We start from the raw sequence: 229,947 nt of genomic DNA on the forward strand, positions 1-229,947 counted from the left end.
CGGAAAATTGTTAGCACAAAAACTTGAAGAAATATATAATCATTTCGGTAAAAAAGTTAATATTGTAGCGCATAGTAAAGGTGGTATTGATACACAAGCCGCATTAGTTGAATATGGTGCGAATCGATTTGTTGGAAATGTTATTACACTTGCTACACCGCATCACGGCTCAAATTTAGCAGATTTGTCATATAGTTGGTGGGCAGGGTGGCTTGCTTCTATATTAGGTCAAAAAGATGATGGTACGTATTCGTTACAAATAGGTGAAATGGCAAAGTTTCGTTCAATAATAGATAACAACCCAGCAGCTAAATTAAACCGTTACTATACGGCTACTGGAACTAGCTGGGGACCAACATTTTCTGCATTATCTATGGGCGGGTTATATTTATCATCGTACGGTTCAAATGATGGACTAGTAAATGAATGGAGTACGAAGCTATCGTACGGTACACATTTATTTACAGATTCCAGATTTGATCATGACAATATAAGAAAAGGATCAGCTGTTTTTGCACGAATTGAACCATATTTACGTACGACAAATGTGGGATTACCAGCTTTAGTAGCATCCAGCACTAGTTCAAATGAAGATCTAGAACAATTAAATACAACTTCAAATCAAAATATTTTAGGAGGCGAATTACCACAAAATCAGTGGATAGAGCAAAGTATTTCTGTTGATAAAAAGGCTGAAGGAATAGTTTCTGTACTAACTGCTTCTTCTGATGTAGAAGTACAAATGGTATCTCCAAAAGGAAAAATCTATGCAAATAAAGATAGCGCTATAACTACTGGTGAAGGCGAATCTTTCTTTAATGGGGCGACAATTAGAACGTTTAAGTTTGATAAATTAGAAGTAGGCGAATGGAAAATCAAAATGATGGCGAAGCAGTCGAAAGATGCATATTTAGTTGTAAGCGATTACAAGGATGATGCACCATTTGTTCTTCGAATGCCTACAAAAGTTAAAGTAAATAAACCTGAGTATAAACTGAAAAAATCACCTGTAGCACCTGAAATGAAAGGGGATCTTTCCATAACAGTAAGAGTCGTTAATAAAGAAGGTAAGTTAGTCTCTGAATTTAATGAATTACAAAATGTTAATACGAATACATTTACAGGTGCTTTGAAAGATATAAAACAACCGGGAGTATATAACGTTACGATGGATATAAAAGGGATGAATAAAGAAGGAAAACCATATAATCGTACGATTGTTAAGTCGGTTTATGTAGAGAAATAAGGAAGAATAAATAAGTATAATAAAAAAGTGCAGAAATCTTGTGTTAGAAAGAATTCTGCACTTTTTTATGTGGGGAGAGATAATAAAAGTTGAAAAAACTGTTATTCAATAAAAAAAGATGCTGAAATAGCATCTGAATGTGAAGAAATAATTTTAACTTAGTTTTGTAACTGTTAATTCCACTGAATTTATACCATTGTCACAAGTTACAATACTTTGACGATTAAAACCACTATTATTTCTAAGTTGAAGAGTTGAATTAGCAGGCACTGTAACAATCGTTTCGCCAACGAGTTGAAGACATTCGTTATTTGATGAAGTATTCATTTGAATAGCGAAATCACCTTGACTATCAGCAAGTGGATTGTTATTTAAAAATATAGTTATGACTGGGATATGTGGAAATACAGGATTTAAAGTAGTATTAATACTGGAAATGAACGAAACTCTATAATCACCAGCTTGTCTAAAGTGTATAGTAGTAGGGTTTAGTAAGGAAACACCTCCTGCTAAAGGTCCAACGTGATTAAATGGAAAAGGATTGCCAAAAGGAACAGTTATAAATTCAGTTTGCCAAAAAGTTCCGTATGCAGGACAGCTTCGTTTATGTGAATGGTCACATGAACATTTTTTATTTGAACTGGAAGAAGATTTGCATGAGCATTTTTTATACGAGTTTGAAGAATGATAGTATGAACCCAATATATTACCTCCTATTCTTAATAAATTTAAATCACATAGTAGTTTATGAAGATAAATCACAATTGGCGTGTATGCTTGTACTATAAAAGGAGATAGATTTGGAATATAAAGTGGTCAAATGATGAAGTGTAGTATTTGGGTATTACCTGTAACACCTTTTGAAGATGATAAGGTTTATAATTTGATAGAAAAATAAATGGCATTTCTAAATAGATTGAAGTAACGAGGAAACGTTTATCCCGCTATTTTCCGAGCAGTAAGACTCCCACCTCAAAATTCAGCGAAAGCAAAGAAGTTAGGTGGGGGATGAATTAAACCCCCACTCATTAAAATTTTACTTTACTATATTTATTTAGTCTGACAAAACAGAAATATTACCTTTAGCTGTATGGATGTTATCATTTGGTGAAGTTATGATATTTAACTGTATGTATATTAGGCTATTCAGTTTATCTTTTATTTGCGTAGCTGAGCAGGAAAAAGTCAGAAAATATAGAATAATGTACATATGAAGCATCATTTGTTTTTGGTGTGAATAGTAATTAAAGATACGCTAAAATATTTAAAATTGTAACGAAAGAGAGATTAAATAATAGAAGGAGCAACTTACATGGAAAATATATTAAAGGTATCTTCAAAATCAAGCCCAAATTCAGTCGCAGGTGCAATAGCAGGAGTACTAAGAACAAGTGGTAATGTGGAAATTCAAGCGATTGGGGCTGGAGCTATAAATCAAGCGATTAAAGCAATTGCGATTGCAAGAGGGTTCGTCGCTCCAAGTGGTATTGACTTAGCTTTTGTTCCAGCGTTTCAAGAGATTTCTATCAATAATGAAGAGAGAACAGCGATTAAATTAATTGTAGGCCCTAGAAAGAAAAGGTCTTAGTAGAAGAGAGCGTTACTATAAGGGAAAAAGCTAATAGACTTCCCAGGTTAGATACGTTATTTTATGTAACCGATCCTTGGGTGTGGACACGGCATTATACCGGACTCATGTCTGTTAATTTCTCCTTAAATTTAGCGCGTGTTCTAGATACTTAAAAATGCCAAATCCTTTGTGATATAAGGGATTTGGCATTTTTGATGTTTTTAAAAATAAACAACCCTAAAACTGCTCATTTAGAAGATTTAGTTTTAGTAGCGGCCATTGAACGTTTTTATGATAGTTTACCTGATAAATAGAAGAGTTTACCAATGAAAAGTAACTGGGGGATTCAAAAAATGAATCAAACTATTTTAGAGAAAGTCCTAAAATTTCGGGACGATAGGAACTGGAAGCAGTTCCACAATCCTAAAGATTTAGCTATTTCTCTTTCTTTAGAGGCGAGTGAGTTGTTGGAGAATTTTCAGTGGAAAAGCAGTGAGGAAGCTGTAGAAACAAAAAAAGAAGACATGAAAGATGAGTTGGCAGATGTACTCATTTATTCAATGTTGTTGGCAGATCAATTGGATATTGATTTAGAAGAGATTATTATAAACAAAATAGAAAAAAATAATAAAAAATATCCAGTAGAGAAATCTCGAGACTCTAAAAAGAAATATAATGAAATTTTAAAAAGGTGGAATTAAATATGTTATATCTTTTTACTGCAAGTAATGATAGTGCTATAAAAAATTTGGAAGCTACTATTGAAAAACCATATCCTATTTCTAAATGTTTAGCAGATTTAGATGCCGATACAGTAACTAAACTTAAAGATAATGAATTACATGAGAATGTATGTGGGGAGCAACTCCTGGTTCTTCAAATGTTGATAGATGGGAAAAGTTAAAAGAGGGTGACGGGATTTTAGCATATTCTAAAGGGGAATTTAAGTTTTTCGGGACAATTTTTGCTAAGACTCATAACCCAGATGTAGCTAGGGAAATTTGGAAAACAAACGATAATGATGAAACTTGGGAATACATCTATTTTATTAAGGATCTAAAACCTGTAAACATTAAAGCAATCGAATTCGCAGCTTTCTTTGGCTACAAATTGAACCATACACCACAAGGATTTACTAATATTGATTCAACAAAATTAGAAATTAAATTAGCAAAATATAAATCTATTGATAATATTATTAAAGCGTTGAATGAGAGCTTTATTCTTTCTGAGGATGAGCAAGAGGAAGATATGTATCAGGCTAATATTGATTCGGATTTTAGTAAAGTAAAGATTGCAGAAGAAGAGAAACCGGAAAATCGAAAAAAAACTAAAATGGAATCTGGTAGGGAAGTATGGCCTCGTGATCCGAAAAAAGCTAAACAAGCTATTAAACAGGCAGAATTTAAATGTGAAATAGATGACACACATGAAACATTTGTATCGGAAGCCAGCCGAAAAAATTATATGGAGGCCCATCATCTAATACCGTTAAGAATGCAACATGATTTTGAAAATAGTTTAGATGTTGTTGGAAATATAGTTAGTATATGTCCGAACTGTCATAGGTTGATTCATTATGGAAGAGACAAAGATAAGAAAAAAGTTTTAGAACTTCTCTTTGAACAAAGAAAAGATTCTTTGAAGAAGTTCGGTATTGAGGTATCTCTCAAAGAGCTATTTGGATACTATGGAATTCTAAAATAAGAATATTCATAGCTATAGTGAAGGTAGAATGTTTCATACTTAAACATAGCTATTATTGTGATGGAAATTTAAATTTCGTCTTTTGAAAGTATCAATAATTTGTATTATTTTTATAGGGTTATATATATTTCTTTTGCTCTGCTGTATAGCAGAGCTCTTTTTTTGTCGTACAAAAGCCACCTATATATGTGAAGTGCACCCCAATTGTTAGGCTGTGTCTAACAATTGGGGTGCACTTCAGTCCTGTCGGGCGGCTTCTTTTAATTTATATTCACCAATTCATCAAACTTAAACTTAGTATTCAAACCAAAAGCATCTGTACAATATATAATTTTCGTCATCGGTTCAATATGTAATACATTTATGTACATGTCTTGCACCATTCCATCACGATAGTATGAGATATGTATTTCTTCTTCCTCGTGAAAAGATTGCATTAACGCTCTTTCTATTCGTTCCATAGTATCTTGTGTTAAAAAAGGTTTAGGTACTTTATATTGTTCCTCAAACATACTATGTATTTCCTCGTATTGCTCCGGTATTGAAGCAAACGGATTCCATTTCACCATACCTCTTCCACGTACTACAGGAAAGCCGTTATATTCCATGATGTAATACCTCACGTTTGTTTTTTTAACTCCACTAAAAACAAACGTGTGTTCTTTTTTAAGGTTTGAAAAGGGACCAATTTGTTAACATGAATATTCAAAAATAATTTTTTCAAGTTAGAATATTCAAAAACTTATTTATGCAAACAAGCATGTCATGGTAACATTTAACAAAAGGGGGTAGAAGTAGATGAGTGTTGACATTATTTCTAAAGAAGAAATCACAAAATTATTAAACGACTGGTATCAAGCTATGATTTCACAACGTGTATTACAGTCTCAGAAAATAAAAGAGGATATTGCAAATAAAATCAATAATATTAAGGAAGACCAAACAATATTAGTCTACTACGCTTTATTGAATGCACGGTATAAACTGCTAATTCGGGATATGGATAGTACAAAAGATATTCTGGACAAAATCGAGCCTTTACCAGAGTCTACAGAAACATTTTTAGAGTACTATCATCATTTATTTAAAGCAATTTACGCTATTAATAAAGCAAACCATAGTGAAGCAAGAATGCAATTTGAAAAAGCTGAAACGTTTTTAGAGTACATGCATGATGAAATTGAAAAAGCTGAATTTAATTATTGGCTTGCAGTCCATTACTATCACGTATTAAAACCGATCTTAGCAGTTCAATTTGCTACAAAGGCGAATGAAGTATTTTCAATTAGTCCAGGGTATGAATTAAAAACTGCAGCATGCTTAAATACTTTAGGAATGGCACACATTCGACTAAATGAATTCGAAAGTGCAGAGGAATATTTACTTTCAGCACTAGGTACCTTCCAAAAATCTAATGATGAACTTCTTATTAAACGAGTTAAGCATAATTTAGGACTTTTATACGCAAGTCAAAACATGCCAGAGTTAGCAATTAAACACTTAGAGGATTCATTAGAAAATAACGCTAAAACTATGTTTCTTTTAGCAAGAGAACATTTTAAGTTAGGTTATAGTCATATCGCTAATGAATATATTGAGAATGGCTATAAGATTAGCGACTTATGTTACCGTCATCATTTCCGAATTTTAAAAGCAGTACATAACTATGTACCGCAAGAAGAATTAGAAAATGTGGTTATAGAAGGTATTTCGTATTTTGAAAAAGAAGAATTATATGATTGGGTAAAAGAATATGCTTCTCTTTTAGGTGAAATATTCTATGGTTCAGAAAATCACAGAAAAGCAAGCAAGTATTTGCACATCGCTTTAGATGCAGACAAAAAGAGCATAGAAAGAAGGGCGCTAAAATGAAAAAAGCAATCTTATTAATGATGATGTTATCCGCTGTTTTTACTTTTGGTCTTACTAATGTAAAAGACATACCACAAAACGAAGCAATTGAAGTGTTTATGGATCATGGAGAACATATTTAAAACCTAAGGAAGAGGGCGCTTATAGTGTCCTCTTTTTAATATCTATTATTTATATGATGAGGTTGCAGGTACGTCTTTTGGTTATTGTTTGATAAACGTAGGATGTTTCTAAAAATGTGTATACAAAGGTGTATTTTTGTACTGTATATGTTCACGTACTATATAAAAAAGTATGAAAATCTATAAAAATAATTATTTCAATAAAATTTGTTTTAGATATTAAAAAGTGCCAAAACCCTTGTGGTATAAGGGGTTTGGCACTTTTGTGTTTTTTATATTTTATCAAATAAACAACCCTAAAACTGCTCATTCTTCTCCCAAGATTCAACGATATAATGTGCAATCGTCGGATTGAAGCCTTTACCAACTAAAAACATAATCGCAGCAACTTCTGTTAATGCGTGTTCATGTGATGTATGTTTTGCTTCATTTAAACCGTAATCTACCCATGGTTTTACGAAATCTAGTACGGGTTTCTTGAAAGGTAAAAACTGTGTACCGACAACTTGTTGAATTTGTTGTTGTGTTGGTTCAGTAATTGGTCCAGGTGGCAATATTTGTGGTTGTGTAATGTCTAGTGTTGGTCCAGGCGGTAAAATTTGTGGTTGAGTTGGATCTATTGTTGGTGGTTTAGGTGGTGAGACACGTGCGTCGTAGTTTGGTTGATACATTTGTTGTTGGTATTGCGGTTGTTGTGGTTGAGTTGTGTATGGGTTTTGTGGTGCTACATATGGATTTTGAGGATATTGTTGTTCTTGGTTTTGTGGTGCTACATATGGATTTTGAGGATATTGTTGTTCTTGGTTTTGTGGTACTGCATATGGATTTTGAGGATATTGTTGTTCTTGGTTTTGTGGTATTACATATGGATTTTGAGGATATCGCTGTTCTTGATTTTGTGGTGCTGCATATGGATTTTGAGGATATTCATAATTTGGACGTGTGTCATATGGATTTTGTTGAAATTCAGTTTCTAGGTTTTGCTTTGTTGCATATGGGTTTTCGTCATATTGTGGCTCTTGCTGTTGTAACTCTTGTTCTTCGTATTGTTCTGTGTATCTCTGTTCTTGTTGTTGAGGATACAATGGTTGCCTTGGATAAGGCGGTTGATTATTATAGAACATGTTTATTCCTCCTTCATGATGATGCCTACCACCTAGTGTATGGGCGGACAAGAAAATATGTGATGAAAAAATGCGGGCGTGTTACAATAAGTAACTGGGTGAAGATAAAATGACAAAACAAGAAAAAATTCAAAAAACAATTACTTTTGTAAAACATATTTTAGAAAAAGATGCGAGTGGGCATGATTGGTATCATATTGAACGTGTACATAAAATGGCGATTTCTTTATCTGAGCAAGAAGGTGGAAATCGTTTTATAATTGAAATGGCAGCATTACTTCACGATGTGGCAGATGAAAAGCTAAATGAAAGTGAAGAAGCAGGAATGAAAAAAGTTTCTGATTGGTTAGAAGAGCTACGTGTTGAAGAAAAGGAAAGTAAACATATTCTTCATATCATCGCCAATATGTCTTATAAAGGTGGTCATGGCGGTAAAGTGGATTCACTTGAAGGGAAGCTTGTTCAAGATGCGGATCGCTTAGACGCCCTTGGAGCAATTGGAATAGCTCGTACCTTTGCATATGGCGGGGCGAAAGGGAGATTAATGTATGACCCAACTATTCCGCCGCGTGAAGAAATGACGAAAGAAGAGTATAGAAAAAATAATGATCCATCTTTAAATCATTTTTATGAAAAACTTTTGAAATTAAAAGATTTAATGAATACGAATGCAGCAAAACAAGAGGCTGAAATTCGTCATCGTTATATGGAACAGTTTATTGAACAATTTATGAAAGAGTGGAATGCACAAATATGAAAATGTTAACTGTGGAGAACTTATCAAAATCATATGGGGAAAAGCCGTTATTTAATGGATTATCATGTAGTATTACAGAAGGACAACGTGTCGGAATTATTGGTGTAAACGGAACTGGTAAATCGACATTATTAAAAATAATTGCAGGATTAGAAACTCCTGATACAGGTGATATGACGCATTCACGTGGGTATACAATTAGTTATTTATCACAGCAACCAGAGTTTGATGAAAAACTGACAGTATTAGAGCAAGTGTTCCATGGTGATACACCTTTAATTCGTCTTCTTCGTGATTATGAAAAAGCACTATTAAATATTGAAAAAGATCCAAGTAATGAAAAAGTACAGGAACAATTATTTGTAGTGCAGCAACGTATGGATGCAATGAGTGCATGGGAAGCAAATGCAAATGCGAAATCTCTTTTAACGAAATTAGGAATTACGGACTTCACTGCAATTGTTGGGAATTTATCTGGTGGACAGAAAAAACGTATCGCAATGGCACAATGTTTTATTGAAACACCGGATTTATTAATTTTAGACGAGCCTACGAACCATCTTGACCATGAGACAGTTGAATGGTTAGAAGAATATTTAGCGAGATATACAGGTTCGGTATTACTTGTAACCCATGATCGTTATTTCTTAGATCGTGTGACGAATCGTATTTTTGAATTAGATAATGGTAAACTATATAGCTACGAAGGAAACTATAGTACATTTTTAGAAGCGAAAGCACTTCGTGAAGAGCAAGAATTGGCACAAGAATCGAAACGCCAAAATTTATATCGTCGTGAACTTGCTTGGATTCGTCGTGGTGCAAAAGCCCGTTCTACGAAACAAAAGGCGCGTATTCAGCGTTTTGATGAGCTAAAGGCACAAGAAGGACCAGCTGCAAAACAGTCAGTTGATATTGCACTTAGCGGTAGCCGTCTTGGGAAAAAAGTACTTGAGTTAAAAGATGTAACGAAAAAATTTGGTGATAAAACGGTATTAAACAACTTTAATCATATCGTGAAACCAGGCGATCGCATCGGAATTATTGGAGCGAATGGAAGCGGGAAATCTTCGCTATTAAATATGCTTGCAGGTAAGTTATCTCCTGATAGTGGTGAAATTGAAGTTGGGCAAACTGTAAAAGTTGCTTATTATACGCAAGAAAATGAAGAGATGAATTTAAATCAGCGTATGATTGAATACATTAAAGAGATTGCAGAAGTTATTCATACGACAGATGGAAAAGTAATTGGTGCATCTCAAATGTTAGAACGTTTCTTATTCCCGACGCATTCACATGGTACACCACTTGGTAAACTATCTGGTGGTGAAAGAAGACGTTTATATTTATTACGTATTTTAATGGGAGAACCAAACGTACTTTTACTTGATGAACCTACGAACGATCTAGATACACAAACATTAACAGTACTAGAAGATTATTTAGAAGATTTCCCAGGTGTCGTTTTAACTGTATCGCATGACCGTTACTTCTTAGATAAAGTAGTAGATGAACTGTTCATCTTTACTGGCGGAGGCGAAGTGCGTGAGTTTCTAGGTAGTTATACAGATTATTTAGAAATGGAAAAAACGAGAGGACTTATGGAGAAAGCGGAAGTTCAAAAAGAGAAAAAAGTTGTAGAAGAAGCTCCAAAACAACAACGTAAACGTAAACTTTCATACAATGAGCAGCGTGAATGGGAAACGATTGAAGATACAATTGCCGAACTTGAAGAGAAAATTGAGTCAATTGGAGAAGAACTTGCGAAAGTTGGATCTGACTTCACAAAGGCACAAGAATTATCTGAAGCACAGCAGAAAACAGAAGAAGAGCTAGAAAAAAAGATGGAAAGATGGAGTGAACTATCAGACATCGTTGAAGGATTAAAATAAAAACAAGCTGCATATATTGAAAAGTAAAGAGAAAAACTTTACACTATTGGTAGAACCTATTTTAGGAGGGAAAAAATGAGAACATCTAATCCAATGCTGAAAAAAGAGGCATTCCGTAAAGAGGGAGCAAGTGCTTCTGCGATGACGATTGGCGGAACAGTAGGCAAAACGTTTATTATGCTTATCTTGCTACTTGCAACGTCTGTCTATTCATACATACAGATGATGCAGGGGACGATGAAGATGCCAGTATTAATTGGTGCTTTAATCGTTGCGGCAATCATCGCATTCGCGTCTATGTTCTTCCCGCGCATTTCACCTTTTGGTGCACCAATCTATGCAGCGGTAGAAGGGGTTGTGTTAGGAAGTATTTCAGCAGTTTATACAATGAAATTTGGCGATTCTATCGTTTTAAATGCTGTATTACTAACAATCTCAATTCTATTTGCAATGTTAGTGTTATATGCAACACGTGTAGTAAAAGTAACGGATAAATTCCGTACAGGCGTTATGGCAGCAACACTTGGAATTATGGTTATGTATTTAGTCGTATTCCTACTAAATATGTTTGGTGTAACTGTTCCATACATTCACCAAGGTGGTACAATCGGTATTATTATTAGTGCAGTTGTTATTGTAGTTGCTGCATTAAACTTATTACTAGATTTCGATTTAATCGAAAATGGTGTACGTAGTCAAGCTCCGAAATATATGGAGTGGTATACTGCGATGGGACTAATGCTTACATTAGTATGGTTATACTTAGAAATTCTTCGTTTCGTTTCTTACTTTACGAAAAATGACTAATAAAAAAATCCTGCATGAGAAATGCAGGATTTTTTTATTTTTAAAGATAAATTGATTTTATGGTATAATATGGATATTGGTAACTTGAGTTAAGGGGGGATGGAATATGATGAAAGAGAAGAAAGGGATTATGAAAAAACTATTTTCTAAAAGTTTTTTCATAGAACTAGATGAAGCTTTAACGTATCCATCATCAAAAGTTATTACTTCAGCGATTGAAGGATATGCAACTGAATGCAATGAAAGACTAAAATTTGAGAGTAAAGTTAAACCGATTACTTTCTACTTAGAAAATGTAATGTACCGTGCTGAAATAAAGATGGCTCGCGGAGGATATTACATATCTTGTACTGAAGTGTAATAAATTTTGAAACCATACATGTTTGAACTATGTATGGTTTCTTTTTTTGTTTTGTAAGGTCCAAAATAATACTTTCTACTTACGGATATATCATTTTGTGCTTTTTACCATTCAAACATTTCTCCTTACAATGAAGAAAAACATGTGAGGTGGTATAACTTATGATGAATCGAGTTGTATTAATCGGTAGATTGACAAAGGAGCCAGAATTATACTACACAAAACAAGGCGTCGCTTATGCACGAATATGTGTTGCGGTGAATAGAGGATTTCGAAATAGTTTAGGTGAACAACAAGTCGATTTTATTAATTGTGTCGTTTGGCGCAAATCGGCTGAGAATGTAGCTGAATATTGTAAGAAGGGGTCGCTCGTTGGGATTACAGGGCGTATTCAGACTAGTAATTACGATGATGAACAAGGCAAGAGAATATATAGAACTGAAGTTGTGATTGAGAGTATTACCTTTTTGGAGAGAAGGCGGGAGGGGGCATCGTAATAAAAGGTGATTTTAAGTAATAGCTTCGGAAAAAATTGTGGAAAGTATTTTAATAAACTTAAAGAGGGGATACCGCCAGCTTTTTTGAAAAAACAAGTAAAGAGTATACAAAATTTTATAACGTTTTTTGGCTAATCCAGTAACAAACGAGAATCGTAAAACCCATCACAGGATAGGAATGTATAAAAAGATGAATCGAGTGATAGAAAATAAAAAAAGGGATTCCTTCTGAGAGTAAGGAATCCTCCTTTTTGTTGCTACCGATAATAGGACGTTATGTTAATTAGAAATGTATACTATATTCATAAAATTGGAACTGTTCAATTTATTTAAAAAAACTATAGTTGAAATTCTTTCTTTATAATTTCAGCTACTTCTGTAGCATTTAAATTCGTATTATTGATCCTTATATAATTTTTCTCTGTAATTTCTCCTTCTCTTGAATTTAATCTAAAATTTTCAAATGTGCTTAATAAATTTTGTTCAGATTGTTCAATATTTCTTTTCGTTGGCTTATGTTCAAGTCGATGAGGTGTTTTATTTCGTTGAAGTCTTTCTTCTACATCAGCTTCTAATTCAACAAAATAAATATCAACCCCTTGGGAACGAAAAATATTACATATACTTTCAACATCATCCCAATCGTTCTTTTCATTAAACGCCCATACGTATGTAAAAATCATTCCATAATGTTCACTCTTTGAAAATGATTGAAATATTTCCTTTCGAAAAAGATGGGTCAATCGCCACATTTCCGAAGAGAATCCATACAATGGCTCCAATAAATCAATTGTCATATGGTTATGAAATAATTTTAAATCAGTCATCTTTGCTAGTTCTTGTCCAACTGTCATTTTCCCAACTGCTTGTGGCCCAAATATCAAAACAAACTTTTTCATCGAATTCCCTCCAAAAAATAATAAGACATTAATTACAAAATAAGAGATTCTGTAAATGTATCATAATCAAAATATTTTGTAGAATCTATATACTTTTCTGCCTTTTGTATTATAAAAATAGTTGTCTTCCAATAACGAAAATTATGTAAATAAGCTATCCATATGGATAGCTTATTATATTTTTTTGCTTAGCGTGTTTTTTTCAAAAATACTGGCGATGCCTCAAGAAATGGATGAAAAATAAAAATCATCGGAAACGAAATCTTTTAAAATCTCATTCCTAATTTGAAATGTAAAAAAGAATGAAATAGTATGGTAGCGGGACGAAAGTAGTAAAATTAAGCATCCGAGTAGGAGTATAGAGTGATAACATGTTACAATACAGCTAAGAACATGCAATAAAGGAGAGTTTTTTACGTGAAGATTAAAGCAATTGAACCGACGCCAAGTCCAAATACAATGAAAGTTATTTTGAATGAAGTATTACCATCAGGAGCGCGTAATAATTATACAAATGAAAATAAAGAACAAGCACCAATGCAAGTGCAAGAAATTTTGAAAATTGAAGGCATTAAAGGTGTATATCATGTAGCCGACTTTTTAGCAGTGGAGCGAAATGCGAAGTATGACTGGAAAGTTTTATTACAACAAGTTCGTGCTGTTTTCGGCGAAGAAGTATTGGAAGAAAGTGAAGAACAACAACTTGCTCATTTTGGAGAAGTGAAAGTGTTTGTTCAAATGTTCTTTACAATTCCAATGCAAGTAAAGTTAACAGATGGAACGACGGAAGAACGTGTTGGTTTACCAGATCGTTTTAAAGAATCAATTATGAAAGTGCAAATGTCTGCACCAAACGTTGTAAAAGAGCGTAAATGGGTAGAACAAAGTACACGTTACGGTAATTTTGAAGAAATTGGGAAAGAAGTAGTGGAAGAGATTGTTGCTGCTTATTCAGAAGAACGTGTAAATGAAACGGTTAAAGAATTATTAAATCAAGCAGGTGCTGTTGAAGTAACGATTCAAAAGCGTGAGCCATATAAAGTAACAGAAGAGATGATGAAAGATTCTGACTGGAAAAACCGTTTTGCAGCATTAGAACAAATGGATCCTACTGAAGAAGATATTCCAGTGTTGAAGATGGCGTTAGATGATGAAAAAGTTTCAATACGCCGCTTAGCAACAGCGTATTTAGGTATGGTAAAAGGTGATGAAGTATTACCGTTATTATATAAAGCGTTGTTAGATCGCTCTGTAAGTGTTCGCCGTACTGCAGGAGATTGTTTATCAGATGTAGGTGATCCGGCAGCGATGTTCGTTATGATTAAATCTCTGAAAGATCCAAGTAAATTAGTACGCTGGCGTGCAGCGATGTTCTTATTTGAACTTGGAGATGAAAGTGCGATTCCGGCATTAAAAGCAGCGCAAGATGATCCAGAGTTTGAAGTAGCGATGCAAGCACGTCTAGCATTAGAGCGTATTGAAGGCGGAGAAGAAGCAAAAGGTTCTGTATGGAAACAAATGACGGAGTCACGTAAAGGGGAATAATGTATGATTGTTTTCTATGATAGTTGGTGTCCGATGTGTACGGCCGTTGCAGAACGTACGAAAAAATTAGATAAAAAGGGTAAGATGAAATTTGTTTCATTTCGAAATGAAGATGTAGTTGAGAAGTATGAGCTTTCTCAAGAACTACAAAGCAAGATGGAACAAAGACTGTATATTTTTAAAAATAATAAGTGGTATGACGGTATTCAGAGCATAGATGTATTAGCAAAGGCCGTTCCATCTTATTGGTTTGCAGTTCCTTTTATAAAGCTATCTATCGTACTTGGTTTTGGAAGTAAAGTATACGATTATATCGCTAATAATAGAAAACTTGTTCCAGTGGGACATTGCCGCGGTGGGGTTTGTGAAATCCCTACAAAAAAATGAAATCATCGTTATCTTTCTTTTGCACCTATTAATAGAGCGTGATATGATGAATTTGGAATGAAAGTTGAAGGAGAGATTACAAGATGTCAAATGCTTATGAAGAATACATGCGCCAAATGGTAATCCCAATGCGCCAAGAGTTAGTGCGTTCTGGGTTTGAAGAGTTAACTACAGAAGAAGCTGTAACAGAATTTATGGAAAATACATCAGGTACAACTTTAGTAGTTGTAAACTCTGTTTGTGGTTGTGCAGCTGGTTTAGCACGTCCATCAGCAGGTCAAGCGGTTGTTCGTGCTGAAAAACAACCTGATCATCTTGTAACTGTATTCGCAGGTCAAGATAAAGATGCTACTGCAAAAATGCGTGAATACTTCGGAGAAATTCCTCCCTCTTCACCATCTATGGCATTATTAAAAGGAAAAGAAGTTGTTCACTTCATTCACCGTCATGAAATTGAAGGTGCAACTATGGACGAAATTATTACGAACTTAGAACAAGCTTTCGAAAAGAATTGCTAAAGAAGGGGGAGAGTAAATCTCCCTCTTTTCTTTATATAGAGGTGAAACAATGATCGTAACAACAGCAGGAAGAACGAATAAAGAAATGACAGATTATGCAAACAAGGTAGCAGCAGAATTAAATGCTTCATTCGTTAAACGTAATGACATACCAGTACATAAGCTACATGAGCAGTATGAACAAGATGTGCTTGTCGTAGGGAAGAACCGATTAGCTATTTATCCAAAAGGTACGGAAGAATCGTTTTTCTTTCATCCGAACTCAGCGATGTTTCGTGTGAAAAGGTTAATGCGTGGAGAACACGATCCGTTTGTACAAGCCACGCAATTAGAGAGAGGAATGACAGTGTTAGATTGTACGCTCGGGATGGCATCAGATAGTATTGTAGCTAGTTATGTTGTTGGTGAAAGCGGAAAAGTAACAGGACTTGAAGGCAATGAGTATATGGCTTATATTATGGAAAATGGTTTGAAAACATGGTCTTCATCCGTTTCTGAAATTGATGAAGCAATGCAAAGAATTCAAGTAAAGAAAACGGAGCATTTTTCATTTTTAGCGCAATGTGAAGACAATAGTTACGATGTCGTTTACCTTGATCCGATGTTTGAAGAAACTGTCATAGAATCCGACGGAATTAAAGGATTAAAACACTTCGCTTTGTATCATGATATTACTGACGAAACAATTGCGGAGGCAAAACGAGTGGCGAGAAAACGTGTCGTTTTAAAAGATCATTTTCGTAGTTCTAGATTTGAAAAACACAATTTTTATGTATACAAAAGAAAAAGTGCTAAGTTTCACTTTGGTGTAATTGACCCTTGCTAATTGTTTGAAAAGATGTATAATAAGCAATAATTAATTAAATATACTGTCTGTGATGAAGAGAGTAGTCTTTTTTAGAAGGAAAGCGAGCTAGGGATGGTGTGAGCCTAGTACGGAAGAAAAAGATGAAGCGCACTTCGGAGATGCTTCTTGAACGAATAGTAGAGAAAGCCGAGGCCCCCTGTCCTCGTTATAAACGGGAAAGTGGTTCGTAACGAACAACAAGGGTGGTACCACGGGTTAAAACTCGTCTCTTTTTTAGAGACGAGTTTTTTGTGTTTTAAAAAATAAGGAGGTTGTATCATGGATTATAACATGCAGTTTGTGGAAAGTTTATCTAATATTTTCACGAATGAATTAACGCAAAAACAAATTTTAGATTTAATTGAAACACCGAAACAAGATGAATTTGGAGATGCAGCGTTCCCATGCTTTTCATTAGCGAAGCAATATAAAAAAGCACCAGCTCTTATCGCAAAGGAAGTTGCTGAGAAATTCAATGATCCGTTTTTTACGAAAGTAGAAGCCGTTGGTCCTTATGTAAATGTATTTTTCAATCGTGAAACTGTAAGTGATGCAGTATTAAAAACAGTTTTAGCGGAGAAAGAAGAGTTCGGTCAAAACCACTTTGGCTGTGAAAAAACAGTAGTAATTGATTATTCCTCTCCTAATATCGCGAAACCTTTTTCGATGGGGCATTTACGTTCTACAATGATAGGAAATTCGCTGAAACATATCGCTGAAAAATGTGGCTATGAAGTTGTAGGGATTAATTATATAGGAGATTGGGGAACACAGTTTGGAAAGTTAATTACGGCTTATAAAAAATGGGGAAATGAAGCAGTAGTTAAAGAAGATCCAATACGTGAGCTATTTAAGTTATATGTCCAATTCCATGAAGAGGTAAAAGACGACGAAGAACTAGAAGAAGAAGGACGTGCTTGGTTTAAGAAATTAGAAGAAGGTGATGAAGAAGCGGTAGAGCTTTGGAATTGGTTCCGTCATGAGTCCCTTAAAGAATTTTCTCGCATTTATGAACTTCTCGGCGTAGAATTTACTAATTTTCAGGGAGAAGCATTTTATAATAATTTAATGGAAGATTTTATTGGGATTTTAGAAGAACATGAGTTGCTTGAAGAATCAGAAGGTGCATTAGTCGTTAATTTAGAAGAAGAAGGAATGCCGCCTTGTTTAATTAGAAAATCAGATGGTGCGACGATTTATGCAACGCGTGATTTAACGGCAGCTTTATATCGTCAAAACACTTATGGGTTTGATAAAGCGCTATATGTTGTTGGTCCAGAACAAAGCTTACATTTCAATCAATTTTTCACCGTATTAAAAAAACTTGGCTATACTTGGGTTGATGGTATGGAACACGTACCGTTTGGCTTCATTTTAAAAGATGGTAAGAAAATGTCGACACGTAAAGGAAGAGTTATTTTACTTGAAGAAGTACTCGAAGAAGCAATCGAACTTGCAAAACAAAATATTGAAGAGAAAAATCCAAACTTAAAACAGAAAGAAGAAGTAGCAAAGCAAGTCGGTGTTGGTGCAGTCATCTTCCACGATTTAAAAAATGAGCGTATGCATAATATCGAATTCTCATTAGAAAATATGCTGAAATTTGAAGGAGAAACAGGACCTTACGTACAGTACACACATGCACGTGCTTGCTCTATTTTAAGAAAAGAAAGTGTAGAATTTGAAACATGTACGTTTGCTTTAAAAGATGATTATAGCTGGAGTGTCGTAAAATTACTTAATAAATTCCCTCAAGTAATTGAAGCAGCTTTCAATAAAAATGAGCCATCTATTATTTCGAAATATATATTAGATGTAGCACAATCATTCAATAAATATTACGGTAATGTTCGTATATTAGAAGAGAGCGAAGAAAAAGACAGCAGACTCGCATTGGTTTATGCTGTGACGGTTGTATTAAAAGAAGGATTACGTTTACTTGGGGTGGAGGCACCTGAGGAAATGTAACATAGTAGTAAACTGACAAACTGGGTCTAGTATAAACCTGGTTTGTTTTTTTATTGGATATATATTTTTTTTGCAAAATCAATTAAAATCTTTTTAGAGAGGGTGATTCATATTGATTCGAACTTTTATTTTACAAATTTCTTGTCATAGAAGATTAGATAGGAGTTTTTTTAAACTACAAAAGTACATACCTTTATGTGCGCGTTGTACAGGCATGCTTATTGGTATTTTAATGTTTCCAATTTATTTTTATATGACACCTTCATTTCTTTTGGCAATCATACTATCATTTTTCGCTCAAATTCCGTTACTTATCGATGGGTTCACCCAAAAGTGGAAATGGAGAAGTAGCTCAAATTTGCTAAGAATAACTACTGGTGTATTAAGCGGTAATGGTATGGGATTATTCATTTCCTCTAGTGTTATATGGATATTATCTTAAGATATATAGTAATGGAGGTATTTACATAGATGTTCTGGATTTATTTAATTCTAATTTTTATTTCAGGCGGAAGTGGAATTGGTTTTATGACTCAAAATAAGTATACAGAAGCAATAATAGCTTTTGTTATTTGTATACTATTGTTTGGGCTACTGTATTATTATCTTAAAAGAAACAAAAGAAAGAGAAAAGCAGATTGTGACGATTTAGACTGTACGGATTGTTTTGATTGTGATTGTACTTGTTAAATTTTTCTTCCAAATAAAAAGCTAGTTTATTTTTAATAATACACTAGCTTTTTGCTTTGAAATTTTAAGAAAAGTGTAGGAATACGGCTATTATATAGAGAACTTTAGTTTTGTATATAAAAGGAGGCGGGAAAATAATCTGTTTTGAACCACATTGGATTTCTAATATGGCTTCTTATTTACTAGATGGGGAGAAACAATCGGAATTTATTCAGCTAGGTGTTTTGCAGAAATTATTTGAAAGTGATACGCAAAGAAATGGTAAAGATGGCAATATAGGCATGAAAATACCGATATATTTAAGTGAATTAGGTGTGAAAAATATTGAATGTAGAGTAAGCGATAAAGTGAACTTTTTAGATTCAAATATGCATCACAATGATAAAAACGATTTGTATCAATCATTAAAAGAAGAGGGGATTGCAGGTGATCCGGGTGATAAGCAACAATTTGTAGAACGTTTAATAGCCAGAGGATTAACATATGATAATGCGCTAGCTCAATATGAAGCTGAACTACGATTTTTTAAAATATTTCATGTGTATTCTTCTTTTGTATACGCTCCCAATATGAAAATTACATTTGGTGACATAGTTTGTTAAAAGGTATGATGTATAAGGATTGTCGTTTAATGTCGATAAGTCGATATTCGACATATAATCGCTGATAAATGTTAAGAATCGGTCGATATAATTTGAAAATCGCCGATAAAATGAAAGAATCGCTGATATATTTGAATTATCGTCGATATAATTTTATGTACTAATTTCAGCTTCTACAAGATTAAAACCGCATGTTACGTTATTCCATATAATTAAACAAAATACGGAGAAAAACAATCATTTTTACTATATTTTGTTATAAATTTGAATAATATTAATTAATACCATCCATTATAAGAGATTTTAGTTGAATACATACTATATGGTGTGTAAAATCTAAGCAAGTAGCAGTTTAAATATAAATTCGAGGTGAATGCATGCTAGATTTTAAGCAGTTAGAAACTTGTTTAAAAGACAAGAGATTTGTAGATGGATTACAGGAAATAAATAATGAAATTGCATATATAAAAGAAACGAATACTTTATCCTATGTGAAGAATTGGCTTGCCAATATTCCTTCGCATAAGGAGTTCGATATATTAATTCGCCTTACTGATGAAGGGCTTATGCACCAATACAGTTCATTCCTCATTCGTTACGCTTATAAAAAATTCCCAAATATGAGAACGCTCTCTTTATATTGTGATGAGTTAATTGATGAGCGGAAAATTCTTGAAGCGGAGCAGTTGTTAAAATCTTCTTTAGAAGAGTTAAGTAAAGAAGAAATAGATGCAGATTTTTTAGCGAAAACATATTTTACGTTAGTACGATGTCTTTTAGAAATGAAACGAAACGAAGAAGCGTTAATGTATATGCAAAAAGCAGAGGAGTACAGTGCACGCGCAGTGTTTGATAAATGGGGCTACGTTTATATGCATACAGGTGAATGGGAGAAAGCGGAAGAACAATTTATTGCTGGCATGCAGCATGAAGATTGTGAAGAGTTATCTACCTATTTATTATCACAATTGTATGCGAATAAAGGAGACCAAAAACGCGCGATACAGTTAATCGATGATGCGATTGTAAAATTCCCACAAGTACCATATTTTCATTTTGAGAAGATAAAGTATTTATTAGATTTAGAGCAATATGAAGAGATGTTAGCGGTAATAGATAACATAAATACTCAGCTGCCATATCATGCCTATAATACTTACTTTGTACATTTACGTGCAGAAGCACTGTACAAAATGAATAAATTTGCAGATTTACAAAAACTATTAAAAGAAGAAAAGAGTTTAAAAGAATCTTTATATCATAATTTAGAAAAAAATCCGGATGGAAAAAAGGTTCACTTGCCGATAGTTCCTATTGTACAAAAGGATAATTATTGTGTTCCGACAAGTTTAGAGATGATGTTGCGTATATGGGGAGAGAAACGTACACAAGATGAAATAGCAGAGTTTATTTTTGATATGACAGGTTCGAAGTTTTCAGATACTGTTTCTTATTTAGAAGAATTAGGTTATGAATATCGTTATTTTAAAGGAAATGAAGAGAATTATAAGAGACTGATTGACGAAGGGATTCCTGTTTTATTAAGTATAGATATTGAGCATGCTTCACACGTACAAGTGTTATCTGGATATGATGATACATTGCAAGCTTTCTATGTTCAAGATCCAAACTTTATAGAACCAGTTCTTGTGGAATATAGTAAATTACAAGAAAAATATCGTTATACAGGCTGTTTAGCAATCACGTTTGTTCCGAAAGAAAAGAAGGAGCAACTAGCGTTTCTAAGTGAAGAAGAAAATCGTTATTTTAAATCTATTTTTTCTCTTACGGATCATTTAGATGAACATGACAAAGAGGGAATTAGTAACTTAGTACAATTTTTAAAAGAAACGAGTGATAATCCAAATACGTGGTTATATACGATAAAGCACTTAGATGTTGAAGTAGATAAAGAATTTATTTTATATTGTATCGATAAGTTAATGGAAAAGTTTCCGAACTCGGACTTTGTTAAATTGCATGGTGCACAGTGTTTTATTCGTCTTCAAGAAGTAGAGAAAGCGGAGCAAATGCTGACAAGCGTTGAGAAGAAAAATAATCGTGCTTTATATCATCTAATAAACGGAAGATATGCGTTTGAACAGGAAAGTTATCTAGAAGCGATTTCAAGCTTTCGTTCATCGTTACAATTAGACGCAGATCAGCCTATTGCTTGGAGTTTTCTCGCTTTATCCTATATGTATATTGATCAATCTGAAAAAGCATTGCAATACTCTCAAGTTGCGTTAGAGCGTAGTCCTGAAAGGTTCACTTTAACAAATCACGGTTTAATATTAATAGATTTAGAAAGATATGAAGAAGCATATGAAATCTTTAATGACTTGTTAAAAGAGTATAAATATGAAGCGCATGTATGGTATGAACGAGCGAGATGTGCACATCAACTAGGGAAATTATATTTAGCAATAAAAGGGCTTAAAGTAGCGATTCATTTGGATAGTAATGCAGCTTACATTTATACGAAACTTTCGGAAATATACGAATCTGATTTGAAGGATGAGGAAAGTGCGAAAGAAATTTTATTAAACGGTATTGAGAATTGTGATGATAAAGCACCTCTTTACGTAAAATTAGGTGACTATCATTTTCAAAATGATAGCTTGGAAGAAGCAGAAGTATTGTATAAGCGTGCTTTAGAAGAAAATGATGAGGATGTTTATTCTCACTTCGGACTTACACAAGTTTATATGGCAAGAGAACAATATAAGGAAGCAAAAGAATATATTCTTGGTCTTGAGAAGCAAATTGAAAAGAGCCAAGATTTCCTCATGAATGCAGGAATGGTTTTATGGGATGCTGAAATTGAACTTGGTGGAAATGAAGAAGGGTTTAAAGTAGCGCTATCTAAGTTAGAAAATGGTATAAAGAAAAGTGATTATAATGTAGCAAGTGCGTTAGATGAATATGTGAATCGAATTAAAGGAACGGAATTTGTACAACGAGGTATAGCATTTTTAAGAACGTTACACAAAGAAAGAAATGAAGTAAGTGAGTACGGTTGTTATGCAGGTATTTTATATGAATCTATTGGACAGTACGGCCAAGCGATGAAAAGATATAATAAGGCGATAGAACAAATGGAAACGGCATTACCGTATTACCGAATTGGCGAAACACTTATGGCATTAGGGCAATTGACGGAAGCAAAGCAGGCGTATGAAACATGCTTAGAGCTTGATGGGAATTTCGTAGGTGTACATTTACAGCTTGCGGAAATATACGAAAAAGAAGAAAACCGTTCTAAAGAACAAAGTCATATGGTTCAGGCGATGAAAGAAGAGCCGTTGCATATTAATATGGAATATTTGGCACAGCTTTCAGTAGAAATGAACCTTCAGGAAGAATTGCTGATTGAACTAGAACAATTAGCGGACGAAGTACCTGAAATATGGCGTTTAGATGCGATTGCATATGTGTACGGAGCGATGAATGAAACAGATAAAGAACAAGCACAGATTGAATACGCGCTACAATTAGATGGTGAGCATATAGAAGTACTATATCATTATGCAAAAGTATTAGTGAAAAAAAGAAATGTAAAAGCAATTGAAGTTGCAATGAAAGTAATACAAAAAGATTTTGATAATGAACGTATATTTGATGTTTATGTAAAAGCAGTAGAGCAACATAAAAAATTGTCTAACATACGAGATTTTCTTCATACATTAAAGGTGAAAAAAGCAGAAAGAAGTACAGCATTCATGTATGCTGCAGCTGCGGTTACGGAAATATGGATTGAACGCCAGCTGCATGAACAGCCGAAACGATCTATCATTACGAGAGCTTTTTATCGTATGAAAAATCGTGCGAAAGAAATTTCAATGGTTACTATGATAATTGATTTATATGAAATCTCTTTAAAGTTAAATCCGAAAAATAGTATGGCAGCACAGCGATTTGCGCTATTTTATGAGAATGTAGAGATGAATAAAGAAGCAATAGAGATTCTGCACACGTCACTAGAAAATAAATGGAATTATGACGTAGCGAAGCAACTTGTAAATCTTTTCGTTGAGTGCGAGGAAGAAGATATGTTAAGAGATGCTTTGGAATTAACGAAACAAATGGTTCGAGAACTACCAGATGATTATGATACTCTTCTTCTGCAAGCACAAGTATTCTTTAAAGCAGGGGAAGAAAGAAAAGCAGAAAAGATTATCTTACAATTAACAGAGCAAACACCGTTTGTAAGTAGAGCATTTCTTGCTTTAGGAGAAATATATCAAAGTCAAGAAAGGTTTGAAGAGGCAATTCATGTATTAGAAAATGCTTCTGTACATCATCCAAATGAAACAGCAATTCTTCTTTCTTTAGCATCTTCATATCATGGTGTCGGCCAAACGATAAAGGCAGAAAAAATAACAAATGAAGTATTAATAATTGACGCGAGTGATTTGTTAGCAAGATATGATCGTGCTTGTTATTTAGCGCAGTTAAATAGAAATGAAGAGGCGAAGGAAGAGCTTGAATTTGTCCTTCGTGAGGATGAATCGGGATTCTTTGCTGAACTTATTGAGGATGATGAAAATTTAGCAGCATTGCGAGAATTTGAAAAGTAATTGTATAAGAATAGGGGAAAAAGATAAGGATATATTTTGAATTAGTTGACAATTAGTTGCTAAATGGCATAAAATAACTATTAACAAAGTATACAAATCTGAAGACGAGAAAGAGTAAAATAGTGAGCTGTTCTCCAGAGAGCCGGTATATTGCTGAAAGCCGGTGTGCAGACGTTATTTGAAAATCATCTCCGAGGAGCCGAGGCCGAAAGTAAGTAAGCCCGGACGGATGTCTACCGTTACAAAGAACACGTATGATAGTACGTTGCTAAGTGCTATTAGTGAAAAAGCTAATAGAATTAGGGTGGTATCGCGGGTAAACCCGTCCCTACTTTATAGGGACGGGTTTTTTGTGTGCTTTAAAATATTCAAAGGAGTGATTGTATATGGAAAAAGTAGATGTAAAAGAATCAGCTGTAGGAAGAGAAATGCGAATTCGCAAACAGTGGAACGAACAAAATATTTTCGAACAATCAATTCAGAATCGAGAAGGCGCACAGTCTTTCGTATTTTATGAAGGACCACCAACGGCGAACGGACTACCGCATGTAGGTCATGCGCTTGGACGAACAATTAAAGACTTAGTAGCAAGATATAAAACGATGGCTGGTTATAAAGTAGTAAGAAAAGCAGGATGGGATACACACGGTTTACCTGTAGAACTAGGTGTTGAGAAGCAACTTGGTATTTCTGGTAAACATGAGATCGAAGAATATGGCATTGAACCATTTATTCAAAAGTGTAAAGAGAGTGTTTTCACATATGAAAAGCAGTGGCGTGAATTCACTGAAAGCATCGGTTATTGGGTAGATATGGATGATCCATATGTAACTTTAAAGAATCCATATATCGAAAGTGTATGGCATATTTTGGGGACAATCCATGAAAAGGGATTGTTATATAAAGGACATAGAGTCTCACCATACTGCCCAAGCTGCCAAACCTCATTGAGCTCACATGAGGTTGCACAAGGGTATAAAACAGTAAAAGATTTAAGTGCAACTGTGAAGTTTAAAGTGAAAGATAGTGAAAATGAGTATTTTTTAGGTTGGACCACAACACCTTGGACACTTCCAGCAAACGTTGCGCTTGCTGTCCATCCAAATATGGAATACGTTAAAGCAAAACAAGAAAGTCATGTATACATTGTTGCGAAAGAACGTGTACAAGAAGTATTAAAAGAGAACTATGAAGTATTATCTGTTCATAAAGGCGAAGAATTATTAAACACATCTTATACAGCGCCATTTCCGATGAAAGAAGTTACAAATGGTTACCGCGTTATTGCAGCAGATTTTGTAACGGGAGATAGTGGTACAGGACTTGTTCATATTGCTCCAGCATATGGAGAGGACGATTATAGAGTCGTTCAAAGTGAAGGATTGTCATTTTTGCACGTTGTAGATGAAAAAGGTGAGTATACAGAAGCAGTACCATTTTTGAAAGGGAAATTTGTAAAAGATTGTGACGTGGATATCGTTCGTTATTTAGCGAAGGAAGGTTTACTGTATCATAAAGAAAAATATGAACATAGCTATCCGCATTGCTGGCGTTGTGATTCACCACTACTTTATTATGCAGGAGAAAGTTGGTTAATCCGAACAACTGCAATTAAAGATACATTTTTACAAAATAATGATTCTGTTACTTGGTATCCGGATCATATGAAACATGGACGTTTTGGTAAGTTTTTAGAAAATATGGTGGACTGGAATATTAGCCGAAATAGATATTGGGGAACACCATTAAACGTGTGGGAATGTGAAAGTTGTAATCATCAGTTCGCACCGAAGAGCATTGCCGAATTAAGAAAGCATAGTACGAAAGAAACACCGGAAGATTTGGAATTGCATAAGCCGTATGTAGATGAAGTGCAAGTCTGCTGCGAGAAATGCGGAGGCACAATGAATCGTACACCAGAAGTAATTGATGTTTGGTTTGATAGTGGTTCTATGCCATTTGCACAATATCATTACCCATTTGAAAATAAAGAGTTATTTGAAGAGCAGTTTCCAGCGGATGTTATTGCAGAAGGAATTGATCAAACACGCGGCTGGTTTTATAGTTTATTAGCAGTATCAGCACTATATACAGGAAAAGTACCGTATAAACGAGTGTTATCACTAGGGCATGTTTTAGATGAAGAAGGGCAGAAAATGTCTAAAAGCAAAGGAAATGCACTAGACCCAGTTGATTTAGTAGATAAGTTTGGTGCAGATGCGCTAAGATGGGCTTTACTTGTTGATAGTGCCCCGTGGAATGCGAAGCGTTTTTCTGAAAGAACAGTACTGGAAGCGAAATCTAAATTTGTAGATACATTAGTCAATGTGTATAGCTTCTACGTTTTATATGCAAATTTAGATGAGTATAATCCGAAAGAAACGTATGATGTAAAGCTTACAAAATTAGACGAATGGGTATTATCAAGGTTGCATAGTACAACGAAAAAAGTGAGAATTGGACTTGATGATTATCAATTTACGAATGCAGCTCGTGAAATTGCAACACTTGTAGATGAAGTGAGTAACTGGTATGTAAGACGCTCACGTAATCGTTTCTGGGAATCTGGTATGAACGCTGAGAAAGCAGCTGCGTATGAGACACTTCATGAAGTACTTGTAACAATTAGTAAATTAATTGCACCATTTACACCATTTGTCGCGGAAGACATTCATCTAAATTTAGAAGGAAGCAGCGTTCATTTAGCCGATTATCCAGTTGTAAATGAATCACTACTTCAACCGAAATTAGAAGTGGAAATGGATGCTGTTTTACAAGTTGTTGAACTTGGAAGAAGTAACCGTAATCAGCATTCTTTAAAAGTAAAACAGCCGCTAGCAGAACTTGTATTACTTGAGCATAACGAGAATGATATGGATTGGGAATCTTATCGTGATATTGTTATGGATGAGTTAAATGTAAAAGCGTTCCATGTTGAACTCGATGAAACAAAATACACATCATATCAATTGAAGCTTAATTTTAAAACAGCGGGGCCGAAGTTCGGTAAAAATGTGAATGCAGTGAATGGTTGGCTAAAACAATTATCACAAGAAGAAGTGCAAAACTTTGTATCAACAGGAAGAGCAGTTTACGAAGCAATACCAGGAGAAGAAGTAGTTGTAACTGCTGAAGATGTGTTAGTTGAGAAAGTTGCAAAATCAGGATTCTCTAATACGACTAACGGACAATATACAGTTATGTTAGATACGAATGTAACGGAAGAATTGTTACAAGAAGGAGTAGCGCGTGAATTCATTCGTGCGGTTCAAGAATATCGTAAACAGTTGAATTTACCAGTTAATTTACGAGTCGATGTTATTCTTGATACAGAAGTAGAGCTACAGAGAACGTTAACGAACCATAAAGATTTATTGGAAGAAAACTTACTCGTTAAACAATTTACATTTGGTCACTTAACGAACGAAGACGATGAACTTTCTTTAGGTGAAACAAAACTTAGAATTAAATTAAGTGCAGCTAATTAAAGAAAAAAGGAAGTTGGAATGATTCCAACTTCCTTTTTGTATGATTAGAATTTATTTGACTATACATTCGATAGGACCACTAGCAATTGTCTTTTTTCATAGCGTACCGAACACAATACTGTAGAAATATATTTCTACAGTATTGTGTTCGGTTTATACATAAATATTGAGAAAATTTCACTTACCCTAAATGAAAAGGTAATAGAAGTGTTCATAGAGAATTACTCGTAGATTCAATTTTTATCCATCCGTTTTGCGGGGAATGATTGCCTAGTGGTAATGGGATAAGGTTGAGCTACTTTATTAGGGGGAGTGGTTCTATGTTTAATAAAAAAATGGTGGCAATGGCAATGACTGTGCCGTTAGTAATGGGGACAATTACTACGGTTTCGGCATTGGAAAAACAACAGCAAGTAAAGTTAGAAGCTTATTCGCCACAGAAAAAAGCAACTGAATATTTAAAAGAAAATGCTGCGCAGTATGGATTGAAAACAGATCTTTCAGACTTGCAATATATTTCTACAACAGAAACGTCAGTAGCGTCATATGTTAGGTTCCAACAAGTTGTTAATGGTGCACCTGTATTTTCAAAACAAATAACAGTTACGCTTAACGGAGAGGGAAAGGGAGTACTCGCTGTTTCTGATTATCAGCCTGTTACAGGTGTGAAGGAAGTAACGACAAAAATTAGTGAAAAAGATGCAATACAAAAATCAATGGCGTATGTTGGAGAAGCAAGTGAGCAAAATTTATGGGCTCCTACAGATAAAGAGTTCGGATATATTGTTGAAGAAGGAATTGCTCGTCCAGTATATAAAGTTGTAGTCCATTCTAATAATCCATTTGGTGCATGGGAAACATTTATTGATGCAGAAAATGGAAAGTTAATTAAAAAGGTTGATATAAACCGAAAAGCTGAAGGGTCAGGAAAAGTATTTTTACCTAACCCAGTCGTATCTAGCGGTAGTAAAGTAGGCTTAAAAGATAATAACGATGCAGATTCAACAGCTCTAACGAACCAATTAAAAACTGTTACGTTAAAAGGTTTAGATGGAACAGGATTTTTAATTGGAGAATATGTAACGATTTCTTCAAAAGCGAAAACAAAATCTACAAACTTACAATTCAACTATACACGTGCAAATGATAGCTTTGAAGATGTAATGTCATATTATCATATTGATACATTGCAACGTTACATTCAAAGTCTAGGTTTTAAAAATATTAATAACCGTTCGATAAAAGTGAATGTTAATGGTACAACTGATGATAACTCATTCTATTCTCCATCAACAAAAGCTTTAACTTTCGGTACTGGCGGTGTTGATGATGCAGAAGATGCTGGTATTATCGCACATGAATATGGGCATTCGATTCAAGATAACCAAGTTCCTGGCTTTGGTAGTTCAGCAGAAGGTGGAGCGATGGGAGAAGGATTTGGCGACTTCTTAGGTGCTACGTATGAAGATGCAGTATCGACGACAGGGTACGGAAAAGCATGTGTTGGAGAATGGGATGCGACTGCTTATTCTAGTTCAGATCCGACGTGCTTACGCCGATTAGATACGAATAAAGTGTATCCGAAAGATATTACAAATGAGGTACATGATGATGGGGAAATTTGGGCACAAGGCCAATATGAAATGGCACAAGCATTTGGACGTGATGTAGCAACGAAAATTATTTTACAATCGCACTGGTCATTAACACCAAACTCTAAATTCAGTGATGGAGCAAAAGCAATTAAGCAAGCGGATGCTCTTTTATATGGCGGACAACATGCTGCTGATATCGATCGCATTTGGGCAGCGAGAGGCATTAGTACGAATTAATATAAAAAGTCGTGGCATTTATAAGCCACGACTTTTTAATTTGCTTACGAACTGGTACTAGTAAATAAAGCTATATCAATGATAGTGTGAATGTATCCATATCCCATTTACTTTTTAGCTTCTTTAAAAACAAAATGCTCTTTAAATTTTCTAGATTCAACTTTTTGACCATTTCGCATCGATCGGAATGGGTGTTCTTGCCATGTAATAATAACATCAACTTCATCCGCTTTTGTAGCAACAGGTAAATTAGCGTGTTCAAATCCAGTTTTTCCACTTGCCAAACGACTTTCCTTTAGGGAAAAGAGTTCATATTTCGTTTTCTTATTTGGTTCGTTGCGGAATACTTCTACGTTTACATTATATACTTCACTATTCCCGACATTCTTTACTGAAAAATGATATGTTTGAAATTCATCTTTTTTAGCTTGAAGCATATTCTTGTTTGTTTTTTTCGGTTTATCAATATTCACTTGCCATTGATCAGAGTTTTGAGAGATTGGTAAAGATTTTGGTGAATAGGCGTACGTTTCGTTTACTACAATTAAGCAAAACAAAAGGAGAAAGAAACTAATTGCTTTTTGCATATACACACCTCGCTTTAAAATTTTTATTAATATGCGTAAATGAATTAGTTTTTATGTAAAAATTGGAAAATATTAAAGGGGTAATTTCGGATGTAATACATAAGAATGTGTATTACAAAATTAACTTTTCACACTTTAGAAGAAGTTAGGAGTTAGAAAACCAGAATGTTTCAAAAAAAGCTTGCGTTTTATAAGGCAAGGAGTTAGAATACTCTGTAAATATAAAAAGTGATGATCAGGAAAAGTACATGGTGCAAAGGTCTACAGAGAGCAGCCGGTTGCTGGGAAGGTTGCGATACCGCATGATGGAAAGACACCTGTGAGTGTTGCTTTGAACGTGATTATTAGTAAAAGCAAACGGTACCTACCGTTATCAGGGCTAAGATGGTCAGTATGACAATTTGGGTGGTACCGCGGAAAAAATCCGTCCCTATTTATAGGGGCGGATTTTTGTATTCTTTGAAAGGGGGTGAGTGACCGTGGATGATGACGATGACAACAATAACGTAAATAAATATAAAATTACTGGAGGGAAAAATAATGGATTCAATAATGAAGCGTTCACTCACAAAAGAATGTACAAAGCAAAACGGAAAGGTTGTATTACTTCAAGGATGGGTAAAAAAAATTCGGCATCTTGGAAATGTTAGTTTTTTATTATTACGGGACAGAACAGGAGTAATTCAATGTGTATTAGAAAATGAATTGGCTGGATATAAAGTTGATGTAGAAAGTGTCGTCCACGTAATTGGTGAAATAGTCGAGACGTCGAAAACAGAATTGGGTGTTGAAGTACTTGCTCATGAAGTGAACGTAATAAACGGTGCAGAGCCACTTCCATTTGAAATAAATAAAAAGAAATTACAAGTTGGCTTAGATCAATTATTGAATGAGCGGGTACTCTCATTAAGACATGAGCGAACTGCAGCGATTTTTAAAGTGAAATCTACACTCGTTCAGAGCTTTAGTGAAGTTCTAATAGAGAACGATTTCACACGAATATTTACGCCAAAAATTGTTTCGCAAGGGGTAGAAGGAGGAGCAAATGTTTTTAAGCTTCCATACTTCCAAAAAGAAGCTTATTTAGCACAATCACCACAGTTCTATAAGCAAATGATGGTGGCAGGTGGGTTAGAACGAGTTTTTGAAATTGCACCTGTATATAGAGCGGAACATCATAATTCTTCCCGTCATTTGAATGAATATATATCGTTAGACGTAGAGCTTGGTTTTATTCATGATTTTTATGAAGTGATGCAACTAGAAACGGATGTTTTACGATATATGTTTCAACAAGTAGCGAAAAAATGTGAAATAGAACTACAACTATTACAAATAGAAGTACCTATTATTACTGAAATACCTAAAATTACATTGTTAGAAGCACAAGAAATTTTGAAAAGTAAGTATCGTAAAGAATCTCCTGTAGGGGATTTAGATACAGAAGGTGAAAAGTTACTAGGGAAATATGTGAAGGAAATATATAATAGTGAATTTGTTTTCATTACGCATTATCCGAAAGAAGCGAGACCGATGTATACGATGCCGAATAAAGAGAATCCATCTATTACTGATTCATTCGACTTATTATATAAAGGATTAGAAATAACGTCAGGGGCACAGCGAATTCATAATTATGAAATGTTACTCGCTTCGTTTAAAGAAAAAGGATTACACCCAGATAAATTTCAATCTTATTTAAATACATTTCGATATGGTTGTCCACCACATGGAGGTTTCGGAATTGGGTTAGAAAGGGTTGTATATAAACTTTTAGAATTAACAAATGTACGAGAGGCGAGTGCTTTTCCGAGAGATTGTACTCGTCTCATACCGTAAAAAGAATCTTCGCGATTATCGCGAAGATTCTTTTTTTATAGTTCGTTTAAAAAGGTGAAAATATAGACTCTTTCTTTTTCTAATAAGCTTAGTAAAAGTCAGTTGAAATATGAACCATTTCGACAAAAAAATCAATATACCCTTGACAGTTACAAATATAACAGATATACTTCATATTAATTTCAAAAGAAAATATATTCTAAATATTAAAATGTGTTGAATAGGAGTAGTAAGGTCATGTATTTGTACAGAGAGCTATGGGTTGGTGTGACATAGTCAAATGACATCCTGAACTCGCCTAGGAGCAGTAAGGTGGAACGGAATTACATTCTTAGTAAATCTTAACGGTTAACCTTCGATATTAGGTTTGTAATCAAACGATTACTACTAAGGTGGATTCATAATGGAATCAATAAGGGTGGTACCGCGTTAAGTAAATGGCTTAGCGTCTCTTTATATAGAGATGCTAGGCCATTTTTTTATTATATGGAAGAAGAAATGGAGGGTTTATTTGAATAGGTTTATAAAATTTATTTATTTGTATAAAAAGATTTAATTAGGAGGAAAATGAGATGAAACAGACGGAGCAATGGACTTCGAAATTAGGTTTTATAATGGCGGCAGCCGGATCAGCAATTGGACTTGGTGCGATATGGAAGTTCCCTTATATCGCTGGGAAGAGTGGGGGAGGAGCGTTCTTTTTAATATTTATATTATTTACTGTTTTAATTGGACTACCGCTACTTATAGCTGAATTTATGATTGGACGCAGTACGCAGAAACAAGCAGTTGGAGCATTTAAAAGCATCGCACCAAATACAGGATGGCATTGGATTGGACGCCTTGGCGTTGGAACGTGTTTTATACTACTTTCGTTTTATAGTGTTGTAGGTGGATGGGTATTAATTTATTTATTCAGAGGAATAACTGGACAACTGATTACTCCAGGACAAAATTACGGTACATTATTTACTGAAACAATTGGGAATCCTGCTTGGGCTATTATGGGACATTTCGCTTTTATGTTCATTACGATATGGGTTGTATCAAAGGGTGTACAAAACGGAATTGAAAAAGCAAGTAAATATATGTTGCCAGCATTGTTCGTTTTATTTGTCGCTCTTATTATTCGTTCGTTAACACTTGATGATGCAATGAAAGGTGTGAAGTTTTTCTTACAACCAGATTTCTCAAAGATTACTTCGGAAAGTATTTTGTTCGCAATGGGGCAATCATTCTTTGCAATTAGTATCGGGATTTCAATTATGGTTACGTATAGTTCCTATTTAAATAAAAAAGAAAGTTTACCAAAATCAGCAATAACAATTGTTGGATTAAATTTATTTGTTTCATTATTTGCAGGTCTTGCTATTTTTCCAGCCGTATTTTCATTAGGAATGGAGCCAACAGAAGGACCTGGATTACTATTTATCGTATTACCATCTGTATTTAGTCAAATCCCATTCGGTGGATTTTTCTTAACAGTATTTCTTGCACTATTTACATTTGCGACATTAACATCAGCATTTTCTCTACTAGAAACTGTTGTTTCAGCATTAGCAAATGGTGAACAAGAAAGAAGAACGAAATTATCATGGATGATCGGCTTCTGCATTTTCTTAGTAGGTATACCATCTGCGTTATCATTTGGAGTATGGAGTGATATTACGATTTTTGGAAAGAATATTTTTGATGCAGTAGACTTTTTATCTAGTAATATATTAATGCCACTTGGAGCACTATTTATTAGTATTTTCGTTTCATTCAAAATGGAGAAGAAGGTACTAGAAGCAGAGTTTTTTGTAGGTGGAAATTATGGAAAGAAAGTATTTACTTGTTGGGTATTTTTACTTCGATTTGTAGCACCACTTGCAATAATTATCGTCTTCTTAAATGTAATAGGGATTATTTAATATTAAATGTTATAATATTCAGTAAAAAAGGGGGCGATGATCATAAAGGAAAATTTGATAGAAGCAGGGAAATATATGAATATTAGAGGGAAAAAGCTATACGTTGAAACACATGGAAATCCTAAAAATAAGCCAGTCTTATACTTGCATGGTGGACCAGGAGAAAGTTGTTATGATTTTTCATTTCATCAAGCGGAACGTTTAAAAGATTCTCTATATGTAATTATGATAGATCAAAGAGGTGTTTGTCGCTCAGAAGAAATTACTGAAGACGAAGCTTTTGGATTAAATGATTTGATTGAAGACTGTGAGGAATTAAAAAAAGTATTACAAATTGAGAAGTGGTCTATAATTGGACACTCTTTCGGTGGATATGTAGCATTGCTTTATGCGTCGATATATCCAAGTTCAATAGAGAAAATAATATTTGAAGGACCAACTTTTGATTTTGCATTAACAAGTAGGGCTTTGTTAAAAAAGACAGGGCATTTATTAAAAAAGTATGGAAAAGAAGAAGTAGCAGAAGAGTCTCTTGCTTATTCATCTAGCAATGCTAGTTCAAAAGAGTTGTTAGAAGCTTATATAAGACTAAGCAATGAATTAGAAGAAAAAAGAATGGAGATTTACAATAATAAGGAAGATAGGACAGATGAGAGTTTATACAGTGATGAAGAGTGGGAAAAATTTTCAAATCGCTCTCAAATTCATTTTGATAGATTAAAATTAGAGGGCTCATGTCATACGTCATTATTATATAAAATAAAAGAAGTACAAAATCCAATGTTATTAATTGTAGGAAAACATGATGTAGTAACGTGTGAAGAACAAATTAAAACATTTAATAAAGATGCCCGAAACGGCAAGTATATCGTATTTGAAGAGAGCGGTCATTCACCTCATTATGAGGAAGCGGATAGATTTGCAGAAACAGTCATACATTTTTTGAAATGAAGAAAAGGGTGCTTCTATAAATGAGAGGCACCCTTTCTAAATTTCTGGATATGTGATTGTGATGTTAGGCCACTTACTTTGCCAATTCTTTTTTATAACTCTGTTTTTGTACATATGTAATCGTTCTTTCGATTTAAGAAAATGAGCTGTTGGTTTCACTTGTAAGGAAAGGACATCTTCAATACCACATGGGGCTGTTAAGATAACGTTGTTTAGTTCATCAAGTGTAACTCCTAAAGCCGTTGCTGTTTCAGGGAATTTAGAAATAGCATTAACAGAAGAAGAATATGGTGGCATATTATTCACTACATGCATACGAGCTTGATTTTTTACAGACCAAGGGATAGTAGCATCAATATTCATTAATTTCGTTTCTAATGATTGTTCGTATATCTCATCTTGATGTAGACTATCATAATAAATCACATCAACATCAGGCATAGCCGTTTTCGCTTCATAGTCATGTAAAGTATCCCAAATTTTAGAACGAACAAATCCGGCACAAATCCACCAATCAGGTAGCTCTAGTGATTTTGCCATTTGTAATACATTCATCATCCATTCGTCGTTTTCTATTAAGCGAATTATATCTTTCTCTGTTTTGATCTTCATTGATAAATTCACCTTTCTAGTAAATTAATGCATCAGTTCAATAATCCATAAAATCCAGTAAGCACCTGGTACAAATAGCAGTTGTGCTAATAATGTGCCGAGAAGTCTAGAAATCATTAGCCAACCATACATTTTACTCATAGATTCAGCACCGCTTTCTGATTGTAGAGCACGTTCTGTTAAAAGAGCAATGCGTGGATCGAGTAATACAGTTAATAAAATAGTGGCGAAACCATTTACAAGGCCAGAAGCTGTACTTGCATTTGTTGCATAATCTGGATTTAAAAAAGAAGCGTAAAGGGCTGAAAGTACCCCTGCTGTATAAATAGCAGTAGCAAACATGTTAATAAGCATAATACGCTTTGGAATACCACCGATACGCAGTCTATGAATCATTTCTAACTTTGGAAAACGGACATATTTTTTTGTGTACTTTAATTTTTGAATGTTATTCGTTTTCATCATTCGAATGAAAGAACCGTCTGTTTCAAAGTTTTGAATGACATATCCAAATAATTTTGTCAAAGTTGGATAAAGAATGATCGCGATTAATGTACCGATAGAAGCCGATAATAGTACGAGTCGTATAATATGCTCTAAATTAATAGAAGAATCTAGTTTTGCTTCATCGACAATACCACCGATTAAAAAGGCTTGTAGTAAGTTTGATGTTCTTGAAATAAGTAACACCATTCCTACAACAGACAAGGAAACCGCAATCTTCTTTAAACGTACTCCAGCTAATCGAATACTATAAGAGCTTGTTTCAACTGCGTGGATCACAATTGTGAAAGCCATTATAAAAATTAACGTAATTGACATTTGTTTCACCAGTTTCTATTAAAATAATTGTAACTTTTTTACTGTATCATATCTATCGTATTTTGTAACTGAAAGTATGTGACATATGGAAATTGATTTTTCGAAAAAATAGATAATAATAGTATAATAAGGAGAAGTGGAAGAGATGTTAGCACTTATTTATACAGCAAATTAAGTGGAGGAATGAAGCATGTATAAAACATTTCTATTTGATTTAGATGGAACTTTAACGGATCCGAAAGAAGGGATTGTAAACTCGGTTTTATATGCATTAAAAAAAGTAGGAATTGAAGAAGTACATATAAGTGAGTTAGATTCATTTATAGGTCCTCCTATTCAGCAATCATTCATAGAGAGATATAATATGAGTGAAGGAGAGGTTGAACGTGCTGTTTTTTACTTCCGTGAGTATTTAAAGCAGCGTGGATTGTTTGAAAATAATGTATACGAGGGGATTCTGAAGCTCTTGCAACAATTAAAAAGTTCAGGGAATCGCATATTCGTAGCAACTTCAAAGCCCACTGTATTTGCGAAACAAGTTATAGAGCATTTTCAATTAACGAATTATTTCGAAGACATCATTGGAAGTAATTTAGATGGTACGAGAATAAAAAAAGAAGAAATAATTGCTCATATTTTACAAACACATGAAGAATTAAATAAAGAAGAAATGATAATGATTGGTGATAGAAAGCACGATATAATAGGTGCAAATCAGAATGGAATTGCTTCAATTGGTGTTTTATATGGCTATGGCTGTGAAAAAGAACTGACTGAAGTTAGTGCGACCTACATAGTGAAAGATGTTGAAGAACTGTATCATTTTTGTGTAGAGAAAAATTTAATACAGCAGTAAATATAGATTCTAGCAATCCCTTTATAACGTATGACGATGAATTCGTTTCTGTTTAAAGGGATTTTTCATATGTAATCGAATAATTATAATTAGACATTTTTAGCATAAAAATTTGTATGAATAAGAGGAGGGATGTCAGAATTAAAAGGTTAGTAGAAATTTATCAATAAAATTTAGAATATTCTGTTTAATGGAGGGGTAAAATTGGAGTTAGTTATTATATTATTAGCACTAAGTTTACTTATGTTCGTAGCATACAGAGGTTTTTCTGTTATTTTATTCGCGCCGATATTTGCATTATTTGCAGTATTTTTGACAGAACCTAGTTATGTATTACCTTTCTTTTCTAATATCTTTATGGAGAAAATGGTTGGATTTATAAAATTATATTTTCCTGTGTTTTTATTAGGAGCAATATTTGGAAAAGTAGTGGAAATGTCAGGAATTGCAGATTCTATCGCAAAAACAATTATTGAGTTAGTTGGTGAAAAACGTACTATATTAGCGATTGTATTAATGGGGGCTATTTTAACGTATAGTGGTGTTAGTGTGTATGTAGTAGTGTTTGCTGTTTATCCGTTCGCAGCTAAGTTGTTTCGACAAGCTAATATTCCAAAGCGTTTAATCCCTGGAACGATTGTTCTTGGAGCAGTAACGTTTACAATGGATGCGCTACCTGGATCACCACAAATTCAAAATGTAATACCTACAACATTTTTTAAAACGGATATTTATGCTGCACCGATACTTGGGATTGTAGGAGCAATTTTTGTTCTTACATTAGGTTTACTATATTTAGAGAGTAGACGTAAGAAGGCAAAAGCAGCAGGTGAAGGATATTTTGGTTTTAATGATGGAAATACTGAAATGGCAGCATCTTTGCAAGTAGAACAAAAAAATATGCCATTAATTAATAACATTGAAATCACAAGAGCGCAACAACTTATTGCATTTATACCACTTATTTTAGTAGGTGTAATGAATAAAGTGTTTACTATTATGATACCGAAGTGGTATCCAAGCGGTTTTGATTTTTCTGCAATTGGTATGAAAGCATTTGGAAAAGTAGAATTAAGTGCAGTAGTAGGAATTTGGTCTGTAGAATTGGCACTTATTATAGGGATCTTAACAACGTTATTATTGTATTGGAAGCGAGTAGTAACAGGTTTCCAAGCTGGATTGAATACAAGTATTGGTGGAGCGCTACTTGCAACGATGAATACAGGAGCTGAGTTTGGATTCGGTGGTGTCATTGCAGCACTTCCAGGCTTCGCAATTATGAGAGATGGCATCTCTGCTACTTTCACAAATCCGTTAGTGAATGGTGCAGTAACGACGAATATTTTAGCTGGAATTACAGGCTCGGCATCAGGAGGAATGGGAATAGTATTAAGCGCAATGGGAGATAAATTTATTGCAGCGGCCAATCAATTTGATATTCCATTAGAAGTTATGCACCGTATCGTATCAATGGCATCAGGCGGAATGGATACACTACCACATAACGGGGCTATTATTACTATTCTTACAGTAACAGGATTAACACATAAACAGTCATATAAAGATATATTTGCTATTACAATTTTGAAAACGGTTGCTGTATTTTTAGTTATCGCATTCTATACTTTAACAGGACTCTATTAAAAAATTTGAATCGTAAAGATTCATCAAATCGATAATTTATATTATAAAATATTAATTAGGATAAGAAGGGGTGGGGGACTTGCAAGAGGTTTCTGAGTTTCGTATGCCAAAGTCGGTATTATATGGAAGAAATTCGCTTGAAAAACTGGGAGAACAATCAAAAAAGTTAGGGAAAAAAGCTTTTATAGTTACTGATACAATTATGGAGAAATTAGGATATGTTGAAAAGTGTATGCAACAACTAAATAAGAAAGGTATTACTGTTAGCACATATAATAAAGTGGATGCTGAGCCTACAAATATACACGTATTAGAAGCGTTATCTCTTTGTAAAGAGGAAAAGTGCGATTTTATTATCGGTATTGGTGGTGGAAGTTGTATTGATGCTGCGAAAGCGGTAGCGGTTTTATATACAAATGGTGGAGAAGTTGAGGATTATGTCCAAAAGGATATTGAAATAGAAAACAATCCACTACCACTTATTGCAATTCCAACAACTTCTGGTACTGGTTCGGAAGTTACAAGTGTAGCAGTAATTACGAATAAAAAAACAGATGTAAAAATGATGATGAAGCATCCTAGTTTTATACCGAAAGTAGCAATTATAGATCCAGTTTTGACAAGTTCGTTACCACCACAAATTACGGCAGCAACAGGAATAGATGCGTTATGTCATGCGATTGAAGCTTATATTTCTAAATTTTCACAACCACTTACAGATGTACTTGCTCTTTCAGCTATTGAAAGTATTATGAAATATTTACGTATAGCATATGAAGATGGACATAACATGGAGGCAAGAGAAGCGATGATGATTGCTTCCTTACAAGCTGGAATTGCATTTTCGAATGCATCAGTTACATTAGTTCATGGAATGTCAAGGCCAGTGGGAGCATTATTTCATGTACCGCATGGAATATCAAATGCCATACTATTACCTACAGTGTTAGAGTTTACAAAAACAAGTGCAGTGAAAAGGTTAGCAAAAATTGGGCGTAGTTTAAATAAGGATTTGTATTCGAATTCTGATGAGGAAGTAGCAAACTACACGCTTGGGGAAATAAAAAAACTTTGCTTTGATCTTCGTATTCCAAATTTAAAAGAATATGGAATCGATGAAATTGAATTTGAAAATGCTATTTCTAAAATGGCATTAGATGCAATTGAAAGTGGTAGCCCAGCTAATAACCCACGTGTTCCATCATATGATGAAATCAAAGAGTTGTATCGAGAGTGTTTTAATTATAAGTATAAAGAATTTATAAAAACATCAAATTTTTAATTTCAGAATATTCTATAAAAATTTCCTTGGAAATGAAAGTAGAATTATTCTTTATTATTCCGTTAAAACAAGACTTTATATAAGACTTTATATTCCAAACTTAAAGTCTTGTTTTATTGTGTATAATATACATAATAAAACGTTGTTATTAGTTTTATAAAAATAGTTTAGGTAGGTGTTTTGTTTATATGAAAACGATAGGTCTTATAGGTGGTATGAGTTGGGAATCAACTTCAGAATATTATCGAATTATTAATGAAGAAATAAAAGAGAGATTAGGAGGGCTACATTCAGCAAAATGTTTGATTAATAGTGTGGATTTTGAAGAGATTGAACGATGTCAGTCTAGCGGAGATTGGGATGGTGCTGGAGAAATTCTAGGGAATGCGGCATATTCATTACAAAAGGGAGGAGCAGACTTTATAATTATTTGTACAAATACAATGCATAAGGTAGTTGGAAAAATAAAGGCGAAAATTGATATTCCAGTCTTACATATTGCTGATGCAACTGCAAAAGAAATTAAAAGAAAAGACATTCAAAAGGTTGGTCTGCTTGGAACTAAATATACAATGGAGCAAGATTTCTATAAGTCACGTATAGAAGAAAATAATATAAAAGTAATAGTACCATCAGAAAAAAATAGAAAAGAAATAAATAAAGTAATATATACAGAATTATGTTTAGGAAAAATAGTATCTCAATCTAGAGAATATTATAAAAGAGTCATCGAAGAGTTAGTGCAAAAAGGAGCACAGGGAATCATATTAGGTTGTACAGAAATAGGATTATTAATAAAGCAAGAAAACGTATCTGTCCCGATATTTGATACAACTCATATACATGCAATTGAAGCAGTCAAGGTAGCTCTAGATAGAGTATAATTATATTATGTAAACTTGATTCGTATATCTGGAAAACATTCAGAAAATATTTTATAATGTAAGTGGTTACATTTAAGGGGGAATGCGTATGTTTTCAGTTCAACCAATCGCATTTGTACATAATGAAAGAAAGGAAATAAAAGATGATGAGTGGGGGAAAGTAAGATCCCGTATAACTTTAACTGAAATGTATGCAGAAGAAAGTATACAAGGGATTGAAGATTTTTCTCATATTGAAGTTGTTTTTTATTTTCATAAAGTAACTGACGAGCAAATTCAGTATTTTGCTAGACATCCTAGAAATAATAAGGATTATCCTGAAGTAGGTATTTTTGCACAGCGCGGGAAAAATCGTCCGAATCGCATAGGTGTAACAATTGTCAAGGTAATCAAAAGAGAAGGTAAATCAATTATTGTTGAGGGATTAGATGCTATTGATGGCACTCCTATATTGGATATAAAACCAATAATGAAAGGGTTTATGCCGACAGAAGAAATACACCAGCCTAAATGGGCAACGGATATAATGAGACAGTATTGGAAGGGGAATGGAGTAAAATGAGAATATATGAGGCAACAATTGCAGATTTAGATGGACTAGCATCAGTTTTTAATAACTATCGCATATTTTATAGACAAGATTCTGATTTAGAAGGGGCAAAAGTATTTTTACGAAATCGAATTGAGAGAAAAGAGTCCGTTATTTTCGTAGCAGTTGAAGACGGCGAATATATTGGGTTCACGCAACTATATCCATCATTTTCTTCCATTTCAATGAAAGAATTATGGATTTTAAATGATTTATTTGTACAAGCGGCGAAGCGTGGAGCCGGAACAGGTAAAAAATTATTAGAAGCTGCTAAAGAATACGCATTAGAAAATGGAGCAAAAGGTGTAAAGCTGCAAACAGAGATTGATAATTTATCAGCACAACGATTATACGCTGAAAATGGTTATTTGAGAGATAATCGTTATTTCCATTACGAATTAACGTTTTAAAAAATTAAGTTGAAAGAGACATTTTCAAGAAAAAGAATTTCTTTGTAATGAGAAATTCTTTTTTATTTTTGCCTAAATTAAAAAACATGACAAAAATAAAACGATATTTATTTATTGTTAAACAATAAATGTTGTGATAAAATTATGTTGTCATTAAATAAGTGAGGAATTGTAAATGAATCTTAAACGAAGTTCAACAACGTTCTTAAAAGTAATTATTTTTCTTGCTGGAATTTCAGTGCTTGCTTTATGCATATTTTTAGTGCCGGAAATGGCGAATTTCGCAGCAAATTTGTATCCTAATATTGCTCCGATGAAATATCTTGTTTTCATTGTGATGTATGGAGCAGCTGTGCCTTTTTACGTTGCTCTTTATCAGGCTTTCAATCTTTTACAGTACATTGATGAGAACACAGCGTTCTCGGAATTATCAGTAAAGGCGTTAAAGAATATAAAGCGCTGTGCAATTACAATCAGTGGTTTGTATGTATTAAGTTTGCCACTTTTTCATTTTATAGCGAAAAAAATGGACCCTCCTATTGGGCTAGTGGGACTCATTATCGTTTTTGCTTCGCTCGTTATCGCCGTTTTTGCTGCTATCCTCCAACGACTTCTACAAGAGGCAATTAACATAAAATCAGAAAATGATTTGACGGTCTGAGGTGGCGGATATGACAATCATTATTAATATTGACGTCATGTTAGCAAAACGAAAAATGAGTGTAACGGAGCTTTCGGAGAAGGTTGGAATTACGATGGCGAATCTTTCTATTTTGAAAAATGGGAAAGCAAAAGCGGTTCGTTTTTCAACATTAGAAGCGATATGTAAAGCTTTAGAGTGTCAGCCAGGGGATATTTTGGAGTATAAAAACGATGAGAATACTCAATAAAAACAGATAACAAATGTAAATAATAGAAGTCAATAAAGAAGGGATAGCCACTAAGCTATTCCTTCTTTACGTTAATTGCTGTTACTAATAAAAAATATAATTTGAATTGCAATGTTTGCGTATCAAAAGGGAACTTGCTACCTTTTGAGGTGATCCGTTTTGTGGAAGACAATTATTTGCCAAAAAGGCTATTTAAACTATGTTTTAAATTATTTCGAGTGAATCAAAATCTTCATTTGTATTATAGTTGATTTAAAACCCAGTTTGTTGCATCTTCAAAGTTATCTGCAATGTAGTTTGGTTCAATATGTGCCCATTTGTCTCGGTACGTATGCAAAGCATCATACCCAGCGCCTGTTCGGACTAGAATCGTAGTCGCATTTACTTTTGCCCCTGCAACAATATCAGTCCAGCGATCACCAACTACAGCACATTGTGTTAAATCAAGCCCATGTTTTTTTGCTGCTTTAAGCAGCATGCCTGTACTTGGTTTACGGCATTCACAACCATCACCGTGTTTATGAGGACATACATAAACATCATCAAAACCGAAGCCTTCTAATTCTTGTACAAAATCGGCTACAGTGGCTATTCCATCTGCGATACCAGGTTGATTTGTGAAAGAGAAAATTTTTATATTTTTAGCTTTTAGTTTTTGCAAAGATGTTTTTGTGAATGGAAATAATGTAAAAGATCCTGGATAATGTATTGTAGTGTCACCACCAATTGTACCGTCACGATCAATGAAAAATGCTTTAATGTTTGTCATAGTTATAGTCCCTTCAATTTATTCCGTATTAACGGGGAGTAAGACCCCCACTGATTAAAGTTTCACTTTATAAGTAGTTTAAAAATGTTTTACAAATCGGTAGCCATTTACTTCATAGCCTAATTTTTTGTAAAAAGGATGAGCTTCTACTCTTTTTGTTCCACTAACTAGCCATGTGCCAATGCAATTATGTTTCTTTGCTAATTGCTCGGCATAATCCATCAACACTTGTCCAATGCCTTTCCGTCGTATGTTAGAATCAACGCTAATAATTGAAATCTCTCCATAACGTGTTACATCTTCTAAATTTTCACGTATACGAAATCCAAGTAATCCAAATATAGCTTCTTCTTCCTCGTAAACATATAAAAAATCAAACGGACTCATTTGTACGAATTGTAGGCGGTTGTTCATATCTTCATAGGAAATAGAGGAACCTTTTAATTCTTTCGTTAAAGAACAAAGTGCGTCTATATCATCTATCGTTGCTTCACGAATTTGAAAAGACATATTATCAACTCCAATAAAATGTAATCAAACATTTTGTATTCTGTTAAAAAATGTTTTTTCCTGCTATGAAAATAAATATTTTATAATGATATACAGATAGTTATATATTATTATTTTCCTTGATTGTATTAGAAATGGAAAGAAGGGGAATGCATGTTAAAAGTAAATATCCGCTCAGCTGGATATGAAATAGGTGAAAAAATAATTCATGATATAGCTTTTTCTATCGAAAAAGGTGAACTAGTTGCTCTTATTGGAGCAAATGGTGCTGGGAAGAGTACGACGATTAAAACGATACTCGGATTACTTGTAAATATGGACGGTGAAATATCATTCGGTGAAAAGAAAAATCCGTATGCATACGTACCAGAACATCCAACATACTATGATTACTTGACGCTCTGGGAACATATTGAATTATTAATGGCAGCTCGTGGAAGTGAAATGGGAAGTTGGGAAGAACGAGCGGAACAATTATTACATACTTTTCGAATGAATAAGCATAAACATGAGTATTTATCAAAGTTTTCAAAAGGCATGAAACAAAAATCGATGCTAATATTGGCATTTTTAACTGAGCCAGATTTTTATATCATTGACGAACCTTTTATCGGTTTAGATCCAGTAGCTACGAAAGAGTTTTTAAATTATTTATATAAAGAAAAAGAGCGCGGGGCAGGAATTTTACTTTGTACGCACGTATTAGATACTGCTGAAAAAATTTGTGAAAGATTTTTACTCATTTCACAAGGTACATTAGTCGCAGATGGACATTTAGAATCTATTCAAATATTAGCGGAAATGCCGGGTAGTTCATTATTAGACTGCTTTGATGTAATTGTAAGGCGTGAACAACATGATTAAACAACAATTTTATAAGAGATTACGCCATGAACTTGAGCGGAAATGGAAGTCTATACGTTCGGTAACAGATTGGACAGTCGCATTATATATTATTATTCCAGCACTTATATTTATGGGAATCTATTATCGATCGCTATGGATAAATGAATTATCAACGGAAGAGACGATTTATTTCGGATTAGGATTACTCGCATTTTATTTAGTAACATATCCAAGAGGAGTTCGTTCATTTTTTGAGCAAGCGGATAGTTTATTTTTAATTTCGTATGCAACACATATGCGAAAATTAGTCCAGTATGGCATGATGTACACATTTGTTCGAATAGCGATAACGAATATAATAGTAGTCGTTATTATGTTACCGGTGTTGATGAAAAGTATCGAAGTAACAGAGATACAAGTCCTATTATTTTGGGTATTCTTTACTATATTTCGATTTATGTTGTCGTTGTTAACGAGATTTGTTCATGTACATGTGGGGAAACGATGGGTTTTATGGATTGTAAAAAATGTAGTATTTTCTATGAGCGTGTCCTTTTTTGGAATTAGTTTATTTTTTATTTATAAAAATCCGTTGTATTCAATTTTATTTATCGGTCTAGTAATTTTCTTAAGTAGTGTATTAGTAAAAGAGAAAATGAATTATAAAAAGTTCTTTTTTAAAGAAATCGAGAAAGAAAAGGAGGAAAGCATGCGCTGGACGAGCGGAATTATGCAAGTTGGTGGTCATGCGGCTAAACCGAGTAGTTCGAATAAAAAACCGTGGATGTTTCCGCGCTCTAAAAGACTTTTAGGGAAAAAAGCTGATTCTCGTATTGTCGAATCTTTTTTGAAAGAATTTTTCCGTACAAGTACTGCACGAATATTTTATATTCAAATTGTATGTATCAGTACTGCAAGTATAATTATGACTCCAAGGTGGATTGCAGCTATTGTTCTCGTATTTGCTGTAGTTGCAATTTCTCGCTATGCACGTGATTATTGGAATGAATTTACGAATAAGATGTTTCTTCGTTTATATTGTGATGAAGGGAAATTACTATTGTTAAGATGGAAGGCAAATCGTTATTTACTACTACCAGCAATACTTTTATATGGAATAGTTATACTTTCACAGTTTTATTTATTGCCAGCTGTGGTAGGCAGCGTTGTTTTTATTTTATTAATTGTATGGATTGTATTTCTACCATTAAAAAAGAGCCATTGATGGCTCTTTTTCTAGTCTGTAACACATTGATAAATAAAATATACTAAAACGAGTATGCTTGCGGCGGAATACATGACGTCTAAAGTCATTCAAGTGCCTCCTCAATATCGTGGTATTAATATTGTATGAAATCTTACAATTTCATATTCAAGTGAAAAATATGTGAACGTTAACAAAATTGTAAAGTGCAAAAATTATAATCATTTTGTATAATAGAAGAAACCACCGTTATATAAAAAATAATGAGTGAAAGGGGAGGGAACATAAATGCCAAATTGGTTTAGAAAAACCTTAGTCGCATTAATTACCGTATTTACATTTGGTTTAGTGACGCCTCCTTCCATATTGCTTGATAATGCCAAAGCTGCGGACAAGCCTACGAGCACAGCTGGGCAACAAAGTTTGGAGAGTACGTCCTATACATATGAAGAAACGAATGACAGGTTAACCACCGATACTTTTATTACTTATGCGATGCAAGAAGCAGAGAAGCAGTCGATGCAAAAGTTTGGTACTAAAATTGGTCCAGTAATTGAAGATGAATTTAAAGATGTAATATTACCAAAGATTGAAGAGGCAATTGCTGAGCTTGCTAGTGATGTACCAGAAGATTCACTACAATCATTAGCGATTTCTCAAAAACCAGCTGGTGGGAATAATGAAAAGATTTTTCATGTCTACGATACGAAATCAGGAAATGATTTATTGCGTTTCCATGTAAGAAGAGATCATCCACCGCAAGATGGTTATTATTTTAATTTCCATTATCATCGTTTTGATGATGGATACTCAGGACATCATGAGTTAGGAAATATTTATTGGAATACGAATGTACCGCCGAAATGGCTTTCTTAAAAAGAACAAGAGAAAATCTTGTTCTTTTTTATTTTTATAGAAGGGACAGACAACCATGTTGTTGAATAACATAGGTTTAGAAAAAAGAAGCAAAGGGAGTATGGGAATGCAAAAATATATTGTTTTTGACTTTGATGGCACATTAGTAGATTCACAAAATATATTTGTACCAATTTATAATCAAATTGCTGAAAAGCACGGATATAAAACGGTAAGAGAAGAAGAAATTGAGTATTTACGCAAGTTAACGATGGCGGAGAGATGTAAACAACTCGATGTACCACTGTATAAACTACCGATATTAGCGCTGGAGTTTTATAAATTGTATCAACCTGCTATAAAAGATCTTATTTTGTTCCATGGGATGAAGGAAGTATTAGATGAACTACATAAAAAAGGCTACGGAATTGCAGTCATATCATCGAACTCAGAAGAGCATATTCGGGCGTTTTTACAAAAGAATGATATAGAAAATATACAAGAAGTGTATTGTTCTAAAAATTTGTTCGGTAAAGACAAGATGATAAAAAGATTTTTAAAATCGAAAAAGATAACAGAGAAAGATATGTTATATGTCGGTGATGAACAGCGAGACGTAGCAGCGTGTAAAAAGGCTGGAGTGAACGTAATTTGGGTATCTTGGGGATATGATGTTATTGAAACAGTGAAAAAAGATGCACCAGATTACATGGTTCATAAGCCGATGGAAATTGTGCAAGTAGTACAAGGAGCGTATTCTTAATATGAATACACTGCGAGCAGGCATTCATCATATTGAATTTTGGGTAGCAAATTTAGAGGAGTCCATTTCTTTTTATAATAAGTTGTTTTCCATAATTGGGTGGAGAAAGTTAAATGAAGTAGCATATAGCACAGGAGAAAGTGAAATATACTTTAAAGAAGTAGATGAGGAAATTGTAAGGACGTTAGGGCCTAGACATATTTGTTATCAAGCTATTCATAGAGAAGTAGTTGATGAAGTAGCAGATTTTCTTTCTAGTACGAAAGTGAAGGTAATACGTGGTCCAATTGAAATGAATCATTATTCGGAAGGTTACTATACGATTGATTTTTACGATCCGAATGGATTTATTGTAGAAGTTGCCTATACACCAAATGCAGAAATGTAAGGGGAATAGATATGAAGATAATTACAGCACGGCAAAGCAATATACAAATAGTAAAAGATGCAGCGAATATTGAAGAAATTTCTAAAGGTTTTTCGCCTGATAAGAAATATATAATTACGAATGCAAATAATGAAAAATATTTATTTCGGACAGGCGATATAAAAGAGTATGAAAGAAAGAAAATAGAGTTTCAAATTTTAAATGAAATGGTAAAACGTAACGTACAGGCACAAAGGCCAATTGAAATAGGTATATTGGAAGAAGAAGGTGTATGCTATAGTATTTTTTCATATTTAGAAGGGGAAGATGCGAAGAAGCTATTGCCTACGTATTCACCAAAAGAACAATATGATATTGGTATAGAGGCAGGAAAAGATTTAGCAAAAATGCATACATTTGAAGCTCCTAAGGATATACTTCCATGGTATGAAAGAGCTATGAAAAAACATAGTAAATATGTAGAGGTATACAAAACATGCGGAATAAAAATAAAAAATGATGATAAAATCATAAAGTTTATAGAGGAAAATGAAATATATTTAAAGAGCCGCCCGAATCGATTTCAACACGATGATTTTCATTTAGAAAATATAATTGTACGGGATGGAAAATATGTAGGTGTTGTTGATTTTAATGGCTATGACTGGGGCGACCCAATTCATGATTTCGTAAAAATTGCACTGTTTGCAAGGGATATTAGTATTCCGTATTCAATTGGACAAATAGAAGGATACTTTAATAGGAAAATACCAGAGGAGTTCTGGAAATTATACACGGTGTATGTTGGCATGACAGTTTTCTCCTCAGTTGTCTGGACATTACGAGCAGCGCCGCATATGTTAGATGATATGTTAGAGCGTCTTACTATAGTTTTAGAGGATCATAATAACTTTGAGTTATCCAAGCCAATTTGGTTTCAACCAGATAAGATTGATATGAAATAGAAAAGGTAGGTGTGATTCGCACCTACCTTTATTTTTTACCATCAAGATACTTATTTAATTTTCTTAAATGTAAGCGGCTGAGTACTTAATGTAGCTGGTACATGTAACTGAAGGGATGGGAATTCACCACTTACATTCATTTCATAAGCGAATAATAAGCTCATTTTCATTTGGAATAAGTCAACTTTTGTGGAGAAGATGTCGTAATGATGATGCCCTAATTGAATATCCATTTCCATAAATTGTACATATAACGAATCATCTCGTTTGTATACTTGTAATGTTCCGTATGCAGGATGTTCAAAAGTACCAGTATAATCCTCTAACTTGTGCGAAGGTGTAGTCCCTTTAATTTGTTCAGGGAGGGATTCAGTTGCTTCTTTCATCATTTCCTTCATTTTTTTAGTATCTTCTACAGCACGTTTATGCCAATCAATGGATTCTAATTCAAGTAGTTCGTCATAAATTTGATTAGCGAGATAAGTAGGAAGTAATGTTCCTCCAGCATTCGTTAAAATGACAAGGCCTATGTTTTCTGTTGGTATGAATGAAACAAGCGCTGAAAATCCATCGATATTACCGCCATGATGAATCACTTTTTTACCACGATAAGCGCTAATAAACCAACCAAGACCGTAACTATTTAATGGAGATTCAGGGAGTGATAAAACCGGTTGGTCTGGAATTGAATTGTGTGGTGTATACATTTGTTGTAATAATTCAGAGGAGATTAATTCATGATCTCCAAATTTTCCTTCATTTAAGTGGAGAAGTACCCAATTTGTCATATCTTCAATTGTGGAATTAATACACCCAGCAGCGCCAACTGTATCGATGTTACGGAATGGAACTGCTTTTATTTCACCGTCATTTTCAATGTAAGGTAAAGCGTAATCATCTGTAGTTTGTGAATCGTTAACAGAGAAGTTTGTATGTCTCATATTTAAAGGTTCTAAAATATGTTCTGTAGTGTATTGCTCCCACGTTTGATTTGTAATGTTTTCAACAATGTAGCTAATTGTTGCATACATTAAGTTGTTATATAGAAATGCAGTCCGGAACGGTGCATCAAGTGGTAAATGTTTTATTTTTTCAACGAGATCTTTTCGAGATAAGGAAGAACTGTACCAAAGAGCCTCATGACGACTCACTCCAGTTCGATGAGAAGCTAAATCCCGTCCTGTAACTTGTGAGCTAGCAAGTAGTTCAGATAAAGTAAAGTTAGGTATATAAGACGAGACAGGAGCATCCCAATTAAACTTTTTTTGCTGTGCTAACAAGCTTAATGAAAGTGTACCAAACGCTTTCGTTGAGGAACCGATTGCGAATCGAGTATTCGGTGTAACAGCCTCTTTTGTTTCTATATTACGATAGCCGAAACCTTCTGAAAGAATAACTTCACCGTCTTTTATAACAGCGACAGCAACACCAGGAACATTTAAATCCTTCATCATTTTTTCAACCGTGGTTTGTAAAGAAGTCATAACAGGTGTTTCAATTTTAGACATATTTCTAACCTCCAAATATAAATTTTGATCTACCGCACTATACTTTCGGTAATAGAAAATGAAAACCTTTTAAAATATGGAAAGTTAATAATTTTGTAAGAATTAGCGCAAGAAATTTTATTAATTAAGATTATTAAATTTACCATTTTTCATGTTATGATAAATTCCATATACGATTGAAAGAAGGTTTTCCTACATATGAAACATGCTGAAAATGAATACTTAAATTTATGCCGCCATGTAATGGAACATGGTACGAAGAAAGAAGATCGTACAGGGACAGGAACTGTATCTGTATTTGGATATCAAATGCGTTTTGATTTGAGCAAAGGATTTCCTTTATTAACGACAAAAAGAGTACCATTTCGCCTTGTAGCAAGTGAACTACTTTGGTTTATGAAAGGTGATACAAATATTCGCTATTTATTGCAGCATAATAATAACATTTGGAATGAATGGGCGTTTAAGAGCTGGGTAGAAAGTGATGAGTATGCTGGTCCTGACATGACTGATTTTGGTCTTCGCTCACAACAAGATGAAGAATTTAAAGTACAGTACGATGAGCAAATGGAATTGTTTAAAAAGAACGTTTTAGAAGATGATGAGTTCTCAAATAAATATGGTTATTTAGGAGACGTTTACGGTAAACAATGGCGTGCTTGGAAAACGACAGCTGGTGAGACACTTGATCAATTAAAAGATGTAATTGAAATGATTAAAAAAACACCAGACTCACGTCGTTTAATCGTTTCTGCTTGGAATCCTGAAGACGTACCGAGTATGGCATTACCGCCTTGTCATACATTATTCCAATTTTATGTAGCGGACGGAAAACTTTCTTGTCAGCTATATCAAAGAAGTGGTGACATATTCCTTGGAATTCCATTTAACATCGCAAGTTATTCACTACTAACACATTTAATTGCACATGAATGTGGTCTTGAAGTAGGAGAATTTGTTCATACAATTGGAGATGCACACATTTATACAAATCATTTTGAACAAGTAGAAAAGCAATTGGCACGTGAACCACGTCCATTCCCGAAACTTACATTAAATCCAGATGTGAAATCTGTGTTTGATTTTGAAATGGAAGATTTAATGATTGAAGGATACGATCCGCATCCAGCAATTAAAGCACCGGTTGCAGTATAATTGTAGAGGAGATGAAAAAATGATTGTTTCATTTATGGTCGCGATGGACGAAAATAGAGTAATTGGTAAAGATAATAATTTACCTTGGCGTTTACCGAGTGAATTACAATACGTGAAGAAAACAACGATGGGCCACCCGCTTATTATGGGAAGAAAGAACTATGAAGCGATTGGTAGACCACTGCCTGGAAGACGTAATATTATTGTAACTCGTAATGAAGGGTATCATGTTGAAGGCTGTGAAGTTGTTCATTCTGTAGAAGAAGTATTTGAACTATGTAAAAATGAAGAAGAGATTTTTATTTTTGGCGGAGCGCAAATTTACGATCTCTTTTTACCTTATGTAGACAAGTTATATATAACAAAAATCCATTATGCATTTGAAGGAGATACATTCTTCCCAGAAATGGATATGACAAATTGGAAAGAGATTTTTGTAGAAAAAGGTTTAACGGATGAAAAAAACCCGTATACGTATTATTACCATGTATATGAGAAGCAACAATAATAAAAAAGATTGATGTGAGAATTCACGTCAATCTTTTTATTTGTATTCACCAATATAAGTTTATAGATGAGATTCGATAGTGCTATAATGATAGGTAGCATGTAAAAATGCTAAAATTTTCAAAAGTACTAATATAGAAAGAGGAGGAGAATCGATTGAGAAAGATATGGGGGATTCTTTTTCTTTGCTTAACATTCATGTTAGTTGGATGTGGTAAAGAAGAAAAACCACAAGAAGCGTTTGATACATATGTAAAAGCGTGGAATAAACAAAAATTTGCAGATATGTATGATCAACTATCAAAAAATGCAAAAAAAGATATTTCAAAGAAAGAGTTTACTGAGAAATATGAAAAAATTTATTCTGGTATCGAAGTGAAAGACTTAAAGGTAGAAACAGGGGAAGTAAAAGAAGATAAAAAAGATGAAGGTCCTGTTCCTTTTAAAGTAAGCATGGATACAGTTGGTGGTAAAATCACATTTGGTCATGAAGCAAAAATGGTGAAAGAAAAAGATGGAGATAAAGAATCTTGGAAAATAGATTGGACTCCTGATTTTATTTTCCCTGGCATGACGAAAGATAGTAAAGTGCGTATGCAGACAACACAGCCAAAACGTGGTGAAATATACGATCGTAATGGAAAAGGTCTTGCAACGAATGGGAAAGCTTCTGAAATCGGATTGATTCCTGAAAAGTTAGGCGATACTGCTCCGCAGACGAAAGAAACAGTAGCGAAGTTATTAAATATGTCTGTAGAAGAAATTGATCAAAAATTAGCTGCTAAATGGGTAAAACCAGGGTATCTCGTACCAATTGGAATTTTGCCTGAAGGGGCAACACAAAATACGTACATTGATTTACCAGGTGTTTCAACAAAACCTGTAAATGTTCGTACATATCCGTTAGGGGAAGCGGCAGCTCATCTGACTGGTTATATTGGAAAGGTAAATGCTGAAGATTTAAAAACGCTACAAAAGAAAGGCTATCAAGCTGATGACCCAGTTGGTAAAGCTGGCTTAGAGCAAGTATTAGAGGAAAAGCTACGCGGTAAAAAAGGTGGCCGTGTCTTTGTAGAAGATGCGCAAGGAAAAGAAATTAAAAATTTAGCAAAAACAGATGCTGTTGATGGAGAAAATGTAACTTTAACTATTGATAGTGTTGTTCAAGAAAAAACGTATAATGAAATGAAGGGCGAAGCTGGTTCAAGTGCAGCAATTAATCCGAAAAGTGGAGAAACAATTGCACTAGTAAGTAGTCCAGCATATGATCCTAATATAATTGCACGAGGGACATCAAAGGCACAACGCGAAGCGTGGAATAATGATCCGAAAAAACCAATGACAAATCGCTTTACACAATTGTCGGTACCAGGTTCTGTATTTAAACCTATTACAGCTGCAATTGGTCTTGAAACGAAAACGATTGATCCAAAAGAAGAGTTGAAAATTGAAGGATTAAAATGGACAAAAGATTCTTCTTGGGGTAATTACTATGTAACGCGTGTGAAAGATGCAAATCCGATTGATCTTGATAAGGCGATGAAATACTCGGATAATATTTACTTCGCACAAGAAGCTTTAAAAATCGGAAAAGACAAGTTTATGAGTGAAGCGAAAAAATTCGGATTCGATGAGAAACTACCAATTGAATATGGATTCCCTGCTTCTAAAATTGCAAATGACGGCATTAAAAATGATATTCAAATGGCAGATACAGGATATGGACAAGGACAAGTATTAATGACTCCTCTTCATTTAGCTTTAACGTATGCGCCAATTGTAAATGATGGAACGATTCCGTCACCGTATATTATTAAAACAGATAAACAACCAAAAGCTTGGAAAGAAAATGTAATTTCTAAAGGAAATCAGGATATATTAAAAACTGCAATGACGAAAGTAATTAATGATCCAGATGGTACAGGGAAAATTGCTAAAATTGATGGCATGACTCTTGCTGGAAAAACAGGTACAGCGGAATTAAAAGTATCAAAAGAGGCCGAAGGAAAAGAACTAGGTTGGTTCGCTGCATTTGATTTAAATTCACCAGATATGGTCATTACAATGATGATTGAAGATGTAAAAGGTAGAGGCGGAAGTAATATTCCAGCTGAAAAAGTAAAACATGTATTTCAAAAATAATATGTAATAGAAGGCTATCTCTATAAGTTGTAGAGGTAGCCTTTTTATATGAAAGAGTTCTTAATATCTGTATACTAAATTTTAAGGAAACAAAGTAAATCATTAACTTACGAAAAAAAAGTAGCTATTTTTTATTGACATTGATTAAAACTTTTTGTATTATACTTACATAAGGTAAGTTGTTAACTTTTAAAAAATAAATCTTGAATTAAAGATAAAGAGAAAAAAGGGAGAGAATACAATGACAAAAGTACTATTTATTACAGCAAATCCAAATTCAGCAGAAGGTTCTTTCGGAATGGCAGTAGGGGAAGCTTTCATCGAAGCTTATAAAAATGAACATCCACAAGACGAAGTTGTAACAATTGATTTATTCAATACTACAGTACCAGCAATTGATGCAGATGTATTTGCTGCTTGGGGTAAATTTGCAGCAGGTGAAGGCTTTGAAGCTTTAACTGAAGTTCAACAACAAAAAGTAGCAGCAATGAACACAAACTTAGAAACATTTATGAATGCAGATCGTTATGTATTCGTAACTCCAATGTGGAACTTTAGCTATCCACCAGTAGTAAAAGCATACTTAGATAACGTAGCAATCGCAGGTAAAACATTCAAATATACTGAAAATGGTCCAGTCGGCTTATTAGAAGGTAAAAAAGCACTTCACATTCAGGCAACAGGTGGCGTATATTCTGAAGGAGCATACGCAGCTGTAGACTTCGGTCGCAATCACTTAAAGACTGTATTAGGATTTGTCGGTGTAAATGATACTGAATATATCGCAGTTGAAGGTATGAATGCAAACCCTGAAAAAGCACAAGAAATTAAAGAAGCAGCAATTGCTAATGCTCGTGAATTAGCAAAACGTTTCTAATATAGAATGCTTAAAAAGTCCAAACACTTGCTGTTTGGACTTTTTTTCTTCTTTTTCCTTCGTTTGTCTAGTATAATGAAGGTCGGAATGATAATAGGTGGGGGTTCTGTATGATTCAAACGTTTTTTAAAATCTTTTATTTAATTTTAATCGTAATTGCGATTACACCGAGAATGTGGCGTCTTAAAAGACAAGTAAATACGATGGCGCCAAAAGAAAAAGATAATGCTGTGTATAAAACGACAAATTGGTTTGGTAAGAAAATGGTACGTGTAGCTGGAGGGGCAGTAGAAGTGAAAGGACTTGAAAATGTTCCGAAAGACAAGCCAGTACTAGTTGTAAGTAATCACCAAAGTAATATGGATATCCCTGTTTTACTAGGTTACTTAAATAAACCAATTGGATTCGTTTCAAAAGCAGAGATTAAAAAGTTCCCAGTTGTACCAACTTGGATGGAACTTATGAATTGTGTATTTATGGATCGTAGCGATCGTCGTCAATCTCTTCAAGCGATTAAAGATGGAATTGAACTATTAAAGAATGGACATTCTATCGTAATTTTCCCTGAAGGAACGAGAAGTAAGGGTGGCGAAGTTGGAGAGTTTAAGGCTGGTAGTTTTCATCTTGCAGTAAAGTCAGGTGTAGCAATTTTACCTGTAACGTTAGATGGTACATATAAGATGTTTGAAGCGAATGGAAATCGTATGAAGCCAGCTCATGCAACAGTAACAATTTCTAAGCCGATTACACCTGAAGATTATGCGAATATGGATATTAAAGAATTAACGAAGCATACACAGGAAGTTATCGCATCACAATTACATAAGTAATAAAAAAGGATTCAGCTTATAGTAAGCTGAATCCTTTTTTATTATGCTGTAGGTAAGACATAAAAGAGTACACAGAAGAACATCATCGCACTACCACCTAAAACGAACAGGTGCCATATGGCATGGTTGAAAGGTAGCTTTTCCCAAAGGAAGAATATAGCTCCGACAGAATATAAAATTCCACCTGCTAAAAGTAGTGAAAAACCATGTCCAGTTAGATTTTCATAAAGTGGTTTAATGGCAACGATTATGAGCCAACCCATAATGATGTAACATAAGGTTGAAGCCTTTATAAAGCGACGTACAAAGAAAATTTTGAAGACGATACCTCCGATTGCTAGTGTCCATATTATAGCAAGCAACGTCCATCCTAATGGGCCACGAAGTGTAATAAGTAGAAAAGGAGTATACGTGCCAGCAATCAATAAGTAAATGGCTGAATGATCTAAAATAGTAAATATTTTTTCTACTTTAGGATGATGAATGCTATGTAGTAATGTTGAAAACAAGTACAGTAAGAACATGCTTACACCATAAACAGTAAATGCAACTACAGCTGATGCGGTACCGTGCTTAGAAGCATGAATAATCAATATGATTAAGGCAGGGATGCTTAAAATGGCACCGATACCATGTGTAATTGCATTTGCAATTTCTTCTTTTACAAATTGGGTCATTCGTGTCATTTTTTCAGTCATAATGCAAATCCTTTCTACTATCATAAAATAATATGTCATTTCCCTTACCATATCATACACAAGAGCAATAGAAAATGAAATTTGTATAATTGATTATATTTTTGAATTTTTTTGATAAAAGACAATGGATTTGTTGACGTTTTCAAACTTTTTTGACAAAATAAAATTATGTAATAGTAGGACAAGGAAACTACTAATAAAGGGGATGGGGAAATGTTTTCAAATATTGGCTTTCCAGGGTTAATTTTAATTTTAGTAGCAGTACTCATTTTATTTGGACCTAAAAAATTGCCGGAAATCGGGAAGGCTTTAGGGGAAACGTTAAAAGAGTTTAAAAAATCAACGAAAGAATTGACAGATGACGCATTTCAAGAAAAGGAAAAGAAAGAAAAAATGTAGTGTATTTTCCTTGTAATGGATAAATAAAGTGTGGTGAACGAGATGGAAGATCGGGAAATGAGCGTAGTAGAACATATTGTTGAGCTTCGAAAAAGAGTAATATATACGGTGTTATCCTTTGTACTATTTTTAATTATTGGATTTACTTTTACAAAGGATATTTATTTTTGGCTTGTAAAAGATTTACCAATGAAATTAACTGTTCTCGGTCCAAGTGATGTATTGTGGATTTTTTTCTCGATTGCTACAGTATTTGCTATCGTTTGTACAATTCCTTTTGCTGCTATACAAATTTGGTTATTTGTAAAACCGGGTTTACATCCAAATGAACAAAAGATGACAATAATGTATATACCGGTATTGTCTATATTATTTCTCGCAGGTTTATGTTTTGGATATTTCATTGTAATGCCGTTTCTATTTCACTTTTTAACTACGATAGGTAATGAAATGTTTAATACGATGTTTACGACAGAAAAGTATTTTCATTTTGTACTTAATTTAACAGTTCCATTTGCTGTGATTTTTGAATTGCCAGTCGTTGTAATGTTTTTAACTAGTATTGGAATACTTACGGCGGAATTTTTAATAAAAATAAGAAGGTATGCTTACGTAGCATTAATTATCATTGCATCTTGTATATCACCGCCAGACTTTTTATCTCATAGTTTAGTTGCAGTGCCGCTTATTTGTATTTATGAAGTAAGTATTGCGTTATCAAAGGTTGTTAGTAAGAGGAAAAAGAAAAGAGAAGAAATGCAGTCGAAAAGTGCCTCGTTATAAAGGCACTTTTTTATTTATTTGTTATACTATAGCTATAAACGTATACAATATATAGAAGAAAAAAATTATAGAATCTCCAAAATTTAGACAAACTTTGCGCTTTTATAAGCTTATACTAAATGTATTAAACAATTGATGGATAATGAGATTCCCGTCTCAGAGATATTTAGGACGGGAAGGTGAATTAGGTGGAGATGAATAGAGTATAAATCTTCTAGCCATAAGGACTACAGAAATCATATAAGTCTGATTTTACTCCACTTTAAACAACGTGTTACAGCGCAAAGTAGAGGAAGTTCAAAAATCCAATGAAAAAGAGGATTGATATTGTGATTACGAAAAGTTTTTATTTCACTCATTCAACAGGGGATTGCATTAAAATATTCGAAATCCCTGTCCTACAGGCACAGCATCCATTATCGTTTCTAATTCAGTCTCGTCTTCAATTATTTATTGCAAAAATTCAAAGACAAAAACACCCAAGATTTTCGTATTCTTTCCGTGAATATTTACAAAATTGTTTGAAGTGGAATGATTATTTAAATGTATATAAAACAAATACCCTTGAAAAAAATGCATGATACGAAGTACGGACAGGGTTAGTAAACTCTGTCTTTTTCATTTTAGATATGAAAATATAATTAATTTGATGAAATTTCGTTCCAAATTGTTGAAAGCAATGGGAATACTAGTATAATAACAAGGAGAGCGTATTGGAAAGGGAAGAAGTATAGTATGCAAAAAATTAAAATTGTAACAGATTCAACGGCAGATTTATCACAAGACGTAATCGAAAAGTATGACATTCATGTTTTACCATTATCAATCTCTGTAAATGGACAAACATATTTAGATCGCGTTGATTTACAACCTGACGAATTTATTGAAGAAATGATTAAATCAGAGGAATTACCAAAAACATCACAACCAGCTATGGGTACATTTGTAGAAATGTATGACAAGCTAGGGGAAGATGGAAGCGAAGTCCTTTCTATCCATATGACAAGTGGAATGAGCGGTACTGTAGCAACTGCAAATAGCGCTGCATCAATGACTGATACAAAAGTAACGGTTGTTGATTCTCAATTTATTACACATGCTTTAGCATATCAAGTAATTGAAGCTGCAAAAATGGCAAATGACGGACGCTCACTAGAAGAAATTTTAAAACGTGTAGATGAAGTAAGAAAGAATACTCGTTTATATGTAGTAGTGGATACATTAGAAAACTTAGTGAAGGGTGGACGTATCGGTAAAGGAAAAGCGTTTATCGGTTCGCTACTTAATATAAAGCCAATTGCTAGTCTTGAAGACGGTGTTTATAATCCTGTAACGAAAGTTCGTAGCCAAGGCCAAATTGTAAAAACATTAGCTAAGTTATTTGAGCAAGATACGGCTGGAAAAGTCGTAAAAGCTGTTGCAATTCCGCATGCGAAAGCAATTCCTTTAGCTGAAAGTATGAAAGCGGCGGTTGAAAAAGTGAGTGGATTTGCTCAATCAGAAATTTTTTATACAACGCCTATTATTAGTACTCATACAGGTCCGGGCGCAATCGGATTTATGTATTTAGCAGAGTAATAAAAAAGCTACTTGAAAATATATTTCAAGTAGCTTTTTTATGTAAATAGAAAGTAAGAAATAAGAAGAGCTACACAGGCACTACCGCTAATGATATAGCGAGTCTGTAAATATTCATTCATAGAAAACACCCTTTATCCCGCTATTTGCGGACAGTAAAACTCTCTACCTTAAATTTAGCTGGAGCAAAGAGGTTAGGTAGCGGGCTGCCCGTAAAAGCTTGATTGGTGAAGGCAAATAATCAGTGGGGATGAAGAAATCCCACTAATTAAAGTTTCACTATAGGATTTTCTATATTATATGTTGGATATAGAAAATCAGTCATTACGTTACACATGTAAAGTTTCAATTTTTTCGTTTATTTGCTTATCATTTGTTGCGTTACTATAAATAAAAGTTTGACCTAAAAAGAGTACATGCAGTTGTTCCCACGGTAACATGCGCAAATTCCAATTATTTCGAAGTCTAGTTATTGCTTCACGAGGTGTTTCATCGGCGAGTGCAAAAGCTCCGTAATGCATTGGTATAAAATGTGTAGCGTTTAAATCTAAATAAGCTTGCACGGCCTCTTCAGGTGAAACATGAGATACTTTCATAAACCATTCTGGTTCATAAGCGCCAATGGGCATAAGAGCAATATCAATTAAAAAGCGTTCACCAATTTCTTTGAAACCTTGGAAATAGCCACTGTCGCCACAAAAATATATGGTTTCCATAGTCGTTTCATTATCAATAATCCATCCGCCCCAGTGAGACGTATTCATATCAAATAAGAATCTTCTCGTCCAGTGCTGAGCAGGTACGAAGTGAAAAGAAACTTCGTTAATTATCGTACTTTCCCACCATTTATACTCTTCTACATGTTTAAATCTCTTACGAGTAAATAATTTTTTTAATCCAATAGGTACAAGATATAGAACATCATCATTCAACTGACGAAGAGTTGAAAAATCTAAATGATCATAATGACCATGTGAAATAAGGACAATATCAATTTTAGGTAGTGCTTCTATAGAGAGTCCAGGTTCTGTAAGTCTTGGAACTAGCTTTAATTTATTAGCCCATACTGGATCTGTTAATATATTAAGTCCATTCGTTTGGATAAGAAAAGTGGAATGCCCAATCCATGTGATAGTCGTTTTTTCAACATTACTTTGCAAAAATGCACTTTGTTTAACGGGTGATTGTTCTACTAAGAAAGAAAAATCTTTTTTGTTTTGCTTTCGTTCTTTACGCCAGCGTAAAAAAGAGCGAATTGATTTTTTTGTACTAACATTATCCATATTTTCATAGCGCTTTGCCATGAACATCACCTCATTTAAAATCGTTGTATTTGTATTGTACCGAAATGTTGTTAAGGAATACAGTGTAAAACATGGATTAATGTTTAAGGAATTGTTAAAAAATAGGGAGAGGTATTTACAAAAGTAACAATGAAATTAGTTTTATCACTTTTATTTAGAGAAATAATAGTAAAAAAATATATTTTGTCTAGTAATTCGCTTGAAATAAAGAAGTAACATACGTAAATTCGTACGATTTCGTGAACAAATGTAGTAAACAATTTTCTCGTAGTGTTAACTTTTGTTATTATAAACATAACCTATTTAAATTTAGGATAGAGAAAAGAGGTTTATAAATGAAGCGTTATCAAAAAATAATTGGTCTTATGGTTGTATTTTGTCTCTTTGTACTTGCTGGATGTAGTGAATCAGGTTCAAAGCTTCGTAAACCATTAAATTGGGATTTAGAAACCTTCCAATTTACAAATCAAGATGGAAAGAAATTTGGTACAAAAGATTTAAAAGGGAAAGTTTGGGTTGCAGATTTTATGTTCACAAATTGTCAGACAGTTTGTCCACCAATGACTGCAAATATGGCCAAGCTTCAAAAGATGGCAAAAGAAGAGAAATTAGACGTTCAGTTTGTTTCATTTAGTGTAGATCCAGACCTTGATAAGCCAGAAAATCTGAAAGCTTTTATTCAAAAGTTTACAGAGGATACTAGTAACTGGAATTTATTAACGGGGTATTCGTTAGAAGATATTACAAAGTTTTCAAAAGATAATTTCCAATCACTTGTTGATAAGCCGGAGAACGGTCAGGTCATGCATGGGACATCATTTTATTTAATTGATCAAAACGGAAAAGTAATGAAAAAGTATAGTGGCATTAGTAATACGCCATACGAAGACATTATACGTGATATGAAGCGATTAGTGGGTTAAAAATAAGGGTGCATAGCACCCTTATTTTTTTTGTATTAGTCTATCGATAAAATGTCATGTTGCTGGGGAAGTTTCGGTGCACGAATTTCTAATACGCCGTTTTGATAAGAAGCTTTTGCCGCTTTTTTATTAATTGAATACGGCAATTTAATCAATCTTGATGCTTCTGAAATGGAACGTTCTCGGCGATAATAGTTATGGGATGTTTGTTCTTCTTCCTCTTCAAGTATCTCTTCTTTTACAGAGACTTTTAAGTATTCACTTTGTATTTCAATTTGGATTTGTTCTTTTTGTATACCTGGTAGTTCAGCTGTAACAACGAGTTCTTCACCAACTTCATATAAATCTACAGGGAATGTTAATAAACGGTTTCCTTTTTGGAAAAAATGATTTAAATCAGCGATTACATTGCGAAGAGGTGTTTGCTCGAAGAAATCATCAATTTGCTTTAAGTAATTACGAACCGGTGGGCGAGAAGAATCTTTTTTTTCTTCACTCATGGTATTCCCTCCTAGAAATCAATTTGCAATATCATATGACAAAAGCGGAGAAAGGTGAGTGCCTAGTTTTCATGTTTTCATAAAAAATTGTTAAAAATGTGAAATGGAGTGATTTTTTTATAGTTTTTGGTCGCCATATTCAGTTGATTATGCTAGTATAAATAGGGTTGATATAGTAGTATAGAGACAGAATGAAAACTGAAAGAGGGTAAGAAGTATGTGTGGTTTTGTAGGATGTTTATGTGAAAACCCTAGAGAGTTTTCAGAAACAGAAAAACATCAATTTGAAAATATGAACACGATGATTTTCCACCGTGGTCCAGATGACGAAGGATATTTTCGTGATGAACATGTACAATTTGGCTTCCGCCGTTTAAGCATCATTGACTTAGAGGCAGGACATCAGCCGCTAACTTATGAAAATGATCGATATGTAATTATTTTTAATGGTGAAATTTACAACTATGTAGAATTACGTGAAATGTTACTTGAAAAAGGTGCAACGTTTGCAACGCAATCTGATACAGAAGTTATCATTGCATTGTATGCACATATGAAAGAAAAATGTGTAGACTACCTTCGTGGTATGTTTGCATTTATGATTTGGGATCGTGAGGAAAAGAAACTTTTCGGTGCACGTGACCACTTCGGTATTAAACCTTTATACATCGCACAACAAGGTGATACTACATTCTTCGCATCTGAGAAGAAAAGTATTATGCATGTGATGGAAGATAAAGGCGTTAATCCAACGTCACTACAACATTACTTTACGTACCAATATGGTCCAGAGCCAGAAACGTTAACAATTGATGTTAATAAAATCGAGCCTGGTCATTATTTCGTAAAAGAAATCGGTAAAGAGATGGAAATCCATCGCTACTGGAAACCTTATTTCAACGCTTCAAGTGCAACGAAAGAGGAGCATATCCAAGCAATTCGTGATGTGTTATATGATTCAGTAAAAGTGCATATGCGTAGTGATGTACCAGTAGGTTCATTCTTATCTGGTGGTATCGATTCATCTATCATCGCTTCTATCGCAAGAGAAATGAATCCAAATCTTTTAACATTCTCTGTTGGTTTTGAGCAACGTGGTTTCAGTGAAGTTGATGTTGCGAAAGAAACAGCTGAGAAATTAGGCGTTAAAAACCATAACGTATTCATTTCAGCGAAAGAATTTATGGATGAGTTCCCAAAAATCATTTGGCATATGGATGATCCTTTAGCTGATCCAGCAGCTGTACCATTGTACTTCGTTGCGAAAGAAGCACGTAAACATGTAACAGTTGTTCTTTCAGGTGAAGGCGCAGACGAGCTATTTGGTGGTTATAACATTTACCGTGAGCCAAACTCACTAAAAATGTTCTCTTACATTCCTAGCCCAGGTAAGAGCGTTCTAAAAGCATTAAGTGGTGCTCTTAAAGAAGGATTTAAAGGTAAGAGCTTCTTAGAGCGTGGATGTACACCAATTGAAGAGCGTTACTATGGAAATGCTAAAATCTTCCGTGAAGAAGAAAAAGCTGAATTAATGAAGTATTACAATGAAAGTGTTAACTATATGGATATCACGAAACCATTGTATAACGAGATTAAAGATTATGATGATGTAAGTAAAATGCAGTACATTGACATGTTCACATGGTTACGCGGTGACATTTTATTAAAAGCTGATAAAATGACAATGGCAAACTCATTAGAACTTCGTGTACCGTTCTTAGATAAAGAAGTATTCGATGTTGCATCTAAAATTCCAACTGAATTTAAGATTGCTAACGGAACTACGAAAGCTATTTTACGTGAAGCAGCACGCGGAATCGTTCCAGATCACGTATTAGATCGTAAAAAACTTGGATTCCCAGTACCAATTCGTCACTGGTTAAAAGACGAAATGCATGATTGGGCTATAAATATTATAAACGAAAGTAAGACAGAGCATTTAATCGACAAACAGTATGTATTAAACTTACTGGAAGCACATTGTGCAGATAAAGGCGATTATAGCCGTAAAATTTGGACTGTACTTGCGTTTATGGTATGGCACCAAATTTATGTTGAGCATAAATACGATACGAATAAGTTCCATGAAGAAACAAAACGTGCGTATAGCTTAGTTTAATTAGAAAAACCTTAAGATCGCATACGGTCTTAAGGTTTTTTTCATAAATAGGAAGTATTATTGATACAATAATAGTAAAAGGATGGACAACATATGATTACGTTTGAGAAAGTTACTGTAGAAAATGAAAGCGTTGTTAAAGAAATGTTTAAATCGCATAGTTTAGGTGAGAAAAAGGTACAGTACTGTGTGAAAGTTGATGATACATATATTGGTGTAATAGATTATAGTGTACAAGAGGAACGGGCTGTTTTATCACAGCTAATTATTCATTTTGATTACCAAGGTTACGGTTATGGTACAAATACGTATTTTACATTTGAAGAAATGATGAAACAAAGAAATGTGAAAGAAATAAAAGTGCTACAAGAGAAATTAACAGAAAAGGCGAAGTCTTTCATAGAGAGTTTTGGTTTTACTTCAGAAGATGAAGAGTATGTAAAGAAAATATAACGATGATTATTTATGCGATACAATAAATATAAGGCAGGTGGATGTATGACGATGACTTCTGGTCTTGTATTAATTGGAGGGTGCTTTATAGTAGCAGAATTATGTCATATAATCATTCGGAAAAGAATGAGTAAGAAAAAAAAGCCATATGAATTACAATACATCCCTGTCTTTTTCATTATGTTTTGTATGCTTAGTACATTACAAAATCTAATGAACTTTCCACCACTTGTAAATGTTTTTTTAAAGTTTGGTTTACTTTATAGTGGTGTTGGAATAGCACTTTTATTTATTTTATTTTGCATACGTTATGTTCACTATCAATCGTATATATTTATTTTAAATTGGTTAAAGCAAGATGATAGAAACCGCCTTACATAAGGCGGTTTTTTTATTTGCAATTGTAACAGAACTTGTACATTTCACATAAAATAGGACGAGTAGAAATGCGAACATATTACAAGAAAGGGGCGGGGCAATAAAATGAAACTTGTTATAGACGCAGGGCACGGTGGATATGATTCTGGTGCTGTTGGTAATGGTTTAGTAGAAAAAAACTTAACACTTCAAATTGCTAGACGCGTTCGAGACATTTTAACGGTAAATTACCCAATTACAATTAAAATGACACGTGATAGTGATGTGTTTATTTCTTTATCGGAACGTGCTAATATTGCTAATGCTTTCAGTGCGGATTATTTTATTTCATTTCATATTAATAGCGGCGGGGGTACAGGTTTTGAAAGTTATATTTATAATGCGTTATCCAATAGCAGCACTGCATATGCAAAGCAACAAAAAATGCATACAGCTGTCAATCCTGTATTAATAAAATACGGTCTTCGTGATCGAGGAGCAAAAAAAGAAAATTATGCGGTATTAAGAGAAACCGCAATGGATGCAATTTTAACTGAGACTGCTTTTATTGATACAGCGTTTGATGCGAATTTATTAAAAAATCCACAATTTATTGAAGATCTAAGTCAAGCGTATGCAAATGGAATAGCAGCTATTTTGGGAGTAGCTCCAAATCCACAACCCCCTAACCCACAACCGACACCTCAAACGAAGGGAATCGCTTATGTTCTTGGGAAAAATGTAAATTTAAGAAATGGTCCATCAACTTCTTCCTCAGTTATTCGTCAATTAAATTCTCCAGAATCTTACGTTGTATATCAGGAAAGTAACGGATGGCTAGATTTGGGGAATGGACAATGGGTGTATAATGATCCTTCGTACATTAATTTTGTAAAGACAAGCAATAGTGATGGAAGCCCGATTGGGGTTGCATATATACAAGGGATGAATGTAAATTTAAGAAGTGGTCCATCAACTACATCTGCAGTTATCCGCCAATTAAATTCTCCAGAATCTTATTTAGTATATATAAATGAAAATGGTTGGTTAAACCTTGGGGGAAATCAGTGGGTATATAATGACTCAGCGTATATTAAGTATACTCAATATTAGGAATTGAAATGATAGTGCAATATGGATGCGTATCCTTGTTATGTATAACAAGGATACGCATTTTAATAACAACATTTTTTTTCATACTTATGCACTATGTTTTAAAAAGAAACATTAGAAAAGCGGATAGAATCTAAATAGTATATATTAAAAAAGTTATCTTATATACATTGACAATGTATGTAAGATACATTAATCTTTAAATGTTAATGATAATCGATTTCATCTAGGGAGGACATATGATACATACTAAAAAACTAATTATGTTCTGCATTATGATACTCATGGTTGTAATTGCAGGATGTAGTAAAGAAGAGAAAAAAGAAAATAATATATCAGCGAAAGCAAAAGATTCATATACGGTAAAGCATGCAATGGGTGAAACGACAGTAAATGGTACACCTAAAAAAGTTGTTGTTTTAACAAATGAAGGCGCAGAGGCTCTCCTAGCTGTGGGCGTAACGCCAGTGGGGACTACGAAACCACGTGCTGGTGATGAATGGTATCCTCATTTAGCGAAAGAGTTAAAAAACACGGAAGTTGTAGGAACTGAACGTGATATTAATTTAGAGGCTGTAATGAAGCTTAAGCCAGATTTAATTATCGGAAATAAAATGCGTCATGAAAAAATATATGATCAGCTAAAAGAAATCGCACCAACTGTTTATGCAGAAACATTACGCGGTGATTGGAAAGAAAACTTTACACTTTATACAAAAGCTGTAAATAAAGAAAAAGAAGGGCAAAAAGCTCTTGATGATTATAAAAAACGCATTGAAGGAATGAAAGAGAAGTTAGGCGATAAATTGAATTCTAAAGTTTCTATTATTCGTTTCGTGCCAGGTGATGTTCGTATTTATCAAAAAAACTCATTCTCGGGCGTTGTTTTAAATGATATTGGATTTAAACGACCACCATTACAAGATAAAGATGATTTTGCGATAAAAGGAATTACAAAAGAGCAGATTCCAAATATGGACGGAGACTACTTATTCTATTTCACGTCTGATAAAGATGCAGATAAGAATAATGAAGGAAATTCGTTAGCAAAGGAATGGACAGAAGATCCACTCTTTAAGCAACTACAGGCTTCTAAAAATAACAAAGTATTCCAAGTAGATGAGGTAATCTGGAATACAGCAGGCGGTATTAAAGCTGCGAACCTTATGTTAGATGATATTGAAAAATATTTCCTTAAATAAATGATAAAATACATCACTTTTACGAAGTGATGTATTTTTTGTTTGTGAAAATACAGAAAATTCCTTCTTTCAGGGTGTCATAAGTTGTACAATAAAATCAATCATGTGATAAAGGAGTGGGGAAGAATGAAAGCTACTCATAAAGATTGGATCTTGTTTAATGGGAGAATGATTAATACGAAGGAAGAACAGCCGATGGTCGCATTAGAAGAGCGAGGCTTCCAATTTGGTGATGGGATTTATGAAGTATTTAGACTATACGATGGCAAGCCTCATTTATTAGATTTACATTTGGAACGATTCTTTAACTCTATGGCGGAAATAAAACTAATTCCACCATTTACGAAGGAAGAATTAGTAGAAGAGTTATATCAAATGATTAAAAAAAATCAATTTCAAGAAGATGGGAATGTATATTTACAAATATCAAGAGGTGCACAACCGCGCAATCATGTATATGAATCAGATTTACAACCGACATATTTTGCAAATCTTGTTTCGTTCCCAAGACCAGTTGCTTCAATGGAGGCAGGGATTAAGGTGACAGTAGAAGAGGACATCAGGTGGAAGTTTTGCCATATAAAATCTTTAAATTTGCTTCCTAATATCATGATCAAAAACAAAATAAATGAACAAGGGTATCAAGAAGCAATATTAGTACGAGATGGCATTGTGACTGAAGGGTGTCATTCCAATTTCTTTATCGTGAAGAATAATAAGTTGATTACACATCCAGCGGATCATTTCATTTTACATGGTATTACACGTCACTACGTAATTACATTAGCGAAAGAGTTACATATCGATGTAGAGGAACGAGAGTTTTCATTACAAGAAGTATATGACGCTGAGGAGTGCTTCTTTACAGCGACGCCGCTTGAAATATTCCCAGTCGTTCAAATTGGTGATGAACAGTTCGGGGCTGGTGAAAGAGGACCAATTACGAAAAAACTACAAGCTGCATACGAAGAGAGTATTCGTTTATTTAAAGTGACAAATTAATTATGAAGAAAAAAGCTGGTATTCTTCCGGCTTTTTTTCATGATATAATTCAAGCATAGGACAAGTTTTGAAAACGCTGTAAAAAGGGGATTTAATATATGAATTATGAAGATTTTAAAGAAGTAATTCACGGAAGACGAAGTGTTAGAAAGTTTACAGATCAAGAAGTATCTACTAATGATATAAAAGAAATAATTGATTGTGCTCGTTACGCACCAAGTGATACGAATTCACAAACGTGGGAATTCTTAGTTATCATGAATCGAGAGAAGATTAAAGAAATTGAACAAATGACATGGGATGCATTACATAAACTTGCGACAAAAGCAGCAGAAAATGGAGAAGAGAAAGCAGGGAAATTACTTACACGTTCTTTCGGACCATATGCAACAGCTTTCTCGGAGGCACCAGTATTAATCGTATGTTTGGCAACACCATATGAATCAAAGTTCCGTGAAAAGATATTTGATCCAATTGCTTTTGTTCCAGATTCAGTTTGGGAAGAAGAAGGCATTAAGAGTAGCTGTTTAGCGGCACAAAACTTAATGTTAGCTGCACATGCAAAGGGACTTGGTACTTGTCCAATGACAGGGCCAGTATTGCTAGCTCAAGATGAACTGCGCCAATATTTACAAATTGAGCCTGAAAAACAAATAAATATGGTTATTTCACTCGGATTTCCGAAAGATAAACCGAAGAAACTTACAAGAAAAGAAGTAGATGAGATTACAACGTTTGTTTTTTAATTGCTGTATAGAAAAGACATTGAACTAACAATGTCTTTTTATTTTTGAGGGTATGTAATTCATATGTTGGGCTAAAATGATAGATAAGAGGGAATTACTATTTATTTCATAAAAAAAATTAATGTTCTATTAAGGAAAGTATGATACATTAATCGTGAGCAAGATTCTATTTGTTCATGAAAGTGTTGAAAGTAGTCTCAAAATTTAAAAGTTATTTTTGTATAATAAATTATAATGAAGTTACAGGGGGGATGAATTTTGAAAAAATTCATAATCACTGGATTGTCTGTATTGTTATTAGTTGGTTGCGGTGCTCCACAGGAAAAAGAGGACGCGCAATCAAACCAGGAAGAACAAGTTGTAAACGCAAGTGATGAGAATATGGTTGTATTTCCTGAAGGAGCAATGTCAATTGGAGAAGGGAAAGTAAAAGTTATTACTCCAGATGGTACTTCTGAAAACGGCAATATACCGACTGTATTCATCAAAAAGGATACGTTAATTCAGCAAGTTGAATTAGAACTTTCTAATTTTCAAAGTGATAAAGAAACATTCGTATTTGTAGATCAAATGTATACGGATAAACATCAAGTAACTAGTACAACGCAGACAACAGTGCAGTTAAAAGAAAAAACGCTGGAAACAGGTAGTCATACAATTACTGCAGTTCAGTATGAAAACAATGACCCGAAAGGAAAGGTTATTAGTTTTAATCAAGCAACATTTGAGACAAAACCAGCGTCTTAATATGAATAAAAAGTACATTACTCAAAAAGTAGTGTGCTTTTTTGTTTGGACTAGAGTGTGCAAGAGTGAATAACTTATTTCATTTTCTAATACAATTAAATAGGAAGAAATCACTTGTTACTTATGACAGAGAAAGAGGCTGAATACGTGAATCGGTGTATTCGTATCATTTTGATTAGCCTAATGATGGCAGTAATTTGGTTTACGATATAAGAGTTTATGCAAATAACGCTCAATTATCAAATTCATGACTTGTTAATAGGAGCTATTTGTTTTACCATTGTTTATCTATTATATCCCGCACTAACGGGCAGTAAGACCTTACCTTAAAACTCGGTATAGGTGAGGAGATTAGGTGGGAGATCAACTGCCTGTAAATGCACGATTGATGAGGGCTGATAATCATTGGAGATGAACAACCTCTCCAATGATTAAAGTTTCACTTTATGATAAACTCGGATTAAGGTGAGTTTTGCAAGAAAAATGTAGGTATTTCATTTGAAATGTCGAATAGTACATACGATGTCGTAATAACAAATTTTCTATTGTTTACTGTGAAACAGAAGAAGGAGAGATAGTAATGAAACGAGCTCTTATTAATATTGATTATACATATGATTTTGTAGCGGAAAAAGGTGCTTTAACTTGCGGAAAACCAGGACAAGAAATTGAGAATGAAATTGTACATATAACGAAGCAATATATTGAAAATGGGGATTACGTAGTGTTTGCAATTGATAAACATGAAGAAAATGATGAATATCATCCCGAAGCGAAATTATTTCCTCCTCATAATATAGCAGGTACAAATGGTAGAGACTTATTCGGTGAGTTACAAGAAGTATACGAAACATATAAAAATGCTGAGAATGTATATTATATGGATAAAACGCGATACAGTGCGTTTGCTGGAACGGATTTAGAGATGAAGCTAAGAGAAAGAGGAATAGCAGAAGTTCATCTTGTAGGTGTTTGTACTGATATTTGTGTTCTTCATACAGCAGTAGATGCTTATAATAAAGGGTTTAAAATTGTTGTTTATGAAAAGGCGGTTGCATCTTTTAATGCGCAAGGACATGAATTTGCACTTGGACATTTTAAGTCATGCTTACATGCAGAAGTGAAGTGAAAAAAGAGGCCTTTAAAAAAGGTCTCTTTTATTTGTCCTTGTTCATTGAAAACAGCTACCGCAACGCCTAATAAATTGAGTGGTCTTGATCCGACAACTTTTCTAAGTTCTTCAATATATCCCATTGTATGTAACCTCCGTAAGAAAAAATAAGAGCAAATAAACTATTCGTTATTATGTAAATATATTCCTCTTTATAAGGGGAGAGAAGACATATAACTTATTTGTGTTATTTGGTAAAATATACATCAAAAAAGGTCAAACAAAACCTTTGATCTTTTTTGACCAAATGTTATAATAAAGGCAGAAAGAGATAATCTTTCATTCATAAATAATAAGGAGGAAAAAATATGCGTAATTTATTTCCAGAGATAACAAAACGTCAAAATGGTATTTTTGATTTTGGGCCTTCTTTATTAGAAGGGATGACAGATGCTTTCTTTAAGCCACTAAACATGGATACTTTTAAAGTAGATGTTCATGAGCAATCTGATAAATATACTGTGAAAGCAGATTTACCAGGTTTTCAAAAAGAAAATATTCAAGTTGATTTTGAACAAGATGTATTAACGATTCAAGCAACTAACCATAATGAAGTAGAAGAAAAAAATGAGAATGGCACATATATTCGTAAAGAACGTTCTATAGGTTCTGTAACTCGACGCTTTAGTTTTAAACAAGTTGAGGAAGAAAATGTTAGAGCAAATTATAAAGATAGCGTACTGACAATAGAATTACCAAAATTGAAAGAAGAAAAGAGCAGTAAGACAACAATTAATATCGAATAAAAGAGCTGATAAATTCAGCTCTTTTTTACGTAGTTAATGAATAAATTAGTTGAAATCGTAATGACATGAATAAAGTTTTAACGTTTAAAAAATTTCACGATTTGCTCCCTTTAGATTATTAAAAAGGGTATATTTAAAGGGACAGGAAAAAGAACAGCTAGACATACTGTTTAAAGTGAATTAGTAATAGAGTCAAAATACATAGTAAGGGTAGTGGCATTTTAGATTAGGATAATAGATTTTTCTGGAACAAACTTAGGCGATTATGAATTTTTTAATTAGTAAGGAAGTGGTTAGATGAGTTTATTAACGTATACGGAAGAATTTTTTAATTATGTAAGAGAGTTTTTACTTTTAAGATTTTTACTATTTGCTTTCGTTCTAATCATTATTTCATTTGTAATAAACCGCATTATTGATTGGTTTTTTAGGAAATCAAGCTTTTTTGATGAAGAGGTAGAGCAGACGATTCAAAGTGTAATTCGATCTATTTTTAGATATATCATTATCATCAGTCTTATCATATATTTAATTAGCCAATTTATAGATATAAAAAGTATTATTGCAGGTGCAGGGATAGCTGGAGTTGTCATCGGTTTTGCTGCACAACAGATGCTAAAAGATGTTATATTAGGCTTTGCAAGATTAGCGGACAAAGAGTTTCGGGTTGGTGATTTTGTAACTTTTAACGGAACAAATTCAGGAACTATTGAAGAGATTAGTATTCGTTTTATGCAAATTCGTGAATGGTCAGGAAAACTACTTACCATCCCGCACGGAGAGATTAGAACGATACAAAATTTTAATAAAGGATGGATGCGTGTAATTGAACGCATCACGGTAAGTTATCAGGAAGATCCAACAAGAGTGAAGGAATTGTTAGAAGAAGTATGTGTTATATGCAATGAAAAATTGAATCAAACTCTTTATAGAGTAGAGGATGAGGCTGTTGAACCATTTAAATACGTTGGTGTTACAGACTTAAATCCTAACTTGAAATATGTTGGCTATGAATTTTGTATTACAGGTTTAATAAAGCCAGAAGATTATTTTGAAACTTCTAGACAAGTAAGATTTGAATTAATGTCTATGTTCCATAAAAATCAAGTGCAAATGCCAGCAGCGAATATGGTTGTTACTACTGAAGGTTTACAGCATATCCATGGTGGACAATCTTTATCGGACAGCTAAAGTAGAATCGTTTGTTAACAAAAATTCTGCTTCCAAAATTGGATAGAATAACAATAATAAAATGATTGATATAAAGAAAGGGCTGAAGGAATTCGGTTCTTTTTTTATTTATAGAATTTAGAAATTTCTTAATGTTATAATTGTAGTTGGTGATGAGAATGAACTTTGAAGAAAAAGAGATGCGTCGTTTAGAAGCATTAAAAGAAATTGCTGAATTATTAAATGAAGCAACAAACTTACAGGATATGTTAGAAAAAGTGTTGCATACATTGTTACAAGTAATGAATTTACAAACAGGGTGGATATTCTTTATTGATGAAAGTGGAAAGCATAGCATGCTTGTAGACGAAAATTTACCAGAAGCTCTTACGTGGCAAGAGAAGAAGCCGATGTGTGAAGGAAACTGTTGGTGTGTAGAACGTTTTGTAAATGGGAGATTGGAAAAAGCGACTAATATTATTGAATGTAAGCGAATAGAAGATGCAATTGAATGTAATTGGGGAGAGACAGAAGATGTTACACATCATGCGACAATTCCGCTTAGGTCTGGATCAGAAAAATTTGGTCTACTAAATGTGTCTGCACCTCATAAGACTCATTTTTCAGAGGAAGAGTTAGCATTATTAGAATCAATTGCATTTCAAATTGGAACGACAATACAACGTATTCAGTTAGTTGAGAAAGAACGTAAATATGTAGTGGTAGCGGAAAGAAATCGACTTGCACGTGATTTACATGATTCAGTAAAACAATTGTTATTTTCTATTATGCTAACAGCGAAAGGTACTCTGAATATGACGCAAGATAGAGAATTGCAAGAGATGTTAAGTTATATTGGAGAATTATCACAAGAAGCATTACAAGAGATGACTCTATTAATTTGGCAATTAAGACCTGAAGGATTAGAGAAAGGGTTAGCAGAAGCAATTCAAAATTACGGGAAGTTATTAGGAGTTCAAGTGGAAGTTCGAATTGATGGGATGGTTTCAATTGGGGATGAAATAGAAGAAGTTTTATGGCGTATTAGCCAAGAGGCGCTACATAATTGTAAAAAGCATGCTTCGTGTGAAAAGGTACATATTCTTTTGAAAATAGAAAATAACCAGTTACATTTTTACATAGAAGATAATGGAATAGGATTTATACAAGAACAAGTAAGGGAATCAGCACTTGGTCTGAAAAGTATGAAGGAACGTATTCAGTTAATGAAGGGATCGTTTCAAATTATAACGGAGCTGAAAAAGGGTACAAAAATAGAAATTCAATTGCCGATTTGAAGGGGAGAATAAGATTGAAGATTAAATTGCTACTAGTTGAGGATCATCATATCGTTCGAAGAGGACTTGTATTCTTTTTGAAAACGAGAGAAGAATTTGAAATTATTGGGGAAGCGGAAAATGGCGAAGAGGCATTACATTTCGTGCAAAAAGAAAGACCGGATGTCGTACTAATGGATGTATCGATGCCGAAAATGGATGGAATTGAGGCAACAAAACGTCTAAAGCAATACGATGAGACGATAAAGGTACTTATATTAAGTAGTTTTTCAGAGCAAGATTATGTTATACCAGCACTTGAAGCTGGAGCAGATGGTTATCAATTAAAAGAAGTACAACCTGAGCAACTTGTCGCTTCTATTATTGCAGTACAGCAAGGAAATGCGAATTTTCACCCGAAAGTAACACCTGCATTAATGGGGCGTTCCGCAGTAAAGAAGGAAATAGAAAATCCTTTTTCAATGTTAACGAAAAGAGAACAAGAGGTACTTCGCGAAATTGCAAAAGGAAGAAGCAATAAGGAGATTGCAGCAGAACTTCATATTACAGAACAAACTGTGAAAACACACGTTTCAAACGTTTTAGCTAAATTGGAAGTGGATGATCGTACGCAAGCCGCATTATACGCAGTGAAACATGGGGAGAATTACTCATAAGTATGAATAATTCTGTTATATCGTATGACAGAATACATAGGAGCAATTAAAAATTATAGTAATCCCTAATATAGGTTTTTCTTCTTTCGATAATTAGGTACAATAAAGTGAAACTCTAATCAGTGGAGGACCATCCCCACTGATGATTAGTTTAACTAATCGGTTTTTACAGGATAAAGCTACGATGGAAGGGGAGGATATGCTATGCCTGGTACAAGAAGTGGGATTGGAAAGATTCAGGCTTCGTTAAATGGTTTATCACCGAAATTGCGAAGTATTGCCGAACATATTTTGAAACATCCACAAGATGTTGTACATAAATCTATTACAGAATTAGCTGAAGTTACGAATAGTTCCGAAGCTACGATATTCCGCTTATGTAAAAACCTTGGTTTGCAAGGTTTTCAAGATTTAAAGATTACATTAGCTCGTGAAATTGTACATACACCGATGCAAAATATCCATGAAGAGGTATCAGCAGAAGATAGTATGGTAACTGTTGCTAAAAAAGTTTTTCATTCGCATATTACAGGACTGCAAGATACTTTACATTTGCTTAATGAAACGGCACTTGAGCAGGCTGTACGGGCCTTACAAGAAGCAAGTCGAATTGAGTTTTATGGAAATGGTGGCTCTGGTATTATTGCAATGGATGCGTATCATAAGTTTATGAGAACGGGTATTTCTTGTATCGCTCATACTGATTCGCATTTTCAAATTATGGGAGCAGGTTTACTCTCGGAAAATTCAGTTGTTATTGGTATTTCTCATTCTGGTAGCAATAAAGGATTACTTGAAGCATTAGAAGTAGCGAAAGCAAGAGGGGCCAAAATTATTGCGATTACGAGCTATAAGAAATCAGCATTAAGTCAACTTGCTGATATAACGTTATATACATCAACACGTGAGACTGAATTCCGCACAGAAGCAAGTTCATCAAGATTAGCACAGTTAAGCTTATTAGATACTTTGTATGTAGGGTTGTCGTTGCAACGACAAGAGGAAACTCTAAAAAATTTACAAAGTATACGTGAAACGATTTCGATGAAGCGAATATAAAAAAAGCTCTTCAAATGAAGAGCTTTCAGACTGTAGACAAACTATTTTTGGAGAGTTCAAATGCTAAAAATAGTTTGTTTCTTATTTTAGGGATAATTTATCCAATGGAATTTATATGTAGTGCTTTCTATACTATAATTTACTATAAGTGAGGAAGGTGTCTTATGAAAATATCTGTTTATGTTGCAAGTGCATTTAGTAAGGATCATAAAGGCGGAAATAAAGCAGGAGTGGTATTTATTGAGAATACATTGACCACTACTCAAAAAATGGAAATAGCCAAACAACTGGGCTATGCGGAAACCGCATTTATATCAGAATCTGAAATTGCTGATTATAAATTTGAGTATTTTACACCAAAAGAAGAAGTTGATTTATGTGGTCATGCCACAATTGGCTCTTTCGCGATACTGATGCATTTAAATAAACTTTTCAGGAATCGCTATACGATTGAAACGAACAGCGGTGTTCTTACTATTACTATAAAAGATGACATCATATTCATGGAACAAAATAAACCGATATTCTATGATGTTGTATCTCCAAACGAGTTCATCGACTGTTTTGATAGTAAAGATATAGAAAATAAATACCCAATTCAAATTGTCTCCACGGGCTTAAAAGATATTTTAATTCCTATAAAAAGTGAAACACAATTACATGCACTGCAACCTAATTTTGAAAAAATTAAAGAAATCAGCAAGTATTATAATGTTGTCGGGATGCATCTATATACTTTTAATGACAATCGAATTATATGCAGAAATTTTGCTCCGCTATACGACATCAATGAAGAAGCAGCGACTGGAACTTCAAACGGTGCATTAGCTTGCTACCTTTATGAACAGCACTACTTGCAAAAAGAAGTCTATGTATTTGAACAAGGCTATTCTTTACACTCGCCTTCTGAAATATTAGTTAAATTAGCAACCAATAGCAAAAATAAAATAGAAAAAGTTTATGTTGGTGGCAAAGGATATTACTGTGAAACTAAGTGTTTACATGTAGAAAATATTGAGTGAAGAGCTTTTTTATCGGTAAGAAGTTTGTTAATTTATTTTCTTTTAGAAATATGTGACTTACTTATAGTCAATGATAAACTCTCATTTTTAAAAATTTAAAATAAAGACCGATTTGTGTAATGATTCAAATATTGTTCATAATTTCACAAGTTGTTTATGAAGTGTCATGTTATGATGAAGATGTAATGATGATTGAACACTTAAATTTGGTACAATAACTAGCCAAAGTAGTGAAGAAAGTAGTTGTGAGATAAACTCATTAAAATGCTAAAACACTAAAGGGGAGATCACATATGAAAGCAGTAGTGGTTAATAAAAACAGCAAAGCAAACATCGAAGTGATTGAAAAAGAATTACGTCCGTTACACTCAGGTGAAGCGTTAGTAGATGTAGAATATTGTGGAGTTTGCCACACTGATTTACACGTTGCGAATCATGATTTTGGTAACACTGATGGCCGTATTCTTGGTCATGAGGGTGTAGGTATTGTTACGAAAATAGCTGATGATGTTACTTCAATAAAGATAGGTGACCGTGTAAGTATTGCATGGATGTTCCAATCTTGTGGACGTTGTGAATATTGCGTAACTGGTAGAGAAACATTTTGCCGTGAAGTTAAAAACGCTGGTTATTCAGTGGATGGTGGTATGGCTGAACAATGTATCGTTACAGCTGATTATGCGGTAAAAGTACCAGAAGGATTAGATCCTGCTCAAGCATCATCAATTACTTGTGCTGGTGTAACTACATATAAAGCTATTAAAGTATCAGATATTAAACCTAGTCAACCTATTGTAATCTATGGCTGCGGTGGATTAGGTAACTTAGCTATCCAATATGCTAAAAATGTATTTGGTGCAAAGGTAATCGCAGTAGACATTAATGATGACAAATTAGCCTTAGCAAAAGAAGTTGGTGCTGATATGACTATCAATCCAATTTCTCAAGGTCCTGCTGATAAAATTGTGCAAGAGGAGTTTGGTGGCGCTTATGCTGCGGTAGTAACAGCAGTCTCTAAAGTAGCCTTTAACTCAGCAGTTGATGCAGTACGTGCTTGCGGTAAAGTAGTTGCAGTAGGGCTACCAGTAGAAACAATGGACTTAAACATCCCACGACTTGTACTGGATGGAATTGAAGTAGTTGGTTCTCTAGTTGGTACTCGTAAAGATTTGGAAGAAGCGTTTATGTTCGGGGCAGAAGGAAAAGTAGTGCCGGTTGTTCAAACTTGTTCTCTAGATAAAGTACAAAATGTATTCGAAGAAATGGAACAAGGTAGAATTCAAGGGCGTATGGTAATTGATTTTAAAAAACATAATTGTGCTTGCAAATAATTCACTTTAAATATAAAAAGCATGAGTCTAGCAAAGGACATGTAAAAAAGTTAGACAGTATAAGAAGATGATCCCTGTATTTAATAGGGATCATCTTCTTTATTTTCTACTAATATCAATGCCAATTAATACTTGATTAATGAGAAATGATTAAAGGTTTACTTTATTTGCAAACGAAAAGGAATCTTTATGTTTAACAAATTTTTTATGATCTGGAACGTTTTGAATTGCTACAATTTGCGAATCTCTTGCTTTCAGTGCATCTTGAATCCCGATGGTCATAAGCTTAATAAATAGAATCGTAATAAAGAATGAAGCGAGAGTATAAAAAATAATCCACCATGAAAGATTCATTTCATTACGATTTAATCCAATAAGACCTGCCCAATCATTAGATAGAGAAACAGGTTTAAGCACTCCGTCATAGAGTTCACGCATTTGTATCCCGCCAATTACAATGTTAAGCAACGCTAAATGGATAACGAGTATGAGTGTTTGGACGATATGTTCCATAAATAATACAAATAAGCGGTCAAGTAATAAGACTCGTAAGTGTTTTTTAATAATATGAAAACGGCTAGCACCCAGTAATTGTGAACTTAAGATGTAATCTCGTTTCATAAATTCATCAACCTCTGAGGATATGTATAAAGAAAGTGTAGGCAGAGCGACGAAAATAAGTACGAGTACTTGATAAAACGTAAATGAAATATTTGGATCTACCCCATCAGCATTTGATGTGATTATAATATTAACGGGCGTGATGAGTATGAATGCGATAAATAGAGTTGGAATATAATAAAAAACTTCTGAGCATGACTGGAAAAATCTCTTGAGTTTTGGAGCAAATAAACTTAAGAGGATTCCTATACATGTTCCGCATAAAATTCGAAAGAAGCTAATTGCCACTGCTAATAAAATAGTGAATTTTGCTCCTTCTACAATTTGTAAGAAAACAGACTCTCCAAAACGATCAGATCCAAAAGGTGGAATTAACGATGGCGGAAAGGGGGCCTTTCCAAGTAATTCGTTATTGTCATTGTAAAGTAACTGAGGAGGTTTTGGGATGTTATCTTTAAAGAACCAACTATAAATAAAACTAGCTGAAATAAGTATGAATAGATAAGTAAAGCCGATTAAAAAGCGTTTTGATTTCCAAATAGATTTCATAATGATACTCCTTTCAATTGCTTTTTCCATCTATTCATCATGAATGAGACTATTTGGAAAATGGCATAAAACGGTAAAATAATCATAACAAGTATGATAAATGCAGCTGGAGGTGAAACAAACGCCTTATTAAATAAAAATTGAATAATGCCTTCCATATTAAAAACAAATTCTAAAATGAATAAATTAGAAAGTAAGAAAACAAAAATCGTTTTTAAATGGTGGAAGAAGTGGATAGATATATTTTTGAATAAATGAATGCATAGTATATAACTTGATGAAAGGCCTTTTCCATATGCAACCTCTACGTAATGTTTTCCTTGTTCTTCTTTTATGTATAACACAATCATCCGAAACATTTGTAATGTAGGTAAGACAGCTAATGATAAAATAGGGAGTAAATAAGCTCGATTTTCATTAAAAGAAATAATAGTGACAGGAGATTCCCCAAATTTCTGAAGTACCCATATGAAAAATATTTGCAAACAAATCATCATCATCATATCAGGGACAGCTTCTAATATGAACACAATTCGGTTTATCCATTTTTTTATATAATCTTTTGCTAAAAAATAAAAAAATGCCATGCTGGATGATAAAAAGAGAGCAAGAAAAAAGGCTGAAAATAATATAGTAAATGAATATAGGTAAGGTTCTAAAACAGTTGGAAATAATGGTGTTTTTTTGAAATGGCCAAACTTCGGGTCTGATCCTATAATCACTAATGATTCAGGGGAGAAGACCTGTTTTAACATGGTAACGATCTGATTAAAAAAATAAATTGGTTGAAAGGTAAATCCTTGTTGAGTGATAAATAAATAAGGTAAATTTAATAATAGTAAGAGTGATAAAAGAATTGATGAAAGCTTAATTGTGAATTGAGATATTTTATTTAACATTAAATCCCTCCGACATCTTTTTACAACATTATACAATAAATTCTGTATTATTATTTTATTTTTCTGAAAAATAAAAATACACTTCGGTTTTATAGTATGCAAGATATATTTACAAGATAAAAAAGTGATAGTAGGGGGCCACGCTCTATGTTTATCAAGATAAAAGACTAGTGAACTTAAAACAATAAATAAGAGCAAAATGCACAGAATTCTCATTCTGCGGTTAGTTACTTTTCTTGGTTTGATGGTGATGTTACGTGACCGCTAAAAATGAATATTGCTTTTCAACTCTTTCTTCAAGCAAATAAGTAGAACGTATGGAGGACTATGTATGTGTTGTTAATGAGAGGAAAGAGTGTATTGCGTAACGAATATAACGTAATTTTACCGCATGGAAAAGCTAAATGTAGTATATAAGTGAAATGGAATGAGGGGATTTATTTTTTGGTATGAAAAAAATTTTCTTTTTATAAATTGATAAATGAAAAAATATTTTATATACTAATTCATGTAAACGGTTTACTAAATCGTATTTTGCTAGAAATGAAGGGAAGATTCGCATGGAAACAAGGGGGAGAGTAATCGGGATTGATATCGGTACCACAAGTACAAAAACGGTTGTGTTCACAGAAAAAGGAAAAGTCATTGCATCACATGCAATCGATTACCCAATTATTCAACCGAATGTAGGATGGGCTGAGCAAGATCCTGATGTAATATGTGCCGCTGTATACAAAAGTGTAAGCGTTGCCATTGAAAAAGGTAATGTATTACCAGAAGATATTTCTTCAATCGGTATTAGTACAGCTATGCACGCATTAATTGCAGTAGATGAAAATGGTGCGCCATTAACGCGTTCTATCATTTGGGCAGATAATCGAAGTACGAAGCAATCAGAAAAATTATTACAACAAATGAATGGGCATGAAATTTATAGACGTACAGGTACACCGATTCATCCGATGTCACCACTTTCTAAATTGTTATGGATGAAAGAAGAGGAACCAGAGTTATATACAAGTGCCTATAAATTCATTTCCATTAAAGAGTATGTGATTTACCAATTATTTTCACGCTACGTAGTTGATTATTCGATTGCTTCTGCTACGGGGTTATTTAATTTAGAAACATTAAACTGGGATGAAGATGTTTTAACTATGTTACATATGTCACCAGAACAATTATCAACCCCTGTACCAACTACATATATTTTATCAGGTATGAAGCCAGAATTAGCACAGAAGATGGGGATAAGTGCAGAAACACCAATTGTCATCGGAGCAAGTGATGGGGTTCTTGCAAATGTAGGAGTTGGTGCGATATCACCGGGTGCGGCTGCAATTACGATTGGAACGAGTGGTGCGGTTCGAACAATCTCATCAAATATAAATACAGATGAGAAAGGGAGAACGTTTTGTTACGCATTAACAGATGAGCACTGGGTAATCGGTGGTCCAACGAATAACGGCGGAATATTACTGAGATGGTTACGTGATGAATTTGGTAGTCCAGAGCAAGAAGTAGCAAGAAAGCTCGGCATTGATCCTTATGATTTATTAATTAAATATGCAGAAAGCGTACCAGCTGGAGCGGATGGACTATTGTTCTTACCTTTCTTATCTGGAGAACGCGCACCTTACTGGAATGCAAATGCTCGTGGTACATTCTTTGGAATCAATCTTCAACATAAGCGAGAACATTTTATACGTGCAGTGATGGAAGGTGTTTGTATGAGTGTATATTCAGTAGCACTAGCAATCAGGGATTGTACAGGGCCACTTACTGAAATACGAGTTTCAGGAGGGTTTGCAAAATCTGCATTTTGGAGACAAATGTTGTCCGATATGATGGGAAAAGAATTGCTTGTTCCGGAAAGCCATGAAGCATCTGCGCTTGGGGCAGCGGCAGTTGCTTTATATGCTGTAGGAAAAATCGATTCTCTTGAAGAGGTAAAGGATTGGATTGATATTGTCCATCACCATGTACCAAATAAAGAAAATACGGCTATATATTTAGAAATGTTTTATATGTATGAACGACTTTACAATCGCTTGAAAGAAGAATTTGATTGTATAGCTGCTTTCCAACGTAAACAATAGGGGGATTGGGAGAAATGGTAGTTGGGATCGTACTAGCGGCAGTTGTCATACTACTTTTACTTATTACGGTAGTAAAATGGCATCCATTTGTCGCATTAATTTTAACAGCAATTGGTGTAGGATTAGCAATGGGAATGCCTTTAATTGGAACTTCACCAAAAGATCCAGGGATTATTGATTCTATTAAACTAGGGCTTGGTAATACGTTAGGGTTTTTAGCGATAGTTTTAGCACTAGGAACGATGCTTGGAAAAATGATGGCCGAATCTGGTGGTGCTGAACGTATCGCTAACACATTAATTAATCGTTTTGGGAAGAAACGAGTTCACTGGGCGATGATGTTCGTTGCATTTTTAGTCGGGATTCCGGTATTTTTCCAAGTTGGATTTGTACTATTAATTCCGTTAGTATTTACAATTGCGTTAGAAACTGGGGTATCACTTATTACAATTGGTATTCCGCTAGTAGCAGGACTGTCAGTCGTACACGGACTTGTTCCACCGCATCCAGCGGCAATGGCGGCAGTTGGTATTTTTAAAGCAGATGTAGGGAAGACAATTTTATATGCGTTAATTGTCGGACTTCCAACTGCAATTATTTCAGGTCCACTTTACGGGAAATGGATTGGTGCTCGTATACATAAGGAAGTACCATTAGATATAGCGGAGCAATTTGTTGAAAAAGATAATAAAAAAGAGCTTCCTAGCTTTTGGAATACATTGTTTACAATTTTACTTCCAGTATTTCTTATGCTTGGTGCATCAATAGCAGAAGTTGCATTAAATAAAACAAGTCAACTAGCACAAGTATTACACTTTATTGGAGATCCGATTGTGGCTTTATTAATTGCAACCATTTACTCTTTCTTTAGTCTTGGATATGCAAAAGGTTTCTCAAAAGATAAAGTGTTACAATTTACAAATGATTGCCTTGGACCTATTGCAAACATATTGTTAGTGATTGGTGCAGGCGGCGCATTTAATAAAGTATTATTAGATTCTGGAATTGGAACGACAATTGCAGATATGGCGAAAGAATCACATATTTCACCGATATTATTAGGGTGGGGAATTGCGGCACTTATTCGAATTGCAACTGGATCAGCTACTGTCTCTATGATGACAGCGGCTGGAATTGTTGCACCGATTGCAGCAAGTACACCAGGTGTAAATGTTGAACTACTAGCACTTGCAACTGGTGCAGGGTCATTAATTTTATCACATGTAAATGATTCAGGATTTTGGATGATTAAAGAGTATTTCGGAATGACTGTGAAAGAAACGTTATTAACATGGACTGCAATGGAGACTATATTATCTGTAGTAGCACTTGGGCTAATTTCGATATTAAATATATTTGTATAGAATAGGAGATTGATTAATATGAAACTAGGTTTAATTGGATTAGGAAAAATGGGATTCCCATTAGCTGAACACTTACATGAAGACAAGCATGAAGTAGTAGTATACGATGTAAATAAAGAGCTTGTTGAAAAGGCAGGAAAACTAGGAATTGCTGCACGTCATACATTAAAAGAAATGATTGCTGAACTAGAAGCTCCTCGTACAATTTGGGTAATGGTGCCTGCAGGAGAAGTTGTAGAGTCAGTACTAAAAGATGTATATCCGTTATTAGATGAAGGTGATATCGTTATTGAAGGCGGAAATTCATTCTATAAAGATACGTTACGCCGTGCTGAAGAAGCAAAAAGCTTCGGATTACATTATGTAGATATCGGTACATCAGGCGGTGTAGAAGGAGCTAGATACGGTGCTTGCTTAATGGTTGGTGGAGAAAAAGAAATTTACGACCAATTAGAACCTTTATTTAAAGATTTAGCAGTAGAAAATGGCTATTCTTATGCTGGCCGTGTTGGTAGTGGTCATTTCTTAAAAATGGTTCATAACGGTATTGAGTACGGCATGATGCAAGCAATCGCTGAAGGATTTGAAGTACTAGATAAGAGTGACTTTGATTTCAATTATGAAGATGTTGCAAAAGTATGGGCGAATGGATCAGTTATCCGTGGTTGGTTAATGGACTTAACTGAAAAAGCATTTGCAGAAGATCCCAAACTAGATGGCATTAAAGGTGTAATGAACTCTTCAGGAGAAGGAAAATGGACTGTTGAAACTGCACTTGAACTTCAAGCTGCAGCACCAGTAATCGCTATGTCATTATTTATGCGCTATCGTTCTCAGGAAGATGATACATTCCATGGAAAAGTAGTTTCAGCACTACGTAATCAGTTCGGTGGACATGAAGTTGTGAAAAAATAAGGATGTTTTTGAAAAGAAACTTGTGCATAAGCGCAAGTTTCTTTTTTATAGTTTAAGAAATTACTAATTTAAAAATACCAATCAATCATCGTTTTTTTGTCACAAATGACACTAACCTCCTCTTAGACTTTGAAATGTAAGGATTCCCGCATTATGTTTTTTGTATTGATTGTATCAAATATAAAGCGCTACATGAAATATGTCCCAACATAAAAGTAAGAATAAATAAAATGAAGTTTTCATAAATAGTAAAAGGGTGCTTATGTCATCAGTATAGCTAAGAAATGTTGTTACATATGAGAAGAGCGTGTTAATAAAATATGAGGTGGTTAAATGGGAAATGAGCAAGTGAAGTCTGTAAAGGAAGAAAAAAAGTTATGTCTTTGTATGATCGTCAAAAATGAGTCTAGAATTATGGAAAGATGTTTAAATGCAACAAAATCAATTGTAGACTTTGTTTCTATTTGTGATACTGGATCGACGGATAATACGCCTGAAATTATTGAAAATTGGTGTAAGGAAAATGAGATACCTGGGACGGTTCATCATGAGCCGTTTAAAAACTTTGGTTATAACAGAAGCTTAGCTGTTTCGTTAGCGCAAAAAACATACCCAGAAGCAGATTATTTATTAATATTAGATGCGGATATGATTTTAGAGGTTGATCCGAATTTCGATAAAACGAGCTTAACGGAAGATCATTATCTTACATTACAATATGATGTTCATATTAAATATTGGCTTACGCGTCTTTTAAAAGCTTCTTTACCATGGAAATCTGTCGGTGTTACTCATGAGTATTGGGATATAGATCGTTCAAAAGTTGGAGCGAATTACAATACGAGGGTAGCTCGGTTAGAGACTCTTGTCGTGAATGATCCCGGAGATGGCGGGAGCAAAGCTGATAAATTTGAAAGAGATGAGAGGTTGTTGTTACAAGGAATAAACGACCCAGAAACAACGCCAGATTTGCATATAAGATATTTATTTTATTTAGCTCAGACTTATTTTCATTTAAGTCAATTTGAGAATTCAATTAAATGGTATAAAAAACGAGTGGAAGCAGGAGGATGGGTTGAAGAGGTATTCTATTCGTTATTGCGAATAGGATTTTGTTATGAGCAGTTAGCAAATCGTTCAGCAAATAAACAAAATGAAGTGACAGATGCTGATGAAAAAGAAACTGTTAAAGGGCAAGAAGAGCAATATTTAGCGTTAGCTGTTTTTTATTTTCAAAAAGCGTGGGAATATAGACCAACCCGGGCTGAACCATTATACCAACTTGCAAGGTTGTATCGATTACGATCTCAAAACAATATTGCTTTGATGTATGCTCTGCAAGGGAAGGAAATTCCTTTTCCAAAGGATGATCTACTATTTGTAGATTATCATGTGTATGATTACTTATTTGACTATGAAATTTCTATTAGTGCTTTCTATATACCTCATAAGAAACATTTAGGGGCGGTGTCGCAAAAGTATTTGGAATCGATAAAAGAAAAGATTCCATTTCATATAGCAAATATAGTAGAGAATAATGCGAAATTTTATTAAATACATTTTCGATTAAAGGAGTAGTGGAGTAATCATGGAATTAATGCGATGGGCGATTGAACTAGGAGAATCGGTGCATGGAAATACGTATGAAGAATTGATGCCACTACTAGACTATTATTATGATCGTGATCATTTAAAAGCGTATTGTATCGCAAATCTTCTTTTAAACATGGATGTATTAGATGAGGACCGGGAAAGAATCGAATTAAGAAGATGCATCGCTGCTTATTATGCTGGATTATATAAAGTAGCAAGAAAACATGCAAATGAGTTGGTACTTAAACATCCAGATGTAGATTTATATAAAAATAATTTAAGATTAATGGAAGTTTATTTGAATAAAGAATATGATTATTGTCTTTTTATATGCCCAAAGACATACGGTAGTTTCATAGATGTTGCGCGAGCTTTAAAGTGGCGGTTGGAGCAGGAGGGAAATACAGTAATTATATCAGAAACAATACTGGAAAATGCAAAGAATACAGTTGTTTTTGGAGCACATACATACGCATATAACCCGAATCTTCTTCCGAAAGATGCAATTATTTATAATTTAGAACAGCTATACGAAGGAAGTCCATATGCGCATCCCCTTTATTTAATATTATTAAAAGATAGAGTGATTTGGGATTATAGTAAACAAAATATAGAATGGCTTCAACAAAAAGGGGTAGGAAAAGAAATAAAACATGTAGAAATGAACTATGCTCCAACTTTGGAAATAAAAAAAGATGCGTTTGAAGATGAGATTATTGAAGATATTGATATTCTGTTTATAGGTGCTCTTAATCCGAGGCGACAAGCTATTTTTGATCATCTAAAAGCGATTGCCCCGAATTTAAATATAGTTTTTAAAAATAATGCGTGGGGAATTGTTAGAAATGAATTGATTGCTAGAGCTAAAATTATATTAAATATTCATTTTTACTTATCAGGAATTCTTGAAACACCTCGCGTGTCTTATGCAGTCGCGAATAAGAAATTTATTATTTCCGAAAATAGTAATCCAGAAGATGAGGTAGAGTGGCCAGGAATTGTATTTACTCCGTACGAAAAAATAATTGAAAACGTAATGAAATATATAGAATTACCAGAAGAACGGAAAAGATTAGCGGAAAAAGCATATAATCATTTTGAAGCAAATGAAAGTTTAGGTACATTGAGCATGAGAGATGAATCAAAGTAATTGTACGAAACTCATACGAAAGTATGAGTTCTTTTTTGTTTATCATACTATTTTATGAAACAAGTTAACTCTTTATATTGTGTTTTGTATAGAAATTTCTGATAATATATAAGTTGAACTTGAAAACAAAGGGGAGAAATAATCATGAAACTAGTCGTTATTAACGGTACACCAAGAAAATTTGGTAGAACTCGCGTGGTGGCAAAATATATTGCGGATCAATTTGAAGGAGAATTATATGATTTAGCAATTGAGGAGTTACCTTTATACAATGGAGAAGAGTCGCAACGTGATTTAGAGGCAGTAAAAAAATTAAAAACGTTAGTGAAAGCTGCGGATGGGGTTGTATTATGTACACCAGAATATCATAATGCGATGAGCGGTGCGCTGAAAAACTCTTTAGATTACTTAAGTAGTAGTGAATTTATTCATAAACCAGTTGCGTTGTTAGCGGTTGCTGGTGGCGGTAAAGGTGGAATAAATGCATTAAACAGCATGCGAACGGTCGCTAGAGGTGTTTATGCAAATGCAATTCCAAAACAAGTTGTGCTTGATGGATTACATGTGCAAGATGGTGAACTTGGGGAAGATGCAAAACCATTAATTCATGATGTAGTTAAAGAATTGAAAGCATATATGAGCGTATATAAAGAGGTGAAAAAACAACTAGGAGTGGAATGATATGTCCTCACTTTATCATGATTCTCGCTTGTATTACATTCTAGGAGCCAATAGTCTATCTGCTATTGGTTCTGGAATTGTTATGATAACGATTCCTTGGCTGTTAATTAAAGAGAGTGGAGGAGAGACAACATTTGGTTATGTTTCTATCATTGCAACCCTCATTATGTTTTTATTAACACCATTCATTGGGCAAAGTATTGATCGTTTTTCAAGAAAATCTTTATTGCTATGTAACGAAGGAATCGGAATAGCCGTAATCGGAATAATGGTTATATGGGGATTTGCTGGGCAACCTTATCATTCTATTCACTATATTCTTATTTATATAGCCGGATCATTCTACTATTTATTATTTTATCCTACAATATTTGCGTTCAACCAAGAGATATTTCAAGCAGAACATTATAAAAGTTTAAGTGGAACGATGGAAATACAAGGACAGTTAACACAAGTTATTTCTGGAGCGGCCGCGAGCTTCTTAATTGAAATTGTATCTTTGAAGTGGATTTTGTTAGTAGACATGTTAACTTTTGTTGGAGCATTTTTTCTTTTCTTATGTATACCGTACGTAAAGAAAAAAGAAGTGAAAAGAAAAATAACATTTAAGAAGCAATTGTTTGAAGGAATTCACTTTATGAAAAAACGTCCTAAGCTCTTTTGGTTCTTACTGGCCACTTATATGCCGTTTATAGGTGTTATGATGGCAAATTATTTAATACCAGTTTATATTTCGGATATACTTAAAGCCAATGCCTCTGTATACGCAATAGAGGGAATGATGTACGGTGTCGGAGCGGTTGTTGCAGGAATCTGTATTCCACTCATAATGAAATATGTAAAAACAGAAGTTTCAATCGTTATGACGATGTTCATTTATGTAATTTCAATTACCGCAATGATTATTGAACCTTCCGTAATTTTCTTATATGGACTTGCAATTTTTCAAGCAGTTGGAAATGCGGGTACAAGAGTGGCGAGAAATGTATTGATGATGGAGGAAATTCCAAACGAAGTAATGGGACGTGTAGACAGCTTATTTCGCCTAATTGGTACTGGAATACGAATTGTATTATTAATGCTGTTTACAGCGGGTGTATCTAAAGCCGGAGTAATGCTTCCATTTTACGTATTAAGCTGCATATTGATCTTCTCATTAGGAATCGCTATTTATTATGTACTATCACAACGTAAAGTAGCGGCGAATGTTTCTAATAAATCAATCGTTTAAAAAAACACTTCTGCCGCCCTTTCTTTTTCTGTATAATAAAAAGAAAGGGAGTGCAAACTTATTTATGAACAAATGGATCTTTCTTATCATTTTATTATTACCGCCACTATACATCATTTATATGACGTTTAGAATGAACAAAGTTGCTCGTGAAAAGTTGAGCTATCACTCTCCGTACGTTCTTATACTGGGTGCAAAGTTATTTGGAGATAGACCGTCTTTATCTCTTCAAAATCGTTTGGATGTAGCGTTGGAGTATTTATTTTCCCATCCTGAAGCGAAAGTAATTGTTTCAGGTGGTCAAGGAGAAGATGAAGATATACCGGAAGCTCACAGCATGAGAAACTATTTAATGGTACACGGTATAGATGAGAGTCGTATTTTAATAGAAGATCAATCTACAAATACGTATGAAAACTTAAAGTTTAGTATGGATTTATATAATGTGAAACATGCGGTAGTTGTAAGTAATACGTATCATTTATATCGAACGAAAATAATTGCAAAGCGTTTAGGCATGAAGATGGAGGCACTAGCTGCTGAAACACCAATTCGTTCTAAGAGAAAAATGTATGTTCGCGAATATGCTGCTATTATGAAAACAATATTGTTCGACCGTTAGAGCTCAAATGTGAGCTCTTTTTTTATTTAAAAGCGTATCATTTGAAATGAATGCCATATTCCATCAAAATAAAGGAAACAACAGTAAAGGAGTTGTATTTGTGATTCAATTTAATCATGTGTCAAAATCGTATGAAGATGGCACGAAAGCAGTGGATTCATTGCATTTAGAAATTAAAAAGGGAGAATTTTTTGTTCTTATCGGTCCGAGTGGTTGCGGGAAAACCACGACAATGAAGATGATTAATCGTTTAATCGAAACGACTGAAGGATCGATTTTAATCGATGGAAAAGATATTCAACAATATAATATAAACGAATTACGTTGGGATATAGGATACGTGTTGCAACAGATTGCTTTGTTTCCTCATATGACAATCGCTGAAAATATTGCAGTTGTTCCTGAAATGAGGCAATGGAGCAAAAAAGAAATTAAAGCACGCGTCGATGACTTGTTACATATGGTTGGATTAGAGCCGGATATATATCGAGATCGTATGCCTGATGAATTGTCAGGAGGACAAAAACAACGTGTCGGTGTCGTGCGAGCATTAGCCGCAAACCCGAAAATCGTTCTTATGGATGAACCATTTAGTGCGTTAGATCCATTAAGTAGGGAACAGCTTCAGAAGGATATTGTACAGTTGCAAAAAAAGATTCAAAAAACAATCGTGTTCGTAACACATGATATGCAAGAAGCATTATCACTTGGAGATCGCATTTGTATTATGAAAGAAGGAAAAGTTGTTCAACTAGATACACCAGAAGGAATTATACATAATCCGAAAAATGAATTTGTAGAGGAGTTCATTGGAAATCATGGGCGAACTTGGTATGAGGGGAAAAGTGTAGCAGATGTATTGCCACTTGATCAAAGTGTGCAATTAGAAGGGCAGGCGCTATCATTACATTCTTCCTTACAAGAAGCACTAGTTCGTGTGCGTGATGAAGAGGTCGTTCCAGTTGAAGAAAACGGTCAATATATTGGAGCGTTAACAAGTCGTCATATTGTCAATTACATTGTTGAACAAATGAAGGAAAGAGGCTAAACAGTGACTAATTTTATACAAACGTTCCAAGAACGAAAAATAGAATTACTAACTGCATTAAGTGAGCATTTACAAATATCGCTTATTTCATTATTTTTTGCAGTAATTATAGCAGTGCCACTTGGCATCTTATTAACAAGAAAAGAACGAATGGCTGAATTTATAATAGGAACTTCTGCAGTAATGCAGACAGTGCCATCACTTGCATTGCTTGGACTCTTAATTCCGTTAGTAGGAATCGGAAAACTTCCAGCGATTATCGCATTAGTTGTGTATGCACTATTACCTATTTTACGAAATACATATACAGGAATAAGGGAATTAGATGAATCTCTAATAGAAGCCGCGAAAGCTATGGGGATGAATAGTTGGAGAAGATTGTGGAAGGTAGAACTTCCTCTTGCATTGCCTATTATTATGGCCGGTATTCGTACAGCGATGGTATTAATTGTTGGAACGGCTACATTAGCAGCTCTCATTGGTGCTGGTGGGCTCGGTAAGCTTATATTATTAGGTATAGATCGAAATGATCATGCACTTATCATTTTAGGGGCCGTACCAGCCGCGTTACTCGCTTTATTCTTTGATATAGTACTTCGCATACTTGAACGGCCGAAACGCTCTTCTAAGCGTGTTATATTGACGATATGTATTGTTTGTATAATGATTGCTTCTCCATTTCTTTGGAGTACAGAAAAGAAAGATATTGTTATTGCGGGCAAACTTGGATCAGAACCTGAAATTTTAATTCAAATGTATAAGCAGCTTATTGAACAAGATACAGATTTACACGTACAATTAAAACCAGGTCTTGGGAAAACAGCATTTGTATTTGAAGCGTTGAAATCAGGGGAAGTAGATATATACCCAGAATTTTCAGGAACAGCTTTATCTACTTTCGTGAAAGAAGAACCAAAGAGTACAAATCGTGATGAAGTATATGAGCAGGCTCGCGTTGGAATGGAAAAGAAATATAATATGATTATGTTGAAGCCAATGGAGTATAACAATACATATGCACTAGCCATGCCGAAAAAAATAGCAGATCAAAAGAATATAAATACAATTTCTGATTTAGGGAATGTTGCGCAGGAAGCCAAAGTAGGATTTACATTGGAATTTGCTGATCGTGAAGATGGTTATAAAGGAATGCAAAAATTATATAACTATAAGTTCTCAAATGTTAAAACGATGGAGCCGAAGCTGCGTTATAGCGCAATTGAATCTGGAGATGTTAACGTAATTGATGCATATTCAACAGATAGTGAATTGGAGCAATACGGACTGAAAGTGCTAAAAGATGATAAAGGGTTATTCCCACCTTATCAAGGAGCACCATTATTAAGAAAAGAAACGTTACAGAAATATCCTGAACTTGAAAAGGTATTAAATAAATTATCTGGAAAGATTACAGATGAAGAAATGCGAAAAATGAATTATGAAGTTAACGTAAATGGTAAAAGTAGTGAAGAAGTCGCAAAACAATTTTTACAAAAAGAGAATTTACTTCGTTAAATTTACAAGAAATATACAAATTTATATGTTTGAAATGACCGTTCATTACAAAATGAGCGGTTTTTTTGTGCATACTTATACATTTTTTCAAAAAAGTATTCCATTTTTGCTCATTTTCTTTTAGAATAAGTAATGTTTTCCTGAAAAAATATAAGAGAAACGTCTATTAGAGAAAAAGGTGACTTTAATAGTTGAACGAACATAACACCTAGAATGACAGATGGGGTGGTACAAATAGAAAAGAAGTTAGGATTTTTTCCATTAATCGCATTAGTAGTTGGAACAATGGTTGGTGGCGGTGTTTTTAGTTTACCGCATGATTTAGCAGTAGGAGCAAACAGTGGTGCAATAATAATTGGCTGGTGTATTACAGCGATGGGAATGATTCCCCTTGCGCTCGTATATCAAACGTTAGCAAGACAAAAACCGGAACTTGAAGGTGGAATTTATAGTTATGCACGTGCTGGTTTTGGTGAATATATTGGATTTAATAGTGCTTGGGGATATTGGCTAGCAGGAATCTTAGGTAATGTCGCAACAATTATGTTACTGTTTAGTACATTAGGTTATTTCTTTCCAATTTTCAAAGGAGGAAATAATGTTGCGTCTATCGTTGGGGCATCACTTTTATTATGGACACTTCATTTTCTAATTTTATTTGGGATCCGTGAAGCTTCTATTATGAATGTTATCGCAACAATAGGGAAGTTAGTTCCAATCGTTTTATTTATTGTTGTAATGGTAACAGCCTTTCGCTGGGACACATTTACACATGATTTTTGGGGAGAAGGAACGATCTCACTTTCCGCTATACTTGGTCAAGTGAAAAATACAATGCTTGTAACACTTTGGGTTTTCATTGGAGTTGAAGGAGCGGTTGTATTATCTGGAAGAGCGAAGAATAGTCGAGATGTTGGTAAGGCAACAGTATTGGGACTTATTTTAGTAATGTCCATTTATATTTTAATTTCTGTCCTGTCAATGGGAGCTATGACAAGAGGCGAACTTTCTGTGTTAGAAACTCCGTCAATGGGACATGTATTAGAGCACGTTGTTGGCCCATGGGGTGCAGTTGCGATTAACATCGGATTAGTTGCTTCACTTGTCGGTACATTAATTGGCTGGTTTTTACTTGTTTCTGAAATTTCTCATGTAGCAGGAAAAGATGGCGTATTTCCGAAAGTCTTTACGAAAACAAATAAAAAGCAAACACCGCACATGGCATTATGGATTTCAAATGGTGTTGCCCAAATTATATTTATCATCGTTTTGTTTTCGGAATCGACATATCAAATTATGTATTTCATTGCATCAACATCAATTTTATTACCATATTTATTATCAGCGTTATTCCAATTTAAATTAGTCATTACAAACGAGCTAAAAGACGCAAAATTAAAAAACGGAGCGTTGGCTTTAATTGCTTCTATTTACTCTGTATGGCTTCTTTATGCAGCTGGTTTAAAGAATTTACTACTCGTTTCAATTGTGTATGGAATTGGAATTATTGTTTATACGTTTGCAAGAAAAGAACAAGGGAACCGTTGCTTTGTAGGTGCAGAGAAATATGTGATGTGGGCAATTATTGTTGCGGCTATCACATCCATATATATGTTATTAACTGGAAATATAAAAATGTAAAAAGTCCTTTTCATTTAAAGGGCTTTTTTCTTTGTTTAGAGAATATTTACTACATAAGATATTCAGGAGGGATGAGAATGGAAAAAAAAGAACAGTTGTCTAGAATAATTGATTTAGCTAGTGAGTTAAGGAAAGTATTAGTGCAAGAATCTTTTTTTAATCATCATCCTGAACTGAGAGGAGTCATTGAAAATTTAGCAAGTTCTGTTGAAAATTTGGCGGAATTACAAATAAGTAAAGATGAAAACGCTGAAGATCGATTACGTTACGTACTTGCGAAAATGAAAATTGCTCATAATGCAATTTTACAAGAGAAAAAAGCATTTCCTTCTCATTAATATAAGTTTTTATTTTGAACCTGGCGGATAACGTCAGGTTTTTTATTTCTAGTTTTTCGTTTCTTTCATACACTAAGAATAGTATGAAAAAAGAAGGTGACTAAGGTGAAATTACATAAAGCTCTTCAGCCAAGTTTTATAAAACGAATGTACTATATGAGATTTTTAGGGAAATTTACAAAAGCTGAGAAAGAGAAGAGTGGAGAGAATTTCTTTGTACAATGCTTATCGCCAATACCATTCACTTTACAGGAACAATTTACAAATGAACCATATGTATTTGAAGGGTTATGTAGCAATAAAAAGAATGAAAAAATCTTTTCGGAATTAAAGAAGAGGAAATTAGAAAAGCAACTAGTAATGTTTCGTCTTTATTATGAAAGAGGAAATGTATACGTGGAGTTAATATGTACAGAAGAACCGAAAGAAATAGCAAGCAGCTATAAAATGATTCCGGCACCTAAAGTTACAAATAATAAAAAAAGAGAATCTTTAGAACGAAAACTTAGCAACGGTTATTTATCATTTCTTATGCCAAAATTTCCGAAAGACTTTGAGCCTCCCGAATTATTGTGGCACGATGGAAGACTTTACGGAAACATATCCCTAAAGTCATCAATTAGCTCAATCGCCTATTTTGAACAGAAACGTGAATGTAAATATATAAACTGCAGTGACTGGACGAAGTATGTAGAAATAGCGGTAGAAGATCAATTATATTTTGTAAGTGATTATGTGTATGAGCAATTAAAAAAACGAATGCATGAAGAAGGTAAGCTAGTTGAAGTAGAGGATATAAAAGTACAAAAAGATGAATGGGAATGGGATGAGCGTGAATCGTCTTTTTTACAGTATGTACAAAGTATGGTGCATAATAAAGGGTTATATTTGGATGAAACGGATATTTATAATTTCCATATAAGTGTAAAAACAAATATGTTAACGATTCTTGGTGGTATACCGGGCGTTGGGAAATCACGGTTTGTGCAAACTTATGCAGAAGCATTAGGGTTACAGTATGGGGAAGAGTTGGTTTGGATTCCGATTTCGCCATCGTATCAAGAACCACATGATTTACTTGGTTACCTTCATCCAAATGGTACTTTTATTGAAAGTGAAACGAAGTTAGTTAGAACGTTAATGAAGGCGAAAGAAAATCCCAATCAACTGTATATAATCGTTTTTGATGAAATGAACATGTCTTATATTGAGCATTGGTTTACTCCGTTTCTATCTGTTCTTGAACTTGAAACAAAAAATCGTATTTTAAACTTGTATGAGGGTGTACAGGACATAGAGAATTCAATTCCATCAACAATTGAAATTGGAGAAAATATTATATTTGTAGGTACTGTGAATTTTGATGAAACAACAAAAGAGCTCTCTGATCGATTATTAGATCGAACGAACCTAATAACGTTACAGAAAATTCCGTTTTGTGAGATGGACATGGAACAGGGGAAAGTCGTATTACATCCACCTTTGAAAGTAACAGCGGGAGAATTTCGGATAAATTGGATGAGAAATAAAGCGATGATTGAAGTGTTTTCTGAAGAAGAATTAGAGCTATTAGATAAGTTGCATGTCGTATTGTCATCACATGACGCGTCTAAGGGAATTTCTTTCCGATGTGCAAATGCAATTGCGACTTATTTGCAAAACATACCGTTCCAAAATAATCATACCTATATGATCAGTAGAGAAGAGGGGTTTGATTTACAAATAAAGCAGCGTGTATTGACGAAAATCAGAGGGACCGAAATGATGGTTGGGCCTTTACTTTCTGAAGAAGCAAAAAGGGGGGCGACCTTAGTACCTCTTTTGCAATCTGCACTTGCAAACAGAGTATCTACATTTGAACACTCTTTAGCATATATACGAGAAAAACGTAGAGAACTGGAGCTGTATGGATATGCAAAATGAAGGGCGTTACGAAACAAAAATCGTTGATACGAATGAAACGCTCCCTTTTGTATTAAAGTTAATCATTGGAAATGAGGGGAAAGGAGATTATATTTTATTAAATCGTCTTTGTACATCTACTACAGCATTAGTTCAATGTATTTATAAAGTACAAGAATTAAAACCAATAAGATTGCAGTACAATTATGAAATTCCAATGAATATTACTTTTATATGGAATAAAGTATATGAGGGACAGAAAAATATAAAAGAGGCTCAATATGAAATAAATGAAAAAAAACAAAGAGTATTAATATATGAACATGGGAAAACAGAATTCTTTTATCCATGGCGCTGTGGTTTATACCATTTTGAAGTGCGTATAGAAGAGACAACGTATTATGGCGCATTTCAAATCGTACCGAAAAACTTTTTTGATGATCAATTTGAAATGATTCAAGACTATGTGAAGTCAATTTTAAATGAGTTGATTTTGGATAGAGGTTACTATAAAAAGACCTTCTCTGCACTTAGCGATATTGAGGATTCTTCTTATTTAGTGTTACTTAGAAAGTTACCCCAAAAAATGAAAATGATAAAGCAAATCTTTAAGAAAATAGAATCAAGCTCAAAATTTATAAATGAATATAAATGGGAAGGAAAAGAGCGAAGGCCAACAAGAAAAGGAACTATAGTGGCAGAACGAAAACCTTATGCCAAACATTATAATCGTAAGTTTATGGAACAAAAAAATAGTAAGGAAAATGCATTTCTTAAATATAAAGCGATGCAATTTTATCATTATTTAATTGAAGCAAAAAGTTTTTTACGTCAAACAATGGAAATCTTAGAAAGAGAAAAAAAGAAAAAATCAGAAGAGTTTCAAGCCGTAAAAACGATTATACAAACAATTGAGCGTAATGGATCGGTAACTGATAGAGAGAAGCAAAAATATAAAAATATACATTTACTAAAAGAAGCCGATTTACGAAAGAGCTCAATGAAAATACAAGAATATAAAATATTGGCGCATATTGTGCATGAAAATGTACAATACTTTCAAATGTTAATGCATTCTTCGTTTTGGAGGGAAGTTACCGAAACAAGTAACATGAACTTACATGATTTACCGATACCACATCAACAATTACTACATCATTTAGAAGTACTCCCGCAATATACGGATCAATCTCCATCGTTATTATTTGTTTATAAGCCAACGTTTTTAGTGTATGAATATTACGCTTTTTTTATCGTTATTTCAATTTTAGAGCAAATTGGTTTTGAAGCTAGAAACTCTATCCGTGAACAAATACAAGAACATTTTTATGTAGATGGATTACAAGATGGAACGACAGTAGTTTTAGAACGAGATGATATAAAGGTGCATGTTGCATTTAATGACTTAATTGAAACACATCCTCTTATTGCATTAAGTAAAGGTAGTAATTTTTACAATGGTGAGGATACGAAGAAGCCAGATATTCGCTTAGACTGTTATGTAAAAGAAGATGGGAAATACGTATATAAATCTTCTATTATTATTGAAGTGAAGTATAGTCCAATGTACAATATTTTTCAGCACGTCGGAAATACGAAAGCAACTGAGCAAATGTATAAGTACTGGTCTATAAAGTATGTAGAAGAACAGGATGGAAAGCGAGTCTATTATCGAAGGTCAATTTATGAAGTCATTTGTGTATATCCAGGAAGCCATATGCATAGTAAAAAAATTGAGTCTGGATGCGGTGTTTTCTTGCAGTTATATCCATATAAGACGAAACAAGGGGAAGAGAAATTAGCTGGAAAACATGGGATGGTACAAATTTTTGAAAAATGGTTAAAAAGCATTAAGAAGTAAAAGAAATCCTTTTTCATAAAGGATTTCTTTAGATTAAGAAGAATTATATGCTGTATGGAAAGAAACATAATGTAATTTAGATTTGAAAAGTGCTACAAATGTATTATTAAAAGGAATGTGAGCGCGGGATAAAAGTCGATTAAATTGGAATCTAATTCATTTTGCAGAATATAATAAGTCATAAATATTTTTAGTTGCATACGAAGATTTGTTCTTATATGATAGATAGTGAAAGCGTTATCAAAAACAGAGCGGCGATGGGAAAGGCGGTTAAATATGTTCCAGCGTGTTCAAACAAAGGAAGAACATTTTGGGTTCGAGCAACTATGGGGAGATTTTTGTGAGGAAAGAAACTTAATGTTCGTAGAACGTAATTTAAATCCATCACGATTTTTATTAATAGAAGATGAACATCCTATTGGTACAGTGGAATGTATTAAGTATACGGTACCTGAACAATCAAATTCTGAGTTTTTCTATCCGTTTTCTAAAAATGATTTAGTGAAAGATTTGAAGAATGTATATGAAATAGGCAAGTTAAGTATTTCGAAAACGTCTCGTGGGAGAGGACATTTCAAAAGGCTAACAGCTATTTTATTTATACATGCGTTAGAAACAAAAGCTGAATGGTACATTGCAGCAGTAACAAAAAGAATGTATATGTATTTACTTACACTTGGTTTTCCAATTGAGCCAATAGATAATCCATTTCAGTTTCATGATACTTTACAAGGTGTACCAGTAAGAATTCATGCTCGAAAAGGGGTTACGCATTTGTATTCTTTAAAAGAATTTCGTGATGTGATTCAAGGGAATGCTCATGCACAGGCATTAATTGCAGAATACAGTAAAAATATTATGTTAACGAAATAAAGCGAAGTGAATATGTATAATAAAGAGAATAATATTTGTATAGGATATAACTCTTCATTAAAAAAGACCCTTATTATTTTAATAAGGGTCTAAAAATTATAATCCAAATATACTAAAAATCATTTTGCGGCGCTTCGGTTTCTTTTCTCGTTCATATGTTGGTTTTGAATCAGGAGTAATATAAATGGGTTCTTCTTTCGTTAGGGCAGCTTCTAACTTTTGAATTCGCTCTAACATTTCCTCCATTTCACGACGGTGTTGTAAAAGTTGGTACGTGACGACATCATTTGCCTTATCTTGCATTTGTTCTTCCATTCGATCAAGTCTTCTCGTAATAGTGTTTAATTGATCAGCTAATTGCTCAAAATCATTCGATGATATGTTTTGAACAATTGTATTAACTTGAGTTTTTAATTCCTCAACTTCATTTGAGGAAGCCTTTTGAGTAGATTGAGAATTTTGAGATTGCTCTATTTGAAATCGATGGTGTTCTAACATTTGATCGACATCCTCTTGTGTGAAAATAAAGTGGCCATATTTGTTTTTCTCTATCGTAAGATTTAATTGTTGTGCGATCCGGACAACAGCCTTTGGGCTAACACCTAATTTCTTTGCGATAAATGGTGTTTTATATTCCAAAATAATCCCTCCTATATATATCCTGTTGAATGATTTCGAGTTATGAAGTAAGTTCCCTTCTAGTGCGACAAAAGAAGTGTGGAATCGGCAAAGAAAGTGTTTTTTCACGAAATTGAGTTGAGAAGAATAGTTCGTTTAAATAAAAATGTTTTATCGTAACATTTAGAATAATTTGACGAGTGTAAATGAATTAGATTATCATAATGATAAATATCTTTTTTATGTATGCATATAATATATAAAAAGGTGGTTGCTAATGTAGAATTTTGTTAGAGTATTAGAATGCTTACTTCACTTGAATAAAATTAAGTAGGAGGTGGCTTCCTTGCTTACAATGTAAGTAAGGAAAAGTATTTGGACATATATAGTATAAGTATAGTGATTGTTTTAATTGCTTTAACGGCATTTTTCGTTGCAGCAGAATTTGCAATTGTTAAAGTGAGAAGTTCACGAATTGACTATTTAATTGCAGAAGGAAATAATCGTGCAAAATCGGTCAAAACAGTCATTACAAACTTAGACGAATATTTATCTGCTTGTCAGCTGGGAATTACTGTTACAGCTTTAGGAATTGGGTGGTTTGGTAAACCTGCGTTAAAGCAAATGTTTGATACGCTTTTTGCAAATTGGAATATCTCTACTCAACTAGCAGACATTTTTGCTGTGATTTTAGTGTTTTTGTTAATTACTTTTTTGCATGTTGTAATAGGTGAATTGGCCCCAAAAACATTTGCAATTCAAAAATCTGAACAAGTGAGTTTCCTTGTTTCTAAGCCGTTAATTTTCTTTTATCGTATTGCATTCCCATTCATTTGGCTATTAAATGGTTCAGCTCGAATCATTACGAAGCTGCTAGGGCTGAAACCGCCGAAGGGACATGATGAGGTTCATTCAGAAGAAGAATTACGGTTGTTAGTTTCAGAAAGTTATAGAAATGGTGAGATTAATCAATCTGAATATAAATATGTGAATAAAATTTTTGAATTTGATGATCGCATTGCAAAAGAAATAATGGTACCTCGAACTGAAATGAATATTATAAGTAAAGAGATGTCTGCTGAAGAAGCTCTGCAAAAAATGTCTCGTGAAAAATATACAAGGTATCCAGTTGTTGATGGCGACAAAGACCACGTAATAGGTTTTGTGAATTTCAAAGATATTTTTACTGAATTTGTACAACATAAAGCTGTTAATAAGAAGACAGTAGAGCAATATATGAGACCAATTATTTTAGTTATCGATTCTATTCCAATTCATGATTTGTTTTTGAAAATGCAAAAAGAAAGAACACATATTGCTATATTGATAGATGAATATGGTGGAACATCTGGACTTGTTACTGTTGAAGATATTCTGGAAGAAATTGTTGGAGATATTCAGGATGAGTTTGATACGGATGAGCAGCCAGAAATTCAAAAGGTTAGTGAAACGAAGACGATACTAGAGGGAAAAGTACTTGTTAGTGAAGTAAATACGTTATTTGGTTTAGGGATTGATGATGATGGTGTTGATACAATCGGTGGTTGGATTTTAACGAAGAATATAGAGATTGCTGAAGAGGATTCCATTGAAATTGAAAATTATAAGTTTTGTGTGAAAGAATTAGATGGACATTATATAAAAAGATTAGAAGTTACAAAGATAGTAGAATCGATTGTTATTTTAGAAGATGAAAAACAAATTTCGTTACAAGAGCAAATTAGCTCGTAAACTCTGCTATATAGCAGAGTTTTTTTGAGCATAATGTTTTTTGAGGGATAGGAGCTATGATACAATGACATAAGTCAAACCTTTCACTAGGTGAAGTATTGTTGTATACATATATTTGGAAGGAGAAGAAGCATGAAAAAGCATTTATATATAAATGGAGACTGGAAATCTGTAAACACGTATAAACCATTGTACGCACCATATTCTGAAGAAACATTAGCGGAAATTGCACAAGGAACGGAAGAAGATGTAAAAGAGGCTGTTACTGCTGCAAAAAATGCAATGACAAAAATGAATACATTATCTGCATATGATCGTGCGACTATTTTAGAGAAAGTTGCACAAAAAATGGATGAAAGAAGAGAAGAATTTGCAGAGATTATTGCAAAAGAAGCTGCAAAACCAATACGTGCTGCAAGGGGAGAAGTAGATCGTACTGTTCAAACGTACAAATTTGCAGCTGAAGAAGCGAAGCGTATATATGGTGAGACATTGCCATTAGACGCCGCACCTGGTGCGGATGGGCGTATCGCATATACAATCCGAAAGCCGATTGGGGTTATAGGGGCTATTACACCATTTAATTTCCCATTAAATTTAGTAGCGCATAAAGTTGGACCAGCAATTGCTGCCGGAAATACAGTTGTATTAAAGCCAGCTGATCAAACGCCATTATCATCTTATGCATTAGTTGAGTTATTTGAAGAGGCAGGATTGCCAAATGGAGCTTTAAATATCATTTCTGGCCCTGGCTCCACGGTTGGTGAGGCCATCGTCAAAAATGATTACGTTGCTTCTATTACTTTTACCGGAAGTCCAAAAGTTGGAATTGGAATAAAACAAAAGGCTGGGCTAAAACGAGTTACGTTGGAACTAGGATCAAATGCTGCTGTTATCATTGATGAAGATGTAGAGTTAACAGATGAAATAATTGAACGTGTAAAATGGGGAGCATTTGTTAATAATGGACAAGTTTGTATTTCCGTACAACGTGTTTTTGTACATGAAACGAAAATGCATGAATTTCTTTCGAAGCTGAAGAAAGCGATGGAATCAGTTGTTGTTGGTGATCCACTGCTTGAGGAAACGGATGTATCAGCTTTAATTTCAAAAAAAGATGTAGAGCGAATTGATATGTGGGTTCAAGAAGCAATTAAGGAAGGAGCAACTGTTTTATGCGGTGGTAAAAAGCGCGATGCAAGAATTTTTGAACCGACTGTATTAACAAATGTTCCAGATCATGTATCTGTGCAGTGCCAAGAAGTATTCGGCCCACTCATGACAGTAAATACATTTAAAGAATTTGATGAAGCGATTGAACAAGTAAATAATTCGCGTTACGGCTTACAGGCAGGTGTATTTACAAATAATTTAGTTAAAGCAATGCGTGCAATTGATGAGCTAGAGGTTGGTGGTGTCATGATTAATGATATACCAACGTTCAGAGTAGATCATATGCCTTATGGTGGTGTGAAAGAAAGTGGTACGGGGCGTGAAGGAATTAAATATGCAATAGAAGAAATGACAGAAATGAAATTAGTATGTATTAAAAAATAAAATAGAAAAACTTAAAACTTGCACTAAAAAACGAGTAGGAAATGTTTACGATTCCATACTCGTTTTTTACGCTTCTAGTAACTATTTAATTAAGTGTAACTTTTACTTCATTTCTTGTTTGAAAATAGTATCTTCTACATAAATTTGTTCTTTATCTACAGCAGTAGCATGAGTTAATACTAAACCGATTGGTGTTTTTGTATCTTTATTTTGAACAATTGTAAAAGGAACATTTTTTTCGTTTGCTAATTTAATGTATTTTGATAAATGTGGGTAAGCAATGCCACCATTTAGGAGGAGTTGTAATGATTGAGAAGGGCGCATGCTACCCGCCACTTCAGAGTATACATTACTTTGCATTACTTGACCGATCGTTAAAGCGATTTCCACACGCTCACGTAATGTAGTTAAATACATATTACGTTCTTCTGGTTTGTTTTGCTTTTGGCCGTAAATGCCTTCTTGGAGATAATCTTCCACATTTTTATTTACCATATTTTTCACACCTTTCATTTTCTATTGTACGCAAGAATTAAAAATGATGCAAAAAAGTCGTTTTGACTACGGAAATAATGAAAATATGTGAAGGAAAAAGGGGATTTGCATACAATTAGTTAAATAAGAAAGAAAAAATAATTTTATCAACAGAAATTAACAAAATGTGACAAAAATCTATTAACGAATCGTATTTTTTGTGTTAATATTCAAAATATAAAGGGTATTCGTCGTATGGAAATGGAGGGAATGGAGGTTTTTCCAATCGATAAGGATATTAAAGAAATATTTTGTTCACACTTGAAAAACAATAGGCACCAATTCGTAGAGAACTGGAAAAACAAAATGATAATTTCCGAAAAAGATCCATTTAAACTAGAAGTAGTTCAAAATGGAGAGGATTTACTAGAGTTAATTATCGAACTTACTATGGAAGATAAAGATATAAATTATCTTCAACCGTTATGTGAGAAAATTGCTATTGAACGTGCTGGAGCAGATGCGAATATTGGAGATTTTGTTTATAACGCAAACGTGGGAAGAAATGAACTTTTCGAAGCGATGTGTGAATTAGATGTTAGTGCTCGTGAATTGAAACCAATTATGGCAAAAATACATACTTGTTTTGACAAATTAATTTATTATACCGTTTTAAAATACTCGGAAATTATATCGAAGAATTTAGAGGAAAAACAGCAATATATTAACGAAACACATAAAGAAAGACTGACGATTTTAGGACAAATGTCAGCTAGTTTTGTACATGAATTTCGTAATCCGCTTACTTCCATTATGGGGTTTGTCAAATTATTAAAGGCAGATCATCCGAGTTTATCGTATTTAGATATTATTTCGCATGAATTAGATCAATTAAATTTTCGTATTTCGCAATTTTTACTCGTATCAAAAAAAGAAATGTGGAATGAATCGGAACGGTTTTGGCTTAATGACTTGTTTCAAGACATTATACAATTTTTATATCCGAGTTTGGTCAATGCGAATGTTTTGATTGAAAAGAATTTACCGTATCCAATTCCGCTTGTTGGTTATCGAAGTGAAGTGAGACAAGTATTTTTAAACATATTAATGAATTCAATTGATGCTCTTGAATCAATGAAAGAAGAACGAAAAATTATCATTGATGTATTTGAAGAAGATCAAGCTATTCGAATTGTGATAAAAAATAATGGACCAATGATTCCAGCTGAAAATGTAGAAACGATTTTTGAACCATTTGTAACTACTAAAAAGTTAGGAACTGGTATTGGATTATTTGTATGTAAACAAATTGTGGAAAAACATAATGGATCCATTATGTGTCGATCAGATAACGATTGGACAGAATTTCAAATTGCATTTCAAAAATAAACAGTCTACACCAAATGAATGGTGTAGACTGTTTTAATTTGTGAGTATAACGGCTTCTAATTTAGGATCTTTAGTTGAATAACCTACTATTGAAATTGTATAAATAACATTTGGTTCAACATTGAATTTCGGTATAGTCAATAAAACGTTTTTATTATCTGCGAGTGAAATTTCAATATCTGCTGTACCAGGGCTAACTTGCAAAAAATCTGTTATTTGTTTAAAGAGTACATTTTCAAATAAATGATCTCCATCTTTTAAATCTACATTTACAACAGGGGTATCTGGAGAGAAATGTGCAAACCGTATTTTTGCTTGACCAGCTGGTAAATGTGTATTATCAAGTATAGGCTGTAATTGTAGGTGATTATCACTATTTATTGCAGCAAGAGTGTAAGTATGATTTCCCATTATTGGTACCAACGCTGAAAAGATTGGAGTTTCATTTCCGACAGGAACAATGTCTATACGGTATTTACCTTGCACTAATGATAAATAAGGGCTGAATTGCTTAAATGAAATATTTTTAATAACCTTTTGTCCGTTTACTAAAATGTCAACTGCTGGTATATTTGGATCGGCATGAAAAATTCTTATATGTGACGGTAAAGCAGCTTCTTGTGAGTCTCTTGTTTCATACGCCTGTACAAGTTTTGATAGTGCATCGTAATATTTCATATATAATTCTATATATTTTTTAGGATTACGAAACTGATAGTAACGTGCGAGCTGTTCGTATTGCGTAACTTCTTGTCCATATTTTTCGATTTCAGATTGAGACATGAACATTCCTCCTTTGTCATCATTAAAACTATATGCGAAGCAAGAAAGCGGTTATGCAAAAAAAAAGATTTTATAAGGGGAAAATTAAAAATTGACAACAAATATGTTGTCATAAAGAGGTGCTGGTGCTTACGAGAATTTCGTAGAGTAAAGCAGTACATATGACTGCACGAAAGTAAAATAAATTCCAAATTGAAAGTGTATTTCAATTAACATATTGAATACATGTCCAAAAATCGCTAGAAAACTAGGGATTTTTTTAATTATAGGCAAATACACATACAAAGTGATAATTGTCCTACATAAATTATAAAGGAAAGATAGTTTGAATCTGAGGAAAGGGGTGCCACTTCGGGATAGAGATATCCTGATAGTAATTGTGATGTGAATGAAGTTATGAAAAGGTTTTGTGTTATAGGCTGTAGGATGAATTTGTAAACTTCATTTTTCTATTTATTTTAGCAATTGACAGTATTAACCCATAAGAGAGCGTCATGACGAACTGATTAGTGTGGTTAATCGGTTCTTTTTTTATAGTTTAAAAATGAAAAGTTTACATATTAAATATGAATCTGAATTGATTAGTAAGGTGGGGTGTCGAAATTTGTTTTAAAATATGCAATTTAAAGTAGGATAATAGGAAGGAGTTTAACGGGAGTTCCGTCGAAGTGTACAGAATGTCGGTATTTAAGGACAGCTGGCATTATGCTATAAAAACATTTGGTGATGCAGTCATTTCATATAAAAGGGAGGGTTATTTGGGCGTATAGAAAAGGGTTGATCTTCGTTTTATAGTTCTGAATTTTCTGTTTTATAAATATTTTTAAGCACTCATTTGTATATTTTATAATAGTTTTTTGATAAATTCACTGCTTTTGCAGAGGATTCTTTTTTATGAAAGAAACGTCAATTTTCTTCATATATATATACAAATTGGAGAAATGGGGGAGCGCTATGCGCGATTACTTAATTAAACCACTTGTTGGTCAGCCGTATCCAATGATTTCACATGGAAAAGGTGTTTATTTGTATGATCAAAATGGCAATAAATATTTTGATGGTTCGTCAGGAGCAATTACGGCAGGTATTGGGCATGGCGTAAAGGAGATTGCAGACGTTATTAAAAAGCAAGCTGAGGAGATTGCTTTCGTTTATAGATCACAGTTTACGAGTGAACCAGCTGAAAAATTAGCGAAGAAGTTAAGTGATTTAAGTGTAGGAGATTTGAACTGGAGTTTTTTTGTAAATAGTGGTACGGAAGCGAATGAAACAGCTATGAAAATTGCAATTCAGCATTTTCAAGAGCGAGGTATTCAAGGGAAACATAAAATTTTATCAAGATGGATGAGTTATCACGGTATTACGATGGGTGCTTTATCGATGTCTGGTCACCCACTACGTAGACAACGTTTCGTATCTATTTTGGAAGATTATCCGACTATACCAGCTCCATATTGTTTCAGATGTCCTGTTCAAAAGGTATATCCAACTTGTCAGCTGGCATGTGCGACTGAACTAGAAAGATCAATTGAAAGAATTGGTGCAGAGCATATTGCTGCTTTTATTGCTGAGCCGGTTATTGGAGCAGCTGGAGGCGCGGTTGTTCCGCCGAAAGACTATTATAAAGTCATTAAAGATATTTGTAATCATTACGATATTTTATTTATTGCGGATGAAGTAATGACTGGGCTTGGTCGTACTGGAGCATGGTTTGCGATGGAGCATTGGGGCGTAGAGCCGGATATTATGACACTTGGTAAAGGATTAGGAGCGGGATATACACCGATGGCAGCTACAGTTGTAAGTGATCGTGTTATGGAACCAATATTACGCGGATCACGTTCAGTAATGAGTGGTCATACGTTAAGTGCAAATCCATTGTCTGCAGCAACGGCTTTAGCTGTTATTGAATATATGGAGAAACATAATCTCCCTGAAAAAACAGCAGAAAAGGGAGATTATTTAATAAAGGGCTTGCAGAAAGTTCAGCAACAATCGACAATCATTGCTGATGTGCGCGGAAAAGGGTTGCTAATCGGAGTAGAATTGCAACCGTTTACAAAAGCGTCGGAGCTTATTTCAGTTGCAGCTAAAAACGGCCTGCTTTTATATCAAGCAGTTTCAGGGCAAGCAGGAAAAGAAGATAGTGCACTGCTTGTAGCACCGCCAATGACAACTACATATTCCGAGTTAGATGAATTACTTTCAATTTTCTCTAAAAGTGTGGAAGAGATGATGCAAAAAGGAGGGCATAGTATCGCATGACAACTATTACAAATACATTCGGTAAATTAAAAGAAATTGAGGAAGTAATTTCTTTGTTCCATGATGATATGACATTAATGTTTGGGGGATTTGGAGGGATTGGATCCCCTCCATCTTTAATACAGGCAATTTTAGAAAAAGGCGTTACAAATTTAAATTTGATTGGAAATGACACTGGATTTCCTGATGTAGGTATCGGTCGTCTTGTTACAAATGAAAGAGTTAAATCACTAATTACTTCTCACATTGGCTCCAATCCAAATGCAGGAAGGCAACTAAACGAGGGAAGATTACAAATTGAGTTTTCTCCCCAGGGAACATTAGCAGAGCGCATTCGCGCTGGTGGCGTTGGTCTTGGTGGTGTTTTAGTTGATGTTGGTGTTGATACAATTGTGGAAGAGGGAAAACGAACAGTTGAAATGAATGGTAAGACCTATTTAGTTGAAACAGCATTAACTGCTGAAGTTTCAATTGTATATGCAAAGAAGGCAGATCCGTTTGGTAACCTTGTATTTGACAAAAGTGCACGAAATATGAATCCTCATGTAGCTATGGCTGGGGATATAACAATTGTAGAAGCAGAAGAAATAGTCCCGCTTGGAAATTTAGATCCAGAGGAAATTGTCGTTCCAGGTGTTTTCGTAAATTATATTGTACCGTCGGAAGGAGTGAACTGGAAATGGGTATGGGCGTAGAAGTGAGGGATAAGATTGCTAGGCGTGCGGCGAAAGAAATACAAAATGGTATGATTGTAAATTTAGGTATTGGCATACCATCGCTTGTACCAAATCATTTGCCTGACGATATAAATGTTATGTTTCATGCGGAAAATGGAATCGTGGGCATGGGACCAACGCCAAGTAAAGGGAATGAAGACGAAAATTTGTGTAATGCAGCAGGTTTACCAACTTCTCTTATAACAGGAGCGAGTTATTTCGATAGCTGCACAGCGTTTGGGATGATTCGAAAAGGTTTGCTAGACATAACGATTCTTGGTTCATTACAAGTAAGTGAAAATGGTGATTTAGCAAACTGGATTGTACCTGGAAAACGTGTTCCAGGTATTGGTGGAGCAATGGATTTAGCACAAAAAGCGAAGCGGGTCGTTGTTGTGATGAATCATGTTGATAAGTACGGAAATGCAAAAATTGTTTCAGAGTGTACATTGCCATTAACTTCAAAGAAATGTGTAGATTTAATTATTACTGATATGGCAGTCATGGAGGTAACTCCGAGTGGACTTATATTACAAGAATTAATGAGCCCATACACAGTAGAAGATGTAAAACGACATACAGAAGCTGATTTTCAAATTAGTTCTAACTTACTAGTAATTGAATGAAGGGAGATGTAATATATGGAGCAATTAAAAAAGCAAGTTTGTGATTATATTGAGAGCCATGAAGAGGAAAGTGTGAAATTTTTAAAACGATTAATTCAAGAAAAGAGCGTATCTGGTGATGAAAGCGGTGCGCAGGCAATTGTGATTGAAAAATTACGTGAATTAGGTTTAGATCTCGATATATGGGAGCCCTCCTTTTCTAAAATGAAAGATCACCCTTATTTTGTATCACCCCGTACAAGTTTTTTGAATAGCCCAAATATTGTAGCGACTTTAAAAGGAAGTGGCGACGGGAAATCTATGATATTAAATGGGCATATTGATGTAGTTCCAGAAGGGGATGTGAATCAGTGGGAACATCACCCTTATAGCGGTGAGAAAATAGGGAATCGTATATATGGCCGTGGAACGACGGATATGAAGGGCGGAAATGTCGCACTTATGCTTGCGATGGAAGCGATCATTGAATCTAGCATTGAATTAAAAGGAGACATCTATTTTCAAAGTGTAATAGAAGAGGAAAGTGGCGGAGCAGGGACATTAGCAACTATATTACGAGGATATAAGGCAGATGGTGTCATTATTCCAGAGCCTACTAATATGAAGTTTTTCCCGAAACAACAAGGTTCCATGTGGTTTCGTCTACGTGTAAAAGGGAAAGCTGCACACGGTGGAACGCGCTATGAAGGGGTTAGTGCAATTGAAAAAAGTATGTTTGTTATAGAACATGTAAGAAAGCTAGAGGAGAAAAGAAATAGTCGAATTATAGATCCGTTATTTAAAGAAATTCCGATTCCAATTCCAATTAACATTGGGAAAATTGAAGGAGGGAGTTGGCCAAGTTCTGTTCCCGATGAATTAATTTTAGAAGGAAGATGCGGTGTTGCGCCGAATGAGACTATAGAGGCGGCAAAAGAAGAGTTTGAGAATTGGATTGCTGAATTAAATGATGTGGACAATTGGTTTGTTGAAAATCCAGTAGAAGTAGAATGGTTTGGAGCGAGATGGGTTCCTGGTGAACTAGAAGAGAATCATGAACTCATTACAACACTTCATCATAACTTTGTTGAAATCGAAGGGAACGAACCAATTATTGAAGCATCTCCGTGGGGGACTGATGGAGGTTTATTTACACAAATTGCAAACGTACCAACAATAGTCTTTGGTCCAGGAGAGACGAAAGTAGCACACTATCCAAACGAATATATAGAAGTTGATAAAATGATAGCTGCCGCAAAAATTATTGCATGTACATTACTAGATTGGTGTGAGGTGAAAAAATGAAATACTATGAATCTTTTAGAGAACAGACGAATTGTTATACAGTAGAAGGCGTTTTAGATTATTTTAATAAGCGTATTCGGGTAGATCACTATACAGGAAATGTTGAAAGTATTATACAGACAATTGACGAACTAGCAGAGAAACATTCTTTCACTAAATGCATTATTAAAGGAAAGGGAGAGCATGTTTCAACATGGCTCTCTTTCGGTTTTTTGTTGGAAGCAACGATACCTCATTATTTTCAAGGACACGATGCATACTTTTTCGTGAAATATAATAATGATGAAAGACGAAATAGTATGCATTGGACTGAGGAAGATACTATATTAAGCGGTGTAAAAGGAAAAGAAATAAAAGAAAAAGTAGTTCCAGAGGAATTTTTGCTGAGAAAAGCGACTGAAGAAGATGCAGAAGAATTAGCAACTGTATTCGGAAAAGTGTTTGAAGTGTATCCGACACCTTTAAATGAAGCGAGTTATGTATTACAGACGATGAAAGAAGACGATACAATTTACTACGTATATGAATTTGAGGGGAAAATTATTAGTACAGCATCTGCAGAAATGAACATAAAGGAAGGGAATGCAGAATTAACGAATTGTGCTACTTTACCTGAATATCGTAAACATGGATTTATGAAAAGTTTACTAATTAAATTAGAGGAAGAACTTCGAGAAAGATCTATTTTCTGCTCCTATACAATTGCTCGATCGCTTTCTTTCGGAATGAATGCTGCCTTTCATCAATTAGGCTATACGTATACAGGAAGACTGGCAAATAATTGCTACATTTTCGATAAGTTGGAAGATATGAATATATGGGTGAAAGATCTATCTAGCTATTCGAAAGCAGTAAAACTTCCGCTTCAAAATTTGGCTGTAAAGCAAAACAGTTAGGCGGAGCTGGGTGTTTGAAAAAGCCGTACTAATTAGAGTTTCGAGTTATCTAATGAAAATATAAAATTGATTAAAATTATAGAACGGAATCGTCATGCTTACAATCGCACATAGGTGTGCCGAAAATTCGGCATGTAATTGCTGGATTTTCGGCAAGAGGGGGGATGACATTGCTAGCAGTTTCGACACAAGAAGTCATTGAAGCGATTTTGGGCAGTATTGATGAGGCTATACACGCTGTAGATGAAAATGGAATTACAATATTTTATAATTCTGTAGCTGCAAAACACGATGGATCGAAGATTGAAAAAGTGTTAGGGAAACATCTGTTAGAAGCGTTCCCGTCTTTATCAAGGGAAACGAGTACATTGATGAAAGTACTAGATACAAAAAAACCTATCGTACATCAGGTACAACATTATCAAAATTTAAATGGTGAAGATGTTTGTACAGTAAATACGACGTTACCTATTTTTATAGATGGGAATATTGCTGGGGCTGTTGAAATTGCAAAGGATTACTCTACAATTCAAAAACTTACTGACACAATTGTTGACTTACAGTCGAAAATAAAGCGATCATCTAGAAAAAAAGTGATTAAAAAGCACGCTGCATTTGAGACGATAGTGACAAATGATACGCGGTTTAAACAGACGAAAGAGTTAGCACAAAAAGTAGCACCAACAGACGCGAATGTTTTAATATATGGTGAAACAGGAACAGGAAAAGAACTGTTTGTACAAGCAATTCATGAAGCTTCTAAAAGAAAAAACAAGCCATTTATTGCACAAAACTGTGCAGCTTTACCAGAGTCGCTATTAGAAAGTTTATTGTTTGGAACGACAAAAGGAAGCTATACGGGAGCGATTGAAAGAGCTGGGCTATTTGAACTTGTTGATGGTGGTACATTATTTTTAGATGAACTGAATTCAATGCCTCTTGATTTGCAGGCAAAAATGTTACGAGTGTTAGAAGATGGAGTCATTAGAAGAATTGGTGATAATAAGACGAGAAAAGTAGATGTTCGTGTTATTACCGCAATGAACCAGCCTCCAGAAATATGTTTACGAGAGAATAAAATTCGCACTGATTTATATTATCGCTTAAACGTATTTTCATTATATATCCCACCGCTTCGTGAAAGAACTGAGGATGTACTATTATTAGCATCTTATTTTTTGAAAGAATATAATAAAAGTTATAAAAAAGGTGTACTTCAAATTGATGAGGAAGCGAAAGATAGACTGCAAGCTTATCAGTGGCCTGGAAATGTCCGGGAGTTAAAACATACGATTGAACATGCTGTTATTATTGCAGAAGGGAATACATTAACAGCCAATTGTTTACCACGTACATTTCGGAAAGAAAAGTTTTCGAAGAAGAAGGGTATAATGCCACTTAGAGAAGCACTTCATCAAACAGAAAAAGAATTAATAGATCAAGCGTTGATTGAAACGGAAGGGAATATACTACAAGCCGCAAAAATGTTGGGTATCCCTCGTCAAACGCTTCAATATAAACTGAGCAAGTACGACAAAACCGCCGAATAATCGGCGGTTTTTGTGTGTTTGCACCAATAAAAGAGCGTTTACATATATAAAAAGTAATGAATATGATGTTAAGTATTGATTTCATACAACGCTTAAAAATATTTTTTTGCTTATGTAATAGGGTTCTCCGCACATTTACTTATCAACAATGCAAAGTTGGCATAACTATTGCTTATATAAAGGATGAGCGTATAAAAAGGGGGAATAGCAATGTTACATGATGTATACAAACCAAATCGTCACTGGAAGGATATCGAATTATGGAAAGATGTTACTGAAGAGCAATGGAATGATTGGGTTTGGCAATTAACGAATACGATCAAAACGTTAGATGACTTAAGAAAAGTGATTAACTTAACACCTGAAGAAGAAGAGGGCGTTAAAATTTCAACGAAAACGATCCCGTTAAACATTACACCGTACTATGCTTGGCTAATGAATCCTGATGATCCACGCTGTCCGATTCGGATGCAATCAGTACCGATTTCGGAAGAGTTATATAAAACAAAATATGATTTAGAAGACCCACTTCACGAAGACGAAGATTCACCAGTTCCAGGGCTAACACATCGTTATCCGGACCGTGTACTATTCTTAGTAACAAATCAATGTTCTATGTATTGTCGTTACTGTACACGTCGTCGTTTTAGTGGACAAATTGGAATGGGTGTACCGAAGAAACAATTAGATGATGCAATTGCTTATATTCGTGAAACGCCACAAGTACGAGATGTATTAATCTCCGGTGGTGACGGACTTCTAATTAACGATAAAATTTTAGAATATGTATTAAAAAATTTACGAGAGATTCCGCATGTTGAGATTATTCGTATCGGAACGAGAGCACCAGTAGTATTCCCGCAACGTATTACAGAAAACTTATGTAACATTATTAAAAAATACCATCCAGTATGGTTAAATACACATTTCAATACATCTATTGAAATTACTGAAGAATCGAAAAAGGCATGTGAAATGTTAGCGAATGCTGGTGTTCCAGTCGGAAACCAAGCAGTAATTTTAGCTGGTATTAACGACAGCGTTCCAATTATGAAAAAACTTATGCATGACTTAGTAAAAATCCGTGTACGTCCATACTACATTTATCAATGTGACTTATCTGAAGGTATCGGTCACTTCCGTGCACCAGTATCTAAAGGTCTTGAAATTATTGAAGGTTTACGTGGACACACATCTGGTTATGCTGTTCCGACATTCGTTGTTGATGCGCCAGGTGGAGGCGGTAAAATTGCACTTCAGCCAAACTATTTAATCTCACAAAGTGCAGATAAAGTTGTACTTCGTAACTTTGAAGGTGTTATTACGACGTATCCAGAGCCAGAGAGCTATATTCCAGGAAGAGCGGAAGGATACTTTAAAGAGATTTATCCGAACTATGAAGAAAAACGTTCAGATGTTGGTATCGCAGGTCTTATGAGCGATAAGAAATTTAACCTCGTTCCAGACGACTTACAGCGTATGAACCGTCGTAAAGACTACGAAGATAATGATACTCATGCATCTTTAAAAGATAAACGTGATAAGCGCGATCAATTAAAAGATAAAAAATATCAAGCACAAATGGCTAAATTAGAAGAAAACGACAAAAAAACTGAGGGTGATGCAGTATGAATTGTATGTGGTGTGACAGTACAGAAGCGAAAGAAAGCTTGAATACTGTATATTGGGAATTACCAGATGGTACGAAAGCCATTGAAATCCAAGAGACACCATGTATTTCTTGTTCCTCGTGCGGGATGGACTATCAATCAGACCATACAGTAAAAGAAATTGAAGATCAATTATTCTTAATTTACACGAAAGATTTACCAAAACAACTAACATATGAAGAATTAATGGGAAGACCGCGTCTATTAAAAAGAAATTATTTCGACTTTTAACCAGCTTTTATGCTGGTTTTTTTCTTTTTTGCCTTGTATAATGTACCCAAGTTAGAAAGGTAGGGAATATTTTTGAAAAAGACATTTTACCATTATATGATGAAGCATCGTGCAGCTTTATTTAGAAATGAAATTTCAGATTTAGCAGAGGCGATGTATGATGATTTAAGTTTTCCGAAGCAATCTGAAGACTATGATGAAATTAGTTTATACTTAGAGTTGAGCGGAATGCTAGAAAGTATGTCTATATTTGATGAAGCCTGGGATTTATACATACAAGATAGATAAAAACTATTTGAAAACATACAGAATACATTACTTTATTTAAAGTGAAGTATTCTGTATGTTTTTTTATTATGAAATTTGTTGATTTGAAGCTAGTCTAGTTACTAGCTTTTGTTTGAGTGTAATGTAAATTTTATAAGATTATATTTTTTATTGAAAAAATTTATGAATATAAGCTTCTGTGATAAGCGTTTTTATGTAGGTTGCATATACTGATATCAAAATCACGACGTCAAAAAAAGGAGAGATAGAGATGGCAAGAAAAAAACAACCTAAATACAACGTAGGGGACATAGTCGTGATTACGCTATATGGAACCGTTGGGAAAATCACAAATATGAAGGTTTTAGATGGAGTTTATGTATACGAAGTCAATAATCACGATGGCTTTTACGTAGAGCAAACATTGCAGCACGTTACAGAGCAAGATATGAAAAAGGGCGATACGGAGTGGATTGAATTAAATTATAATTTCACGTTTGGTGATCTTGTGCAAGTAACTGGATATGATAAAGATGTTTTCCGTATTGTTGGTTTTCGTACAGAAGTATGGAGATATAAGAATGACGCATGGGAAGATACAATTTATGAATTGTCACGGATTACGGATGGTGAATGGTTAGAAGCGGATGAATCAGATTTAACGTTACTCGCCAATGCTCAAACGGCAAATACAATTTTGAAGAAAATGAAACAAGATAAAGCAGGTATGAATAAATTGGATTTAGGAAAGTTAAAGTCAATTAACAACTCGAAAAAAGTGAGTGTTAAGACGAATCGTCAAGAAATCATTGATGGATTACTTGACATTTATAACGATTATCAATTATTGTTCGATACATTTAAAGATGAAGAATATAAAATTGTAATGGATGTTGTTCATAATTATTTAGTTAAATTGACAGAGAAAAAATAGTTAACTAGAAAGAGAGAATAAATTGAACAACAACATATGCAGTATAAGGTATGCCTACAACTATTAAAAAAATAAAAAGCCACTTTATAAGAGAGTCTGCCCATTGATCTTCATGCATGAACTCTTCTTTTGTTTGTCCTACTTCATATTGATTTTCCATTATTATTTCCCCCTTTGAATAGCTTGTACTACAATCGTATGCATCTCGTCCAAAGCTTATGACTTATAAAAAAATAAAATCTATTTTTCTAATCTCATATACATAATTTTGAGATTTTTTCATAAAACAGAAATAAAGGAGTGATGCTCATGAAGGAAATTGAAGTCGTGATTGATACGGAAGAGATTGCGGAGTTTTTTTATGAGCAACTAATTGAAAGAGGGTACGTCCCAAAACGAGAAGAAATTGAAGATCTCGCAGATATTACATTTGAGTATTTATTAGAGAAATGCATGATTGATGAAGTTTTTGATGAAGAGGATGAATGAAAGTAACGACGGGCATAACTCGTCGTTTTTTACTCTTTACAAACCTGTCACAAATATAGTCAATAATTATTGGTATAATGAAAAGGAAATTTTACTCAAGAGGTGAAGGAATGTTCAAAAAAATTATTGATTCTTTATTAGGAAAGAAAAAATATCGTTCGTATTCAAGTAGTGATTATCGTCGTAGAGGGCGCTCGTATTCAAGTAGCGATTATAAACGACGTTCATCTGGTTATGGACATCAACATTATAAAAGAAAACGTAAAAGCCGTAGCTTCTTTTCAAGTAGCTGATGAAATGGCGTCGTGTACTAGCATTATTTGATAGACCACTGCGAAAAAATACAATTGTTGCAGAGCGTTATAAAATTGAATCAGTAATTGGAATGGGCAGTTATGGGGTTACATATGTCGTTAATGATTTGCAAATAAATAGATATAAAGTCTTAAAACAATTAAGACAAAGTAAACAAAGATATGAGTCTGGTAGAAAATCATTTGAACAAGAGAAAATGATTTTACAAACATTAAATCATCATGCAATTCCTAGTCTATATGATCATTTCATATGGGAGAAAAAGAGCTTCTTTGTGATGGAGTACATGCCTGGTAAAAATTTTGAAGATTATATTTTCATAGATGGGTATGTATATACAGAACGTGAAGTTTTTGAGATTTTATATGAAATATTAGAAATTGTATCGGTGTTTCATAGTGAAGGCATTATTCACCGAGATTTACGCATTCCAAACATATTAATGAAAGAAAATCAAATTAGTATTATTGATTTTGGATTGGCTAAATGGAAAGGTGAGGATGATGAGCGAGCTACAATTTACGAAGGTGAACAAGCTTTGATGCGAGAAGTTCAATTTCGTAGCGACTTTTATGCGCTCGGTCATTTCTCATTATTTTTATTATATGCAGGATATGAATCTAATGAAAAACAGGAAAAACCATGGTACGAAGAATTAACTTTGGAACATTATAATCGCGAAATGCTTATGCGAATGTTACAAATAAAAACGCCGTACTATGAGAATGTACAAGATTTAAAACAAGATGTAGCTTCTGCTTTAGAAAGGATGGAGACTCCATGTTTCAAAAGTTTTTAGCAAGCGTTGGTATTGGAAGTGCAAAGGTAGATACTGTTCTTGAAAAAGATGAGTATATTGTTGGGGAAGAAATAGTTGGAAAGGTTCATATAACTGGAGGTTCAGTTAGCCAACAAATTGAAAGCATTTACTTAACATTATCGACGTCGTATGTACGAGAAGTGGATGATAAAAAAGTAACAGCAACATATGATTTAGAGCGAGTACGCTTAACCGAACCTTTTTCTGTAGAACCGAATGAAACAGTTGACATTCCATTTTCTTTTCCAATGCCAATTGAAGCACCACTTACACTTGGTATGAAAACGGTTTGGATTCATACAGGTCTTGATATTAAACGTAGTATAGACCCAAGTGACCGCGACTACGTTCAAGTGTTACCTAATGCATTATTAAGTAGTGTTTTAGATAGTGTAAATGAATTAGGGTTTAAAGCACGTCATATAGAATGTGAAGAATTACCGCACCGATTACGTAAACAAGTTCCATTCGCACAAGAATTTGAGTTTATTCCGGTTTCTGGAGAGTACTACGGCAGATTAGATGAATTAGAATTATTAATTTTGCCACGTGCATACGACCGATTAGAAATAATTATGGAAGTAGATAGAAAATCACGTGGATTAGCTGGTTTATTCGCTGAGGCACTTGATCTTGATGAGAAGGTTATTCGTTTCACTGTAACAAGAGAAGATATCCCTGAGATGAAGCAAAAAATTAATAATTATATTTTTTAATAAACTATGCATAAAAAAGAAATGGAGAGGAAAACTAAAACAACCGCTCCATTTTTTTGCATAGTGAGGTTATGTATGTGAAACGATATCGACATTTATACTTGCTAAGTTTTACGTTACTCATTTGTTTTGTCGTATTATCACTTTCGTATCATACCGCTTGTATTGAGAACTTTGACAATATAGTCGCACATTTTATTCAAAGCTTTCGAAACGATTATTTGACGACCTATTTTACTTGGGTGTCTTTTATCGGTTCCAAAAGAATATATTTTCCATTACTCATTATTCTTGTAATGTATTTTCTCGTTAGAAAAAAGTTGCTTAGTGCGTTGCTTCTAACAATTAATTACTACGGATCTCGTTATTTAAACAGTATGCTTAAACTATGGTACGAACGAGCAAGACCTGATGTCACCCAGCTTGTTACTGCAACTGGATATAGTTTTCCGAGCGGTCATACGATGAATGCTACTGCTTTTTTAGGATTTATTGCATACGTCACAATTACTGAAGAGCGTATTTCGTTGCATAAAAAATTGTTAATTATTCTTATAGCAAGCTTTGTTGTATTATCTATTTCAGTTAGCCGAATATATCTTGGCGTGCACTATCCATCTGACATATTAGCAGGATGGGCAGCTGGTGGTAGCTGGCTCGTTTTATGTGTTATATTCCATAAAACGTTCATAAAAAAAGAACCTATGTCATAATAGGTTCTTTTTTCATTGGCTCAACATGAATGTGTGCATGGTAAATTCCAAACTTTTTGCGAAGCATAGCTTCGATGTTGTCGGTAATACAGTGACTTTCTCCAACATCCATGCGAGCATCTACTTCAATTGTAATATCAACGTACGTTTGATTCCCGTACATACGTGCTCGAATATCTACAATGTTTTCCACACCGCCAATATGCTCAATAGCATCAGCGTATTCTTCCATTTTATCAGGATCAATTCCATCTGTAAGCATATGAGAAGATTCTACGAAAATCTCCCATGCAGTTTTACAAATAATAAGACCGACAATTAAAGCGGCAATAGGGTCTAAAATAGGCATTTGGAACTGAGAACCGACAATACCTACTACAGTACCAATACTTACGAGTGCATCTGATAAATTATCCTTTGCAGCGGCTTCTAATGATTTACTTTTTGTTCGTGCTGCAATTTTTTTCGTATACAAATACACGCAATACATAACGACAGCAGAAAATAAAGCAACCCATGCAGCGAGTACATTAGGCGCTGCTTGTTTCGGATTTAAGAAAGATTGAATGGCACTAATAACAACTTCTAATCCGACTGTTGCCATAATGAAGGACGCAACAAGTGATGCGATTTGTTCAGCCCGCGAATGCCCATACGGATGATCTGGGTCACGAGGTTTACGAGATATTTTTAGACCAATTAATATCGCTAAAGAAGCACCGATATCCGTTAAGTTATTTAAACCGTCAGCACGTAATGCGCTAGAGAGGGTAATATAACTGATGATGATTTTCATAGAGGATAAAAATATGTAGGCCATAATGCTGACAATAGCGCCTTTATCAGCTTCTTTATGAGAAAGAGTATCCATTTTAATCACTCACCTTTCTTTAAAGGAATTTCTTTCTATAAATAGAGTATCAAACGAAAGTCGTGTGGGTCTATACAAACATTGTTGACGTTTTATAGCTTTTTAAGAAGGGGATAACAAAGTTTCGTGAAGGAAAAATATGTTGAAAAGTACAAAGTCAGGGTGTAAACCGAATTGGAGTTTATTTACTAAAGAGAGAGGAGGGGAGATGGATCAAGAAACGAATACTTTTCTTACTACATATTATTCTTATCATGACAAGGTGTAATTCATTAAACGAGGAAAAACGTCAAAAGATAATTATGAAAGCAGATGAAAGCCCTCTGAAAAATATTTTCCAGAGGGCTTTCATCTTAGTATGCTTCTAAAAACTCAGTAACTTGCTCTTCAGTTTTTGCATTAGCACTATGTAAGTGGCCTAGCTTCTCACCGTTTTGGTATACAAGTAAACTTGGAATACCCATTACTTGATACTCTTCAGCGATACTTGGAAACTCATCTTTATTAATAGAATACCATTCAAATTTATTGAACTCTTCCATTACATCTCCGATAAAGTTGTCCATACGTACGCAATCTGGGCACCATGTAGTAAAGAACTTAACAACTACTGGCTCCTCGCTTGCGATGATGTCTTTGAATTCTTGTTCTGTTTTAATTTCTTTCATAAGTAAAACTCCTTTCAATATCACACGAATTTATATGCAAAATTCGTATTTGCAAACATGTTGCAAACTTATTATTTGTTTTTTAGTTTTGTAGTTCGTTCACACTTATAAAATTGTATGTAACATGACTGCGCTACTAAGTGTGAAAATAACGGAACCTCACTTTTCTTTATAAGCTTTTTCCAGGATTGTGTCAAACTTTTGAATTTTATACAGAAATTAAAGAAGCCCAAACTTTGATTAAGTATGGGCAGAGTGACTAAAATTAATCGCTTATTAATTTCGAATAAATATTTAAATCGATAAGCTTTTCAGCTAATTTTTCGCTCTTTCTCAGAGTACCTTCAAAAGTAAAGTTTAATTTTTCTAATACTTTTATGGAATTTACATTTGCAGGTTCAACTTTTACAAAAATTGAATCAGGTTAGAAATTATATGGTTGTAATGGGAATTGAGGGATATGAATAAAAAAATTGTATCCCGCATTAACGGGCAGTAAGACCCCCACTGATTAAAGTTTCACTTTATTAGGGATTTGCCTTAAACATTTATTACAGTCAAGAATATTTATAATAATATGAACTAAAAAAGGTCCAATTTTTGTAATGTTGGAGGGGAGTATTGTGGACATAACTCAAAGCGTGGCAAGAATAGTGGTTAATGGGAAAGACCTTTCTTTCACTTCAGTTCAAACCTCTGCATGGAATCATGGACCTGTAAATGATTTAATCGTTACGACGAATCAGAGAGTGAATGAGCTTTATCAATTCATGTGGTCACAAGTACCGGTTACGATGTCGGTATATTTTCTTCAAGGGGCGGATTTACTTAGATTCGTTAGGGTTGCTGGAATTGATGAGCGTGTAAACGGAGAATATGTATATCATTTCATTTGGTAATAAGAAGAATTAAAAGTAGTCTAGCAGCTACTTTTTTATTTTATCATTTGAATATAAGCGAGCGAACTAGCATTATAGTACCAATGAAATAAAGAATCATAATATAATGTGTAACAAATTATACGGAAGTGAGTTGAAAATTATGTTTTATTCATATATTAATTCTGAAGCTGGCATGCGACCAGCGTATGGTACGTCTATAACGTATAGTGGAGCACAAAGTACAGTTCAAGCTATTCAACAAGCATTGCAAATGCAACAACAAATGCAGCAGCAAGGAGTACAACCATATTACTCATCCGTAGAGTATTTTTATCCAGTACATCATGTTACACCGTACGGAAGTTCTTTTCTTACTATTCCATATGGAACTATATACAACTTATAACTAGTAAGGAATGAAGTGGTTTATATAAATAAGGGTGCAGATTAATAGCGCCCTTATGAATAAGAAAAATAGCTAGTCCAAACCTTATAAATCAATCTTACATAATATGTAGTAATAAGTTTGAAAGGGGAATTAGTATGTCTTGTTATTACTACTGTAAGTATTGTAAGGAGTATAAAAAGAAGCATCATGATTGTTGTAAGAACATTAGTAAGTGTCATGATAATAAGGACAATCTTGTTAGAGCATCGGCATTTAGAGCTAGAAATACTGTGAATCAAAATGTTCCTGCTAATACTTTTGTGAAAGTGTTATTTCAAAATGAACAATTTGATTTAGCGAATGAGTATAATCCAGCAACATCTATTTTTACGCCGAAGACTAAAGGAGTATATTCTATTATTGGAACGATTGGTTTCTTTCCAAATGATCCAACTTTAAATTATAGAGCGCGTGTAGAAATTCGTGTGAATGGAAACGCAGCGATAGCTATAGATAATGACTTTTTTGGTCCAATAAGTTTTGGAAATGTCGTAAGTGTTTCGACGATTGTTCAATTGAATGCAGGGGATGAAGTTGAGATTTATGCACAAAGTAGTATAGATGGGGTTTTAAGTCCTTTAGAAGATGGGGCACATTTTGAAGCGGCAAGATTTCCTTCTCCAACTAAATAAAACTGATCATTAAATGTTTTTTAGTAGGTTTAGTTAATCCCCTTACCAAATGGTGGGGGATTATTATTGTTTTTCTAGAATATATAAGTAAACAGGTGAAGTGTAGTTTAATTTGTAGAGGTTTCAACCTTCTTCAGATAATAAACAGAATAATAAGTAACATGCTTGTGAAAACTCATTGTTAGTAAGTTTGCTAGTTTTCTTATAGAACAAGAAAGACGGAATACATAAAAGATCGTATCGTTACGTTTTTTCTTTACTATATAGAAATTATATATTGAACATAGATTTGTGTAGGGAATCCTAATACACTGAAAAGAATAACATAAAGGCGATTACACTATATAAAAACAAAATCAATCCTAAGATGAGTAGTATTGGATGCAACTTGAACATATTTGACCTCCTTGAGTATATAAAGAATTTTAATATATTGTTGGTCAATTTAGAAGGGGGACGGTTACATAAAAAAAGAGCATACATAAAAAGTATGCTCCAAAGAAAGATAGGTTTTATGAGTGGATAATCTCCATACGATAATATATGTTCTATTAATAAAAACGTGTAAAAAATCAATGAATTATCAATGGAATATCATAAAATGAGTAATTTTAATTTAGGAATGCAGTTATTTTCTTTCTCAGTTATCTTTAGGTAACAAAGTTGTGAAAATCGTGCATTATGCGGACTAACAACGGGATAACGATCGTACTTCAGTTACATATTTCTTAAAGTCTGGATATTGCGTGATAGTTTGACATTTAGGGGTGCATAGTTGATTAATTATAGACACATTTGTAATTACTTCGTTACAAGGACCGAAAAATGTAACTTTTAGTTTTGAATTTGGTGGGATTTTAAACACGATAGGTTTTTTTTCCATGAAATCAGCTCCTAATATTGAGTGTTATAATTTAAAGGATATAGAGTCGTATTAGTATAATATGAAATTTCAGTTGATTTGCTTATAATAAAGAATTTTATAGTAGTAAAAGTGATTAAAGATGTAAAGGGGAAATTGAGAATGCGAAATAAAATGTTTAATTAATATAATCAATAAATACGAAAATGAATAATATAACTAATGCATTTTTTAGTTTGTTACATATTATGTTAGTAAGAATGGTATAAGGAGGTAGTATATAGTAGTGGAAGAAAATGTACAAGCTCAGCTTTCGCCACCGTGGATCACATATTTTAATGAATTAAAAAATTCAATAGGTGCTGATCCAACTGTAACAGTTGGGCCACTTATTCCTGTTGGTGGTAATTATATTATTTTAGTGCATGCGTTAAGCAACGAAAAAGCGAGAGCATTAGCAACGCTTTTAAAATCTTTTGTACAATTTGGGAATGTAAGTGTGACAGTTATTGTAACGAATAATGAGAATGAAATTGTAAATCCATTTCCTTGTCCACTAGATGCATTTGAAATAGCTCATTTGTTTCAAGTAGCACTAGAAAATAATCCTTATTTTGAACAAGTTGTGGTACAGCCTCAGTTCCCTGGCGGACCGAATGTTGTCTTTCCGGTTTTCGCTGCGAAAGTCATTCAGTTTTTCAATGACGACATTTCTAACTTATGTCAAACGTTTACAGGTGTTGCTGCCAATGTATTTCGTGATGTAATGAATGATGAGATTTGTGGTATACCAATTCTATTTTCCACAAGTTGTGTTATGAGTAGTGAAAATCAAGAATTGCAAAATACACATTTAGCACCAAAGTTGTTTTATTAAACTGTAAAAAGACATTTTCATTAATAGAAAATGTCTTTTTTATGCACCAATAGTGTTCAGGTTGGAAAATTGTGATTTAAAAGGAGTAAACTTCAATTAATTAAAATTTTTCTAAATCTCAAATTTCATGTAAAGGTAGTAATTTTGACTTAAGAATATATAGAAAATGAGGGATGAAATTTTTTAGTTGAAAGGAAATTGATACTGAAAGTTATAACTTAATAATATAGGGGGGTTTTTCTAATATATGTAAAAATGATTGGTAGGACGAGATTACATAATAAATGAATAGTAGGGTGTATTTCGAATATTTTATGTGGCAAACATGTTAAAACTAATAGAAATATTTCTGAAAGAGAATATATTTTGAAAAACGGTAAAGATTCTTTTTACTTATATTATAGATAGCTAGTTTTAGAGAGCTGAGGCTTACAATAAAACTAGCTATGAATAGGACATTCAAAAGGAGCTGGAATGTATGGGGTATATTGTAGACATTTCAAAATGGAATGGAACTATCAATTGGGATATTGCAGCATCACAGCTAGATTTAGTGATTGCTAGAGTTCAAGATGGCTCTAATACGGTGGATTTTATGTATCAAAATTATGTTAGTGAAATGAAAAAGCATAGTATCCCATTCGGTAATTATGCTTTTTGCCGTTTTATATCTATTGCTGATGCAAAGAAAGAGGCACAAGATTTTTGGAATCGTGGTGATCAATCTGCTAAGTTTTGGGTAGCGGACGTAGAAGTTCAAACGATGGTAGATATGCAAGGCGGGACACAGGCATTTATTGATGAATTACGCCGTTTAGGTGCGGAAAAAGTAGGATTATATGTAGGGCATCACACGTATCTATCATTTGGAGCACGTAATATTGAAGCTGATTTCGTATGGATCCCTCGTTATGGAGGGAATAAGCCAGCATATCCATGCGATATGTGGCAATATACGGATTCAGGGAATGTTCCTGGGATTGGGAAATGTGATCTGAATCGATTAGTAGGAAATAAGTCACTTTCTTGGTTTATAAATTCGAACAAAGCAAATCAATCTAACATAGTGTATACACAGCAAACGAATGGCATTGGTATTGCAGTTTCGAAATATCCTGATGGATATGGAATAAATTTATATGAAAACCCCATGAATCCCCAATTTACAGGTACACTCACTCAGAAAATTCCATATTTAATCTTAGCAGGTTATTGGGGAGGCGGTGAGCAAGATATGATTTGTTTAGGGAACGATAAGCAGTGGGTATATTTAAAACATTTTAATGTGAAATGGTTTTATGCAACTTCAAAATATCCTGTCGGTTACGGAGTAAATTATTATGAAGAGCCTGAATGTATGAATTATAAAGGAAACATAGATGGATCGACATCTTTTCGAGTGTGGGGTAGAGTGGGAAATGCGGTAGATATCGGGCAGAATAGTTGGATACCTGAAAAACATGTAATTATTAAGCAACTATAGAAGCTATATTTTTTTGAGAATTATATAAAGAGTCTTCTTACTATGCATAGTAAGAAGACTCTTTATATTTAAAAATGAAAATACATGATACATAGTCAACTCATATGAAATGAATTACATGTAGAAAACACACTGTTTTCACAATGACTGTGTATAGTTAATTTGCATAATGATAAAAGTGAGGTATTTGAATTGAAAAAGAAGAAAATATTTATTGGAACAATTATTTCATGCATGATGCTAGCATTATCTGCATGTGGTTCCTCAGACAACGTAGTAACATCAAAAGTAGGAAATGTTACAGAGAAAGAATTAAGTAAAGAATTACGACAACAATATGGAGAAAGTACTTTATATCAAATGATGTTAAGTAAGGCATTGCTAGATAAATATAAAGTTTCAGATGAGGAAGCAAAAAAGAAAGTAGAAGAAGCAAAAGATAAAATGGGTGAAAACTTTAAAGCGACTTTAGAACAACTTGGGTTGAAAAATGAAGATGAATTAAAAGAAAAAATGAAGCCAGAAATTGCATTTGAGAAAGCGATTAAAGCAACAGTTACAGATAAAGATGTGAAAGATAACTATAAACCAGAAATGAAAGTAAGTCACATTTTAGTGAAAGATGAAAAAACGGCTAAAGAAATAAAGGAGAAAGTAAATAATGGTGAAGATTTTGCTGCCTTAGCAAAACAGTATTCAGAAGATACTGGTTCAAAGGAACAGGGCGGGGAAATATCTGGTTTTGCCCCTGGGCAAACAGTGAAAGAATTTGAGGAAGCTGCGTATAAATTAGATGCAGGCCAAGTAAGTGAGCCGGTTAAAACAACTTACGGTTACCATATTATTAAAGTGACGGATAAAAAAGAATTGAAGCCATTTGATGAAGTAAAGGATAAAATACGTAAAGATATAGAACAACAAAGACTACAAGATACGACAGGTAAATGGAAACAACAAGTAGTCAATGATTTATTGAAAGATGCTGATATTAAAGTGAATAATAAAGAATTTAAAGATACATTTAAATTTCTAGAAAAGAAATAATGACTGTAATCATAATTAGAAAAGGGAACTCATATAGAGTTCCCTTTTCTAATTAGTGTGTGAGTTATAAATAGATAGTAAGACAATACAATATTACATTTAAATATTAAGAATTACAATGGAAAATTATGGATTATAATTATTTCAACGAAAGTGAATATTCTACGGTTTTCATTATGCAAGTTTATTACATATATTTACTCTTTAATAATGGATATCGAACATAATTTAAAAAATAATACATATAATGTTTTTGAATAAATATTTAACATGGATAATTAGTAAAAAGCTGAGCATTCGATTGGAAAGGATGTTCTTTTTCATATGAAAATTTTAGGATAAAGAATGAATCGTTTTAAACGCGTCATTTACCACATCAATAAATTAAGGTGGTGGAGAATATATGAAAGTAATCTTTCAAGGAGAGGGCGGCGCGAAAATTTTTGAGTCATATGATGAAAATGTAAGTGATTTATTAGCTATATTAAAAGAAACGAAAGGGATTAAAATCGGGATGGTTGAGTATAAAGTGTTAAAGTACGAACTTAATTATTTTCGTCATCCGAAAAAAGCGGATACAGAGAGAGAGTTACATATAATAGTACAACCTAAGTATATGTAATAAAATATAATAATAAAAATCATTGATTCAGTTTTGTAAAGTTCCATAGAGTATGTAAGAAAAGAGAGTGTTGTAAATGCTCTCTTTTCTTATGCTTTGTGAGTTCGTTCATCATAGTATATGTTTTCAGTTATAGATGGTTAATAAACGATAAAAATTTAAAACCTTTTCGTTTAGGCAGGGATTTTATATTTGAGTAAATAAATATACTATGAAGTATTTTTTATACGAATACTGGAGGAGTATAAAATGAGTTTAGCAAGTTACATAGGCTGTAATGTAGAAATTCCGTTAACGGATCCGGATTCTAATAATCTAATTGTTTTTGGACCGTGTTTTTCAGATGAAAGTATGCTTGAAATTGTACAAGATTATCAATTCTAAACAAATTACACATATGAGGTTTCAACTAGTTGGGGAATTGAACTTGTCGAGTGGCAAAATGTAAAGGAAAAAAAGAAGCGAAAGAAAAACTTTTAACTTTATGCAAGATTATGGAAGGTTATTTGGAAGATGGAGACTATTTCGAATTATTTAGTTGTTGGGTTGGTGATGAAGATAAGGAACGAGTAGGGGAATTGAACTTAAAAATAAATCATTTTAATATAGATGAATTATGTATTCCAGAAAGAACATTAGTTAGGATAGAAAAATAAGCTTTGAAATATTTTTTAGAAAAGGGCGATTTCACTTTGGGTGAAGTCGCCTTTTAGTTGTTATATGCATGTTATATAAGAAATGAGAAGTTTATTTGATAAAGGAAAAAAGTATGGAGATAAATAAAATTATGTTTTTTGTTAAGAAATAATAAGTATGGCTCTTCTCAAAAGAACGTAAGTTCGTGTATAATAAGAACGAATGTTCTTTTGAGAGGTAACCTAATTATAGTTTAGAAGTAAATCCGAGTTTAGTGAGTATTAAAAATAACTAAGGGATAGTATGGCTAAATAAATGTATAAATGATCAAGGAGATAAAAAATGAACGATGTAAAGATACAAAAAGAAGAAAGAGAGTGGGTTCCGTTTACAGTAATGTCCGAACAACTTTTAAATATGAGAAAGATTATTGGAGAGAAATTAAAAGTACAAAAACCGCTTTTAACAAATGAAGCAAAAGAGAGAATTTCTGATAAATTATTAACGTCATTATTGTCTGAGAAAGAAATATTGGTAACATATTTTGAAGATGGTTACATACTAACAAGCTACATGACTGTTGTACATATCAATCCGGTAAAACAAATTGTAATTTGTACAGACGCCTTTTATAAAACTTACGTATTTAACGCTATGGATATTATTGAAATAACGTAAAAGAAGCTGAATATTAAATGGCAGCTTCTTTTATTTCTGATTTATGAGACAAATAATACAAGAAAAAGCAGCTAGCTTCGTGCTAGCTGCTGAGCCCCAGGGAAAGGGAGAAAAAGATAGGGTACTCCAAAATCAACAAAAGCTGTCAAACAGCCTGATTATAGTATAGACAAATTAAAATTTTCTATACAGAAAGTTGAACATAAGATTAGGCTGTACCCACTTGGTTTTGATCTGCAAGGTCAGAATCAAATGTATTGGTCGCGCTAACACCGCTAAAAGTATTAACAACAAAACCAACGTTTGATGCGCCGGAACCATTATAAGCTTTCGTATTTTCTTTCGGAGATACGTTGTAGAAATCACCTAAGTTAAATGATCCATTGCTATTTTGTACAACTAAATTTCCTACAACTGATGGCATAATTTTCACCTGCTTTATAATAAGTTGTTAACATTACTATATGGAGTTATAGTCCAGATGGTTCATACAATAAAAATTGTGGAATAGTAAAACGTTTGGAGCATGGATTTCAATAAAAGTGTGTTAAAATTAATATAATAAAGTTGAGTAATTTTTTAAAAAAATTTGTATAATTGATATATATGAAAATAAAGGAGGCAAAATGTAATGAAAGATATTATGAAAAAAGTTGATTTAACAGATGCCAAATCAAGTAATCTTGTTGCACTAATTTATAGTAATGAAGTTATATTAGTTGAAGACGCATTTTGTCCAAATGAAATAAAATTAAAGTTTAATGAAATTGCAATTTTATCTGCAATTAAAACAGCCCATATTGCGAAAGTGTCTATTAGGAAAGAACTTGAAGCGCTTTTTCATGATACGGGTGTTATATTAGTGAAACAAAATGTTGATTATGGTAGTAGCCAATCTATTACCATGCATTTTGAGCAATTTAAAAAATTGCAAGATGAGATTGAACATTTAAATAAAAGTATATAATAAAGCAGCTAAATAAAGGTTCTATCATAAAGGTGGAATGTGTTGTGTTGAAAAAGTGGTTTAAAAATTATTTGGGTGAATCGCATTGTAAACATAAATATATTTTTATTAAGATGCAGGATAATGAGGATTTTAAAAAAGGTATATTAGGTGTAGTTTATATTTACCAGTGTGAGAAATGTGGAAAAGAGAAGCTGAAATGTAAAAACAATAATGAAATAAACAATGAATTTTTAGATATATAGCAAAAAGTAACCATGATGGTTACTTTTTTTGCTTATGTATGCAATATCAAAACCATTACTAAAGTATGAGTTGAGTTGATACTATAGTAAATCGCTGAATAAAAATGAAGAGAGTAAGATATAGGGAAGGAGGATGAGAGAAATGAAGCGAAAAGAAATTAGTAAATCTGTAATTATTACAGGTGTGACACAAGGGTTAGGACGTGCGATGGTTGATCGATTTCATGAATTAGGGTGGAACATATATGGTTGTGGACGTTCAAAAGATAAAATTGAAGAACTAAAAAAACAGTACAGTAAAATACATGATTTCCAAGTAATTGATGTTTCAGATTCTCAGCAAGTTAACAATTGGGCAAATTATATACTTAATAGACATACGGCTCCCAATCTGATAATAAATAATGCATCGATTGTAAATCAAAATGCACAACTTTGGAAAATTACGGCTCAAGAATTCGAAAGTGTAATGAATGTAAACGTGAATGGTGTAGTAAATGTAATAAGAGCGTTTGTTCCCGCAATGGTATCTAGGAAAGAAGGAATTATCATTAATATGAGTTCTAGTTGGGGGAGAGAAGGTGAAGCTGAGCTTGCGCCATATTGTGCCTCGAAATTTGCAATTGAAGGTATCACTAAATCTATGGCCCTGGAATTACCCCATGGCATGGCTGTAGTTGCTTTAGATCCTGGAGGGAGTATTAGTACTCCAATGCTGAAGTCATGTGCGCCACAATATATAAATGAATCGCCTACACCTGAAACTTGGTCACATAAAGCGATTGAATATATATTGAATATAACAATAGATAAAAATGGAGATTCATTGACATGCCCAGCATGCGTATAAAAAGCACCTTTAAGGTGCTTTTTATATTAGTAGCACATTATATCATTCACAAAATTACATCTGAAAAATAAAATAAAAGATTAAGGGTGAGATTTGTTTGTTTTGAAAGCTTTAGAAAATATTTGAATAGGTGATAAAAATGAATCCAAGCAGTTTAAAAGTGACAGGGGCATGGTTTCAAGTAGGGGGGAATCTTACAGCTGCTATTGGAACGACAAGAGGATTTATTGGAGAAGAGAAAGTTGAATCGGAACTTGTTATTGTAGGAAGCTCATTACAAGCCCTCGGGTATATATTACAAATCATTGCGAGCAATTATGATGATGGGGAAGAAAAAAGAGAGAATCAAAGTAAATTACTTGATCAAATAGGAATTGAGTTATTAGCATTAGGAAATATATCAAATGTAATAGGAATATATTTTAATATAAATGAACAATTGAAAGAGAATGATTATCTTATCATTACAGGGAACAGTTTACAATCGATTGGTGCTTTTTTAGGAGTAGAAGCAGCTTTGGTGGATATAAATGTATTACAGAAAATTATTATACTGGGTAACTCCATGCAAAGTTTAGGAGCTGGATTACAAGCGTATCAAGGTGTTTTAAATGTATTGAAAGATGAGAAAGAAAATAAAGATAGTATTTTTGATAAGAAGGATGAGAGAATCATTGCACTCATTGGTATTTGGATACAAGCGATAGGAACGTTAATTTCCGCAATTGGAATAACTGCAATAGAGGAAGAAAATAGGCTAGAAAACAATGAAAAGTCTGAAATACTTATATAAATAGAAGGGGATACATTGATTTTAGAGGCAGGTTAAGATTAAAATGGTAGTAGGTTTTTTTGCGTATATTTTGAAAAGTGATATATAAAATATAAAATAAGGAGTTTTCAAGGGATGATGTATTTATTAGCAATTTTTCTTCCACCTGTTGCTGTATTATTTTGTGGAAAACCAATTCAGGCAATCATAAATTTCATATTAACATTAATATTTTGGGTTCCAGGAGTTATACACGCAATTCTTGTAGTGCATGATAAAAAAGCTGATCGGCGTTTGAAAAAACAAATTCAAGCATATGATGAAATTAATAAGAGAAATCGAAGATAATTCATCTGCCAAATGTTTTTAAAAGAAAGGAGGATTAACCTCCTTTCTTTTTTAGTGGGTGTTAAGTTTAAATTTTTGTGTGGCGGAAAGAATTTTTAATGTAAGTATTATGATAATAACTTTTAGATTGTGCATGTAATAGGCCAGTATAAATGCTTTCTGGTACATTAAAGAAATCATACATACCATGCTTTAATTGGATTCGCAAAATCATAGAAAAAGGATTATAACCAACAGCAACTATATTTTTTGAGGTAACCGGAGATAGCTTCATTATTATGCAACTCCTTATTTTTCATTTTTAATAATTCTTTGTAGGAAACGGTATTGTGGTGTTGAAATCTTTATAATTAAAGAGGTATTATACCAATATTAAATATATTAAATATTGGTTATACGTAATTATAAGTAAGTTCACACGAAGTTCATATCGATATGCTATTTTTATTTCACCTTTGATTTATTAATAAGAAAATATTGACCATTTGAAAAAAAGGTATATTATTTATACGAGGTAATAAAAATTCACTTCTTTCATTATTATGCTAAAAGGGGCAGCATTATTAGAAAATTAGAAGTGAAAATAGTATGTATAAGAGCCATTCTAAAATTTGTAATCTGTGAATTGGGAAAATATTGAATGCTCCAGGTCAATACACTTTCTTGCCTAAACGTATTTACGAAAGTGACCTCAATATTTTTAATTAAATCAACGGGAGAATTGAAAGGCAGGAGAAAGTAACATGTCAGAAAATTATCGTTCTCGCGAGGAGCGACGACAAGTTAAAAAGAAAAAACAACCAGCTTCTAAAACACAAAAACCAAAAGGTAAAACATCATTTTTCCGCAAGTTTTTAATTACTTGTTTATTACTTGGTATTGTAGGTTTAGTGGCGGGGGTTGCTACCTTTTTCGTAATGATTAAGGACGCACCAAAACTGGAAAAAGCAAAACTTGTTAATCCGTTATCCTCAAAAATTTATGATAAAAACGGGGATTTGGTATATGAATATGGAAAAGAAAAAAGGACGAATGTTACGTATGATCAAATACCTAAATTAGTAGAAAATGCATTTTTAGCGACAGAAGATTCACGTTTTTATGAGCATAGCGGAGTAGACTTTAAAGGTACTGCCCGTGCTGTTTTAGTGAGTCTTAAAGGAGATTATGGCTCTCAAGGTGGAAGTACGATAACGCAGCAAGTTATTAAAAACTACTTCTTATCTATGGATAAAACACCAAAGCGTAAGGCGCAAGAAATATATTTAGCTTATAAGCTAGAACAACAGTATTCAAAACATGAAATATTAGAGATGTACTTAAATAAAATTAACTTAGGTAATCGTTCATATGGTATCGCAACAGCAGCACAAAACTACTATGGTAAAGAATTGAAGGACTTAACATTACCAGAAGTTGCGATGCTTGCAGGTTTACCGAAAGCACCGAATAACTATGATCCAACGAAAAAAGAAAATGTTCAAAAAGCAACAGAAAGAAGAAATGTTGTTCTAAACTTAATGAATCGACATGGATATATAACAAAACAGGAAATGGAAGAAGCGATAAAAGTTGACGTAGAAAAGGGACTCAAGCCTGCAGCTCAACTACAAACAATGCCATACCCTGCATTTATGGATGCAGTTGTGAAAGAAGTAGAAAAAGAATTACCAGATGCTAATATCGGTTCTGACGGTTTAGAAATTTATACAACGTTAGATCCGAAAGCACAGAAACTTGCTGATAATATTTTAAATAATAATATCATTGATTATCCGAACGATAAATTCCAAGGTGCATTCACATTTATGGATACGAAAACAGGAGAAGTTCGTGCTATAGGTAGTGGCCGTGGAGAAAATAAAGCTGTATTTAAAGGGCATAATATGGCAATTGAATTAGATCGTGCAGCTGGTTCAACGATGAAGCCGATTTTCGACTACGCTCCTGCAATTGAATATTTAAAATGGGCTACGTACCATCAAATTGATGACTCTCCATTTAAGTATTCAACGGGACAAGAAGTACGAAATGCAGATAGAAGTCATATGGGTCCAATTACAATGCGTGAAGCATTAAAAATGTCGCGTAATATTCCTGCAATTAAAACTGCAAAAGAAGTAGGGATTAGTAAATCGAAAGAATTCTCTGAGAAACTAGGTATTACATTTAATACAGCACCGACAGAATCGACAGCGATTGGTACAAATGAAGTATCGCCAACTGAAATAGCGGGTGCTTATGCGGCATTTGGTAATGAAGGTAAATATACGAAACCGCATTTTGTTAAGAAAGTCGTTTATCCAGACGGTAAGTCACAAAGTTTTGGACAAAAACCAAAACAAGTTATGACAGATTCTACCGCATACATGATTACTGATATGCTTCGTTCTGTAGTTACATCAGGTACTGGTACATCGGCAAATGTAGGCTCTTTAGATGTAGCTGGTAAAACGGGTACGACAAACTATTCATCAAAGCAATTAGCTCAATATAAAATTCCAGAAAGTGCAACTCGTGATAGTTGGTTCGCTGGATATACACCGCAATATACGATGGCAGTATGGACTGGGTATATGAAAGATGGTAAAGACGAGTATATTAGTAGTAAAAATACGAAAATTGCACAGTTGATCTTTAAAGAAATGATGAGCGAAATGGCTACAGATAAATCACGCTTTAAAATGCCAAGTAGCGTTATTCAAGAAGGTAGTGAGCTACGTATAAAAGGTGAAAAACGTGATTCATCGCCAAATACTAGCGTACCGGATACAACGGAGCAACCAAAACAAGATCAACAGCAAAAAACTGAAGAAGAGAAAAAGCAAGAAGAATTAAAGAAACAAGAAGAACTGAAAAAACAAGAAGAACAAAAGAAACAAGAGGAACTTAAGAAGCAAGAAGAACAAAAGAAACAAGAAGAGCAAAAGAAACAAGAAGAACAAAATAATGGAAATGGCCAAGGAACGACACCTCCAGTAAATAATGGAGGAGGCCAAGGAAATACGACACCTCCAGCAAATAATGGAGGAGGTCAAGGAAATACGACACCTCCAGCAAATAATGGAGGAGGTCAAGGAAATACGACACCTCCAGCAAATAACGGAGGAGGTCAAGGAAATACGACACCTCCAGCAAATAATGGAGGAGGTCAAGGAAATACAACTCCACCAGCGACCACACAACCAGAGACTGGCGGTAATGCAGGAGAGGCCCCTGCTAATAATGGGCAATAAGAAAAATTTATAAAAAATATTAAAAAGCACTTAAGATTTGTGAAAATTACAATCTTAAGTGCTTTTTTCATTTAAATGTAGTAGCTATGAAATGATGTGTTTTAAATGTTAAACGTACCATAAAAATTTTGAAAATAAATTGATGGGAAATGATAAAAGACTTGAGCTTGAGGTAGTGGAGCGTAGCTAGGATGATAAAAGGTAGTGCTACTTGGATGGGCACCATGATGCCAAAATGAAGGGGTAACTTGACCGGGAATTTGATATTGCTGCCAAGTTGCGGGAAGTTCAATTCCTACATCGGAGCTAGCTGTATGAACTGCAGGAACATGTATCCCAGGAGTCGAAGGAACTACGGCAGTTACTCTTAATAATACCCACATAAAATATTCACTCCTAAGTTGTGTTAATAAATTAGTATATTCTTTTCACACGTATAAAGGTACATATATAGGACTTTCGTTTAAAACATGCGTACAAAGTCTTAAGACTAATGTAAGCTGATGGTGGACTATTTAATATGAAAAGATACGTCTATTTGCGGAGGGAAAAGAGATAAAAAAAATATACAATGAGGGTGTTAATCGTAATATTTTACGAGTGTATGGAGGTATTTTTATGGAACGATTATGGACGAAATCATTTATTCAAATGACTTTCGCAATGTTATTTTTATTTACAGGATTTTATTTACTTGTTCCAACGCTCCCGCTCTTTATTAAAGAGATAGGTGGCAATGAATCGCAAGTTGGACTTATGATGGGGATGTTTACAATAGCTGCGGTTGTAATACGACCGATTATTGGAGGAATGTTAGATCAATATGGTAGAAGATCCTTTATTATTTTCGGACTCATCTTTTTTGGCTTAACGATGTATTCCTATAATATAGCATCGACTATTGTCCTTTTAGCTCTTTTACGTGTTATTCACGGAGTAACATGGGCTGTTTCTACAACAGCTGTTGGAACAGCAATAACGGATATTATTCCAGATTCACGCCGCGGTGAAGGTATGGGTTGGTACGGGATGGCGATGACAATTGCAATGGCGATCGGACCTATGATTGGATTATGGGTTGTGCAAAATTATTCATTTGATGGTCTATTTTTATTAGCGACGTTGTTATCTTTTATGGCAGTCGTATTATCATTAATAACGAAGATGCCATTTACGCCACAAAAAGAAAAAGGGAAGATGCAGCTATTTGAGAAATCCGTATTAACAATCACGATTGTAGTATTCTTTTTATCGTTTGCATATGGAGGAATAACAACCTTTTTACCGTTATTTGCATCATCAATTCATGTGAATCCGGGAACTTTCTTTCTTGTATATGCAATTGCATTAACAATTGTAAGACCAATTTCAGGGAAACTATTAGATAAGTATGGAGAAGTATTCATTATACTTCCAGCATTATGTATTACTATTTTAGCTATAGTTGTTTTAACTATTTCAAATGGTTTGATAGGTGTAATTATTGCAGCAACATTATACGGTATTGGATTTGGTTCAGCACAGCCAGCTTTGCAAGCGGCAATGCTTACAATTGTCGATCCGAGTAAAAGAGGAGTTGCAAATGCTTCATTTTTTACAGCGTTTGATTTAGGAATCGGGTTAGGTGCTATTTTACTTGGAGTTGTTTCACAAATGTTTGGTTATCGTATTTTATTTTCAGGGAGTGCAATTTCAGCATTGATAGCCTTAATTATTTTCGTCTTTTTTGTAAAACAACGATTAGGAAAAAAAGAGTTTGCGTAAACTGGAGGAATAAAGATGAGAATTTCAATTGATCGTAAGGCTCTGCAATGGTTCCAGGAAGAATTACGTATAAAGCACGGTGAATCTGTACGTTTTACTGTAAGGTACGGAGGGAATAGTTCAATTCAGCCCGGATATTCTTTAGGGGTTGTTGCTGAGAAACCCGATGGCGAAATAGTGTCAGTTGAGAAGGAAGGTATTATATTTTTTGTAGATTCTGATAATCTTTGGTATTTTCAAAACTATGATTTATTTGTAAGTTATCATGAGGAAATGGAAGAAATTCAATTTAATTATGTAAAATAATAACTTTATTAAAAATGAATAAGTTTTATATAAAAATTATATTTAAGAGATATTGAAATAAATATCATATAGTAACGAGCTGTATTTATGTACAGCTCGTTTTTTCTATTTCTCAAATAAAATTAGAATAATTGTATATTTGGCGGTGTTATATGAAAAATCTTTATATCTTGTTTTTGAAAATACGCAAAGAAGTCTATCCTTTCTTTATAAAATATAAGAATTATTTTCAAAAAATTGTATTGTTACAGTAAGAAAAGTGTAGGAAACTTATCATTATAAAATAAATTGAAATCTTCTAAAAACTCTGATACATTGAAATAGAAATGTAGTTTCACAATATTGTAAAGGCTTACAGTTATGTGCACGAAGATCTATTAGGATTGGAGGAAATAATGATGAAAGCTGAAGAAAAATTTTCCCCGGGATTAGATGGTATAGTGGCAGCGGAGACGAAAATCTCGTTTCTTGACACAGTAAAAGGTGAAATTGTAATTCAAGGGTATGACTTAATCGAACTCTCAAAAACAAAAGAGTATTTAGACATTGTGCACCTTTTATTGGAGGAACATCTACCGAATGAAGATGAAAAAGCAACACTTGAAAAGAAATTAAAAGAAGAATATGCAGTACCAGAAGGTGTATTCAACGTACTAAAGGCATTGCCTAAAGAGACGCATCCCATGGATGGATTACGTACAGGTGTGTCAGCGTTAGCTGGTTACGATAATGATATCGAAAACCGCTCGTTAGAAGTGAATAAAAGCCGAGGGTACAAGCTGTTAAGTAAAGTGCCAAACATTGTAGCAAATAGCTATCATATTTTAAATAATGAGGAGCCAATTGAACCTCTTAAAGAATTATCATATAGTGCGAATTTCTTCTATATGTTAACTGGTAAAAAACCAACTGAACTTGAGGAAAAGATCTTTGATCGTTCCCTTGTTTTATATAGTGAGCATGAAATGCCAAACTCTACATTTACAGCTCGCGTTATTGCATCAACACAATCAGATTTATACGGTGCTCTAACAGGTGCAGTTGCATCTTTAAAAGGAAGTTTACATGGCGGTGCAAATGAAGCGGTTATGTACATGCTTTTAGAAGCTGGTAATGTTGAGAAATTTGAAGAGTTATTACAGAAGAAACTATATAACAAAGAAAAAATTATGGGCTTTGGACACCGTGTTTATATGAAGAAGATGGATCCAAGAGCACTGATGATGAAGGAAGCTTTAAAACAGTTATGTGATGTAAAAGGTGATTATACACTATATGAAATGTGTGAAGCTGGAGAAAAGATTATGGAAAAAGAAAAAGGAATTTATCCAAATCTTGATTATTATGCAGCTCCAGTATATTGGATGCTAGGTATTCCAATTCAACTTTACACACCAATCTTCTTTAGCTCTAGAACAGTGGGGTTATGTGCGCACGTTATTGAGCAACATGCAAATAATCGTTTGTTCCGTCCACGTGTAAATTATATTGGCGAGCGACATGTACTTAGTAAATAAGAACAACTGGGGAGTTGTTAGCGCCGCCCGCCAGATGGGTGTTTGACCGACACCCATCATTAATAATAACGAATTTTCGACAGAAAGGGAAGAATAGCATGATTAAAACAAATGAAATTAAGCAAAAAGATGCATTATTAGAAGAGATTACCGATTATGTATTAAATAAAGAGGTTACTAGTGCAGAAGCATTCAGTACAGCTCGTTACGTATTACTTGATACACTTGGATGTGGAATTTTAGCACTGCAATATCCAGAATGTACGAAATTACTAGGACCAGTTGTGCCAGGAACAATCGTGCCAAATGGTACACGTGTACCAGGTACGTCTTATGTACTAGATCCAGTAAAAGGTGCATTTAATATCGGATGTATGATCCGTTGGTTAGACTATAACGATACTTGGCTTGCAGCAGAGTGGGGACATCCATCTGATAACCTAGGCGGAATTTTAGCAGTTGCAGATTATATTAGCCGTGTTCGTATTTCAGAAGGAAAAGAAGCTTTAAAAGTACGTGAAGTATTAGAAATGATGATTAAAGCACATGAAATTCAAGGCGTGCTTGCTTTAGAAAACAGCTTAAACAGAGTTGGTCTTGACCATGTATTATATGTAAAAGTAGCAACAACTGCAGTAGTTGCGAAAATGCTTGGCGGAACACGTGAAGAAATCTTTAATGCATTATCACATGCGTGGATTGATAATTCTAGTCTTCGTACATATCGTCATGCTCCAAATACGGGCTCACGTAAATCATGGGCTGCAGGTGACGCAACGAGCCGCGGTGTTCATCTTGCAATGACTGCTCTAAAAGGTGAAATGGGTTATCCAACAGCATTATCTGCGCCAGGATGGGGATTCCAAGATGTATTATTCAATAAACAAGAATTAAAATTAGCAAGACCACTAGAGTCATATGTAATGGAAAATGTATTATTTAAAGTGTCATATCCAGCAGAATTCCATGCACAAACGGCTGCAGAATGTGCAGTGAAGTTGCATCCGGAAATTAAAGAGAGATTAGATGAAATTGACCGTATTACAATTACAACTCATGAATCAGCAATTCGTATTATTGATAAAGAAGGTCCATTAAATAACCCAGCTGATCGTGATCATTGCTTACAATACATTACGGCAATTGGTTTATTAAAAGGAGATATCGTTGCAGACGATTATGAAGATGCAGTAGCAAACGATCCACGTGTAGATGAATTACGTAATAAGATGGTTGTTGTTGAAAACAAACAGTACAGTTTAGATTACCTTGACCCGAACAAGCGCTCAATCGCCAACGCTGTTCAAGTTCACTTTAAAGATGGCACAGTAACAGAAAATGTGGAATGTGAATATCCACTTGGTCACCGCTTCCGTAGAGACGAAGCAATTCCAAAAGTTGTTCAAAAATTCACTGCAAATATGGCAGGTCATTATTCTAGTAAGCAACAAGAACAAATTCATGAAGTTTGTTTAAATGAAGAAAAACTAGAAAATATGAATGTAAACGAATTTGTAGATCTATTCTTAATTTAATAATAGGGGGAATTTAGAATGGCTTGGGTTGTGAAAAAGCAGTCAACACAAGAGGAGCTTGCGAATCGATTCCGAGCTTTAGTAGAAGCAAATGAAATTTTGCAAATTCCAGGTGCTCATGATGCAATGGCGGCTTTAGTTGCAAAAAATACAGGTTTTTCAGCTCTTTATTTATCAGGAGCTGCTTATACTGCAAGTAAAGGCTTACCAGATTTAGGTATCGTGACGTCTACTGAAGTGGCTGAGAGAGCAAGAGATTTAGTAAGAGCTACAGACTTACCTGTTCTTGTTGACATTGATACAGGATTTGGTGGTGTACTAAATGTGGCGAGAACAGCTGTAGAAATGATGGAAGCGAAAGTAGCAGCTGTCCAAATTGAAGATCAGCAATTACCAAAAAAATGTGGACATTTAAATGGTAAGAAACTTGTTACTACAGAAGAATTGGTTCAAAAAATTAAAGCGATTAAAGAAGTTGCACCGAGCTTATACATTGTGGCACGTACTGATGCTCGCGGCGTTGAAGGATTAGATGAAGCAATTGAAAGAGCAAATGCATATGTAAAAGCAGGTGCAGACGCAATTTTCCCTGAAGCGCTTCAATCAGAGGAAGAATTCCGTCTATTTAATAGTAAGATAAATGCACCTTTGCTTGCGAATATGACTGAATTCGGAAAAACTCCATATTATAGTGCAGAGGAATTTGCGAATATGGGCTTCCAAATGGTTATTTATCCTGTAACTTCACTTCGCGTTGCAGCGAAAGCGTATGAAAATGTGTTTGCTTTAATTAAAGAAACAGGTTCTCAAAAAGATGCACTTTCTAATATGCAAACGAGAAGTGAATTATACGAAACAATTTCATATCATGACTTTGAAGAGTTAGATACTGGTATTGCAAAAACAGTATTATCAGAAGATCAATAGATAAAGCAGCGAAGGCGATGAAAATACATCTTTGGCAAAATAAAATGCTTGATGTGAAAAATCATCGCCTTCTATTTTCAAAAAAGATATTCCACTCATCGTAGACGAGCATAAGCAAAAAGCTATGAAAGCCGAATGATAGGGGGATACATATGGAGAAAACGAAGTTACCATGGGATGAATTTTTTTCACTCAAGAAAGATATAAATCATACTTACTTTACACCAGAAGATTTTTCAGGTGATGAAGATTTAATCGCAAAAACGACAGAACAATTTGTTAAACAAGAAATTGTTCCACAAATGGAGAATATTGAACAACATAACTATAAAGTTTCTCGTCAATTATTTGAGAAAGCTGGGGAACTTGGATTATTAGGCATTGAGGTACCAGAAGATTATGGCGGGTTCGAGTTAGGAAAGGCTGTCTCAGGTCTTGTAGCAGAGAAAATGGGTTACGCTGGTGCGTTTAGCGTTTCTTTTAATATACACGCTGGTGTCGGTACATTGCCTTACATATATTATGGAACGAAAGAGCAAAAAGAAAAATATTTACCGAAAATCGCATCGGGAGAATGGATTGGGGCTTATGCTTTAACGGAGCCAAATGCTGGTTCGGATGCATTAAGCGCAAAAACAAGCGCCGTATTAAATGAAGAGGGAACAGCTTGGAAGTTAAATGGTGAGAAGCAATGGATTACAAATGCTCATATGGCAGATGTATACGTTGTTTTTGCGAAGACAAATAAAGGAATGACAGCGTTTATTGTCGAAAGAACATGTGAAGGTGTATCTATTGGATTAGAAGAAAAGAAAATGGGGATTAAAGGTTCTTCAACAGCGACTCTTATTTTAGAAGATGTTGTCATCCCTGCTGAAAATGTTTTAGGGGAAGTTGGGAAAGGGCATCACGTAGCTCTTAATATTCTTAACTTTGCTAGACTTAAACTTGCTTTTGGAAATATTGGAACAGCAAAACAAGCAATTGGTTTGTCGGTTCAATATGGAAAAGAGCGAAAACAGTTCCAAACGGAATTAGTAGACTTTACGATGATTCAAGAGAAGATTGCAAATATGATCATTGCTACATATGGAGCCGAAAGTGCAGCTTATCGTACAGCAGGTGTAATTGATGAAGCAATTCATGAGAGCGATGAGGATCTTATGAAGAAAATGTCCCAATTTGCAATTGAATGTGCACTGAATAAAGTAAATGCTTCTGAAACACTTGCTTATATCGTAGATGAAGCTGTACAAATTCATGGTGGTTACGGTTATATGCAAGAATATGAGGTAGAACGATTATATCGTGATGCTAGAATTAGTCGTATTTTTGAAGGGACGAACGAAATTAATAGATTAACAGTTGCTAAAATGTTAATGAAGCAAATCGAACAATTAGAAGATACTGAAGTAGAAAGTGATGTAGCAAATGTCGAAAGAAACCATCGTTACATTTTATTAGCGAAAAAATTGTTGAAACAATCTTTGAAAACGCTCTCTAAAACTCCGGGTCTAAAAATTGACCAAGAACAAGAATATTCACGTGTAATTTCAAATATGTTGACGGACGTGTACGTCATGGAATCAGCGTTTTTACGTACGAGAAAAGCAGTAAGTAAAAATGGTGAGGAAAAAGAACGTACGAAGCAATTAATAACGGATGTTATTTGTGAAGAAGGATACCGTAAAGTAGAAGAAGCGGCGATTTCTGTACTTTCAGCAGCTGTCACAGAAGAACAAGATAGACATGTGATTTTAGCTGAAATCCGTCAATTATTAGTGCCTGTATACACGAACGTATTTACGAAGAAGAGAGAAATTGCGAAAGCTATTATAAATCGTGGGAAATATATTGTGTAAATAGGAGGAAAGCGATATGAAAAAGATTGGTTTTATCGGTTTAGGTAACATGGGTCTTCCAATGTCAAAAAATCTAGTTAAATCAGGTTACACAGTATATGGCGTGGACTTAAATAAAGAGGCGGAAGCGTCCTTTGAAAAAGAAGGCGGAATTATCGGTCTATCAATCTCAAAACTAGCAGAAACATGTGATGTAGTTTTTACAAGTTTACCTTCACCTCGCGCTGTTGAAGCGGTATATTTTGGAGCAGAAGGATTATTTGAAAATGGTCACTCGAATGTAGTTTTCATTGATACAAGTACGGTATCGCCGCAGTTAAACAAACAGTTAGAGGAAGCTGCAAAGGAAAGGAAAGTAGACTTTTTAGCAGCACCTGTGAGCGGTGGTGTAATCGGAGCCGAAAACCGTACATTAACGTTTATGGTTGGTGGATCAAAAGAGGTATATGAGAAAACGGAATCTATCATGGGCGTACTAGGCGCGAACATTTTCCACGTTAGTGAGCAGATTGATAGTGGTACAACTGTTAAGTTAATTAATAACTTATTAATTGGTTTTTATACAGCTGGTGTGAGTGAAGCTTTAACATTAGCGAAAAAGAACAATATGGATTTAGATAAAATGTTTGATATTTTAAATGTAAGTTACGGTCAAAGTAGAATTTATGAACGTAATTATAAAAGTTTTATAGCACCTGAAAACTACGAGCCAGGATTTACTGTGAATTTATTGAAGAAAGATTTAGGATTTGCAGTTGACTTAGCTAAGGAAAGCGAACTCCATTTACCGATAAGCGAAATGTTATTAAACGTATATGACGAAGCGAGTCAAGCTGGATATGGTGAAAACGATATGGCTGCTTTATATAAGAAAGTTAGCGAGCAATTAATTTCTAATCAAAAATAAATTATACAAAGGAGAGAATACAATGATTACAACTGAAATTAAACGAGTAAAAAATCACATTAACGGTGAGTGGGTTGAATCGACAGGTACGGAAGTAGAAGCAGTGCCAAATCCAGCGACTGGGAAAATTATCGCTTACGTTCCACTATCTCCAAAAGAAGATGTCGAAAAAGCTGTTGAAGCGGCAAAAGCAGCATTTGAAACATGGTCTAAAGTACCAGTTCCGAATCGTTCAAGAAATTTATATAAATATTTACAGCTATTACAAGAAAACAAAGATGAGCTTGCAAAAATCATTACGCTAGAAAATGGTAAGACGCTAACGGATGCAACAGGTGAAGTACAGCGTGGTATTGAAGCGGTAGAACTTGCAACATCTACGCCAAATTTAATGATGGGTCAAGCACTTCCGAATATCGCTAGCGGAATTGATGGATCGATTTGGCGCTACCCAATCGGAGTTGTTGCTGGTATTACGCCGTTTAACTTCCCGATGATGATTCCGTTATGGATGTTCCCACTTGCAATTGCTTGCGGTAATACATTCGTATTAAAAACATCTGAAAGAACGCCACTTTTAGCGGAGCGACTTGTAGAGTTATTCTATGAAGCTGGTTTTCCAAAAGGAGTATTAAATTTAGTACAAGGCGGAAAAGATGTTGTAAATAGCATTTTAGAAAATAAAGATATTCAAGCTGTTTCATTCGTTGGATCTGAGCCGGTAGCTCGTTACGTTTATGAAACTGGTACGAAACACGGGAAACGTGTACAAGCGTTAGCTGGTGCGAAAAACCATGCGATTGTAATGCCAGATTGCAATCTTGAGAAAACAGTACAAGGTGTAATTGGATCTGCATTCGCAAGTAGTGGAGAGCGCTGCATGGCATGTTCAGTAGTAGCAGTAGTAGATGAAATTGCTGATGAATTCATTGATGTATTAGTAGCAGAAACGAAAAAATTAAAAGTAGGCGATGGTTTTAACGAAGAGAACTATGTTGGACCATTAATCCGTGAATCTCATAAAGAGCGCGTTTTAGGCTATATTAATAGCGGTGTAGCAGATGGGGCAACTTTATTAGTAGATGGCCGTAAAATTAAGGAAGAAGTTGGAGAAGGTTACTTTGTAGGTGCAACAATCTTTGATGGCGTGAATCAAGAAATGAAAATTTGGCAAGATGAGATTTTTGCTCCAGTATTAAGCATTGTACGAGTTAAAGATTTAGAAGAAGGTATTAAACTAACAAATCAATCTAAATTTGCAAATGGTGCAGTTATTTATACGTCAAACGGTAAACATGCACAAACGTTCCGTGATAATATCGATGCTGGTATGATCGGTGTAAACGTAAATGTTCCAGCACCAATGGCATTCTTCGCATTTGCAGGAAACAAAGCGTCATTCTTTGGTGATTTAGGTACAAATGGTACAGATGGCGTTCAATTCTATACACGTAAAAAAGTTGTAACTGAGCGCTGGTTTTAATATAAAATAAACAGCCAAATTAGTTATTAAATGAAAACCACCACTATTAATAGTGGTGGTTTTCATCTTGTTAATTACTTTTTTCAAAAGCAAGTTTAATACCAAAACCAATTAAGACGACTCCCGTTAACCCTTGAATATAACGTTGCGTCTTCGGTTTTTTCATAAAAGCACTAATTTTATCAATTGAAAATATATAAAAAGCGAACCAAATGGCTGTTAAAACGAGGTAAGTAAGGCCCATTACGAGTAGTTGGATAAACGTATTATGATTTGGATTTAAAAATTGCGGTAAAAACGTTAAAAAGAATACTGCAACTTTAGGGTTTAATAAATTTGTAAGAAATCCTTGGCGAAAGCAAGAAGTATGTTCGTTTTCATTATTCAAAGATAGATCATTTGCATCTAAGTTTTCTTTGTTTCTTACTGCTAAAAGGGCTTTAATACCGATATATATTAAATAGAGAGCCCCAACGTACTTGAAAATAGAAAATAAAAGAGCTGACTTTACAATAAGTGCAGAAAGACCAATTACAGCAGCTAAAGTATGAATTAATAGTGCAATACATGTACCAAACACTGTTTTCACTCCACCGACTTTACCAGCAACCAATGTATTTTTCGTAGCCATTGCTGTATCTGGACCAGGTAAAATGATAAGGCAAATAGACATAATGATGAAAAGAAGATAATTTTCTATCATAGCCGCCCCTCCTTTTTATTTTTAGAATATTTGATTAAAATCAGTGTAGCACAAAAATGGATTTAATAAAATTAAATTTTATTAAAAAGCATTAAATAAAAAGGCTATATAGTAGCTGTAATTACAGCTACTATATAGCCTCGATTTTATACCGCTATTTGCGGGTAGTAAGATTTTTACCGCACAAGATTTAGCTGAAGCAAAGAAGTTAGGTGGGGGATGAACGAAACACCCCCTCATGACAGTTTCATTTTATGCATTAAGTAAGTTAAAGAAACGATTCACATCTTCTTCTGAAACGTCACTTAACTGTTTATATTTATAATTCGGATTTTGATCTTTATCAACGACAACGGAGCGTACTCCTTCGAAGAAATCTTCATGTCTCATGAAATTTTTAGCAAGTATAAGGTCCGTAGCGAAACATTCTTTAACGGATTTATCTTTTCCATCAATAAACTGTTTTAATGTTACTTTTAGTGAAATAGGGGATTTTGATAACAGTGTTTCTTTCGTTTTTAGAGCAAAGGAACTTTCATCTTTCTCCAATGAATGGATGATTTCTTCAATTGTATCGAAAGCAAAATGTGAATTGATTACTTCTATTGAAGGAGCAAGCTCGCTTTCTAAGTTTGGAGCAGTTGCAAATGTACGAATAACTTCTTTTAAATTAGTATGTACATCATCTTCTTTATGCCAATTTACACTTTCAAGTTCAGTAAGAAACTTTGGTAATGAATCAGATGTCATAAAGTAATCAGCAGCATTAATAAATAATACGTCAGAAGCTTTTAAAATAGATGCTGTTAAAGCAACGAATCGTCCTGTATATCCAGGCGCTTTATTTAAGAAATATGCAGCTCCGACGTCTGGGAAGAAGCCGATATTCATCTCTGGCATTGCCCATTTCGTACGCTCAGTTACAATGCGATACTTCGCACCATTTGTAAGACCGACACCACCGCCCATTACAATTCCATCTAAACAAGCAATAATCGGTTTTGTATATTGATAAATATATGTATCAATTTCATACTCTTCTTCAAAAAAACGTTCTGCATGTTGCAATGCCACTTCATTGGAACGCGCTTCATAAAGAGTTTTAATGTCGCCGCCTGCACAAAAACCTTTTGTGCCAGCTCCTTTTAACACGATAAGTGCAATACGCTCATCGTGTTCCCACTCTTTAAGTTTTTGTCCGATAGGTTGTAACATGTCATAAGATAAAGAATTAAGTGCTTTTGGACGGTTTAAAGTAATTGTTGCAACGCCGTTTTCACTAACAGAAAATAAAACGTGTTCAGTCATAATGCATCCTCCCTTACATATCTTCTTATTCTTAATTCTTGATATGTACTGAAATGTCCTTTATAAATTTCGTCAAAAGTTGACGGTAAATATTAATTTGGTCACCGCATATTTTGACGAGTTATCTTTGCAGGATTTCAGAGACTGAGGGGGAATATTACAACATTACTGTAAGTGTAATTATTTGAAGTTATAATGATAAAAGCGCTATTATATAGGTGTGAATTGTTCATTATCAATTCTAAAAAGAGTGTTTGAAGAAAAAATGAATCGTACAATTGTAATAAAAAATTTTACACTGAATTAGAAATAGAGAAAGGAGAAATCGGAATGCCAGGACCTTTACTATTGTCGGTTATTATTTTGTCTTCTTTAATGATAGGAATAACGCAGTATTTTCATCATACAGATACGACAGAAGAAGTGAAGGATAAAGTACGTCTCGTATTTCCGATTTTTATAATATCTATTTCATTCTGTATTTTATTAAATAAAGATGGGTACATTGTCGCAGTGTTCTCATTTTTCGTCGCAATCGTTTTAATTACCGTTTTATATTATGTAATGAAAGACTTTATACAAAAATAAAGATGTCACAATAGGCATTTTTATTTTGGGAAAAATATAAAATTTCACATACCGTATTTTATATAAAATACATAAAACATATAACAATAGAAAAGTGTGTACTTTGCTGTGTATGTACTTGTCAATCTTGCATAGCCACTATACTATTAAAATGTAGAGATTATAAAAAGGGGTTGTATCTATCATGAAATTTGAGATGCACACAAAAATTATTTCAAATGAAAAAGAAGTAAGATTACATATTGAAGAAAATATATTTCAATTAATATTGGATGGTTATCACTTATTTACAGTTCAAGAAATATTGCCTTTATATAAATCAAATGAAGAAAGAATTGGAAGTGCAACGATATTAAAGCTAGAGTGGGAGAACGGAAAAACTATAATAAACTATCAACTCGTTTCACTAAAATCAGTAAATTAAAAGGAGTAGAAAAATATGAAGTTATTTCATACAGCGGATTGGCATTTAGGTAAGCTTGTTCATGGCGTGTATATGACTGAAGACCAAAAGATTGTATTAGATCAGTTTGTACAGGCTGTTGAAGAAGAAAAACCTGATGCTGTAATTATTGCAGGGGATTTATATGATCGAGCAATTCCACCTACAGAAGCAGTAGACTTATTAAATGATGTGCTGCAAAAAATAGTTATTGATTTACAAACACCAGTTATTGCAGTAGCTGGTAATCATGATAGTCCGGATCGTATCCATTTTGGAAGTAGTTTAATGAAAAAACAGGGCTTGCATATTGCAGGTCAATTTCAATTCCCGTATGAACCTGTTGTACTAAATGATGAATATGGAGAGGTTCACTTCCATCTAATACCGTATGCAGACCCAAGCATAGTGAGGCACGTGTTGAAAAATGAAGACGTACGTTCTCATGATGATGCGATGCGCATTTTTATGAATGAGCTCTCTGAAACGATGGATAAAGAAGCTAGACATGTATTTGTTGGACATGCATTTGTAACTTCTTCAGGAGAAGCGGAGGAGAATACAAGTGATGCAGAACGACCACTTTCAATTGGTGGTGCTGAATATGTAAATAGTCATTATTTTGATAAGTTTCATTACACAGCGCTTGGACATTTACATCAAGCGCATTTCGTACGTAATGAGACGATTCGATATTCAGGTTCACCACTTGCCTATTCAATTTCTGAAGAGAAACATAAAAAAGGTTATTACATTGTAGAACTGAATGAAACTGGTGAAGTAGCAATTGAAAAAAGGTTACTTTCACCACGTCGTAAAATGCGAACAGTAGAAGCGAAAATAGATGAATTATTACAGCACCCAGTAAGTGAAGATTACGTATTTGTAAAATTATTAGACGAAAACCCTGTCTTACAGCCAATGGAGAAAATACGATCTGTATATCCAAATGCAATGCACGTTGAAAGAGCGATGCAAAGACGAGAACTCACAGATACAAATGAAGTAACTGTTTCAAGACATAAAACGGATGATTTATCTCTTTTAAAGGCTTTCTATAAAGAAATGAAAGGGTTAGATTTATCAGAAGAGAAAGAACGCCTATTTATAGATGTATTACAAACAGTGCAAGAACGGGAAGGTGAACGAGGATGAGACCGATTCAGCTTATTATGACAGCATTCGGGCCATATAAACAGAAAGAAATAATCGATTTTGAAGATCTTGGAGAACATCGTATTTTCGCTATTTCTGGGAATACAGGAGCTGGAAAAACAACGATTTTTGATGCGATTTGTTATGTGTTATATGGTGAGGCTAGTGGAGAAGAACGTAGTGATACGAGCATGCTTCGAAGTCAATTTGCTGATGATAATGTTTATACAAGTGTTGAACTAACCTTTCAATTAAAAGGGAAACGCTATGAAATAAAACGACAACTTGGACATAAAAAACAAGGGAATAAGACCATTACAGGACATGCAGTAGAATTATATGAAGTTATTGATGGAGAAAACGTTCCAGCCGTCGATCGTTTTCATGTAACAGACGTAAACAAAAAAGTAGAAGATTTAATTGGGTTAAGTAAACATCAATTTAGCCAAATTGTTATGTTACCCCAAGGGGAATTCCGAAAATTATTAACATCTGAGACGGAAAACAAAGAAGAGATTTTACGTCGTATTTTTAAAACGGATCGTTATAAGTTAATGCGTGAGTTACTTGACCAAAAACGAAAACAATGGAAAGACGTCTTACAAGAAAAGCAGAAAGAGCGAGAGTTATACTTCCGTAATGTTTTTAAATTACCAATCCGTGATGGAGCATTATTAGAGACATTAGTGGCACAAGAACATGTAAATACGCATCAAGTAGTAGAAGCGTTAGAACAAGAAACAACCGTGTATAAGGCAGAGGTTGAGCAATTACAAGTAGAACAAGATGTTCAAACGAAGCAATTAAAGGATGCAGAAACACGTTTTCATGCAGCAAAATCTGTAAATGAGAAATTTATAGATTTACAACAAAAGAATGAGAAATATAACACTTTACAAGAGAACCGTGCAGCAATTGAAAGGAAAGAAAAATTCTTTAAACGTGCGGAACAAGCAAAGCACTTATTACCATTTGAACAATGGTATGAAGAAGCGATGGAAAATGAGCAGAAAGCTGAAAGTTTGTTAAAACAGATAATCGTCAAACAAGAACAGATAATGAATAGCTTTGAACTTGCTCAGGAGAAGTATGAAGTAGTAAAGAATAAAGAAGCTGAACGAGAAGATGCTAAAAAACTTGTTCAAAGATTAGAAGAGTTACAAGCGATCATTGAATCATTAGCTGAGAGAAAGTTGAATTTACAAAATGCCGAAATTCAAATAGGGAAATTAAAAGAAAGTATGCAAAAGTTGGATCAACAACTAGAAGAGCATACAAACCAAAAACAGAGAATGTCTGATGAATTGCAGCAATTAGAACAAGCACTTGAGCAATATATAGCTAAAGTGGAAGAACTAACGAATATGCGAGAAGATGCAAAAGTTTTAAAACAAGCATATGATGTTTGGCAAGAAAAACAAAAATTCGAGCAAGAAAAAGAAGCGGCAAATAATAAAATGCAAGTGGCAGTTCGTGCATATGAAAACATAGAGCGCCGCTGGTTAAGTGAACAAGCTGGTATATTAGCTCTTCATTTACATGACGGTGAATCTTGTCCGGTATGTGGTAGTACGAATCATCCACAAAAAGCTACAGAGCAAAGTAATGCGATCGATGAAAAAGAGTTAAACGATTTAAGAGATAAGAAGAACATTGCTGAAAAATTCCATGTGCAAGTAGAGGAGAAATGGAATTTCTATCGACTACAATATGAACAAGTGATAGAAGAAGTTGTGAAGCGCGGCTACAATTCGGAAAAATTAGCTGAAACATATAGTGCACTTGTTCAAAAAGGAAAACAATTAGCTGCAGATGTTAATACGTTAAAAGCAAGTGAAGAAACACGTAAGCAGATTGCTGCGAACATGAAAAGCGTAGAAGAAAAAATAGAAGAACTTCAGAAACAAAAACGAGAAGTGGAAACAATGCAGCACCGTACAGAAATGGAGTGTATGCAACTTCGTACGTCATATGAACATGATAAACGAAATATTCCAGAAAACTTACAAACAGTACAAGCTTGGGAAGCACAGTTTAATCAAGCTATGCAGGAACTTAGGTTAATGGAGGACGAATGGAAGAAAGTGCAGGAAGCGTATCAGCATTGGCAAAATGAAAATATACGTATTCAAGCTGAACAAAAAGGTGCTTCTAATCAATTTGAAAGTGCAAAATTAAAGAAAGAAGAGACTTTCGCACGCTTTATGAAAGAGCTAGAACAAAGTGGGTTTACAGATCAATTCACGTATAAAGAAGCCAAATTAAGCGATGCCGAGATGGAGATATTACAAAAAGAAATTCAAGGTTATTATTCATCGCTTGAAGTACTTGCAAAACAAATTGAAGAGTTAAACTCAGAATTAAAAGATAAAGAGTATATGGATATTACATCTTTAGGTGAACACATAAAAGATCTAGAAATTAATCTCGATATAATTAAAGAAAAACGTCAACGTGCGCAAAATGCGGTAACATATATTTCTGATTTACATGAAAACATTAGACGTATTGACGAACAAATTCACGAGGAAGAAAAAGCCTTCCAAGAACTTGTTGATTTATATGAAGTAATGAAAGGTGATAACGAAAGTCGTATATCATTTGAACGTTACATTTTAATTGAGTATTTAGAACAAATTGTTCAAATCGCAAACGAACGACTACGTAAATTATCAAATGGACAATTTTATTTAAAACGAAGTGAGCGAGTTGAAAAAAGAAACCGCCAAAGTGGATTAGGTTTAGATGTGTACGATGCATACACTGGCCAAACGCGCGATGTAAAAACATTATCCGGCGGAGAGAAATTTAACGCATCACTTTGCTTAGCGCTAGGAATGGCAGATGTCATTCAAGCATATGAAGGTGGTATTTCTATCGAAACGATGTTCATCGATGAAGGGTTCGGTTCATTAGATGAAGAATCATTAACGAAAGCAGTAGATGCCTTAATTGACTTACAAAAATCAGGCCGATTTATCGGTGTCATCTCACACGTTCAAGAGCTGAAAAACGCAATGCCAGCTGTATTAGAAGTAACGAAGCAGAAGGATGGATGTAGTCAGACTAGGTTTGTGGTGAAGTAAGCTTAGAAAATGGAGTAGGGAATCTATCGATACTTTTAGTGTCATATGTATGAATCATATGTATGAATCATAAAACGTCGTCTCTTCATATTGGAGGCGACGTTTTATTTTATAAAATATCTATGAATTATCTGTAGAAGGCGGCGTATTCTCCAAACGATTATAAGCTTTAAAAGCTGAAATTGCCGATATAACCCCGCCTACTAAAAATAAAGTCGATCCTCCAACTAAGATGATACGACTGACATATGTTTCCCGTGCTTCTTCGACTTCTTCTTGTAACGCTGTAGGCATATGAATCCTCCCTTTATAAAAGTTGTTTTATAAATAGTATATACAAACGCCTAAAATGTGTTAAAATAACTGATGATTTTATGCAGTGGGTAATTAGATGAGTAGGATGCGAGTGGCTAAGTAAATCTTCATCACAAATTTATGTGAACTTCACATAGAGCACATATTAACATTGTATTATGTATATGTACCAAATAAATAAATAAAGTGAATGTAAGTTCTGTTTTCAAAAATTTAAAATCCTTTTATTTCTATATGAAAGTTTTAATCAAGGGTTTTAAAAAATTTGGAAATAGATCTTATGAATATGGAATTCATATAAAAGGGGAATGTCTTATGACAACATATACGAGTGAAATGAGAAAAACTTTAGTTTCAGAAGAAGATGTAGATATTTTAAAAATTATGGCGCATCCAATCCGACTGCAAATTGTAAATGAATTAAGTACGAGAAAAACTTGTAATGTAACACAATTAACAGAGTTACTGAATATTCCGCAATCTACTGTTTCACAACATTTATCAAAAATGAAGGGTAAAGTGTTACGAGCAGAGAGAAGAGGTTTAGAAATTTATTATCATATTAACAATTTAAAAGCGAGTAAGATTGTTAATGTTTTAGGGTATATAAACTAGTGAAATATTTTTATATAAAATAGCCCCTGCTGTTGAGCAGGGGCTATTTTGTGGTGTTTTATGTATTTGTATTTAAAACTTTATAGTTTTTATGGTTTACAATTGTTCGATCAAATTCAAAAGTACCACCGCTTACATTTGTAATTTCAACTAAGACCGATTCAGTATAAAGTTTTAATACAGATCCTGTAATCTTTAAATTATTTCGTTGAAAAAGTATAGTATCCCCTACGTTTGCTTTCATAGTACCTCCTCATTAAAGACAGAAATATTTTTTTATTATATATATTAAACCACGGATAGATATATTAGTGAATATTTAGTTTTATTTATTGGAAAAAAATTTGTTCTCTAATAGAAGAGTATAAAGTACTCCTATGTTAAAAGTTATATTTTATTTAAGTTTATCCCGCTATTTGTTGGGCAGTAAGACCCCCGCCTCAAAATTCAGTGGAAGCAAAGAAGTTAGGCGAGGGCCCTGTTGCCCGTAAAAGCCCGATTGGTGAGGGCTGATTAAAGTTTCACTTTTTAAAAAAGGGTTCAAAAACAAATGTAAATCGAGCTTATACAAAAACTACTTATTAAATAACTGTTACGTATTTAATAAGTAGTTTTTGTATTTCATCCTTCGTTTTTTGTAACTGATTCTACGTTTTTGACGCTCTACCTTGTAAGTGCTTACATAAACAAAAACATCTTATACAATGAAGGTGTCAAATCAAAAGAGGTGACCAAAATGAACATAAAAAAAGTAAATTTAGCGAATAGCATTGAAATAGAAAGAGGAGGCGGAAAGGTATGAAAAAATCACCTGTTAATCCATGGCTTGTTGTCCTTGGCACAGTTATAGTACAAATGGGGCTTGGGACGATATATACATGGAGTTTATTCAATCAGCCTTTAGTTAGTAAATATGGTTGGAGTCTTAACGCTGTTGCGATAACTTTCTCAATTACTAGTCTTTCTTTAGCATTTTCAACTTTATTTGCGAGTAAATTGCAAGAAAAATGGGGACTTCGTAAACTTATTATGATGGCTGGATTAGCATTAGGACTAGGATTAATACTTAGTTCACAAGCATCCTCACTAATATTACTTTATGTACTAGCGGGAGTTGTTGTAGGTTATGCAGATGGTACAGCATATATCACTTCACTATCAAATTTAATAAAGTGGTTTCCAGAGCGTAAAGGTTTAATTGCTGGTATTTCTGTCTCTGCATATGGTTCAGGTAGCTTAATCTTTAAATACGTTAACGCACAGTTGATTGAATCAGTTGGTGTATCCCAAGCATTTATATACTGGGGTTTAATTGTTACAGCTATGATTATAATTGGTGCTTGTTTAATCCATCAAGCTGCAGATCAAGGAGCAGTTCATGAAACAAAAACTGAGGAATACACAACGAAAGAAATGTTAGGCACAAAACAAGTATACTTATTATTTATCATGTTATTTACATCATGTATGAGTGGCTTATACTTAATTGGTATGGTAAAAGACATTGGTGTTCAACTTGTAGGACTTAGCGCAGCAACAGCTGCTAATGCGGTGGCTATGGTTGCAATCTTCAATACATTAGGTCGTATCATTTTAGGACCGTTATCGGATAAAATTGGGCGTTTAAAAATCGTTACTGGTACTTTTGTTGTTATGGCGAGTTCAGTCTTAGTTCTAAGTTTTGTAGATTTAAATTATGGTATTTACTTCGTATGTGTAGCAAGTGTAGCGTTTTGCTTTGGTGGAAATATCACTATTTTCCCAGCTATTGTTGGTGATTTCTTCGGTATGAAAAACCATAGTAAGAACTACGGAATTGTGTATCAAGGATTTGGATTTGGGGCGCTTGCAGGTTCCTTTATCGGTGCACTTCTAGGTGGATTCAAACCAACGTTCATGGTAATAGGTGTATTATGTGTCGTGTCATTCATTATCGCAATTTTAATTCAAGCACCTAAACAGAAAAAAGAAAAAGAAGAAGAGTATCGTAGCGTAGCATAAGTATACAAATCTTCTATAACACTATGATTACGAAAAAGCATCCTATTCTATTAATTAGGATGCTTTTTTATGAGTTATTTTAACAAGGTTAAATTACTTTTGGGATTTTTATAGATGTAAAAGTGAGTGGAATACCCATTTGGAATATAATAAATTGATACATCGTATTCGAAATATATATTAAATCTTAAATGATAAAGAAGACATTCATTAGTATTTGTAAGATATATTTTCAGAAAAATATTGAGAAAATATATACTTGAGTTTTTCATAAAGCATTGTAAATGAACGTATCTCTAGTTTAGTTTCTTCAATTTTAAAAAGAGGACTTTGAATTTTATTTATAATATAAGTACTTTTAATGCGTTTACATATGATTTTATTAAGAAGCATTAAAATGGTTTATCTGAAAAATAAAAAAAGATTGACAAGTTTATTGAGAAACATTATCATTTCGGTGTAAGATGGTAAATGAAAAACATTATCAATAAAATGAATTTTAAAGTAATGCGCACTTGACCAATTAGTTTAGTAAGTGTATTATTTTTTACAACACAACTGATAATGAAAATCAATATCATCGGTGTTACTTAATGAAATTAATGTTTATGTGAAAGGATAGAGAAAATGAACTTAGGGGAATTTGATGGGAAAACAGTTTTAGTAACAGGTGCAGCACAAGGCATAGGCAGTGTCGTTGCCAAAATGTTTTTAGAAAGAGGAGCCACAGTTATTGCGGTTGATCAAAATGAAGAGGGGTTAAATGTACTCTTAAATCAAAATGAATTAAACAATACACGTATGAAAACGTTTCGTTTAGATGTGAGTGATAGCGCCGCTGTTGAAGACATGGTAAATCATATTGCAAATGAAATAGCGCCAATAGATATTTTAATAAATGTTGCAGGGGTTTTACGTATGGGACCAATTCATTCGTTAAGTGATGAAGATTGGAATAAAACATTCTCTGTAAATACTACAGGGGTTTTCAATATGTCCCGAGCGGTAAGTAAAAATATGATGTTAAGAAAATCGGGGGCAATTGTTACAGTCGGTTCAAATGCGGCAAATACGCCAAGAATGGAGATGGCTGCGTATGCTGCGTCAAAGGCCGCAACGACGATGTTTATGAAATGTTTAGGACTAGAGCTTGCGGCATACAATATACGCTGCAACTTAGTTTCTCCAGGTTCTACTGAAACTGAGATGCAAAGATTACTATGGGCTGATGAGAATGGAGCTAAAAATATAATTGCTGGTTCTCAAAATACATATAGACTCGGAATTCCATTACAAAAAATTGCACAACCTTCAGAAGTTGCTGAAGCAGTGTTATTTTTAGCCTCAGATAGAGCAAGTCATATTACAATGCACAATTTATGTGTTGATGGCGGTGCTACGTTAGGAGTTTAATAAAAATTCAGGAGGTTATTATATTATGAATGAACATATAGCTGTAAAGGAATTGTCAGAAAAACTTTTAGAAGATTATAAGACTGAATCTTCATTCTTTTTCGCTTCACCAACTCGAACGATATTAGCAGAAGGAGAGTTTACTACAGTAAAGCATCGTGAAATTGAAAGTTTCCCAGAGCTTGTGCAAGCGACATTAAGTAATGCGAAACAAGCTGGAAATCCAAATCCTATCGTTGTGGGTGCTTTGCCATTTGATCGTAGAAAAGAAGTCCAACTCATCGTACCAGAATATAGCAGAATTTCTGAGCGTTTACAATTGGATACAACAAATCAGCTTGAAACAAATGAGAATGTAACATTTGAAATGACACCAGTGCCAGACCCTGAAGTTTATATGAATGGTGTGAAGCAAGGAATTGAAAAAATACAGGACGGTGATTTAAAGAAAATCGTTCTATCCAGATCGTTAGATGTTAAATCTTCCGAAAAGATTGATAAGCAAAAACTTCTGCGAGAATTAGCAGAGCATAATAAGCATGGTTATACATTTGCTGTAAATTTACCGAAAGATGAAAAAGAGAACAGTAAGACGCTAATTGGAGCAAGCCCTGAATTACTTGTTTCACGTAATGGTATGCAAGTTATTTCTAACCCGTTAGCTGGTTCAAGGCCACGTAGTGAGGACCCAGTAGAAGATAAAAGAAGAGCAGAGGAATTACTTTCTTCGCCAAAAGATTTACATGAACATGCGGTAGTAGTTGAAGCGGTTGCCGCTGCACTTCGTCCGTATTGTCATACATTACATGTTCCAGAAAAGCCATCAGTTATTCATAGTGAAGCGATGTGGCATTTGTCTACAGAAGTGAAAGGTGAACTTAAGGATCCAAATACTTCTTCTTTACAATTAGCAATTGCCCTTCATCCTACGCCAGCAGTTTGCGGAACTCCGATGGAAAAAGCAAGAGAAGCTATACAGCATATTGAGCCATTTGACCGCGAGTTCTTTACAGGAATGCTAGGATGGAGCGATTTAAATGGAGATGGAGAATGGATTGTTACAATTCGTTGTGCTGAAGTACAAGAAAATACACTTCGTTTATATGCAGGAGCTGGAGTTGTTGCTGAGTCAAAACCAGAAGATGAATTAGCAGAAACATCAGCTAAGTTCCAAACAATGCTAAAAGCTTTAGGGTTAAGAGATAGTTCACTTAATGAAAAATAGGGGGAAGAAAGAATGCTAGTAGGTTATACAGAATGGCCAAAAGAATTTGCCGATCGTTACCGAGAAGCAGGATGTTGGCTTGGTGAAACATTTGGAGGAGTGTTAAGAGAGCGGGCTGAGAAATATGGAGATCGAATCGCGGTTGTAAGTGGTAAGAAGCATATAACATATAGTGAACTTAATAAAAAGGTAGATCGTTTAGCAGCAGGTTTACTCAATTTAGGAATAAAGAAAGAGGACAGAGTTGTAATCCAGTTACCTAACATTATTGAGTTTTTCGAAATATGTTTTGCACTATTTCGAATTGGAGCGCTTCCTGTCTTTGCACTACCTTCACATCGAAGCAGTGAAATTAGTTATTTTTGTGAGTTTGGCGAGGCGAGCGCTTACGTTATTTCAGATAAGGCTCTCGGTTTTGATTATCGAAAACTAGCAAGAGAAGTGAAAGAGAAAGTGCCAACTTTACAACATGTAATTGTAGTGGGAGAAGAAGAAGAGTTTGTGAACATAAATGATCTGTATATGGATCCCGTCTCATTACCAGAAGTTCAGCCAAGTGATGTTGCATTTCTCCAATTATCAGGAGGCACAACAGGTCTTTCTAAATTAATTCCTAGAACGCATGATGACTATATTTATAGTTTACGTGTTAGCGCTGAAATTTGTAATTTGAATGCAGAAAGCGTCTATATGGCAGTTCTTCCAGTAGCACACAATTACCCAATGAGTTCTCCAGGGACATTTGGAACTTTCTATGCGGGTGGAAAAGTGGTATTGGCAACTGGTGGTAGTCCAGATGAGGCCTTTGCTCTTATCGAAAAAGAAAAAGTTACAATTACAGCGCTTGTTCCGCCATTAGCAATGATTTGGCTTGATGCTGCATCTTCTCGTAATGCCGATTTATCAAGCCTAGAGGTTATGCAAGTAGGTGGTGCTAAGTTTAGCGCTGAGGTTGCAAAACGTATACGTCCTACATTTGGATGTACGTTACAGCAAGTATTCGGTATGGCGGAAGGATTAGTGAACTATACAAGATTAGACGATCCGGAAGAAATTATTATTCATACACAAGGTAGACCAATGTCTGCACTCGATGAAGTACGAGTTGTTGATGAAAATGACAACGATGTACAACCGGGCGAAGTAGGTAGTTTATTAACACGAGGTCCATATACAATTCGTGGTTACTATAAAGCCGAAGAGCATAATGCACGATCATTTACAAAGGATGGGTTTTATCGCACAGGTGATCTTGTAAAAGTAAATGAACAAGGATACATCATTGTAGAAGGAAGAGATAAAGATCAAATTAATCGTGGTGGTGAGAAAGTTGCTGCGGAAGAAGTTGAAAATCATCTATTAGCACACGATGCGATCCATGACGTAGCAATCGTATCTATGCCTGACGATTATTTAGGTGAACGCACCTGTGCTTTTGTTATAGCTCGCGGACAAGTTCCGGCAGTAAGTGAATTAAAAATGTTTTTAAGAGAACGTGGTATAGCGGCTTATAAAATTCCAGATCGAATTGAATTTATTGAATCATTCCCGCAAACAGGAGTCGGAAAAGTCAGCAAAAAAGAACTACGTAAAGTCATTGCTCAAAAACTTATTACAGTAAAACAATAATAAAAACCGGAAGGAAGTGATTAGATGGCTATCCCATCTATTTCAGTATATAAAATGCCAATTGAATCAGAACTACCAAAAAATAAAGTGAATTGGACACCAGATCCGAAACGTGCAGTACTTTTAATTCATGACATGCAAGAATACTTTCTTGATGCATATAGCGATAAAGAATCACCAAAAGTAGAACTTATTTCAAATATTAAAATGATAAGAGAAAAATGTAAGGAACTTGGTATACCAGTTGTTTATACAGCACAACCTGGTGGGCAAACGTTAGAACAACGAGGTTTATTACAAGACTTTTGGGGTGACGGTATACCTGCTGGACCAGATAAAAAGAAAATTGTTGATGAACTTACTCCTGATGAGGATGATATATTCATAACAAAATGGAGATATAGTGCATTTAAAAAGACAAATCTATTAGAAATTTTAAATGAACAAGGAAGAGATCAACTCATTATTTGCGGTATTTATGCGCATATTGGCTGTCTTTTAACAGCTTGTGAAGCATTTATGGATGGTATAGAGCCGTTCTTTGTAGCAGATGCAGTTGCTGATTTTTCACTAGAGCATCATAAACAAGCATTGGAGTATGCATCTAATAGATGTGCAGTAACGACATCAACAAACCTACTGTTAAACGATTTACAAAGTGTAAAAGATGATGAGAGTGAAGGAATCACTATACAGGAAGTGCATGAACTAGTTGCACAACTACTTCGTGAGCCAGTAGAGAGTATTGATATTGATGAGGACTTATTAAATAGAGGGCTTGATTCGGTCAGAATTATGAGTTTAGTAGAGAAGTGGCGTCGTGAAGGGAAAGAAATCACTTTTGCACATTTAGCAGAACATCCAACTGTTGCAGGTTGGTACAGTTTACTATCTTCACAAACAGCACAGGTGCTGTAACAAATAGACTACATAATAAAGGGGTAGTAAAGAATGCCTAACAGTCAAAAGATTCGTCATTCGTTATCATCTGCGCAGTCTGGTATGTGGTTTGCGCAACAATTAGATCCGCTTAATCCAATTTATAATACTGGGGAATATGTAGAAATAAACGGAAATATTCATCAAGACATTTTTGAATTAGCTGTACGTAAAGTTGTAATGGAAACAGAAGCACTTCATGTTCGCTTCGAAGAGGATGAAATTGGCCCATGGCAAGTTATTGAAGAATCACAGTTTCATATGCATTTTATTGACGTTCGTAAAGAAGAAAATCCTGAAGAAGCTGCTAAAGTATGGATGAAAAATGATTTATCTATGCCAGTCGATTTGAAAAAAGATACATTATTTACTGAAGCACTTATTCAAGTTGAAAATAATCGTTTCTTTTGGTATCAGCGCATCCATCACATTGTGATGGATGGCTATGGATTTTCACTTCTTAGCCAAAAAGTGGCGAATGAGTATACATCACTTATAGAAGAAACAAAGAAGAATGAAAAGCCGTTTGGTTCTCTTACAAAAGTCGTGCAAGAAGATATTGAGTATCGTGAGTCTAAAAAATTTCAGGAAGATCGTACTTTTTGGTTAGAAAAATTTGCGGATGAACCAGAAGTTGTAAGCTTGGCAGAGCGAGCACCGAGAACATCAAATGGATTTTCACGAAAAACAGCTTATTTATCTAGTTCTAGCACGAAAACTTTATTAGAAGATATCAATATTTCGTTAACAAGTTGGCCGGAATTCATTGTCGCTGTAACAAGTATTTATATGCATAAGTTAACAGGTGCAAATGATATTGTTTTAGGTTTACCGATGATGGGACGTCTAGGTTCGGTATCTATTCATACACCAAGTATGGTAATGAATTTAGTGCCACTTCGTATTACAGTAACTCCAAATATAACTCTTGCGGAATTATTGCAGCAAGTTTCTAAAGAAATCCGAGATGTACGTCGCCATTATAAATACCGTCATGAGGAATTAAGAAGAGACTTAAAGTTACTAGGTGAAAATCAAAGGTTGTTTGGACCGTTAGTGAATGTTATGCCTTTTGATTACGGGCTAAATTTTGCTGGAAATCGTGGTATTACGCATAATTTATCAGCAGGACCTGTCGATGATTTATCAATAAATGTATATAAACGTTTTGATCAAAATGAGCTAATGATTCATTTTGATGCAAATCCTGAAGTATATAATGGCGCGGAGCTAGCATTGCATAAAGAAAGATTTATGAGTCTATTTGAATTAGTAGTAAATAATTATGAGAAAAACGAGTCGATTGGAAAAATAAACATTACTTTGCCTGAAGAAAATCATAAAGTTTTATTGGAATGGAATGAAACGAAGGAAGACGATGAGTTAATCAGTCTGCCTATATCATTTGAAAAACAAGTGCAAAAAAATCCCAATAAACTAGCCATTACTTGTGACGGTGTAAACCTTACGTATAAAGAGCTAAATGAACGAGCGAATGAACTAGCACATTATTTAGTAGAAGAAGGAATACGACCAAACCAGTTTGTAGCTTTAGTATTCCCTAGATCAATAGAAATGGTAGTTAGTATGCTAGCAGTCTTAAAGGCTGGTGCAGCGTATTTACCAATAGATCCAGAATACCCAGCAGAAAGAATTAATTATATAGTAAATGATGCAAAACCAGTTTGTATCATAACACATTCATCTGTTTCATCTAAGTTAGTTATAGAAAATGATATGAAAAAAATTGTATTAGATGAAGAAGAAACGAAACTAGCGTTACATACATATTCTCGTATGAATATAGCATGTAAGAATGATGTATCACTTTTAAACCCAGCCTATACAATATATACTTCAGGCTCAACAGGAAACCCAAAAGGTGTAATTGTTCCTATGAGAGGTTTAAGTAACTTTTTAATGGCTATGCAACAAAAGTTTTCATTAAATGAAAATGATCATTTATTAGCAGTTACAACGTTTGCGTTTGATATTTCTGCTCTAGAAATTTATTTACCTCTTATTAGTGGTGCAAGTTTAACAATTGCGCAAAAAAAAGACATACAAGAGCCTTCTGCATTAACGACACTTTTACATGAAGAAAGAGTGACCATTATGCAGGCTACACCGACGCTTTGGCAGGCGTTAGTAACTGATTATCCAGAGAAGCTACAAGGGCTAAACATACTAGTTGGTGGTGAAGCTCTTTCAGCGCATTTAGCAAATAAATTAAAAGAATTAGGTTGCTCAATAACTAATTTATATGGACCAACTGAAACGACGATTTGGTCTACTTTCATGAACATTGATGAAGGTGAAAAGGGTATACCTCCTATTGGAAAGCCAATTTGCAATACAGAAGTGTATGTATTGGATGCAGGGTTACAACCAGTTCCACCTGGAGTTATTGGGGAATTATATATTGCAGGGGAAGGACTTGCAAGCGGATATTTAGGAAAACCGGAGTTAACAGCTGAACGGTTTGTTGCAAATCCTTATGGAGAATCAGGGAAGCGCATGTACCGTACAGGAGATCTTGTGAAATGGCGTAGTGATGGTGCGTTAGAGTACATTAGTCGCGCAGATCATCAAATTAAAATTCGTGGATTCCGAATTGAATTAGCTGAAATTGAAACGGTATTACAACGACATGAAAATATTCAACAAGCGGTAGTAATAGTACGAGAAGATCGTCCAAATGATAAACGCATCATTGCGTATATCGTTGCAGAAGAAAAGGAACCGATTAATCTTTCAGAAATTCGTTCTTATGTTTCAGAAAGTTTAGCGAATTATATGATACCATCGGCATTTGTTGTGCTAGAAGAATTACCATTAACGCCAAATGGTAAGGTTGACAGAAAGAAATTACCTGCTCCTGATTTTAATGGAATGCACAATGAGAGAGTTGCTAGAAATCCGAAAGAAGAAATATTATGTGATTTATTTGCAGAAGTACTTGGTGTTTCTCGAATTAGCATTGATGATAATTTCTTTGAAATGGGTGGACATTCACTTCTTGCATCTCGTTTAATGGCAAGAATTCGCGAAACGTTAAGTGTGGAATTAGGAATTGGGAAACTATTTGAATCACCAACTGTTGCCGAACTGGCGAAACAATTAAACCATGCAAAAAGTGCAAGACCAGCTATTCAGAAAGCAAGTAGGCCAAATGAAGTTCCACTTTCATTTGCACAGCGCAGGTTATGGTTCTTAAATTGTTTAGAAGGTCCAAGTCCTACTTATAATATTCCGCTAGTCATTCGTATGAATGGAATATTGAATCGGGAAGCATTACAAGGTGCTTTTTATGATGTAGTTGAGAAACATGAAACACTTAGAACAATTTTCCCTAACGTATTAGGTAGTTCCTATCAGAAAATTTTAGATATGGAAAACTTAAATCTAGAAATGGTTATAACTAATACATGTAAAGATGAATTAGAAAGTGTACTTTCAGAGGCGGTAAGATATAGCTTTAACCTCGATTTTGAGCCGGCAGTTCGTTTGCAACTTTTTACAGTGAGTGAAAACGAACATGTATTATTAATTCTATTACATCATATTGTAGGTGATGGCTGGTCATTACAACCGTTAACGAGAGATTTTACAGCGGCGTATAAAGCGCGATGTCAAGGTGACAGAGTTCAGCTGGAGTCACTTCCAGTTCAATACGCAGATTATGCACTTTGGCAACAGCAATTGCTAGGTGATGAAACGACACCAGAGAGTCTTATTTCAACACAATTAGATTTTTGGAAAGAAGAACTTAAAGGTTTACCAGACCAAATGGAGTTACCTACAGATTTCCAGCGTCCAATTGAGACGAGTTACCGCGGGGAAACAATTCATTTTCATATAGATGAAGGTATGCATAGTAGGTTAGTAGAGCTTGCACGTAAAAATGGAGTTAGTTTGTTTATGGTATTGCAAGCAGGGCTTAGTGCACTATTTACAAGATTAGGTGCAGGCACTGATATACCAATTGGAAGTCCGATTGCTGGAAGAAATGATGATGTACTTTCAGATATTGTTGGTTTATTTGTAAATACATTAGTGTTACGTACAAATACGTCAGGAGATCCAAGTTTTAAAGAATTATTAAATAGAGTGAAGCAGGTAAATCTTGCAGCTTATGAAAATCAAGATGTTCCATTTGAAAGGCTTGTTGAAGTGTTAAATCCAGTACGTACTCGAAACAGCCACCCGTTGTTTCAAGTTATGTTAGCTTTTCAAAATACACCAGAAGCAACGTTTCATGTACCAGGTTTAGAAGCGAGCCTTGAAATTCAAAGCGTCGGTTCTGCAAAATTTGATTTAACATTTGAAATTAGTGAGAGTAACGGGGTTGATGGTACTCCGAACGGTTTACATGGATTACTAGAGTTTAGTACCGATTTATATAAACGTGAAACGGTTCAAAAACTAATAGAACGATTCATTTTGTTATTAGATGATGCAGCGAAACATCCGGATCAATCAATTGGCAGATTAGAAATATTAACTGTAGCAGAGAAAAATACAGTGTTAGAAAAGTGGAATGGTGGTTTTCAAATTGCACCAGAAATGACATTGCCACAATTATTTGAAAAGCAGGCTCATATAAATCCAAATTCTATTGCTGTTGTCTTTGAAGATAAGAAATTAACTTATGAAGAGTTAAATAGAAAAGCAAATAAAATAGCTCGATTCCTAATAGCAAAAGGGATTGGTCCTGATCAACTCGTTGCTTTAGCGATGCCAAGATCATTAAACATGGTTGTAAGCTTATTAGCTGTTCTTAAAGCTGGTGCTGGATACCTTCCGTTAGATCCAGATTACCCAGCAGACCGTATTTCATTTATGCTACACGATGCGAAACCATCATGTGTTTTAACGAATTCAGAAGTGGAAATTGAATGTAATGAGGCACTAAAAGTTTTAATTGATAATGTAAAAGTAATAGCAGAAGTTGAGAAATATAGTGAAGACAATATTGATGAAGTGGAACGCATTAAGCCATTATCTCCATCACATATTGCTTACGTTATTTATACGTCAGGGTCAACGGGTAGACCGAAAGGCGTTATGATACCTCATCAAAATGTAGTAAGACTTTTAGGAGCAACTGATCATTGGTTCCAGTTTGACGAAAACGATGTTTGGACGATGTTCCATTCATATGCTTTTGATTTCTCGGTTTGGGAAATTTGGGGACCTTTATTATATGGAGGGCGTTTAGTTGTAGTGCCACATACGGTAAGTCGCTCGCCGAAAGAATTTTTACAGCTTCTTGTTAAAGAAAAGGTTACGGTTTTAAACCAAACTCCATCAGCGTTCTATCAATTGATGCAAGCAGATCGTGAAAATGAAGAGATTGGTCAAAAATTATCTTTACGATATGTTGTTTTTGGAGGAGAAGCACTTGAGCTAAGTCGCTTAGAAGATTGGTATAGTCGACATCCTCATAACGCACCAAAGCTTATTAATATGTACGGTATTACGGAGACGACAGTACATGTTAGTTATATTGAAATAGATGAAACTATCGTCTCTTTACGAGCAAATAGTTTAATTGGGTGCAGTATACCTGACCTTAAAGTGTATGTGTTAGACAACTATTTACAACCAGTGCCACCTGGAGTAGTTGGAGAAATGTATGTTGCAGGTGCAGGGCTTGCGCGTGGATATTTAGGAAGAGCAGGATTAACGGCTGAACGCTTTATCGCAGATCCATTTGGCAAGCCAGGTACAAGAATGTATCGTACAGGAGACTTAGCTCGCTGGCGTAAAGATGGGACGCTAGATTATATAGGACGTGCAGATCATCAAATCAAAATTCGTGGGTTCCGAATTGAATTAGGAGAAATAGAAGCAGTCATAATGAAGCACCCTAAAGTTGAGCAAGTAGCCGTTATTGTACGTGAAGATCAACCAGGGGATAAACGGTTAGTTTCTTATATCGTTGCATCAAATAATGAAGCGATTGATACGAATGAAATGCGTCAGTTTGCTAGTGGTAGTTTACCAGATTATATGGTTCCATACGCTTTTGTAGTAGTAAATGAGTTACCTTTAACTCCAAACGGTAAATTAGATAGAAAGGCATTGCCAGCTCCAGAATTTATTGCATCATCTTCTAGTCGTGGTCCAAGAACACCGCAAGAAGAAATGTTATGTGACTTGTTTACAGAAGTGCTAAGTGTACCTCAAATTGGAATTGATGACGGATTCTTTGATCTTGGTGGCCATTCACTCCTTGCAGTGCAACTTATGAGCCGCATGAAAGAGGCGCTTGGAGTGGAACTAAATATTGGCACTTTATTTGCAGCACCGACTGTTGCAGGGTTAGCTGAAAGACTTGAGATGGGGAATGGTCAAAGTGCACTTGATGTGTTGCTTCCATTACGAGCAAGCGGGGATCAATTACCACTATTTTGTGTACATCCAGCAGGTGGATTAAGTTGGTGCTATGCAGGACTTATGAAATCTTTAGGAACAGATTATCCAATCTATGGTGTACAAGCACGAGGTATTGCTAAAAATGAAGAACTTCCAAAAAGCTTAGAGGAGATGGCGGCGGATTACTTGAAACATGTTCGTGAAGTACAGCCTTATGGACCATATCGTTTACTAGGTTGGTCGCTTGGAGGAAATGTTGTGCATGCAATGGCGGCGCAATTACAAAATGAAGGGGAAGAAGTAGAATTACTCGTTATGCTTGACTCTTATCCTGGACACTTCTTACCGAATACGGAAGCGCCTACTGAAGAGGAAGCGTTAATCGCATTACTTGCTTTAGGCGGATATGACCCAGATAACATGGATGGTAAACCACTTACAATGGAAAGTGCAGTTGAAATCCTTCGTAAAGATGGAAGTGCATTAGCAAGTCTTGAAGAAGAGACTATATTGAACTTGAAAGAAACATATGTAAATTCAGTAGGGTTGTTAGGGAAATATGTACCGAAAGTTTATAACGGAGATATCTTATTCTTTAGATCTACTGTTATACCAGACTGGTTTGATCCTATTTCTCCAAATACGTGGCTAAATTATTTAGATGGGCAAATTGTGCAGCACGATATTGATTGTAGACATAAAGATCTATGTCAGCCAGGTCCACTTACGGAAATTGGACAAGTATTAGCGAAATATTTGCAGAATAAGAAAGGGGTAAGTAGAGTATGACGAATCCATTTGAAAATGATAATTACACATATAAAGTATTAATAAATGAGGAGGGCCAGTATTCTCTCTGGCCTGCTTTTCTCGATGTACCTATTGGCTGGAATGTCGTATATGAAGAAGCTAGTAGGCAGAGCTGCTTAGAATATGTTGAATATAACTGGAAAGATTTGAATCCACAAGGTAATCAAGTTCGCGAAAAAACATTAGTAGGAAAACGATAATGAAAGAAAAACTAAATCCAAAAGTAGTTGTAAGTATCGTTTATATAACTGCGATGTTTATGGCTGCGATGGACGCAACGATTGTAAATGTAGCACTGCAAACGATAAGTAGAGAACTACAAGTACCTCCATCTGCAATGGGGACGGTGAATGTTGGATATTTAGTTAGTTTAGCTGTTTTCCTTCCGATTTCTGGTTGGTTAGGAGATCGTTTTGGTACGAAAAGAGTATTTTTAATTGCTCTTTTCGTATTTACAATTGCATCTGCTTTATGCGGAATGGCTAACGATATTACTTCATTGAATATTTTTCGTATTATTCAAGGTGCTGGCGGAGGGCTTTTAACACCGGTCGGAATGGCGATGTTATTTCGAACATTTTCACCAGAGGAAAGACCGAAGATTTCCCGGTTCATTATACTTCCAATTGCTGTAGCACCAGCAATTGGTCCTATCATCGGTGGTTTTTTTGTAGATCAAATGTCTTGGCGTTGGGCATTTTATATTAATCTACCGTTTGGAATCGTTGCATTGCTATTTGGACTTCTATTTTTAGCAGAACATGTTGAAAAATCAGCTGGTCGCTTTGATTCGCTCGGCTTTATTTTATCAGCACCAGGATTTGCGATGCTCATATATGCACTCAGCCAGGGACCATCAAAAGGGTGGATTTCTCCAGAAATTATGAGTACTGGGATAGCTGGGGTTGTATTCATTACATTGTTTATAATTGTAGAACTGAAAGTAAAGCAACCGATGTTAGATTTACGCTTATTAAAAGAACCAGTCTTTAGAAAGATGAGCATTATATCATTATTTTCATCAGCTGGTTTATTAGGAATGTTATTTGTTTTTCCTCTTATGTATCAAAATGTGATAGGAGTTTCTGCACTGGAATCAGGACTTACGACATTTCCAGAGGCGATTGGATTAATGATTTCTTCACAAATTGTACCATGGTCATATAAGAAATTAGGAGCTCGAAAGGTAATTTCTATTGGATTAATATGTACGGCGGTTATATTTGTTTTATTGAGTTTTGTAAATCACGATACGAATCCGTGGCAAATCCGGGCATTATTGTTTGGTATCGGTATTTTCTTAGGTCAATCTGTCGGTGCGGTTCAATTTTCTGCCTTTAACAATATCACGCCGCCTTCTATGGGGAGAGCGACTACTATATTCAATGTGCAAAATCGACTAGGTTCAGCAATAGGAGTAGCGGTTTTAGCTAGTATACTAGCTGGTTTTGGAGGTAATAACGTTCAATCCGATTTTTTACCATATCAAGCAGCATTAATTGGGTCAGCAATATTTTTGCTCATAGCACTACTATTTTCTTTACGTATTTCCGATAAAGAGGTAATGTCAAAGAAGAAAGAAAAAACATTATCTGTATCAGAAAAAGAGAAAGTACTTGTCAATGAATAACAATATACGTATGCTTTTTTATGAAAATTGATATTCGTTGAATAAAGGAGAGTTTACATGATAGAAAGTAAAGTTGTAGATTCTATTCCAACTTTGAATGAGAATGATTGTCAAATATGGTGGGCAAGAATTTCGGATTTACAATCATGGCATTACAATTTACTAAATGATATAGAGCGAGAGAAAGCAAATTCGTATCATCATTCGGCAGATCGAGCTCGTTTTATAATAGGTTGCGTAATAAGTAGATTAGTTCTCGGCAAGATACTTTCTATGTCACCAGTCCAAGTACCAATTGATCGAATGTGCTCAGTATGTAAATTGCAGCATGGAAGACCACAATTACCAGAAGGTATGCCGCAATTATCCGTTTCGCATTCAGGTGAGTGGGTTGTCGTTGCATTTACAAAATCTGCACCTGTTGGCATAGATGTAGAACAAATGAATCCAAGTATAGATGTTATGAAAATGGCAGAAGGTGTATTAACAGACATTGAAATAGCGCAAGTTATGAAACTGCCAAATGAACAGAAAATAGAAGGTTTTTTAACATATTGGACTCGAAAAGAAGCGGTGCTGAAAGCGACAGGTGAAGGACTAATGATTCCACCAGTACATATTACAGTATCAGCTCCAAATGATCCTCCAAACTTGTTGGTTTTTAAGGATAGACAAGAGTTAGCAAGTAATACAATGATGGAAGATGTAAGGCCTAGTTTAGATTATAGGGCTTCTGTTGCAATATTCAGTAAGGAAGTGACTGAAATTACGCAATTAGACGCGGCAGCACTTTTAAATCTTAAATAAAAAAATTACAGAAGAGGTGTTCCTCATGTTAGTAGCGGAAAATAGAAAGAATGAATTCACTTATAATGTACAAGCAATTAAAAATATTTTATTTTCTGGAGATACATCATCCATTCATGCTTTAGAAAAGCTTTTAAATGATACAGTTCAGTTTGATGTTCTTGAACAAGAGGCACTTGGTAGACAGTACATTCCGAAAGAAGCAAAGAATTTCTTTGATAAAGATGGAACATTTCTTTACCGTGTATCTAATGTTAGTTATAAAGGAAAGGTGTTATCTGAAAATCTAATTTTTGCAGACACTTCGTTTTTACCGGACGCAATAAAGAGTGAATTAGAGAGTGGAAATATTCCTGTTGAAAAGCTTATAGAAAAGATGGAAGTAAGAAGAAACGTATTATATGAAGGATATCAGCCATCTGGAAATATTATTGAATTGTTTGATGGATGTTCTGTTACAGCGAATGTGTATCCAACTAGAAAGTATCAAATTGTAAGTAACTGCAAATGTGTATTTTATATTTGTGAAGTGTATCATGCAGAGAATATAAAGCAATTGCTTAAATAAAAACAAGAAACCAGCCTATAAAATGGCTGGTTTCTTGTTTTTATTTAACAGCTTCTTTTAATTCTTTACCTGCTTTAAATGCAGGAACTTTACCAGCGGCGATTTGAATTTCTTCGCCAGTTTGCGGATTACGTCCTGTACGAGCAGATCTTTCGCGTACTTCAAAAGTTCCAAACCCGATTAGTTGAACTTTATCTCCAGATTGTAATGCATTAGCAATTGTGTCAAATACGGATTGTACAGCTGCAGAAGCGTCCTTTTGAGAAATATCAGCTGATTGAGCTACGTTTTTAATTAATTCTGTTTTGTTCATGTTTTCACCTCATAAAAAAATTTTTGGAATGAATGTTTTAGTATAATAGATAGTAAAGATAAAGCTATCACTATGATTAGAAAGAATACTATATAATTATGTTAATTTCGTTGCAAGAGACTGAATCCCTTCTATTATTTAGGGATTAATTAAGAATCGATGCATATAAAAAGCTTTAATATGAGGATGAGGGGGAGTATACGAATGATTTTTCGTGAAAAAAATGAGAAGGAAAGTATTTTAATTCGTCAACATGATCATGGTTTTTTAGCTGGAGAGATTGCAAAGCATATAAAAGAAGACTTTTTTGAAGATAAAACATATTTAAAAGAAACAGTTGATGCAATATATGAGCATGACAGAGGATGGATAGAGCTTGATAAAGTACCAATTTTGAATGATGCTAAAAATATTCCATATACATTTATGGATTGTCCAAGCCCATTACGTTTTGTTTTTTATACGATTGGATTGAATGAAATTGAAAATTCTAATCCATACGGGGCATTGCTTTGTAGTAAACATTTTTTATCATTTCCACTAAACGAGGAAGATGAAGAGATGATGTCATTTTATAAACATGAATTAGAACGACAAAAAAGAATTTTGAAAACGTTAACAAAGGAACAGTTTGCGATGTTCGATAAGCATTATAGATTATTAAAGTTTTGTGATGAACTTTCTTTATACGTATGTATGAATAAGCCTGGTGTCAAAAAGAAAGATGAAATTGATTTATTTAAAGATGGTTTTGAAGGAACAGAAATGTTTAATAGTAAAGAGGAGAAACTTATTCAAGCTGAATGGGTGGACGAGGAAACAATTCGGATTACACCATTTCCATTTCAAACGGAATTTTATACGTATGTAAAATATAAAACGATAAATAAGCATGAAATGAAAGAAAAAGGGATTGCAAAGGCTGATAGAGAATCAGAAATGAAGAAACAAGCCATTCGTTTCATATAATAAGGAGGTAATATAAATTGAAAGATTATATATTAAAACAGTGTGATTACCATGCTTGGGCTAATACTAGATTATTCAATCGATTAAAAGAGTTACCAAACTATGAGAAAATTTTTAATGAGCAGATACAGAGTGTATTCCCATCCATTAAGGATACTTTTGTGCATATTTATATTACAGATCAAGTGTGGTTACATATATTGCATGGTAAAAGTATGAATGAAGCAATACAAGACCGAGAAGATTTACGAAAACAAATTGAAACTAAATCGTTACATGAATTAGAAAAAATGTTTGAAAACATGGCAAATCAATATAAAGAGTTTTTAATTACAATACAAGATGTGAATGCTGTATTTGTTATTGAGAATCCATACGTAGGGAAATTAGAAACTTCGATTTTAGAATTAGTGCAACATGTTGTAAATCATGGTACATATCATAGAGGAAATATAACAGCGATGATCCGTCAACTTGGTCATTCATCGACAATGATGGATTTTGTACTGTATTTACATATGGTTAAAAAGCAGAGAGAGTAATATAGTTTGTAAGAAGGAGAGGCTTTAATTATAGAAGTCTCTCCTTCTATTTTATTCTGCATTCATGGTAGATCGACTGATTAAAGTTTTCTTAAGAAGCTTTATTTTCTTGTAATTGCTTAGCGTATTGTACAGCCTTATATGCATTGACTCTACCGTTTTTCCAGTACGTACCTGTACCACTAATTTTATCAGTAGTAGACTCAATAATTTGGCGGATTTGTGTATTGCTATATCCTTGATTTGCTAAAAGAGCTGCCACTCCTGCAACATGAGGTGTTGCCATAGATGTACCACTTAATGATTGATACGTGCTTCCTTTATATGTTGAATATATATTTGAACCTGGTGCTGCAACATCTACCCAGCTACCATAAGTAGAGAATGAAGATTTTCTATCTGATTGATCTGTAGAAGCAACTGCAATTACTTCGCTGTAATAAGCAGGGTAATTAGCTTTTGTATTTCCAGCATTTCCAGCAGCTGCAACTATAACAGAGCCTTTATTCCATGCATATTGAACGGCTTGTTGTAATGCAGTACCACCATTTGGAGCTCCTAAACTTAAACTAATTACTTTTGCACCCGAATCAGCAGCTTCTCGAATACCTTGCGCTACAGCATCAAGAGTACCACTTCCTTGATTATCTAATACGCGGACAGCATAAATTGAAGTTTGTGGGGCAACACCAGCAATTCCGACGCTGTTATTCGTAAGTGCTCCAGTAATTCCAGCGCAATGTGTACCATGACCATTACCATCATCAGATGTATTGTCGTTATCAACATAATCATGCCCGTAAATTACTTTCGAAGCCAGATCAGGGTGTGAGCCTTGAACTCCTGTATCAATAATAGCTACTTTTACACCAGGATCACTTCGTTGGCTATCCCAAGCTTGTGGAGCTTGAACCTTTTGTAACCCGTATTGATTATTAAAATATGGGTCGTTTGGAGTCCAAAAGGCGTGAACGTAATAATTCGGTTCTGCATATTCCACATCTGGATTATTTTTATAGCTCTTTATTTTTTCTTTTACAGTACCTTTTGAAAATTGTACGACTTCAAAACCTAACTTATCATCTTTAGATAAGACATTAGCTCCGACAGATTTATGAAAAGATTGCACATTACTTAAAGATGCATTTTGTTTGAACTTAACGATTAATTGGTTAGGAACGTAATCAGTAGATGATGTTTCAGCACTTGAAGTATTCGTGTTAAAGAAGAAACCACCAATAATAAATGACAAAACAGATAGGAAAACGATGATTTTGTTTTTCAAAAGATTTTTCCTCCCTTTTCTTGGATGAGTTTTTCAGTGACACTTTAATGTCACATTCCTTTTCAACTATATAGTTAGACCATACGATTTATGACATTTATGTGAAAAACTTTTGGAGGAATAAAAAGGAGTAAATATTGATATAAATATATTTTTAATGATAGTAATTAAGTAAAAGAGGGGATGAAAAAAGGAACGCTCATCATGTATGAGTCATTCCTTTTTCATAGATTAACTTGCCTGGTTTTTATTATTTTCTTTCAATTTCTCTGCTTGTAAAAAGCGATTCGTTTCAGCAACAACAATACTACTTAATCCAATTAGACCAATCAAGTTTGGAATTGCCATAAGTCCATTTGCAATATCAGCAAATGTCCATACGATTCCTAGCTTTAAATTAGCACCAATTGCAATCATAACAATAAAGATTGCTTTATAATATTTAACTGCACTTTCTCCGAATAAATAAGCTACACATTTTTCCCCATAATACGACCAGCCTAAAATAGTAGAGTAGGCAAATAAAATAATTGCGATACCGAGAATCATACTACCAGCAGTACCAAATACAGATTGGAATGCAAGTGTTGTAGCTTCAACGCCAGTTTTACCAGATCTCCAAGCACCTGTAGTAATTAATACTAGTCCTGTAATTGTACATACAATAAACGTATCTAGAAAAGTACCAGTCATTGAAACTAAAGCTTGCTTTGCAGGCGAATCAGTTTTTGCCGCCGCCGCGGCAATAGGGGCACTCCCTAAACCAGCTTCGTTCGCAAATACACCACGCGCCATTCCGATTTGAATAGCTGATGCAACTGTTGCCCCAATAAAACCACCAGCAGCTGCTGTACCATTAAATGCACCAGAAAAAATAAGTGAAAATGCTTCTGGAATTTGGTCGTAGTGATAGAAAATAATTATAAGACCAGCAATTATATAAAAGAAAGCTTTAATAGGAACGACATATCCCGTCACTTTCCCAATTTTTTTTACACCGCCTAAAATAACAATTGCGATTAAAAATGACATTACTATACCAGTTAAAGCAGGAGGGAAAGAGAAATTAATTCGCATTGCCTCTGCAACTGAGTTAGATTGCACCATATTACCAATACCGAAAGAAGCAGTTGTGCCGAATATAGCGAATAATACTGCCAGCCATTTCTTACCTAAACCACGCTCTAAATAATACATTGGTCCACCTGAATATTCACCATTTTCATTACTAACACGGTATTTTACTGCAAGTATTGCCTCGGCATACTTTGTTGCCATACCGAATAAAGCGGTAATCCACATCCAAAATATTGCACCAGGACCACCAATTGTAACCGCTGTTGCAACACCGGCTATATTTCCCATACCAATCGTTGCGGCCATAGCTGTCATGAGTGCTTGGAAGTGACTAATATCTCCAGAAGAAGAAGTATCTTCTGATTTTTTAAACGCTAGTTTGTGAGCGTATAATAGTTTACTAAACTGTAAACCTTTCAAACGCACTGTGAGAATGATACCTGTTCCAACGAGTAGCAACAAAGTTGGTAATCCCCACACGTATTGATTCATTTGTTCTAATACTTTACTTACTGTCTCCATCTTTATTCTCCTTTTTTAGAAAAAATAAAAACCACTTCAAGTAAATGAAATGGTCTCTGGAGAAACAAGGGATAGAAAAATAAACCGATACAATCGGCTTTTTCTTTCGCTTGTCTCTGTCCTTTTACCTGAGAGATTATCCGCTAAAGTAGCGGATTTGCTCCTTCGGTGCTCGTTTTCCTCCGCGCTCTATGAAAGCGAGAGGGAGTCTCTCCAGAGATTCGTCCCCATGCAGTTCTACTTGTAACCAAGACCTGAGAGTTTCAAAGTTGGTATAACAACTTTTTGCCCCGTCGGTAGATCAATAGACCTTCTCCTGAATGGTTCATCCGAATTATAAAATTTATAAACACATTGATTGTAAATCAATAAAAACATTATAGACATACAAATTGTGAATTGCAATCATTTTTTATTTTAAAATAGTAAATAGTTTTATTTTTTTGTAAGTCCTAATTTATCTTCAACTTCATTTAAAGTAGATAAAGCGATGACAATATGTTGATCCGCAAGTCCTAAAGCTTGTTTTGTTTTTTCAATAGTTTCATCGGTTGGAGTAGAGTTATTTGCTCCGTCTATAATCAAATTTGCTGCATTTTTCATGAAATTTGATGCGGATTTAAACTGATTTGTGAATTGAAGTAGTTGTTTTTGTATATCTATATCTGTTATGTTTTCTTCAATTTTAAGCGTGTCTATTTCGTTCATAATTGTTTCGTACTGCTTGGAAACAGCACTCATTGTAACTAATAGTTTATTTCGATCTACTGAATCTCCATTCGTGTTAATCTCTTCCCAGGCAGGTAACCAATCTTTTTCGATGATGTCATTATAATGAGTAGTCAATTCATTAATTTTAGGTTGTAATTTAGTTTTGAAAGTTTTTGTATCCGCTGTTTCTACAGTTGCTTTTTCGTTGTTATTTTTAACATTAGTAACATAGAAAATCGTACCGAAAATGATGAAAATAGAAATAACAACTGTCCATTTAGTAAAAAGTAATTTCTGCAATATGTAACGCCTCCAAAATTTAAAAACTTATAATTATAATATATAACAATAATGTTGTTTTAAGTAGAGAAAATAGGTTAGAAATGATTTAAAATATATCTTTTCTATACATAAATAATTAAAGTTAGTAAAATGATGAAAGTTATATGTGAGAAAAGAGGGTTTTTAGTGAAAATGAATAGAAGAAAACTAGTTTCAAGTATTTCAATGGTTATGTTATTAGTTGGTTTAATTGCATTCATATTTATGAATAAAGAATCTAAAATTAAAGATTTTCCAGTGCCAATGTCAGCAATCCATATTAACGATGATAAGGAAGAGGACTATCAATATATAAGTGTAATGCCAATTACAAAGGCGAGTGGATGGGAGAACTTAGGGGAAAACGGGCATACTGTTAGTTTTAAAAAAGGGGAGCGGAAGGTAGCAGTAGTACATTATCCGGGAGAAATTACGTATTATGTATTTGAGAAAAAGATGAATAAGGGAGATTAGCTAAAGATGTAATTCATTAAGAGTTACATCTTTTTTTATTCTGAATCATTTGAAATTAAATTCGATAGATGTTTTGATAGATGTAGTGATAAATATGATTAGTTCTATATGTCTATAAAAAGTATTAGGATGATTATAAAAATATTATGTGAACTAATTATTGTGAGAAGAAGATAAATTATATGCTAAAGGGGGAATTAAAAATGCTACTAAAAACAATCTACTGTAAGGTGGAAGAAGAGAAAAAGGAATTGTTTTCAAATGCGCAAGGAAAATGGCGTGATATACGGCACCTAGATGGTTTTCATGGACAATTTGGTGGATGGTATGAAGATGAGGCATGTGTATTTACTTTATGGGAAGATAGAAGTACATATCAATCATTTATGAATGGTGCTCACGATACAATTTATTTAAATAGTAATCAAGAGGATACGTTTCTTGCATGTGAAATTGAATTATTTCAAACGTTGTATGATATAACTGATACGCATTTGAAAGACGTTGTTACAGAAGGATCATTCGTAAGAGTTGCTATATGTGATGTAAAGATGGAAAAGGAAAATCATTTTTTACATAAGCAAGAAACAATTTGGAATAAAGGAATGGAAAAAGCAAAAGGAATGTTAGGTGGAGTAGTTGGGAAGTCTTTAAAAAATGAAAATCGTTACATAGTGTTAACGTATTGGAAAGATGAAAAGACACATCAACATTATGTGGAAGAGATTTTCACAGATTTATATAAATTAGCTAATATTCATGAAGAGATAAAAGGAAAACAAGCTGTATGTAAGGAAGAATGGCTTGTATATTAAACGCTGAAAAAGTGCATAAATGAATGTATAATAAAGATATTTTCTTATAAACAAGTAATTAATAGAAGACGTTATATACCCTTTCATGTTAATATATTTAAGTTATAATAGGAGGCTTACCCTTTTGTATTGTACGGTAGAAGCAGTGTGAGCTTGAAATTTTTTTTAGAAAAGGATGTGCCTAATTTGCGTATCAATAAATTTATTAGTGAAGCTGGAAAAGCGTCTCGACGTGGAGCGGATAAACTAATTAATGAGAGAAGAGTAATTATTAACGGTAAGGTTGCAAAAATTGGTGACCAAGTGAACCCAGGTGATGATGTACGAGTAAATGGAGAGCAGCTTCGAATTGCTCGAGATCACGTATATATCGCTTTAAATAAACCAGTAGGTATTACATGTACGAGTGAAAAATCAGTAAAAGGTAATATTATTGATTTAGTGAATCATCCTTTACGAATTAGCCACATTGGACGTCTTGATAAAGACTCTGACGGTTTAATTTTGTTAACGAATGATGGCGATATTGTTAATGAGATTTTACGTGCTGAAAACAAACATGAGAAAGAATATATCGTTTCAGTAGATAAGCCAATTACACCTGATTTCTTAGAGAAAATGGCAGCGGGTGTTAAAATTTTAGGAACAAAAACGCTTCCTTGTGAGATTACACAGTTATCAAAATATGAGTTCCAAATTATTTTAACACAAGGGCTAAATCGCCAAATTCGCCGTATGTGTGAAGCTTTAGGTTATCAAGTATACACGTTAAAACGTACGAGAATTATGAATATCGAATTGAATAATTTACCAGTTGGGCAGTGGAGAGATTTAACGAAGAAAGAGAAAAGACGTCTATTTGCAGACTTAAATTACGAACCACAAGATTGGTAAAATTGTGAAGTGAAACCAAAAAAATTTGGTTTCGCTTTTTTAAATTAAATAAATAATTTTTTTAAACACTTGCAAAAATAAAATGAATAAGATATATTAAATAACAATAAATGGATGTTTTACAAAAAGCAAAGAAAAGGACACGAGTTATTTTACCCGGTTATACAGAGAAGGAAGGAAAGCTGAGAACTTCCTAACGCAGAAAAATAACTTACCACCTTAGAGCTGCACTAGGGAAATGAAGTATCTAGTGCCGTGTATGCGACGTTATCGCAAAAGAAGCCATTATGTTTTTTTGTGATGGGAATCTGGGTGGAACCACGGATATAAGCATATTCGTCCCTATATTTAGGGATGAATATGCTTTTTTGCATTCAATTTCATAATAAGCGAAGAAAAGGACACGAGTTATTTTACCCGGTTATACAGAGAAGGAAGGAAAGCTGAGAACTTCCTAACGCAGAAAAATAACTTACCACCTTAGAGCTGCACTAGGGAAATGAAGTATCTAGTGCCGTGTAAACGACGTTACCGTAAATGAAGCCATTGTATATTTACAATGGGAATCTGGGTGGAACCACGGGTAAAAGCACGCTCGTCCCTATTTTAGGGATGAGTGTGCTTTTTATTATGAAATGGAGAGATGAAAAATGAAAGAACAAATGATTGAAATTAAATTTTCAGATGGTAGCGTTAAAGAATTTGTAAATGGAGTTACTTTAGAAGAAATTGCTGGATCCATTAGCAGTAGTTTGAAAAAGAAAGCAGTCGCGGGGAAAGTAAATGATGGATTATATGATTTACGCCGAAATATTGAAGAAAATGCGGAAGTGGAAATCATTACTATAGATTCAAATGAAGGGGTAGAAATTGCAAGACACTCCGCGGCACATATTTTAGCGCAAGCTGTAAAAAGATTGTATGGTGATATAAATCTTGGAGTCGGACCTGTTATTGAAAATGGATTTTATTATGATATGGATCTTCCAAGTAGTGTAAACATAGAAGATTTACGAAAAATCGAAAAAGAAATGAAAAAGATCATAAATGAAAATATAAAGATAGAACGAGTTGAGGTTTCTCGAGAAGAAGCAGCTAAACTGTTTCAAGAAATGAACGACCGCTTGAAATTAGAACTTTTAGAAGCAATTCCTAGTGGGGAAAGTGTAACACTATATAAACAAGGTGAATTTGTAGATTTATGTAGAGGACCACATTTACCATCTACAGGTTATTTGAAAGCATTTCAATTAACTCACGTTTCCGGTGCATATTGGCGAGGTGATAGTAATAACCAAGTGCTTCAGCGCATATATGGTGTTGCATTCTCTTCTCAAAAAGAATTAGAAGAGTATTTACATTTCGTTGAAGAAGCAGCAAAAAGAAATCATCGTAAGTTAGGCAGTGAGCTTGAGTTATTTATGTTTTCTGAAGAGGCTCCGGGAATGCCGTTTTATTTACCGAAAGGACAAATGATTCGTAACGAATTGGAAGCATTTTTAAGAGAAATTCAAAAAGAGTATAAGTATCAAGAAGTACGCACTCCGTTCATGATGAACCAAGAAGTATGGGAGAGATCAGGGCACTGGGGACATTATAAAGATAATATGTATTTCTCTGAAGTAGATAATAAAAGTTTTGCATTAAAACCGATGAACTGCCCAGGGCACATGCTTATGTTTAAAAATAAATTGCATTCTTATCGTGAATTACCGATTCGTATGTGTGAATTTGGTCAAGTACATCGTCATGAATTTAGTGGTGCGTTAAACGGATTATTAAGAGTACGTACTTTCTGCCAAGATGATGCACATTTATTTGTAACTCCAAAACAAATTGAAGATGAAATTAAATCAGTAATGGCGCAAATTGATTACGTATATAAAACTTTTGGATTCGAATATGAAGTAGAGCTTTCTACTCGTCCAGAAGATTCAATGGGTGATGACAAATTATGGGAGCAAGCAGAAGCGGCATTAGAAAATGTATTACAATCGCTAAATTATAAATATAGACTAAATGAAGGTGACGGTGCATTTTACGGGCCGAAAATTGATTTTCATATTAAAGATGCTTTAAATAGAAGCCACCAGTGCGGAACAATCCAGCTTGATTTCCAAATGCCAGAGAAATTTGATTTGAATTATATAGATGAAAATAATGAAAAGAAAAGACCAGTTGTTATTCACAGGGCAGTTTTAGGGTCATTAGATCGCTTCTTAGCAATATTAATTGAGCACTTTGGAGGTGCGTTCCCGGCATGGGTGGCACCAGTTCAGGTGAAAGTCATTCCAGTTTCGAATGCAGTTCATGTACAATACGCAGATGAGGTTGCGGATAAATTAGCACAAGCTGGTGTTCGTGTCGAACGAGATGTGCGAGATGAAAAATTAGGATATAAAATAAGAGAAGCACAAATGCAAAAAGTTCCTTATATTCTTGTTATTGGGGATAAGGAAATGGAGAACGGAGCTGTAAATGTACGTAAATATGGGGAAGAGAAGTCGGAAGTGGTTACTTTAAATGTATTTGCGGCTAGTATTGAAGAGGAAATAAAGAATAGAAAATATTGATTGTAAAGAAAACACACTATTAGCAATTAGTGTGTTTTCTTTTTTATCTTACAAAAATGTAAGGTAAATGTAAGCGAAATCGAGGGAACGAGTTGTAGAAAAATGAGAATATGAAGTAGGAAAAAGGTTCATGTTACAGGTGTAACTCTTCTTGAATGAATAATTAAAAAATTCTTAAGAATTCACATGACAAAATAATAAGAAATATGTGAGAAATTAATTTTATACAAAAGGGATGGAGTGAAAGAGATGTCAACAAATGTAGTTACTGTAGAAAGTGTAGAAAAAACGTATGGGAAAAGAAATGAGAATCAGTCAAAAGCATTAAGGGGTGTATCGTTAAGTATTAAAGAAGGAGAATTTGTCGGGATCATGGGACCTTCTGGTTCTGGAAAAACGACTTTACTTAATGTGATAAGTACACTTGACCAAGCGACAGGTGGTAGTGTGACGATAGCTGGTACAAATATTACTTCTATGAAGGGCAATGCGTTATCTGATTTTCGCTCTCAAAAATTAGGTTTCATTTTTCAAGATTTTAATCTTCTAGAAAACTTATCAATTTATGAAAATATCGCTTTACCACTTTCTTTGCAAGGCGTACCGTCAAGTGAGATTACTGGAAAGGTAAATGACGTTGCGAAGAAATTAGGTATCACCGAAATTTTAACAAAATATCCGACGGCTGTTTCTGGAGGACAAAAGCAAAGAACAGCGGCGGCAAGAGCTTTAGTACATAATCCAGCAATTGTATTAGCAGATGAACCGACAGGTGCGCTTGATAGTAAAAACGCAAAAAGTTTATTAGAAGCAATGCAAGATTTACATGAAAATCATAATGTAAGTATTTTGATGGTTACACACGATGCATTTAGTGCAAGTTATTGTGAGCGTATTTTATTTATTCAAGATGGTCTTCTTTATAAAGAATTAAACCGTCAAGGTACTCGAGAGAATTTCTATCAAGACATTTTAGGTGTGCTCGCTCATATGGGCTCAGCTGCTGAGTCTAAGTAGGGGGCGAAACTATGTTATTTAAATTATCACGTCATAGTATGAAAAAGATGTTAAAAGATTATATGGTTTTACTTATTGGCCTCGTTATTAGTATTAGTATTTTCTACATGTTCCAAACGATGGCGATGAATAGTGAATTTACGAAAGATAATAGCCTAATTAGTAGTATTAGACTCGTCTTTTGGGTAGGTGCAATACTATTATCTTTCATTACTGTATTTTATATTATATATGCCAACTCTTTCTTACTCACGTTAAGAAGAAAAGAACTCGGTATGTACATGATGCTTGGTGCGAAAAAGAAAAAAGTAGCACAGTTATTATTTATTGAAACATTCGGTATGGGGATTGTCAGTATTATTATCGGTATTTTAGTAGGGATGTTACTTGCAAGTGTAGCAGGAAACTTTTTAATGAATGGAATGGAAATTTCAGCAAAAGGTAGTTATGCATCTGTATACACACCAGCAATTTTAGTCACAGCTATTTTCTTCTTAATACTATTTTTCATTACTGGCTTAATGAACAGTGTCCGATTGTTACGTAAAACTGAATTAGAGTTAATTCGTGAAGATGAAACACTAGATGAAGTGAAGAAAAGTAAAACTCGCATTATAATAATGACAGTACTTGGTGTATTACTAGTAAGTACAGGGTACTATTTTATGATCAATGTAAAAATATATGCTGAATTAGGTTTTATTATAGCAACCATCGTTACAACACTTGGAACATATTTTATCTTTAGTTCATTACTTCCATTTTTTGTAATGAAAATTAAGGGGAATAAAAAACGAAATGAAACTGGTCTAAATAGTTTTACATATGCACAGCTACGCTTTCGAGTAAATAGTTTATCGAGAGTATTAGGTACTGTAGCAATGTTAATTGCATTAGGCGCAGGTGCGATGACGGCAGGTATGGCGTTCCAAAAAAATGTAGGTATTATGACAGACTTTTCTCGTGTATATGATGTTGTAATTCATGATCCGAATGATCAAGACAAAGCTGCCTTAAAAGAAATGGAAATTGTTGAAGAAAGCAAGTACAAATATAAAGTAGATGGAGAAGCGGTTTATTATTTACGTAACGACTTAACTGCGAAACCGCCACTTGTTTCAGACCATTTTGATACAAAAACTTTAAAAGAGCCTGTTCGCAAACGTGTGACTGAACCTTTAACTGAACCTGTATATTCAGCTTTAGAGGCTCCTGAATTAGCAAAATTCCCTCATATGCCAAAGGATTGGGAAGACGCAGTTGTAAGAGAGATACAAATTACGCATAATCAATTTAGCGGAAAACCAGTAAGAATTGCAGACGAAGAGCATTATAAAGGGATTCAAGGAACAGAACATACTGTAACATTAGCAAAAGTAGATGATATGAAAAAATATAAACCGTTATTGATCGAAATAGATAAGAGACAAAAAGCACAAATTGAAAAAGCAACAGGTGAAAAGGTAGACTTATTTACGAAAATGACAATTTATCAGTTTATGAACAGCTTCATGAGTGGAACGATGTTTATGGGATTTTTCCTCGGAATTGCCTTTTTAGCAATGATGGCAAGTTCCCTTATGTTCAAAATATTAACAGGTGCTTCTCGCGACGTACGCCGTTATGAAATGTTACGAAAAATTGGTGTGAGACGTAGTATGTTAACGAAAAGTATATATAAAGAAATTTCATATTTATTTATCTTCCCAGCGATCATTGGCATTTCTCACGTTTTAGTAGGGCTTAACTTATTCAGCTTTATATTAGTTGACCCGTTTGTGAAAGTGTGGGTGCCAATAGGAATCTTCTTAGTCATTTATTTCATGTATTACTGGATAACTGTTCAACTTTATAAAGGTATGGTAATGCCGAAAGAAGAGGTAGCTAAATAGTTTATGAAAAGAGTCCTTGTTTAGAAAACAAGGGCTCTTTTCTATATTTGTAATACATTATGATTGAGTATTTCTTTGAATCGCGTATTGAAAATTAAGAAAATATTAAGAGTTTATATAGCGGAAAGTTAAGAAGTGTATGGGATATTAAGAATGTGCAAAAGATCAAGGTGAAATTGGAAAGTGTAATTGTTGCACATTTATATTTTTTGAGGTAGTTTTGCAAAATTAAATTGATGTTTTTATAAATTTAAAAGAAAGGAGACTACTTATGAAGAAGATGAAAAAATTAATTAAACTCATTGGTGTCATCACTATACTATTATTAATCGTAGCACTAATATTTCCTACATGGACCTCGCAAATAAAAGGAAAAAACAGTATAAGTACATTAGAGCAAGTAGAGTTAAATGGAAGTGGTCATGAAATTATGATACGCGGTAAAGATAAGAATAATCCGGTTATTATTTTTGTACATGGTGGACCAGGTACTTCAGAAATACCATATGCTCAAAAATACCAAAACTTATTGGAAGAAAATTTCACAGTTGTTAATTACGATCAAAGAGCGAGCGGGAAGTCGTATCATTTCTTTGAAGACTATTCGAATCTTACATCAGAACTTCTTGTAGTAGATTTATTAGCTTTGACAGATTATGTTTCAAAACGTCTAGGTAAAGAAAAAGTAATATTGGTTGGTCATTCTTACGGTACATATATTGGAATGCAAGCTGCCAATAAAGCTCCTGAAAAATATGAATCTTATGTTGGCATTGGGCAAATGAGTGATACAGTAGAAAGTGAAATGGATAGTTTAAACTATGTGATTGAACGGGCACAAAATGCTCGGAATACAGATGAGGTTTCCTATTTAAATGGGTTGACTGAAAAAATAAAAAATGGTGATACATATACTCCGAGAAATTATGTTGCGAAATATGGTGGAACATCAAGACTCATTGAAAACCCAGATGGTGATAACATCGGAATGTTACTCAGTAATGAATATAACTTGTTAGACGTAATTCGTTATAACGTTGGATTATCACATTCTCAAACGGTCTTATTAGAAAAGGATTTAAAGAATCCATTGCCTAATAAGGTGACTAAAATGAAGCTACCATTGTATTTCCTTATGGGGAAATATGATTATAACACTTCATTACATGCGGCAAAAACATATTTTAATACGATTGAAGCAGAGAAAAAAGAATTTATTACTTTTGAAAAATCCGCGCATTATCCGCAACTTGAAGAGAAAGAAAAATTTTATGAGTGGATGTGCGATACATTTGTAAAATAAATAAAGTGTATCCAAACTATAGAGAATTAAAAAAGTTGCGAGATATATCATTACAAAAAGCGAAGTTAAATAAAAAAGACACTTGTATAAAAACAAGTGTCTTTTTTATAATGTTCTCTATGCAGAAGGAAAAGGTTGGATAATGGTCGAAAAATATTAATTTAACTTCCAATAAATGACTAAAATAATACTATTTTGTCGAGAGAAAGGATACAAAGTATGAAAGAAATGCTACAGTTATTTCGCAACAAAGTGTATGCACGTTTTTTTCTAGCAAATATTTTAGAGCGACTTGGTTCTATGATAGCTGGAGTTTCTTTAATATTTTATTTGCTAGATCAATACGGAAAACAACCAGTTTATGCAACGATGACACAAATTATGATGGCATTACCTGCATTAATCTTTTTTCTATTAGTAGGGACAGTAGTAGATCGTTTTGATAGACAGCGTATATGCACGGTAAGTAACATATGTTGTTCGCTCTGTAATATCGGAATTCTAATTTCGCTTTATTACGGGATGATTATACTCGTCTTTATATTTTTATTTTTGGAAAATGCATGTATACAATTTTTCTCTCCATCAGAACAGTCGATGATACAGGGAGTAGTTGAATCAGACCAATACGGTGCAGCAGCAGGGATTAATCAAATGGTAAATAGTTTGTATGCTTTATTTGGTGTAGGAATTGCAACGATGGTGTACTGGACTTTTGGAATTTACGGGAGCATTTTAGTAAATATACTTACTTTTATTACGAGTGGTATTTTGATTCAAACAATCTCCATTCCAGAAAAAGTTCGTTTACCAAATGGTAGAACAAAATGGAAAGAAATTAATTTGAAGATGTTAATAACAGAGTTTAAAGAAGGGATTAGGTATATATACCAAAATGAAACTTTAAAAAATTACTTTTGGGATTTATCGTGTTTGGTTGATTATTTTTTGTTACGTGTTTATTCCAAGCTATTTTACTAAGTGGGAAAAAGCGAATTCAAGGTGTGGTTGAAGAGGTTTATTTTTTTCTGAATATTCTTTTTAAAGGGGTAATAGTTATGTTGATGCGAACTGCTAAGTGGTGTGGGATTACTTGTTTACAATTATTCACCGCAATTCTATGTATAATCTGTTTAGGTGCGCTCCCTCGATTATTTAAGGTAAGGGATTACAAATTGATTTAATTGGTTTTTGGAACACGATTGTGTTTATTGGAGGAAAGTTACTCCAACCTTGGGAAATTACATATGGATTTCGAGATTCAAGGAAATTATTTCCGCAAATATGGATTCATTATTTAGAGACAATGTTTGTATTTATTTCGGCATTTTTACTGTCATTACTTATTGCGTATGTTCTCGTTGTGTGGGTATTACAACGGTCTCAATCAAAGCAACGAATGTGGAATGGGATTTTTGTTGTACTTGAAAGCATCCCAGATATTTTAATAATTTTATTATCGCAACTTCTAGTCGTAATAATCTTTCAAAAGACAGGATTTATGCCAGTGAAACTAGCGGGGATTGGGGAGGAAAGGGCTCGCCTATTGCCAATAATATGTCTAACTTTGCCTACAACACTATTATTTATTAAGCTACTACTATTACGTTTCAGAGAAGAATTAGAGAAAGATTATAGTATATTTGCTAAAAGTAAAGGGCTTAGTTTACGACATATTTTAACAAATCATATTTCAAGAAATGTTTTGTTAACAACAATCTATTATGCAAAAACAAATATTTTATTTATGTTATCAAATTTATATATTATTGAATGGATATTTAATACGTACGGTATGTTTGTTTTTGTAAAAGAAAATTCGAAATTAGAAATATTTACAGTAAGTTTAATTATATTATACGTACCGCTTTTTATACTATTTCGTTTATTACATACGTTTTTACAAAATGTAATAAAGGAGCGTGTTTAGCATGTGGCAAGTTGTAAAAAGAGATGTGAGATTTTGGTTTGGTGTTACTTTTTTAAGCGTACTTATGATTGTTAGTATTGGAAATACTTTATTTTTCGATGGGAATATCCGTGAACTTACGATGATGTATAACGAAAAAGGAGAACTAGAGGCTGCTCCGTTTTCACCGTCGAATAAATTTTGGTTCGGTAGTGATGAGAAAGGACGCGATCTTTTCCAGCTAATAATAGAAGGAGCGAAATGGACAGTTGGTGCGAGCGTAATTATAGCGATTCTACGAGTTATAGTTGGAGGAGGTATTGGTTTACTTCTTGGTATGTATAGCAAACGTTCTTTTCCAGTTATAGCATCTTTTTTTGATCCATTCAGCATTGTACCTATGGTTATGATTTCTTTTTTTGTGTTAAAGGAAGTTTTAGTGTTTGAAAATGGGACAGTACCAGAGCCGTTTCATTTAAGGATAATATTTCAAATGGTTATCCTTACATGTTTAGCGCTACCAACAATTATGTTATATACAGCGCAGGAAGTCCGTCGGATAAAAAGAGAAGAATTTATGATGGCAGCAACTGTGCTTGGGGGCAGTAAATGGCATAGAGTGAAAAATCACGTATGGCCACACGTATTACCATCATTTTTTTTACTTGTTGCTCAACAATTTGTGAGTACTTTATTACTTCTCTTGCATCTTGGCTTGTTAGAGTTATTTTTTTGTGGAACAATTATCTTTGGTACAGAGGCAGATAGTGTAAAAAAAGAATGGACCGGCCTAATTGGTCAAAACTTCCGTCATTTAACTACTCATACATGGATTGTACTTATACCGATTGCTTTTTATAGTATGACAATTTTAGCTGGAAATCTAATTAGTAATAGCATGCAAGATGCGATTAAGTTAGGAAAGGTGAGAAAGCTAGAGAGGGAAAGTAAAGAATTACAAGTAGAGAAACAAGTACAACCAACTATGGATGACTTTTCTTTTTATAGAGAGATACAAAAATAAAAAAGATAGCTGAAGACAAATTGTTTTCAGCTATCTTTTTTCGTTTAAAGTGGAGGTAGATCAATCTTACCTTCTTCAAATAATTCTTTTATCATATGCTTCGTATAACCAGCGGCTTGACCAAATGTGATTTTTGCTGGCATTGGTGCTTCGTTAGCATCTACAACTACATCAATAATACACGGTTTATTTTGTTTTACTGCATTTTCGAAAGCGGGAAGGAGTTCATCTAAATTCTCAACACGGTATCCAATACCTCCACACGCCTCTGCATATTTTGCGAAATCTGGGTTCGTTAAGTCTGTTTCGAATTCGATATTACCCATGACTTCTTGCTCGAATTTAATCATCGCAATTTTATTATTGTTTAATACGACGACAACGATTGGTAATTTATATTTTACAGCTGTTACGAAGTCATTCATCGTCATTCCAAATCCACCATCACCACAAACTGCAAATACTTGTTTATCCGGGAAAGCAATTTTTCCAGCAAGTGCACCAGGTAAACCGCAGCCAAGTGTTGCGAGCCAGCTAGAAATGATAAATTGTTGGTTTGTCATACGGAAGTGTCTTGCGGTCCATACTGTTACATTTCCAACATCGACTGATAGAATTGCGTCATCATGTGCTACTTGCTGCAGAGCATGCATAACGCGTTGTGGTTTAATTGGAATGGAAGAGTCTTCTTCTTGATCGTGTAATTTATCTTCCCACTTTTTCATCATTTCTTGGTGCTGTTCTAAGAAGGAATGATCTGTGTGTTCTTCAACATTTTCAATTAACCATCGTAATGTTTTATCAGCATCACCAGCTAAACCAATATCTGTCGCATAACGTTTCCCAATTTGGGCAGGATCTGTATCGATATGAATTGTTTTTGCTTTTTCAGGTAAGAAGCCGGTGAACGGATAAGAAGTACCGACCATAATTAAAGTATCTGCATGCTTCATTGCTTCATAAGAAGGTTTCGTTCCAATTAATCCTAATCCACCGATACAAAGAGGATGCTCATCAGGAATAATTCCTTTAGCAGGTAATGTAAGTACGATTGGAGCACCAATATGTTCTGCTAATGCAAGTAAAGATTCTCTCGCATGTTTTGTTCCTTTTCCAGCTAAAATCACAGGCTTTTTCGCTTCATTTATTGCGAGTTTCGCTGCATCTAAATCTTCTTTTTGTGGAAATAATTCAGGCAAAGTAAAAGAAGTATTTGTAACACGGGCACCATTTTTCACTTCGAATTTTGGGACATCATCTGGAATAGTAAGAACGGATACACCTTTTTTCGTATAAGCCATTCGAATTGCTTGATTCACTACGGCAGGTAGTTGCTCTGCTGACATAATACGCTGGTTATAAACCGCAACATCATCAAACATTCTTTCTAAATTTACTTCTTGGAAAAAGTCCGTTCCAAGTAAATCGGTTTCTACTTGACCTGAAATTGCTAGAACAGGGGCTTTATCGAGTTTCGCATCATATAAACCATTTAATAAATGAATAGCACCAGGTCCTGCAATTGCCATACAAACGCCAAGTTTTCCTGTTAATTTCGCATAGGCGGCCGCTGCTAATGCACCAGCTTCTTCATGGCGAACTTGAATGAATTTAATTTTATCTTGTTTTTTTCTTAAAGCTTCAATGATAGAATTGATGGAATCTCCAGGCATACCGTATATGTGTTCTACTCCCCAATCAATTAATAAATCAACTAATGCTTCACCTGCTGTTTTCCCAAACATAATTGTTCCTCCTTATAATAGGTAGATAACATTATGTTTTGAATAAAAAGGAAAAATATACAAGTAAGAAATTTATCTAGTTATTTGTAATCCAAGAATCAGTGTGGGAGGAACAAAAGTTTCACTTTAGCAACTTTAATGATGACCAGCGAATAAAGTGAACAATGTTATTAGTAAAAAACCACTAGTTGCCCACATTAGAAATGTAAGGAAAGAGAGCTGTTTCTTAGCTTTCCAAAGCATTTCATGAATTGTGACATATCCAAGTGAACCAATAGCACTTCCCATAATGAGGCCTTGCAGGTGAAGAGCTTTTCCTTCCATCAAAATGCCAAAAACTGTGCCAGTACCGAGAATAAGAGAAAGTAATAAAGTCGTTAATAAAAAGGAAATATATTTATGTTTTGTAAAAAGAAATGGAATAATTAAAGCTAATCCTTCTGGAATATGGTGAACGACGATTGCTATTAAAAAGGGAATGGCAGAGTCATTATGATTTATAAAAGCTGTACCTAACGCAAATCCACTAGGTATATTATGAATAAATATAGCGAAAGAGAGAAAAAGGAAGGTTTGCCATGCTTGTTGATCTTTTTTATGTATCATTGGATGGTGACAATAGTTATCTAATAAGCTCATAACTAAAATACCGATAGCTATACCAAGTATAGGCCCAATCATTTCGTAGCTTGAAAATGTTTCAGGAATAATTTCAAGTGATAATAATCCGAATAAAATACCACCACATAATGCGTATAAACGCTGCATCTTTTCTTCAATGAGTTGGCGTGTTGCTACTCCAACAGCACCTCCTAATAGTAATCCACCGAACGAAAAAAATGTTACAATCATTGGAATCCATAAACGTTCCATAGTATCACACTCCGATTCTATTCCCTTATTTTTAGCTTACGAAAAGGAAAGTTAGATTAGTCCAAGTAATTGTGTTTGATTATAGAGAAAAAAGTAGTGATTCGTTATAATTTATATATTAATTTTAAGTGAGAAAATGAAAAGGGGAATTGGTTATGCAACAAATTAAAAAAATAGGAAACTCATTTTGGTATATGACACCTGTTTCTGAAACAGATAGACCTATCTTAGGAATGGTCGTTGGACAAGAAAAAACGTTAATGATTGATGCAGGAAATTCAGAAGAACATGCACAATTATTTTTAGAAATGTTAAAAGAACAAAATATATCGAATCCTTATTTTGTAGCATTAACGCATTGGCATTGGGATCATATTTTTGGATTATCTGTATTACAGAATGCATTAACTATTTCGCACGCTGAAACGAAAAAAGAAATGCAGGCAATAGTATCTTATGAATGGACAGATGAAGCGTTGGACGCACGCGTAAAAGAGGGTACTGAAATTGCATTTTGTGCGGATTGTATCAAGAAAGAGTTTGAAGAAAAAGCGAGAAATATTAACATTATTCCTCCAACCTTAACGTTCCAGGATCAAATGGAATTAGACCTTGGTGAAGTGACATGCGTGTTAAAACATGTGGGCGGAGATCATGCGCATGATTCAGTTGTTATGTATATAAAAGAAGAAAAGATATTGTTTGTAGGAGATTGTATATATGCAGATATTTTTTCTTCAAAGTGGAACTATACGACGAAAAGAACGTTTAAATTGATAGATGAATTAGAGAAATTTGATGCTGAGACATATATTCTTTCTCATGGGACAGCTATAAATCGAGACGAGTTTTTACAAGAAATTCATTTGATAAAAACAGTAGGAACATATACAGAAGCTCATAAAGGCGATGAAGAGAAGATAAAGGCAGCGTATAAACAAGAGCTAGATAGAGAATTAAATGCAGATGAGTTAGAAACAATAACGTATTTTGTCAATGGTTATGAAATGAATAATCTGTAAGACACTACATTAATCAAATATAATTAAATTGCACAAAAAGAGTATTGAAATTTAATTCAATACTCTTTTTAATAGTTAAATATCTAGTTACAACCAATTTCTAAAATTGGGGCTCGTTATCTGAAGTTATATCACTTTATAGGGGTTCAGATAGAAGCTTTCTTTGCTAATTCAGTAATATATTCAAAGAAAACATCATGTTTTACATCATAAACGACATTTACAGGTCGTCCATCAGTAGTTTCTTCTGTACGTCCTTGGCTTGGTCCGTATGTATGAACGATACTATTAATCGTTTCAGTTTTTGCAAGGCTAGTGTTTCCGACAAAAGCGGTAGTTAGTACATCCCATAAATAGTAAGTAGAGTTCGTTGAGAAGTGAACGAGAGGAGGGACCATTGCATAGCATTGACCAAGGAAATCCATACCAATATACTTTCGCTCTTTTGCCCACTGTTCACGTATGTTTATAGTTAACGGAACTTGGTTTGTACTTTCTAGTGTCACTAAGTCGATTTTAATTTTTGCATCCCATACACGAGCCACTGCTTCAGGGTCCCAAAACGAATTCCACTCAGCTGTTCCATCATGCTCTGGTTCATGTACATTGCCAGCTTTAAGAAATGTACCACCCATCCAAACGAGGCGTTCAATTTTATCTTCGATTATGGGAGCTTCATATAATGCACGAGCAAGGTCAGTTAGGGGCCCAGTAAATAATAAAGTTGTTTTTCCTTCCGTTTGTAGAAGCGTTTCTATTAAATGATGATGCGCGGGTTTTGCCACCACGGGTGTTACAATTTTTCCAGACTCATTTAAAATTGGTAGAGCATCTACATAAAATGCATGCATCCGCCAGTCTTTCGGAAACGGGTTTTGCCCGCGAGAGTTTGAAGCGGCTACGGCAATATTACCTTTGCCGAAGCGATCGATAATTTTACGACTGGCAGACATTGCGGGTTCTAAATAGCAGTCTGCTGGGATAACAGATACACCGATAAGCTCAACGTTTTCCATTTGAAGTAATAAAAATAATGAAATTAAATCATCTACACCGCCATCATGATTGAAGTACACTTTTTTCTTCATTGTAATCTCCATCCTATATGATTTAGTTAGAAATTAAATATGAATTGAGGAAAAGTCATCAATAATTTCCACCACTTCAATTTCTCCATTAATCAGTAGCTCAGGAAGATCATTTCTAATATTTCCTTCCCAATACTCTCTAGCTTGTTCGATTTTTTGAGAAAAAGGAATTCCATCTTCTTTCGGTAAAAGATTCCCGTCACCTTCAAAATAATTTCCGATCACTCGTAGTTTAACAATCTGTAAAACTTCTCGATTGTAAGAATCAAATAGCGCTCTCCATTTCAAAGCATCTTCATAGCTTTTTGAAGCGTATAAACAAGATAACCTGGAAGGGGTATTCAGGGAATTATTGTAGTCTAACCATTTCTACAATTGTTTCTCTAACTGCTCTAATTGTTTGATCCATATAACTCATAACTACTTTAGTATTTTCATTATTTATATGTAATTCGTTATTTTTATAGTGTTTATTTAAAATTTGTATGCCATCTTCACCACTAGCATTTAATTGTTCTCTTTCAAAAAAGAAGTGATATAGAGTATTGTGTTAATTTTTGTTAAAAGGAATGATTTGTCCGATATGCATTTTTTTCCTTGTTACGATGTGATATGCGTAAAATTCTGCTTCATTCATGGTTATCCTCCTAGTAATAGTATAATGCAATGTTAAATTTAGTAATTCAACATTGCGATATATATATCCTCTATAAGTAAAAGTGAGAATTTGAGTAGAAAGGAAAAAATGAAAACGTTTTAAATTTTTTCACAAAATGTTCACTTACGAAGGGGTTTCCAATGTCGATATAATGACAAAGACTCAAAGAGAAAGGATGATGAAATTTGCCAACAACAAGAAAGGAAAACCTCCAATTTGGCATGATGATGTGCCTTGGGATGGTTATCGTAATGACGTTTTACAATTTACTAATGAATGAAACAGGAGGACCAATTTATATTAAAGAGATTGCATTAGAACTATTAATTGGCTTTATTATTGCAACAACTGTATTTTTGTTAAAGAAAGAAGAGAAAATAACGGATTTAAAGAGTGTGAAAAAAATATATTTAGTAGCTGGTGCACTTGGTGGGTTAATCATTTGTGCAGAAACAGTAGCGATACATGCAATGGGAGTTACAGTAACAGCGGGAACACTTATGGTTGCTCAATTATTAACAGCAACTTTTATTGAGATGAAAGGATTATTTCAAATGAAAAAGATACAGATGGAGAGATATCATATTGTGGGAACAATAATAATGATTATAGGTATTGTTGTATTTAATATGTAAATGAAAGGAGAAATGAATATGGAGGATAGATCAGGTTTAATTACGCATTATTTGAAAACCAATAAAACGCTCGAGGTTTTTTCAGAAATAGATACAGCTTATTTTCAATTAAATCACTTTGAAAAAGGCGAGCTCATTTGCAATATAGATGACGAAATGGATCGTTTATATTTTGTTGTTAAAGGTAAAGTAAAAGTTTATACGATTACACCTGAAGGGAAGAAACTAATTCTTCGCTTTATCAATCCATTGGCCATTGTTGGTGATATTGAACTAATTCAAAATAGCAAAGCACATAATGTCGTTGAGGCTTGTTCAGATGTTGTAGCAATCTCTATTTCTAATACGGTTATTAGAAACAAGTTATTACATGATCCTATATTTATAAAGTTCTTGCTTGAAAACATTGCGAACACGTTAAAAATATCGACTCGTTTTACTGCTCTTAATTTACTTTATCCTGTAGAAGTACGTGTAGCTAGTTATTTGCTTTCAATTTCAACAGATAGTAACGGGAATATGTATAAAGGGGATTTGGATGCAACTTCAGTAACGAGTATTGCAGATTTTATAGGGGTAAGTTATAGGCACGTAATTCGGGTATTACAAAGATTTTATAATGAAAAGCTAATTGAAAAGAGTAATGGAGTTATTGTAATTAAAGATTTTTCTAGAATGAAGGAAGTCGCTAAAGATAATATATATGAGCAATGAAAGGGAGAGGAAGATTTTGATTGGATTTAGTTTAGCTATATTAGCAGGAATATTAATTAGCGTACAATCTGTTTTTAATGCAAAAGTAAATGAAAATGTAGGACAGTGGTTAACGACTACATGTGTCCTTGGAATAGGTCTCATTAGTTCTATTCTATTTTATATCATTACAGAAAACAGTATTAACATTAAAGTGTATACTGCAAATTATTTGTTTTATGTAAGTGGACTGTTTGGTATCGGGTTAATTATTTGTATAATGGGTGCAATAAAGAGTCTAGGTCCAGCATATACGGTGCTAATTAGTCTTATTACTCAATTGGTCGTTGCGTTATGCATTGATACATTTGGATTATTTGGAATGGAGAGTATTCCATTACAAGTAAATAAATTAGTTGGTATAGGTTTATTAATTGTGGGAGTAGGAATTTTTAAAAATCTATTTTTGAATAAGAAAGCTATTAAAATAACTGAAGATGAGATTTAAAGAATATAAAGGAAATGTGTTAATGTTCAGATTATATATTTATGCAGTAGGGAATGCTTTTCTTATATGCCCTGTTTGTGAAAGGTTTGTATCTATTTAATAAAAAAACGTGAGTTAGCAATTAGCATAGTTGAAAGGAAAACATCGATATGTCGAGGTCTTCTTTATTTATTGTTTTGAGATTATAAGAATTTAAGTATAGGATTATGAGAAGTGTTTTTAGATAAGGAGAATATGACTGGAAATTAAAATATTACTAAATATACGTAACTAATGAATACAATGTCTTTTTCAGTTATTAAGTTGTAAATCATTTTATGATAAAATCTTTTACATAATTTAATAAAGGGGTAGTATTCAATGGGTTATTTCTCAAATGGTTTATTAGTTTTGTTTGTGCTAATCGTATGCAGTTGTATATTTTTTGGTTGATAATATAATGAGAGTCTTATATAAAAGAAGTTATCTTAAGTGAGATAACTTCTTTTTATTTTATATTGAGAAGGAATTCTATCTTTCTTATTGAAGTTTGTTCTAGTTATTTTTACATCGATCACATTTGTGTAATGGGAATTTTATGAAATATAAACAAGCCAGAGAATAGGGAGTATTTACATGGAAAATAGTATACGCTACACAAGTGAACATCCTACAGATTTTAATGGATTATTATCCTTATACGAATCTTTAGAATGGAATTCTCTTAAATTAACTGTTAACGAGTTAGAACGAATGTGTAAGCAAAGTTGGTATGCAATTTATGTTTTTGATGATAAGAGGTTAGTAGGGATGGGGCGTGTCATATCAGATGGAGTCATAACAGGCATTATTTGTGGAGTTGGTGTATTGCCAAAATATCAGTCTAGTGGCATCGGAAAAGAAATAGTGGAACGATTAATCCAGCACTGTGAACAAAACAAGGTTATTCCACAACTTATGTGTGTAGAAAAATTGCAATCTTACTATGAATCTATAGGGTTTGAGGCATTCTCTATTGGTATGACAAAACATATTATAAGATAGAGGAGCTTTATCACGCTATTTGCCGGGCAGTAAAACCCCCACTGATTAAAGTTTCACTTTATATTTTCAGTTTACTCGTACATATTTTTAAACTTTAATATAAAGGAGAATGGCTGTATGGAGATCGCTAAAGGGATAGAAATGTTACAACTTGAATTTCAAGAATTTGTTATTCATCCAATTCTTTTATGGGATGATGAAATGGCAGTATTAATAGATACGGGTTTCCCAGGACAAATTGAAGATATACAAGTAGAGATGGAAAAGGTTGGGGTATCATTTGATAAGTTAAAAGTCGTGATTTTGACGCATCAGGATATTGATCATATAGGTAGTCTTCCGGAGTTGTTGCAGCGCTGTCGAAGTAATATTAAAGTTTATGCGCACGAACTAGATAAGCCATATATCGAGGGGGATTTACCTTTATTGAAGGACGGAAATGTAGAGAACCGCCCAAAAGGAAAAGTGAGTGATACTGTGATTGACGGGCAAGAACTTCCGTATTGCGGTGGAATACTAATTCTTCATACTCCAGGGCATACTCCGGGTCATATTAGTTTATATTTGAAACAAAGCAAAATTCTTATTGCAGGAGACTCTATGTATAGTGTGAATGGGATGTTAGGAGGAATTCACGCCCCAACAACTATAAATATTAAGGAAGCAAAGCAGTCTTTGAAGAAGTATTTAAATTTACATATTGAATCTGTAGTTTGTTACCATGGGGGATTAAGTAAGGAGAATATAAATGTTCAACTTCAAAATTTGTAAAGTTAAAATGGAGTTTTTTGTTAAGTGACGTTGAAGTATAATCTGATTATTAGTATATAAATAAATTATAAAAGAGCATGTTTGAAAAAATTAAACATGCTCTTTTATTAAAGTAAATCAGTTTAATATGAATGACCTAACCCATTCCAATAAAAAGAAACGATTTCTTGTGCTAATTCATCTATATTTGCCAGAATAGGATTGTGATTTTCATCTTTAAAATTCCCAATTGATAATAAAGATACGAAAGCATGAGCCACAAATTTAGCGTTTCCTTTCGGAATTTCTCCCATGTGCATCGCAGTATCGAGTGCTTTTTCTAGCACTTCATACATATTATTTTCAGCGTTTTTTAATTCCTTCAATTGTTCTTCAGATAACGACATTTTAGCATCTTTCATAAAATTTTTCATATCAATATCCATCGTTGCGTGTAAGTAAACTTTGGCGAAGTCTAATAATCTTTCTTCTAAAGTTTTGTTTGTAGAGAGTATTTGAGACATATTCTCTCGTATACGTATCATCATTTGGGTCATAGTAGCGGTAAATAAATCGGCTTTTGTTGAATAGTAATAGTAGACGGTTGCTTTCGTAACACCACAAACTTTTGCGACTTCACCCATAGAAACGACTTGATAATTTTGTGTAAGAAATAAGCGAGTTGCCACTTCTAAAATGGTTTCTTTTGTAGATTTTGTATTTTTATTTTGCCGTGGCCTTCCGAGAGGACGTTGTTTTTGTTCCAAATCCATTCGCTCCTGACATTTATTCTTGAGATAATTATAACATAATTTTCAATCATTCTTGATTAATTAACCTACCAGTATATATAATTAATAATGAAGGAAAAAAGGAAGGTGGGTTTTTATGAAAAAGCACCCGTTACATATGTTAGGGAGGCTTGTAGCAGGAAAAAATACGCAATGGATCACTTTATCGGTATGGGTTCTTATTACATTATTACTTTCATTTACGTTACCACAAGTAAACAGTACGAAAGAACCGAATCCAAAAAATTTACCTGAAACAGCTATGTCACAGCAAGCGGAAGCGCTTATGAAAAAAGAGTTTCCGAATAATGCAGGGAATCCGTTGTTAGTAGTATGGTATAGAGATGGTGGATTACAGTCACAGGATTATAAACTCATACAAGACGTTTATAAAGAGTTAAAAGCTAGTCCTTTAAAAGAACAATCAACGTTACCGCCATTTGATACAATTCCAGAGCAAGTATTATCAAAAAGTGCATCAAAAGATGGTACATCATTTGTTACACCGGTATTCTTTAATAAATCTGCTGGTACGGATATATTAAAAGGAAATCTTGAAGAGTTTAGAAAAATAGTGAATAGTAAGGTGGATGAAGATCCATTTAAACAAAAAATAAGTGAATCTGGTTTACATGTTCGATTATCTGGACCTGTAGGTATTCAAACGGATGCAGTTAGTTTATTTAGTCAAGCAGATGTGAAATTGTTAGTGGCTACTGTACTACTAGTGTTAGTTTTGTTAATTTTACTGTATCGTTCACCAATTTTAGCGATTTTACCTATACTTGTTGTTGGCTTTGCATACGGTATTATTAGTCCTACACTCGGTTTTTTAGCTGATCACGGATGGATTAAAGTAGATGCCCAAGCGATATCAATTATGACAGTATTATTGTTTGGTGCTGGAACGGACTATTGTCTATTTTTAATTTCGAGATATAGAGAGTACTTGTTAGAAGAAGAAAGTAAATATAAAGCATTGCAACTTGCGATTAAAGCTTCTGGCGGTGCAATAATAATGAGTGCGTTAACTGTTGTACTTGGATTAGGAACATTATTACTTGCTCATTATGGTGCCTTTCATCGATTTGCAGTACCATTTAGTGTTGCTGTATTTATAATGGGAATCGCAGCTTTAACGATTTTACCAGCACTATTATTAATTTTCGGTAGAATTGCATTTTTCCCGTTTATACCGAGAACAACTTCAATGAATGAGGAGTTTGCAAGAAAGAAAAAGAGGGCTGTAAAAGTTGAAAAATCAAAAGGCTCCTTTAGTAAAAAACTTGGAGATGTAGTAGTCCGAAGACCGTGGACAATAATTATGCTAACTGTGTTTGTATTAGGTGGATTGGCTTCGTTCGTACCACGTATTCAATACACATATGACTTATTAGAATCGTTTCCAAAGGATATGCCTTCTCGTGAAGGGTTTACGTTAATTAGTGATCATTTCTCAGCTGGTGAACTAGCACCAGTAAAAGTGGTTGTTGATACGAAAGGAAAAGAGCTTCCTATTAAACAAGAACTAGAGAAATTTTCTTTCGTAAATACAGTGAAAGAGCCAAAAGAGGGAAAAGAAAATAAGAAAATACAAATGTATGAAGTTTCTTTAGCGGAAAATCCATACTCAATTGAAGCGTTAGATCAAATTCCTAAATTGAAAAGTAATGTAGAAAAAGTATTAAAAGATGCTGGGATTAGTAATGCTGAAGAGCAATTGTGGATTGGTGGAGAAACAGCTTCATTATATGATACAAAGCAAATTACTGAACGTGATGAATCAGTAATTATTCCAGTAATGATTAGCATTATCGCTTTACTATTACTTGTTTATTTACAATCGGTTGTTGCGATGATTTATTTAATTGTAACTGTCGTTTTATCATTCTTCTCAGCGTTAGGAGCAGGATGGATATTACTTCATTACGGTATGGGATCGCCGGCCATTCAAGGTGCGATACCGTTGTACGCATTCGTATTTTTAGTTGCTTTAGGTGAAGATTATAATATCTTTATGGTTTCAGAAATATGGAAAAACAGAAAGACACAAAATCACTTGGATGCAGTAAAAAATGGTGTAATACAAACAGGTAGTGTTATTACATCGGCAGGTTTAATTTTAGCAGGAACTTTTGCAGTGTTAGGCACACTTCCAATTCAAGTATTAGTTCAATTTGGCATTGTAACTGCAATTGGCGTATTACTAGATACGTTTATCGTAAGACCGTTACTTGTACCCGCAATTACAGTTGTGTTAGGCCGATTTGCTTTTTGGCCAGGTAAACTTTCAAGAAAGAGTGAAGAAATACAAAAGGTGGATGCCTAGTTAAAAAAGCCAAGGATATTTTCCTTGGCTTTTTTCAATGTAGTTAATTAATTTTTCGAAGTCAAATCATCAGCTGCAGCGTGATCAGCATCTTCAATTGTTGTTTCGGGCATTCCGTATAAGCCGTTCATTGCTTGTTCTTCGATAGTAAGGTTTGCAGTATTATTATTTTGAATAGATGTAGTGTTTTCAGTAACATTTTCTTTTTTATTCATATTTTTGTTATTCATGTATGTATCCTCCAAATTTTATTTGATTTATCTATAGTATGTGGATGGATTTCCAGAAATATGTGAATTGATTCTTACATATGTTATATAATTAAATAAATAATTAGGGTGAATTGTAAACTGTTAGGAGTGAACAATTATGGTGAAAGCAAGGGAATTAGCCTTCTAAAATAAAAAGAAAATTTTAGGAGGCTATTAGAATGAAGTTTCATGTAATTGATAGAGAAGATTGGAATAGAGAGCAGTATTTTGAGCATTATTTAAAGTTGAAATGTACATTTAGTATGACTGTTAATGTTGATATCACGATGTTATTAGAGGAAGTATATAAAAAGGGAATAAAATTTTATCCCGTTTTTATATATTTAATTTCTAGAGTAGTAAATAATCATAAAAAATTTCGAACATGTTTTAACGATGAAGGAGTTTTAGGCTATTGGGAGGAAATGATACCGAGTTATACGATCTTTCATAAAGATGATAAGTCTTTTTCAAGTATATGGACGGATTATTCAAGGGATTTCCGCACTTTCTATAAGAATTATGAAGACGATATGAGATGCTATGCTAGTGTTCATGGTTTTTTCACGAAAGAAAATATTCCGCCTAATGTATTTCCAATTTCTAGTATACCTTGGACTAGTTTTACTGGATTTAATCTTAATATTAATAATGATGAAAATTTTCTATTGCCAATTATAACTTGTGGGAAATATTTTAACGAAGGAAACAAGGTTATGCTACCAGTTTCATTGCAAGTACATCATTCGGTTTGTGATGGATATGATGCGAGTCAATTTATAGAAGATTTACAGCAGTTAAGTAATACTTGCAACGAGTGGCTTAAGTAATATCTAATTTTTAATTATATAAAGTGAAACTTTAATCAGTGGGGTGTCAGCCCCCGCTGATTATTAGCCCGACCCCCACCTAACTTCTTTGCTTTCGCTGAATTTTGAGGTGGGGGTCTTACTACCTGGAAAATAGCGGGATAAAATTGAAAATGAATAAAAGAAGAGAACATGTTTACATTACATGGTCTCTTCTTTTATTCATTAATACTAAGTGATTGTGGAAAATATAGGGTGATTTGTAGTTTAATAGAAAAGAGAGTGATTAGTATTAATTTTCTTTGTTTTTAAAAGAATAAGGATATAAATGTTTTAACAGGGGGGGGAATAAAGTGAAATTCATAAGCATTGAAAAAGATGAGATCTTAATTGGGGATATGGCAAAATTGTATTGTAAAGTATTTGAGAAAACAAATTTCAATGAAATGATCGAACGAATGAATAGGCATATAGAATATACAGGTTTTAAAGGTATAGTAGCAATAAATGATGAAAATGAAGTAGTTGGCTTTACTTATGGTTATCGCTCAATGGAGGGACAGTACTATAATCAATTAATGAGAGAAGCGTTACATCTAGAGCAAGTAGACGAATGGTTACAAGATTGTTTTGAATTTGTAGAGTTAGCAGTTCACCCACAATATCAAAATGAAGGTCTTGGAACGAAATTACATAATAAATTACTAGAAGGGCTTTCAAATAGAACGAGTGTTTTAACAACACAAGTAAACAATGAAAAAGCACGTTCGTTATATGAAAGATTAGATTGGGTAAATGTATTGGAGTCATTTCATCCAAGTACAAATGATACTCCATATGTAATAATGGGAAAAGCATTAAAAATAAAAGTGAATTGATAATTATAGCATTCACAACAGTTGTCGGTTTGTAATAATGAAGGGGAAAACAACAATGATATCTATAGAAAAAGCTACAATTTTAGATGCTGAGAAATTAACAGAAATAATGAAAAGAACATTTGATGCAGAAGCAAAACAATGGCTATATGGACAAGATGATGTCATTGATTATAACATTCAACCACCAGGATATTCTTCAGTTGAAATGATGGAATATTCCATTGAAGAATTGGATTCTTTCAAAGTTGTAATGGATAAAGAAATAATTGGAGGGATAATAGTTACGATTTCTGGTAAGTCGTACGGTCGAATTGATCGTATTTTTGTAGATCCTGTTTATCAAGGAAAAGGAATTGGATCACATGTTATGAAATTAATAGAAAAGGAATATCCAAACATAAAGATTTGGGATCTCGAAACATCTAGTAGACAAATTAATAATCATCACTTTTATAAAAAGATGGGCTACCAAATGATTTTTGAATCGGAAGATGAGTATTGTTACGTGAAAAGAATAAAAACAAGCTCAAACAAAGCGAGTGTAGTTACAAATAAAGATATGAAAAATAGTCAATACGAAAACTGTAATTTAGCAAATACAGGGTATTATCAAGTGAATTTAAAAAACAGTTCATTTGTTGGTAGCAATATAATGAATACGAATATGAGTAATTGCAATGTAAGTCAATCAAAGTTTAGAAATATAAATTTTAGAAGGTCATCATATGCAGATTTAAATCTTTCTGGCAGTAAATTTAATTTGGTGACTTTAGGTGGAGTACAATTCAAAAATACAAGTCTCGGAGATGAGAAGGAACCTATTTTATTCGATAAATGTGACTTGGAAGGTAGCACCATAAGTAACAGTAATCTGAAAAATATTGAAATAGAAAATTGTAATATAGTCGGGATGAAACTAAATGGTATTCCAATTGAAAATTTACTTGATTTATATAACGAGGTGAAAAGTTAACCAAATCCATATTTGTTAATCTTTTTGGAAAATAAGTGTTATATCGAAATAATTATGTAAAAATGACATAAAGAAATACGAGTGAGAAGGTCATTCATACATGTTTCTAGAATACACACAAACAAATATATTGTTATTTATATGGAGGAGAGAAAGATGGGGATCAACGTTAGAGCAGTAGAAATACAAGATGCTAGAGCAATTCATCGTATATGTATACAGGATGACGTTTTACCGTATATGGTTTTCCTACCTAGCATGCGTGTAGAAGCTATGGAAAATAGAATTCGAAATTTAGCACAAAATCAATTTGAATTTGTTGCAGAATATGATGGAGAAGTTGTTGGGTTTGTAGGTTTAACACAAAGTCCGGGCCGAAGATCTCATTCAGGCGATCTATTCATTGGGGTAGACAGTGAATATCATAATAAAGGAATTGGGAAAGTACTTCTTACGAAGATGCTTGATCTGGCTGATAATTGGTTAATGTTAGAGAGAGTAGAACTAGGTGTGTTAGAAACGAATCCAAAAGCAAAAGCTTTATATGAAAAATTTGGATTTGTAGAAGAGGGAGTAAAGATAGGGAATTTGAAAGCTCACGGAAAGTTTATTAATGAAATTATGATGAGTCGTTTTAGACCGAATGGTTTAATTGTACATAATGAATAGTTAAAAGCATGACAGTATACTGTCATGCTTTTTCATTAGAATTTGGCTGTAATAAAAATAATGCTAAACCAATAAAAATAACGGTAATTCCTAGTCCTTGTTGTAAAGAAATAGTCTCATGTAATATAAAGTACGCTAGCACACAAGTGCCAATTGTTTCACCTAAAATACTCATTGAAATTACAGTAGCACTCATCCATTTTAATAACCAATTAAAAATGGTTTGTCCTAAAATTGTAGCAATGAAAGCTAATCCAATAAAACACAACCAAGTTTGTGTAGAGTAATGGATGAAAGATTCTTGTTGCGTAAAAGCAAATATGCCAAGAAAGCCAGCACTACTTCCATAACTAATTACCGAATAGAGTATAAGTGACAAATCTTTACGAACGTGTTGGCTAATGAAAAAATAAGCAGTAATAATACCGGCAGCGATAAATGCTAAAATATCTCCATATAAAGCTTCTCCACTAATTTGGAAATCTTGCCAGCCAATGATGATACTACCTGAAATAGCGATGAGGCAACCAATAACCGCTCCTTTCGTAAATCTCTCCTTAAATAAAAAATAACCACCAATCATTGAGAACAAAGGTTGTAACGTTACGATAACTGTAGAGCTTGCTACAGAAGTATATTGTAATGATTCAAACCATAGTACATAATGTGCAGCTAAAAATAGCCCAGATACGAATCCAAGTGCCCATTGTTTTTTCGGTAAAGTTATTAGCTCATTTCGACTATTTTTATTAAATAGTAATAACGGTAACAGGATTAGTGTGGCAAAGAATAATCGGTAAAAAGCAATGATTGTCGCAGGAGCATCTGCCAATTTTACAAAAATTGCTGAAGTTGATAAGGCGAATACACCAAAAAATAAGATGAAATATGAAAGAATAGGTGATTTCAAAGTTTGTTCCTCCGATAGAATGTTTATTATAATAAACTTAATGCGATATAATGTACAAAAGTAAGTATATAAGTCCCGGAGATAATAGGAAAGGATTATTTGCCTTTGTTTAGTATGTCAGCACAAAGACAATGAAATATGCATTATGATGGACGAAAGGAAGTTTTACTATGATACATGATAGGCTTGGACAAACAGTATTAAGTTATCGTAAGAAAAATAATATGACAATTCGTGAATTCGCTGAGTATGCAGGGATTAGTACATCACTAATTAGCCAAATTGAAAGAGGACATGCTAATCCTTCTTTAAATGTTTTGGAGTTAATTGCAAAAGCATTAAATGTACCGCTGTTTACACTTTTTATTAATGATATTGATACAGATTCGCTCATTTCTAAGAAAAAAGATCGAAAAAAAGTATATCGGGAAAACAATGATCACATTGTATATGATGTATTAACACCTGATTTTATGAAAGCACGTATTGAAATGTTAATGATGGATTTAAATAAACAAGCAAACACAACAGAAAGCCATTATTCCCATGAAGATAAGGAAGAGATTGCTGTTATTATGAAAGGGGAAGTGTACGTGGAATTGGAGGGAAAAGAATATTTTTTAGAAGAAGGCGATGTTGTACGTATTCCACCGAATGTGAAGCATCGATTTTTGAATAAAAGTGATGAATCGAATCACATTTTATTTGTACTGACACCATCTTTAGGATGAAAATATAGTGATTTTTATTAGGGGAGAAAGAAAATGGAAAACAAAAGTATTTTAAAAGGCGGCCTTTCAATTATTTCTCAATGCAAAAAAGAAACAAATGATATTTGGCATGCGCATTTTGGAGCAGCTACAATTGCTAGTTATTTTAATCATATAAAGAGAGCTCCAAATTATAAAGATATAACATTAGAAAAATTCCGGTATGTTATTCATTCTTAATGAACGTCAATAATCTGTAAAAGGAAGCTTAATCTAGTTTCTTTTTTTGTTAGTAGTATATTATTTTTTCAAATATGTAAGATTTTACATGCGTATTTTACTTTTACTAATTATGTAAGTAGGCTATACTGAAATACATACATTTTATTTTTGGAGAGATGTAAAACGACATGGAACTAGCGAAATTAGAAAAAGTAATTGAAATAAAAAAAGAAGAACTTTTATATTTAGTATCGGATTATGGAATTCAACATGAAAAAGTATTGGCATTGAGTCAAGAACTAGACAAATTAATCAATTACTTTATGTTTTTAAAATAAAGAGAACTATGACGTGGTTTGTATATGTTATAGTTCTTTTTTATTAGGTAATTTGAAAATATATTCAAATATATTGTCTAATTTCTTACAGAATGCGCAACTTGCTAGTCGAATATAAGGACTTTTGGTTATAATAAAAAGGAATTATTAATTGTATCGGTTAGGAGCGCAGCACATATGAAAACAGTTGTTGTTATCGGTGGAGGTATAACGGGACTTTCTACTATGTTTTATTTAGAAAAATTAAAAAAGGATTATAATATCGATTTAAATTTAATTCTTATTGAGAAAGAAGAGTATTTAGGTGGAAAAATCCATAGTGTGGAAGAAAAGGATTTCATTATGGAGTCAGGAGCGGATTCAATCGTTGCTCGTAATGAATATGTTATGCCACTTGTAAAAGATTTAAATTTAGAAGATGAAATGGTATATAATGAAACGGGTATTTCTTACATATATTCTGAAAACATGTTACATCCGATTCCTTCTGATACTATATTTGGGATACCGATGAGCGCCCGGTCGTTGTTTAGCAGTACACTAGTCTCAACGAAAGGGAAAATCGTAGCTTTAAAAGATTTCATAACGAAAAATAAAGAGTTTACGAAAGATACATCACTTGCTCTATTTTTAGAAAGTTTCTTAGGGAAAGAGTTAGTGGAAAGACAAATTGCTCCTGTGCTTTCAGGCGTATATTCTGGTAAATTGAATGAGCTTACAATGGCATCTACATTACCATATTTACTAGATTATAAAAATAAGTATGGAAGTATTATTAAAGGTTTTGAAGAGAATAAAAAACAATTTCAATCAGCAGGAAATAAAAAATTCGTATCATTTAAAGGTGGACTATCTACGATAATTAATCGCTTAGAAGAAGTGCTGACTGAAACTGTCGTAAAAAAAGGTGCTATAACGACGGCTGTAAGTAAACAAGAAAATCGATATGAGATTTCTTTTGTAAATCATGAAACAATACAAGCTGATTATGTTGTTTTAGCAGCTCCACATGATATAGCACAAACTTTATTACAGTCTAATGAGTTAAATGAGCAGTTTAATACATTTAAAAACTCATCTCTTATAAGTATTTACTTAGGATTTGACATACTAGATGAACAACTACCAGCTGACGGCACAGGGTTTATTGTAACGGAAAACAGTGATTTACATTGTGATGCTTGTACATGGACAAGTCGAAAGTGGAAACATACATCGGGTAAACAAAAATTATTAGTAAGAATGTTTTATAAGAGCACCAATCCGGTATATGAAACAATCAAAAATTATAGTGAAGAAGAATTAGTACGAGTAGCTTTATATGATATTGAAAAGAGTCTTGGAATTAAAGGTGAACCAGAAGTAGTCGAAGTTACAAATTGGAAAGATTTAATGCCGAAATATCATTTAGAACATAATCAAGCGGTTCAAACATTGCAAGAAAAAATGACGAATCTTTATCCAAATGTATATTTAGCTGGTGCCTCATATTACGGTGTCGGAATTGGTGCGTGTATTGGAAATGGAAAGAATATAGCCAATGAAATAATGGATATATTAAATAAATAATACTGTAGAATAAATAAAAACTGTCTCTTCAGCAAAATGGAGGAACAGTTTTTATTTATTTTATTTGAATGGAAATTTTGTTGTTTTTTACATTTTTTTCTTTTATTGTTAATGTTATTTCTCCAGACTCTTTAAATGAATACGGTGATAGTTGATAAATATCTTTTATATCATGTTTTTCCTGTAATTTATTTACCGGTATTGATACGATATTTGGCTTCCATGTTTCTTGTTTTCCTGAAGGATATTCTATAAGTATTACCGGATTTTTTAACTGTATTGTTTTCCAAGAGATGAAATATAGTTGTACTTCTGTATCTTTTTTTAATAATTCTTCGGAGAAATAACCGAATTCGCCTACATTACCGAAAACAGTATAGTTTTGATTTTTTAATTTAATATCTAAATAACCAGGTTGATATGTTACTGCATGATAAGTTCCATATGAAAGTGAGAGTATGGCAGCGATTAAAATACCGATTGAAAATGTCGTAAAGCTATTGCCTTTAAAGCTAGTCATCATGAATGAGTTTGGTGTGAATTTCTTTGCGAATAAAAAAATAAGTAATATGAGTAAGAGGGATAAGCCGATGAATATATACATAGGAAATTTGCACCTCCACAATAAAATAATATATTAACTATATTTCACCATAAATGTATGGGGTAGGTTGGTTGTTTAGAAGGAGAAAATGAAGAAACAATTTCTTTACAGTTCTTGATAATTTAAAATTCGATTTATGGAAATTATAGCGTGATGTTTGAGGTGCAATCAGAAGGTATCTAATTCGTGTATATAGAATTAAGAGAGAATGTGCCATTAGAAATGTTTGATTTATGGAACAATAAGGACTTTACTAATTATACATATTTTTTCTGATATAATGAATGAGTAGAGAGAAAGGAGTGATCCTATGGCATTTCCTATATTAGAAACAGAACGCTTACGTTTAGTTGAAATAGAACAATCTTATTGTCAAAAAATATATGAAATCTTTTCATTGGATGAAGTGACGTGTTACTACGGTATGAATTCTTTTACGGAGTTTGGACAAGCTTCACGTATGATCGAATCTTTTTCAAAAAATTACTTTGAGAAAAAGGCAATACGATGGGGAATTGTGTTAAAAGAAACGAACGTTTTAATAGGAACAATTGGACTAAACAATTTACAATTATGGAGTAAACGATCTGAGATTGGATATGATCTGCATCCTCGCTATTGGGGAAATGGTTATGCTTCAGAAGCAGCTGGAGAAATTATTGATTATGGATTTAAAGATTTAGGTTTGTTTAGAATTGGAGCTATTACATATCCTGAAAATGTTACTTCTTGTAGAATGTTATCTAAAATTGGCTTCCAAAAGGAAGGGCTATTGCGCGGATATATTCATCAAGGAAATAAGCAACACGATGCATTATTGTATTCTATAGTGCGAACTGATGTTGAGGACATAAATTTATAATAAAAAAACCTCTTGATTAAAAGAGGTTTTTTTTATTATAAATTAACCTAATTTAGGTAATAAACGTTCTCCGCTTTTCATGCTACTTTTACATAAAGGGCATTTAGGCTCTTCTTCAAATGAAAAGTTCTTTCTCATCCATCCTAAACAATCCTCTGATTCACATTCCCAAACAGGGGTTTGTTCTGGTGGTACTTCTGCTACATCGTTCTTTCGATTGCGATACATGTAACCACTCCTTTTATGTAAAAAATTTTAGTTATATATTAAAAAGGTTGTTAACCTTGCTGGTAACAACCTTTTTATTGTTTGAATTATAGCTTTACAACGTTTTTAGCTTGAGGTCCGCGGTTACCTTCTTCAACTTCAAAGCTAACTTCTTGACCTTCGTCAAGAGACTTGAAGCCGTCGCCAGTGATAGCTGAGAAGTGAACGAATACATCGTTACCGTCTGCAACTTCGATGAAACCGAAACCTTTTTCGCTGTTAAACCATTTTACTTTACCTGTTAATGTCATGGTAATGCCTCCTAAAAGTAGAAAAATTACAATATGATCGGCCTTATTTGAATGAAAATAAAATTTCACATATTATCAAAAACCCATAAGGAGTACAAACTGTCCCTGATTGATACTTGATAATATGCAAAGAAAATATAGTGTTAAATTGACCTTAATTACTATCTTACAACAAATGGTGGGAAATAGCAAGTGCTGGTAATACCACTGAGCAATCTGGGTGATAATAGTAAAGGCACAAAGGCACCTCTTTTATTTATATATTATTCCTAATTGGGATTTATGCAAAATCATGTAAGAAAAACTTAGAGTAAATATTAATAATATATTTTTTGTGGTAAAATATGGTTGGTTACTGTTGGTAGTTAAATATTATAAAAGGAGAAAAGAAAGTGAAAAATAATTCATTTATAATAATTGAAGCAGCAAAAGCAGGGAGAAAAAAGGTCCATCCAGTCTTTGCTGTAATATTAGCCATTATATTTTTGACTTTAGGCGAACTTTTTATGTTATTTATGTTATTTTTACCGAAAGCTGAAACGATATTCATGAAAGGTATTTATGACAATGTTAGAATGGTGTTAACGTTTGGCGGAGCTATATTTATTTTATTTATATGGGTTCGTTTTGTAGAAAAAAGACCTTTTTCATCCATTGGCTTTTGGAAAGAGAAATGGATGAGAAAGTATTTAAAAGGTGCGTTAATAGGGTTTTTATTTATTTCAACGCCAGTTATTCTACTATTATTAATGGGGAGTGTGAAATTGCAAGTACAACATATTACCTCAACAGTGATAGTAGGAATAGTAGGATCTCTAGTTGCATTTTTAATACAAGGGGCAACGGAAGAAATTATTGTACGAGGTTGGTTATTCCCGGTTCTTTCTGTTAGAAGTCGTATATGGGTTGGAATAATTGTAACTTCATTTTTATTTGGATTTCTTCATCTACTTAATCCAGGAATTACAATATTATCTATATCGAATATAATATTAGTGGGTGTTTTCGCAGCCTTATATGTATTGAAAGAAGACGGTCTGTGGGGAATATGTGCATGGCACTCAATTTGGAACTGGGCTCAATATAATGTATATGGTTTTGCAGTTAGTGGCACAACTGTATATTCTACTCCAATTTTTAAGTCTATAACAAATGGACCAGAAACATTGCATGGAGGCACGTTCGGAATTGAAGGTAGTATCATTACAACAATCATGCTCACTGTCGCTTCAATTGTTTTATGGAGAAAGTTATGGGGAAGAAAAGCGAAACAACGAAATTTTAGTTAATGAAAGAGGAAGAAACTATGGGGATAATAGCATTTGAGGGAGCAAGCGCTGTTGGTAAAAGTACCACGTGCCGTGAATTAGAAAAGAATTATGGTGCTTATATAATACCTGAAGTGAATTCTTTATTTGAAAGGCCAAAAAATGAACATAGAACATGGTATTTTGAAAAACAAGTTGAGCGCTGGAATATAGCTGTTCAGAAGTCAAAGCAATATGAATTAGTAATACTCGATGGCGATATATATCAGCCACTTAGTTATAATTGGTGTTTTCATTTTGATATATTTAATCAGCCATTATCTTTAATAGAAAATTTTTATAAAGAAAAGATGATAAATAGGGAAATTGGTTTTCCAGATCAATATTTTTATTTATATACGAACGATGAAGAACTTAGAAAGCGGAAAGTATCTGATGAGACGAAAAGAAGAAGAAACTTCGAAAAACATTTACATATATCAAAATCGTTTCAGCGTTATTATGAAAATTTAAATACTGTTACAGATGGGTATTGTAAATTAATTGAGGCAAAAAGTGTAAGAAATAATGAATTAGAAATAGTGAGAAACTCACAAAATTTGAACGTGTGTGAAGAAAGACGTTTTGATGTTTCGAAGTTAGATGCTATTACGAAGTGGTTAAAAGAAAATCGTGCATAAAGTAAAAACAACGAGTGTTGTAGAACGCGCTCGTTGTTTTTTGTTTCTTTATAAATATAAAGGAAAAATTTGTAGAATATTTTCATTATTTAACAGAATAATCTTTCAATTTTAAAGAAAAAGAAATACAATATGAGGAAGTATATATAAATAATATGATAGGGGATGCGATATTTTGAATGAAGTAACAGTTTTTATATAAGAAATAATTAGGTAGTCAGAACAGAGAAATTTGGGAGGAAACAAGCGCGATGAAAACACTATTTAAAATAATCGGTATTCTAGCTGGTATGGCGGTAATCGGAGTAGGTTTAACATATGGTATGCTGCATTATTTAAATAATAGTAAACCAGCTGCGAAAAAGGTATCACCAGCTGCTCCAGCAGTAGAAGTATTAGCTGATAGTAACGTAAAAGCAGAAGATGCAAAGCTTTTAGAAAATGGAAATTATTCATTGCCGAATAGTGGTTTTAATAAAAATTTTAAATGGACAGATGAGAACATACAGACAGCATTACATGAAATGGCACATCAAAAAGCGAAAGCTGATCAAAAGTGGGGCTATATTTTTATTACACAAGAGCGGATTGAAAGCTTAATTGATATTGTAAAGAGTAATAATCTTGTGCAGGGAAGTACATATGTAGAAATTTTAGAACGATGGAAACAAGGAAAATATGAAAAGGTCGATGGGGATCACAATAAGATTTGGAAATTACAAAGTGGGAATTTAGGAGAAGGAAAAGGAGTAATGTCGGAAGCTGAGCAAAAAGAATTAATTAATCAAGTGTTTATGAACAAAGGTACATATTCAGGTAGTAAATTAATTGCAGGTGGGGGACAGACTAATAAATAGTATACTAATTAATGAAAGAGAGTAATTGCTTATTAGGCAATTACTCTTTTTCTATGTACATCTTAATATTTTAGTCTCGTTCAAGTAAGGAAAGAAACGACTGTAACACCGGGGAAATCCATCTAGATTTATGATAGATTACATGACTTTGAATAACTGTTGGAGTTTCGATAGGCTGAAAACATAGTTGTTCTTTTTGACAACTTTCTTGTACAACAATATAAGGAAGAATTGAAATGCCTAACTTACACATAACGGATTGTTTAATTACTTCAACATTGGAAGTTTCAAATGTTTTAGCTGGAATATTTCCACTTTGACGTAAAAAACAATCTACCATTGGCCTATAGCCGCAGCTTTGTTCTGTAAAAATGAACTGGGTGTCCTGTAATAACTGGAATGGATTTGTATGTGCAGAGGAATAAGCTGGTAAAATCCATCCAAATGTTTCATTACTAAAAGTACGCGTAATAAAATCATTATGTTCTATACTTTCTCCAATTATGAAGACAACGTCTGTTTCTCCTTCACGTAATTTTTGTAATGCTTGTTCATTTGTGTTTGTTTCAAGTACGATATTTACTTTTGGATTTTTCTGTTTGTAAGTACGTAATAATTGTGGTAATCGGTATACCGCTAATGATTCATTAGATGTAATACTTAATGTACCTTCTAAATAATCTGTATTTTGGGGGATTTCTTGCGCTTTTTCATATATTGAAAGTAATTCTAATGCATAAGGATGAAATTGATGACCTGCTTTTGTAAGTAGCACTTTTTTCCCTAACCGATCGAAAAGAGGAATATGTAAATCGTTCTCTAAAGCTTTCATATGTGCTGTAACAGTAGATTGCGCATAACCTAGCGCATGCGCAGCCTTAGAAAAATTACCATACTTCACAATGGCGCAAAATGTTTTAACATGTCTCATTTCCATAAGCGATCCCTCTTTTATTATCATGATTTGTGAATGATTATATCATGTATTTTAATTTTCCAAATGATTAAATTCTGTATAAAATGAAATTGTAGAAATATTCATTTAGGTGATATTGGAGGAGAAAAGATGAAAAAAAAGGGCTATCATGTAGCTGTTGTTGGGGCTACAGGTGCGGTAGGGCAAAAAATTATTGAACTGTTAGAGAATGAAATGAAGTTTAATATAGTTGAAGTTACATTGCTTTCGTCAAAACGATCCGCTGGTAAGAAAGTAAGATTCAAAGGACGAGAGATAATTATAAAAGAGGCAAAAACAACTAGCTTTGAAGGTGTAGATATTGCCTTTTTTAGCGCTGGGGGAGAAGTATCTAGACAATTTGTAACTCATGCAGTTTCTAGTGGTGCGATTGTAATTGATAACACAAGTGAGTACCGAATGGCACAAGGTGTACCGCTCGTTGTTCCGGAAGTGAATGCGCATACTTTAAAGCAGCATAAAGGTATCATTGCAGTTCCAAATTGTTCAGCATTACAGATGGTAACAGCACTTCAGCCGATTCGAAAATCATTCGGTTTAGAAAGAATTATCGTTTCAACATATCAAGCCGTATCGGGTTCTGGCATTCATGCGATTCATGAATTACAAGAGCAGGCTAAGTCTATGCTTGCTGGTGAAGAAGTGAAAAGTAATATATTACCGGCGAAAAAAGATAAAAAACATTACCCAATAGCGTTTAATGTACTGCCTCAAGTAGATATATTTACAGACAATGATTTTACTTTTGAAGAAGTAAAAATGATTCAAGAAACGAAGAAAATATTAGAAGATGAAAACCTGAAAATGGCAGCTACTTGTGTACGTGTTCCAGTTGTATCAGGGCATTCAGAATCAGTTTATATAGAACTGGAAAAAGAAGCAACCGTTACGGAAATTAAGGAAGTATTAATGGATGCACCAGGTGTTATTTTGCAGGATAACCCTAGTAAACAGCTGTATCCAATGCCATTATATGCAGAAGGGAAAATAGATACATTTGTCGGAAGAATACGTAAAGATCCTGATATGCCAAACGGATTCCACCTCTGGATTGTTTCTGATAACCTATTAAAAGGTGCGGCTTGGAATTCAGTTCAAATCGCAGAGACTTTAGTAGAAAAGGGAATACTTTAATCTAGTTTGAAAAACCGGGGAATCGATAATCATTTTCCGGTTTTTATCCCGCTATTTGCTGGGCAGTAAGACCCCCACTGATTAAAGCTTTACTTTATTTAATAATTGTTTTCTTTATTTCGCCCAACTTTAATTTAAATTAGTCGTTATTGAATTTTTATAAATATCTACTTTATGTGCAGTGAAGCGTAAGGTTTTGGATTCTGCATGAATTGTTAGGTTAATAATAATCGATAACGGCATTTCGACCGTTTTCACAATATCTTCTATAGCAATATACTCATTTTCTGCTTCGTTATAATAAACAACAGAACGAATTACTGCCTCGTTATTTTCAATGTCAATTTCACACATCATAGGGAATTTTTCACCATTATGTAAGAATAGTTCGCCTAGTACGATTGAACCGTTTAGCTCCTCTGTAAAATTAGTAGTTGCTGCTGGTTTTACCCATGTTTCGTCATGTTCTTCGTTTTCCTCTTCATCTATTGCCCATTCCCAAATGGGGTTTTGTTTTAGGTCTTCAATAGTTAATTCATCAATTGGTTTGCAATTGCTCATACATAAATTCTCCTTTTGCTTTGATAAATAAGTTTCTTAATCTCAAAAATTAGATGATTGCTTACGAGTAAGTTCAATATAGTATTTTGCTCATTTGATATTAAACTATTTTATTTTGAAATAAAGCTTCTGTAGCAATATTAACAAAAAAATAATTATTAGTGGAGGTTTTTAAGTGGCATGGAGTTAAGGTAAGGTAGTAAAAAACATCAAGAATGAATGGGATTCATTTGGTACGATATGGATATGTTTAATAAGAGGGGGAATTTGATGTATCAAGTAAAGGGGTATTTTTCATCGCTCAAAGGAAGTCATTATGAAATTGGTAAGCAACAAGGTGAATTTGTGAAACAACATTCTTATCTTATTCCGCAATTTATAGAGCAAGAAAACTTAATATCGCATAACCATTGGACAGAATCTAGAAATATATTAAATCAATATTGTTCTGGAATTAATGAAGAAATTGAAGGTTTTTGTGAAGTGTTAAAAATTCCTTCAAAAAATATGATGTATTACTATCAAACACTATTGAAAGCAGGTTGTAGTCATTGTGCAGTATTACCTAAAAAGACAGATTCAACTCACACTTATGTATTAAGAAATTATGATTTGTCACCAGTAATAGATGATATGCGTTTTTGCTCGACGCATGTTGAAGGTGCGTATGCACATAGTGGCTTTTCTACTCAATATTTTGGTCGAACAGAAGGGGTTAACGAACATGGATTATCTGTTACATTTTCAGCATGTGGTCAACCAGTAGGAAACATTGCAGGTTTAAGAAAGCCAATGGTAAATGGTTTACAGTGTTTTGCGGTAATTCGATTGTTGTTGGAGAAATGTAAAAATGTGCAGGAAGCTAAATCACTAATAGAAGAAATACCAATTGCTAGTAATATTAATTTAATAGTAGCTGATCCTTTAAACGCAGCACATATTGAAATATTTGACGGTCATAAATCCACAACAACGATTGATGGTGACAACCAAGCTTTTATTGTATCAACAAACCATGCAGTTAGTTCATCAATTCAGAAATTAAATAATAGGAAATTAGAACAATCTACAAAGAGATATCATATTTTACATGAGCATTTAAATGGATATGAACAAGTGAGCATAGAGTCTTTAAAAAAGTTAGTAGAAGAAGAATATCCTGATGGACTGACTGTACATAACTATGAAGAATGGTTTGGAACTTTACATTCTGTATTATTCGATTTACATGATCGTACAATGAAGATTTGTTTCGGATCACCACTTTTAAACGACTGGTACTCATTGAAAGTTGGAGGAAGTATGCCGTTTTCTGAGGTGAACGTGAACTTTAAAAATAAAACTTATACTGACTTTTGGAGGGAAGATAAGAATGAATTGATGCCTAAAAGATAAATGAGATAAGCTGATAATGAAGAGAGTGCATTTACACTGGAGGGATTACCAATGCTAAAAGTTATGTTACCATTTATTCTTATCTTTTTTCTTGTCATTGGGATGTATATTGCTTATCAAAAGAGAAAAAAAACCGGGATAAAAGGATTGAAAAGTGCGTTAACTTCTATTTGCTTCTTTTCACTCGCAATTTTAAATATGTTTGCATATTGGTTTCACTTTGGCGGTGCTTTTACTTGGTTATTTTCAATTGTATTATTGCTAGTTGGTGCATATTTTACTAAATATATTCCAATATCTAAAAAGGTACATTAAAATCTATAAGAGTTTAATATAATGTTTACTTTGTTTTGAAAAGAGATTATTCTACTAGATCGTTGTGAAACGGTTTCATAGGATAATCTCTTTTTTTTAGTTTTGGAAAGAACGTACTGTGCTTTTTAGTTGTTCAATAAATTCTTGAGTTGCAGCACACATATATTTATCTTTTCTATAAATTAACCCTATTTCAATTGTTGGAGTAGGGTTTTCTATTTTAATAGCTTGAATGTTATTATTTTGTAAAAAGTCTATATATGGTTTGGGTAACACTGTAATTCCCATTCCTTTGGAAACCATTTGGATTAAAGATTCCATCGTGCTAATTTCTAAAATTGGTCTTGGTTTAAAGTTGAATTTTTGACAATGAGATGTAATTAGTTCGGTTAAAAAGAAATTTTTAGGTAAAAGAATTAAAGGATAGTTCTGTAATTCAGCAATAGATACATGATTACGTTCAGCTATTCGATGACCAGTGGGCACGACTAATGTAAGATCGCTTTTGTATAGAGGGATAGAGATAATCTCTTTATCTTGCACCGGGAGAAATGTAATTCCAATATCTAGTTCGTTTTGTAATAATTTTTCACGAATATCTCCTGTGCGAAGCCCTAATACAGAAAGCTCTATATTGGGATATAAATTATTGAAATTTAAAATAGTTAGTGGTAGTAAATAATTTACGACGGTTAACAAAGCCCCTATTGTTAAGGAACCTTGCTGTAATCCGTTTAGGTCTTGAATAGCTGAACGAGCTTGTTCGACTTCATGAAAAATGGTTTTACTATGTGATAATAAAATCTTCCCTGCTTCAGTTAAAGATATTTTTTTACCGATTCGATCGAAAAGTGGCATTCCTACTTCATGCTCTAATGCACGTATTTGTTGACTTAGAGAAGGCTGTGAAATATTTAATTTCTCAGCTGCTTTTGTGAAATGTAATTCTTTTGAAACAGCTAAAAAGTATTCAAGTTGTCGTAATTCGATTGGAATCACCTCAAGTATAATAATAGGTTATACCTATCATTATTATATAAATAATTGAATTGAACAATGATTCTAGAGGTTTTATAATCATCTTTATATAACAGAGAGGGTTGTAAAAATTAATTGAGAGAAAATACATGTAACACCTTTAAAGGAGGAAATAGAATGGCTAATGAATATCAATTATTATCTTTAAATATAGGATTACCAAAAGAGGTTACATACGGCGGAAAGGTAATTCATACAGGCATAAATAAGAAACAAGTAAAGGAACCGGTATATTTATCCTTTGTAAAATTTAATGGGGATGGACAAGCTGACTTAGTTCATCATGGAGGAGTAGATAAAGCAGTTTGTGTTTATACTGGTGATCACTATCCATACTGGGAAAAAGAATTGAATCAAGATCTTGTATATGGGGCTTTCGGAGAAAATATAACAGTTAGTGGTATGAGCGAAGAGGATGTTTGTATTGGTGATACGTTTGAGCTAGGACAGGCAATCGTACAGGTAACACAACCAAGGCAACCTTGTTTTAAATTAGCAAAAAAATATAATATTCCAAAGTTACCACTATATTTTCAAGAAACAGGATATACAGGATTTTATTTTCGTGTATTAAAAGAAGGATGGGTATCATCAGTCGACACCTTAAAAAGACTACAGTCTGATCCAAAAGGTGTTTCAGTAGCATTCGCTAACCGTATCATGCATAAGGAAAAACAAAATATTGAAGGGGTAAAAAGGATATTAGAAGTAAATGCACTTTCAAATAGTTGGAGAAAGTCTTTTGAAAAGCGTATAAGTGGAGAAGAAATTAATACGAAGGAAAGACTTGAAGGGATAAAAGAATAAAAATATTTTATTATAAATAGTGTATTTCTATTAGTAAAAGCTAATTAGAAAGCGCTATTTTTATAAAATAAACTAATTAATATCCAAAAATCTTAATATTTTTTTATTCGACTTATTTTCAAATAGTCGAAACATAAAATTAATTAGACTTTTTTTTTATGTTTTATGATAGTATATTGATTGGTAAGACCTCTATTTTTAAGAGTAGGTCATATAAGTATATCTAATTTAATGGAATTTAACATTTGGAGGTACAACATGGGGAATGTTGAAAAATTGGCAAGTCTTCTAATAGAAGAACCGAAAAGAGAGCAGTTATTTCCTTTATTTGAAGAAGTGTTGGGAATTACAACTCAAACATTGAATGATTTTTCGGATAAAGGATATTGGGATGATACATATAAAGCTTTATCATTTTTACAAGAAGATAAAGTGATTGCAAATGTTGCGGCATTTTCACTCCCATTATTAATTAATGGTGAAAAAATAAATGCGGCGGGTATTCAATCAGTAATGACACACCCTAATTTCCGTAGACAAGGGCTAATGACACAATTAATGAGTAAAATGATAGAAGAAATCGATAAGAAATGTGAATGTGCATTATTGTTTACGGAAAAACCTGAACTATATACAGCATTTGGATTTAAAGTTGTGCAGGAATATTTGATGACTATACCATATGATAAAAATATTAATAATAACGATTCACTACTTAAAAAGTTAGATTTCTATAATATAGAGAATAGACAGTTAATACATGAAACTATTGATAGTAGCCAAAGACTTTCAAATAGTTTTTCAACTTTAAACTTCCATCCTTCATTTTATTTGAATATGTATGATTCGGAATGGAATGAGAAATTGTATTATTCAGAGAAACTAGATGCTTTAATCGTTTATGAAGTAGACAATGAAAAGTTGAAATTATTTGGAGTATTTGCGCCAGTACTTCCGGTTTTAGATGAATTATGTGGAGAAATCAATGAAAGGTTTACGGAAATCGAATTTTATTTTTCTCCGGATCAATTAGGGGTTGAGGATGTACAGTTTACAGAATTACAGTCTAGCAAGTATTTAATGGTTCGAAGTGATAAAGAGTTAGATTTTAAAGGTTATAAATTTCCAGTATTAGCGGAGTTTTAAATGTCTATATAAATGCTTTATTATGGAGGCGCTATGAATATATCGTATATACCAGAACGTATTGAGCAACTCACTATAATGAATGTACCTGAATACTATAAAATTAATGATAATCATGCGTTTATTGTCCGTTCGAAAGCAGAAACCGATTTTTGGCTTAAAACACATTATGGTTTTGAAGTAATGAATGGTCATGTATTTTATAATGAGATGATGACAGACTTTCAAGCTGAAGTTCAGTTACGTATGAATCCAAATTCAAAATTCGATCAAGCAGGTCTTTTTGTTATGATTTCAGAGAACTGTTGGCTAAAAACATCTTTAGAATATATCCCTGAAGGGCCATCTCACTTAGGTGCTGTCGTAACGAATAATGGATATTCTGACTGGTCAACGCAAGATTATCCAACTGAAGCAGCTAAGCAACAACTTCGTTTTCGAATTATTCGAAAACGCGGTGATTATACAATATATGTGAAAAAGAACCATCAATGGGAACAAATAAGAATCGCTCATTTAATGGAGGATATAGGGAATGGGCCTATTAAAATAGGTTTTTACACGTGTAGTCCTTCTAAAAATAAGGGATTTGAGACTGAGTTTTTAAATTTTACAATTGAAGAAATATAGATGAAAAAACCGTATTCTTTTCATTAAGAATGCGGTTTTTGTATTTACATAATATAAAGCACATTTATTGACCAGAAAGTCATTAATACTTATCATTTAATAATGTTAAATATTAATTTGCATAATATAATAAAAGTAATGAAGAAATTACAAAAAATATCACTTAAATAAGGAGGGATATGAATTATTCAGTGGTAATTTCATGGGAAAAGGAGATTATGTATGAAATCATTTCGTAAGTTATTACAGTATTTAAAACCATACATGTTCTTCGCTATTATTGGACCGCTATTTATGGTACTTGAGGTTGCGATGGACTTAATTCAACCGACTATTATGCAACATATCATTGATGTTGGGATTGCAAATCGGGATTTAAATTATGTAATAAAAATGGGGCTTCTTATGATAGGAGCAGCAGCACTCGGTTTAGTTGGAGGGCTTGGGTGTATGATATATTCTACAAAAGCAGCTGTTAATTTCGCTACTGACATACGAAAAGATGTGTTTGCGAAAATAGAAACATTTTCTAGTAATAATCGTGATTCATTTGGAACAGGTAAATTATTAACGATCGTGACGAATGATATCACTTCCATTCAATCAGCAATGACAATGACATTACGTGTTCTCGTTCGTGGTCCGCTGTTATTTATGGGAAGTATAATTATTGTTTTTGTAACAGCAAGAGAGTTATTTCCAATATTACTTGTAGTTGTTCCGATTTTATTACTTGCGATTATTTTAATTGCAAGCAAAGCAAGTGGTACATTTAAAAAGGTGCAAGAGGCATTGGACAAAGTGAATACAAAGTTACAAGAAAATTTATCTGGTGTACGTGTTATAAAAGCGTATGTAAGACAAAAATATGAAATCGCTCAATTTGGAAGTGTAAATACAAATTTAACGAAGATAAATATTCGAGCTGTGCAACTTATTTCTTTAATGATGCCAATCATTATGCTAGTTGTAAGTGGCGGGATTGTCGCAACATTATGGATTGGTGGAGAAAAAGTATTCAATGGAACGCTTCAAGTAGGAGCGATTTTGGCATTTATTAATTACTTGAATATCATTTTAATGTCACTTATGTCGATTAGCATGGTATTTATTCAAATTGCGCGAGCTTTTCCATCTGCGGATCGTGTACAGCAAGTGTTAAATACCGAGGTTGATATTATAAGCGAAGCGAATGCAATCGAACCTGAGAAAATCGAGGGGAATATCGAATTTAAAAATGTTAGTTATAGCTATACGAAAAATAATGAATACGTTTTAAAAGATATTTCGTTTAGCATACAAAAAGGTGAAAAAGTAGGGATTATTGGATCAACTGGAAGTGGTAAATCTACCTTAGCGAAACTGTTACCACGTCTATATGATGTGGATCAAGGTGAAATATGTATAGATGGAATAGATGTTAAAACATATGATTTGCAAAAACTCCGTGCTTCAATAGGGTTTGTACCTCAGAAGGCTTTGTTGTTCTCAGGTAGTATAGAAGAGAATTTACGTTATGGTAAAGAAAATGCAACACATGATGAGCTGGAAGTAGCAGCTGCATCAGCTTGTGCGACTGAGTTTATTAATAAGCTGGAAGAATCTTATCAATATAATTTAACACAAGGTGCGACAAATCTATCAGGTGGACAAAAACAACGTGTATCAATTGCAAGGGCACTTGTGAGAAAACCACCGATTCTCATATTAGATGATTCTACATCAGCAGTTGATGCAAAATCAGAGGCTACTATTCAAACAGCTTTAAAAACAAAATATAAAGGCACAACGACTTTATTAATCGCGTCCAAAATTTCTTCCATAATGGATGCGGATAAAATACTTGTATTAGATAATGGTGAATTAGTTGGCAATGGTACACATGAACAATTGTTAGAACGAAGTGAGGTTTATCAGGAAATTTATCTTTCCCAAGGTGGTAATTTGCATAAAGAAGGTGGGGAAGAACATGCGTAATTTTCAAGGGCAATTTGCTAATAAAGGTGGACGAAACACACCAAAGATGGGAAAAGCTAAAAATGCCCAAGGAACTGTAATGCGGATATGGAAATATATGGGCTATCAAAAAGCTGCTCTAATGTTTGTTATATTTCTAGTCGTTGTTACTACTTTACTTGGATTATTAGGTCCCTATTTTATGGGAGTCATTATAGATCAATATATTGTACCGAAAGATTTAAGTGGTACAGCAAGAATGTGTATGTTACTTATCGCGATTTACGGTGTAACTGTACTTTTAACATGGTTACAAACATTTGTCATGATTAACGTTGCATTAAAAACAATTCAAAAAATACGACAAGATATTTTTGAGAAAATCCAAACGCTTTCTTTACGGTTCTTTGATGTGCGTTCTCAAGGTGATTTAATGAGCCGTGTGACAAATGATATAGATAATTTGAACCAAGCTTTGACACAAAGTGTTGTACAAATTATTTCATCAGCGCTAACTTTTATAGGTGTAACGATTGCGATGTTCGCCTTAAATTGGATTTTAGCAATTGTAACTTTAATTACAGTACCTATTATGTTTTACGTTACAAAAAAACTAGTTGCATATAGTGGTAAAAACTTTGCGAAGCGTCAAAAAGATTTAGGTGAATTAAATGGATTTATTGAGGAAGCAATTACAGGTGCGGATGTTACGACGTTGTACGGAAAAGAAAAAGAAACTGTACAAAATTTCAATAAAATTAATGAACAGCTAAGAGTTTCAGCTACGAAGGCTGATACATTTTCAGCTTTTATTTTTCCAAGTATGAACTTTATTAATAACTTAGGTATGGGGCTTGTCATTGGGACTGGATCAGTTATGGTCTTAAACGGAATGACAACAGTAGGTGTTATTGCGGCTTTTATTAATTATTCTCGTCAATTCTCAAGACCGTTAAGTCAATTTGCGACTTTAATGAATACAATTCAAGCGGCAGTTGCTGGTGGAGAACGTGTTTTTGAGATTATGGATGAGGTACCAGAAATTCAAAATAAAAAAGACGCATTTGTTGTACAAAATTTACAAGGGCATGTTGCACTTGAGAATGTTTCATTTGGCTATGCAGAGAATAAAACGATTTTAAAAGAAGTGAGTCTTAAAGCGCAGCCAGGAGAGACAATTGCTTTAGTTGGTCCGACTGGATCAGGGAAAACAACAATCATTAATTTGTTAACTCGCTTTTACGATATACAGCAAGGACAAATTCATATTGATGAAAAAGATATAAATGATTATGATATTAATTCTTTACGAAGTAAAATAGGAGTAGTTTTACAGGATACGTATTTATTTGCTGGTTCGATTATGGATAATATCCGTTATGGACGCTTAGATGCTACTGATGAAGAAGTTATCACTGCAGCTAAGGCAGCATCTGCACATTCTTTTATTAAGCATTTGCCAAATCAATATGAAACAGAAATTGCTTCAGAAGGATCGAATTTAAGTCAAGGGCAAAAACAACTTCTTGCGATTGCACGAGCAATTTTAGCAGATGCAGATATATTAATTCTAGATGAAGCGACATCTAATATTGACACAAGAACAGAATTACAAATACAAGCAGGACTAAATAATTTAATGAGAGGTCGCACAAGTTTTGTGATTGCTCATCGACTTAAAACAATTGAAAAAGCAGATCAAATCCTTGTTATAAAGGATGGAAGAATTTTAGAAAGAGGGAATCATGAATCTCTCATGGAAGATAAAGGATTCTACTTTGATTTGTATACGAGCCAGTTTAAAATATAGTAAAAGCATTGATATGTTGCGGTTTCTCTTGAGAGGAGAAACCGCATTTTTTTATATTTGTAAATATTATTCTAATGGTCTTTCAATACATAGTTTAACAGCATCCGCCTGCATTTCAGGTAAAACATGTGAATAGCGATTTAATATTATGAACATATCTTTATGACAGAAGTGTTCACTTGCAGTCTTTAGATGTATATCTTGTTTCAAAAGTAGTATAGCATGTGTATAACGTAAAGCATAAAATCGAACTTTAAAATTAAATAAAAAGAGGGCTGTTAAAAGCGCTCTGAGACAAACTATATATTTAGAGAGGAATCAAGATAATATATGGATATTGTTTGAGAATGTTGTAGGTTTTAATTAAAAATAAAGCACACATATAAGTGTGCTTTTATGAACGCTTTAGATTTGTATGACTATATAGTCAACATACAATAAAATATGCTTGTTTGATATAAATGTGTGTCAAATCTATAAAAATATATTTTAGTGTGTATAAGGAACATTAAATGTTAGTTAGCCAAGTCTTTTGTTTTTATCCCGCATTAACGGGCAACCCAATTGGTGAGGACTAATAATCATGGAGGATGAACTAACCCCCAATGATTAAAGCTTCACTTTATTAACGAATTTGCGCAACTGTTAACGCTGCAGAACGAATATCTACTGTACCTATTACTTCAACGGGGACAATTTGAATTAAATCACCTGGGTTTAAGTTAATTAGAATGACGCCACTTGATACATCGACTTCACCAGTTCCGATAATATTAGAACGGACTGCGGTTCCGGATCCTGCAATAACATTAGTCGATGAATTTAATGTCAAGAAAAAGCGTGCTGCTTCTGGGGCTACTGGAACGTTATCAAGACTAATCGTTAATGTATAGCTAATTTGATAAATACCAGCTACTTGAATTTTAATACCAGTTCCAGTACTAATTGTATCATTGATTACAGGGACAGTAATGTTAGGATTTGGTCCTGTACTAGGTAATAGTAGTGGTGTAAATAATGTTGCAAATTGAGGTGAAGTAGCATTGAAGGCAAAACCTAGGGCAGGTAGTGTACTAGGTGCTTGTGCTTCACAATTAAAATTAGTGAATTTACGAATGGATGAGCGCATATTTTCACTCCTTTCTTGTATTTAGATTGTGTGAGTATTAACTTCACATTTTGGACAAGCATAATACAATATATGAAAATTTATAGTAGATAGTGCACAAGCGTTACTATTATGGATAGAGCTATGAATAATAAATACAATATCGAAAAAGCAGTTAGCTAATTTAGCTAACTGCTTAGTAGGTTCTCCAAGAGCAAATAGGCGAAAAAATATTGTGCTATATAAAAGATCACTATAGATAAGTGCTCTTTTTGAGAGTGAGTATAAATTTCTATTATTCTATTTAGTATATGCACTTGTATTATGTAGTTGCTACTAAAATTGATGTAAATTTTTAAAATTAGAGGTTTCTTTTAATGAAACCTCTAAAAAGACAACTAAAGTTACGTTATAGTAAATTCAATTGCGATAGGAGTGCCTCCATCTAGGACTGCTCCTCCTACAATAGTAGCAGCTGTAGTAGTCACACCAGTAATAGTATCACCTGTTTGAATAACACCATTAATATAAAGTGTTAAAAAGGCATAAGAAGCAGGGAATGTTGTTACAGCACCAGTGTCATCAGTGAAGTCTGTGTTAGCAAAAGTTAAATCTGCTCCAGCAGCAGTTCCTGTTGCTGCTGTACTTACAAATCGTCTTCCAGCTATAAAAGGTTTAACGATAGGCATTTATGTTCACCCCTTTTTGAAAATTAACTCGGACAAGTGTTTTGAAAGTTTTGTCCTGTATCGTATAATATGCTGTGCTTCTATTAAGAGATACGGCTTGTATACTAGTAAATAAGTATAATTATTATGCGTTTTATAAGTTAGGTTCTTATAAGTAATTAAGTGGTTAAGGTTGGATTTTGTATATGGTATGTTTATGTAAAAAAAGAGAGCTCTTTTAGAAAGAGCTCTTAATCAAATTATTATCTTAGTGTTGGAGGGAGACTGGCGGTCTCAGTGACAGATGGTAAAAATAATTTCCGTGGTATTGTAATAAATTCAAGCGCAATTTGCTTTGGATAAAAAAGTATTTGAGTTAAATCTAGAGCATGTATTAATAGTATCATGAAGCTTGTAAGAATGATAAAACTACCCCAAAAGAAACTTTTTGAAGTGTTGCGAAAATCTTTTATTAAAGAAAAGAATGAAAAAAATGCGGTAACAATGAGAATGAAAAATTTATACTTATCAGCCATTGTAATCCTCCTAAAGAACAGTAATTTATATTATACCGTATTTTTCGATATTATTATAAAAAGATTTTAAAGTGAATAATAAAAAAATAAAGCCATAACTTAAAACATTAGTTTAGGTTCTATTGTTTGAATTCTTTGTTTTAGAAGGTATATAATCTGAATTTGAAAATTTTCCAAATGAATTACCATTTTTTATTTCTGATCCAACATCAAGTGCTTAATGAAATGGTATGAAAGATCATAGGCTAGTGATACGAGATTAAATAAGAGGAATTTGCGTGCAGCAAGAGTTCTAGCTCAGGTTTCTACTAGAGAAAAGTATTTAGTTGGAGTTGGTATGTTAATAAAAAACGGATAGATGTCGAAACTAAATATTCATGACATTAAGGACAAAGATCAGGAAATATAATTTGGTATTCTGGGAATAACCGGAGATCCGTAGTTAAGGTTGCATAGTATTTGTATTTTTTTTCTAATTTTTCAATTGTTGTTAAGTGATGAGAACCTAATCCACGTCGTACACTATGTTGAGAAAGAGTCGGCCCAATTTGTAATTTTCGTTTTTTCATTGGATCGTTCCATGGACTGTAAAAAAATTTAAAAATAAAAGCAGGTTCCATGTAAATGCTATAAGGATAATGCGAACCATGTCTCCCGACTCTATAGTTCCCGTGCGAATTATTGTGAATTAATCTACCGTTAAGATATAGTTGATTTGGATTAGGTTGAATTATTATGCCGTGATAACGTTGTTTAACAAGCGGAGAACTATATCTTGGATTAGTGTAGCCATAAGTCGGTTCATCAATCATCATAATCATTCTTATTGAAAACATATTGCCGCCCATAGTGCTAAGTGATTTAAAAAATTGTTCTTTATTATAACAGCACAGGAATTCTGTCGTATTCAATACCATTTTCCATCCTGTAATTTCTCTTTCAATTTCCATAACCTCTTGATCAACTAAATAAGCATCAAATTCGAGTGATTTTGAGTTTCGTATTTCCCAATTAGGAGCGAATGTTTTACAGATTTCAACTGAACGATCAGTGGATCCACGATTAATAAGAATGCCATGATCAAATACCTTTGTATGGTGCATTAACCACCATGGAAGTAAATATTCTTCATTGTAAAAATGAGAAATTAAAGTAGTCTTAATCAAAATCACCTCCGTATTTAACCTGCTTCTTATTTAATATGATATGGAAGGAAACCTATTGTTAGAAGGTTTCCTCTTAAAAGTTTTAAACCACATAGGGTATGTGGATGGATTAGTATATAAAGTAGTCTGATTTTTATTTTTTGAATATAAAAAAAGACACTCAATTGAGTGTCAATATAGTATTGCTCTCGCGTATAGGATTGGAGATGTTCCTCAAATACATATTGAGATGGTCTGTAAAGAAGAAACAATCTTCATCTTTAATGTAACATCGACATGGGTGAGTGTAAATTGATAATATATATACGGAAAATTTAGTATAGATGTTTTCTACTATGGATATAGTAAAATTTATTTTTATTACTTAATCACTATCGTAATATTTATCAATTGAGTATTTAGATTGTTTATTATAAAAAGAATGAATCATTTTTTTAATCAATTCGTATAATTGTAAGAGAGGCACCTGTTGATCCGCCTCCAACTAAATTCACGACGGATAATATACCAAATAATTGTAGTGAGATTGTATTACCAGCATTTAAATTAGTAATTAAGTTATTACTATAATTTGAAGTGGATAAAGTGGGAGAAAAAATAGAGCCAGGAATTGGCGTAGAAGCGTTTAATAGTAGTCTAGTTCCAGCAAGTAGAGCGGTTGTCGTGTTAACTTGATAGGTTAAATGATATCTTCCAGTTACAGGAATTGTAAATACGTCATTTGAAGCGTTAACTGTAAAATTACCGAGACTTTGGTTATTTGCAAGTGGAATGTTTGTTCCTCCTAATACGACTGAAACAGAACCACCTGATGTATTATTAGCGAACATAGAGTTTGTTGTAACGATTGAACCAGTACTCCCGGTAGGTCCAGTACTTCCGGTAGGCCCAGTACTCCCGGTAGATCCAGTACTTCCGATAGGTCCAGTACTCCCGGTAGGCCCAGTACTCCCGGTAGATCCAGTACTCCCGGTAGGCCCAGTACTTCCGGTAGGTCCAGTACTTCCAGTAGATCCAGTATTCCCGGTAGGCCCCGTAAGCCTGTAAGGGAAGATAATGTCAAGAGCCATTGACATTAGTTCCTTTTTTCTAATTTCATTATTATCTTGAATATAAATCACCTCATCTTTTTAAATAAGAATGTTATAGATTTACTACTTTTTAAATAGAATGATCAATTTATTATATTAATAATAGTGGCTATAGCAACGGTAAAATGTTTAATACATGTAATAATTATTATGAGAAGAAAAGAGAATAGTTATAAAGTTATTCTTTAATGATAAGGTCTAAATGATATGTATGAGTTAAAAAACATGTGGAATGAGGTATTAACTTGAAACGCAATGACAAATTATCATTGAATAAGGGGATGATAGGACCAGAAAATATTGGACCTACATTTCCGATTCTTCCACCAATTTATATTCCAACCGGAGCAACAGGCCCAACTGGAATAACGGGAGCAACCGGAGCAACAGGCCCAACTGGAATAACGGGAGCAACCGGAGCAACAGGCCCAACTGGAATAACGGGAGCAACCGGAGCAACAGGCCCAACTGGAATAACGGGAGCAA

The 229,947-nt window shown here is 33.9% G+C and carries 223 protein-coding genes, 7 pseudogenes, 1 riboswitch and 6 other annotated features (1 of these 237 only partly in view); of the genes and pseudogenes, 178 read left to right on the top strand and 52 right to left on the bottom strand.

Going from position 1 to position 229,947, the window contains the following annotated elements; all coding sequences use genetic code 11:
• Positions 1 to 1,246, top strand: partial view of an esterase/lipase family protein gene (locus ACTFRY_RS14750; protein WP_001238707.1) — the 3' portion only. The gene continues 356 nt to the left of window position 1, outside the view; the window shows 1,246 of its 1,602 coding nt (coding positions 357-1,602); its start codon lies beyond the left edge, outside the window; the stop codon is at positions 1,244 to 1,246.
• A gap of 153 nt (positions 1,247 to 1,399) precedes the next feature.
• Here the strand turns inward: ACTFRY_RS14750 and ACTFRY_RS14755 are convergent, their stop codons facing one another.
• Complete coding sequence (locus ACTFRY_RS14755) at positions 1,400 to 1,948, bottom strand: preprotein translocase (protein WP_136986150.1); 549 nt, start codon at positions 1,946 to 1,948, stop codon at positions 1,400 to 1,402.
• Between the two features lie 610 nt (positions 1,949 to 2,558).
• Between ACTFRY_RS14755 and ACTFRY_RS14760 the strand changes: the two genes are divergently transcribed.
• The 4 genes from ACTFRY_RS14760 to ACTFRY_RS14775 all read left to right on the top strand — a co-directional run bounded on the left by ACTFRY_RS14760 (position 2,559) and on the right by ACTFRY_RS14775 (position 4,523).
• Positions 2,559 to 2,834 carry a stage V sporulation protein S gene (locus ACTFRY_RS14760; protein WP_000427801.1) on the top strand — a complete coding sequence of 92 codons (276 nt, stop codon included), beginning with the start codon at positions 2,559 to 2,561 and terminating at the stop codon, positions 2,832 to 2,834.
• A 335-nt stretch (positions 2,835 to 3,169) separates the two neighbouring features.
• Positions 3,170 to 3,517 carry a nucleotide pyrophosphohydrolase gene (locus ACTFRY_RS14765; protein ID WP_044797225.1) on the top strand — a complete coding sequence of 116 codons (348 nt, stop codon included), beginning with the start codon at positions 3,170 to 3,172 and terminating at the stop codon, positions 3,515 to 3,517.
• A gap of 2 nt (positions 3,518 to 3,519) precedes the next feature.
• Positions 3,520 to 3,720, top strand: a complete 201-nt coding sequence (locus tag ACTFRY_RS14770; protein WP_241669928.1) for a hypothetical protein — start codon at positions 3,520 to 3,522, stop codon at positions 3,718 to 3,720.
• Positions 3,669 to 4,523 (top strand): HNH endonuclease, encoded by an 855-nt coding sequence (locus ACTFRY_RS14775; protein ID WP_229172705.1) that lies wholly within the window; start codon positions 3,669 to 3,671, stop codon positions 4,521 to 4,523. The genes ACTFRY_RS14770 and ACTFRY_RS14775 overlap by 52 nt, the downstream gene beginning before the upstream one ends.
• A 260-nt stretch (positions 4,524 to 4,783) precedes the next feature.
• On the opposite strand, the gene ACTFRY_RS14780 is transcribed toward ACTFRY_RS14775, so the two are convergent.
• On the bottom strand, positions 4,784 to 5,131 hold the full coding sequence (locus ACTFRY_RS14780) for a YolD-like family protein (protein ID WP_044797204.1): 348 nt from the start codon (positions 5,129 to 5,131) through the stop codon (positions 4,784 to 4,786).
• Between the two features lie 190 nt (positions 5,132 to 5,321).
• Here ACTFRY_RS14780 and ACTFRY_RS14785 point away from each other — a divergent pair, with 190 nt between their 5' ends.
• Positions 5,322 to 6,395 (top strand): tetratricopeptide repeat protein, encoded by a 1,074-nt coding sequence (locus ACTFRY_RS14785; protein ID WP_000109855.1) that lies wholly within the window; start codon positions 5,322 to 5,324, stop codon positions 6,393 to 6,395.
• Positions 6,392 to 6,517: a hypothetical protein gene (locus tag ACTFRY_RS14790; protein WP_000709202.1), complete on the top strand. Its 126-nt coding sequence runs from the start codon at positions 6,392 to 6,394 to the stop codon at positions 6,515 to 6,517. The genes ACTFRY_RS14785 and ACTFRY_RS14790 overlap by 4 nt, the downstream gene beginning before the upstream one ends.
• A 296-nt stretch (positions 6,518 to 6,813) precedes the next feature.
• On the opposite strand, the gene ACTFRY_RS14795 is transcribed toward ACTFRY_RS14790, so the two are convergent.
• Complete coding sequence (locus ACTFRY_RS14795) at positions 6,814 to 7,641, bottom strand: hypothetical protein (RefSeq protein ID WP_098616737.1); 828 nt, start codon at positions 7,639 to 7,641, stop codon at positions 6,814 to 6,816.
• Between the two features lie 109 nt (positions 7,642 to 7,750).
• Here ACTFRY_RS14795 and ACTFRY_RS14800 point away from each other — a divergent pair, with 109 nt between their 5' ends.
• The 5 genes from ACTFRY_RS14800 to ACTFRY_RS14820 all read left to right on the top strand — a co-directional run bounded on the left by ACTFRY_RS14800 (position 7,751) and on the right by ACTFRY_RS14820 (position 11,955).
• Positions 7,751 to 8,398, top strand: a complete 648-nt coding sequence (locus tag ACTFRY_RS14800; RefSeq protein ID WP_000165969.1) for an HD domain-containing protein — start codon at positions 7,751 to 7,753, stop codon at positions 8,396 to 8,398.
• Entirely contained in the window at positions 8,395 to 10,290 is a 1,896-nt protein-coding gene (locus tag ACTFRY_RS14805; RefSeq protein WP_098616738.1) for an ABC-F family ATP-binding cassette domain-containing protein, read from the top strand. Before ACTFRY_RS14800 ends, ACTFRY_RS14805 begins: the two co-directional genes overlap by 4 nt.
• Positions 10,291 to 10,365: 75 nt before the next feature.
• On the top strand, positions 10,366 to 11,097 hold the full coding sequence (locus tag ACTFRY_RS14810; protein WP_001260655.1) for a Bax inhibitor-1/YccA family protein: 732 nt from the start codon (positions 10,366 to 10,368) through the stop codon (positions 11,095 to 11,097).
• Between the two features lie 106 nt (positions 11,098 to 11,203).
• Positions 11,204 to 11,458, top strand: coding sequence for a DUF4318 domain-containing protein (locus tag ACTFRY_RS14815; protein WP_000975140.1), 255 nt, complete (start codon positions 11,204 to 11,206; stop codon positions 11,456 to 11,458).
• 161 nt (positions 11,459 to 11,619) lie between these two features.
• Positions 11,620 to 11,955 carry a single-stranded DNA-binding protein gene (locus tag ACTFRY_RS14820; protein WP_000982014.1) on the top strand — a complete coding sequence of 112 codons (336 nt, stop codon included), beginning with the start codon at positions 11,620 to 11,622 and terminating at the stop codon, positions 11,953 to 11,955.
• 338 nt (positions 11,956 to 12,293) lie between these two features.
• Here ACTFRY_RS14820 and ACTFRY_RS14825 read toward each other — a convergent pair whose 3' ends face one another.
• Positions 12,294 to 12,854 (bottom strand): AAA family ATPase, encoded by a 561-nt coding sequence (locus tag ACTFRY_RS14825; RefSeq protein ID WP_000714951.1) that lies wholly within the window; start codon positions 12,852 to 12,854, stop codon positions 12,294 to 12,296.
• A 417-nt stretch (positions 12,855 to 13,271) separates the two neighbouring features.
• On the opposite strand from ACTFRY_RS14825, the gene ACTFRY_RS14830 reads away from it, so the two are divergent.
• The 11 genes and pseudogenes from ACTFRY_RS14830 (at position 13,272) to ACTFRY_RS14880 (ending at position 29,311) form a co-directional block, all read left to right on the top strand.
• Positions 13,272 to 14,399 (top strand): conserved virulence factor C family protein, encoded by a 1,128-nt coding sequence (locus tag ACTFRY_RS14830; protein WP_000692564.1) that lies wholly within the window; start codon positions 13,272 to 13,274, stop codon positions 14,397 to 14,399.
• A 3-nt stretch (positions 14,400 to 14,402) separates the two neighbouring features.
• On the top strand, positions 14,403 to 14,786 hold the full coding sequence (locus ACTFRY_RS14835) for a thiol-disulfide oxidoreductase DCC family protein (protein WP_000634884.1): 384 nt from the start codon (positions 14,403 to 14,405) through the stop codon (positions 14,784 to 14,786).
• An 83-nt stretch (positions 14,787 to 14,869) separates the two neighbouring features.
• Positions 14,870 to 15,304, top strand: a complete 435-nt coding sequence (locus tag ACTFRY_RS14840; RefSeq protein ID WP_000063706.1) for a BrxA/BrxB family bacilliredoxin — start codon at positions 14,870 to 14,872, stop codon at positions 15,302 to 15,304.
• Positions 15,305 to 15,353: 49 nt separating this feature from the next.
• Complete coding sequence (locus ACTFRY_RS14845; protein WP_098616739.1) at positions 15,354 to 16,130, top strand: class I SAM-dependent methyltransferase; 777 nt, start codon at positions 15,354 to 15,356, stop codon at positions 16,128 to 16,130.
• A gap of 40 nt (positions 16,131 to 16,170) precedes the next feature.
• Positions 16,171 to 16,385: a binding site (T-box leader), on the top strand.
• Positions 16,386 to 16,430: 45 nt separating this feature from the next.
• The gene (gene argS / locus ACTFRY_RS14850; RefSeq protein ID WP_061655196.1) at positions 16,431 to 18,119 is read left to right on the top strand and encodes an arginine--tRNA ligase; all 1,689 of its coding nucleotides are present in this window, start codon (positions 16,431 to 16,433) and stop codon (positions 18,117 to 18,119) included.
• Between the two features lie 112 nt (positions 18,120 to 18,231).
• Complete coding sequence (locus tag ACTFRY_RS14855; RefSeq protein WP_098616740.1) at positions 18,232 to 18,561, top strand: DUF2085 domain-containing protein; 330 nt, start codon at positions 18,232 to 18,234, stop codon at positions 18,559 to 18,561.
• Between the two features lie 29 nt (positions 18,562 to 18,590).
• The gene (locus ACTFRY_RS14860; RefSeq protein WP_000498604.1) at positions 18,591 to 18,809 is read left to right on the top strand and encodes a hypothetical protein; all 219 of its coding nucleotides are present in this window, start codon (positions 18,591 to 18,593) and stop codon (positions 18,807 to 18,809) included.
• A gap of 116 nt (positions 18,810 to 18,925) precedes the next feature.
• A pseudogene (locus ACTFRY_RS14865) lies at positions 18,926 to 19,411 on the top strand (class I SAM-dependent methyltransferase); the annotation flags it as partial.
• A gap of 377 nt (positions 19,412 to 19,788) precedes the next feature.
• Positions 19,789 to 23,991: a bacteriocin-processing peptidase family protein gene (locus ACTFRY_RS14870; protein ID WP_098616741.1), complete on the top strand. Its 4,203-nt coding sequence runs from the start codon at positions 19,789 to 19,791 to the stop codon at positions 23,989 to 23,991.
• Between the two features lie 92 nt (positions 23,992 to 24,083).
• Positions 24,084 to 24,324: a binding site (T-box leader), on the top strand.
• A 53-nt stretch (positions 24,325 to 24,377) separates the two neighbouring features.
• The gene (gene ileS, locus ACTFRY_RS14875; protein ID WP_098616742.1) at positions 24,378 to 27,479 is read left to right on the top strand and encodes an isoleucine--tRNA ligase; all 3,102 of its coding nucleotides are present in this window, start codon (positions 24,378 to 24,380) and stop codon (positions 27,477 to 27,479) included.
• A 320-nt stretch (positions 27,480 to 27,799) separates the two neighbouring features.
• The gene (locus tag ACTFRY_RS14880; protein WP_016117723.1) at positions 27,800 to 29,311 is read left to right on the top strand and encodes a M36 family metallopeptidase; all 1,512 of its coding nucleotides are present in this window, start codon (positions 27,800 to 27,802) and stop codon (positions 29,309 to 29,311) included.
• A 107-nt stretch (positions 29,312 to 29,418) separates the two neighbouring features.
• Here ACTFRY_RS14880 and ACTFRY_RS14885 read toward each other — a convergent pair whose 3' ends face one another.
• A complete protein-coding gene (locus tag ACTFRY_RS14885) occupies positions 29,419 to 29,898 on the bottom strand; it encodes a hypothetical protein (protein WP_001167912.1) in 480 nt (159 codons plus the stop codon).
• 222 nt (positions 29,899 to 30,120) lie between these two features.
• Positions 30,121 to 30,333: a binding site (T-box leader), on the top strand.
• Positions 30,334 to 30,438: 105 nt separating this feature from the next.
• On the opposite strand from ACTFRY_RS14885, the gene aspS reads away from it, so the two are divergent.
• The 3 genes from aspS (at position 30,439) to ACTFRY_RS14900 (ending at position 34,601) form a co-directional block, all read left to right on the top strand.
• Positions 30,439 to 31,737, top strand: coding sequence for an aspartate--tRNA(Asn) ligase (gene aspS / locus ACTFRY_RS14890; protein ID WP_044795533.1), 1,299 nt, complete (start codon positions 30,439 to 30,441; stop codon positions 31,735 to 31,737).
• A 207-nt stretch (positions 31,738 to 31,944) separates the two neighbouring features.
• Positions 31,945 to 32,193 (top strand) — a binding site (T-box leader).
• Positions 32,194 to 32,309: 116 nt separating this feature from the next.
• Entirely contained in the window at positions 32,310 to 33,650 is a 1,341-nt protein-coding gene (locus ACTFRY_RS14895; protein ID WP_000814540.1) for a sodium-dependent transporter, read from the top strand.
• 75 nt (positions 33,651 to 33,725) lie between these two features.
• Positions 33,726 to 34,601 carry an alpha/beta fold hydrolase gene (locus ACTFRY_RS14900; protein ID WP_016117725.1) on the top strand — a complete coding sequence of 292 codons (876 nt, stop codon included), beginning with the start codon at positions 33,726 to 33,728 and terminating at the stop codon, positions 34,599 to 34,601.
• A gap of 36 nt (positions 34,602 to 34,637) precedes the next feature.
• Here ACTFRY_RS14900 and ACTFRY_RS14905 read toward each other — a convergent pair whose 3' ends face one another.
• Positions 34,638 to 35,213: a nucleotidyltransferase family protein gene (locus ACTFRY_RS14905; RefSeq protein WP_016117726.1), complete on the bottom strand. Its 576-nt coding sequence runs from the start codon at positions 35,211 to 35,213 to the stop codon at positions 34,638 to 34,640.
• 24 nt (positions 35,214 to 35,237) lie between these two features.
• Positions 35,238 to 36,035, bottom strand: a complete 798-nt coding sequence (locus ACTFRY_RS14910) for a lipid II flippase Amj family protein (protein WP_098616743.1) — start codon at positions 36,033 to 36,035, stop codon at positions 35,238 to 35,240.
• 190 nt (positions 36,036 to 36,225) lie between these two features.
• Here ACTFRY_RS14910 and ACTFRY_RS14915 point away from each other — a divergent pair, with 190 nt between their 5' ends.
• From ACTFRY_RS14915 to ACTFRY_RS14950, 8 genes are all read left to right on the top strand, one after another.
• Positions 36,226 to 36,891: an HAD family hydrolase gene (locus ACTFRY_RS14915; RefSeq protein ID WP_000278478.1), complete on the top strand. Its 666-nt coding sequence runs from the start codon at positions 36,226 to 36,228 to the stop codon at positions 36,889 to 36,891.
• 204 nt (positions 36,892 to 37,095) lie between these two features.
• The gene (locus ACTFRY_RS14920; RefSeq protein ID WP_000424327.1) at positions 37,096 to 38,535 is read left to right on the top strand and encodes a GntP family permease; all 1,440 of its coding nucleotides are present in this window, start codon (positions 37,096 to 37,098) and stop codon (positions 38,533 to 38,535) included.
• Positions 38,536 to 38,614: 79 nt separating this feature from the next.
• Complete coding sequence (locus ACTFRY_RS14925; protein WP_044795534.1) at positions 38,615 to 39,817, top strand: iron-containing alcohol dehydrogenase; 1,203 nt, start codon at positions 38,615 to 38,617, stop codon at positions 39,815 to 39,817.
• A 188-nt stretch (positions 39,818 to 40,005) separates the two neighbouring features.
• The gene (locus tag ACTFRY_RS14930; protein WP_000848571.1) at positions 40,006 to 40,701 is read left to right on the top strand and encodes an aspartate/glutamate racemase family protein; all 696 of its coding nucleotides are present in this window, start codon (positions 40,006 to 40,008) and stop codon (positions 40,699 to 40,701) included.
• 88 nt (positions 40,702 to 40,789) lie between these two features.
• A complete protein-coding gene (locus tag ACTFRY_RS14935) occupies positions 40,790 to 41,263 on the top strand; it encodes an SAM-dependent methyltransferase (RefSeq protein ID WP_016117728.1) in 474 nt (157 codons plus the stop codon).
• Positions 41,260 to 41,700 carry a GNAT family N-acetyltransferase gene (locus ACTFRY_RS14940; RefSeq protein WP_001223853.1) on the top strand — a complete coding sequence of 147 codons (441 nt, stop codon included), beginning with the start codon at positions 41,260 to 41,262 and terminating at the stop codon, positions 41,698 to 41,700. Before ACTFRY_RS14935 ends, ACTFRY_RS14940 begins: the two co-directional genes overlap by 4 nt.
• 175 nt (positions 41,701 to 41,875) lie before the next feature.
• Positions 41,876 to 42,361 carry a DUF2975 domain-containing protein gene (locus tag ACTFRY_RS14945; protein WP_001050149.1) on the top strand — a complete coding sequence of 162 codons (486 nt, stop codon included), beginning with the start codon at positions 41,876 to 41,878 and terminating at the stop codon, positions 42,359 to 42,361.
• A gap of 10 nt (positions 42,362 to 42,371) precedes the next feature.
• Positions 42,372 to 42,590, top strand: a complete 219-nt coding sequence (locus ACTFRY_RS14950; RefSeq protein WP_000152534.1) for a helix-turn-helix domain-containing protein — start codon at positions 42,372 to 42,374, stop codon at positions 42,588 to 42,590.
• A 241-nt stretch (positions 42,591 to 42,831) separates the two neighbouring features.
• Here ACTFRY_RS14950 and ACTFRY_RS14955 read toward each other — a convergent pair whose 3' ends face one another.
• Together ACTFRY_RS14955 and ACTFRY_RS14960 are read right to left on the bottom strand one after the other, a co-directional pair.
• Positions 42,832 to 43,359 (bottom strand): HAD-IIIA family hydrolase, encoded by a 528-nt coding sequence (locus ACTFRY_RS14955; protein ID WP_098616744.1) that lies wholly within the window; start codon positions 43,357 to 43,359, stop codon positions 42,832 to 42,834.
• A gap of 78 nt (positions 43,360 to 43,437) precedes the next feature.
• The gene (locus tag ACTFRY_RS14960; protein WP_000009776.1) at positions 43,438 to 43,869 is read right to left on the bottom strand and encodes a GNAT family N-acetyltransferase; all 432 of its coding nucleotides are present in this window, start codon (positions 43,867 to 43,869) and stop codon (positions 43,438 to 43,440) included.
• Positions 43,870 to 44,022: 153 nt separating this feature from the next.
• Between ACTFRY_RS14960 and ACTFRY_RS14965 the strand changes: the two genes are divergently transcribed.
• From ACTFRY_RS14965 to ACTFRY_RS14990, 6 genes are all read left to right on the top strand, one after another.
• The gene (locus ACTFRY_RS14965; RefSeq protein ID WP_000921904.1) at positions 44,023 to 44,733 is read left to right on the top strand and encodes an ABC transporter ATP-binding protein; all 711 of its coding nucleotides are present in this window, start codon (positions 44,023 to 44,025) and stop codon (positions 44,731 to 44,733) included.
• Positions 44,726 to 45,940, top strand: a complete 1,215-nt coding sequence (locus ACTFRY_RS14970) for an ABC transporter permease (RefSeq protein WP_098207085.1) — start codon at positions 44,726 to 44,728, stop codon at positions 45,938 to 45,940. The genes ACTFRY_RS14965 and ACTFRY_RS14970 overlap by 8 nt, the downstream gene beginning before the upstream one ends.
• Before the next feature lie 267 nt (positions 45,941 to 46,207).
• Positions 46,208 to 46,795, top strand: a complete 588-nt coding sequence (locus ACTFRY_RS14975) for a YpjP family protein (RefSeq protein WP_001134421.1) — start codon at positions 46,208 to 46,210, stop codon at positions 46,793 to 46,795.
• A gap of 106 nt (positions 46,796 to 46,901) precedes the next feature.
• Positions 46,902 to 47,537 (top strand): HAD family hydrolase, encoded by a 636-nt coding sequence (locus ACTFRY_RS14980; protein WP_001987851.1) that lies wholly within the window; start codon positions 46,902 to 46,904, stop codon positions 47,535 to 47,537.
• A gap of 1 nt (position 47,538) precedes the next feature.
• Complete coding sequence (locus ACTFRY_RS14985) at positions 47,539 to 47,925, top strand: VOC family protein (RefSeq protein ID WP_001094668.1); 387 nt, start codon at positions 47,539 to 47,541, stop codon at positions 47,923 to 47,925.
• 11 nt (positions 47,926 to 47,936) lie between these two features.
• Positions 47,937 to 48,869 carry an aminoglycoside phosphotransferase family protein gene (locus ACTFRY_RS14990; protein WP_000692078.1) on the top strand — a complete coding sequence of 311 codons (933 nt, stop codon included), beginning with the start codon at positions 47,937 to 47,939 and terminating at the stop codon, positions 48,867 to 48,869.
• Positions 48,870 to 48,919: 50 nt separating this feature from the next.
• On the opposite strand, the gene ACTFRY_RS14995 is transcribed toward ACTFRY_RS14990, so the two are convergent.
• Entirely contained in the window at positions 48,920 to 50,377 is a 1,458-nt protein-coding gene (locus ACTFRY_RS14995; protein ID WP_044795538.1) for a serine hydrolase, read from the bottom strand.
• 198 nt (positions 50,378 to 50,575) lie between these two features.
• Here ACTFRY_RS14995 and ACTFRY_RS15000 point away from each other — a divergent pair, with 198 nt between their 5' ends.
• From ACTFRY_RS15000 to ACTFRY_RS15020, 5 genes are all read left to right on the top strand, one after another.
• Entirely contained in the window at positions 50,576 to 51,532 is a 957-nt protein-coding gene (locus tag ACTFRY_RS15000) for a thymidylate synthase (RefSeq protein ID WP_440032355.1), read from the top strand.
• A 19-nt stretch (positions 51,533 to 51,551) separates the two neighbouring features.
• Complete coding sequence (locus tag ACTFRY_RS15005) at positions 51,552 to 52,040, top strand: dihydrofolate reductase (protein WP_000637207.1); 489 nt, start codon at positions 51,552 to 51,554, stop codon at positions 52,038 to 52,040.
• Between the two features lie 155 nt (positions 52,041 to 52,195).
• Positions 52,196 to 54,181 carry a penicillin-binding protein 3 gene (pbpC, locus tag ACTFRY_RS15010; protein WP_001227248.1) on the top strand — a complete coding sequence of 662 codons (1,986 nt, stop codon included), beginning with the start codon at positions 52,196 to 52,198 and terminating at the stop codon, positions 54,179 to 54,181.
• A 241-nt stretch (positions 54,182 to 54,422) separates the two neighbouring features.
• Complete coding sequence (locus ACTFRY_RS15015) at positions 54,423 to 55,058, top strand: FMN-dependent NADH-azoreductase (RefSeq protein ID WP_000170025.1); 636 nt, start codon at positions 54,423 to 54,425, stop codon at positions 55,056 to 55,058.
• Between the two features lie 110 nt (positions 55,059 to 55,168).
• The gene (locus ACTFRY_RS15020) at positions 55,169 to 55,888 is read left to right on the top strand and encodes a lysophospholipid acyltransferase family protein (protein WP_000616577.1); all 720 of its coding nucleotides are present in this window, start codon (positions 55,169 to 55,171) and stop codon (positions 55,886 to 55,888) included.
• 41 nt (positions 55,889 to 55,929) lie between these two features.
• Here the strand turns inward: ACTFRY_RS15020 and trhA are convergent, their stop codons facing one another.
• Complete coding sequence (gene trhA / locus ACTFRY_RS15025; RefSeq protein ID WP_000136889.1) at positions 55,930 to 56,586, bottom strand: PAQR family membrane homeostasis protein TrhA; 657 nt, start codon at positions 56,584 to 56,586, stop codon at positions 55,930 to 55,932.
• A gap of 213 nt (positions 56,587 to 56,799) precedes the next feature.
• On the opposite strand from trhA, the gene ACTFRY_RS15030 reads away from it, so the two are divergent.
• The 4 genes from ACTFRY_RS15030 (at position 56,800) to ACTFRY_RS15045 (ending at position 59,346) form a co-directional block, all read left to right on the top strand.
• Positions 56,800 to 56,985: a twin-arginine translocase TatA/TatE family subunit gene (locus ACTFRY_RS15030; protein WP_000492443.1), complete on the top strand. Its 186-nt coding sequence runs from the start codon at positions 56,800 to 56,802 to the stop codon at positions 56,983 to 56,985.
• Positions 56,986 to 57,027: 42 nt separating this feature from the next.
• The gene (gene tatC, locus ACTFRY_RS15035) at positions 57,028 to 57,768 is read left to right on the top strand and encodes a twin-arginine translocase subunit TatC (protein WP_000390120.1); all 741 of its coding nucleotides are present in this window, start codon (positions 57,028 to 57,030) and stop codon (positions 57,766 to 57,768) included.
• A gap of 329 nt (positions 57,769 to 58,097) precedes the next feature.
• Complete coding sequence (locus ACTFRY_RS15040; RefSeq protein WP_000629013.1) at positions 58,098 to 58,349, top strand: DUF2535 family protein; 252 nt, start codon at positions 58,098 to 58,100, stop codon at positions 58,347 to 58,349.
• Between the two features lie 154 nt (positions 58,350 to 58,503).
• Positions 58,504 to 59,346, top strand: a complete 843-nt coding sequence (locus ACTFRY_RS15045) for a DegV family protein (protein ID WP_001169470.1) — start codon at positions 58,504 to 58,506, stop codon at positions 59,344 to 59,346.
• A gap of 329 nt (positions 59,347 to 59,675) precedes the next feature.
• Here ACTFRY_RS15045 and ACTFRY_RS15050 read toward each other — a convergent pair whose 3' ends face one another.
• Positions 59,676 to 60,650, bottom strand: a complete 975-nt coding sequence (locus ACTFRY_RS15050; RefSeq protein WP_016117735.1) for an MBL fold metallo-hydrolase — start codon at positions 60,648 to 60,650, stop codon at positions 59,676 to 59,678.
• A gap of 335 nt (positions 60,651 to 60,985) precedes the next feature.
• On the opposite strand from ACTFRY_RS15050, the gene ACTFRY_RS15055 reads away from it, so the two are divergent.
• Complete coding sequence (locus ACTFRY_RS15055) at positions 60,986 to 61,573, top strand: SCO family protein (RefSeq protein ID WP_000833331.1); 588 nt, start codon at positions 60,986 to 60,988, stop codon at positions 61,571 to 61,573.
• 35 nt (positions 61,574 to 61,608) lie between these two features.
• Here ACTFRY_RS15055 and ACTFRY_RS15060 read toward each other — a convergent pair whose 3' ends face one another.
• A complete protein-coding gene (locus ACTFRY_RS15060; protein ID WP_001288085.1) occupies positions 61,609 to 62,073 on the bottom strand; it encodes an Hsp20/alpha crystallin family protein in 465 nt (154 codons plus the stop codon).
• Positions 62,074 to 62,290: 217 nt separating this feature from the next.
• On the opposite strand from ACTFRY_RS15060, the gene asnB reads away from it, so the two are divergent.
• The 17 genes and pseudogenes from asnB to adhP all read left to right on the top strand — a co-directional run bounded on the left by asnB (position 62,291) and on the right by adhP (position 78,265).
• Complete coding sequence (asnB, locus tag ACTFRY_RS15065) at positions 62,291 to 64,192, top strand: asparagine synthase (glutamine-hydrolyzing) (RefSeq protein WP_000333816.1); 1,902 nt, start codon at positions 62,291 to 62,293, stop codon at positions 64,190 to 64,192.
• A gap of 93 nt (positions 64,193 to 64,285) precedes the next feature.
• Positions 64,286 to 64,645: a GNAT family N-acetyltransferase gene (locus ACTFRY_RS15070; RefSeq protein ID WP_000627523.1), complete on the top strand. Its 360-nt coding sequence runs from the start codon at positions 64,286 to 64,288 to the stop codon at positions 64,643 to 64,645.
• 51 nt (positions 64,646 to 64,696) lie between these two features.
• The gene (locus tag ACTFRY_RS15075) at positions 64,697 to 65,026 is read left to right on the top strand and encodes a hypothetical protein (protein WP_000200459.1); all 330 of its coding nucleotides are present in this window, start codon (positions 64,697 to 64,699) and stop codon (positions 65,024 to 65,026) included.
• 102 nt (positions 65,027 to 65,128) lie between these two features.
• Positions 65,129 to 66,115 carry an N-acetylmuramoyl-L-alanine amidase gene (locus tag ACTFRY_RS15080; RefSeq protein WP_044795542.1) on the top strand — a complete coding sequence of 329 codons (987 nt, stop codon included), beginning with the start codon at positions 65,129 to 65,131 and terminating at the stop codon, positions 66,113 to 66,115.
• Between the two features lie 239 nt (positions 66,116 to 66,354).
• Positions 66,355 to 67,317: an ABC transporter substrate-binding protein gene (locus tag ACTFRY_RS15085; RefSeq protein WP_000581989.1), complete on the top strand. Its 963-nt coding sequence runs from the start codon at positions 66,355 to 66,357 to the stop codon at positions 67,315 to 67,317.
• A gap of 126 nt (positions 67,318 to 67,443) precedes the next feature.
• Positions 67,444 to 68,319, top strand: coding sequence for a D-amino-acid transaminase (dat, locus tag ACTFRY_RS15090; protein ID WP_000648387.1), 876 nt, complete (start codon positions 67,444 to 67,446; stop codon positions 68,317 to 68,319).
• 98 nt (positions 68,320 to 68,417) lie between these two features.
• Positions 68,418 to 69,065 carry a nitroreductase family protein gene (locus ACTFRY_RS15095; RefSeq protein WP_044795545.1) on the top strand — a complete coding sequence of 216 codons (648 nt, stop codon included), beginning with the start codon at positions 68,418 to 68,420 and terminating at the stop codon, positions 69,063 to 69,065.
• Between the two features lie 258 nt (positions 69,066 to 69,323).
• Positions 69,324 to 69,812 carry a hypothetical protein gene (locus ACTFRY_RS15100; protein ID WP_098616745.1) on the top strand — a complete coding sequence of 163 codons (489 nt, stop codon included), beginning with the start codon at positions 69,324 to 69,326 and terminating at the stop codon, positions 69,810 to 69,812.
• A gap of 123 nt (positions 69,813 to 69,935) precedes the next feature.
• Positions 69,936 to 70,142, top strand: a pseudogene (locus ACTFRY_RS15105) (hypothetical protein).
• A gap of 250 nt (positions 70,143 to 70,392) precedes the next feature.
• Complete coding sequence (locus tag ACTFRY_RS15110) at positions 70,393 to 70,941, top strand: cysteine hydrolase family protein (protein WP_016117736.1); 549 nt, start codon at positions 70,393 to 70,395, stop codon at positions 70,939 to 70,941.
• 350 nt (positions 70,942 to 71,291) lie between these two features.
• Positions 71,292 to 71,729 carry an Hsp20/alpha crystallin family protein gene (locus ACTFRY_RS15115; protein WP_098616746.1) on the top strand — a complete coding sequence of 146 codons (438 nt, stop codon included), beginning with the start codon at positions 71,292 to 71,294 and terminating at the stop codon, positions 71,727 to 71,729.
• A gap of 297 nt (positions 71,730 to 72,026) precedes the next feature.
• A complete protein-coding gene (locus ACTFRY_RS15120; RefSeq protein ID WP_098616747.1) occupies positions 72,027 to 72,920 on the top strand; it encodes a mechanosensitive ion channel family protein in 894 nt (297 codons plus the stop codon).
• 179 nt (positions 72,921 to 73,099) lie between these two features.
• Complete coding sequence (gene casK, locus ACTFRY_RS15125) at positions 73,100 to 74,197, top strand: two-component system sensor histidine kinase CasK (protein WP_176545905.1); 1,098 nt, start codon at positions 73,100 to 73,102, stop codon at positions 74,195 to 74,197.
• Positions 74,198 to 74,211: 14 nt separating this feature from the next.
• On the top strand, positions 74,212 to 74,853 hold the full coding sequence (gene casR, locus ACTFRY_RS15130; protein WP_000694631.1) for a two-component system response regulator CasR: 642 nt from the start codon (positions 74,212 to 74,214) through the stop codon (positions 74,851 to 74,853).
• Positions 74,854 to 75,057: 204 nt separating this feature from the next.
• Positions 75,058 to 75,912, top strand: coding sequence for a MurR/RpiR family transcriptional regulator (locus ACTFRY_RS15135; protein WP_001119646.1), 855 nt, complete (start codon positions 75,058 to 75,060; stop codon positions 75,910 to 75,912).
• A 164-nt stretch (positions 75,913 to 76,076) separates the two neighbouring features.
• The gene (locus ACTFRY_RS15140; RefSeq protein WP_000704317.1) at positions 76,077 to 76,934 is read left to right on the top strand and encodes a PhzF family phenazine biosynthesis protein; all 858 of its coding nucleotides are present in this window, start codon (positions 76,077 to 76,079) and stop codon (positions 76,932 to 76,934) included.
• A gap of 293 nt (positions 76,935 to 77,227) precedes the next feature.
• Entirely contained in the window at positions 77,228 to 78,265 is a 1,038-nt protein-coding gene (gene adhP / locus ACTFRY_RS15145; protein WP_098616749.1) for an alcohol dehydrogenase AdhP, read from the top strand.
• Positions 78,266 to 78,415: 150 nt separating this feature from the next.
• Here the strand turns inward: adhP and ACTFRY_RS15150 are convergent, their stop codons facing one another.
• Together ACTFRY_RS15150 and ACTFRY_RS15155 are read right to left on the bottom strand one after the other, a co-directional pair.
• Positions 78,416 to 79,435 carry an ABC transporter permease gene (locus tag ACTFRY_RS15150; RefSeq protein WP_000836568.1) on the bottom strand — a complete coding sequence of 340 codons (1,020 nt, stop codon included), beginning with the start codon at positions 79,433 to 79,435 and terminating at the stop codon, positions 78,416 to 78,418.
• The gene (locus ACTFRY_RS15155; RefSeq protein ID WP_000932681.1) at positions 79,432 to 80,334 is read right to left on the bottom strand and encodes an ABC transporter permease subunit; all 903 of its coding nucleotides are present in this window, start codon (positions 80,332 to 80,334) and stop codon (positions 79,432 to 79,434) included. The genes ACTFRY_RS15150 and ACTFRY_RS15155 overlap by 4 nt, the downstream gene beginning before the upstream one ends.
• Before the next feature lie 560 nt (positions 80,335 to 80,894).
• Between ACTFRY_RS15155 and gntK the strand changes: the two genes are divergently transcribed.
• The 15 genes from gntK to ACTFRY_RS15230 all read left to right on the top strand — a co-directional run bounded on the left by gntK (position 80,895) and on the right by ACTFRY_RS15230 (position 99,167).
• Positions 80,895 to 82,433, top strand: a complete 1,539-nt coding sequence (gene gntK, locus ACTFRY_RS15160) for a gluconokinase (protein WP_000449999.1) — start codon at positions 80,895 to 80,897, stop codon at positions 82,431 to 82,433.
• A 14-nt stretch (positions 82,434 to 82,447) separates the two neighbouring features.
• The gene (locus tag ACTFRY_RS15165; RefSeq protein ID WP_000260208.1) at positions 82,448 to 83,797 is read left to right on the top strand and encodes a GntP family permease; all 1,350 of its coding nucleotides are present in this window, start codon (positions 82,448 to 82,450) and stop codon (positions 83,795 to 83,797) included.
• 18 nt (positions 83,798 to 83,815) lie between these two features.
• The gene (gnd, locus tag ACTFRY_RS15170) at positions 83,816 to 84,712 is read left to right on the top strand and encodes a phosphogluconate dehydrogenase (NAD(+)-dependent, decarboxylating) (protein WP_098616750.1); all 897 of its coding nucleotides are present in this window, start codon (positions 83,816 to 83,818) and stop codon (positions 84,710 to 84,712) included.
• A 333-nt stretch (positions 84,713 to 85,045) separates the two neighbouring features.
• Positions 85,046 to 86,266 carry a glycosyltransferase gene (locus ACTFRY_RS15175; protein ID WP_000526219.1) on the top strand — a complete coding sequence of 407 codons (1,221 nt, stop codon included), beginning with the start codon at positions 85,046 to 85,048 and terminating at the stop codon, positions 86,264 to 86,266.
• Positions 86,267 to 86,300: 34 nt separating this feature from the next.
• On the top strand, positions 86,301 to 87,455 hold the full coding sequence (locus tag ACTFRY_RS15180; protein WP_000422324.1) for a hypothetical protein: 1,155 nt from the start codon (positions 86,301 to 86,303) through the stop codon (positions 87,453 to 87,455).
• A gap of 144 nt (positions 87,456 to 87,599) precedes the next feature.
• Positions 87,600 to 88,136, top strand: coding sequence for an NADPH-dependent FMN reductase (locus ACTFRY_RS15185; protein WP_000780355.1), 537 nt, complete (start codon positions 87,600 to 87,602; stop codon positions 88,134 to 88,136).
• Between the two features lies 1 nt (position 88,137).
• Positions 88,138 to 89,367: an MFS transporter gene (locus ACTFRY_RS15190; RefSeq protein WP_000097171.1), complete on the top strand. Its 1,230-nt coding sequence runs from the start codon at positions 88,138 to 88,140 to the stop codon at positions 89,365 to 89,367.
• Between the two features lie 64 nt (positions 89,368 to 89,431).
• The gene (locus ACTFRY_RS15195; RefSeq protein WP_001045713.1) at positions 89,432 to 89,989 is read left to right on the top strand and encodes a YdcF family protein; all 558 of its coding nucleotides are present in this window, start codon (positions 89,432 to 89,434) and stop codon (positions 89,987 to 89,989) included.
• Between the two features lie 100 nt (positions 89,990 to 90,089).
• Entirely contained in the window at positions 90,090 to 91,037 is a 948-nt protein-coding gene (locus ACTFRY_RS15200) for an ABC transporter ATP-binding protein (protein ID WP_000614082.1), read from the top strand.
• 3 nt (positions 91,038 to 91,040) lie between these two features.
• Positions 91,041 to 92,552 carry an ABC transporter permease/substrate-binding protein gene (locus ACTFRY_RS15205; RefSeq protein WP_000181015.1) on the top strand — a complete coding sequence of 504 codons (1,512 nt, stop codon included), beginning with the start codon at positions 91,041 to 91,043 and terminating at the stop codon, positions 92,550 to 92,552.
• Between the two features lie 213 nt (positions 92,553 to 92,765).
• Positions 92,766 to 94,193 carry a basic amino acid/polyamine antiporter gene (locus ACTFRY_RS15210; protein ID WP_000129444.1) on the top strand — a complete coding sequence of 476 codons (1,428 nt, stop codon included), beginning with the start codon at positions 92,766 to 92,768 and terminating at the stop codon, positions 94,191 to 94,193.
• Positions 94,194 to 94,270: 77 nt separating this feature from the next.
• Complete coding sequence (locus tag ACTFRY_RS15215) at positions 94,271 to 94,531, top strand: hypothetical protein (RefSeq protein ID WP_000412089.1); 261 nt, start codon at positions 94,271 to 94,273, stop codon at positions 94,529 to 94,531.
• 105 nt (positions 94,532 to 94,636) lie between these two features.
• On the top strand, positions 94,637 to 96,454 hold the full coding sequence (locus tag ACTFRY_RS15220; protein WP_000766199.1) for an AAA family ATPase: 1,818 nt from the start codon (positions 94,637 to 94,639) through the stop codon (positions 96,452 to 96,454).
• Positions 96,444 to 98,294 (top strand): hypothetical protein, encoded by a 1,851-nt coding sequence (locus tag ACTFRY_RS15225; protein WP_098616752.1) that lies wholly within the window; start codon positions 96,444 to 96,446, stop codon positions 98,292 to 98,294. The genes ACTFRY_RS15220 and ACTFRY_RS15225 overlap by 11 nt, the downstream gene beginning before the upstream one ends.
• A gap of 276 nt (positions 98,295 to 98,570) precedes the next feature.
• Positions 98,571 to 99,167 carry a hypothetical protein gene (locus ACTFRY_RS15230; RefSeq protein ID WP_000487795.1) on the top strand — a complete coding sequence of 199 codons (597 nt, stop codon included), beginning with the start codon at positions 98,571 to 98,573 and terminating at the stop codon, positions 99,165 to 99,167.
• Positions 99,168 to 99,263: 96 nt separating this feature from the next.
• Here ACTFRY_RS15230 and racA read toward each other — a convergent pair whose 3' ends face one another.
• A complete protein-coding gene (gene racA, locus ACTFRY_RS15235) occupies positions 99,264 to 99,806 on the bottom strand; it encodes a chromosome-anchoring protein RacA (protein WP_000456022.1) in 543 nt (180 codons plus the stop codon).
• Positions 99,807 to 100,160: 354 nt separating this feature from the next.
• On the opposite strand from racA, the gene ACTFRY_RS15240 reads away from it, so the two are divergent.
• Both ACTFRY_RS15240 and ACTFRY_RS15245 read left to right on the top strand, forming a co-directional pair.
• Positions 100,161 to 101,516: a hemolysin family protein gene (locus ACTFRY_RS15240; protein ID WP_098616753.1), complete on the top strand. Its 1,356-nt coding sequence runs from the start codon at positions 100,161 to 100,163 to the stop codon at positions 101,514 to 101,516.
• Positions 101,517 to 101,648: 132 nt separating this feature from the next.
• Positions 101,649 to 103,073 carry an aldehyde dehydrogenase family protein gene (locus tag ACTFRY_RS15245; RefSeq protein WP_000716457.1) on the top strand — a complete coding sequence of 475 codons (1,425 nt, stop codon included), beginning with the start codon at positions 101,649 to 101,651 and terminating at the stop codon, positions 103,071 to 103,073.
• Between the two features lie 102 nt (positions 103,074 to 103,175).
• On the opposite strand, the gene ACTFRY_RS15250 is transcribed toward ACTFRY_RS15245, so the two are convergent.
• Positions 103,176 to 103,568 carry a YueI family protein gene (locus tag ACTFRY_RS15250; RefSeq protein ID WP_000247557.1) on the bottom strand — a complete coding sequence of 131 codons (393 nt, stop codon included), beginning with the start codon at positions 103,566 to 103,568 and terminating at the stop codon, positions 103,176 to 103,178.
• 234 nt (positions 103,569 to 103,802) lie between these two features.
• Here ACTFRY_RS15250 and ACTFRY_RS15255 point away from each other — a divergent pair, with 234 nt between their 5' ends.
• Complete coding sequence (locus tag ACTFRY_RS15255; protein ID WP_000425086.1) at positions 103,803 to 104,936, top strand: BA2291 family sporulation histidine kinase; 1,134 nt, start codon at positions 103,803 to 103,805, stop codon at positions 104,934 to 104,936.
• Positions 104,937 to 104,969: 33 nt separating this feature from the next.
• On the opposite strand, the gene ACTFRY_RS15260 is transcribed toward ACTFRY_RS15255, so the two are convergent.
• Positions 104,970 to 105,719 (bottom strand): DUF4397 domain-containing protein, encoded by a 750-nt coding sequence (locus ACTFRY_RS15260; RefSeq protein ID WP_000083284.1) that lies wholly within the window; start codon positions 105,717 to 105,719, stop codon positions 104,970 to 104,972.
• Positions 105,720 to 106,673: 954 nt separating this feature from the next.
• Here ACTFRY_RS15260 and ACTFRY_RS15265 point away from each other — a divergent pair.
• The 10 genes from ACTFRY_RS15265 to ACTFRY_RS15310 all read left to right on the top strand — a co-directional run bounded on the left by ACTFRY_RS15265 (position 106,674) and on the right by ACTFRY_RS15310 (position 116,158).
• A complete protein-coding gene (locus ACTFRY_RS15265; RefSeq protein WP_001205897.1) occupies positions 106,674 to 107,984 on the top strand; it encodes an aspartate aminotransferase family protein in 1,311 nt (436 codons plus the stop codon).
• Positions 107,981 to 108,679: an acetate CoA-transferase subunit alpha gene (atoD, locus tag ACTFRY_RS15270; RefSeq protein WP_000208106.1), complete on the top strand. Its 699-nt coding sequence runs from the start codon at positions 107,981 to 107,983 to the stop codon at positions 108,677 to 108,679. The genes ACTFRY_RS15265 and atoD overlap by 4 nt, the downstream gene beginning before the upstream one ends.
• On the top strand, positions 108,664 to 109,326 hold the full coding sequence (locus tag ACTFRY_RS15275) for a CoA transferase subunit B (protein ID WP_000525278.1): 663 nt from the start codon (positions 108,664 to 108,666) through the stop codon (positions 109,324 to 109,326). The genes atoD and ACTFRY_RS15275 overlap by 16 nt, the downstream gene beginning before the upstream one ends.
• 15 nt (positions 109,327 to 109,341) lie before the next feature.
• Complete coding sequence (locus ACTFRY_RS15280) at positions 109,342 to 110,610, top strand: peptidase (protein WP_000436685.1); 1,269 nt, start codon at positions 109,342 to 109,344, stop codon at positions 110,608 to 110,610.
• Positions 110,607 to 111,506, top strand: coding sequence for a putative beta-lysine N-acetyltransferase (gene ablB / locus ACTFRY_RS15285; protein ID WP_000878596.1), 900 nt, complete (start codon positions 110,607 to 110,609; stop codon positions 111,504 to 111,506). Before ACTFRY_RS15280 ends, ablB begins: the two co-directional genes overlap by 4 nt.
• Before the next feature lie 164 nt (positions 111,507 to 111,670).
• Positions 111,671 to 113,056, top strand: coding sequence for an arginine utilization transcriptional regulator RocR (rocR, locus tag ACTFRY_RS15290; RefSeq protein ID WP_011110073.1), 1,386 nt, complete (start codon positions 111,671 to 111,673; stop codon positions 113,054 to 113,056).
• 210 nt (positions 113,057 to 113,266) lie between these two features.
• Positions 113,267 to 114,688: a lysine 2,3-aminomutase gene (ablA, locus tag ACTFRY_RS15295; protein WP_000902142.1), complete on the top strand. Its 1,422-nt coding sequence runs from the start codon at positions 113,267 to 113,269 to the stop codon at positions 114,686 to 114,688.
• On the top strand, positions 114,685 to 114,957 hold the full coding sequence (locus ACTFRY_RS15300) for a YokU family protein (RefSeq protein WP_000995763.1): 273 nt from the start codon (positions 114,685 to 114,687) through the stop codon (positions 114,955 to 114,957). The genes ablA and ACTFRY_RS15300 overlap by 4 nt, the downstream gene beginning before the upstream one ends.
• Positions 114,958 to 115,029: 72 nt before the next feature.
• Positions 115,030 to 115,245, top strand: coding sequence for a YozE family protein (locus ACTFRY_RS15305; RefSeq protein WP_016117750.1), 216 nt, complete (start codon positions 115,030 to 115,032; stop codon positions 115,243 to 115,245).
• A gap of 250 nt (positions 115,246 to 115,495) precedes the next feature.
• A complete protein-coding gene (locus ACTFRY_RS15310) occupies positions 115,496 to 116,158 on the top strand; it encodes a hypothetical protein (RefSeq protein ID WP_016117751.1) in 663 nt (220 codons plus the stop codon).
• Positions 116,159 to 116,162: 4 nt separating this feature from the next.
• Here the strand turns inward: ACTFRY_RS15310 and ACTFRY_RS15315 are convergent, their stop codons facing one another.
• Positions 116,163 to 116,318 carry a DUF3930 family protein gene (locus tag ACTFRY_RS15315; RefSeq protein ID WP_000431486.1) on the bottom strand — a complete coding sequence of 52 codons (156 nt, stop codon included), beginning with the start codon at positions 116,316 to 116,318 and terminating at the stop codon, positions 116,163 to 116,165.
• Positions 116,319 to 116,467: 149 nt separating this feature from the next.
• Between ACTFRY_RS15315 and ACTFRY_RS15320 the strand changes: the two genes are divergently transcribed.
• From ACTFRY_RS15320 to ACTFRY_RS15340, 5 genes are all read left to right on the top strand, one after another.
• Positions 116,468 to 116,647: a YozD family protein gene (locus ACTFRY_RS15320; RefSeq protein ID WP_000658451.1), complete on the top strand. Its 180-nt coding sequence runs from the start codon at positions 116,468 to 116,470 to the stop codon at positions 116,645 to 116,647.
• A 110-nt stretch (positions 116,648 to 116,757) separates the two neighbouring features.
• Positions 116,758 to 116,940: a hypothetical protein gene (locus ACTFRY_RS15325; protein ID WP_000473371.1), complete on the top strand. Its 183-nt coding sequence runs from the start codon at positions 116,758 to 116,760 to the stop codon at positions 116,938 to 116,940.
• Positions 116,940 to 117,761, top strand: a complete 822-nt coding sequence (locus ACTFRY_RS15330) for a serine/threonine protein kinase (RefSeq protein WP_016117752.1) — start codon at positions 116,940 to 116,942, stop codon at positions 117,759 to 117,761. Before ACTFRY_RS15325 ends, ACTFRY_RS15330 begins: the two co-directional genes overlap by 1 nt.
• Positions 117,743 to 118,498: a sporulation protein gene (locus ACTFRY_RS15335; protein WP_000486631.1), complete on the top strand. Its 756-nt coding sequence runs from the start codon at positions 117,743 to 117,745 to the stop codon at positions 118,496 to 118,498. Before ACTFRY_RS15330 ends, ACTFRY_RS15335 begins: the two co-directional genes overlap by 19 nt.
• Positions 118,499 to 118,575: 77 nt before the next feature.
• The gene (locus tag ACTFRY_RS15340; protein WP_000833370.1) at positions 118,576 to 119,211 is read left to right on the top strand and encodes a phosphatase PAP2 family protein; all 636 of its coding nucleotides are present in this window, start codon (positions 118,576 to 118,578) and stop codon (positions 119,209 to 119,211) included.
• On the opposite strand, the gene ACTFRY_RS15345 is transcribed toward ACTFRY_RS15340, so the two are convergent.
• The 3 genes and pseudogenes from ACTFRY_RS15345 to ACTFRY_RS15355 all read right to left on the bottom strand — a co-directional run.
• Complete coding sequence (locus ACTFRY_RS15345) at positions 119,201 to 120,082, bottom strand: cation diffusion facilitator family transporter (protein WP_000380385.1); 882 nt, start codon at positions 120,080 to 120,082, stop codon at positions 119,201 to 119,203. The two genes, ACTFRY_RS15340 and ACTFRY_RS15345, sit on opposite strands and share 11 nt — an antisense overlap.
• A gap of 353 nt (positions 120,083 to 120,435) precedes the next feature.
• Entirely contained in the window at positions 120,436 to 120,750 is a 315-nt protein-coding gene (locus ACTFRY_RS15350; protein ID WP_000658787.1) for a thioredoxin family protein, read from the bottom strand.
• A gap of 265 nt (positions 120,751 to 121,015) precedes the next feature.
• Positions 121,016 to 121,165 (bottom strand): annotated as a pseudogene (locus ACTFRY_RS15355) (GNAT family N-acetyltransferase); the annotation flags it as partial.
• Between the two features lie 208 nt (positions 121,166 to 121,373).
• Here ACTFRY_RS15355 and ACTFRY_RS15360 point away from each other — a divergent pair.
• From ACTFRY_RS15360 to ACTFRY_RS15370, 3 genes are all read left to right on the top strand, one after another.
• Positions 121,374 to 121,649, top strand: coding sequence for a hypothetical protein (locus ACTFRY_RS15360; RefSeq protein WP_000355691.1), 276 nt, complete (start codon positions 121,374 to 121,376; stop codon positions 121,647 to 121,649).
• 142 nt (positions 121,650 to 121,791) lie between these two features.
• Positions 121,792 to 122,037 carry a DUF3947 family protein gene (locus ACTFRY_RS15365; RefSeq protein WP_000500112.1) on the top strand — a complete coding sequence of 82 codons (246 nt, stop codon included), beginning with the start codon at positions 121,792 to 121,794 and terminating at the stop codon, positions 122,035 to 122,037.
• 137 nt (positions 122,038 to 122,174) lie between these two features.
• Complete coding sequence (locus ACTFRY_RS15370) at positions 122,175 to 122,711, top strand: C1q-like domain-containing protein (RefSeq protein ID WP_001278086.1); 537 nt, start codon at positions 122,175 to 122,177, stop codon at positions 122,709 to 122,711.
• 688 nt (positions 122,712 to 123,399) lie between these two features.
• On the opposite strand, the gene ACTFRY_RS15375 is transcribed toward ACTFRY_RS15370, so the two are convergent.
• On the bottom strand, positions 123,400 to 123,594 hold the full coding sequence (locus tag ACTFRY_RS15375) for a hypothetical protein (protein WP_000412557.1): 195 nt from the start codon (positions 123,592 to 123,594) through the stop codon (positions 123,400 to 123,402).
• 265 nt (positions 123,595 to 123,859) lie between these two features.
• Here ACTFRY_RS15375 and ACTFRY_RS15380 point away from each other — a divergent pair, with 265 nt between their 5' ends.
• The 6 genes and pseudogenes from ACTFRY_RS15380 to ACTFRY_RS15405 all read left to right on the top strand — a co-directional run bounded on the left by ACTFRY_RS15380 (position 123,860) and on the right by ACTFRY_RS15405 (position 128,913).
• Positions 123,860 to 124,450 carry a hypothetical protein gene (locus ACTFRY_RS15380; RefSeq protein ID WP_016117753.1) on the top strand — a complete coding sequence of 197 codons (591 nt, stop codon included), beginning with the start codon at positions 123,860 to 123,862 and terminating at the stop codon, positions 124,448 to 124,450.
• 478 nt (positions 124,451 to 124,928) lie between these two features.
• Complete coding sequence (locus ACTFRY_RS15385) at positions 124,929 to 125,933, top strand: glycoside hydrolase family 25 protein (protein WP_016117754.1); 1,005 nt, start codon at positions 124,929 to 124,931, stop codon at positions 125,931 to 125,933.
• A 192-nt stretch (positions 125,934 to 126,125) separates the two neighbouring features.
• Positions 126,126 to 126,977: a peptidylprolyl isomerase PrsA gene (locus ACTFRY_RS15390; RefSeq protein ID WP_061663299.1), complete on the top strand. Its 852-nt coding sequence runs from the start codon at positions 126,126 to 126,128 to the stop codon at positions 126,975 to 126,977.
• 403 nt (positions 126,978 to 127,380) lie between these two features.
• Positions 127,381 to 127,599, top strand: coding sequence for a hypothetical protein (locus ACTFRY_RS15395; RefSeq protein WP_000864279.1), 219 nt, complete (start codon positions 127,381 to 127,383; stop codon positions 127,597 to 127,599).
• Positions 127,600 to 127,848: 249 nt separating this feature from the next.
• A pseudogene (locus ACTFRY_RS15400) lies at positions 127,849 to 128,255 on the top strand (hypothetical protein).
• Positions 128,256 to 128,577: 322 nt separating this feature from the next.
• Positions 128,578 to 128,913: a YolD-like family protein gene (locus ACTFRY_RS15405; RefSeq protein WP_001999741.1), complete on the top strand. Its 336-nt coding sequence runs from the start codon at positions 128,578 to 128,580 to the stop codon at positions 128,911 to 128,913.
• A gap of 208 nt (positions 128,914 to 129,121) precedes the next feature.
• Here the strand turns inward: ACTFRY_RS15405 and gerPF are convergent, their stop codons facing one another.
• Positions 129,122 to 129,337 carry a spore germination protein GerPF gene (gerPF, locus tag ACTFRY_RS15410; protein WP_001141569.1) on the bottom strand — a complete coding sequence of 72 codons (216 nt, stop codon included), beginning with the start codon at positions 129,335 to 129,337 and terminating at the stop codon, positions 129,122 to 129,124.
• Positions 129,338 to 129,544: 207 nt separating this feature from the next.
• On the opposite strand from gerPF, the gene ACTFRY_RS15415 reads away from it, so the two are divergent.
• From ACTFRY_RS15415 to ACTFRY_RS15435, 5 genes are all read left to right on the top strand, one after another.
• On the top strand, positions 129,545 to 129,880 hold the full coding sequence (locus ACTFRY_RS15415) for a hypothetical protein (RefSeq protein WP_000651906.1): 336 nt from the start codon (positions 129,545 to 129,547) through the stop codon (positions 129,878 to 129,880).
• 44 nt (positions 129,881 to 129,924) lie between these two features.
• Entirely contained in the window at positions 129,925 to 130,125 is a 201-nt protein-coding gene (locus tag ACTFRY_RS15420) for a hypothetical protein (protein ID WP_000915140.1), read from the top strand.
• Between the two features lie 142 nt (positions 130,126 to 130,267).
• Positions 130,268 to 130,975 carry an SDR family oxidoreductase gene (locus ACTFRY_RS15425; RefSeq protein ID WP_016117759.1) on the top strand — a complete coding sequence of 236 codons (708 nt, stop codon included), beginning with the start codon at positions 130,268 to 130,270 and terminating at the stop codon, positions 130,973 to 130,975.
• Positions 130,976 to 131,114: 139 nt separating this feature from the next.
• Positions 131,115 to 131,768 carry a DUF6944 family repetitive protein gene (locus tag ACTFRY_RS15430; protein ID WP_001070041.1) on the top strand — a complete coding sequence of 218 codons (654 nt, stop codon included), beginning with the start codon at positions 131,115 to 131,117 and terminating at the stop codon, positions 131,766 to 131,768.
• A 114-nt stretch (positions 131,769 to 131,882) separates the two neighbouring features.
• Positions 131,883 to 132,095, top strand: coding sequence for a YqaE/Pmp3 family membrane protein (locus ACTFRY_RS15435; RefSeq protein WP_000990219.1), 213 nt, complete (start codon positions 131,883 to 131,885; stop codon positions 132,093 to 132,095).
• Between the two features lie 67 nt (positions 132,096 to 132,162).
• Here ACTFRY_RS15435 and ACTFRY_RS15440 read toward each other — a convergent pair whose 3' ends face one another.
• Positions 132,163 to 132,369 (bottom strand): KTSC domain-containing protein, encoded by a 207-nt coding sequence (locus tag ACTFRY_RS15440; RefSeq protein ID WP_000777843.1) that lies wholly within the window; start codon positions 132,367 to 132,369, stop codon positions 132,163 to 132,165.
• 469 nt (positions 132,370 to 132,838) lie between these two features.
• Between ACTFRY_RS15440 and ACTFRY_RS15445 the strand changes: the two genes are divergently transcribed.
• Positions 132,839 to 135,331 carry a PBP1A family penicillin-binding protein gene (locus ACTFRY_RS15445; RefSeq protein ID WP_001293945.1) on the top strand — a complete coding sequence of 831 codons (2,493 nt, stop codon included), beginning with the start codon at positions 132,839 to 132,841 and terminating at the stop codon, positions 135,329 to 135,331.
• A gap of 101 nt (positions 135,332 to 135,432) precedes the next feature.
• On the opposite strand, the gene ACTFRY_RS15450 is transcribed toward ACTFRY_RS15445, so the two are convergent.
• Positions 135,433 to 135,714, bottom strand: a complete 282-nt coding sequence (locus tag ACTFRY_RS15450) for a hypothetical protein (RefSeq protein ID WP_000270087.1) — start codon at positions 135,712 to 135,714, stop codon at positions 135,433 to 135,435.
• 235 nt (positions 135,715 to 135,949) lie between these two features.
• Between ACTFRY_RS15450 and ACTFRY_RS15455 the strand changes: the two genes are divergently transcribed.
• The 8 genes from ACTFRY_RS15455 to ACTFRY_RS15490 all read left to right on the top strand — a co-directional run bounded on the left by ACTFRY_RS15455 (position 135,950) and on the right by ACTFRY_RS15490 (position 145,632).
• Complete coding sequence (locus ACTFRY_RS15455; RefSeq protein ID WP_044306755.1) at positions 135,950 to 137,095, top strand: MFS transporter; 1,146 nt, start codon at positions 135,950 to 135,952, stop codon at positions 137,093 to 137,095.
• A 15-nt stretch (positions 137,096 to 137,110) separates the two neighbouring features.
• Positions 137,111 to 137,401, top strand: a complete 291-nt coding sequence (locus ACTFRY_RS15460) for a HesB/YadR/YfhF family protein (RefSeq protein ID WP_001222847.1) — start codon at positions 137,111 to 137,113, stop codon at positions 137,399 to 137,401.
• 395 nt (positions 137,402 to 137,796) lie between these two features.
• Positions 137,797 to 138,918 (top strand): citrate synthase, encoded by a 1,122-nt coding sequence (gene mmgD, locus ACTFRY_RS15465; protein ID WP_001987369.1) that lies wholly within the window; start codon positions 137,797 to 137,799, stop codon positions 138,916 to 138,918.
• 98 nt (positions 138,919 to 139,016) lie between these two features.
• Positions 139,017 to 140,453, top strand: a complete 1,437-nt coding sequence (prpD, locus tag ACTFRY_RS15470) for a 2-methylcitrate dehydratase (RefSeq protein ID WP_000598123.1) — start codon at positions 139,017 to 139,019, stop codon at positions 140,451 to 140,453.
• An 18-nt stretch (positions 140,454 to 140,471) separates the two neighbouring features.
• Positions 140,472 to 141,380, top strand: coding sequence for a methylisocitrate lyase (gene prpB / locus ACTFRY_RS15475; RefSeq protein ID WP_061664875.1), 909 nt, complete (start codon positions 140,472 to 140,474; stop codon positions 141,378 to 141,380).
• Between the two features lie 152 nt (positions 141,381 to 141,532).
• Positions 141,533 to 143,242 (top strand): acyl-CoA dehydrogenase family protein, encoded by a 1,710-nt coding sequence (locus tag ACTFRY_RS15480; protein WP_000415984.1) that lies wholly within the window; start codon positions 141,533 to 141,535, stop codon positions 143,240 to 143,242.
• A 16-nt stretch (positions 143,243 to 143,258) separates the two neighbouring features.
• Positions 143,259 to 144,149 carry an NAD(P)-dependent oxidoreductase gene (locus ACTFRY_RS15485; protein WP_044796251.1) on the top strand — a complete coding sequence of 297 codons (891 nt, stop codon included), beginning with the start codon at positions 143,259 to 143,261 and terminating at the stop codon, positions 144,147 to 144,149.
• 22 nt (positions 144,150 to 144,171) lie between these two features.
• On the top strand, positions 144,172 to 145,632 hold the full coding sequence (locus ACTFRY_RS15490) for a CoA-acylating methylmalonate-semialdehyde dehydrogenase (RefSeq protein WP_000633346.1): 1,461 nt from the start codon (positions 144,172 to 144,174) through the stop codon (positions 145,630 to 145,632).
• A 70-nt stretch (positions 145,633 to 145,702) separates the two neighbouring features.
• Here the strand turns inward: ACTFRY_RS15490 and ACTFRY_RS15495 are convergent, their stop codons facing one another.
• Both ACTFRY_RS15495 and ACTFRY_RS15500 read right to left on the bottom strand, forming a co-directional pair.
• On the bottom strand, positions 145,703 to 146,335 hold the full coding sequence (locus ACTFRY_RS15495) for a LysE family translocator (protein WP_098616755.1): 633 nt from the start codon (positions 146,333 to 146,335) through the stop codon (positions 145,703 to 145,705).
• A gap of 252 nt (positions 146,336 to 146,587) precedes the next feature.
• Positions 146,588 to 147,643, bottom strand: a complete 1,056-nt coding sequence (locus ACTFRY_RS15500; protein WP_000134923.1) for an enoyl-CoA hydratase/isomerase family protein — start codon at positions 147,641 to 147,643, stop codon at positions 146,588 to 146,590.
• A 330-nt stretch (positions 147,644 to 147,973) separates the two neighbouring features.
• Here ACTFRY_RS15500 and ACTFRY_RS15505 point away from each other — a divergent pair, with 330 nt between their 5' ends.
• The 4 genes from ACTFRY_RS15505 to ACTFRY_RS15520 all read left to right on the top strand — a co-directional run bounded on the left by ACTFRY_RS15505 (position 147,974) and on the right by ACTFRY_RS15520 (position 152,914).
• The gene (locus tag ACTFRY_RS15505) at positions 147,974 to 148,231 is read left to right on the top strand and encodes a hypothetical protein (protein WP_001119409.1); all 258 of its coding nucleotides are present in this window, start codon (positions 147,974 to 147,976) and stop codon (positions 148,229 to 148,231) included.
• Between the two features lie 184 nt (positions 148,232 to 148,415).
• The gene (locus tag ACTFRY_RS15510; RefSeq protein WP_000667345.1) at positions 148,416 to 148,655 is read left to right on the top strand and encodes a DUF2584 family protein; all 240 of its coding nucleotides are present in this window, start codon (positions 148,416 to 148,418) and stop codon (positions 148,653 to 148,655) included.
• A gap of 15 nt (positions 148,656 to 148,670) precedes the next feature.
• Positions 148,671 to 149,828, top strand: coding sequence for an exonuclease SbcCD subunit D (locus ACTFRY_RS15515; RefSeq protein WP_000765150.1), 1,158 nt, complete (start codon positions 148,671 to 148,673; stop codon positions 149,826 to 149,828).
• Positions 149,825 to 152,914 (top strand): AAA family ATPase, encoded by a 3,090-nt coding sequence (locus ACTFRY_RS15520; RefSeq protein ID WP_061664873.1) that lies wholly within the window; start codon positions 149,825 to 149,827, stop codon positions 152,912 to 152,914. The genes ACTFRY_RS15515 and ACTFRY_RS15520 overlap by 4 nt, the downstream gene beginning before the upstream one ends.
• A 120-nt stretch (positions 152,915 to 153,034) precedes the next feature.
• Here ACTFRY_RS15520 and ACTFRY_RS15525 read toward each other — a convergent pair whose 3' ends face one another.
• Positions 153,035 to 153,208, bottom strand: coding sequence for a hypothetical protein (locus tag ACTFRY_RS15525; RefSeq protein WP_001141668.1), 174 nt, complete (start codon positions 153,206 to 153,208; stop codon positions 153,035 to 153,037).
• Positions 153,209 to 153,544: 336 nt separating this feature from the next.
• Between ACTFRY_RS15525 and ACTFRY_RS15530 the strand changes: the two genes are divergently transcribed.
• A complete protein-coding gene (locus ACTFRY_RS15530; protein ID WP_000214801.1) occupies positions 153,545 to 153,844 on the top strand; it encodes an ArsR/SmtB family transcription factor in 300 nt (99 codons plus the stop codon).
• Positions 153,845 to 153,902: 58 nt separating this feature from the next.
• Here the strand turns inward: ACTFRY_RS15530 and ACTFRY_RS15535 are convergent, their stop codons facing one another.
• Complete coding sequence (locus tag ACTFRY_RS15535) at positions 153,903 to 154,088, bottom strand: YkvS family protein (RefSeq protein ID WP_000646793.1); 186 nt, start codon at positions 154,086 to 154,088, stop codon at positions 153,903 to 153,905.
• A 554-nt stretch (positions 154,089 to 154,642) separates the two neighbouring features.
• Between ACTFRY_RS15535 and ACTFRY_RS15540 the strand changes: the two genes are divergently transcribed.
• The 10 genes from ACTFRY_RS15540 (at position 154,643) to ACTFRY_RS15585 (ending at position 171,247) form a co-directional block, all read left to right on the top strand.
• Positions 154,643 to 155,845, top strand: coding sequence for an L-lactate MFS transporter (locus ACTFRY_RS15540; protein ID WP_098616756.1), 1,203 nt, complete (start codon positions 154,643 to 154,645; stop codon positions 155,843 to 155,845).
• A gap of 627 nt (positions 155,846 to 156,472) precedes the next feature.
• Positions 156,473 to 157,258 carry a 2,3-dihydro-2,3-dihydroxybenzoate dehydrogenase gene (gene dhbA, locus ACTFRY_RS15545; RefSeq protein WP_001048430.1) on the top strand — a complete coding sequence of 262 codons (786 nt, stop codon included), beginning with the start codon at positions 156,473 to 156,475 and terminating at the stop codon, positions 157,256 to 157,258.
• A 25-nt stretch (positions 157,259 to 157,283) separates the two neighbouring features.
• On the top strand, positions 157,284 to 158,483 hold the full coding sequence (gene dhbC, locus ACTFRY_RS15550) for an isochorismate synthase DhbC (RefSeq protein ID WP_001002075.1): 1,200 nt from the start codon (positions 157,284 to 157,286) through the stop codon (positions 158,481 to 158,483).
• 12 nt (positions 158,484 to 158,495) lie between these two features.
• Positions 158,496 to 160,112, top strand: coding sequence for a (2,3-dihydroxybenzoyl)adenylate synthase (locus ACTFRY_RS15555; protein WP_044796258.1), 1,617 nt, complete (start codon positions 158,496 to 158,498; stop codon positions 160,110 to 160,112).
• A 24-nt stretch (positions 160,113 to 160,136) separates the two neighbouring features.
• Positions 160,137 to 161,030, top strand: a complete 894-nt coding sequence (locus ACTFRY_RS15560) for an isochorismatase family protein (protein ID WP_044796259.1) — start codon at positions 160,137 to 160,139, stop codon at positions 161,028 to 161,030.
• 33 nt (positions 161,031 to 161,063) lie between these two features.
• Complete coding sequence (locus tag ACTFRY_RS15565; protein ID WP_086392391.1) at positions 161,064 to 168,221, top strand: amino acid adenylation domain-containing protein; 7,158 nt, start codon at positions 161,064 to 161,066, stop codon at positions 168,219 to 168,221.
• Positions 168,218 to 168,442: an MbtH family protein gene (locus ACTFRY_RS15570; RefSeq protein ID WP_000184059.1), complete on the top strand. Its 225-nt coding sequence runs from the start codon at positions 168,218 to 168,220 to the stop codon at positions 168,440 to 168,442. Before ACTFRY_RS15565 ends, ACTFRY_RS15570 begins: the two co-directional genes overlap by 4 nt.
• A complete protein-coding gene (locus ACTFRY_RS15575; protein WP_000660200.1) occupies positions 168,442 to 169,872 on the top strand; it encodes an MDR family MFS transporter in 1,431 nt (476 codons plus the stop codon). Before ACTFRY_RS15570 ends, ACTFRY_RS15575 begins: the two co-directional genes overlap by 1 nt.
• A gap of 57 nt (positions 169,873 to 169,929) precedes the next feature.
• A complete protein-coding gene (sfp, locus tag ACTFRY_RS15580; RefSeq protein WP_000572999.1) occupies positions 169,930 to 170,679 on the top strand; it encodes a 4'-phosphopantetheinyl transferase Sfp in 750 nt (249 codons plus the stop codon).
• Between the two features lie 25 nt (positions 170,680 to 170,704).
• Complete coding sequence (locus ACTFRY_RS15585; protein ID WP_000959126.1) at positions 170,705 to 171,247, top strand: hypothetical protein; 543 nt, start codon at positions 170,705 to 170,707, stop codon at positions 171,245 to 171,247.
• 40 nt (positions 171,248 to 171,287) lie between these two features.
• Here the strand turns inward: ACTFRY_RS15585 and ACTFRY_RS15590 are convergent, their stop codons facing one another.
• Positions 171,288 to 171,560 carry an HU family DNA-binding protein gene (locus tag ACTFRY_RS15590; RefSeq protein WP_001043905.1) on the bottom strand — a complete coding sequence of 91 codons (273 nt, stop codon included), beginning with the start codon at positions 171,558 to 171,560 and terminating at the stop codon, positions 171,288 to 171,290.
• A 204-nt stretch (positions 171,561 to 171,764) separates the two neighbouring features.
• Between ACTFRY_RS15590 and ACTFRY_RS15595 the strand changes: the two genes are divergently transcribed.
• The gene (locus tag ACTFRY_RS15595) at positions 171,765 to 172,529 is read left to right on the top strand and encodes a DUF3891 family protein (protein WP_000577281.1); all 765 of its coding nucleotides are present in this window, start codon (positions 171,765 to 171,767) and stop codon (positions 172,527 to 172,529) included.
• Between the two features lie 17 nt (positions 172,530 to 172,546).
• Positions 172,547 to 173,071 (top strand): DinB family protein, encoded by a 525-nt coding sequence (locus ACTFRY_RS15600; protein ID WP_000656261.1) that lies wholly within the window; start codon positions 172,547 to 172,549, stop codon positions 173,069 to 173,071.
• 91 nt (positions 173,072 to 173,162) lie between these two features.
• On the opposite strand, the gene ACTFRY_RS15605 is transcribed toward ACTFRY_RS15600, so the two are convergent.
• The 3 genes from ACTFRY_RS15605 to ACTFRY_RS15615 all read right to left on the bottom strand — a co-directional run bounded on the left by ACTFRY_RS15605 (position 173,163) and on the right by ACTFRY_RS15615 (position 176,966).
• The gene (locus ACTFRY_RS15605; RefSeq protein WP_098616758.1) at positions 173,163 to 174,356 is read right to left on the bottom strand and encodes a S8 family peptidase; all 1,194 of its coding nucleotides are present in this window, start codon (positions 174,354 to 174,356) and stop codon (positions 173,163 to 173,165) included.
• Positions 174,357 to 174,587: 231 nt separating this feature from the next.
• Positions 174,588 to 175,955, bottom strand: coding sequence for an alanine/glycine:cation symporter family protein (locus ACTFRY_RS15610; RefSeq protein WP_000451050.1), 1,368 nt, complete (start codon positions 175,953 to 175,955; stop codon positions 174,588 to 174,590).
• 106 nt (positions 175,956 to 176,061) lie between these two features.
• Positions 176,062 to 176,182: riboswitch (glycine riboswitch) on the bottom strand.
• A 208-nt stretch (positions 176,183 to 176,390) separates the two neighbouring features.
• Positions 176,391 to 176,966: a hypothetical protein gene (locus tag ACTFRY_RS15615; protein WP_098616759.1), complete on the bottom strand. Its 576-nt coding sequence runs from the start codon at positions 176,964 to 176,966 to the stop codon at positions 176,391 to 176,393.
• A 132-nt stretch (positions 176,967 to 177,098) separates the two neighbouring features.
• Between ACTFRY_RS15615 and ACTFRY_RS15620 the strand changes: the two genes are divergently transcribed.
• From ACTFRY_RS15620 to ACTFRY_RS15665, 10 genes and pseudogenes are all read left to right on the top strand, one after another.
• A complete protein-coding gene (locus ACTFRY_RS15620) occupies positions 177,099 to 177,461 on the top strand; it encodes a hypothetical protein (protein ID WP_136986500.1) in 363 nt (120 codons plus the stop codon).
• Between the two features lie 203 nt (positions 177,462 to 177,664).
• Positions 177,665 to 178,276, top strand: a complete 612-nt coding sequence (locus tag ACTFRY_RS15625; protein WP_098616760.1) for a YdbC family protein — start codon at positions 177,665 to 177,667, stop codon at positions 178,274 to 178,276.
• Between the two features lie 186 nt (positions 178,277 to 178,462).
• The gene (gene rluF / locus ACTFRY_RS15630; RefSeq protein WP_001222170.1) at positions 178,463 to 179,170 is read left to right on the top strand and encodes a 23S rRNA pseudouridine(2604) synthase RluF; all 708 of its coding nucleotides are present in this window, start codon (positions 178,463 to 178,465) and stop codon (positions 179,168 to 179,170) included.
• 122 nt (positions 179,171 to 179,292) lie between these two features.
• Positions 179,293 to 179,517, top strand: a binding site (T-box leader).
• A 36-nt stretch (positions 179,518 to 179,553) separates the two neighbouring features.
• Positions 179,554 to 179,776 (top strand) — a binding site (T-box leader).
• A gap of 44 nt (positions 179,777 to 179,820) precedes the next feature.
• Positions 179,821 to 181,743: a threonine--tRNA ligase gene (gene thrS, locus ACTFRY_RS15635; RefSeq protein ID WP_098616761.1), complete on the top strand. Its 1,923-nt coding sequence runs from the start codon at positions 179,821 to 179,823 to the stop codon at positions 181,741 to 181,743.
• Positions 181,744 to 181,992: 249 nt separating this feature from the next.
• On the top strand, positions 181,993 to 182,760 hold the full coding sequence (locus ACTFRY_RS15640) for an ABC transporter ATP-binding protein (protein ID WP_000106426.1): 768 nt from the start codon (positions 181,993 to 181,995) through the stop codon (positions 182,758 to 182,760).
• Between the two features lie 11 nt (positions 182,761 to 182,771).
• Positions 182,772 to 184,652 (top strand): FtsX-like permease family protein, encoded by a 1,881-nt coding sequence (locus ACTFRY_RS15645; protein ID WP_000897859.1) that lies wholly within the window; start codon positions 182,772 to 182,774, stop codon positions 184,650 to 184,652.
• Positions 184,653 to 184,923: 271 nt separating this feature from the next.
• A complete protein-coding gene (locus tag ACTFRY_RS15650) occupies positions 184,924 to 185,955 on the top strand; it encodes an alpha/beta fold hydrolase (protein WP_000738324.1) in 1,032 nt (343 codons plus the stop codon).
• Positions 185,956 to 186,174: 219 nt separating this feature from the next.
• Positions 186,175 to 186,893 (top strand): annotated as a pseudogene (locus ACTFRY_RS15655) (MFS transporter); the annotation flags it as partial.
• A gap of 120 nt (positions 186,894 to 187,013) precedes the next feature.
• Positions 187,014 to 187,885 (top strand): annotated as a pseudogene (locus tag ACTFRY_RS15660) (ABC transporter permease subunit).
• A gap of 1 nt (position 187,886) precedes the next feature.
• Entirely contained in the window at positions 187,887 to 188,888 is a 1,002-nt protein-coding gene (locus ACTFRY_RS15665) for an ABC transporter permease subunit (RefSeq protein WP_440032357.1), read from the top strand.
• A gap of 44 nt (positions 188,889 to 188,932) precedes the next feature.
• Here the strand turns inward: ACTFRY_RS15665 and ACTFRY_RS15670 are convergent, their stop codons facing one another.
• Both ACTFRY_RS15670 and ACTFRY_RS15675 read right to left on the bottom strand, forming a co-directional pair.
• A complete protein-coding gene (locus ACTFRY_RS15670; RefSeq protein ID WP_000467235.1) occupies positions 188,933 to 190,633 on the bottom strand; it encodes a pyruvate oxidase in 1,701 nt (566 codons plus the stop codon).
• Positions 190,634 to 190,768: 135 nt separating this feature from the next.
• On the bottom strand, positions 190,769 to 191,506 hold the full coding sequence (locus tag ACTFRY_RS15675) for a ZIP family metal transporter (RefSeq protein WP_000440633.1): 738 nt from the start codon (positions 191,504 to 191,506) through the stop codon (positions 190,769 to 190,771).
• A gap of 155 nt (positions 191,507 to 191,661) precedes the next feature.
• Here ACTFRY_RS15675 and ACTFRY_RS15680 point away from each other — a divergent pair, with 155 nt between their 5' ends.
• Positions 191,662 to 192,528 carry an MBL fold metallo-hydrolase gene (locus ACTFRY_RS15680; protein ID WP_098616763.1) on the top strand — a complete coding sequence of 289 codons (867 nt, stop codon included), beginning with the start codon at positions 191,662 to 191,664 and terminating at the stop codon, positions 192,526 to 192,528.
• A 146-nt stretch (positions 192,529 to 192,674) separates the two neighbouring features.
• Here the strand turns inward: ACTFRY_RS15680 and ACTFRY_RS15685 are convergent, their stop codons facing one another.
• Together ACTFRY_RS15685 and ACTFRY_RS15690 are read right to left on the bottom strand one after the other, a co-directional pair.
• Positions 192,675 to 193,628: a nucleoside hydrolase gene (locus tag ACTFRY_RS15685; RefSeq protein ID WP_141541477.1), complete on the bottom strand. Its 954-nt coding sequence runs from the start codon at positions 193,626 to 193,628 to the stop codon at positions 192,675 to 192,677.
• 21 nt (positions 193,629 to 193,649) lie between these two features.
• Positions 193,650 to 194,253 (bottom strand): annotated as a pseudogene (locus tag ACTFRY_RS15690) (DUF2441 domain-containing protein).
• 206 nt (positions 194,254 to 194,459) lie between these two features.
• On the opposite strand from ACTFRY_RS15690, the gene ACTFRY_RS15695 reads away from it, so the two are divergent.
• The 5 genes from ACTFRY_RS15695 (at position 194,460) to ACTFRY_RS15715 (ending at position 197,904) form a co-directional block, all read left to right on the top strand.
• Positions 194,460 to 194,909: a DMT family transporter gene (locus tag ACTFRY_RS15695; protein ID WP_098616765.1), complete on the top strand. Its 450-nt coding sequence runs from the start codon at positions 194,460 to 194,462 to the stop codon at positions 194,907 to 194,909.
• A gap of 18 nt (positions 194,910 to 194,927) precedes the next feature.
• The gene (locus ACTFRY_RS15700) at positions 194,928 to 195,623 is read left to right on the top strand and encodes a Crp/Fnr family transcriptional regulator (RefSeq protein WP_000390202.1); all 696 of its coding nucleotides are present in this window, start codon (positions 194,928 to 194,930) and stop codon (positions 195,621 to 195,623) included.
• Between the two features lie 16 nt (positions 195,624 to 195,639).
• Positions 195,640 to 196,110, top strand: a complete 471-nt coding sequence (locus ACTFRY_RS15705; RefSeq protein WP_000579022.1) for a DMT family transporter — start codon at positions 195,640 to 195,642, stop codon at positions 196,108 to 196,110.
• Between the two features lie 615 nt (positions 196,111 to 196,725).
• Complete coding sequence (locus ACTFRY_RS15710; RefSeq protein ID WP_000431733.1) at positions 196,726 to 197,133, top strand: GNAT family N-acetyltransferase; 408 nt, start codon at positions 196,726 to 196,728, stop codon at positions 197,131 to 197,133.
• A gap of 117 nt (positions 197,134 to 197,250) precedes the next feature.
• Positions 197,251 to 197,904: an MBL fold metallo-hydrolase gene (locus ACTFRY_RS15715; RefSeq protein WP_003311938.1), complete on the top strand. Its 654-nt coding sequence runs from the start codon at positions 197,251 to 197,253 to the stop codon at positions 197,902 to 197,904.
• A gap of 122 nt (positions 197,905 to 198,026) precedes the next feature.
• Here ACTFRY_RS15715 and ACTFRY_RS15720 read toward each other — a convergent pair whose 3' ends face one another.
• On the bottom strand, positions 198,027 to 198,650 hold the full coding sequence (locus tag ACTFRY_RS15720; protein ID WP_000436044.1) for a TetR/AcrR family transcriptional regulator: 624 nt from the start codon (positions 198,648 to 198,650) through the stop codon (positions 198,027 to 198,029).
• A gap of 121 nt (positions 198,651 to 198,771) precedes the next feature.
• On the opposite strand from ACTFRY_RS15720, the gene ACTFRY_RS15725 reads away from it, so the two are divergent.
• Positions 198,772 to 201,003, top strand: coding sequence for an MMPL family transporter (locus ACTFRY_RS15725; RefSeq protein ID WP_098616766.1), 2,232 nt, complete (start codon positions 198,772 to 198,774; stop codon positions 201,001 to 201,003).
• A 47-nt stretch (positions 201,004 to 201,050) separates the two neighbouring features.
• Here the strand turns inward: ACTFRY_RS15725 and ACTFRY_RS15730 are convergent, their stop codons facing one another.
• Positions 201,051 to 201,233, bottom strand: coding sequence for a DUF4021 domain-containing protein (locus tag ACTFRY_RS15730; RefSeq protein ID WP_001060657.1), 183 nt, complete (start codon positions 201,231 to 201,233; stop codon positions 201,051 to 201,053).
• Between the two features lie 200 nt (positions 201,234 to 201,433).
• Here ACTFRY_RS15730 and catA point away from each other — a divergent pair, with 200 nt between their 5' ends.
• From catA to ACTFRY_RS15750, 4 genes are all read left to right on the top strand, one after another.
• Positions 201,434 to 202,084 carry a type A chloramphenicol O-acetyltransferase gene (gene catA, locus ACTFRY_RS15735; protein WP_000668529.1) on the top strand — a complete coding sequence of 217 codons (651 nt, stop codon included), beginning with the start codon at positions 201,434 to 201,436 and terminating at the stop codon, positions 202,082 to 202,084.
• 332 nt (positions 202,085 to 202,416) lie between these two features.
• Positions 202,417 to 202,941: a GNAT family N-acetyltransferase gene (locus ACTFRY_RS15740; protein ID WP_000668805.1), complete on the top strand. Its 525-nt coding sequence runs from the start codon at positions 202,417 to 202,419 to the stop codon at positions 202,939 to 202,941.
• Positions 202,942 to 202,978: 37 nt separating this feature from the next.
• Complete coding sequence (locus ACTFRY_RS15745) at positions 202,979 to 203,917, top strand: GNAT family N-acetyltransferase (RefSeq protein WP_001999770.1); 939 nt, start codon at positions 202,979 to 202,981, stop codon at positions 203,915 to 203,917.
• A gap of 156 nt (positions 203,918 to 204,073) precedes the next feature.
• On the top strand, positions 204,074 to 204,586 hold the full coding sequence (locus ACTFRY_RS15750; protein WP_000512622.1) for a GNAT family N-acetyltransferase: 513 nt from the start codon (positions 204,074 to 204,076) through the stop codon (positions 204,584 to 204,586).
• A 22-nt stretch (positions 204,587 to 204,608) separates the two neighbouring features.
• Here the strand turns inward: ACTFRY_RS15750 and ACTFRY_RS15755 are convergent, their stop codons facing one another.
• Positions 204,609 to 205,496, bottom strand: a complete 888-nt coding sequence (locus ACTFRY_RS15755) for a DMT family transporter (RefSeq protein ID WP_000841807.1) — start codon at positions 205,494 to 205,496, stop codon at positions 204,609 to 204,611.
• A 170-nt stretch (positions 205,497 to 205,666) separates the two neighbouring features.
• Between ACTFRY_RS15755 and ACTFRY_RS15760 the strand changes: the two genes are divergently transcribed.
• The 4 genes from ACTFRY_RS15760 (at position 205,667) to ACTFRY_RS15775 (ending at position 208,335) form a co-directional block, all read left to right on the top strand.
• Positions 205,667 to 206,227 carry a helix-turn-helix domain-containing protein gene (locus ACTFRY_RS15760; protein ID WP_000581041.1) on the top strand — a complete coding sequence of 187 codons (561 nt, stop codon included), beginning with the start codon at positions 205,667 to 205,669 and terminating at the stop codon, positions 206,225 to 206,227.
• Positions 206,228 to 206,260: 33 nt separating this feature from the next.
• Positions 206,261 to 206,446 carry a hypothetical protein gene (locus ACTFRY_RS15765; RefSeq protein WP_000428905.1) on the top strand — a complete coding sequence of 62 codons (186 nt, stop codon included), beginning with the start codon at positions 206,261 to 206,263 and terminating at the stop codon, positions 206,444 to 206,446.
• A gap of 170 nt (positions 206,447 to 206,616) precedes the next feature.
• Positions 206,617 to 206,766, top strand: a complete 150-nt coding sequence (locus tag ACTFRY_RS15770) for an aspartyl-phosphate phosphatase Spo0E family protein (RefSeq protein ID WP_000417698.1) — start codon at positions 206,617 to 206,619, stop codon at positions 206,764 to 206,766.
• A gap of 177 nt (positions 206,767 to 206,943) precedes the next feature.
• Positions 206,944 to 208,335 (top strand): protoporphyrinogen oxidase, encoded by a 1,392-nt coding sequence (locus tag ACTFRY_RS15775; protein WP_098616767.1) that lies wholly within the window; start codon positions 206,944 to 206,946, stop codon positions 208,333 to 208,335.
• A 55-nt stretch (positions 208,336 to 208,390) separates the two neighbouring features.
• On the opposite strand, the gene ACTFRY_RS15780 is transcribed toward ACTFRY_RS15775, so the two are convergent.
• Positions 208,391 to 208,939 carry a hypothetical protein gene (locus ACTFRY_RS15780; RefSeq protein ID WP_016117897.1) on the bottom strand — a complete coding sequence of 183 codons (549 nt, stop codon included), beginning with the start codon at positions 208,937 to 208,939 and terminating at the stop codon, positions 208,391 to 208,393.
• Positions 208,940 to 209,249: 310 nt separating this feature from the next.
• Between ACTFRY_RS15780 and ACTFRY_RS15785 the strand changes: the two genes are divergently transcribed.
• A complete protein-coding gene (locus ACTFRY_RS15785) occupies positions 209,250 to 209,801 on the top strand; it encodes a GNAT family N-acetyltransferase (RefSeq protein WP_000885387.1) in 552 nt (183 codons plus the stop codon).
• Positions 209,802 to 209,843: 42 nt separating this feature from the next.
• Here the strand turns inward: ACTFRY_RS15785 and ACTFRY_RS15790 are convergent, their stop codons facing one another.
• Both ACTFRY_RS15790 and cspD read right to left on the bottom strand, forming a co-directional pair.
• A complete protein-coding gene (locus ACTFRY_RS15790; protein WP_000286203.1) occupies positions 209,844 to 210,029 on the bottom strand; it encodes a cold-shock protein in 186 nt (61 codons plus the stop codon).
• Between the two features lie 86 nt (positions 210,030 to 210,115).
• Positions 210,116 to 210,319 carry a cold-shock protein CspD gene (cspD, locus tag ACTFRY_RS15795; RefSeq protein ID WP_000176366.1) on the bottom strand — a complete coding sequence of 68 codons (204 nt, stop codon included), beginning with the start codon at positions 210,317 to 210,319 and terminating at the stop codon, positions 210,116 to 210,118.
• A 392-nt stretch (positions 210,320 to 210,711) separates the two neighbouring features.
• On the opposite strand from cspD, the gene ACTFRY_RS15800 reads away from it, so the two are divergent.
• The 3 genes from ACTFRY_RS15800 (at position 210,712) to ACTFRY_RS15810 (ending at position 213,124) form a co-directional block, all read left to right on the top strand.
• Complete coding sequence (locus tag ACTFRY_RS15800; protein ID WP_000794817.1) at positions 210,712 to 211,608, top strand: CPBP family intramembrane glutamic endopeptidase; 897 nt, start codon at positions 210,712 to 210,714, stop codon at positions 211,606 to 211,608.
• Positions 211,608 to 212,267, top strand: a complete 660-nt coding sequence (locus ACTFRY_RS15805; RefSeq protein ID WP_136986240.1) for an AAA family ATPase — start codon at positions 211,608 to 211,610, stop codon at positions 212,265 to 212,267. The genes ACTFRY_RS15800 and ACTFRY_RS15805 overlap by 1 nt, the downstream gene beginning before the upstream one ends.
• Positions 212,268 to 212,518: 251 nt before the next feature.
• Positions 212,519 to 213,124 (top strand): PRK06770 family protein, encoded by a 606-nt coding sequence (locus tag ACTFRY_RS15810; protein WP_000853594.1) that lies wholly within the window; start codon positions 212,519 to 212,521, stop codon positions 213,122 to 213,124.
• A gap of 70 nt (positions 213,125 to 213,194) precedes the next feature.
• Here the strand turns inward: ACTFRY_RS15810 and ACTFRY_RS15815 are convergent, their stop codons facing one another.
• Positions 213,195 to 214,061 carry a LysR family transcriptional regulator gene (locus ACTFRY_RS15815; protein WP_000425900.1) on the bottom strand — a complete coding sequence of 289 codons (867 nt, stop codon included), beginning with the start codon at positions 214,059 to 214,061 and terminating at the stop codon, positions 213,195 to 213,197.
• A gap of 129 nt (positions 214,062 to 214,190) precedes the next feature.
• Between ACTFRY_RS15815 and ACTFRY_RS15820 the strand changes: the two genes are divergently transcribed.
• Complete coding sequence (locus tag ACTFRY_RS15820; protein ID WP_000726549.1) at positions 214,191 to 215,234, top strand: aspartate-semialdehyde dehydrogenase; 1,044 nt, start codon at positions 214,191 to 214,193, stop codon at positions 215,232 to 215,234.
• Between the two features lie 129 nt (positions 215,235 to 215,363).
• On the opposite strand, the gene ACTFRY_RS15825 is transcribed toward ACTFRY_RS15820, so the two are convergent.
• Positions 215,364 to 215,795, bottom strand: a complete 432-nt coding sequence (locus tag ACTFRY_RS15825; RefSeq protein ID WP_000063764.1) for a hypothetical protein — start codon at positions 215,793 to 215,795, stop codon at positions 215,364 to 215,366.
• 270 nt (positions 215,796 to 216,065) lie between these two features.
• Here ACTFRY_RS15825 and ACTFRY_RS15830 point away from each other — a divergent pair, with 270 nt between their 5' ends.
• Together ACTFRY_RS15830 and ACTFRY_RS15835 are read left to right on the top strand one after the other, a co-directional pair.
• Positions 216,066 to 217,190, top strand: coding sequence for a C45 family autoproteolytic acyltransferase/hydolase (locus tag ACTFRY_RS15830; protein WP_000285221.1), 1,125 nt, complete (start codon positions 216,066 to 216,068; stop codon positions 217,188 to 217,190).
• Positions 217,191 to 217,241: 51 nt separating this feature from the next.
• Positions 217,242 to 217,505, top strand: a complete 264-nt coding sequence (locus ACTFRY_RS15835) for a hypothetical protein (protein ID WP_136986238.1) — start codon at positions 217,242 to 217,244, stop codon at positions 217,503 to 217,505.
• A gap of 96 nt (positions 217,506 to 217,601) precedes the next feature.
• On the opposite strand, the gene ACTFRY_RS15840 is transcribed toward ACTFRY_RS15835, so the two are convergent.
• On the bottom strand, positions 217,602 to 218,504 hold the full coding sequence (locus ACTFRY_RS15840) for a LysR family transcriptional regulator (RefSeq protein ID WP_000612235.1): 903 nt from the start codon (positions 218,502 to 218,504) through the stop codon (positions 217,602 to 217,604).
• A gap of 156 nt (positions 218,505 to 218,660) precedes the next feature.
• Between ACTFRY_RS15840 and ACTFRY_RS15845 the strand changes: the two genes are divergently transcribed.
• The 5 genes from ACTFRY_RS15845 to ACTFRY_RS15865 all read left to right on the top strand — a co-directional run bounded on the left by ACTFRY_RS15845 (position 218,661) and on the right by ACTFRY_RS15865 (position 224,892).
• On the top strand, positions 218,661 to 219,350 hold the full coding sequence (locus ACTFRY_RS15845) for an MOSC domain-containing protein (RefSeq protein ID WP_001262998.1): 690 nt from the start codon (positions 218,661 to 218,663) through the stop codon (positions 219,348 to 219,350).
• Positions 219,351 to 219,608: 258 nt separating this feature from the next.
• Positions 219,609 to 220,496, top strand: a complete 888-nt coding sequence (locus tag ACTFRY_RS15850; RefSeq protein ID WP_000528679.1) for a GNAT family N-acetyltransferase — start codon at positions 219,609 to 219,611, stop codon at positions 220,494 to 220,496.
• A gap of 33 nt (positions 220,497 to 220,529) precedes the next feature.
• Positions 220,530 to 221,126 (top strand): DUF1349 domain-containing protein, encoded by a 597-nt coding sequence (locus ACTFRY_RS15855; protein WP_001027680.1) that lies wholly within the window; start codon positions 220,530 to 220,532, stop codon positions 221,124 to 221,126.
• A gap of 222 nt (positions 221,127 to 221,348) precedes the next feature.
• Positions 221,349 to 223,103: an ABC transporter ATP-binding protein gene (locus ACTFRY_RS15860; protein ID WP_000834760.1), complete on the top strand. Its 1,755-nt coding sequence runs from the start codon at positions 221,349 to 221,351 to the stop codon at positions 223,101 to 223,103.
• Complete coding sequence (locus ACTFRY_RS15865) at positions 223,096 to 224,892, top strand: ABC transporter ATP-binding protein (RefSeq protein ID WP_098616768.1); 1,797 nt, start codon at positions 223,096 to 223,098, stop codon at positions 224,890 to 224,892. The genes ACTFRY_RS15860 and ACTFRY_RS15865 overlap by 8 nt, the downstream gene beginning before the upstream one ends.
• A gap of 625 nt (positions 224,893 to 225,517) precedes the next feature.
• Here ACTFRY_RS15865 and exsF read toward each other — a convergent pair.
• The 5 genes from exsF to ACTFRY_RS15890 all read right to left on the bottom strand — a co-directional run bounded on the left by exsF (position 225,518) and on the right by ACTFRY_RS15890 (position 229,491).
• Positions 225,518 to 226,021 (bottom strand): exosporium protein ExsF, encoded by a 504-nt coding sequence (gene exsF / locus ACTFRY_RS15870; RefSeq protein ID WP_001257881.1) that lies wholly within the window; start codon positions 226,019 to 226,021, stop codon positions 225,518 to 225,520.
• 383 nt (positions 226,022 to 226,404) lie between these two features.
• On the bottom strand, positions 226,405 to 226,689 hold the full coding sequence (locus tag ACTFRY_RS15875; RefSeq protein WP_001123247.1) for a DUF4183 domain-containing protein: 285 nt from the start codon (positions 226,687 to 226,689) through the stop codon (positions 226,405 to 226,407).
• A gap of 242 nt (positions 226,690 to 226,931) precedes the next feature.
• Positions 226,932 to 227,204 (bottom strand): hypothetical protein, encoded by a 273-nt coding sequence (locus ACTFRY_RS15880; RefSeq protein WP_098616770.1) that lies wholly within the window; start codon positions 227,202 to 227,204, stop codon positions 226,932 to 226,934.
• A gap of 383 nt (positions 227,205 to 227,587) precedes the next feature.
• Positions 227,588 to 228,370, bottom strand: a complete 783-nt coding sequence (locus tag ACTFRY_RS15885; protein ID WP_141541478.1) for a glycosyltransferase family 2 protein — start codon at positions 228,368 to 228,370, stop codon at positions 227,588 to 227,590.
• A 434-nt stretch (positions 228,371 to 228,804) separates the two neighbouring features.
• Positions 228,805 to 229,491, bottom strand: coding sequence for a BclA C-terminal domain-containing protein (locus tag ACTFRY_RS15890; protein WP_098616772.1), 687 nt, complete (start codon positions 229,489 to 229,491; stop codon positions 228,805 to 228,807).
• A gap of 215 nt (positions 229,492 to 229,706) precedes the next feature.
• Here ACTFRY_RS15890 and ACTFRY_RS15895 point away from each other — a divergent pair.
• Positions 229,707 to 229,947 (top strand): exosporium leader peptide-containing protein (locus tag ACTFRY_RS15895; RefSeq protein ID WP_336820297.1); only part of this gene is annotated, 241 nt, incomplete at its 3' end.

It is taken from the genome of Bacillus cereus group sp. MYBK195-1 (genome assembly GCF_051916605.1).
Taxonomy (GTDB): domain Bacteria; phylum Bacillota; class Bacilli; order Bacillales; family Bacillaceae_G; genus Bacillus_A; species Bacillus_A cereus.

What these genes read in the sequence shown, in the direction of transcription:
- ACTFRY_RS15830 (WP_000285221.1), top strand. Translation starts at nt 216,066, where the DNA reads ATGTATCAAGTAAAGGGGTATTTTTCATCGCTCAAAGGAAGTCATTAT.
- atoD (WP_000208106.1), top strand. Translation starts at nt 107,981, where the DNA reads ATGACAACTATTACAAATACATTCGGTAAATTAAAAGAAATTGAGGAA.
- ACTFRY_RS15370 (WP_001278086.1), top strand. Translation starts at nt 122,175, where the DNA reads ATGTCTTGTTATTACTACTGTAAGTATTGTAAGGAGTATAAAAAGAAG.
- ACTFRY_RS15155 (WP_000932681.1), bottom strand. Translation starts at nt 80,334, where the DNA reads ATGTTAAATAAAATATCTCAATTCACAATTAAGCTTTCATCAATTCTT.
- ACTFRY_RS14975 (WP_001134421.1), top strand. Translation starts at nt 46,208, where the DNA reads ATGCCAAATTGGTTTAGAAAAACCTTAGTCGCATTAATTACCGTATTT.
- ACTFRY_RS15350 (WP_000658787.1), bottom strand. Translation starts at nt 120,750, where the DNA reads ATGAAAGAAATTAAAACAGAACAAGAATTCAAAGACATCATCGCAAGC.
- ACTFRY_RS15510 (WP_000667345.1), top strand. Translation starts at nt 148,416, where the DNA reads ATGAAATTTGAGATGCACACAAAAATTATTTCAAATGAAAAAGAAGTA.
- ACTFRY_RS15670 (WP_000467235.1), bottom strand. Translation starts at nt 190,633, where the DNA reads ATGTTTGGGAAAACAGCAGGTGAAGCATTAGTTGATTTATTAATTGAT.
- sfp (WP_000572999.1), top strand. Translation starts at nt 169,930, where the DNA reads ATGATAGAAAGTAAAGTTGTAGATTCTATTCCAACTTTGAATGAGAAT.
- gnd (WP_098616750.1), top strand. Translation starts at nt 83,816, where the DNA reads ATGAAACTAGGTTTAATTGGATTAGGAAAAATGGGATTCCCATTAGCT.
- ACTFRY_RS15265 (WP_001205897.1), top strand. Translation starts at nt 106,674, where the DNA reads ATGCGCGATTACTTAATTAAACCACTTGTTGGTCAGCCGTATCCAATG.
- argS (WP_061655196.1), top strand. Translation starts at nt 16,431, where the DNA reads ATGGATTATAACATGCAGTTTGTGGAAAGTTTATCTAATATTTTCACG.
- ACTFRY_RS15150 (WP_000836568.1), bottom strand. Translation starts at nt 79,435, where the DNA reads ATGAAATCTATTTGGAAATCAAAACGCTTTTTAATCGGCTTTACTTAT.
- ACTFRY_RS15620 (WP_136986500.1), top strand. Translation starts at nt 177,099, where the DNA reads ATGATGAAAGTTATATGTGAGAAAAGAGGGTTTTTAGTGAAAATGAAT.
- ACTFRY_RS15310 (WP_016117751.1), top strand. Translation starts at nt 115,496, where the DNA reads ATGGCAAGAAAAAAACAACCTAAATACAACGTAGGGGACATAGTCGTG.
- ACTFRY_RS14935 (WP_016117728.1), top strand. Translation starts at nt 40,790, where the DNA reads ATGTTTTCAGTTCAACCAATCGCATTTGTACATAATGAAAGAAAGGAA.
- ACTFRY_RS15335 (WP_000486631.1), top strand. Translation starts at nt 117,743, where the DNA reads ATGTTTCAAAAGTTTTTAGCAAGCGTTGGTATTGGAAGTGCAAAGGTA.
- ACTFRY_RS15525 (WP_001141668.1), bottom strand. Translation starts at nt 153,208, where the DNA reads ATGCCTACAGCGTTACAAGAAGAAGTCGAAGAAGCACGGGAAACATAT.
- ACTFRY_RS15780 (WP_016117897.1), bottom strand. Translation starts at nt 208,939, where the DNA reads ATGTATATATTCATCGGCTTATCCCTCTTACTCATATTACTTATTTTT.
- ACTFRY_RS14770 (WP_241669928.1), top strand. Translation starts at nt 3,520, where the DNA reads ATGTTATATCTTTTTACTGCAAGTAATGATAGTGCTATAAAAAATTTG.
- ACTFRY_RS15365 (WP_000500112.1), top strand. Translation starts at nt 121,792, where the DNA reads ATGTTTTATTCATATATTAATTCTGAAGCTGGCATGCGACCAGCGTAT.
- ACTFRY_RS15055 (WP_000833331.1), top strand. Translation starts at nt 60,986, where the DNA reads ATGAAGCGTTATCAAAAAATAATTGGTCTTATGGTTGTATTTTGTCTC.
- ACTFRY_RS15710 (WP_000431733.1), top strand. Translation starts at nt 196,726, where the DNA reads ATGGAAAATAGTATACGCTACACAAGTGAACATCCTACAGATTTTAAT.
- ACTFRY_RS15015 (WP_000170025.1), top strand. Translation starts at nt 54,423, where the DNA reads ATGACAAAAGTACTATTTATTACAGCAAATCCAAATTCAGCAGAAGGT.
- ACTFRY_RS15095 (WP_044795545.1), top strand. Translation starts at nt 68,418, where the DNA reads ATGAATTATGAAGATTTTAAAGAAGTAATTCACGGAAGACGAAGTGTT.
- ACTFRY_RS15810 (WP_000853594.1), top strand. Translation starts at nt 212,519, where the DNA reads ATGAAAACACTATTTAAAATAATCGGTATTCTAGCTGGTATGGCGGTA.
- ACTFRY_RS15245 (WP_000716457.1), top strand. Translation starts at nt 101,649, where the DNA reads ATGAAAAAGCATTTATATATAAATGGAGACTGGAAATCTGTAAACACG.
- adhP (WP_098616749.1), top strand. Translation starts at nt 77,228, where the DNA reads ATGAAAGCAGTAGTGGTTAATAAAAACAGCAAAGCAAACATCGAAGTG.
- ACTFRY_RS15135 (WP_001119646.1), top strand. Translation starts at nt 75,058, where the DNA reads ATGCCTGGTACAAGAAGTGGGATTGGAAAGATTCAGGCTTCGTTAAAT.
- asnB (WP_000333816.1), top strand. Translation starts at nt 62,291, where the DNA reads ATGTGTGGTTTTGTAGGATGTTTATGTGAAAACCCTAGAGAGTTTTCA.
- ACTFRY_RS15430 (WP_001070041.1), top strand. Translation starts at nt 131,115, where the DNA reads ATGAATCCAAGCAGTTTAAAAGTGACAGGGGCATGGTTTCAAGTAGGG.
- ACTFRY_RS14795 (WP_098616737.1), bottom strand. Translation starts at nt 7,641, where the DNA reads ATGTTCTATAATAATCAACCGCCTTATCCAAGGCAACCATTGTATCCT.
- ACTFRY_RS15875 (WP_001123247.1), bottom strand. Translation starts at nt 226,689, where the DNA reads ATGCCTATCGTTAAACCTTTTATAGCTGGAAGACGATTTGTAAGTACA.
- prpB (WP_061664875.1), top strand. Translation starts at nt 140,472, where the DNA reads ATGGCTTGGGTTGTGAAAAAGCAGTCAACACAAGAGGAGCTTGCGAAT.
- ACTFRY_RS15325 (WP_000473371.1), top strand. Translation starts at nt 116,758, where the DNA reads ATGTTCAAAAAAATTATTGATTCTTTATTAGGAAAGAAAAAATATCGT.
- ACTFRY_RS15565 (WP_086392391.1), top strand. Translation starts at nt 161,064, where the DNA reads ATGCCTAACAGTCAAAAGATTCGTCATTCGTTATCATCTGCGCAGTCT.
- ACTFRY_RS15505 (WP_001119409.1), top strand. Translation starts at nt 147,974, where the DNA reads ATGCCAGGACCTTTACTATTGTCGGTTATTATTTTGTCTTCTTTAATG.
- ACTFRY_RS15385 (WP_016117754.1), top strand. Translation starts at nt 124,929, where the DNA reads ATGGGGTATATTGTAGACATTTCAAAATGGAATGGAACTATCAATTGG.
- ACTFRY_RS15585 (WP_000959126.1), top strand. Translation starts at nt 170,705, where the DNA reads ATGTTAGTAGCGGAAAATAGAAAGAATGAATTCACTTATAATGTACAA.
- ACTFRY_RS15415 (WP_000651906.1), top strand. Translation starts at nt 129,545, where the DNA reads ATGAAAGATATTATGAAAAAAGTTGATTTAACAGATGCCAAATCAAGT.
- ACTFRY_RS15785 (WP_000885387.1), top strand. Translation starts at nt 209,250, where the DNA reads ATGGCATTTCCTATATTAGAAACAGAACGCTTACGTTTAGTTGAAATA.
- ACTFRY_RS14930 (WP_000848571.1), top strand. Translation starts at nt 40,006, where the DNA reads ATGAAAACGATAGGTCTTATAGGTGGTATGAGTTGGGAATCAACTTCA.
- ACTFRY_RS15450 (WP_000270087.1), bottom strand. Translation starts at nt 135,714, where the DNA reads ATGTGGGTATTATTAAGAGTAACTGCCGTAGTTCCTTCGACTCCTGGG.
- ACTFRY_RS15625 (WP_098616760.1), top strand. Translation starts at nt 177,665, where the DNA reads ATGCTACTAAAAACAATCTACTGTAAGGTGGAAGAAGAGAAAAAGGAA.
- ACTFRY_RS15765 (WP_000428905.1), top strand. Translation starts at nt 206,261, where the DNA reads ATGGAAAACAAAAGTATTTTAAAAGGCGGCCTTTCAATTATTTCTCAA.
- ACTFRY_RS15480 (WP_000415984.1), top strand. Translation starts at nt 141,533, where the DNA reads ATGGAGAAAACGAAGTTACCATGGGATGAATTTTTTTCACTCAAGAAA.
- ACTFRY_RS15730 (WP_001060657.1), bottom strand. Translation starts at nt 201,233, where the DNA reads ATGAATAACAAAAATATGAATAAAAAAGAAAATGTTACTGAAAACACT.
- ACTFRY_RS15320 (WP_000658451.1), top strand. Translation starts at nt 116,468, where the DNA reads ATGAAGGAAATTGAAGTCGTGATTGATACGGAAGAGATTGCGGAGTTT.
- exsF (WP_001257881.1), bottom strand. Translation starts at nt 226,021, where the DNA reads ATGCGCTCATCCATTCGTAAATTCACTAATTTTAATTGTGAAGCACAA.
- ACTFRY_RS15530 (WP_000214801.1), top strand. Translation starts at nt 153,545, where the DNA reads ATGACAACATATACGAGTGAAATGAGAAAAACTTTAGTTTCAGAAGAA.
- ACTFRY_RS15715 (WP_003311938.1), top strand. Translation starts at nt 197,251, where the DNA reads ATGGAGATCGCTAAAGGGATAGAAATGTTACAACTTGAATTTCAAGAA.
- ACTFRY_RS15435 (WP_000990219.1), top strand. Translation starts at nt 131,883, where the DNA reads ATGATGTATTTATTAGCAATTTTTCTTCCACCTGTTGCTGTATTATTT.
- ACTFRY_RS15005 (WP_000637207.1), top strand. Translation starts at nt 51,552, where the DNA reads ATGATTGTTTCATTTATGGTCGCGATGGACGAAAATAGAGTAATTGGT.
- trhA (WP_000136889.1), bottom strand. Translation starts at nt 56,586, where the DNA reads ATGACTGAAAAAATGACACGAATGACCCAATTTGTAAAAGAAGAAATT.
- ACTFRY_RS15255 (WP_000425086.1), top strand. Translation starts at nt 103,803, where the DNA reads ATGGAAATGGAGGGAATGGAGGTTTTTCCAATCGATAAGGATATTAAA.
- ACTFRY_RS14895 (WP_000814540.1), top strand. Translation starts at nt 32,310, where the DNA reads ATGAAACAGACGGAGCAATGGACTTCGAAATTAGGTTTTATAATGGCG.
- ACTFRY_RS14980 (WP_001987851.1), top strand. Translation starts at nt 46,902, where the DNA reads ATGCAAAAATATATTGTTTTTGACTTTGATGGCACATTAGTAGATTCA.
- ACTFRY_RS14835 (WP_000634884.1), top strand. Translation starts at nt 14,403, where the DNA reads ATGATTGTTTTCTATGATAGTTGGTGTCCGATGTGTACGGCCGTTGCA.
- ACTFRY_RS15845 (WP_001262998.1), top strand. Translation starts at nt 218,661, where the DNA reads ATGGCTAATGAATATCAATTATTATCTTTAAATATAGGATTACCAAAA.
- ACTFRY_RS14905 (WP_016117726.1), bottom strand. Translation starts at nt 35,213, where the DNA reads ATGAAGATCAAAACAGAGAAAGATATAATTCGCTTAATAGAAAACGAC.
- ACTFRY_RS14900 (WP_016117725.1), top strand. Translation starts at nt 33,726, where the DNA reads ATGAATATTAGAGGGAAAAAGCTATACGTTGAAACACATGGAAATCCT.
- ACTFRY_RS15030 (WP_000492443.1), top strand. Translation starts at nt 56,800, where the DNA reads ATGTTTTCAAATATTGGCTTTCCAGGGTTAATTTTAATTTTAGTAGCA.
- ACTFRY_RS14790 (WP_000709202.1), top strand. Translation starts at nt 6,392, where the DNA reads ATGAAAAAAGCAATCTTATTAATGATGATGTTATCCGCTGTTTTTACT.
- ACTFRY_RS15515 (WP_000765150.1), top strand. Translation starts at nt 148,671, where the DNA reads ATGAAGTTATTTCATACAGCGGATTGGCATTTAGGTAAGCTTGTTCAT.
- ACTFRY_RS15460 (WP_001222847.1), top strand. Translation starts at nt 137,111, where the DNA reads ATGAGAATTTCAATTGATCGTAAGGCTCTGCAATGGTTCCAGGAAGAA.
- ablA (WP_000902142.1), top strand. Translation starts at nt 113,267, where the DNA reads ATGTTACATGATGTATACAAACCAAATCGTCACTGGAAGGATATCGAA.
- ACTFRY_RS15440 (WP_000777843.1), bottom strand. Translation starts at nt 132,369, where the DNA reads ATGAAGCTATCTCCGGTTACCTCAAAAAATATAGTTGCTGTTGGTTAT.
- ACTFRY_RS15120 (WP_098616747.1), top strand. Translation starts at nt 72,027, where the DNA reads ATGAGTTTATTAACGTATACGGAAGAATTTTTTAATTATGTAAGAGAG.
- ACTFRY_RS15500 (WP_000134923.1), bottom strand. Translation starts at nt 147,643, where the DNA reads ATGACTGAACACGTTTTATTTTCTGTTAGTGAAAACGGCGTTGCAACA.
- ACTFRY_RS15180 (WP_000422324.1), top strand. Translation starts at nt 86,301, where the DNA reads ATGGAATTAATGCGATGGGCGATTGAACTAGGAGAATCGGTGCATGGA.
- ACTFRY_RS15650 (WP_000738324.1), top strand. Translation starts at nt 184,924, where the DNA reads ATGAAGAAGATGAAAAAATTAATTAAACTCATTGGTGTCATCACTATA.
- ACTFRY_RS14885 (WP_001167912.1), bottom strand. Translation starts at nt 29,898, where the DNA reads ATGCAAAAAGCAATTAGTTTCTTTCTCCTTTTGTTTTGCTTAATTGTA.
- ACTFRY_RS15880 (WP_098616770.1), bottom strand. Translation starts at nt 227,204, where the DNA reads ATGGCTGATAAGTATAAATTTTTCATTCTCATTGTTACCGCATTTTTT.
- ACTFRY_RS15535 (WP_000646793.1), bottom strand. Translation starts at nt 154,088, where the DNA reads ATGAAAGCAAACGTAGGGGATACTATACTTTTTCAACGAAATAATTTA.
- ACTFRY_RS15750 (WP_000512622.1), top strand. Translation starts at nt 204,074, where the DNA reads ATGGGGATCAACGTTAGAGCAGTAGAAATACAAGATGCTAGAGCAATT.
- ACTFRY_RS15760 (WP_000581041.1), top strand. Translation starts at nt 205,667, where the DNA reads ATGATACATGATAGGCTTGGACAAACAGTATTAAGTTATCGTAAGAAA.
- ACTFRY_RS15540 (WP_098616756.1), top strand. Translation starts at nt 154,643, where the DNA reads ATGAAAAAATCACCTGTTAATCCATGGCTTGTTGTCCTTGGCACAGTT.
- ACTFRY_RS15520 (WP_061664873.1), top strand. Translation starts at nt 149,825, where the DNA reads ATGAGACCGATTCAGCTTATTATGACAGCATTCGGGCCATATAAACAG.
- ACTFRY_RS15640 (WP_000106426.1), top strand. Translation starts at nt 181,993, where the DNA reads ATGTCAACAAATGTAGTTACTGTAGAAAGTGTAGAAAAAACGTATGGG.
- prpD (WP_000598123.1), top strand. Translation starts at nt 139,017, where the DNA reads ATGATTAAAACAAATGAAATTAAGCAAAAAGATGCATTATTAGAAGAG.
- ACTFRY_RS14800 (WP_000165969.1), top strand. Translation starts at nt 7,751, where the DNA reads ATGACAAAACAAGAAAAAATTCAAAAAACAATTACTTTTGTAAAACAT.
- ACTFRY_RS15725 (WP_098616766.1), top strand. Translation starts at nt 198,772, where the DNA reads ATGAAAAAGCACCCGTTACATATGTTAGGGAGGCTTGTAGCAGGAAAA.
- ACTFRY_RS14960 (WP_000009776.1), bottom strand. Translation starts at nt 43,869, where the DNA reads ATGTCTTTTCAAATTCGTGAAGCAACGATAGATGATATAGACGCACTT.
- ACTFRY_RS14810 (WP_001260655.1), top strand. Translation starts at nt 10,366, where the DNA reads ATGAGAACATCTAATCCAATGCTGAAAAAAGAGGCATTCCGTAAAGAG.
- ACTFRY_RS14815 (WP_000975140.1), top strand. Translation starts at nt 11,204, where the DNA reads ATGATGAAAGAGAAGAAAGGGATTATGAAAAAACTATTTTCTAAAAGT.
- aspS (WP_044795533.1), top strand. Translation starts at nt 30,439, where the DNA reads ATGGATTCAATAATGAAGCGTTCACTCACAAAAGAATGTACAAAGCAA.
- ACTFRY_RS14990 (WP_000692078.1), top strand. Translation starts at nt 47,937, where the DNA reads ATGAAGATAATTACAGCACGGCAAAGCAATATACAAATAGTAAAAGAT.
- ACTFRY_RS15610 (WP_000451050.1), bottom strand. Translation starts at nt 175,955, where the DNA reads ATGGAGACAGTAAGTAAAGTATTAGAACAAATGAATCAATACGTGTGG.
- ACTFRY_RS14775 (WP_229172705.1), top strand. Translation starts at nt 3,669, where the DNA reads ATGTGGGGAGCAACTCCTGGTTCTTCAAATGTTGATAGATGGGAAAAG.
- ACTFRY_RS14965 (WP_000921904.1), top strand. Translation starts at nt 44,023, where the DNA reads ATGTTAAAAGTAAATATCCGCTCAGCTGGATATGAAATAGGTGAAAAA.
- ablB (WP_000878596.1), top strand. Translation starts at nt 110,607, where the DNA reads ATGAAATACTATGAATCTTTTAGAGAACAGACGAATTGTTATACAGTA.
- ACTFRY_RS15570 (WP_000184059.1), top strand. Translation starts at nt 168,218, where the DNA reads ATGACGAATCCATTTGAAAATGATAATTACACATATAAAGTATTAATA.
- ACTFRY_RS14785 (WP_000109855.1), top strand. Translation starts at nt 5,322, where the DNA reads ATGAGTGTTGACATTATTTCTAAAGAAGAAATCACAAAATTATTAAAC.
- ACTFRY_RS14970 (WP_098207085.1), top strand. Translation starts at nt 44,726, where the DNA reads ATGATTAAACAACAATTTTATAAGAGATTACGCCATGAACTTGAGCGG.
- ACTFRY_RS15835 (WP_136986238.1), top strand. Translation starts at nt 217,242, where the DNA reads ATGCTAAAAGTTATGTTACCATTTATTCTTATCTTTTTTCTTGTCATT.
- ACTFRY_RS15050 (WP_016117735.1), bottom strand. Translation starts at nt 60,650, where the DNA reads ATGGCAAAGCGCTATGAAAATATGGATAATGTTAGTACAAAAAAATCA.
- ACTFRY_RS14950 (WP_000152534.1), top strand. Translation starts at nt 42,372, where the DNA reads ATGACAATCATTATTAATATTGACGTCATGTTAGCAAAACGAAAAATG.
- ACTFRY_RS15045 (WP_001169470.1), top strand. Translation starts at nt 58,504, where the DNA reads ATGCAAAAAATTAAAATTGTAACAGATTCAACGGCAGATTTATCACAA.
- ACTFRY_RS15590 (WP_001043905.1), bottom strand. Translation starts at nt 171,560, where the DNA reads ATGAACAAAACAGAATTAATTAAAAACGTAGCTCAATCAGCTGATATT.
- ACTFRY_RS15185 (WP_000780355.1), top strand. Translation starts at nt 87,600, where the DNA reads ATGAAACTAGTCGTTATTAACGGTACACCAAGAAAATTTGGTAGAACT.
- ACTFRY_RS14805 (WP_098616738.1), top strand. Translation starts at nt 8,395, where the DNA reads ATGAAAATGTTAACTGTGGAGAACTTATCAAAATCATATGGGGAAAAG.
- ACTFRY_RS15215 (WP_000412089.1), top strand. Translation starts at nt 94,271, where the DNA reads ATGGAAAAAAAAGAACAGTTGTCTAGAATAATTGATTTAGCTAGTGAG.
- cspD (WP_000176366.1), bottom strand. Translation starts at nt 210,319, where the DNA reads ATGACATTAACAGGTAAAGTAAAATGGTTTAACAGCGAAAAAGGTTTC.
- ACTFRY_RS14840 (WP_000063706.1), top strand. Translation starts at nt 14,870, where the DNA reads ATGTCAAATGCTTATGAAGAATACATGCGCCAAATGGTAATCCCAATG.
- ACTFRY_RS15445 (WP_001293945.1), top strand. Translation starts at nt 132,839, where the DNA reads ATGTCAGAAAATTATCGTTCTCGCGAGGAGCGACGACAAGTTAAAAAG.
- ACTFRY_RS15815 (WP_000425900.1), bottom strand. Translation starts at nt 214,061, where the DNA reads ATGGAAATGAGACATGTTAAAACATTTTGCGCCATTGTGAAGTATGGT.
- ACTFRY_RS14860 (WP_000498604.1), top strand. Translation starts at nt 18,591, where the DNA reads ATGTTCTGGATTTATTTAATTCTAATTTTTATTTCAGGCGGAAGTGGA.
- ACTFRY_RS15075 (WP_000200459.1), top strand. Translation starts at nt 64,697, where the DNA reads ATGACTTCTGGTCTTGTATTAATTGGAGGGTGCTTTATAGTAGCAGAA.
- ACTFRY_RS15560 (WP_044796259.1), top strand. Translation starts at nt 160,137, where the DNA reads ATGGCTATCCCATCTATTTCAGTATATAAAATGCCAATTGAATCAGAA.
- ACTFRY_RS15495 (WP_098616755.1), bottom strand. Translation starts at nt 146,335, where the DNA reads ATGATAGAAAATTATCTTCTTTTCATCATTATGTCTATTTGCCTTATC.
- ACTFRY_RS15115 (WP_098616746.1), top strand. Translation starts at nt 71,292, where the DNA reads ATGCGTAATTTATTTCCAGAGATAACAAAACGTCAAAATGGTATTTTT.
- ACTFRY_RS15250 (WP_000247557.1), bottom strand. Translation starts at nt 103,568, where the DNA reads ATGGTAAATAAAAATGTGGAAGATTATCTCCAAGAAGGCATTTACGGC.
- ACTFRY_RS15275 (WP_000525278.1), top strand. Translation starts at nt 108,664, where the DNA reads ATGGGTATGGGCGTAGAAGTGAGGGATAAGATTGCTAGGCGTGCGGCG.
- ileS (WP_098616742.1), top strand. Translation starts at nt 24,378, where the DNA reads ATGGAAAAAGTAGATGTAAAAGAATCAGCTGTAGGAAGAGAAATGCGA.
- ACTFRY_RS15165 (WP_000260208.1), top strand. Translation starts at nt 82,448, where the DNA reads ATGGTAGTTGGGATCGTACTAGCGGCAGTTGTCATACTACTTTTACTT.
- ACTFRY_RS15490 (WP_000633346.1), top strand. Translation starts at nt 144,172, where the DNA reads ATGATTACAACTGAAATTAAACGAGTAAAAAATCACATTAACGGTGAG.
- casK (WP_176545905.1), top strand. Translation starts at nt 73,100, where the DNA reads ATGCGTCGTTTAGAAGCATTAAAAGAAATTGCTGAATTATTAAATGAA.
- ACTFRY_RS15665 (WP_440032357.1), top strand. Translation starts at nt 187,887, where the DNA reads ATGTGGCAAGTTGTAAAAAGAGATGTGAGATTTTGGTTTGGTGTTACT.
- ACTFRY_RS15210 (WP_000129444.1), top strand. Translation starts at nt 92,766, where the DNA reads ATGACAGATGGGGTGGTACAAATAGAAAAGAAGTTAGGATTTTTTCCA.
- ACTFRY_RS15375 (WP_000412557.1), bottom strand. Translation starts at nt 123,594, where the DNA reads ATGGAAAAAAAACCTATCGTGTTTAAAATCCCACCAAATTCAAAACTA.
- ACTFRY_RS14955 (WP_098616744.1), bottom strand. Translation starts at nt 43,359, where the DNA reads ATGACAAACATTAAAGCATTTTTCATTGATCGTGACGGTACAATTGGT.
- ACTFRY_RS15425 (WP_016117759.1), top strand. Translation starts at nt 130,268, where the DNA reads ATGAAGCGAAAAGAAATTAGTAAATCTGTAATTATTACAGGTGTGACA.
- ACTFRY_RS14985 (WP_001094668.1), top strand. Translation starts at nt 47,539, where the DNA reads ATGAATACACTGCGAGCAGGCATTCATCATATTGAATTTTGGGTAGCA.
- dhbC (WP_001002075.1), top strand. Translation starts at nt 157,284, where the DNA reads ATGAATGAACATATAGCTGTAAAGGAATTGTCAGAAAAACTTTTAGAA.
- ACTFRY_RS15865 (WP_098616768.1), top strand. Translation starts at nt 223,096, where the DNA reads ATGCGTAATTTTCAAGGGCAATTTGCTAATAAAGGTGGACGAAACACA.
- ACTFRY_RS15140 (WP_000704317.1), top strand. Translation starts at nt 76,077, where the DNA reads ATGAAAATATCTGTTTATGTTGCAAGTGCATTTAGTAAGGATCATAAA.
- gntK (WP_000449999.1), top strand. Translation starts at nt 80,895, where the DNA reads ATGGAAACAAGGGGGAGAGTAATCGGGATTGATATCGGTACCACAAGT.
- ACTFRY_RS15645 (WP_000897859.1), top strand. Translation starts at nt 182,772, where the DNA reads ATGTTATTTAAATTATCACGTCATAGTATGAAAAAGATGTTAAAAGAT.
- ACTFRY_RS14880 (WP_016117723.1), top strand. Translation starts at nt 27,800, where the DNA reads ATGTTTAATAAAAAAATGGTGGCAATGGCAATGACTGTGCCGTTAGTA.
- ACTFRY_RS15080 (WP_044795542.1), top strand. Translation starts at nt 65,129, where the DNA reads ATGAAACTTGTTATAGACGCAGGGCACGGTGGATATGATTCTGGTGCT.
- ACTFRY_RS14910 (WP_098616743.1), bottom strand. Translation starts at nt 36,035, where the DNA reads ATGTCAATTACGTTAATTTTTATAATGGCTTTCACAATTGTGATCCAC.
- thrS (WP_098616761.1), top strand. Translation starts at nt 179,821, where the DNA reads ATGAAAGAACAAATGATTGAAATTAAATTTTCAGATGGTAGCGTTAAA.
- tatC (WP_000390120.1), top strand. Translation starts at nt 57,028, where the DNA reads ATGGAAGATCGGGAAATGAGCGTAGTAGAACATATTGTTGAGCTTCGA.
- ACTFRY_RS15790 (WP_000286203.1), bottom strand. Translation starts at nt 210,029, where the DNA reads ATGTATCGCAATCGAAAGAACGATGTAGCAGAAGTACCACCAGAACAA.
- ACTFRY_RS15455 (WP_044306755.1), top strand. Translation starts at nt 135,950, where the DNA reads ATGGAACGATTATGGACGAAATCATTTATTCAAATGACTTTCGCAATG.
- ACTFRY_RS15770 (WP_000417698.1), top strand. Translation starts at nt 206,617, where the DNA reads ATGGAACTAGCGAAATTAGAAAAAGTAATTGAAATAAAAAAAGAAGAA.
- ACTFRY_RS15595 (WP_000577281.1), top strand. Translation starts at nt 171,765, where the DNA reads ATGATTTTTCGTGAAAAAAATGAGAAGGAAAGTATTTTAATTCGTCAA.
- ACTFRY_RS15855 (WP_001027680.1), top strand. Translation starts at nt 220,530, where the DNA reads ATGAATATATCGTATATACCAGAACGTATTGAGCAACTCACTATAATG.
- ACTFRY_RS15020 (WP_000616577.1), top strand. Translation starts at nt 55,169, where the DNA reads ATGATTCAAACGTTTTTTAAAATCTTTTATTTAATTTTAATCGTAATT.
- ACTFRY_RS14825 (WP_000714951.1), bottom strand. Translation starts at nt 12,854, where the DNA reads ATGAAAAAGTTTGTTTTGATATTTGGGCCACAAGCAGTTGGGAAAATG.
- ACTFRY_RS15070 (WP_000627523.1), top strand. Translation starts at nt 64,286, where the DNA reads ATGATTACGTTTGAGAAAGTTACTGTAGAAAATGAAAGCGTTGTTAAA.
- ACTFRY_RS14845 (WP_098616739.1), top strand. Translation starts at nt 15,354, where the DNA reads ATGATCGTAACAACAGCAGGAAGAACGAATAAAGAAATGACAGATTAT.
- ACTFRY_RS14940 (WP_001223853.1), top strand. Translation starts at nt 41,260, where the DNA reads ATGAGAATATATGAGGCAACAATTGCAGATTTAGATGGACTAGCATCA.
- ACTFRY_RS15280 (WP_000436685.1), top strand. Translation starts at nt 109,342, where the DNA reads ATGGAGCAATTAAAAAAGCAAGTTTGTGATTATATTGAGAGCCATGAA.
- ACTFRY_RS14870 (WP_098616741.1), top strand. Translation starts at nt 19,789, where the DNA reads ATGCTAGATTTTAAGCAGTTAGAAACTTGTTTAAAAGACAAGAGATTT.
- ACTFRY_RS15225 (WP_098616752.1), top strand. Translation starts at nt 96,444, where the DNA reads ATGCAAAATGAAGGGCGTTACGAAACAAAAATCGTTGATACGAATGAA.
- ACTFRY_RS15860 (WP_000834760.1), top strand. Translation starts at nt 221,349, where the DNA reads ATGAAATCATTTCGTAAGTTATTACAGTATTTAAAACCATACATGTTC.
- ACTFRY_RS15680 (WP_098616763.1), top strand. Translation starts at nt 191,662, where the DNA reads ATGCAACAAATTAAAAAAATAGGAAACTCATTTTGGTATATGACACCT.
- ACTFRY_RS15805 (WP_136986240.1), top strand. Translation starts at nt 211,608, where the DNA reads ATGAAAGAGGAAGAAACTATGGGGATAATAGCATTTGAGGGAGCAAGC.
- ACTFRY_RS15700 (WP_000390202.1), top strand. Translation starts at nt 194,928, where the DNA reads ATGGAGGATAGATCAGGTTTAATTACGCATTATTTGAAAACCAATAAA.
- ACTFRY_RS15230 (WP_000487795.1), top strand. Translation starts at nt 98,571, where the DNA reads ATGTTCCAGCGTGTTCAAACAAAGGAAGAACATTTTGGGTTCGAGCAA.
- ACTFRY_RS15850 (WP_000528679.1), top strand. Translation starts at nt 219,609, where the DNA reads ATGGGGAATGTTGAAAAATTGGCAAGTCTTCTAATAGAAGAACCGAAA.
- ACTFRY_RS15395 (WP_000864279.1), top strand. Translation starts at nt 127,381, where the DNA reads ATGAAAGTAATCTTTCAAGGAGAGGGCGGCGCGAAAATTTTTGAGTCA.
- ACTFRY_RS15300 (WP_000995763.1), top strand. Translation starts at nt 114,685, where the DNA reads ATGAATTGTATGTGGTGTGACAGTACAGAAGCGAAAGAAAGCTTGAAT.
- ACTFRY_RS15110 (WP_016117736.1), top strand. Translation starts at nt 70,393, where the DNA reads ATGAAACGAGCTCTTATTAATATTGATTATACATATGATTTTGTAGCG.
- ACTFRY_RS15775 (WP_098616767.1), top strand. Translation starts at nt 206,944, where the DNA reads ATGAAAACAGTTGTTGTTATCGGTGGAGGTATAACGGGACTTTCTACT.
- ACTFRY_RS15825 (WP_000063764.1), bottom strand. Translation starts at nt 215,795, where the DNA reads ATGAGCAATTGCAAACCAATTGATGAATTAACTATTGAAGACCTAAAA.
- ACTFRY_RS14995 (WP_044795538.1), bottom strand. Translation starts at nt 50,377, where the DNA reads ATGTCTAAAATTGAAACACCTGTTATGACTTCTTTACAAACCACGGTT.
- ACTFRY_RS15405 (WP_001999741.1), top strand. Translation starts at nt 128,578, where the DNA reads ATGAACGATGTAAAGATACAAAAAGAAGAAAGAGAGTGGGTTCCGTTT.
- rocR (WP_011110073.1), top strand. Translation starts at nt 111,671, where the DNA reads ATGACATTGCTAGCAGTTTCGACACAAGAAGTCATTGAAGCGATTTTG.
- ACTFRY_RS15345 (WP_000380385.1), bottom strand. Translation starts at nt 120,082, where the DNA reads ATGGATACTCTTTCTCATAAAGAAGCTGATAAAGGCGCTATTGTCAGC.
- ACTFRY_RS15085 (WP_000581989.1), top strand. Translation starts at nt 66,355, where the DNA reads ATGATACATACTAAAAAACTAATTATGTTCTGCATTATGATACTCATG.
- ACTFRY_RS15820 (WP_000726549.1), top strand. Translation starts at nt 214,191, where the DNA reads ATGAAAAAAAAGGGCTATCATGTAGCTGTTGTTGGGGCTACAGGTGCG.
- catA (WP_000668529.1), top strand. Translation starts at nt 201,434, where the DNA reads ATGAAGTTTCATGTAATTGATAGAGAAGATTGGAATAGAGAGCAGTAT.
- ACTFRY_RS14760 (WP_000427801.1), top strand. Translation starts at nt 2,559, where the DNA reads ATGGAAAATATATTAAAGGTATCTTCAAAATCAAGCCCAAATTCAGTC.
- ACTFRY_RS15675 (WP_000440633.1), bottom strand. Translation starts at nt 191,506, where the DNA reads ATGGAACGTTTATGGATTCCAATGATTGTAACATTTTTTTCGTTCGGT.
- ACTFRY_RS15315 (WP_000431486.1), bottom strand. Translation starts at nt 116,318, where the DNA reads ATGGAAAATCAATATGAAGTAGGACAAACAAAAGAAGAGTTCATGCAT.
- ACTFRY_RS15190 (WP_000097171.1), top strand. Translation starts at nt 88,138, where the DNA reads ATGTCCTCACTTTATCATGATTCTCGCTTGTATTACATTCTAGGAGCC.
- ACTFRY_RS15685 (WP_141541477.1), bottom strand. Translation starts at nt 193,628, where the DNA reads ATGGAGATTACAATGAAGAAAAAAGTGTACTTCAATCATGATGGCGGT.
- ACTFRY_RS14780 (WP_044797204.1), bottom strand. Translation starts at nt 5,131, where the DNA reads ATGGAATATAACGGCTTTCCTGTAGTACGTGGAAGAGGTATGGTGAAA.
- ACTFRY_RS15485 (WP_044796251.1), top strand. Translation starts at nt 143,259, where the DNA reads ATGAAAAAGATTGGTTTTATCGGTTTAGGTAACATGGGTCTTCCAATG.
- ACTFRY_RS15330 (WP_016117752.1), top strand. Translation starts at nt 116,940, where the DNA reads ATGAAATGGCGTCGTGTACTAGCATTATTTGATAGACCACTGCGAAAA.
- mmgD (WP_001987369.1), top strand. Translation starts at nt 137,797, where the DNA reads ATGATGAAAGCTGAAGAAAAATTTTCCCCGGGATTAGATGGTATAGTG.
- dhbA (WP_001048430.1), top strand. Translation starts at nt 156,473, where the DNA reads ATGAACTTAGGGGAATTTGATGGGAAAACAGTTTTAGTAACAGGTGCA.
- gerPF (WP_001141569.1), bottom strand. Translation starts at nt 129,337, where the DNA reads ATGCCATCAGTTGTAGGAAATTTAGTTGTACAAAATAGCAATGGATCA.
- ACTFRY_RS15555 (WP_044796258.1), top strand. Translation starts at nt 158,496, where the DNA reads ATGCTAGTAGGTTATACAGAATGGCCAAAAGAATTTGCCGATCGTTAC.
- ACTFRY_RS15260 (WP_000083284.1), bottom strand. Translation starts at nt 105,719, where the DNA reads ATGTCTCAATCTGAAATCGAAAAATATGGACAAGAAGTTACGCAATAC.
- ACTFRY_RS15000 (WP_440032355.1), top strand. Translation starts at nt 50,576, where the DNA reads ATGAAACATGCTGAAAATGAATACTTAAATTTATGCCGCCATGTAATG.
- ACTFRY_RS15195 (WP_001045713.1), top strand. Translation starts at nt 89,432, where the DNA reads ATGAACAAATGGATCTTTCTTATCATTTTATTATTACCGCCACTATAC.
- dat (WP_000648387.1), top strand. Translation starts at nt 67,444, where the DNA reads ATGAAAGCTACTCATAAAGATTGGATCTTGTTTAATGGGAGAATGATT.
- ACTFRY_RS15575 (WP_000660200.1), top strand. Translation starts at nt 168,442, where the DNA reads ATGAAAGAAAAACTAAATCCAAAAGTAGTTGTAAGTATCGTTTATATA.
- ACTFRY_RS14945 (WP_001050149.1), top strand. Translation starts at nt 41,876, where the DNA reads ATGAATCTTAAACGAAGTTCAACAACGTTCTTAAAAGTAATTATTTTT.
- ACTFRY_RS15175 (WP_000526219.1), top strand. Translation starts at nt 85,046, where the DNA reads ATGGGAAATGAGCAAGTGAAGTCTGTAAAGGAAGAAAAAAAGTTATGT.
- ACTFRY_RS15060 (WP_001288085.1), bottom strand. Translation starts at nt 62,073, where the DNA reads ATGAGTGAAGAAAAAAAAGATTCTTCTCGCCCACCGGTTCGTAATTAC.
- ACTFRY_RS14765 (WP_044797225.1), top strand. Translation starts at nt 3,170, where the DNA reads ATGAATCAAACTATTTTAGAGAAAGTCCTAAAATTTCGGGACGATAGG.
- ACTFRY_RS15745 (WP_001999770.1), top strand. Translation starts at nt 202,979, where the DNA reads ATGAAGGGGAAAACAACAATGATATCTATAGAAAAAGCTACAATTTTA.
- ACTFRY_RS14820 (WP_000982014.1), top strand. Translation starts at nt 11,620, where the DNA reads ATGATGAATCGAGTTGTATTAATCGGTAGATTGACAAAGGAGCCAGAA.
- ACTFRY_RS14915 (WP_000278478.1), top strand. Translation starts at nt 36,226, where the DNA reads ATGTATAAAACATTTCTATTTGATTTAGATGGAACTTTAACGGATCCG.